We start from the raw sequence: 223,113 nt of genomic DNA, 5'->3' as shown, positions 1-223,113 counted from the left end.
TGAAGGCTTTGCCCGCTTTGTTGCGCGAAATCATGTTCTCGACCGAGGCCATAAAGCCGTAGCCACCCGAGCCGCTCAGCAGCAAGGTGGCGTTGGCGGGGCCTGCAAAGTAGTGGGCGATTTGCGTGGTGGGTTCCAGCTCGATGAGCGTGGTTACCGGCTGGCCGTCGCCGCGTGCGCCGGGCAGTGTGGCCACGGGCACGCTGTAAATTCTGCCGTTGCTGCCGAACATCAGCAGCGTGTCCACCGTGCGGCACTCGAATGTGCCATACAGGCCGTCGCCCGCCTTGAAAGCAAAGCTCGTGGCATCGTGGCCATGACCCGTACGCGCACGCACCCAGCCTTTTTCCGACACGACCACGGTCACCGGTTCGTCCACCACCTTGACTTCGGCGATGGCTTTTTTCTCTTCCTGGATCAGGGTGCGGCGTGGGTCGGCAAAGGTCTTGGCGTCGGCTTCGATTTCCTTGACCATCAAGCGGCGCAGCGCGGCGGGGCTGCCCAAAATTTCTTCGAGTTTGCCCTGCTCTTCGCGCAGCTCGCTCAACTCTTGCTCGATCTTGATGGCTTCGAGCCGGGCCAGTTGGCGCAGGCGAATCTCAAGGATGTCTTCGGCTTGGCGGTCGCTGAGCTTGAAGGCTTCGATCAGCGCAGGCTTGGGCTCGTCGCTGTGGCGAATGATGCGGATGACCTCGTCGATGTTCAGCAACACCAACTGACGGCCTTCCAGAATGTGGATGCGGTCCAGCACTTTGTTCAAGCGGTGCTGGCTGCGGCGGGTGATCGTGGTCTGACGGAAGCTGATCCACTCCACCAGCATCTGACGCAACGATTTTTGAATCGGCTTGCCGTCGATGCCGACCGAGGTCATGTTGATCGGGGCAGAGGTCTCTAAGCTGGTGTGCGCCAGCAAGGCGGTGATGAGTTCTTGCTGTTCGATGCGGCTGGTCTTGGGTTCAAACACCAGGCGCACGGCGGCGTCTTTGCTCGATTCGTCGCGCACCACGTCGAGCACGGCCAGCATGCTGGCTTTGAGCAAAACTTGGTCGGCGCTGAGGGCTTTTTTACCGGCTTTGACTTTGGGGTTGGTGAGCTCTTCGATCTCTTCGAGCACGCGCTGAGAGCTGACGCCTTGCGGCAGTTCGGTCACCACCAGTTGCCACTGGCCACGGGCGAGTTCTTCGATCTTCCAGCGGGCGCGCACTTTGAGGCTGCCGCGCCCGGTGCGGTAGGCGTCGGCGATGTCGCTGGCCGGGCTGATGATCTGGCCGCCACCGGGGTAGTCGGGGCCGGGGATGATGACCATCAATTCGCTGTCGCTCAGCTTGTCGTTCTTGATCAGCGCCACACAGGCGTCGGCCACTTCGCGCAGGTTGTGGCTGGGGATCTCGGTGGCCAGGCCCACGGCAATGCCGCTGGCGCCGTTGAGCAAGCTGAAGGGCAAGCGGGCAGGCAGCTGGCGCGGCTCTTCGGTCGAGCCGTCATAGTTGGGAATGAAGTCCACCGTGCCCATGTCGATCTCGTCGAGCAGCAAGCTGGTGATGCGCGACAAGCGCGCTTCGGTGTAGCGCATGGCGGCTGCGCCGTCGCCGTCGCGTGAGCCAAAGTTGCCCTGGCCGTCGATCAGCGGGTAGCGCTGCGAAAAGTCTTGCGCCATGCGCACCAGCGCATCGTACGCCGCGGTGTCGCCGTGCGGGTGGTAACGGCCCAGCACATCGCCCACCACGCGGGCGCTTTTGACGGGCTTGGCGGCGGTGTTGTTGTTAGGACCGCTGTACGACAGCCCCATGCGGTCCATCGAATACAAAATGCGCCGCTGCACCGGCTTTTGGCCATCGCACACATCGGGCAAGGCGCGGCCTTTGACAACGGACAGCGCGTATTCGAGGTAGGCACGCTGGGCGTAGGCGCCGAGGTGATCACCTTCGGGAGCAGCTGCGGGTTCGGGGGTCAACAGGTCAGTGGTCATGGCAGGTGTTTTGTAGGTCGGAGCTTGAGCTCCGACGTGGGGTGCGCACACATTTGTCGGAGCTGAAGCTCCGACCTACAAGAAATTCAAACGTCGATTTCGATGCTGTCGCCGTGCAGTTCCATCAGCTCGCGGCGGGCGGCGGCTTCGCCTTTGCCCATGAGCTGGGTCATGAGGTTTTCGGTGCCGGCGTTGTCCAGCGGGCCCAACTCGATGGGCAGCAGGCGGCGCGTGTCGGGGTTGAGCGTGGTGTCCCACAGCTGCTCGGCGCTCATTTCGCCCAAGCCCTTGAAGCGGCTGATGCTCCAGCCGCCTTCTTTCACGCCGTCTTTGCGCAGCTTGTCGATGATGGCGGTCAATTCGCCGTCGTCCAACGCATAGGCTTTGGACGCTGGCTTTTTGCCGCGTGCCGGTGCATCGACGCGGAACAACGGTGGCCGCGCCACATACAAGTGACCCGCTTCGATCAGCTTGGGGAAATGGCGGAAGAACAGCGTGAGCAGCAGCACCTGGATGTGCGAGCCGTCCACGTCCGCGTCGGACAAGATGCAGACCTTGCCGTAGCGCAGGTTGCTCATGTCGGGGTTGTCGTTGGGGCCGTGCGGGTCCACGCCGATGGCCACCGAGATGTCGTGGATTTCGTTGTTCGCAAACAAGCGGTCGCGGTCCACTTCCCAGGTGTTGAGCACCTTGCCGCGCAGGGGCAAGATGGCTTGGCACTCTTTGTTGCGGCCCATCTTGGCGCTGCCACCGGCCGAGTCGCCCTCGACCAAAAACACCTCGTTGTGCAGGATGTCTTTGCTCTCGCAATCTGTCAGCTTGCCGGGCAGCACGGCCACGCCAGAGCTCTTGCGTTTTTCAACCTTTTGGCCCGCTTTTTGGCGGGTTTGCGCGGCCTTGATGGCGAGTTCGGCCAACTTTTTGCCGTAGTCCACATGCTCGTTCAACCAGAGTTCGAGCGCGGGGCGCACAAAGCTCGACACCAAACGCACCGCGTCGCGCGAGTTCAAACGCTCCTTGATCTGGCCCTGGAATTGGGGGTCCAGCACCTTGGCGCTCAGCACATAACTGGCGCGGGCAAAAACGTCTTCGGGCATGAGCTTGACGCCTTTGGGCAACAAGCCATGCAGCTCGATGAAGCTCTTGACGGCTGTGAACAGGCCATCGCGCAAGCCGCTGTCGTGCGTGCCGCCCGCGCTGGTTGGGATCAAGTTGACGTAGCTCTCGCGCACCGGTGCGCCATCTTCGGTGAAAGCCACAGCCCACGAAGCGCCCTCGCCTTCGGCAAAGCTGTCGTGGTTCGCATCGGCAAAACCCTCGCCTTCAAACAAAGGGATGACCGGGTCGCCATTCAAGGTTTGCGTCAGGTAGTCGCGCAAACCGGCTTTGTACTGCCACTGCTGGGTTTCCTTGGTTTTCTCGTTCACCAAAGTCACCGTCACGCCGGGCATCAGCACGGCTTTGCTGCGCAGCAAGTGCGTCAGCTCGTTCATGGGCAGGGCGCTGGATTCGAAATATTTGGCGTCAGGCCAGGCTCGCACCGTGGTGCCTTGTTTGCGGTCACCCTCGCCTGTGGCGCGTTTAACCAATGGCTCGGTCACGTCGCCGCCCGAGAACACCAGCGTGGCCACTTGGCCTTCGCGGTAACTGGTGGCCTCCAAGCGCTTGGACAGCGCATTGGTCACCGAAACACCCACGCCGTGCAAACCGCCCGAGAAGCTGTAGGCGCCACCCTTGCCCTTGTCGAACTTGCCGCCCGCGTGCAATCGGGTGAAGACCAGCTCGATCACCGGGGCGTTTTCTTCGGGGTGCATGCCAAAGGGAATGCCCCGGCCATCGTCTTCGATGCTGACCGATCCATCCAAATGCAGAACGACTTTGATCTTTTTGCCGTAACCCGCCAGCGCCTCGTCGGCGGCGTTGTCCAGCACTTCTTGGATGATGTGCAGGGGGTTGTCGGTGCGGGTGTACATGCCCGGGCGTTGCTTGACGGGCTCCAAGCCCTTGAGCACGCGGATCGAGCCTTCGGAATATTCACTCGAGGCGTTGGAGGTTTTGACGGTAGATTGGGTGGCCATGGTGGCGGATTGTAGTGGGATTTGCGGCAGGTCACTGGATACAAAAACAGTGCTTTGAGTGAGCCCTTCCAACCCACCGGGTTGGCGAAGCCTTGAATTTGCGGGACAAGCCAGTCCGGCAGCATTGGTTAAAGTCAGGGGATGCAACACAAACCCCTTTCTCTGACCCAGGTGCTGATTTGCGGCGCGGCCATCGTCACGCTGTCCATGGGCATTCGCCACGGCTTTGGCCTGTGGCTTCAGCCCATCACCCAAGCCCAAGGCTGGGGCCGCCAGGAATTCGGCTTTGCCATGGCCATCCAAAACCTGTCTTGGGGTTTCATGGGCATTTTTGCGGGCATGGTCGCCGACAAGTTCGGTGCGTTCCGTGTGATTGCCTTGGGCGCCGTGGTCTACGGGGTGGGCTTGCTGGGCATGGCCTGGGCCACCGACCCGTGGGTATTTGCCTTGTTCACGGGCGTGATCATCGGCACGGCACAAGCCGGAACAACTTATGCGGTCATTTATGGCGTGATTGGTCGCAATGTGCCCACCGAGCGCCGATCCTGGGCCATGGGCGTGGCAGCGGCGGCTGGCAGTTTTGGCCAGTTTTTGATGGTGCCGGTCGAGGGCTTGCTGATCAGCCAAATGGGCTGGCAAACCGCCTTGGTCATCCTGGCCGCTGCCGCCATGCTGATCATTCCCTTGGCCTGGGGTCTGCGCGAGCCCGCATTGAATGCCCCGGGGCAAGTCAAGCGTGACCAAACCATTGGTCACGCTTTGAAAGAAGCCTTCAAATACCCGAGCTTTCAGCTGCTGATGGCGGGTTATTTTGTGTGCGGGTTTCAGGTGGTCTTCATCGGCGTGCACATGCCCAGCTATCTGAAAGACCACGGCTTGGCCCCCCAGGTGGCCAGTTATGCGCTGGCTTTGATCGGCCTGTTCAACGTGTTTGGCACCTACATTGCGGGCACCCTGGGGCAAAAAATGGCCAAGAAAAACATCCTGGCCTTCATTTACATCGCCCGCTCGGTGGCCATCGTCTTGTTTTTGCTGGCCCCGCTCACGCCCACCAGTGTCTACGTCTTCTCGGGGGTGATGGGCTTGCTGTGGTTGTCCACCGTGCCGCCCACCAACGCCGCCGTGGCTCAGATTTTTGGCATCTCGCACCTGTCCATGCTCAGCGGCTTCATCTTTTTCAGCCACCAGATCGGCTCGTTCATGGGCGTGTGGCTGGGCGGTTATCTGTATGACAAGACCGGCAGCTACGACATGGTCTGGTACTTGGCCATTGCCCTGGGCGTGTTTGCCGCGCTGGTGAACCTGCCTGTGCGTGAAAGCCCTATCCAACGGCCAACACCCCAAACCGCATGAGCGCCAACATGCCCGACAGCCCAAGTGAACCTTCTGCCGAAGGGGCGGCCTCCCACAGAGCAACCTACAAAACATCTGGGGTTGTCATCGCGGCCGCACTGCTCCTGACCATCACGTTCTGGCTTTATGCCAAACCCGACGTGATCGTCATGCTGGCCGAACAAATGTGGTCTTGCTTTTGACTTGACAGGATGGACACCATGCACGGCACCGAAAATCCTTCTGCCTGGCTGCAACGCTGGGCCCATTTGATCGCCCCGGGCAGCCGCGTGCTCGATGTGGCATGTGGCGCCGGACGCCACATGCGCTGGCTGGCAGCGCAGGGCCACCGTGTGCAGGGCGTCGACCGCAACCCTGACGCACTGGCTTTGGCCCAGGCTCACGGCGAAGTCACCTGCGCCGACATTGAAAACGGCGCTTGGCCCTTTACCGGGCAAACCTTTGGCTGCGTTGTGGTCACCCATTACCTGTGGCGACCGCTGATGCCCATCCTCATCAACAGCGTGGCACCGGGCGGCGTGTTGATTTACGAAACCTTTGCCGCCGGCAATGAAACCGTCGGCAAACCCTCACGGCCCGACTTTTTGTTGCACACGGGTGAACTCCTGAAGGCGACCGCAGGCCTGCGCACTGTGGCTTATGAAGATGGCTTCGAGTCATCGCCAGACCGGTTTGTGCAACGCATTGCGGCAGTCCGGCCTGGATCTCACGGCGCAGTGCAACGCTGGTCTTTGCGTCCCGACTGAGCCCAAGGCGGGTTTACCCCAACCTTCCGGGTGAAATTCCGCCGTGCCCCAGTTCATCAAAGCGGTCTGCAATCGTTAGAATGGGTTTTTTCTGTTCAGAAACGCCTGACATGACCACCGAATTTCGCCCCATCCGAGGCAGCATTCCTGCCCTGATCACCCCCATGCTCGAAGACGGCAAAGTGGATTACCCTACCTTGCGAAAACTGATCGACTGGCATGTGGCCGAAGGCACCGATGGGCTGGTGATCGTCGGCACCTCGGGCGAATCACCCACCGTGACCGTGGAAGAACACCGAGAAATCCTGCGTGTGTCGGTGGAACAAGCCGCCAAGCGCATTCCCATCATTGCCGGCTGCGGTGCCAACTCCACGGCCGAAGCCATTTCCCTGGCCAAATATGCCGAGTCCATTGGTGCTGACGCCCAGTTGCAAGTTGTACCTTATTACAACAAGCCAACCCAGGAAGGCCTGTTTCAGCACTTCAAGGCCATCGCTGAGGCCACGCCCAAACTGCCTGTGATTCTTTACAACGTGCCAGGCCGCACCGTGGCTGATCTTCAGCACGAAACCGTGCTGCGCCTGACCAAAGTCCCGGGCATCATCGGCATCAAGGAAGCCACCAGCAACATCGAGCGCGCACAGTGGCTCATCCGTGACGTTCCCAAAGAATTTGCGGTGTTTTCTGGCGACGATGCAACGGCTGTGGCCCTGATGCTGTGCGGCGGAGCCGGCAACATCAGCGTAACCGCCAACGTTGCGCCACGGCTCATGCATGAGCTGTGCATGGCGGCGACCCGTGGCGACGTCCAAGAAGCCATGCGCATCCAGTTCCAACTGCTGCCCGTGCACAAAAACCTGTTTGTCGAAGCCAACCCCATCCCCGTGAAATGGGCCATGCAACGAATGGGCCTGAGTGGCCCCACTTTGCGCTTGCCCATGACCGAACTGTCCAAGTCGCAACAACCTGTTGTCGAGGCCGCACTCAAGGTCAGCGGCCTGATTTGATTTCCACCTAAGGATTGCCTGTGAAATTACCCCTTTTCTCTACGTCTTGCCAAACTGTCCAACGCACTGCCGTTGTCGCGGCCTTGGCCATGTTGGTCAGCGGTTGCTCGCTTCTTGAAGAAGACAAGATTGATTACAAAAGTGCAGCCAAAGCGCCCACACTCGAGATCCCACCCGATCTGAGCCAGCTGCGTCGGGACTCCCGCTACGCGCTTGAAAGCAACTCGGCCACGGCTTCCGGCTTCCAAAGCGCTGGTGCACGCGTCGCCGATGCCGGCACCGCCTCCAACAGCTTGGGCGACGTGCGCATGGAACGCCAAGGTAACCAGCGCTGGCTGGTGGTCGCACGCCCAGCCGACAAGGTGTGGGAGCCTTTGAAAGAATTCTGGACCAGCAACGGCTTTACCCTGATCACCGATTCACCAGATGTGGGCATCATGGAAACCGACTGGGCTGAAAACCGCGCCAAAATCCCGCAAGACATCATTCGCCGGACCTTGGGCAAAGTGCTCGATACCTTGTATTCGTCGGGTGAGCGCGACAAATTCCGCACCCGAGTGGAGCGCAACGCACAAGGTGGCGTCGAGATTTACATCACCCACCGCGGCATGATCGAGAACTACACCAGCCCGCAAAAAGAACAGACCATCTGGCAACCACGGGCCAGCGATGCCGAACTCGAAATCGAATTCCTGCGCCGCATGATGGTGAAACTGGGTGCATCACCCGAAGTCGCCAAAACAGCAGCCATCGGCGCAACACCCACCCCAGTGGCAACTGTCACCACCGTGGACGGACAACCCACCATTCAGCTCAACGACACATTGGACCGCGCCTGGCGGCGTACCGGTGTGGCGCTGGACCGCACAGGTTTCACGGTCGAAGACCGTGACCGCAGCAAAGGGGTTTATTTCGTTCGCTATGTAACGCCCGGCACCACCACGAACAAGGAACCCGGCTTTTTTGCCCGAATGTTCAGCAGCAAGAAAGAAGAAGTGGCTTTGTCACGGTATCGCATCGCTTTGACTGACAAAGACAGCGCCAGCCTTGTGCGTGTGCAAAATGCCAACGGCCAACCTGAAACTTCGGGCAATGCAGAACGCATCTTGAAGTTGCTGGCCAACGAACTGCGCTGAGCGCGCTTTAACTGGCAGTGGGCTGACCCCAGCCCGCTGCCTAGGAATGGCATTCAAAGGCGCATAAAAAAACCCCGCATGGCGGGGTTTTTTTATGCATCCCCGGCGCAAGCCGGGAAAGCAGCAAGCCATTACTTGGCAGCAGATGCGTCAGCAGCTGGAGCGGCAGCAGGCGCAGCGGAAGCGTCAGCAGCAGGAGCGGCTGGAGCAGCAGCTGGAGCTGGAGCAGCAGGAGCAGCGGCTTCTTCTTTTTTGCCGCAAGCGGACAGAGCAGCAGCAGCGATGATGGCGGCCAAAACGAGGGACTTGTTCATGATGATTTTCCTTATGGGGTTAAAACAATTTCCGGAAAGTGTCGAAAGCAAACTCGAAAGCTGCTCAGACCGAGACAAAAGCACTCGAGCTCTTTTGTACTCAGCCACAAATTATATCGTTTTCCCTAGTGTCTCGGTTTACCAAAGTCATAAAGCTGACGCGAAACCTTCAAACCACCCCTTTACCCGGGAAAGTCCTCTGCGGGTTTCAACCAATCGGCCACCATCCAATCCAGGAGGGCCTCTCGGGCCGAATCACTCAATAACGCACAAGAAGCCGCATTTAAACAACGGTTGTCTGCCAATTGACGCAAAAGGCGAGCATCTTTGCCTGCCACCCGGAAACTTTCGCCATTGATGAAGACGTGCCGATCGTCGTACATCATTTTGGTGCGCCGATCGAGTTGCACGCCCGCCGACAAATCGGGCTCCACATCAGAAATTTCAAACCAGACATTGGACTTGGGTTCGGTCAGATACTCCCCCAACAAGCTGTCCAATAAATTCGGATTTTGAAGCGCTTTATCGACCACTTGGCGTGCGAAGGCAGCCAATGATGGTGGAATGGCAGCCGCAGACGTCACCGCCTCTTGCTTCGGATCGCGGTAAAGCGCATCGCCCACACCTTCAAAAGCCTCATCGGCCAGGCCCAGCAAAAGTTCACGCGCCAGCTCGCCCTCTTGCGGTGCCCGAAAGCCCATCGACCAGGTCATGCATTCCCCTTCAGCGACACCTTCGTGGGCGTATTTGGGAGGCAAATACAACATGTCGCCGGGGTTGAGTACGAACTCTTCTTCGGCTTCAAAGTTTTGCAAGATCTTGAGCGGCACGCCTGGCTGCAGACTCAGGTCTTTGTTGCGGCCAATGCGCCAACGGCGCTGGCCATGGGCTTGCAACAAAAACACGTCGTAGCTGTCAAAGTGCGGCCCCACCCCTCCCCCATCGGTGGCGTAGCTGATCATCACATCGTCCAGCCGTGCGTCGGGCACAAATCGGAACTGCTGCATCAGCGCATGCACACCGTCGTGGTGCAAGTCGACGCCTTGCACCAGAAAAGTCCATTTTTTCTGACTGAACGGCGGCAGACTTCGCTTGAGGAATGGGCCGTGCTTCATCTTCCAGCCCTTGGGTGAATCCACGATCAAACGCGACTCCACGCCCTCCTTTCCCGCCAGCGCCACCAAGTCGGCACGGCCCACGCAGGGCACAAAGCCCGGGATGGCATTGCGCACCAGCAAAGGCTTTTTTTGCCAATAACGCTTCATGAATTGGCTGGGGGTCAGGCCGCCGAGCAGGGCCAAGGCTTGTTCTGTGTTCATACGGGTGATCCGGTTGCACAGACCGAACGACCTGTGCTCAAAGAAAAGGCGGCCAAAAACAGGCCGCCAAACTGCGACAATTGTCCTATGGAAATCAAGACACCTTCTGTGGTCGCACTGACCTGGACACTCAAAGACACGCTGGGCGAAGTTCTGGACACCCTGGACGAGCCTGTTGAATTTTTCATTGGCGGCCAAGACCTGCTGCCCAAGATCGAGGAAGCCCTGCAGGGCCACGAACGCGGTGCTAAGGTCGACCTGCACCTGGAGCCCGAAGACGCCTTTGGCGACTTCAACGAAGAGCTGCTTTTCTTGGAGCCCCTGGCCCTCTTTCCCGAAGGGCTTGAGCCTGGCCTCACGATCGAAGGCACCGCCTTGCCCGAGGGCTGCCACCCCGACGCGCCGCGCAATGTGCTCTACACCGTGACCGAGATCTACCCCGAGCATGTGGTGCTGGACGGCAACCACCCGCTGTCGGGCATTGCGCTGCGACTGCACCTGAAGGTGGAATCGGTGCGAGAGCCCACCGAAGCCGAAGTGGGCAGCGGCAGCTGCGGCACTGGGTTTTTCAAGATTGAAGTCGGCGACGAGACCAGCCTGACGCCGCCCACGCTGCACTGACCCCTTCAACAGCGCCCTTCGAGGCGCTTATTTTTTGCCGGTTGAGCCGTAACCGCCTTCGCCACGCTCGCTGGGTGCTTCAAACTCTGACACGACATTGAACGTGGCCTGCACCACAGGCACGATCACCATTTGCGCGATGCGTTCCATCGGCTCGATGGTGAAGGCCACATCGCTGCGGTTCCAGGCGCTGACCATCAACTGCCCTTGGTAATCGCTGTCAATCAAGCCCACCAGGTTGCCCAGCACAATGCCATGCTTGTGCCCCAAACCCGAGCGCGGCAACAGCATGGCGGCGTAGCCCGGATCTTTCAGGTGCACGGCAATGCCCGTGGGCACCAGTTGCCAGGCGTTGGGTTGCAAGGTCAAGGGCGCATCCAGACATGCCCGCAAATCCAAACCCGCACTGCCCGATGTGGCATAGGCCGGCAATTGATCGGCCATGCGGGCATCCATGATTTTGAGATCGATGTTCATAAAAACTCCGGAATGAATCACGAGGGCGCCCGCCCCAAGGGACGAGACGCACGAAGATGAAATCAGCCTATACGGCGGGCAATATCGGCCATGAGCTGAACGGCCAGCGCCTGTTTGCTGGCATGCGGCAACTCACGGGCGCCTTGGGCATCGACCAGCAGCAAGGCATTGTCATCTTGACCAAAGGTGGCCGGGCCGATGTTGCCCACCAGCAATGGCACCTGTTTGCGCACCCGTTTGGCTGTGGCGTGGGCCAGCAAATCATGGCTTTCGGCAGCAAAACCGACGCAAAACAGCGTGCCCTTTTGCGCAGCCGCCGATTGGGCCACGGTGGCCAAGATGTCGGGGTTCTCCACAAAACTCAGCTCGGGGGTTTGACCGGAGCCATCTTTTTTGATTTTCTGCTCGGCCGAGTTGGCTGGACGCCAGTCGGCCACCGCCGCCGTGGCGACAAACACGCCCTGATTTGGCACATGGACCTGCACGGCCTGCAGCATGTCGCGCGCAGATCGCACGTTCACACGCTTCACGCCCCGGGGCGTGGCCAGGCTCACGGGGCCTGCGATCAGGGTCACGTCGGCACCCGCCAAGCGGGCTGCACGGGCGATGGCAAAACCCATTTTCCCGCTCGATAAGTTGGTGATGCCGCGCACAGGATCGATGGCCTCGTAAGTGGGACCGGCGGTCACCAACACCGACTTGCCCGCCAGCACCTTGGGCGTGAAAAAAGCTTCCAGGTCTTCCAGAATTTCTTCGGCTTCCAGCATGCGGCCATCGCCCGTTTCGCCGCAGGCTTGGTCGCCCTGCCCCACATCCAGCACATGGATGCCGTCGGCCTTGAGCTGTGCCACATTGCGCTGGGTGGCGGGGTTGGACCACATTTCGCGGTTCATGGCCGGGGCCACGATCAACGGCACTTTGTCGATGGGCCGGGCCAGGCACATCAGGCTCAGCAGTTCATCGGCACCGCCATGCAGCAACTTGGACAGAAAATCGGCACTGGCCGGGGCCACCACAATCGCATCGGCCTCGCGGCTCAGGTTGATGTGGGCCATGTTGTTGGCTTCGCGCGGGTCCCATTGCGAGGTGTAAACGGGCCGACCCGACAAGGCCTGCATGGTGATTGCCGTCATGAAGTGCTCGGCCGCCTCGGTCATCACGACCTGCACCGTCACGCCCGCCTTGACCAAGGCGCGGCAGAGTTCCGCCGACTTGAAGGCTGCAATGCCGCCCGACAAGCCCAGAACGATGTGTTTTCCAGCCAATGTGCTCATGGCTGGGGAATGTAGCAGACCGCTGCGCCTTCAGTGCGACGCGGCAAGAACGCGATGACAGGAGAAATGGACAACGACGCAGCGCCGGGGCCAGGGCTGGGCGGATCGGGCGATTTGGCGAGCGAAGCGAGTGATGAGCCCGACCGGCCAGCCCCGGCCCCGGCGCGGAAAACGACCACCACCTCGTCAAACAAACCCACAAGAAACGGTTGCAGACCGGGAAAACCCCGAACCCGACTGTCTATAATCACGATTTCCACCTACCGGGAGCCACTGCTCCCGTCTTGGACATGACCAAATTCGTCTTCGTCACTGGCGGTGTGGTGTCTTCCCTGGGCAAGGGAATCGCCTCCGCATCACTCGCCGCACTCCTTGAATCGCGCGGCCTCTCCGTCACCCTCATCAAGCTCGATCCCTACCTCAACGTGGACCCCGGCACCATGTCGCCGATCCAGCACGGCGAGGTATTTGTCACCGACGACGGCGCTGAAACCGACTTGGATCTGGGCCACTACGAGCGCTTCATCAACACCCGGATGAAGAAGGCCAACAACTTCACCACCGGTCAGATTTACAAAAGCGTGCTCGAAAAAGAGCGACGCGGCGATTACTTGGGCAAGACCGTGCAGGTCATTCCCCATGTCACCAACGAAATCCAGGACTTCGTCAAGCGCGGTGCCGGCTTTGGCACCCCTGAAGCCGTGGATGTGGCCATTGTCGAGATCGGCGGCACCGTGGGCGACATCGAGTCTTTGCCATTTCTGGAAGCCGTGCGCCAGCTCAGCCTGCGTCTGGGCCCCAACAACACCGCCTTTGTGCACCTGACTTACCTGCCCTGGATTGCCACCGCAGGCGAGCTCAAGACCAAACCCACGCAGCACACCGTCCAAAAACTGCGCGAAATTGGCATCCAGCCTGACGCGCTGCTGTGCCGCGCTGACCGCTACATCCCCGACGACGAGCGCGACAAGATTTCGCTGTTCACCAACGTGCAAAGCTGGGGCGTGATCTCCATGCCCGACGTGGACACCATCTACAAAGTCCCCCGCGTGCTGCACGAGCAAGGCCTGGACGGCCTGATCTGCGACAAGCTGCGCCTGAACACGCCGCCTGCCAGCCTCAAACGCTGGGACGATTTGGTGTACGAGACCGCCAACCCCAAGGGCGAAGTCACCATCGCCATGGTCGGCAAATACGTCGAGTTGTCTGACAGCTACAAATCCGTCAACGAGGCGCTGCGCCATGCCGGCATGCGCAACCATGTGCGCGTCAAGATCGAGCACATCGACTCCGAAACCATCACCCCCGAAACCGTGGCCAGCCTGTCCCAGTATGACGGCGTGCTGGTGCCCGGCGGCTTTGGCAAGCGCGGCGTGGAAGGCAAGATCGAAACGGCGCAATTTGCCCGCACCCACAAAGTGCCTTATTTGGGTATCTGCTTGGGCATGCAAGTGGCCACGATCGAATACGCCCGCCACATGGCCGGCATGAAAGACGCCAACAGCACCGAGTTCGAGCCCGAGACCCCCTTCCCAGTGATCGCTCTGATCAACGAATGGAAAGACGCCGACGGCTCCATCCAGGTGCGTGATGCCAACTCGGATCTCGGCGGCACCATGCGCCTGGGCGCGCAAAGCTCCGACGTGGCCAAGGGCACGCTGGCGCACCAGATCTACGGCGACGTGGTCACCGAGCGCCACCGCCACCGCTACGAGGCCAACGTCAATTACCTGGACGATCTGCGCAAAGCCGGTCTGGTGATCTCGGCGCTGACCCAGCGCGAGCAGTTGACCGAAATCGTCGAGTTGCCGCAAACCGTGCACCCCTGGTATGTCGGCGTGCAGTTCCACCCCGAATTCAAGTCCACACCTTGGGACGGTCACCCGCTGTTCAACGCCTTTGTCAAGGCCGCGATCGAGAACAAGGCCAAGGCCTGACCCCAGCGCCCCATTCGACAGGACACCTCCATGAAACTCTGCGGATTTGACGTTGGACTGAACCAACCCTTCTTTTTGATCGCGGGCACCTGCTCCATCGAAGGCTTGGAGATGTCCCTGGAAGTGGCCGGTCGCCTCAAAGAGGCTTGCTCGGCGCTGGGCATTCCATTCATTTACAAGGGCTCCTTTGACAAAGCCAACCGTTCCTCGGGCAGCACCCAGCGCGGTGTGGGCATCGATGCGGGCCTGAAAATTTTGGACGAGGTTCGCCGCCAAATTGGTGTGCCCATCCTCACCGATGTGCACGACGAATCACAGGTCAAAACCGTGGCCAGCGTGGTCGATGTGCTGCAGACCCCCGCCTTTTTGTGCCGCCAGACCGATTTCATCCGCGCCGTGGCCCAGTCGGGCAAGCCGGTCAATATCAAGAAGGGCCAGTTTTTGGCACCTTGGGACATGAAGAACGTCATCGACAAGGCCCGCACCGCTGCACGCGAAGTGGGTTTGCCCGAAGACAACTTTTTGGCGTGCGAGCGCGGTGTGAGCTTTGGCTACAACAACCTCGTGGCCGACATGACGAGCCTGGCCGAGATGCGCAAAACCGGCGCGCCGGTGGTGTTCGACGTGACCCACTCGGTGCAAAAGCCGGGCGGCCAAGGCACCAGCAGCGGCGGTGCCCGCGAGATGGTGCCGGTGCTGGCGCGCGCAGGCGTGGCCGTGGGCGTGGCGGGTCTGTTCATGGAAACCCATCCCAAGCCTCAAGAGGCTTGGTCCGACGGCCCCAACGCGGTGCCCCTGGGCAAAATGAAAGCCCTGCTCGAGACACTGGTGCAGCTCGATGCCGTGACCAAGAAAAACCCATTTTTAGAGGACAACTTCTCATGAGCGGCTACATCATCGCCCACGTTCAGGTCAACAACCCTGTTCAGTATGAAGAGTACAAAAAGTGGTCCACAGCGGCCATGAAGAGCGCAGGCGCCGAAGTGTGTGTGCGCGGCGGCCAAGTGCAAGTGCTCGAAGGCGACTGGACCCCTGAACGCATTGTGATTTTGAAGTTTCCTTCGTTTGATGCGGCCAAGGCCTTTTACGAACTGCCCGAATACCTGAAAGCCCGCGAAGCGCGCGAAGGTGCCGCCATCATGCGCATGGTGGCCGTCGAAGGCGTCTGAACTGCTGGCTTCAAAGACCCGTTTTATTTTTAAATTGAGAGAGTTCAAAAATGAGTGCAATCGTTGATATCGTCGGCCGTGAAATCCTCGACAGCCGTGGCAACCCAACCGTCGAATGCGACGTGCTGCTGGAGTCCGGCGTCATGGGCCGCGCCGCTGTGCCGTCCGGCGCATCCACCGGCAGCCGCGAAGCCATTGAGCTGCGTGACGGCGACAAGAGCCGCTATCTGGGCAAAGGCGTGCTCAAGGCTGTGGAGCACATCAACACCGAAATTTCCGAAGCCGTGTTGGGCCTGGACGCCTCCGAGCAAGCCTTTTTGGACCGCACCCTGATCGACTTGGACGGCACCGACAACAAGAGCCGCCTGGGTGCCAACGCCATGCTGGCGGTGTCCATGGCCGTGGCCCGCGCTGCGGCCGAAGAGTCTGGCTTGCCCCTGTACCGCTACTTTGGCGGCATGAACGCCAACCAAATGCCCGTGCCCATGATGAACGTCATCAACGGCGGCGCACACGCCAACAACAACCTGGACTTGCAAGAGTTCATGATCATCCCCGTCGGCGCGCCCAGCTTCCGCGAAGCCGTGCGTTGGGGCGCTGAAGTATTCCACGCGCTCAAGAAAATCATCCACGACAAAGGCATGAGCATTGCCGTGGGCGACGAAGGTGGCTTTGCCCCCAACGTCGACAGCCACGAAGCGGCCATTCAGATGGTGCTCGACGCGATTGCCGCTGCCGGTTACACCGCTGGCGAGCAGATTGCCATTGGCCTCGATTGCGCAGCCAGCGAGTTCTACAAAGACGGCCAATACGTGCTGGCCGGTGAAGGCGGCATCAGCCTGACGTCTGAGCAGTGGACCGACATGCTGGCCACCTGGTGCGACAAGTACCCCATCATCAGCATCGAAGACGGCATGGCCGAAGGCGACTGGGACGGCTGGAAAGTGCTAACCGACCGCTTGGCCAAGAACGTGCAAATCGTCGGTGACGACCTGTTTGTGACCAACACCAAGATCCTCAAAGAAGGCATCGACAAAGGCATCGCCAACTCGATCCTGATCAAGATCAACCAGATTGGCACCCTGACCGAGACCTTTGAAGCCATCGAAATGGCCAAGCGCGCCGGTTACACCGCCGTCATCTCACACCGCTCTGGCGAGACCGAAGACAGCACGATTGCCGACATCGCCGTGGGCTTGAACGCCGGTCAGATCAAGACCGGCTCCATGAGCCGCTCGGACCGCATGGCCAAGTACAACCAGCTGCTGCGCATCGAGGAAGACTTGGGTGACGTGGCCGTGTACCCTGGCCGCTCGGCTTTTTACAACCTGCGCTAAAACCAAATGGTCAACCGCCTTGTTCCCATTGTGCTGATCGCCTTGTTGGCGATCATCCAGGCCCAGCTTTGGCTGGGCAAAGGCGGTGTGCCCAGTGTGGCCGAGCTGGAGCGTGAGCTCAAGCAACAAAAAGCGGCCAACGAAGAAGCCCGACTCCAGATCGAGCAACTCAATGCCGAGGTCAGTGACCTCAAGGAAGGCTTGAACATGGTCGAAGAGCGGGCTCGCCAAGAGCTGGGCATGGTCAAACCCAACGAAATCTTCGTGCAAATCGCCAAATGATGTCCCCCACCGAGATAGCCGGTTTTGTGCTGGCCTTGGTCATGGTGGTCTGCAGCATCAAGGAGCTGCACTGGAGCTGGCCGCTGGCCATTGCCAGCTCGACCCTGTACTTCTTTGTCTTCAAGAACAGCCTGCTTTACGGCGAGGCCGGCTTGCAAGTCGTGTTTGCAGCTCTGGCGCTCTGGGGCTGGTGGCAATGGCTGCGCAAGGGCGAGGACGCACACCCGGCCCTTGTGATCCAACGGTTGTCGTCCCGTGGTTGGTGGCTGGTGCTGATCATCAGTGCCTTGTTGTGGCCCTCACTGGCCTTGCTGTTGCAACACTTCACCGACAGCGATGTGGCCTGGTGGGATGCATTGCCCACAGCCCTGAGCTTGGTCGGCCAAGCCCTTTTGGGTCGCAAATACATTGAAAACTGGCTGGTCTGGCTGGTGGTCAACGCCGTGAGCGTGGCGCTGTTTGTGCACAAAGAACTGTGGCTGACCGCCCTGCTGTATGCGCTGTTCACCGCCATGAGCGTGTGGGGCTGGCGTGCTTGGCAGCGCAAACTGCAACTTCAAACCGCATGAGCCGCATGCGGCGAATTGCCATTCTGGGTGCAGAAAGCACCGGAAAATCTTGGCTGGCACAGGCCTTGTCCAGCGCCCTGCGCGCACGTGGTCAAGCCGTATGTACGGTCGATGAAGTCCTGCGACGATGGTGCGCCCGCGAAGGCCGCACTCCACTTCCTCACGAACAAATGGGCATCGCCGCTGAACAAGCCCGCGCTGTGGCGCAAGCCCCGCCGGGCTGGGTGGTTGCGGACACGACCCCCTTGATGACGGCGGTTTACAGCCACATGCTGTTTGACGACAACAGCCTCTACCCCATGGCTTTGGCGCACCAAGCCCTCTACGACAGCACCTTGGTCACGGGCCTGGACCTGCCTTGGGTGGCCGATGGCCTGCAGCGCGACGGCCCGCACGTGCGTGGCCCCGTAGACACGCTGGTGCGCCAGGCACTCGAGCGTGCAGGCATCGCCTACCGCGTGGTCTATGGTCAAGGCCACCAACGATTGAACAATGCTCTGCTGGCTTTGGGGCTGCCTGGTGAAGACGATGCTGCCCGCACGACCCGCGAAAATGCCCAGTTCGCCATCAACGAGGGGCGCACCGTGTGGCAATGCAACGAATGCAGTGACCCGGAGTGTGAACACAAACTGTTCACTGGGCTGCTGGCCAAACGATCAGACTAAAAGCACCTGTGGAAGATCGCCCCAGCGGCCTTATGTGCGCCGGGGCAGCACCATCATTCGCGAGCTGGGGCTCGCTCCCACAATGAAAAAGTAGCAGCCCTTTCAGTGCACCGAGCCGCCCGGCACATCGGCGGGCAAACCGGTGAACAGGCCAGCCGCATCCACCGGGTCAAAGCGGTATTGCGCGCCGCAAAAATCGCAGCCCACTTCGACCTGGCCCTGCTCAGCAATGATGCCCTCGACCTCTTCGGTGCCCAGGCTGCGGATCATGTTGCCCACGCGTTCTCGGTTGCAGCGGCAGGCAAAGCGCGGGCCGGTCTCCCCAATGAAGGGCTCAAAACGCGCCAGCGGCTCTTCCCAGTAAAGGCGGTGCAGGATCGTTTCGGCGTCCAGCCCCAGCAGCTCTTCGCGCTTGAGACTTTTGGTCAAAATCGAAATGCGGCTGAAATCTTCGCTTTGGCCCAACACCGACTCGCGCATGAGTGAGTCGGCTTTACCAGCCAGATTGCCCTCGCCTTCGATGGGCAAACGCTGAATCAGCAAACCCGCGGCCACCTTGTCGTCGGCCGCCAGCACCAGCACGGTGTCCAGTTGCTCGGACTGCAGCATGTAGTGCTCCAGAACTTCGCTGATGTTCTCCAGCTTTTCTCCTCGATCGCCAAACAGCGGCACCACGCCTTGGTAGGGCTGCTGCCCCGGCAAGCGGTCTTGAGGGTCGAGGGTGATCGCGCAGCGCCCTTCGTTGTTCACGTTGACCATCTGGCTCAAGGTGGCACTGTCGGCCACTTCGCCCACCTGGGTGCAAGTAGCGCGCAGGCTCAAATCCGGTTGCACCTCGACCACGCCCAGCTTGACCGGGCCATCGCCAAAAATCTGCAGCACCAAAGCCCCATTGAACTTGATGTTGCCCTGCATCAGCACGCCTGCTGCGGCCATTTCGCCCAGCAACTGGCGCACGGGTGCGGGGTAAGCGCCCGTCTCGGAGTTGGCAGCGCGACGCGCCAGAATATCTTGCCAGGCATCGGTCAAGCGCACCAGCATGCCGCGCACCGGCAGGCCTTCGAAAATGAATTTATGGAGTTCGGACAAAGTGCAATCAACAGCCCCGTGGGGCCGATCCTCAAAAGTTAAAAACCGTTCGCGACAACCAACCAATCAGCTGATTTTTTTCAGGCCCGCCTTAAAGCGGCGGGCGTTCTCGACGTAATGCTTGGCGCTTTGGCGCAGGCCTTCGATCTGCTCTGGGCTCAATTCACGCACCACTTTGGCGGGCGTGCCCATGATCATCGAGCCATCGGGGAATTCCTTGCCCTCGGTCACCAAAGAGCCCGCTCCCACCAGGCAGTTCTTGCCGATCTTCGCACCATTGAGCACCACCGCGCCAATGCCGATCAGTGACTCGTCGCCAATCTTGCAGCCGTGCAGCATGACCATGTGGCCCACCGTGACGTGCTTGCCGACCTTGATCGGTTTGCCATGGTCGGCGTGCATCACGCTGCCGTCCTGGATGTTGCTGCCCTCGCCGATCTCGATGGTCTCTGTGTCCCCGCGCACCGTCACGCCAAACCAGATGCTGGCGTCGGCCGCGATTTTGACCGCGCCCATGACCTGTGCGTTGTCGGCCACCCAGGCGCTGTCGGCCACGTTGGGGGTTTGATCATCCAGTTGGTAAATGGCCATGGCGGTCTCCTGTCGGTTGGGTTTTCTTGAAAACCTACAATTGTAGGGATGCCCACACCCGGCCGTGGGCGCAGTCACCGATCACCATGCAAACCCTGCGCACCGCCGCCCTGATCCCTTGGGCGCAAACCGACCCGAACCTGAAAGCCCAGGCCACTTTGGCCCTGGACCTGAACCTGCCCGTGGGCGCGAACGACAGCCTGAGCGCCCCCACGGCAGGCCCCGGCCGCGCAGCCCGCCCGCCGCTGGTGCCACACACCCAGCTCAAAGCCAAATCCATGACCACACCCGAGGGGCGGGCCATGCTGGTGCACTCGATTGCCCACATCGAACTCAACGCCATCGACTTGGCACTCGACGTGGTCTGGCGCTTTGCGGGCATGCCCGAGGCTTTTTACACCGACTGGGTGCGCATCGCCCAGGAAGAGGCCAAGCACTTCAGCCTGCTGCGCCAGCATTTACTGGACTTGGGTTTTGACTACGGCGACTTTCCGGCCCACAACACCCTGTGGGACATGGCCGAGCGCACCCAGGGCGACATTCTGGCCCGCATCGGCATCGTGCCGCGCACCATGGAAGCGCGCGGCCTGGACGCCTCACCGGGCGTCAAAAACAAACTGGTCAGTGTGGGCGACCACCGCGCGGGCGAGATCCTGGACATCATTTTGGAAGAAGAAATCGGCCATGTGGCCGCAGGCAACCGCTGGTACCGCTACCTGTGTGCCGAGCGAGGCCTCGACCCGGTCAGCACCTATGCCGAGCTGATCGCGCAATACGACGCCCCCAAACTGCGCCCGCCCTTCAACATGGCAGCGCGGCGTCTGGCGGGGTTTGAAGAGGTTGAATTGGCCGCATTGAGCTAGCCCCGCGGGTGATGCTGGGCGTGCAGGGTTTTGAGACGCTCACGCGCCACGTGCGTGTAAATCGTGGTGGTCGAGATGTCGGCGTGGCCCAGCAGCATTTGCACCGCCCGCAAATCGGCCCCATGGTTGAGCAAATGCGTGGCAAATGCGTGGCGCAGCGTGTGTGGCGACATTGGCGCAGTGATGCCGGCTTCGATGGCATAGCGCTTGACCAAGTTCCAGAACATGACGCGTGACATGCCGGTACCGGGCTTGGGGCCACTGCTGGTGACAAACAGGTCTTCGGTCTGGCGTTGGCCCAGCATGGCCGGTCTGGCTTGGCCCATGTAGCGCTGCAGCCACTCGCGCGCTTCTTCGCCAAAGGGCACCAGCCGCTCTTTACTGCCTTTGCCCATGATGCGCAGCACGCCTTCATTGAGAGACACATGCAATGTTTTGAGGCTGACCAACTCGCTCACCCGCAAACCACTGGCGTACATCAGCTCCAACATGGCGCGGTCACGCAGACCCAAATGGGTGGCCACATCCGGCGCACGCAGCAAATCATCGACCTGCGACTCACCCAGCGTTTTGGGCACGCGCAACGCCTGTTTGGCGGCCAACATGCGCAAGGTGGGGTCCGTCTGAATCAGGCGTTCGCGCAGCGCCCATCGGAAAAAACGCTTGAACACCGTGAGCCTGCGGTTGGCTGACGTGGCCTTGGTCTGCCCATGACGCTCAGCAAAGTAAGCCTGCAGGTGGTGCTCTTGGGTCGCCTCCAGCGCCAGCCTGTGCGTTAAAAACAGCCAGGTGGCATAGAGCGACAAATCCAGACGGTAGGCCGCCAAAGTGTTGGCAGCCAGTCCGTCCTCCAGCCAGAGGGCCTCGGCAAAGCGGTCGATGGTGTTCTGGCTGGCCTCGTGCATGGACTGAAATCAGTCCAGCTTGAGTTTTTGCTGGTCCACAACTTTCTTGTACACCTCGAACTCGGCCTTGATCTGGGCCGTGAACTCTTCAGGCGTGTTGGCCACCACCAATGAGCCGGTGTCGTTGATGCGCTTGGTCACGCCCGGCTCTTGCAGGGCTTTTTTCACGCCTGCACTGATCTTGTCCACCACCTCTTTGGGCAGGTTTTTAGGACCCAGAATGCCATAGTAAGCCATGCGGTTGACAGGCTCCAGACCAATTTCCTTGAAGGTTGGCACGTTGGGCAACTGGGGCAAGCGCTGGGGTGCAGCCACCACAATCGGCACCAATTTACCGGTCTGGATGAAAGGCAAGGCCGAGGGCAGGTTGTCAAAAATGATCGGCACCTGACCGGCCACGGTGTCGTTCAGGGCAGGGCCTGCGCCGCGGTAGGGGATGTGGGTGATGAACACGCCGGTCAAGCTCTTCCACAGCTCGGTCTGCAGGTGGCCGATGCCGCCCGTGCCCGAGGACGCGTAAGAGTACTTGCCTGGGTTCTTTTTGATTTCAGCCAAAAAGCTTTTGTAGTCCTTGGCCGGGAAACTGGGGTGCACAGCGATCACGTTGGGCGTGGCCGCAATGTTGATGATGGGCGTGAAGTCGGTCAGGACGTTGTACGGAATTTTGGGGTTGATGGCCGGGTTGGCGGCGGTGGTGGACACCGTGGCCATGCCCAGGTTGTAGCCATCGGGCGCGGTGCGCGCGGTTTCGGTTGCACCCACCACACCGCCGCCACCGGCTTTGTTCTCCACAATCACGTTTTGGCCCAAGGCTTTACCCAAGGGCTCTGAAATCACGCGGGCCACAATGTCGGTGGTACCGCCGGGTGCAAAAGGCACTTGCAATTTGATGGGTTTGTTGGGGTAAGCCTGCGCCCACACCGAACCACTGGCCAAAACGGTGGCAGCCAAACCAGCTGCTGAAACCAAACGGCGACGCTTCATCGAAAACTCCTTGAAAGATGGCACATGATAGGCAAAAACGGGCCCCTGTCGTGAGGGGGAAAACCCATAAAACACTCAAAAAAAGCATGAACCTCAGGTGACAAGACTCTGCTTGGGCCACCTGAAAGGTCAGCTATCCTAGTCAAGTGAACTTTGCCCAACTCCTCTTCCCCGATTTTTCCCTGATTTTGTGCGGCTATCTGATCTGCCGCTTCACCGCCTTGAACCGCCCCGTGTGGCAACAGGTGGAAAGTCTGGTCTATTTTTTCCTTTTCCCGGTTTTGTTGTTTCACTCCATCGTGAAAAGCCCACTGGACCTGAATGCCGCCTCCGGCCTGATTGGCGCAGGTCTGAGCTTGGGCGTATGCGCCATCGCTTTGTCATACAGCCTGCCCTATTGGCCGATTTTGGGCAAACGGCTGGACCGACGTGATCACGCGGCCAGCGCCCAGGTGGCGTTTCGCTTCAACTCCTTCATCGCCTTGGCGCTGGCCGAGCGATTGGCAGGCCCCGAAGGCCTGCTCATGATTTCGGTGTTGATCGGTGTGTGTGTGCCGGCATTCAACATTGCTGCAGTTTGGCCCATGGCCCGACAGGCCAACACCGGCTTTTTGCGCGAACTGGTACGCAACCCCCTGATCATCGCCACCGGATCAGGCCTGGCTGCCAACCTGTTGGGGTTTCGCATCCCCGAATGGCTGGACCCCAGTGTCAGTCGAATCGGTGCAGCGTCTTTGGCCCTGGGCTTGATGGCGGCTGGTGCAGGTATGCAGCTGGGCACCTTGCGCCGGGGCACACTGCTGGGCATGGGTTTGCTGATGATCCGGCACTTGGTGCTGCCTTTGATCGCCGTGGGCATGGCCCGCCTGTTTCAGCTCGACACTCTTCAAACGACGGTACTGCTCGCATTTTCGGCTTTGCCCACGGCATCGACTTGTTATGTGCTGGCTGCCCGCATGGGCTACAACGGCCCCTATGTGGCGGGGCTGGTGACGCTGTCGACCTTGTCCGGCATGTGGAGTTTGCCGTTTGCATTGGGCGTTCTGCGCTGACATTTCAGAGGTCTTTAGAATTTTCAGAATCTGCGATACCGCACCACCGAAGGAAACAACCGTGCCCCCACACAAAACATGGCCTCAAGCGCTGATGGACTTTGGTCGCACTTTTTTTCTGATGAGCTTGGTCAGCGCCTTAGCCGCCTGTGCGCTGACCCCACAAAAAGAAGAGGTTAAAAGACAATCAGACGCCTTGCTCCAGCAGCAACTTCAACGGGTTGAATCACAGTGGCGACAACAGGCTGGAGGCGAGTACAAACACGTATTTTTGGGGTCAGCTCAACACTCGCAGTCCTTGGTTTTTCAAAGAGACATCTTGCTGATGGAAAAAAGCTTGCAAACCTTCCAGCCCAAGACAGTATCGATTTTGTTGAGCAACCAACTGGAAACGCAGCAGCTGCAATTTCCTTTCGCGACAACACCCAATTTGGAGCGAGTTTTTGACCACTTAGCTACTTGGTCGCATGCTCAACCGATGTCATTGACTGTCTTGATCTCGACACACGGCTCACCGGGTGTCTTGTCTGTCAACATAGGCAACCAATACCACCCACCCGTTCGGACCGCCCAACTCAAAACTTGGTTAGACAAACTGCATCCCGAAACCCAAGTCACAATTCTGCTGTCGGCTTGCTACTCGGGCTCTTTCGTTGATGCGCTGCAAGGTCCCAAAAGAATTGTCTTGTCGGCTTCAGCCGCCGATCGAAACTCCTTTGGATGCAGTTACCACGAAAAAAACACCTGGTTCATCGGTCAGCTTTTGGGCCCTCACTTCGCCCCCAAAAACACTTGGGACGAGGTCTTCGCAGCAACCCGTGCAGGAGTAGAAGCACAAGAAAGGGCGCTTCGCATGGCACTGCCCTCAAACCCCCAAATCAGAAGCGCTGAGTCCCTGCGAAAAATGAGCTTGGCACAGTGGTTTGGTCAACCCTCCAAGGCACCCTGATCACGCCAAGTGGTCAAAAGCGCGACAAAGACCAGGCCACCTGCTCTTGGACCACCGGGTCCGGATGGTCAGCATGCACGGCCAAACCCTGCAGCAAAACCTGGCGCTCAGCTTCTGGCAATGCCGACGAGGCCAAGGCATTGCCTGCCGCCAGAGCCAAATTGCGCAACCAGCGGGCGTGTCCGATGCGGCGGATGGCGCTGCCTTCTGTGCGGCGCAAAAACTCGGATTCGCTCCAAGCCATCAGTTCGGCGATGCTGCCCGCGCCCAAGCCTTCGCGGGCCTGCCAATCTGGCAAAGGGCTGACTTGCGCGAACTTGTTCCAGGGGCAAGCCAGCTGACAGTCGTCGCAGCCATAAATGCGGTTGCCGATCAGCGGGCGCAAGGCTTCGTCAATCGGCCCGGCATGCTCGATCGTTAAATAGGAAATGCAACGCCGCGCGTCCAGCTTGTAAGGCCCCACGATGGCCTGGGTGGGACACAAGTCCATGCAGGCGGTGCACTGGCCGCAATGCGCCGATGTGGCGGGCGTCTCGGGCAGGGCCAAGTCCACAAACAATTCGCCCAGAAAAAACATCGACCCGGCCTCGCGGCTCAGCACCAGCGTGTGTTTGCCGCGCCAGCCCAAGCCGCTGCGGGTGGCGAGCTCAGCCTCCATGACCGGGGCCGAATCGGTGAACACGCGGTGGCCAAAGGGGCCAATCGCCTCGGCGATGCGGTCCTGCAGTTTTTGCAGGCGCGAGCGCAAAACCTTGTGGTAATCACGCCCCCGGGCATACAGCGAGACCACCGCCTCGCCCGGCAGCAGGCTGCGGGCGGTTTCAAGCGCCAGCCAGTCGGGCGGTGTCTCCGCAGGCAGGTAATCCATGCGGGCGGTGATCACGCTCACCGTGCCGGGCACCAGCTCGGCGGGACGGGCGCGTTTCATGCCATGGCTTTCCATGTAAGCCATGCTGCCGTGAAATCCTGCGGCCAACCAAGCTTGTAATCCGGGCTCTGCCGAGGACAAATCGATACCACTCACGCCAATTTGGGACAATCCCAACTCGCGCGCCCAGATCTGGATCTGGGGCCACAGTTTAAGAAGGTCGATTTGAGTACGTTCAGCAGTCACCCGCCGATTGTAGAAAGCCCCGCCGTCCCAGCGCATTGGGAGGGTTTGTGGCCAAACGAGGCCGCCACGCAGGCCTTTGCCACGCAATTGGCGCAAGGCCTTGGCCAATGGCCCGGGGGGCGCGATGCGCGCATCGAGCTGCGCGGCAACTTGGGCGCGGGCAAGACCACCTTGGTGCGCCACCTGCTGCGAGCCGCCGGGGTGAAGGGCCGTATCAAAAGCCCGACTTACGCGGTGGTGGAGCCGCACCAAGCGGGCACGGGCGCAACGGAAGACATGGCCTGGCCCATCTGGCACTTTGACTTTTACCGTTTCAACGACCCGCAGGAATGGGAAGACGCGGGCTTTCGGGACATCTTTGCCGGGCCGGGCCTCAAGCTCATGGAGTGGCCTGACAAAGTGGCCGGACAACTGCCCCCGCCGGACTGGGTGATTGCGCTGGAGGCCATCGACGAAGACCAGCGCCAAGTGCACATCAGCGCAGGCACGGCGCGCGGCCAGCAATGGCTGGCATTGTGGCGATCAGCCTGGACCGAAGGTGCAGACCATGCGCCGTGACCGCCGTCGGCTGATCAAGGCAGGTTTTTTGGTGCTCAGCCTGGGCGCGGCGCAGCTGGCCCGTGGGGCCAACATGCTGGCCGTGCGCATTTGGCCCGCCCCGGATTACAGCCGCGTCACGCTCGAATCGGATGCACCCCTCAAAACCACGCAAACCTTCATCGCTTCGCCACCACGCCTGGCGGTGGACATCGAAGGCATGCAGCTGAACGCCGCCTTGCGCGAATTGGTGGGCAAGGTCCAAGCTTCAGACCCCAACATCGCCGGCATCCGGGTTGGCCAGTTCAATGCAAACACCGTGCGTCTGGTCATTGATCTCAAACGCCCCATCGCCCCGCAAGTGTTCACCCTTGAGCCGGTGGCTGCTTATGCCCACCGGCTGGTGCTGGACCTGTACCCCAGCGAAGCCATCGACCCTCTGGAGCAACTGATTCAGGAGCGCGTGACAGCCAAAGCAACAGCTAACCCCGGCGGGCTGCCCAGCACGAGCGCTGTGGTCAACGACCCTCTGGGCGAGCTCATTGCCCGGCAAACGCCGGCAGGTGCCGCGCCCGCACCGTCGACCCGGCGGCAAGATGTCCTGCCACCACCTGTGGTGTCCATGGATCGCCCCGATCACCCACCAAGGCCGCAGGCTGCGCCTGGCCAAACCGACCGCCTGATTGTCATTGCGCTGGACCCGGGACATGGCGGTGAAGACCCCGGCGCGATTGGCCCCGGCGGCACGCGAGAGAAAGACGTGGTGCTCAAGATCGCCAAGATGCTGCGTGACCGCATCAACGCCAGCAGCGTAGGCGGCAGCCCCATGCGGGCGTTTTTGACGCGCGATGCCGACTTCTTTGTGCCCTTGCATGTGCGGGTGCAAAAGGCCAGACGCGTGCAAGCCGACCTGTTTGTCAGCATCCACGCCGACGCGTTTTACTCCCCCAGGCCCCAAGGCGCGAGCGTCTTCGCACTCAGCGAGGGCGGTGCCTCCAGCAAGGATGCCCAGTGGATTGCACAAAAAGAAAACAAGGCCGACCTGATCGGCGGCATCAACCTTGGCAGCCAAGATGCGCAAGTGCGACGTGCTCTGCTCGACATGAGCACCGCCGCGCAAATCAAGGACAGCCTGCAACTGGGCAACAGCTTGCTGCGCGAGATCGGCAGCGTTGGCAAGTTGCACAAGCCCCGCGTTGAGAGGGCGGGTTTTGCGGTCCTCAAAGCCCCCGACATTCCCAGCGTGCTGGTGGAAACCGCCTTCATCAGCAACCCAGAAGAAGAAGAAAAACTGCGCAGCGACGCCTACCAGCAGCAATTGACCGACGCCCTGATGCGCGGCATCGTGGCCTATTTTTCACGCAACCCGCCACTGGCCAGAAGTCGCACCCCTGCGTAAGCGCTGTGCTTTGGCCCTCACAAGTGGCAATGGGCAAAAGACGCTATCAGCGGTCAGCAACGACTGGGGCTGCGACCCACTTCTCGCTGCGCTCCCACAGCAGGCGGGCCAAAGCGCTGTCTTGGCCCAGAGGTGCGGGCGTGGCCACTCGGGACTTGGAGAAATACAAACCCGATTCGCTGACTGGCGCGCGCAAAGCGCAGTGCAAGGTGGTTTGCGCGCCCTCTTCGGCCGTGAGCAAACCGCGCCAACGCAGCAGCGGCCGAGCCCAATCGGGCAAGGCACGCCAAATTTCGGTGTCCACCACGCCCGGGTGCAGCGAATAGCACGACAGCCCCGTGCCCTGAGTGCGGCGAGCCAACTCGGCACTGAACAGCAGGTTGGCCAGTTTGGAGACCGCGTACTCTTCAATCCCGGTCCAACTGCGGGTGGGTTTTTGCAAGGCGTCCCACACGATGCCCGAGGTGCGCTTGTGCGCGCGGCTCGACACCGTGACCACGCGGGACGCTCCAGAGGCGATCAATTCGGGCAAGAGCAACTGTGTGAGCAAAAAATGCCCCAAATGGTTGATGCCAAAAGCCATCTCAAAACCATCCGCCGTCAAGCCGCGCAAGCCCGCCACACCCGCATTGTTGATGAGCAAATTCAAGGGCAAGTGCATGCCTTTGAATTGCTCTGCGCAAGCGCGAACAGAAGACAAACTGGCCAAGTCCAGCGGCAAAAACAAAGCCTCAGGACCCTGCGCCAGCGACCGGATGTGGTCCAGCACCGGTTGTGTGCGTGAAAGCGAACGCCCGGCAATGACCACTTGGTAACCCGCTTTGGCCAACTCGATCGCTGTCACACGGCCAATCCCCACATTGCCTCCGGTGATGAGGGCGACCGGGGCGATAGCGCCCCCTGTGGTCGCAGAACCAGGTTTTTTTTCAATCGGATGTTCTGACATGTACGGAGCCTTATCAAATGGGCGATGCAGGGAGATGACAGAGAGCGTAAATCAAAAACAAGGCATTGCAGCAAGAGTCGCCTGCGAGGCAGTGTCCGATTGACCCGCAGGGCACTTGCCTCTAGTCTGAGCCTTGACATGGCCCACAGATGGCCATGCTTTTTATCAGGAGACAAACATGCGCTTGGTACACCTCTTCAAAGCGGCAGCCTTGGTTTTGGCCGCCACCTCACTCCAACCCGTCTTGGCTCAGAACTGGCCCACCAAACCCATCCGCTGGATCGTGCCCTACACCCCCGGCGGCATCACCGACAACGCCACCCGCATGGTGGTGCAAAAAATCCAGGAGCAAACGGGCTGGACCATCGTGGTGGACAACAAGCCGGGCGCCAATTCGATTTTGGGTGCCGACCTGGCAGCCAAAGCCCCAGCAGACGGGCACACCTTTGTGACGGTGATCGGCGCCCATGCCGCCAACGCCACGCTGTACGCGGGGCGTTTGCCTTACGACCCGGTCAAGAGTTTTGCACCGGTGTCGCTGGTCGGCATTGCGCCACTGGTGATGACGGTGAACAACAACTTGCCCGTCAAAAACGTCAAGGAACTGATCGATTACGCCAAGGCCAACCCCGGCAAGCTCGCTTTTGGCTCGTCGGGCGTAGGGGCAGCGGCCCACCTGACCCAAGAGCTGTTCAAGCAAGTGGCGGGCATTGACATGGTGCATGTGCCCTACAAAGGCACGGCCCCAGCACTGGCCGACCTGATGGGCGGCAACATCCAGATCCTGACCGATACGGCCAGCGCCTTGATGCCCCATGTGCGTGGCGGCAAGGTCAAGGGCATGACCGTGTTTTCGTCTCAGCGCGTGCCGGGTGCCGCCGAAGTGCCCACCATCACCGAATCGGGTGGACCCGCCATCGAAGGCTCCACTTGGGTCTTGTTCTTGACACAAGCGGCTGCGCCCAAGGACATCGTGCGCCGCATGTCGGCTGAGACGACCAAGGCCCTGAACTCACCCGACATCAAGGCCAAATTCGAGGCGCTGGGCATCATCACCGGTGACACATCGCCCGAATTTGCGGCGAAGTTTTTGGACGAAGAAGTTGTGAAATGGTCCAAGGTCATCTCGGCTGCGGGCGTGAAAGCCGAATAAGCTGACACGGGGGTGGTTGGTCAACAAGGCAGGGCTCAACCTGCCTTGCGCGCCTTCCAAGCCCCGAACATGGCGATCAGGCCCGGCACGATGATCAAAGCCCAGATGATCTTGCTCAGATGCGTTTGCACAAAGGGCAAATTGCCAAACAGGTAACCCGCTAGGGTCAAACCCACCACCCAAATGAAGCCGCCTACCACATTGAACAGGGTGAACTTGCTGCGGGTCATCTCGGCCACGCCGGCCACAAAGGGCACGAAGGTGCGGATGAACGGCATGAAACGCGCCAGGATGATGGTGATGCCGCCGTATTTTTCGTAAAAAGCATGGGCTTGGTCAAAGCCCTTGCGGCTGAAAAACCGCGAATCTTCCCACTGAAACACCCGAGGACCGAAATAGCGGCCGATCGTGTAGTTGGTCTGGTCGCCCAAAATAGCGGCCACCAACAACAAACCCATCACCAGCGGCAGGCTCATCAAACCCGCGCCGCACATGGCTCCGACGATGAACAGCAGCGAGTCTCCGGGCAAAAACGGCATGACCACGACACCGGTTTCCACAAAAATAATGAGAAACAACAGGGCATAGACCCAGGCCCCATATTGGGCGACAAAGTCGGCCAAGTGGCGGTCGACGTGGAGGATGAAATCTACAAGTTGCAAAAGGATGTCCATGGGGCCGATTATCCCTGCCCAAGCCCTAAAATCAGGTGGTGACCTCACAACAGCCCCCGGCTTCCGCGCGCCGCCCCATCCGCGAACTCCCCGATGAACTGATCAGCCAGATCGCCGCAGGCGAGGTGGTCGAGCGCCCTGCCTCGGTCGTGCGCGAATTGGTGGACAACGCCATGGACGCGGGTGCACGAAGCATCACGCTGCGCCTCATGGGCGGTGGCACCCGGCTGATCTCGGTCGAAGATGACGGCGGCGGCATCGCCCCCGACGAGCTGGCCACCGCCTTGAAGCGTCACGCCACCAGCAAAATCGGCAACCTGGACGACCTGGAATCGGTCATGACCATGGGCTTTCGGGGCGAAGCCTTGGCAGCCATCAATTCGGTGTCTGAGCTCACCCTGCTTTCGCGCATGGACGGCCAGCCCACCGCGTTCGCACTCGATGGCCAAACTGGCGAAATCCGCCCTGCTGCCCGCGCCGTGGGCACCACGGTGGAGGTCAAAGAACTTTTCTTCTCGACCCCCGCCCGCCGCAAATTTTTGAAAAGCGACAGCACCGAGCTGGCCCATTGCATCGAAGCCGTGCGCCGCCACGCCCTGGCCCGCCCCGATGTGGGCTTTGCCATCTGGCACGAAGGCAAGCTGGTGGAGCAGTGGCGGGTGCACCCCGGCGCTGCGGGCCTTGAGCAGCGCCTGGCCGATGTGTTGGGCGAAGAGTTCGTGGCGCAGTCCATCGCCGTGGAATACAACGCCGGACCGCTCAAGGTGATCGGCCGTGCCGGTCTGCCCGACGCCGCCCGCTCGCGCCCCGACCACCAATTTGCTTATGTGAATGGCCGTTTTGTGCGCGACAAAGTGGTCATGCATGGCGCCCGCAGCGCTTACGAAGACGTGCTGCACGGCAACAAACAGCCTGCCTATGCGCTGTTCATGCAGATCGACCCCACGCTGGTCGATGTGAATGTGCACCCCACCAAGATCGAAGTGCGTTTTCGGGACAGCCGCGCCGTGCACCAAGCGGTGCGACATGCCTTGGAAAACGCGCTGGCGGCGCCGCGCTCGCAAAATCTGAGCGATGCACCCGCCGACGCGCCCAGCGACTTCGACTTGAAAGCAGCCGCGCCCAAGGCCCTGCCGGAGTCGGCCAGCTGGCAGCAAGGCGGCATGGCGTTTGAGCGCCCGGGCCCGTCGACTTTTTCAGCCCCGGCCTACAAACCCGCTGATTTTTTGCGGCCGCGCGTGGATGGCGAGCAGGCCATGGCCGATCTGAAGGCGCTGTGGCAACCCACACCGCACGCCGCAGAGGCAGCAGGAATGTGGGAGGCCAACCCTGCGGCCGAAGGCAATTTGCGAGCAGGGGCAAGCGCCCATGCGGAAACGGGCTCGCCTGCTGCATATGGGGATTCGCTTGCGGGGGCAAGCTCCCACAAAGAATCCAACTCGCCAGCATCCCCACTTCCCGAAGGCGACTGGCCGCTGGGCCGCGCTGTGGCGCAGCTGCACGGCGTCTACATCCTGGCCCAAAACAAACAGGGCCTGGTGGTGGTCGACATGCACGCCGCGCACGAGCGCATCGTCTACGAGCGCCTCAAAAACCAGCTCAACGCCGCCGATGGCGAAGGCCCGCGCATTGCCAGCCAGCCCCTGCTGATCCCCGCCACTTTTGCCGCTACGCCCACCGAAGTGGCAACGGCAGAGGCCTGCGCCGAAGCGCTGGAGCAACTCGGTTTGGAAATCTCGCCCCTGTCGGCCAAAACCCTGGCCGTGCGCGCCGTGCCCACCAGCTTGGCGCAAGGCGATGCGGTGGAGCTGGCCCGCAGCGTGCTGGCCGAGCTGGCACAGCACGATGCCAGCACCGTGGTTCAACGCGCTCAAAACGAAATTCTGGCCACCATGGCCTGCCACGGCGCGGTGCGCGCCAACCGCCGCCTCACGCTGGACGAAATGAACGCCTTGCTGCGCCAGATGGAAGAGACCGAACGCTCCGACCAATGCAACCACGGCCGCCCGACCTGGCGGCAGATGTCCATGCGCGATCTGGATGCTTTGTTCTTGAGAGGCCGGTGATGACGGGGATGCCCCAAAAACTGATCGTCCTCATCCTTGCGCTGCTGCTCGGACTGCAGCCGGTCACCACCGACCTGTATCTGCCTGCCCTGCCCGCCATCACCCAAGGTTTTGGCGCGGGCATGGGCCAAGCCCAACTCACCCTCACGGCGCTGCTGCTCGCTTTTGGTTTGTCGCAACTCGTTTGGGGTCCGCTGTCTGACCGCTTTGGACGCCGGCCCATTCTGCTGTGGGGCATGGGCGCTTACACGCTCGCCTCGGTGGCTTGTGCGATGGCACCCGACATGGCCTGGTTGATCGCCGGGCGCACGGTACAAGGCATTGCCATGGGTGCGGGCGTCATGGCCGCACGCGCCGTCGTGCGTGACCTGTTCCAGCCGCTCCAGGGCGCCACGGTCATGTCGCAAGGCCTCACAGGTCTGGGCATCATCGCCTGTACCTGCGCGCCGCTGGGCGGCATGTTGACCGATACCTTGGGCTGGCGCCACGCCCTGCTGGCGCTGGCCGTGTTTGGCGCTGCCACACTGGCCTTGCTGGCTTGGCGATTTGAAGAAACGCTGGCCCAACCCGACCCACACGCCCTGAGCGCCGGGCCCCTCTTACGGGCCAACCTGGACATCCTGCGCAACCCAGTTTTTCTCACTTGGTGCGCCCTGTCGGCCAGCTCTTATCTGGGGCTCTTCACCTTTTTGGCCAGTTCCTCCTTTGTCTTCGTCACCTTCATGGGTTACAGCAAAACGGCTTACGGCTTTCTCATGCTGAGCATGTCGTTGTCCTACATCGTGGGCACTTTTTGGTGCCGCTGGATGTTGCGGCGCACCAGCGTGCACCGCACCGTGGGCATCGCCGCCATCTTGACCATCACCGGCGGCGTCAGCATGGCCGCGCTCGCCTACGCTGGCCAAGGCCAAGACTGGTATGGGGCTTGGGCCGTGATGGTGCCCATGTACATCTTCATGCTGGGTCACGGCGTGCACCAGCCTTGTGGACAAAGCGGCGCGGTCGCGCCCTTTCCTCATCGGGCGGGCACGGCCTCGGCCCTGAACGGCTTTTTGATGATGCTGGGCGCTTTCTTCATGGGTGGCTGGCTGGGCAACCACATGGACCGCCCGGTGTTTGCGCTGGCCCACGGACTGCTGCTGTGTGCCGTTTTCATCACCTTCGTGGCCTGGACAGGCGTTCAGCGCCATGGCCGCCCGGTGGTCTCATTGGCCAAACCCGCATGAAGCAGCGCCCCGTTGACGCCATCGCCCTGGTGGGGCCCACGGCCAGCGGCAAAACCGCTGCCGCCTTGGCGTTGGCCGACAGCCTGCAGCCCCAAGGCGGCACTGAAATCATCAGCATTGACTCGGCCCTGGTTTACCGGGACATGGACATCGGCACCGCCAAACCCAGCCGCGAAGAACTGGCTGCCGTGCCGCACCACCTGATCGACACGCTGGACCCGCTGGACAGCTACAGCGCCGCCGAATTCGCCAAAGACGCGACCGGCTTGATCAAAGACATCAAAGCCCGCGGCAAAACCCCGCTGCTGGTGGGTGGCACCATGCTCTACCTCAAGGCGCTGCTCGAAGGGCTTAACGACATGCCCCCGGCCGACCCCGAAGTGCGGGCGCAGATCCACGCCCGCGCCGCTCAACTGGGCTGGCCCGCCCTGCATGCCGAACTGGCGCAGGTGGACCCGCAAACTGCCACCCGCCTGGCCCCCGGCGACAGCCAGCGCATCGGCCGCGCGCTCGAAGTCTGGACCGCCACCGGACAAAGCCTATCGTCGTTTCACCAAAGCGCCAAAGCCTCTGCACCCGACTGGCACATCCCCGTCATCAGCCTGGAGCCACTGGACCGCGCTTGGCTGCATCAGCGCATTGCCCTGCGCTTTGAGCAAATGATGGCGGCAGGCTTCATGGAAGAGGTCAAGACCCTGCGCTCACGCGGCGACCTGCACCCCGACCTGCCCTCGATGCGTTGCGTGGGTTACCGCCAAGCCTGGCAGGGGCTGGACGAGGGCTGGAGTGAAGCCGAGATTTGCGAGCGGGGCATCTTTGCCACCCGGCAGTTGGCCAAGCGCCAAATCACTTGGCTGCGCAGCATGCCTTCGCGCTGCGTGGTCCAAGCCGACGCCCCACAACCCGTGGCCTCGGCCGTCACCGCACTGGCCAAGACCTGGATGTCCGCATGAACCTTTTCGCACAACACGCTACAAAGCGCAGCAGCCTGAGCCTGCATTTTCTAGGGTTGGTGCTGTGGTGCTTCAGCCCGCTGGTGGGGTCAACACCTGCCTTGACGACACCTCCTATGGCGACGCAGTTGCTGCAGATTAACAACTCAGGGGCCGCCCCGGTCAGCTTGGTGTGCCCACGCAAAGGGCCACCCACTGCGCGCCCCAGCACTCCTGTGGCTGAACCCACCGAAATCCCCGACGACGACGAGGTCACACAAGCGCTGCAAGAGGCGAGCGCCGAGCGCGCCGCCCAGACGGCATCAACCACTCCTCCCGGCCAAAGGCTGCAGGGCGATCCGCGTGGCTGGCGCATCGCCATTTGGGGCGACAGCCACATGGCTGCGGCTTTTTTCAGCGACCAAATGGTGCGCCAACTGGTCCCGACCGATGCGCCTGTCACCAGCCGCTTTGTCCATGCCGGCGTCGGCCATGGGGGGGTGCGGGCGCTGGTGCGCAAAACCTGTTTGTCCGGCGACTGGGGGCGCGAGATGGCTTATGCCCACGCCGATGCTGCGGCCGCGCCTGGCCCCGGCATGACGAGCCTGGTGGCCAAACGCCCCGGGGCCACGGTGGCCCTGGACCTGCGCGACACCTCGGGTCTCGCCCGTCACACCCGCTTGCAGATCTTGCACCACGGCCATGGCGCAGGCCTGACCCGGCTGGCCATCAGTGTGGACGGTGAAGCCGAAACGCTGGTGCAACTGGACCCTGGCGCAGGCCCGCGTGCCTTGGCACTGGAAACTCTTGCGCCGCTGTCCACTCTGCAAATCCGGGTGGTTGAGGGGGCCTTTCGCTTTCAGGGCTTGAAGCTGCCCGAGCCACCAGCGCCCGCCGCTTCAGCGCTGCACCTGGATTTGTTCGCTTACCCGGGGGCCACCATGGCGGGTTGGGTGCGCAGCGATTTGGGCTACCTGTCATCCTGGTTCACAGACCAAGCCTACGACCTGGCCTTGATCGCCTTTGGCACCAACGAGGGCAACGACCCTCGCTTCAATGAAGACGCTTACCGGGAGATGCTGGCACGGGCGCTGGGCAACTTCCGCCAGGTCTTTCCGCAAACACAGTGCGTGCTGATCGGGCCGGGTGACCGGGGCATTCGGGTCGTCAAGTCCAGGGCCAGCAAGCGATCCAAAGCCGTCAACGCCAAAAACCAGAGCGCCAAAAAACAAAAACAACAGGCGGTCCAAAGCAAAACCGCCAAAAAGGCCCCGCCTCAGAAAGCCAAAGCGGCACCAACCGCCGATTTGCTCAAGTTCGCGCGCATCCATGAACGCATCGGGCAAATCCAGGCAGACTTGGCCGCCCAACACGGCTGCCAAGCCTGGAGCATGCAAAGCGCCATGGGCGGTGCAGGCAGCGCCTACACCTGGGCCCGCAAGAGCCCAGCGCTCATGGCACCTGACCTGATCCACTTCACGTCTGCCGGTTACCGCGAACTGGCCAACACTTTCGTGGTCGACTTCGGCCTGGTCAAACCATGAGCGCATTGACGCGTTTGCCGGGACTGGACGGCCTGCGCGGCGTGGCCGTGCTGGCCGTGATCGGCTACCACTTGAACCTGGGCCATTTCTTGCCCGCAGGATTTTTGGGGGTGGACATCTTTTTCACCGTCTCGGGTTTCATCATCACGGCGCTGCTGCTGCAAGAGCACGCCCAGACGGGGCGCATCAATTTTCCGGCTTTTTACCTGCGCCGTGCACGGCGTCTGTTCCCGGCGGCCTTGGTCATGCTGTTGCTGCTGGTGCCGCTCACGCCGCTGTTTCAGCCCGCTGCCCTGCCGCGCCTGCGCGAAGACCTGCCCGCTGCCTTTTTGTACCTGTCCAACTGGTGGCAGATCGTCGCGCAGCAATCGTATTTCGAGGCGATCGAGCAGCCCCGTCTGCTCCAGCACCTGTGGTCTTTGGCGGTGGAAGAACAGTATTACCTGCTGTGGCCGCTGGCGGCGCTGTGGTTGTTGAACCAGACCGGCCGTGCAGGTCTGGGCGTGGCTGCGGGCTGGATCGCCGCAGCCAGCACCGGTTGGATGGCGTGGCTGTACACCACGCAACTGGAAGGCGGCGACCCCAGCCGCGTGTACCTGGGCACCGACACCCATCTGATGGGGCTGCTGGCCGGATCGGCTCTGGCCGCATGGTGGAACCCCTGGAAAATCCGCATGGCCTCACAAGCCAGCGACGAAATCCTGAACCTGGCGGGCACCGCCGCGCTGACGGCGCTGATCTGGGGCATGGCCGAAACGCATGAAGGCATGCCCGAGCTGTACCAAGGCGGTTTTTTGCTGGCGGCCTTGCTCACCTGCGTGGTGATCGGTGCCGCCACCCGCGAAGGCACTTGGGTGGCCTGGCTGCTCTCGAGCCGCCCCATGTTGTGGCTTGGTGCACGGTCTTATTCGCTTTACCTGTGGCATTGGCCTGTGGTGGTTTGGCTGCGCCCCTCGGCGCAAGCCGACGCTTTGGAGCTGACCTGGGTCAACGCGGCCCGCCTGGTCATCACGCTGCTGTGCGCCGAAGCCTCTTACCGCTGGGTGGAAACCCGCTGGACACAAAACGCCAGGGCCAAGCCTTGGCGGCGCAGCACCACCCTGGCCGCTGCGGTGCTGGTGGTGGTGAACGCCGCCGTTCTGGGCTTTATGCCGGGCACAACGCCCCCGCCAGAACAGAAGACGAACACGAACCCGGCTTTGCAATCGCCTGCGGCCTCCGAAAAACGGCCTGCCACGAGCGCGGCGCTCAAGCCCAGTCCTGCAACAGAGACTGCGCCAACCGCCCCTGCCGTGACAGCACCCCACACCCCTGGTGCCCACTACCAAAAAGTCACCTTGGTCGGCGACTCGGTTTTGCTGGGTGCCAGCCCCTACTTGCAGCGCCGCCTGCCCTCTGCCTCGGTGGAGGCCAAAGTCGGCCGCCAAGGCAGCGATGGCCTGAAACTGGTGCAAAGCCTGCGACAGGAAGCACAGCTGGGTGACGCCACGGTCATCCACCTGGGCACCAATGGCTATCTGGCAGAAAAGCAGTTCCGGGCCTTGCTGGAGCAACTGAGCGATCGCAAGACGGTGGTGGTTTTGAATGTGTACGGTGCCAGGCGCTGGACCGGCCCCAACAACGAACTGATCGGGCGCTTGAGCCAGAGCTTTGACAATGTGCGGCTGATCGACTGGCACGCGATTGGCCAAGCCAACCCGGGCTATTTTGTGCAAGACGGCATCCACCTGTCGGGCGCAGGCATCCACGCCTATTACAACCAGATCCGCATGGCGTTGGGCCAACCCGAGGTCGTCGTGAGCGGCCCGACAATGCGGCAAGTCAAACGCCCGCCACTTCCCGCGGGCAGCAGCACGCCAGTGAACGCACCCGCCCCTGCAAGCTCGCCCGTTGCAGCCCCCGCGCCACCCGCTGCCAGCCTGCCCGCAGCCGCTGACAACGCAGGCCCCGAAACGCCAGCAACGCCCAGCTCAGTGCCCGCTACCTCAACGCCTACTTCACAGGCCAACTGACCTGCCAACGTCAAGCCCTTGTCTGGCGACTGAGCGATCGGCCCCGTGCGTCAGGGCAACAATTTGGGCACGCCCAGCTCGGCGTAAGGCGACTGGCGCCACTGCCGCGAACCCACCACGGGCAGCGCCGCAGCGCCTGGCAACATGTTCAAAGCGCTCAGGCCCGCGTCTTGAGTCAGCGGCCCGCCGCTGCGCAAACCAAGGATCTGCGCCGTGGAGGGCACAGCCGTTTTGGCCAAAGCAGGCACGCTGTCTTGCATGCGCTGGGTGGTCTGGATGACCGAGGACAGCACTTTGGCGTAATTGGGCGCCGTGGCATAACCGGCTTGCTGCAATGCGGAAGCAAAGGCCTGCGGGTCGCCCAGGTTGCGCATGGCATTGGCATAACGCGGGCTCTGACTGATCAGTCGGGCATAGTCGTTGAACGACTCTTCATAGCTGCCATAAGCCCGAAACTGCCCGCGCACTTTTTGGGCCGCGCCGTTGATGAATTCTGTGGTCCAGATCTCGGCTACCGGCCCCTTCCAGTTGGCACCAGCTCGGATGCCAAACAGGTTGTGCGATGTGCGGCCATCGTCAAACCGGATTTCGTGTTTGCCCCAGCCTGTTTCGAGCGCGGCTTGCGCCACCATGAAGGTGGCCGGAATGCCACTGCTGGCCTGGGCCTGGCGAGCGGCTTGCACGTGTTGGGCCAAAAAAGCCTTCGCGCCGTCCGATACCGGACCGTCTGAAGAGGCCGCCACGCGGCTGGCAGGTGCCGTGGGGTTCGCCCCGCGTCCCGCCCAAGCGGTGTTGGGAGTGTCGGGTTGCAAGACCTCGGCCATCGCCAAAGTCGAGGCCGACGACAAATCAATCCGTTGGTCCGGGTAAATCAGGTTGGCATTGGGAATGCCATTGTCAGCAGCCACTTTGAGTGCCACCCGGTACAACTGATCACCCGAGAGCTGCAGCGAGGCATGCGAGGCCTGTAAGCGTTTTTGAATCAAACCACTGAGCGTGTCGCCCGCGCGCACCGTCACCACCTCACCCGGCTGAGTGACTTGGGACAAGGTCTGAGAAAATGCCCCTTGCGTGCCCGAACGCGCAGACGTGCCCAACTGGCGGTCCGATGATTCGGACGCCTGAGGGGTGAACGGCGTTAAAGCAAGCAAGGTCATGGCATCATGGGCAACCGGCACAAGAGGCGCTCGGACACCGAAAAAGATTGACGGATATTCCACAGTCAGCTCAACAAAAGCAATTTTTGAGCCAGAAATCACGTCAACCCAATCCAAAATATCAACACCTAAGTGGTACAAATACGCCTTACTTGATTGAACGGACGTACTTTTTGAAACAGGTCTTTTGTCGTTTCTTCGCCGCACTCGTTGTGGCCTGCTGGTCGCTCAGCGTCACCGCTGCGCCGGACATGGCGCTGTTGCGCGTGAGCGGCCCCAGTCAACCGGCCGAGTTCAACTGCCCGAGCCACAAGTCGAAAACCTTGCCGGGCACGCCGCGCCCCAGCCCAACCACGGTCGAACCGGCGCCGCCGAGTTTCACTCAGACCTACGCAGCGCCAGCCCACAGCCACACACCAGGTCTCAAGGTCGGTCTTTGGGGAGACAGCCACACAGCCTCTGGCACTTTCACAGACAGCCTGCTGGACGCGCTGCGCCTGCCCCGTGGCCAAACCCGCCCGAGCTTCATCGCCCCGACCTTTGGCGTCAAGGGCATCCGACACCCCCTGCGCCGAGCCTGCCTGGGTGAGAACTGGCACCTGAACATGGCCTACCGCACGCCGAATGAAGGCACGCAGGCCTATGCCAAATCACTGGCCAGCCTGGGCACCGAAGACGCGGGCGCGTTCATGTGGCTGGATTTTCGTTACCCCGACGCCCAGACCCGGCTGAAATGGGTAGACCTCCACTTTTCCAAAGACAGCGCCGAACGCAGCCTGGTGTTGGGCGTCACCGTCGACGACGGTCCAGAAGCCACGGTCAACCTCGGACCAGGTGACATCAAACGCCTGCGGGTGCAGGCAGACCAAGGCTTTGCCACGCTGCGCCTGCGGCTCATTGCAGGTCAAATCCGCATCGACGGGCTCGCACCGGTGTATGAGGACAAAACCCAGGTCATTCTGGACGTCTTCAGCATCCCCGGTGCCACCGCCAAGGGCTGGCGTGTGGTCGACACCGCCCACCTGCGCCAGCAAGACCCACTGGAAAGCGGCTACGACGTGGTCATCTTGCAATCGGGCACCAACGAATCACTGGACCCGGACTTCAAAGCTGCCGTTTATGAAAGCCAGCTCAACGCCAGCCTCACGCGCCTGAAAGCCGCCTACCCCCGAGCGCGCTGCGTCCTGATTGGCCCGCCGGATGCCAGACGCTCTGCCAACACCCTGCGACTGATCAACGACAGCCAGTACCGCCTGGCCATGGCCAAGGGCTGCACCCACTGGCACTGGCAAAAAACCATGGGCGGCCCAGGCGCCTCTGTACAGTGGCTCAGCCAAGGCCTGATGCAAACCGATCTGCTGCACCTCACGCCAGCAGGCTACGAACAAAGCGCCCGCAGCTTTGTGAGCGTGGTGCCGATCAAGCCGCGTTGAAGCCGCCACAGATGGCAAAACAGAGGGCGCGACATCGCCATCTCGGACAGGGTCAGCAGCGCGTGATGGTGGTGATTTCTGAGCGGACGGAGTAAATCAATCGCGGGCTTGACGTGAAGCCTTGATCTTCGACTGCATGGACTTGCCCTCCAGCCTCCGCTGCACCGAGCCATAGGTCGGCTTGGTGGCTTTGCGGGGTTTTGGGGGCTTGGCGTAGAGGTCTAGCGTTTCATAAAGCCTCGCCCATGCATCCACGCGGTTGGCTTCTTGGGTGCGGTGTTTTTGGGCTTTGAGGATGAACACGCCTTCGAGCGTGAGGCGGCTATCGCCCGACTCGAGCCAGCGTTGCTTGACGTCGTCGGGCAAGGAGGAACCCGCCACATCGAAGCGCAGTTGGATGGCACTCGAGACCTTGTTGACGTTTTGCCCACCCGGGCCTTGCGCCCGGATGGCGCTCAGCTCGACTTCACTGTCGTCGATGTGCAAAGCGTGCTTCATATTTGCTGTCTTTTTTCTGTAGGAGGTCGCCCCTGCGGCCGAACAAATAATGTGGCGAGAAAGTCATTCGCGAGCAGGGGCTCGCTCCCACGCAGTCCCCCTTATTGCTCTAACTTATGTTGGTGAGTTATGAGCGGACGGTCTAAATCACCCAGCGTTGATTGACACCCTTATGGGTAGCGAGTCTTAGTGCCGATGCGGTCAGTTTATGCGTGCCAGTTGACCCACTGCAAACCAGCGACGCGTGAAAACTCGCGCACATTGCGCGTCACGAGAGTGGCCTGGTGGCGAAGTACTGTCGCAGCTATCAGCGTATCGTGTGGACCGATAGGAGTGCCTGCCGCTTCAAGGGCTACACGGATACGAGCGGCATTTGCCGCACACTCGGCATCGAACGGCAAGACCTGCACCGGTCGCAAAAATCGAGTCAGCGCCTCAAGCCTAGGCTCGGCCGCTGCTTGCGGTAGGCGCTGCAAACCGTAGCGCAATTCGTAGACCACAATGGCTGGCACCCCCACGTTGGCCGGATCCAAAGCCTGTAGACGCGGGACCACCTGAGGATCACCGCGGAAGTAATAACTGATGGTGTTGCTGTCAAGAATCAGCATGGCTGACCATCAAAAAATCAGTCGAGGCGCATCTGTACCTCGCGTTTGAGACGGGTCCTGCAAGGGGAAGTCCGGAAACCGACCCGCCAGTGCCAAACAGTCTTGCGGCCAATCTTGAGCAGCGTGCTTGCGGATGATTTCCGCAACCCATCGACTTTTGGAGACCCCATTGGCTTTGGCCGCCTGCTCGACAAGCGCCTGCGTGGCGTCATCCAGATACAAGGTGATTTGCGACATATCCACCTCCTTTAGAAATATATGTGCAAGTATATGTGGACAGTCGGCTTTTTTGCAAGCCAGCTCATGCGTTGCCTATTGCAGCGGTCCCTTGAGGTTTTCCGGAACGGGCAAGGCCATGACATCGATGCCTTCATCGAGCAAGGCCTCGGTTTCTTCGCGGGTGGCTTGGCCGCGGATGCTGCGTTCTTCGCGTTCACCGTAGTGGATTTTGCGGGCCTCTTCGGCAAACTGGGGACCGACATCTTCGGTGTTGGCCATCACGTGGCGCACCATGTTCATCATGGCCACTTGCATCTGCTGCAAGGCACCGGGCGCCATGGGCAAATCGGGTTTGGGGCCGCTCAGGTTTTGCGTCGCTGGCACCGCCGAGACCGAGGCACTGGAAGGTGCGGTATCTGACACCGGCGAAGCAACCGGGGCGATACCGTGGCCCAGATTCAGGCGAGGAGCCGAGAGCATTTTGACAATCTCACTGTCGTTGCACACCGGACAGGTGACCAAGCCTCTTGAACGTTGGCTGTCGTAGTCATCTTGCGAGCCAAACCAGCCTTCAAAGCTGTGGCCCTGCGAACATTGAAGATCGAGGACTTTCATGGGCGGTGTGTTTCAGGTCAAGGATTGCCAGGTCAGCGGCCAATGGCCTGACAGGGTATTTTGCAACCAAAGCGCACCGGTGAGGGTTTTGGCATCGGTCACTTGCCCGTTCTGGCACCAGGCCATCAACTGCATGGGCGTGGCCGTGAACACATCCAGGAATTCTTCGGCATCGAGTTGGCGCTCGCCAAGACTCAGGTCTTTGGCAAACCAGATCTCGATCACCTCGGTTGAATACGCAATCACCGGGTGCAGAACACCTGCCCTCGCCCACTGGCGTGCGGTGTAGCCGGTTTCTTCTTGCAGCTCGCGCTGGGCGCACAACCAAGGATCTTCACCCGCATCGAGCTTGCCGGCTGGGAACTCGATCATGACCTGCCCCACTGGGTAACGGTATTGACGCTCCAACACCAGGTGCAAGCCTTCGGGGGTGTCCAGCATGGGTATGACCATCACCGCACCGGGGTGGACCACGTACTCACGTGTGGCCAAGTCTTGGTTGGGCAAGCGAACCGTGTCGCGAAAAGCGTGCAGAAAGTTTCCGCGCAGCAATTCCTGCTGGCTCACCTTGTGCTCGATCAGATGGTCGTCAGACATGCCAGCGAAGTTGAGGGCTGCGCTGCGCTCAGTGTTGGCGGTGCATCAGGTAACGGTAAACAAAACCAGGAAACGCCAGCGTCACAAACATGGTGCCTGTGACGGCGTAAAACTCCCAGCCCTGAGGCGCAATCTGTCCGTTGTGGTTTTCAATCGCCAGACCGATGCCGCCCACCACAAAGTAAAGGACCACCAATTCGATCAAGCGCCAAAACAGCGGTTTGGAACTTCGCTGTGGACCCACCAACAAAATCCGCTGGTTGGCGAAGGGCAAGTTGGCGGCCAGCAGAGCCAGCAACACCAAAATGACAATTTGCGATGAGGTGGACATGGGTTGCGGTCAGATGGCCAACATGCGGGCCACTGCACTGGCGCAAAGCGCCATCAAGGCCCCGGGGAAGATGCCCAGAACCAGCACCAACAATCCGTTGATCGACAACACCACGCGCACGTCGGCATCTGCCGAAACGGTGGTGGCGGTGACTGGCTCGTCAAAGTACATGACCTTGACCACGCGCAGGTAGTAGAAAGCGCCGATCAAGGACATGATCACGGCAAAAATAGCCAAGCCAATGTAGAAGCTTTGACCCGAAACCATCAGCGATTGCAAGACCGACAGCTTGGCGTAAAAGCCCACCATGGGCGGAATGCCCGCCATGGAGAACAGGCAGATCGCCATCACGCCTGCATACAGAGGGCTGCGTTGGTTCAGGCCCGCCAGGTCGGTGATTTCTTCGCTCTCGAAGCCCTGACGCGCCAGCAGCATGATCACGCCGAAAGCTGCCAAGGTGGTCAACACATACGAGACGATGTAGAACATGGCCGAGCTGTAGGCATTGGCGGCCAAGGTGGTTTGGCCGTTGATGACGCCCGCCACAAAGCCAAGCAAGACAAAACCCATTTGTGCAATGGTCGAATAAGCGAGCATGCGTTTGAGGTTGGTCTGGGCAATCGCTGCCAAGTTACCGATCAACAAGGAGCCGATGGCCAGGAGGGACAACATTTGTTGCCAGTCAAAGGCCAAGGGCAGCATGCCCTCGACCAACAGGCGGATCATGATGGCAAAGGCGGCCAGCTTGGGAGCGCCACCAATCATGAGTGTGGCTGCAGTGGGAGCGCCTTGGTAGACGTCAGGAATCCACATGTGGAAAGGCACCGCGCCAATCTTGAAAGCCAGACCTGAAACGATGAAGACCAGACCAAAGACCAACACCTGACGGTTGACTTGGCCAGTGGCAATCGCCTTCATGACCTCAGACAACTCCAGACTGCCGGTGGCGCCGTACATCATGGACATGCCATACAGCAAGAAACCCGAGGCCATGGCACCCAGCACAAAGTACTTCATGGCCGCTTCGGTCGCTTGCGTGTGGTCACGGCGCAAGGCCACCATCGCATAACTCGACAAGGTGAGCAATTCCAAGCCCAAATAGATCACGATGAAGTTCTGACCCGAAATCATGAAGCTCATGCCCAGCAAGGCAAACACGCTCAGGCTGAACAACTCGCCGCCGCGCAGCATGTCGCGATCGGCCGCATAAGGGCGCGAATAAACCAAGGTCACCATGACGGCGAGGGTGGCAAAACACTTGAGCCAGTGGCCCATGGGGTCGCTCACCACCAGACGACCAAAGCCATAAAGGGTCTGACCGGCATCGGCATAGAGGGCGTGCAACAGTGCCACCCCGCCCAAGGACAACAAGGTCAGGACATAAGTGGTGGTGCGCTTGGGGCTTTTCACGAAGAGGTCGGCCAGCGCAATCACGCAAGCCATGACCAGCAACACGATCTCGGGATAAACCGTCATCCAGCTGGAGTTGTCCATCATCTGTGATCTCTCAATTCTTCTAATCAGGCTAAACGTTCAGAACCGCTGCTCAAGGCAGCTTGGACAGGGCCACATGCGTGAGCAAGTCGGCCACCGAGGTTTCCATCACGTCGGTGAAAGGTTTGGGGTAGACACCCATGTACAGCACCGCGGCGGCCAGCAAGGCCAGCATCAGGAATTCGCGGCCATTGATGTCGGTCAGTTCCTTGACATCGTTGTTGGCGACTGGCCCCAAATACACGCGCTTGAACATCCACAGGGTGTAAGCGGCACCAAAAATCAGGGCCGAGGCCGACAGCAAGCCGATCCAGAAGTTGAACTTCACGGCGCCCAAAATGACCATCCACTCGCCCACAAAACCTGCTGTGCCTGGCAAGCCGCAGTTGGCCATGGCAAAGAACAGGGCAAAAGCTGCGAACTTAGGCATGGTGTTGACCACGCCGCCGTAGCTGGCGATTTCACGCGAGTGCACGCGGTCGTACAACACGCCAATCGACAAGAACATGGCCGCCGACACAAAACCGTGGGCGATCATTTGCACGATGCCGCCGGACACGCCCAGCGGGTTGAAGATGAAAAAGCCCAGGGTCACAAAACCCATGTGCGCCACCGATGAGTAAGCCACCAGTTTCTTCATGTCTTGTTGCACCATGGCGACCAGACCCACGTAGACCACGGCCACCAAAGACAAAACGATGATGAACATGCCCCACTCGCGTGCGGCATCAGGTGCAATGGGCATCGAAAAACGCAGGAAACCGTATGCACCCAGCTTGAGCATGATGGCGGCCAGCACGGCCGAGCCACCAGTGGGGGCTTCGACGTGCACGTCGGGCAACCAGGTGTGCACGGGCCACATCGGCACCTTCACGGCAAATGCCGCAAAGAAGGCAAAGAAGAGCAAGGTCTGCACCGAGCCCGACAAAGGCAGTTTGTGCCAGGTCAGGATGTCAAAGCTGCCGTTCGATGCGGTGTACAAATAGATCAGTGCGATCAGCATCAGCAAAGAGCCGAGCAAGGTGTACAAGAAAAATTTGAAGGCCGCGTAAATCTTGTTCGGACCGCCCCAAATACCGATGATCAGGTACATCGGGATCAAAGTGGCTTCGAAGAAGACGTAGAACAAAATGCCGTCCAGTGCACTGAACACGCCAATCATCAGACCCGACAGGATCAGGAAAGCGGCCATGTACTGGTTGACCTTGCGGGTGATGACTTCCCAGCCCGCGATGACCACGATCACGTTGATGAACGCGGTAAGGAGCACCAGCCAAAGCGAAATGCCGTCGACGCCCAAGTGATAGTGCACATTGAAGCGCTCGATCCACGAGGCTTTTTCGACAAACTGCATGGCCGATGAACCGAGCTGGAAGCCCGAGTAAAGCGGCAATGTGACCAAAAAACTGGCGACCGATCCGACCAGCGCCAACCAGCGCACGGCGCGGGCTTGGCTGTCACGACCGAGGGCCAGCAAGACGACACCGAAAGCAATCGGCATCCAGATGGCAAGGCTTAACAATCCCATTTTTATCTTGTCCTCAAAACCGTTAAGCGAGCCAGACGAAATACGTCATCAGCACGAATACACCCAAGATCATGACCAGGGCGTAGTGGTACAGGAAACCCGATTGGAACCAACGCACCAAGCCGGAAACCAGACCCACGACCTTCCAAGAGCCGTTAACCAACAAGCCGTCGATGATGGCGCGGTCGCCCACCTTCCACAGACCCAGACCCAGGCCGCGAGCGCCCTTGGCCAAAATGTTCTCGTTGATCCAGTCCATGAAGTACTTGTTTTCCATGACCACGATCAGCGGACGCAAAGCGCGTGCAAAGAAGGCGGGAACCATGGGGTTGACCAAATACATGTACCAAGCGGTCACCACACCGGCCAGCGCCAGCCAGAAAGGTGCGGTGCTCAGGCCATGCAGCGCCATGGCCACAGGGCCGTGGAACAACTCACCCAACTGCTTCATCGCGGGGTGCTTAACTGCATCGACAAAGATCACGTCTTTGAAGAAGTCGCCGTACAGCATGGGCTGGATGGTCATGAAACCGATCACCACCGAGGGGATGGCCAACAAAATCAGCGGTACTGTGACCACCCAAGGCGATTCGTGCGGTTTGTCATGCCCGTGATCGTCATGACCATGGTGGTCATCGTGGCCGTGGTGCGCGTCCGGGTTCTGGTCGTAACGCTCTTGGCCGTGGAAGACCAGGAAATACATGCGGAACGAGTAGAAGGCGGTCACAAACACACCGGCCAGCACTGCAAAGTTGGCAAAGCCAGCAGCGGGCAAGGTGCTCAGGTGCACGGCTTCGATGATGCTGTCTTTGGAGTAAAAACCCGAGAACAAGGGCGTGCCGATCAGGGCCAATGAGCCCAGCAAGGAAGTGATCCAGGTGATGGGCATGTACTTGCGCACGCCGCCCATCCAGCGGATATCTTGGTTGTGGTGCATGCCCATGATGACGGAGCCGGCACCCAAGAACAGCAGCGCTTTGAAGAACGCGTGTGTCATGAGGTGGAACACGGCGACCGAGTAGGCCGATGCGCCCAAAGCCACAGTCATGTAACCCAGCTGGGACAAGGTGGAATAAGCCACGACGCGCTTGATGTCGTTTTGGATGATGCCCAAAAAGCCCATGAACAAGGCCGTGATCGAGCCGATGACCATCATGAAGTTCAAGGCCGCATCAGACAACTCGAACAACGGTGACATGCGGGCCACCATGAAGATACCGGCCGTCACCATGGTGGCAGCATGGATCAGCGCGGAGATCGGCGTGGGGCCTTCCATGGAGTCAGGCAGCCACACATGCAGCGGAAACTGGGCCGACTTGCCCATGGCACCAATGAACAGGCAGATGCAGATCACGGTGATCAGCATGGCGTCCATGCCAAAGATGTACCAAGGAAAATCAATGGCCGCCAGTTCGTTGGCTTTGGCAAACAGCTCGGTGTAGTTGAGCGTGCCGGTGTAGGCGGCGATCAGGCCAATGCCGAGGATGAAACCGAAGTCACCCACACGGTTGACCAAAAAGGCCTTCATGTTGGCAAAGATGGCGGTGGGCTTGTTGTACCAAAAGCCGATCAGCAAATAAGACACCAAACCCACAGCTTCCCAGCCGAAGAACAGCTGCAGCAAGTTGTTGCTCATGACGAGCATCAACATCGAGAAGGTGAACAGCGAGATGTAGGCGAAAAAGCGGTTATAGCCTTCGTCTTCTTCCATGTAGCCGATTGTGTAGATGTGCACCATCAGTGACACAAAGGTCACCACACACATCATCATGGCGGTGATGCCATCGACCAAGAAGCCGATTTCCATCTTCAATCCGCCCACCACCATCCAGGTGTAGAGGGTCTCGTTGAAACGGGCACCGTCGATGACGCTCTTGAGCGTCATGGCCGACAAGATGAAAGCCACCAGCACACCCAGAATGGTCAGGGTGTGGGACAGGCGACGGCCAATCCAGTTGCCACCGAATTGGGTGCCGAGAACACCGGCCAGCACCGAGCCCACCAGGGGCGCGAGCGGCACAGCCAGCAGCGTGCTTGCGTTGAGGGTTTGACTCATATTCTTGTTAACCCTTGAGCGAATTGAGTTCGTCCACGTTGATGTTGTTCTTGTTGCGGAACAACAGCACCAGGATCGCCAGGCCAATGGCCGATTCGGCCGCAGCCACCGTCAGGATGAAGAACACAAACACTTGGCCGTGCATGTCACCCAGGTAGTGAGAGAACGCGACAAAGTTCATGTTCACAGCCAGCAGCATCAGCTCGATGGCCATGAGCAAAACGATCAGGTTCTTGCGGTTCAGGAAGATGCCGATCACGGCCAATGCGAACAGCATCGCGCCGAGCGACAGGTAATGTCCCAGGGTCAGTGTCATCATTTTTTCACCTCCGCAGCGGGCGCATCAGTTTGTGCAACAGGGGCAGGTGCCGCTTGGGTTGGGGCCATCTTCACCACCTGCATGCGGTCGGCCGCACGCACACGGACCTGGATGGACGGGTCAATCGCTTTGCTGTCCTTGCGCTCACGCAGCGTCAGGGCAATTGCGGCAATCATCGCCACCAACAAAATGGCCGCAGCAATTTGGATCGGCATCAGGTACTCGGTGTAGAGCAAGATGCCCAGAGCCTTGGCGTTGTCCACAGGCACAGCACCCGGGGCCATGGCTGGCGCTTCGGACAAACGGAAACCGGACAACAACACAGCGGCCATCTCCAGGGCCACGATGGCACCCAAAGTGGCGGCAAGCGGGAAGTTTTTCCAGAAGCCCCTGCGCACGGTGTCGATGTGGATGTCCAGCATCATCACCACGAACAAGAAGAGCACCATCACCGCGCCCAGATACACCAGCACCAGCAAGATGGCCAGGAATTCGGCATTGAGCAGGAACCACACCGCAGAGGCTTGCGAGAAAGCCAGCATGAGGTACAGCACCGCGTGCACGGGGTTGCGTGCGGTCACCACCCGGAAGGCAGCAAACAGCAGCACCACCGAGAAGAGGTAAAAGAAACCGGTCTTGACGTCCATAGGTCTGTCTTTTTAAGTGTTCAGGACTTGGCGGCGTTCAACGGTAAGGAGCGTCAGCAGCCTTGGCGGCGGCGATCTCTTTTTCGTAACGGTCGCCCACGGCCAGCAACATGTCCTTGGTGAAGTACAGGTCACCGCGTTTTTCACCGTGGTATTCAAAAATGTGCGTCTCGACGATCGAGTCCACTGGGCAGCTTTCTTCGCAAAAGCCGCAGAAGATGCACTTGGTGAGGTCGATGTCGTAGCGTGTCGTGCGGCGCGAGCCGTCTTCGCGCTGGCCCGCTTCGATGGTGATGGCCATCGCGGGGCAGACGGCTTCGCAGAGTTTGCAGGCGATGCAACGCTCTTCACCGTTGTCATAACGGCGCAGCGCATGCAGGCCACGAAAACGCGGTGACAGCGGTGTTTTTTCTTCCGGGAATTGCACCGTCACCTTGCGGGCAAATGCATAACGCCCGGTCAGGGCCATGCCCTTGAACAACTCCACGAGCATGAAGCTCTTGAGGAAGTCCTTGATCGAGAAAGAGGAAGCAGTCATTATGGTCATGTGGTGCACCGCTTATTTCCAGATGTTCCATGGCGAATGGAGCCAAACGCCCACCACCAGCAGCCACACCAGGGTGACCGGGATGAAAATCTTCCAGCCCAGACGCATGATCTGGTCATATCGGAAGCGCGGGAAAGTGGCGCGGATCCAGATGAACATGGACACGACCAGGAAGGTCTTGAGACCCAGCCAGATCCAGCCAGGAATGGCGTTGAACAAGGCGCTGTCGATGGGCGACAACCAGCCGCCCAGGAACATGATCACAGCCAAGATGGACACCAGCCACATGCTGGCGTATTCGGCCAAGAAGAAGATGGCAAAGCCCATGCCCGAGTACTCGACCATGTGACCGGCCACGATTTCAGCTTCGCCTTCGACCACGTCAAAGGGGTGACGGTTGGTTTCAGCAACGCCCGAGATCAGGTAGACCAAGAAAATCGGCAGCAGCGGCAGCCAGTTCCATGACAAGAAGCCCAGGCCCATGTGAGCCATCTGGCCCTTGCCTTGCGCCAGCACGATTTCGGTCAGGTTCATGCTGCCCGAAACCATCAGGACCACCAAGAAGCAAAAGCCCATGGCGATTTCGTAGCTCACCATCTGGGCCGATGCACGCAGCGCACCCAAGAAAGCGTACTTGGAGTTGGAGGCCCAACCCGCGATGATCACGCCGTACACCTCAATCGAGGTGATGGCCATCACCAGCATCAAGCCGGCGTTGATGTTGGTGAGCGCCACTTCAGGACCAAAAGGAATGACCACCCAAGCGGCCAAGGCCGGCATGATGGCCATGATCGGCCCGAGGCGGAACAAGCCCAGGCTGGCAGCAGACGGGTTAATCAGTTCTTTCGTCAAGAGCTTGAGCGCGTCGGCAATGGGTTGCAGCAAGCCCATGGGGCCCACGCGGTTGGGGCCATGGCGCACTTGCATGAAACCCAAGAGCTTGCGCTCCCACAGCGTCAAGTAAGCCACAGCACCCATCAGCGGCGCGAGGATGGCGACGATCTTGAGCAAGATCCACAGCACCGGCCAGACCAAGGTGGCCCACCAGCTGGCTGCGACCAAATTCAGGCCGCCGTTGTACAGCGCGTCAATCATGGGGTCACCTCCTGGCGGGCGTCTGCAGTCAGCTGCAAAGACGGCGCACGGCGAACGATGCCGTCGAGTTGGTAAATCGAAGCGCTCACGGGAGCTGTCGTTGTGGCAGTCAACGTGATCGCGGCACGCGTGGCATTGAACACCGTCATGGGCTTGGCAGTGGCACGGGCCAACACATCTTGCGACGTTTCAAAAGCCACGCCGGGCACATCCAACAGAGTGGCCAGCACGCGCAGCACTTTCCAAGCAGGACGGGTCTCGGCCAGAGGCTTCACCACGGCATGGAAGCTTTGCAGGCGACCTTCGGCGTTGACAAAGCTGCCCGATGTTTCGGTGAACGGTGCAATGGGCAACAACACATCGCTGAAAGCCATGTTCGCTTTGAACGGGCTGAGCGTGACGACCATCTCGGCCTGACCCAGAGTCTGGGCAGCGGCGGGGCCTGCTGCGCTGTCGAACTCGGGTTCGGTGTTCAGCAAGATTGCAGCCTTCAGGCCACCCGCCAACATCTGGCCAGCATGCTTGCCCCCGGTTTGCGGCTGGGCAGCGACCCACTGAGCACCCACGGTGTTGGCCGCTTCGGTCAGGTAACCAACAGTCGCACCGGTTTGTTCGCCAATCCAGTTGGCCAAGGCCAGCAAGCTCGATGCATTGGCAGCGTGCGCAGCAGCGTTGCCCAGCAACACGGCTTTGCGCTCACCGCCGATCAATGACTTGGCGATGGCTTGTGCTTGCGCAGAGGCAGTGACTGCACCGCTTGTGGTGCTCAAGGACACGGGCGCTGCAACGCCCTTCTCTGCGGCAATGGCTGCGGCCACATCGGCCAGGGCTTGCGCCCAACCCGAAGCGTCGGACAACACGGCCTGCGCCACGGGCATGGCCCAAGCGTCGGCGTGGCTGAAAGCCGCAGGTGTGGTGATGACATGGAGTTGAGCGCCATGGCGCACGGCGTGACGCAAGCGCAGGGCAAACAGCGGATGGTCTTTGCGAAGGTTGGAACCCACAACCAGTACGCGCTGCAATGTGCTCAGTGATGCAATGGAGGTGCCCAAAGTGCGCACGCCTTCGGCTGCGCCGAATTCGGCGTTGCGCAGACGGTGGTCGATGTTGTCTGAACCCAGGCCGCGCATCAAGGCGCCAGCCAGGTACAACTCTTCCACGGTGCTGTGCGGGCTGACCAAAGCGCCGATGCTGTTGGCACCGTGGTCACGCTGGATGTTGCGCAGGCCATTGGCCACGTATTCGAGGGCGGTTTGCCAGTCGACTTCTTTCCACTCACCACCCTGCTTGAGCATGGGGCGTGTCAGGCGGTCGGTGCCATTGAGGGCTTCGTACGAGAAACGCTCGCGGTCAGCGATCCAGCACTCATTGACGTCTTCGTTTTCCAGGGGCACAACGCGCATGACCTGGTTGTTTTTGACCTGAACGATCAGGTTGGCACCGGACGAGTCGTGAGCAGCCACCGACTTGCGGCGCGACAACTCCCAGGTGCGAGCGTGGTAGCGGAAAGGCTTGCTGGTCAAAGCACCCACAGGACAGATGTCGATCATGTTGCCCGACAGCTCGGAGTCGATCGTCTGGCCCAAGAAGGTTTCGATCTCGGCGTGCTCACCACGGTGAGACATGCCCAGCTCCATCGCACCGGCCACTTCTTGGCCAAAACGCACGCAGCGAGTGCAGTGGATGCAGCGGCTCATCTCTTCCATCGAGATCAGCGGGCCGACTTCCTTGTGGAACACCACGCGCTTTTCTTCTTCGTAACGCGAGGTGCTGCCGCCGTAACCCACAGCCAAGTCTTGCAACTGGCACTCACCACCCTGGTCGCAGATGGGGCAATCGAGCGGGTGATTGATGAGCAAAAACTCCATGACCGACTTTTGCGCTGCAATGGCCCTGTCGCTCTTGGTGCGCACGATCATGCCTTGCGTCACAGGCGTGGCGCAGGCGGGCATGGGCTTGGGGGCCTTTTCGACCTCAACCAAGCACATGCGGCAGTTGGCCGCGATGGAGAGTTTCTTGTGGTAACAGAAATGGGGAATGTAGGTGCCCGCTTTTTCAGCCGCATGCATGACCATGCTGCCTTCGGCAACTTCCACTTTCTGACCGTCGAGTTCTATTTCAACCATGGGTCTTCACCGCTGTTGCATCGGCATTGACCATGGAGGTCTTGTGCTCGATGAGGTGTACAAATTCGTGACGGAAATGCTTGAGCATGCCGCGCACCGGCATGGCCGCTGCGTCGCCCAAGGCGCAAATCGTGCGGCCCATGATGTTGCCGGCCACGCTGTCCAGCATCTCGATGTCGCTGGCACGGCCTTGGCCATGTTCAATGCGGTCCACCATGCGCCAGAGCCAGCCTGTGCCTTCACGGCAAGGGGTGCACTGACCGCATGATTCGTGCGAGTAGAAGTAAGACAAACGCGCCAAGGCCTTGACCATGCAACGGGTCTCGTCCATCACGATCACAGCGCCCGAACCCAACATCGAACCGCCTTCTTTGGCGATGCTGTCGTAGTCCATGGTCAAGGTCATCATCAAGTCAGCCGGAATCACAGGCGAAGAAGAACCGCCGGGGATCACCGCCTTGAGCTTTCGGCCACCGCGCACGCCACCGGCGAGTTCGAGCAGCTTGGCAAAGGGCGTGCCCATGGGCACTTCGTAATTGCCGGGGCGCTCCACATCACCGCTGACCGAGAAAATCTTGGTACCACCGTTGTTGGGCTTGCCGCATTCCAGATACGCCTGACCACCGTTGCGGATGATCCAAGGCACCGCCGCGAAGGTTTCGGTGTTGTTGATGGTGGTGGGCTTGCCGTACAGGCCAAAGCTGGCGGGGAACGGTGGCTTGAAGCGGGGCTGGCCTTTTTTGCCTTCGAGCGATTCGAGCAAGGCGGTTTCTTCGCCGCAGATGTAGGCGCCAAAACCGTGGGATGCATGCAGCTGGAAGCTGAACGTGCTGCCCATGATGTTGTTGCCCAAATAGCCTGCTGCGCGGGCTTCTTCGAGGGCGGCTTCAAAGCGCTCGTAGGTGTGGAAAATTTCGCCGTGGATGTAGTTGTAACCCACGCTGATGCCCATGGCATAAGCCGCGATGATCATGCCTTCGATCACCGTGTGGGGGTTGTACTCCATGATGTCGCGGTCTTTGCATGTGCCCGGCTCGCCTTCGTCCGAGTTGCACACCAAGTACTTTTGACCGGGGAACTGGCGGGGCATGAAGCTCCACTTCAGACCCGTGGGGAAACCCGCACCGCCGCGACCGCGCAGGCCCGACTCTTTGACGGTGGCGATCACCTGGTCTTGGGTCATGCCCGCCACGCCAGTCTCGGCATTGGGCTCAGCACCGTCTTTGCCCAAAATCTTGCGCAAAGCGGCATAGCCACCGCGTGCTTCGTAATCTTTGAGGCCCCAGTTTTGGCCATTCAGACCGGCATAAATTTGCGGGTTGATGTGGCGGTCATGGAAGCAGCTTTCCACGCCCGTGGCTTGGAATTGGCTCAGAATTTGTTCGACTTTCATCAGGCGGCCTCGGCTTTCTTCAGGCTGTCGACGAGTTGGTCCAATTTTTCATGGCTCATGAAGCTGCACATGTGGCGGTCATTGACCAACAACACGGGCGCATCGGCGCAAGCGCCTTGGCACTCGCTGGGCTGCAAGGTGAACATGCCATCAGCAGTGGTCTCGCCCACATGCACACCCAATTTGTGCTCCAGATGGGCCAGCGCCTGCGCACCGCCACGCAACTGGCAAGGCAGGTTGGTGCAAACGTTCAACTTGAACTTGCCCACCGGCTTTTGGTTGTACATGTTGTAGAAGGTGGTGACTTCGTGCACCGCCATCACGGGCATGCCCAAGACTTCGGCCACGACTTGCTCACTGTCTGGGCTGACCCAGCCCTGTTCTTGCTGAACGATCGACAGGCAGGCCATGACGGCCGACTGCTTTTGATCCGCAGGGAACTTGGCAACTTCACGCGCAAAGCGTGCTCTGGTGGAATCAGAGATCATCGGTCAATCTCTCCAAAAACGATGTCCATGGTCCCGATGATCGCGACCGCATCGGCCAGCATGTGGCCACGGGCCATTTCATCGAGGGTGGCCAAATGGGCAAAGCCCGGGGCACGAATTTTGAGGCGGTAGGGCTTGTTAGCCCCATCGCTCACCATGTAAATGCCGAACTCGCCCTTGGGGTGTTCGACAGCGGCATAGGCCTCGCCTTCCGGCACATGGAAACCTTCGGTGAAGAGCTTGAAGTGGTGGATCAAGTCTTCCATGTTGGATTTCATGCCTTCACGCGAAGGCGGCGCGATCTTGTGATTGTCGGTGATGACCGGACCGGGGTTGGCGCGCAACCACTTCACACACTGCTGGATGATGCGGTTGGATTCGCGCATCTCTTGCACACGCACCAAATAGCGGTCGTAGCTGTCGCCGGTCTTGCCCACAGGCACGTCGAATTCGACTTGGTCGTAGGCGTCGTACGGTTGCTTTTTGCGCAAGTCCCAAGCAAAGCCGGAGCCGCGCAGCATGGGGCCAGTCATGCCCAAATTCAGGGCTCGCTCGGGTGCCACCACGCCGATGCCCACAGTGCGCTGCTTCCAGATCCGGTTGTCGGTGAGCAGGGTTTCGTACTCGTCCACACACTTCGGGAAGCGCTGCGTGAAGTCGTCAATGAAGTCCAGCAAAGAGCCATTGCGGTTGCTGTTGAGTTGCTCAATCGCCTTGGCGTTTTTGATCTTGCTGACTTTGTACTGCGGCATGCTGTCCGGCAGGTCGCGGTAGACACCACCGGGACGGAAATAAGCCGCGTGCATGCGGGCGCCCGAGACGGCCTCGTACATGTCAAACAGGTCTTCACGCTCACGGAAGGTGTAAATCAGGATGGTGGAGCTGCCGCAATCGTTGCCGTGCGAGCCGAGCCACATGAGGTGGTTCAGGATCCGGGTGATTTCGGAGAACATCACGCGGATGTACTGAGCGCGCATGGGCACTTCGAGGCCCAACATCTTTTCGATGGCCAGGCAGTAGGCGTGCTCGTTGCACATCATCGACACGTAATCCAAACGGTCCATGTAGGGCAGCGACTGGATGTAGGTTTTGTGCTCGGCCAGCTTTTCAGTGGCGCGGTGCAGCAAGCCGATGTGCGGGTCGGCGCGTTGCACCACCTCGCCGTCCAACTCCAACACAAGACGCAACACACCGTGCGCAGCCGGGTGCTGAGGACCAAAGTTCAGGGTGTAATTCTTGATTTCGGCCATATCAGTTCAGGCCTCCGTAGTGTTCTTCACGGATGATGCGTGGCGTGATTTCACGTGGCTCGATGCTGACGGGCTCGTAAATCACGCGCTTGCGCTCGGCGTCGTAGCGCATTTCAACGTGTCCCGACAAGGGGAAGTCTTTGCGGAACGGATGTCCTATGAAACCGTAGTCGGTCAGGATGCGGCGCAGGTCGTTGTGACCCTCGAACACGATGCCATACAAGTCAAACGCTTCGCGCTCGTACCAGTTGGCCGAGTTCCAAAGGTCGTTGACCGAGTCCACCAAGGGCAGATCATCATCAGGGCACAGCACTTTGACGCGCACGCGCTGGTTCAGGCTCACCGACAGCAAATGCACGGTGACACCAAAACGGGGGCCGTCGGTGCCTACTTCGCGGTAGGCGGAATAATCGAGCCCCGCCAAATCAACGAGCTGCTCAAATTGGCAGCCCGGCGCATCACGCAGGGTTTGCATCACGCCCAAGTAATGCTGTGCGTTCACATGAACGGTCACCTCACCCAAAGCAATGGAAATATTTTGAACCCGATCGCCCAGAGCCGCAGCCAAGGTGTCTTGCAGGTCTTCAGGGCGAATGGCGAAATCAGTCATCGTCATTCCCTTCAAGCACGCGCAATGGTGTGGGTGCGGCGGATTTTTTGCTGCAGCTGGATGATGCCGTAGATCAGCGCTTCGGCTGTGGGAGGGCAGCCCGGCACGTACACATCCACCGGCACGATGCGATCGCAACCACGCACCACCGAGTAGCTGTAGTGGTAGTAACCACCCCCGTTGGCGCAAGAGCCCATGGAAATCACCCAACGCGGCTCGGACATCTGGTCGTACACCTTTCGCAGGGCCGGAGCCATTTTGTTGCACAAGGTCCCGGCCACGATCATCAAGTCGGCTTGGCGTGGACTGGCACGGAACACTTCGGCACCAAAGCGCGCCAAGTCATAACGGGCCGTCGCCGAATGCATCATCTCAACCGCACAGCAGGCCAGACCGAAGGTCATGGGCCAGAGTGAGCCGGTTTTGGCCCAATTCACCACCGAGTCGTAACTCGTGGTGATAAAGCCTTCTTTCATCACGCCTTCAATCATTTTTTATCCTCAAGCAGGCTGAATGCTGTTGTCAGTGCGAACGATCATTCCCAGTCCAGGGCGCCTTTTTTCCACTCGTAGACGAAGCCCACGACCAGAATGGTCAGAAATATCACCACGGCCACAAAACCGGCCATGCCGACTTCCTTGAGCGCAATGGCCCAAGGGAACAAGAAGGCGATTTCCAGGTCAAACAAAATGAACAGGATGGCGACCAGGTAGTAGCGCACATCGAACTTCATGCGGGCATCTTCGAAGGCTTCGAAACCGCATTCGTAGGGGGAATTTTTCTCCGCGTCAGGTTTGTTGGGGCCGAGGATGTAGCCTAAAACCTGGGGAATGATGCCGACAGCAATGCCGACCAAAATGAACAAGAGAATGGGAAGGTACTGGTCGAGGTTCATTTTGGAATTGCGGTATCACCGAATGAATTGCCCAGGCCTTTCGGCTTGAGCTTTTCTGTTTATCTGGTGCCGTCGGCGAGACTCGAACTCGCACAGCTTTCGCCACTACCCCCTCAAGATAGCGTGTCTACCAATTTCACCACGACGGCTGGATACGTTTGACCGTGTTGCATGAGGCGCGCCAAGTGGCACATTTAGCTCTTCGGACAATCCCGTAGTTTACTCTGAAAACCTCACCATTTCCTTGCAGAAACCGGGAAAATTGTGCAGAGCAACAAAGCTGAACGGCAACTTACTTCGCAGGAGCAGGTGGCACGCTGTTGTCAGGCTTGGCGGTGGGTGTGTTGCCTGGAATTTGAGCAGCTGTACTGCTGTCCACAGGCGTTGCGGGCACTGCAGGGGCCGTGACTGCGGCACCTTCAAGGACGCTGCCCGAAGGTGCAGCTGGGCGCGCGTTGCTGAAATAAGCCAACATCAAAGTGCAGACAAAAAATACCGCAGCCAACACGGCCGTGGTGCGCGACAGGAAGTTGGCCCCGCCTGTTGCACCGAACAGACTGCCCGAACCGCCGCTGCCGAAGGCTGCACCCATGTCAGCACCTTTGCCGTGCTGGATCAGGATCAAGCCAATCATGGCCAGAGCTGACAGCATCTGCACCACCAAAATCAAGGTCAACATCAAGCTCATTTGAATACTCCGAAAATATAAAAAACAGGGTTAGAAAGCTCAGCGAGAAGCGGCTTTCAACATGGATAAAAAGTCTGAGGCCTTGAGCGACGCGCCACCAATCAGGCCGCCATCCACATCGGGCTGGGCCAACAAGGAAGCAGCATTCGCAGCATTCATGCTGCCGCCGTACAAGATGGACACCCGCTGCGCATGGGCTGTGGCGGCCTGCAGCTGTGCGCGCAACACAGCGTGCACACCTTGGGCTTGCTCGGGTGTGGCGTTCAATCCTGTGCCAATGGCCCAGACGGGCTCGTAGGCCACCACGATCTCGCTGATGCAGTGACCGTTGGCGTGAATCACCGCCGCCAACTGGCGCTTGACCACCGCCTCGGTCTGACCCGCCTCGTGCTCGGTCAGGCTCTCGCCCACGCACACAATAGGAGTGATGCCTGCAGCCAAGGCTCGCTGGGCTTTGTTGGCCACCACGGCGTCTGTTTCACCATGGTACTGACGACGCTCCGAGTGACCCACGATGCAATAACGCACCTCAAAATCGCGCAGCATGGCGGCCGACGCCTCACCGGTGTAGGCCCCTGATTCGTGGGCAGACACATCTTGCCCACCCAAGGCCAAAGTCGAACCAGCCAACAAGGTCTGAGCTTGAGCCAGATAAGGCGCGGGCACACACACCGCCGCACGGCAATTGACAGCGCCCATACCGCTCAATATGTCGGACAACAAAGACGCATTGGCCGCCAAGCCGCCATTCATCTTCCAGTTGCCCACCATCAATTTTCTTGACATGACCATCACCAAGTCACCACCAACTTGCCCACGTGCTGGTTGGTCTCCATCAAGGCATGGGCTTGCGCCGCGCCCGACGGCAAACCACCGCCAGCTTCTGCAGCAGCAAAGACGCTGTGAATGACCGGCTTGATGCGCCCAGACTCGATCCACGGCCAAACGGTTTGGCGCAAAGACTGCGCAATCGCGGCTTTGAAAGCCACAGGGCGCGGGCGCAGGGTTGAACCTGTGATCGTCAAACGGCGACGCAAGACCAAGCCTGCATTGAACTCGCTCTTGATGCCGCCTTGCACGGCGATGATGACCAGGCGGCCATCTTCGGCCAAGGCCTCGACTTCACGCGCCACATAGTCGCCAGCGACCATGTCCAGAATCACATTGACACCCACCCCATCGGTAAGGCGCTTGGCCTCGGCGACGAAATCGGTGGTTTTGTAGTTGATGGCATGGTCTGCACCCAAAGCCAGGCAAGCCTGACATTTTTCATCAGAACCTGCTGTGGCGATCACGATCGCACCAGCCGCTTTGGCCATCTGGATGGCCGTGACGCCGATGCCGCTGGTGCCGCCTTGAATCAACAAGGTCTCACCCGCTTGCAAACGCCCGCGGTCAAACACATTGCTCCATACGGTGAAGAAGGTCTCGGGCAACGAAGCGGCTTCGGTGTCCGTCAGGCCCTTGGGCACGGGCAAACACTGGGCCACAGGGGCCACGCACAGCTGCGCATAACCGCCGCCAGCCACCAGGGCACACACACGGTCGCCCACCGAAAAACCTGCAGAGGCCATGGCCGCCGCGTCCCCTGACACCACCACACCCGCCACCTCGAGGCCCGGAATATCCGAGGCACCGGGTGGCACCGGGTAATTGCCAGTGCGTTGCAAAACATCGGGGCGGTTGATGCCGCTGGCAGAGACGCGAATGAGCAACTCCCCTGCCCCGGCAACAGGGTCGGGACGGGAGCCTGGCACCAGCACCGCTGGGGCACCGTAGCTTTGGATTTCGATGACGTTCATGGTGAATCCACGCGGTGTCGGGTGATCGCTGATCACCCGAAGCAACGCTGTTTAGCCTTGAGCAGGACGATCCAACAAAGCCTTCATCGACAACTTGATGCGGCCTTTTTCGTCGGTTTCCATGACCTTGACCTTGACGATCTGGCCTTCGCTCAGGTAGTCGGTCACTTTTTCGACGCGCTCGTGGGCGATCTGGCTGATGTGCAGCAGACCGTCCTTGCCGGGCAGCAAGTTGATCAAAGCACCGAAGTCCAAGATCTTGGTCACTGGGCCTTCGTAGACCTTGCCGATTTCGACTTCAGCGGTGATCTGCTCGATGCGCTTCTTGGCGATCTCGGCCTTCTCGCCGTCGGTGGCCGCGATGGTGATCGTGCCATCTTCAGAGATGTTGATCTGGCAACCGGTCTCTTCGGTCAGCGCACGGATGGTCGCGCCGCCTTTGCCGATCACGTCACGGATCTTCTCGGGGTTGATCTTCATGGTGAAGAGCTTGGGTGCGAAATCAGACACTTCGGTGTTGGCTTCGCTCATCGCTTCTTGCATCTTGCCCAGAATGTGCATGCGCGCTTCTTTGGCTTGGGCCAAAGCGACTTGCATGATTTCTTTGGTGATGCCCTGGATCTTGATGTCCATCTGCAGCGCGGTGATACCGCTGGTGGTACCGGCCACTTTGAAGTCCATGTCACCCAGGTGGTCTTCGTCACCCAGGATGTCGGTCAACACCGCAAAGCGGTTGTCTTCCTTAATCAGGCCCATGGCGATACCGGCCACGTGGGCTTTCATCGGCACACCCGCGTCCATCATCGACAAGCAACCGCCGCAGACCGAAGCCATGGACGAAGAACCGTTCGATTCGGTGATTTCGGACACCACACGCACGGTGTAGGGGAACTCTTCTTTGGTCGGCAACACTGCGGCCAAAGCACGCTTGGCCAAACGACCATGGCCGATTTCGCGGCGCTTGGTCGAGCCCATGCGACCCACTTCGCCAGTGGCAAAGGGAGGCATGTTGTAGTGGAACATGAAGCGGTCTTCGAACTCGCCAGCCAGCGCGTCAATGCGCTGTGCATCGCGCTCGGTGCCCAAGGTGGTGATCACCAAAGCCTGGGTTTCGCCACGAGTGAACAGGGCCGAGCCGTGTGTGCGGGGCAGCACGCTGTTGCGGATTTCGATGGGGCGCACAGTGCGTGTGTCGCGGCCGTCGATGCGGGGCTCACCAGCCAAAATCTGGCTGCGAACGATGCGCGCTTCGATTTCGAACATCAGGCCGTCGAGCTTGACGCTGTCAAAGGCCAGGCCTTCTTCGGCCAAAGCGACTTTGACCGAAGCGTAGGCTTCACGGCAAGCGTGTGTACGGGCTTGCTTGTTGCGGATTTGGTAAGCAGCGCGCAGTTTCTCTTCAGCCAGTGTGGCGAGCTTAGCTTCGAAAGCCGTGTCGCGGGCAGGCGCTTGCCAGTCCCACACAGGCTTGCCAGCTTCGCGCACCAGCTCGTGGATCGCGTTGATGGCGATCGCCGATTGCTCGTGGCCGTACACCACACCACCCAACATGATTTCTTCGGACAGTTGTTGGGCTTCGGATTCGACCATCAACACAGCGGCTTCGGTACCGGCCACCACCAAGTCCATCACGCTGTCTTTGCGCTGGGTCTGGCCGGGGTTCAGGACGTATTCACCGTTGATGTAACCCACGCGGGCAGCACCGATGGGGCCATTGAACGGGATGCCCGAGATGGACAAAGCGGCAGACACGGCGATCATCGCGGCGATGTCGGCGTCGACTTCAGGGTTCAAAGACACAGTGTGGATGACCACATGCACGTCGTTGTAGAAACCTTCGGGGAACAGAGGACGGATCGGGCGGTCGATCAGACGGCTGGTCAGGGTCTCGTGCTCGCTGGGCTTGGCTTCACGCTTGAAGAAGCTGCCGGGGATCTTGCCTGCTGCGTAGGTCTTCTCGATGTAATCGACCGTCAGCGGGAAGAAATCTTGACCGGCTTTGGCGATCTTGGAACCCACGACAGTGGCCAGCACCACAGTGCCTTCCATGTCGAGCAGCACGGCGCCGCCAGCTTGGCGAGCGACTTCGCCGGTTTCCATCTTGACCGTGTGCTGGCCCCACTGGAAGGTTTTGGTGACTTTGTTAAAAATAGACATGTTCAGAACTCCTGAAAACAAAAGCGCATGAGGCTGCACTGTGGGCCCGGAAATTGACGCTCTGAACTCGATGCCATTCCACAAAACCTTGGTTTAAAAGCCTTGTGGAATGACACAGCGCGGGTTCTTTGTGACAAATTCCGACTGAAAAAAAGAATAAAGCGCCTGAGCTAGTGAACTAACTCAGGCGCTTTTCATCTGGAGAGACGATTATTTACGCAGGCCAAGCTTGGCGATCAGCGCAACGTAACGGTCAGCATCACGGGACTTGAGGTAGTCCAACAGTTTGCGGCGACGGCTCACCATGCGCAGCAGACCGCGGCGACCGTGATGGTCTTTGGCGTGTGTTTTGAAGTGAGGTGTCAGCTCATTGATACGGGCTGTCAGCAAAGCCACTTGGACTTCTGGGGACCCAGTGTCGTTGGCAGCACGTGCGTTGGCCTTGACGACCTCGGCCTTGATTGAAGATGCAATCATGGGATTTCCTTGTTGTTTCGCCTGCATTCAAAGATGAATTTCAGCGGGTTTATGACTTGCGCCAACGGCCGGAAAAGCGATTGGCGTGCGCTTTGCAAATCGCAAAACAGGCGGATTATAGCCCGAAACATAGCCCATTCATGGTGATCTATGAGTGCAAGTCACCACGTGAATGGCGTTTCGAGCCTGAAAATCGGGATCTGACCCCGATTGATTTAATTGGGGTCAGATCCCGATTAATTCTTGACCAACCAAGCTTTGAGGCGTTCCACACCTTCGGTCAGCCTGGACAGGTCTTTGGACGCAAAGCACCAGCGTAACCAGCCCGCGGCTTCCGGGGCAAAGGCTTCGCCCGGGGCGAGTCCAAGGCCGGCTTCAGCCACCAGACGTTTGGCAGTGGCCACCGCGTCAGGATGCCCTTCGAGCTTGAAAAACGCGTACATGCCCCCCTTGGCTGGGGCCAACTGCACGCCGGGTACGGCCTGCAACAAGGGGACCAAGGTGTCACGGCAGGCTTTGAGGTGGGCCACCACGCGAGGTGTGATGTCGGCTGTGTTTTGCAAGGCCACCACCCCTGCCTTTTGGGTGAACACCGACGCGCATGAGGTGTTGAACTCGATCAGCTTGCCCATGTGCGGCGTCATGGCGGCCGGCATGACCAGCCAACCCAGACGCCAGCCGGTCATCAAAAAGCTCTTGGAAAAGCTGTGCACCACAACCAGTCGGTCTTCCGGCTCGGCCACATCCAGAAACGAAGGGGCGCAGCCGTTGGCGGTGTCGGTTTCGTAATAAAGCCGCTCATAGACCTCGTCGGCCAGCACCCAGGTGCCTGTGCTGCGGCAGTGCGCCAGAATTTCGGCCTGCTCGGCGCGGCTGAGCGTCCAGCCGGTGGGGTTGTTGGGCGAGTTGACGATCAACATGCGCGTGGCGGGGGTGATGGCGGCTTTGAGCGCCGCCATGTCGAGTTGCCACTGGCCATCCACCGGCCGCAGCGACACGCACTTCAAATTCGCGCCCATCACCAAGGCCTGCGCCGTCAGGTTGGGCCACACGGGTGTCACAGCGACCACCTCATCACCTGCATCGATCAGGGCTTGAGCGGCCAGCATCAGCGCATTCACGCCGCCCGAAGTGATGGCCAGGCGGTCCACGCCAATGGGTCCGTGCAAGGCCGACATGTAGTCGGACACGGCCTGGCGCAACTCGGGCAGGCCCAGATTGTGCGAATAAAAGGTCTCACCTTTTTGCATCGAATCGATGGCCGCTTGGCGCACGATGTCAGGCGTGACCTCGTCGGACTCGCCAAACCAGAACGCCAGGACATCGGGGCGGCCCATGCCTGCGTTGGCGACTTCGCGGATGCGGGATTCTTCTAAGTCCATGACGGCCTGTCGCATGAAAGGAGCGGTGTTTTTGTTCATGTCAACATCGTAATGGTTGGCGCTTCATGAACGGGTCGCTTGTTGAACACCTTTGCAAAAATGCTTGCGGTTGTCAGGTGCTTGCCTATGATGAAGATCACAACAAAAGACAGGGAGACCGCAATGAACAAACGGTATTTCGCGTGGATGCTCGCCAGCATGCTCTGGGGATTGGGCTTGCTGGCTGCGACACCAGCCAGCTGGGCGGCGGACAACTTCACTGCGGTCACGCCTGGCGATCAACCGGTCAAGGCCAAAAAACCCAAACAAGCCAAAGCCCCCAAGCAGCCCATCAACCCCAACACAGGTGAAAGCAAGAGTGAGCGCGACAAACGTCTGTTGCGCGAGTGTCGCGGCAAAGCCAACGCGGGTGCTTGCGAGGGATTCGCCAGCTGATAACCGCAGCAAGCCATTGCGCGTGCGGGCATTCGCAAGGAGGGGCTCGCTCCACTCAGTCCAGCGTCCACCACTGCGCCAAGCCACTGGCGCGCACGCTGGGTCGGTCGATGGCCGCTTCGAGCAAATCCGCTTCGGCTTCGATCAGGGTGAACTGCTGACGTGCGCGAGTGATGCCCGTGTAGACCAGCTCGCGGCTGAGCACTTCTGCACCGCCCGGCGGCAGCACCAGCGCGGTGTGCTCGAACTCCGAGCCCTGGCTCTTGTGCACCGTCATGACAAACGCGGTCTCGACCTGCGCCAGGCGCATGACGCTCACAGAGCGCAATGTATCGCCATCGAGGAACCAGGCCTTGAGCTTGCCCTCCAAGTTGGGCAGCACCACGCCCACGTCGCCGTTGAACACGCCCAGCTGCGCGTCGTTGCGGGTGACCATGATGGGCCGCCCGGTAAACCAGTCGCCTTGGGGTTTGAGCAGGCCCTGATCGGCCAGCGCCTTTTGTACAGCGGCATTGAGCCCTTGGGTGCCCCAGTCGCCTTGGTGCACGGCACACAAGATGCGAAAACGTTCGAAAGCCTTGAGCACGCCACCGACCCAACTCGCATGCGCGTCAGCGCCCTGCCCTGCTGGGCCGTTTTGCAAGAGATGCAGGTAATCGGCATAGGACGGCTTGCCCGATGTGCCCAGTGCCAGAGCGCAGACGGCTTGGGGCGTGCTCGGTTGGAGAGCGAGCAATGGGGCCACATCGTCAGCTGATCGCGGCGGGGGCGCCGCTCCTACAAGGGACTGCGGCGTTTCTTGTGGGAGCCCCGCCCTCGGGGTGATGGCTTGCGATGGGTGGAGGTCAAAACTCTCTGACAACACGTCCCGCGCAGCAGCAGCGTCACCGCGATTGACCGCCAGCGCCAATTGGCCGATGGCACCTTTGAAGCGGCGGCTTTGACGCAGCATCACGGTTTGCTGTGCCAGCACGGGGGCCGGATCGGGCACCACAAATTCGGGGGACAGCGTCTGCCCTGCCACAGTCTGCACAAACTGCGCGGTGGAGCTGCTGTAGCGGCCATCGGTGGCGTCGCGGCACAGGTCGCCCAGCACGGCACCCGCTTCGACCGAAGCGAGCTGGTCCTTATCCCCCAGCAGCACCAGCCGCGCTGTGGGCGGCAAGGCTTGCAGCAGCGCATCCATCATTTCGAGGTGCACCATCGAGGCTTCGTCCACGATCAGCACATCCACATCGAGCGGGTTGGCCGCGTGGTGGCGGAACTGTCGTGTATCGGGCCGTGCGCCCAAAAGCGAGTGCAGCGTGCGCGCCGGGCCCATGCGGGCGATCAGTGCGTTCAAGTCCAACCCTGCATCGGCAGGCACTGGCAGCCGGGTCAAGGCGTCGTCGATCGATTGCTTCAGGCGCGCCGCCGCCTTGCCCGTAGGCGCGGCCAGCGCCACGCGAAGTGGACTGCCATCGGGGTGGAGCGCCAGCAGCAGCGCCAGCAAACGGGCGGCGGTGTAAGTCTTGCCCGTACCCGGTCCACCCGTGATGACCGACAGGCGCGCGCACAGCGCCACAGCGCAAGCCACCTTTTGCCAATCGGTAGCGTGGGGTTCTTCGGCGTTGGGCACAAAGAATCGGTCCAGCCATTCGCGTGCTGCGGCCTCGGGCACGGCCAGGGTCTCGCCCGCTCGCTGCAACAAACTCTGACCCACGCGTTGTTCGTAGCCTGCATAGCGGCGCAGGTACAAAAGCGGCGCATCGGCCGTGCCGCCCAGCACCAATGGCTGACCCTGGTCAGGGGCATGGGCGTAGCGCAGACAGGCGCCAGACGAATCGCCATGCAAAGCGGTTGGCCAATCGGCCAATGTGGCTGGCAGGTAAGCCCACAAGGCCTTGAGGCCCTGCGCACCCTCGACTGCCGCCGCAGGCCAGCCCAGCAGCGCCACGGGCGGCTGACACAGATCGGCCAGCGGCAAACAAGTGTGGCCGCGCCCTTCCATTTGGGCAAGCACGGCCGCGGCCACCAGCAGCGCGGGGCTAACGCGTGCATCGAGCCGCAGCAGTTGCGCTGCCAAGGCGCTGTCGATGTGGCGCAGCAGGCCCTGCCCGGTCCACAGGTTGAGCCACTGCAGGGTTTGCTCAGCGCTCAGGATTTGCGCGGGCAGGTCCTTGAGCCAGTCCATTTGCGCGGCGGGCACGGCCGTCATGCGTGAGGGCTTGCGGATATTCATGACACCACCTCTGCGTTCAGCATGGCGTCCAGGCCATCGAGCAATGCCAGTGGCGCAGGCAAGGTGCAACAGCCGCCGGCTGGCCCGTCGATGCCGCGCAAGAACAGGTACACCGCACCGCCCAGCTGCTGCGCCGGGTCGTAGTCACTTCCCAAGCGCGCACGCAGCAGGCGGTGCAGCGCCAGCATGTACAGCGCGGCCTGCACCTCGTAGCGGTGGTGGGCCATGGCGGCATCGAGCGCCTGCGTGGTGTAGGCCGCGTCATCGTTGCCCAGGTGGTTGGATTTGTAATCCAGCACCCAGTAGCGGCCTTCGTGCTCGAACACCAGGTCGGCAAAACCCATCAGCATGCCGTGCAGTTGCGCGTCGGGCATTTGCGGGCGGCTCACGCCGGGCAGCAGGTGCTGCTGGCACAGAGCATCGACCTCACGGGCATGCAGCCGCTCGGCAGGCAGCCAAAACTCCATCTCGGGCAGCAAGGTGCCCAAGGCATTCAGTGGTGCGTTGGGCCCTCGCAAGGGATGGGTCACCAAGCGGGTCAGCCAATGCACCACGTCGGCGGACTGGTCTTTGTAGCCTGCGTTCTCGCAGCGGTATTGGAGACGCTCCGCTTTTTGCCCATCGAGCGCAAAGCTGTCGGCGGCCAGCCATTCGAGCTGGTCGTGCAAAAAGTTACCGGCTGTGGGGCCTTTGGCAAAACCGTGCCAGGGAGACGGAGCGCCTGTTGAAGTGCTTGGCGCAGGCAGCGCCACCGCGTCATCCGGCGGCTCATCGTCGGCCGGACGCTGTGTAGCCATTTGAGACAGAGGTTGCGAAGACAGGTCTCGCGTCAAACGCGAAAAACTCGCGATCGTCCACGACTTGTCGATGCGGGCTGTGCAGTTTAGGGCGTCGCGCAGTGCGGTGGTCTGAGCGGGTTTTTGCCAGAGCGTCAGCGGCACAAGCTCAGGGGCCAGCGTCAACGCCACAGACAAGGACTTACCTGCGTCATTCGCTTTCAACTGTTGCAACTTTTCTAGCCAGGCCGAGGCTTCAATTTCGTGTTCACCGCCCAGCAAATGGCCTGCAGCGCTGTGGTGGTTCACGCAGGCCTTGCCGTTGCCGCGCTTGACCGCGCTCCAGCCCACCCACAGTGCATGCCGCGCCCGCGTGAGCGCCACGTACCACAGGCGCAGGTCTTCACGCAGGCGGTCGCGGTCGGCCAGCTTCGTGTCGTCCTTGTCAAAGTCCAGCGTCCAGTGGCGCTCGCCCTCGCCGTCATCCAGTTGCAGCACGGGCGTTTTGTGCGCTTCCATCACGCGGTGACTGTGCGCAAAGGGCAGGCACACCACCGGGTACTCCAGGCCCTTGCTGGCATGGATGGTGATGACCTTGACCAGGTCTTCGTCACTCTCCAGCCGAACAGTTTGCTCTTCGCTACCGTTCGCATTGCCCGACTGCGCTTCGTCGATTTGTTGGACCAGCCAGCGGATCAAAGCCTGCTCGCCATCGATCTGAGCGCTGGCAGCTTGCAGCAACTCGGCCAGGTGCAGCACATTGGTCAAACGCCGCTCGCCATCCGACTCGCCGCGCCAGCGCCCTGCCAGCTTCAGCACATGCAGCGACTGGCGCAGCATGGCCAGCACGCCTTGGCTTTGCCATGTCTGGTGCAGCTCGCGCATTTGCTCTGCGCGGCTGTCCAGCAGTTCATCTTGCGTGGCCAGGTCGTACAGCTCGGCGAGTGACAAGCCCACCGTGCGCGTGCCCAAAGCGGCGCGCACGCGGCGCATGTCTTGTGGCTCGGCGACGCCACGCAACCACAAGCAAAGGTCTTGCGCTTCATCGCTGGCGAAAACCGAATCGCGGTCCGACAGGTACACCGAGGCCACGCCACGCACACGCAGCGCGTCACGCAGGGCAGCGGCCTCTTTGCCCGTGCGCACCAACACGGCGATGTCTTTGGGCTGCAAGGGTTTGTCGCCCTTTTCCGCATCCACAAAACGCGCTTGCGGGTCACCGAGCCAGGCCACGATCTGCTCGGCACAGAGGGCCGACAAATGCGTGAGCGCATCACGTTGGCTGCGCAGGGTGGCGTCGTGCACCACAGTCATGGCTTTCACATCGCCCGTGCTTGTACTGAAGACTTCACTGCGCCCCTTCGCGCCAACGGGCTGAAACGGCAGCGGGTCTTCATTGCCCTCGCGGTAGCCGAAAGCGTCCTTTGGAATTTCAAACCAGCGGTTGACCACATCGACGACCGCTTGGGTAGATCGGAAGTTGGTGCCCAGCACATGGTGACGGCCTGCGGTGGCGCGGCGCGCGTCCAGGTAACTGTGGATGTCCGCGCCACGAAAACCATAGATCGATTGCTTGGGGTCGCCGATCAACAGCAGCGCGGTATCAGGCCGGTTGTCCGCCGTGCAGTAGATGCGGTCAAAGATGCGGAACTGCAGCGGCGATGTGTCCTGAAACTCGTCGATCATGGCCACCGGAAACTGCTCACGCAGGCGCTGAGCCAGGCGCTCGCCCGAGTCGGGTTCGGCCAGCGCCACATCGAGGCGCTGCAGCATGTCGGCAAAACCAAACAAACCGCTGCGCCGCTTGAGCTCGGCCATGCGCTGCAGCACATGGGTGCGGGCGTGCAGGCGGGCGGCCTGAGCGGGCTCGGGCAAGGCCAACAAGGCGGCTTGCAGTTCGGCATAGGCTTGCGATTCAGGCGGCAAGTCCACTGGCGCTTCGCCGGGTTTGCGGCAAGCCAGCAAGCCATCGGGCGTGAAGCGTGTCCAGCCTGTCTTCATGCCCTCTTGCAAGACCTTGGGTTCGTCTGTACTTTGCGCCCAATCTTTGAGAACACCCAGCCAAGCATCGCAATTCTTGTAGCTCAACTTGCGACCATCCCAGCTGGACTTGTGGTGCTCCAGCTGCCCCTTGATCCAGCCCAGCAAGTTGTCGGCCTTCTCGACCCAACCCTGCTTGAGCGCGGCCAGCTTGGCTTCGCGCTCGGCCAGAGCCGCGCCAAACACCTGCGCCAGTGTGCCGGGAGCAGCGTCAGCCAAGGACACGGCCATCAGGGCGCGCATGTCCTTGTCGAGCGCAGGCACATCGCGCCAAACGCGTTGCACCTGCGCCACCAGCGGCGTGGCCATGGGATAAAGCTGCTGACGCCAATAGTCCTGTACAGCTTCGAGGCGCAACGCGGCTTCATCGCCGACCAGGTTTTCTTCAAACAAGCTGCCGCTGTCGAACGCGTGTTCGCGCAGCATGCGCTGACACCAGGCATCGATCGTGTAGACCGCCGCGTCGTCCATGGCCTGTGCGGCCAAGGCCAGGCGATGGGCGGCTTGTTCGCGGAGCTCGCCTTCGGCGTATTCCTCTTTGATTTGTTTCAGGAAATCGTCATCGGTTTCAGCAATACCGCGGAACACCTGAGCGGCCTCGGTCAAACGAGCACGGATACGGTCCGACAGTTCGCGCGTGGCAGCACGGGTGAAGGTCATCACCAGCACGTCTTGCGGCAGCATGGGACGCACGGGTGCGGTGCCATCGCTGCCGTGGCCCAGCACCAAACGCACATAGAGCGCGGCAATCGTCCAGGTTTTGCCCGTGCCTGCGCTCGCCTCGATCAGGTGGCTGCCGCGCAGAGGGAATGTGTGCGCGTTGAGGGCGTGGGCGGTGCTCATGCCTGATCTCCCATTTCGTCGCTGCTGTCGTCTTCGGGCGCATCGGGGAGCGGCTCGATCTGAAGCTGCTCAGCCCAGGCTTTCAGAGGCGCGTAAACCGTTTGTGCCAAGCGCTCGAATTCCCCCGTGGCCAGCAGGTCCTCGACCGTGGGGTAGGTGCGGGCCAGCGCCGGGTCTTTGCCCTTCTCTGCGCTTTTGAACTCGCTGCCCTCGTAGGCATCTGCCAGTGCATTGAGGTTCTCTTTGTCTTTGAGCCACTGCAAGGCCACAACCGGCGGCAGCGGCAGCGGCCAGCGCATGCCTTCGATCCAGGTGGTCAACATTTCGGTCAATTGGGCACGCGCCGCTTCGGGCTCTTGCTCAGGCACGCGCAGCACGGCGTTGCGCCCCACCACCACGCATTGGAAGGGTTGATCCATCGCAGCAGCGGCGAGCGACAACAACCAGATATCGATCAGTTTGTCGGCATAGGCGAACGGTTTTTGGGTCTTGAAGCTGGCCAGATCGCTGGCGCGCAGGTGCAAGGACATCTGACCACCCTCACCCGCCAACACATCACCGAGTGCATCTTGCAAGGCGACCTGAGCATGCGTCAGGTCCACCAGCACGCGTTCGGCGGCTTGTGGGAAAGCCTCGCGCTCGCGCAGCGCAGCGTCCAGCATGGCTTGCAAGCGGTCATTGAGTTTTTGCGCTTCAAGCGTGCCCACGCCTGCCAGCGGCAAGGCTCCGGCCTGGCGCAGGCGCTGCACCACCAGCTGCACATGCGCGGGCAGTGTGTCGGTCGTCAGTTCGGTGGGCACATGCTGCAGTTCATGGTCAAGCAGTTGGTACAAGTCCAGCCCACCCAGACCAAAGAGCTCTTCGTCGTGCAGATCGCTGCGCTCGTCTTCCAGATGCACCTGCAAGCGTTCGCGAAAAAACGCGCCAACCGGCTTGCGCAGAAAGCGCGCCAGTTGCAACAAGTTGATGACGGGCACGCCGTTGGCAGACTCCAATACAGGCAACAAGCCTGCATACCCTGTGGGAGCGAGCCCCTGCTCGCGAATTTCTCTAGGCGCCACTGAAGTCAGGGATTCGGCCGCAGGGGCGGCCTCCCGCAAATGAACCAACTGCGCAGCGCGCCACTCTTTGGCATAGGTTTGCAAACCACTGCCCTCTTCAAAATAAGTGCAGCTGAAGGCCTGCAGCGGGTGCACCGTGGTCTGGCGTTCGGCCGTGCCTTTGCCCCAGAGCAGGTCGATCTCGTCACGAAGTTGCGAGACCAGCACTGAGGGTGGTTGTTCGCTGTTATCGCGCACGCTGCGGCCGCTCCAGCTGACGTAGAGCACTTGACGCGCTGACAGCAGGGCTTCGAGCATGAGCTGGCGGTCGTCGTCACGGCGCGAACGGTCACCGGGGCGGCTCATGCCGGGCTGGCCCATCAGGTCAAAGTCGGCGCGCGGGCTGCGGCGGGGGTAATCACCGTCGTTCATGCCCAGCAAACACACCGCCTTGAACGGGATGGCGCGCATCGGCATGAGCGTGCAAAAGGTCACGCCCCCGGCACGAAAGCGTTGCTCCAGTCGGGGTGTCTTGAGCGCTTCGAGCCAAGCCGAACGGGCCACGGCCAGCGGTATGGCCTTGGTAAAACCCGCCTCAGCGCAGGCGCGCACCCAGTCGGTCAACGCTTGGTCCAAGGCAGACAGCGCATTGCGGTCGTTGTCGTCTCGCGGCTTGAACATCGCAGCCAGCAAGGCGCGGCCGCGATCGGCCCATTGCTCGGGCGTGGCCTCTTGTGTGCAAGTTTGCCACCAGTCGATCAAGGCCTGCAGCAAGTGCGCCAGCGACCCAGCCAGCTCGGCGTCAAGCCCGCCCACTTCGGGGTAAGGCGTGACCCCGGTCGCATCGGCGGCCACCGGATCGGCCCCACAGGCATAACCCATGAGCATGCGCTGCACGCCAAACAGCGCAGAGTTGTCGTCGCCACACACGCCCAGCCCCAAGCCCGCACGGTGCTCGGCCGACAGACCCCAGCGGATGCCCGAGCCCGCCATCCACCGCGTGAGCGTGGGCAGGTGTTCGTCTTTGAGACCAAAGCGGGCGGCCAGCGCAGGCACTTCGAGCAATTCGACCAACTCGCTCATGCGGCCGCGCTGCTGCGGCAAGGCCAGCAACCACTCCACCGCATGAATCAGCCCACTTGTGGCCTGCGCGCCCAGGTCGGCAATGTCATAGGGGATGAAGCGCGCATCGCTGCGCTTGTATTGGCCAAACACAGCGCGGATGGCCGGGGCCATGACCTCGATGTCGGGCACCATGACCACCACGTCCCGGGGTGACACAGGCTGATTGCCCGGCGGGGTGTGGAACCACTGCAGCAGCTGGTCATGCAGCACCTCCAACTCGCGCACCGGGCTGTGGGCTATTTGGAAAACGAGCGATGGGTCGCCCGCTGCCAATGGCTGAGGCGCAGCGCCACCATTCGACGGCTCCAGGTCGCGGATGCGCCGCTGCAACTGCGTCAGCAAACGCGTGCCGTCTTCGCCGGGCACATCGTCAAAAAAGTCCAGACGCGGCCACTGCATGACTTGCTGGGCCGCTTGCAGGTCGTCAAACGCGTCGAGCTGGCGGATGAAGTCGCGGCCCTGCCGGCCCCAAGCGGCCAGCAACGTGGGTGCGTGCAGGTGCATCTGCGCCAGCGGCAAACCCGCCAACGCCTCGCCTCGGTAGGCGTGACGACGTCGCTCGGCCTGCAGCCATTCACGCCCGTCGATGATGTCGCCCCAGTGGTACTGACACGGGTTGGGCACGGCCAGCAGCACCTGGCTGTGCGCGGCCAGCGCCGCCAGCATGTCCAGCAGTTGCCCCGGCATGTGGCTCATGCCAAACACCGACACGCGCCGCGCCACGGCGCTGGCCAATGGCTGACCCGACTGCAGGTGCGCCAATGCCCGCGCATGCAGCGCAGGGCGCGTGGCTTGGCGCTGGCTGTCATCCAATGTGGCCAACACACGCCGCCAAAGTTCGGCCTGCCAGCGTTGGTCTTCGGCCAGTTCGTCCGAGCCTGCGGCCTTGCGCAGCACATTGCGCCCAGCGGCCCAGTCTTGCAGCCAGTCGGGGCGGTAAATTTGGTACTGGTCAAAAAGGTCGGCCAAGCGCGTGGCCAGCTGGAGCAGGCGGTCAGGCTCGTCACCTTTCAAAAAACCAGCCACAGGCTTGAACACAGGATCGTTGAGGCAAGTGGGCAGCAGAGCCATCAGCCGCCAGGTCATGGGCAGTTTGTCCAGCGGCGAGTCGGGCGGCACGTTCTGCGCGCCCAGCACTTGGCGGTAGGTGCGCCACAAAAAGCGAGAAGGCAACTCCACCCGCGTGGCCGCGCACACGCCGCCTTGGCGTGCCAGTTCGATCTTGATCCATTCGGCCATGCCGTTGCTTTGCACCAGCACCACTTCGCTCTCTAGCGGATCCAGCGGGTGCGCACGCAACCAGCCCGTGAGGGTGTCGGCCAGCACCTCGGAGCGGTGGCTGTGCAGGGCGATGAAACCGGGCGAAATGGAGGATGCAGGCATGCAGTCAACAGGGGGAGCGGGTACAGACAAAGCGAAACCGTGAGGCGTCAAGAATAGCCGCAATCTACGCTGGCTCAGGCTCAGTGCATGAGCCACAAACTGCCCATTTTTTAAGCAACACCGCCCAAGCCAGACAGGATGCGCCTTGGCGCAGTTGTTCATGGACTTATCCACACCTTTGGGCACGGGGTTTGGGGATACACTGATCCGCCCTTTCCCTGCAGCCATGAATACAGCCTCAAGATAGCATTGACACCGTGGGCTCAGAACATGGAGCTCCCCGTGTGATCAATGTCACTTTTGGCAAAGTGCCTTGGAATACCTTCAGATGCCTCACCTCAAGTTTGACCAGTTCGGAGTCCAACGGCTGGTCGCAATAATCTTATGGCTGGTTTTGGCAGGCTGCAGCGCTCCTGCGACACCAAGCCACACACCCGTTGCAACCGACAAAATCACCCCTGCTCAGGTGCTAGCGGCCACACCCATGCGCTTTGATCTGCCCGGTGGCGACAGTCTGGCCGCAAGGGTCTGGTCGACGCCTGCGCCCCAGCACATCGTGCTGGGCGTGCACGGCTTCAACGACTACAGCAAGGCCTTCGAGCCGCTGGCACAGCACTTGGCGAGCGAACTCGGTGCCACGGTCTACGCCTACGACCAACGCGGTTTTGGGGCCAACCCTCAACCCGGCATCTGGCCCGGCTCGGATGCACTTTTGGCCGACCTGCGCCACATCGTGATGCAACTGCGCCAGCAGCACCCTGGCTTGCCGCTCACGGTGATGGGCGAAAGCATGGGCGGCGCTTTGGTGTGGGTGGCGGCGGGAGAATCGCCCGGCTTGGCGGCGGACCAAATTGTGCTGAAGGCACCCGCCGTCTGGGGCGCACAAAGCATGCCCTGGTACCAACGCCTTAGCCTGCAATGGATGAACGCCATAGCACCCGACATGACCTTCACAGGGCGAGGCGTGCAGTCACTGGGCATCACACCCACGAACGACATTGAAGTCTCGCGGGAGCTGGGGCGTGACCCACTTTTCATCAAAGCCACCCGAGTCAGCAGCTTGGCGGGGGTGACCGCGCTCATGGGCCGTGCCCAAAGCTTGAACACCCAGCCACCACAACGCAGCCTGGTGCTTTATGGTCTGCGCGACCGCATCATTCCACCCTCACCCGTCTGCGACTGGCTCACCCAACTGATCGCGGCAGAGTCCCCCGGCGCAGCGCCGGACTTTGTGGTCTACCCTGAAGGCTGGCACCTGTTAACCCGTCAGCTGCAAACTCGGGAAGTCATGCAAGACCTGCACCATTGGCTGCAGCACCGTGCGTTGCCCCGACGGCAAAGCGTGCAGCAGGCCCAGGAATCGGTGTGCGCCAAACGCCCGTAAAACCCTGTTGATCGATCGCCATCAAACTTTTTTTGGCAAGCCCCACCTGCCATCCGTCATGACACTGCGCCAGACCACCACCCTTTTTATTTTGAGTTTGTTGATACCTGTCGTTTTTGCGCAGCGCATGTACGACAGCAGCGGACGTGCCTTGGGGCGGGTGGATGCCGAGCGGTTTTACAGCGCATCGGGGCAACAAATGGGGCGGGTCGACGGCGAACGTGTTTACGACGGTTCCGGACGACAACTGGGGCGCATCGATGGGGACCGGGTTTACAACGCGTCGGGCCGCCAGATCGGCCGCATCGATGGCGACCGGCTGTACAGCGCTTCGGGCTCCCAAATGGGCCGCATTGACGGCGAGCGCCTTTATGACGGCTCCGGCCGCCAAATCGGCCGCGCCGATGGCCTGCGGCGCATGCAGATGATCGTGTTCTTTTATTTCTTCATGTGAGACGGTCACTGCTTGCGTTAAAACACAAGCTGATGCAGAGCATCAGCCCAACCATCCCACACGCTCAAGCGTCCAGAACACTCCCAGCACCACAATGGCCGCGGAGCCACCCGCCACCACCACCCAGCGGTAGAACCCGGTATGGCGCAACCACCAAGCCACGGGCAAAAACGCGCCCACGATGGCCAGCTGGCCCAGCTCTACACCGATATTGAAGCCACCTAAAGCGGCCAACAGCGCACTGGCGGGCAGGCCCAAGTCCAACAGCACGCTGGCAAAGCCAAAGCCATGCACCAGACCAAACACAAAGGCCAGTCGCCAGCGTTTGAGGGCGCTGAAACCCAGCAAGTTGTTCAGCGCGGCCAGCACCACCGACATGGCAATGGCGGGCTCGACCAAGTCGGCCGGTGGTGTGAGCCAACCTGTGATGGTCAAGCCCAGCGTGATGGAGTGGGCCACAGTGAAGGCCGTAACAACCGCCAGCACGTCGAGCACCACAGGCCGGACCTGACTGGCTGCTTGCCAATGCACCACCCTTTCACGCGAGGACTGCAAGGGTGCCAGCACCAAAAGGCTGAGCAGGAAGACGATGTGGTCAATACCAATCCAGATGTGCCAAACGCCCTCGATGATGTAACGACCGAACACTTTCAGCGGGCTGCTGTCAGCGCGGCTGATTTGGGCCTCGGGCCTTTCCGGACTGAGCAAGGCGCTGGTTTGGTCATCGCCGAAATCCACCTTGAGCAAGCCGCGGTGCAAACTGTCTTGCGCAAAAATCAAGCCATAACGCAGTGCCAGACGGGCATCGGCCGCCTCTGCCGCAAAAGAGATCCCAGGGCAATTCACAACCCACAGGGCACTCAAGTAAGTGCCATCGGCGTGCTCGCTGGCTTGCAAGTCTGCACGGCCCAAGGCACACTTTTGGCCCGCTGCTGTGAGCACAATGCCCTGACCCAACCAGTCATTCAACTCGGGGCTTCGCGCCTGTGCCTCACCCCAAGTGACTTGGCCATCGCGGTTGGCGTCCAGGTCAAAAATCAAGTCAAGGTCTCGCATGTGGAGATCGGCCCGCAGGGTCAACTCGGGGCCTGACGTGCTGAGCGTGAGGTAGCTGTTGCTGCTGGAGTGTGCATGGGCTAAAGGAGCGGTCAGAAGACTGAACAAAGCCCAAACACTTGCAAGGACCCAGCGACGCAAACAAAAGTTTTGGAGCAACGACATCATGGACGTCCCCCCGTCCAGCTCGGGTGCGACTTGAGCTGCGCCAGCATCGGCGTCAATTGCGGGTCGGCGTAACCAGTTTTTTCGGCCCAGCTGACCACGGGTTCGGCAGCACGGGCTTGGCCCAACTCCAACGCGGCCTGAACAAACAAGACCGCATCGGGCGGTTCTTTTTGCAACTGCCAGTTGTCAATGGACAACGCCAGCCCCGCTTTCAGGTCTCGCCCATAGGCGATTTGGTAAATGAGTTTAGGCCGCTCGATCAAGGCCTCTTGCCGCAGCGCTTGCGACTGGAGCCGCGCCTCCAGCTGACTGGCCAAGCGGGATTCGTCGGGGTCTTTCAGGCCGCGACTGGCCAACACCGCCTGCATCAAGAGCGCATCGGTCATGCTGGCGGTGTTGTTTTGGGCATTGCCACTTCTGTCGGAGGCCATGGCGATGGTTTGGGCTTGACGGTACTGGCCTTGCTGGTTGTGCAGATCGGCCAAAGACAGGCGAATCAGGTGCGACTGCGGGCTGGCTTTGAGGCGTTGCCCCCAAACGGCCAAAGCTTTCGCAGGCTGTCCGGCCACGCGGTGCGCCTCGCCCAAATGGAACCCCAGCCAGTCTTGTGAAGAAGCATCTTGGTAATTGACCGAGCCAATGGCCTGGCTCAGCAACGCCACCGCCGGCAAAGGCTGGCCTGTTCGATAGAGAAGGACCGCGCGGTACACCTTGGCTTCTTCTTCGCCAAACAGCCGACCTATTTCTTCAATGTCTTTTTGGGCCGCCGCCATATCGGCCAAAAGCAAGTGCAAGGCAAATCGCCAAGACCAAAACTCGGCGCGTGCAGGCTCCAAGGCGATGGCACGGTTGATGTCTTGCAAGCCATCCTGGAAATCGTGAAAGCCTTGCTTGACCAAACCCCGCAAAAAATAGGCCTCCGCAGGCAACTCAGCAACCGTCCACCAAGGTGTCAAAGCTGCTTTGGCCGAGCCATACCAACGCAAATCACCTTCTATCAGGCCCAACGTGAAAACCGCCCTGGCATAAGCGAGTGCGGGGGGCAAACTTTGAGGCTGAGCCCGCCAGGCTTTGTCCAAAGCTCGCAATGCGTTTTGACGACCACTGGCCGCGTGCACAGATGCGGACAAAACCACGGCAGCCTCTGAGGGCCGAAAACGCTCTTGGGCTGCAACAGGTGACATGGCCATCACAAGCCCCAACAACGCGGTGGCGACTGCGACTGAAATCGGTCTGAAAGCATCGGAGCAGTGGTGATGGGTTTTGTCCATTGTTTTCATGTGCCTTTGATGCTTGATAGTATGCGTCTGTGCGTTGGCCCACGCCCCCTCACTATTTTTGCTCTTTTTATCAACCTCTCTCCTCGATGGTGTTTCTATGAAATTCGTGATGACTGCTCTCGTTTCCGCTTTCATGTTGGTGTCCATGCCCGCCTTCGCAGGCGCGCACGGCGGCGGCAAAATGGACGACAAAAAAGTCGACTGTTCCAAGAAAGAAAATGAATCCAACCCTGCTTGCGTCAAGAAGTAAACTTTCTTGCCTTTAGGCCTAAACCCCTCTTGAGGGGTTTTTTTACGAGTTGACCGCCATGCATTTCTACGAACCTCACCTGGGCCACCGCCTCAAGCACGACCCGTTCAACGCCATCGTCGGCCCCCGCCCCATCGGCTGGGTGTCCAGCCGCAGCGCCAGCGGGGTGCTCAATTTGGCGCCCTACAGCTTTTTCAGCGCTTTCAATTACGTGCCGCCCGTCATCGGTTTTTCGAGCATTGGGCGCAAAGATTCGCTCAACAACATCGAAGCCACGGGCGAGTTTGTCTGGAACCTGGTCACGCGCGAGCTGGCCGAGGTGATGAACCAGACCTGTGAGGCCGTGCCGCCCGAAGTGAGCGAGTTCGATCTGGCCGGACTGACGCCCGAAGCCTCACGGGTGGTGGGTGTGCCCCGTGTGGCGCAAAGCCCGGTGAGCTTCGAGTGCCGCTGCACGCAGATCCTGCAGCTGCAAGACCTGCAGGGCCAGAAAGTCGAGACCTGGATGGTGTTTGGCCAGGTGGTGGGCATTCACATCGACGAGCGCTTGCTCAAGGCTGGGGTGTACGACACGGCCAATGCCGGGCACATTTTGCGCGGGGGCGGCGCGGCGGATTACTTCACCATCGGGCCAGAGCAGCTGTTCAAGATGTACCGCCCCGAAAGCGGTGCCCGCGACCTGCCCAGGTGAGGCCTTGCTGCTCATTCTGAACGCACAGACCCCGGCAGTGGGTGTCACCTGAGGCGCAGTCCGCGCGCTGGCGGCTGGGTTAATCTGGCCCTTCATCCCAAGCTCAGGACAAAGACATGACCGCACCACTCACAGGACAAGTTGCATGGATCACCGGCGGGGGCAGCGGCATTGGGCTGGCCGGCGCGATGGCATTGGCCAAGGCCGGTGCCCATGTGGTGATCTCGGGCCGCAACGCCGCCACCAACAACAGCGCTTTGTCGGCGCTGCAGGCCGTGGGCAGTGCCGAAGCCTTGCTGCTGGACGTGGCCGACAAGCACGCCGTCAAGGCGGCGGCGCAGCAGATCGTGGACAAACACGGCCGCATCGACATCCTGGTAACCAGCGCGGGCACCAATGCCACACAGCGCAATTTCGACGTGGTCACGCCCGAGGCCTGGGACGATGTGGTGGCCATCAACTTGTCGGGCCTTTTTTATTGCGTGCACGCGGTCTTGCCCGCCATGCGCCAGCAGCAAAGTGGCTTGATCATCAACGTGTCGTCTTGGGCTGGGCTTTATGCGTCCAAGCTCACCGGTCCGGCCTACAACGCCACCAAACGCGCCGTGCTGGCCCTGACCGAATCGATCAACATGGAAGAGTGCACGCACGGCATCCGCGCCACCTCACTTTTGCCCGGCGAAGTGGCCACGCCCATTTTGGACAAACGGCCTGTCCCACCGTCTGCCGAGCAGCGCGAATTGATGGTGCAGGCTGAAGACATGGGCCAGGCCATTTTGTTTGTGGCGCAAATGCCTGCGCGCACCTGCATCAATGAGCTGATCATCTCCCCCACCTTCAACCGCTTTTACACCGGCGGGCTGGAGACACCGCCCAAGCGCTGAGCCCGGCGGCATCTCACCCAGCCCATGAGCCAACTTCTCAGCGACAGCGCCCGGCACCGCCGCATCGGCATTGCGCTGGTCACGGTCACCACCTTGATGTTTGCAGTGCTCGACGCCTCGGCCAAGTGGCTGGTGCTCACGCTGCCCGTGATGCAGGTGGTGTGGATGCGCTTTCTCACGCATTCGCTGTTTTCCATCGCGGTGTTTGCGCCCTCGGTCAAAGGCGATTTGCTGCGCTGGCGGCACCCCCGTTTGCAGCTGCTGCGCGGTTTGATGCTGGCGGCCATGACAGGACTGAACTTCTGGGCCTTGCAGTATTTGCAGCTGGCCGAGACCGGTGCCATGCAGTTTTCCGTGCCGATTTTGATCGCCTTGCTCTCGGCCTGGTGGCTGGGCGAGCGGTTGGACGCCAAGCGTTGGCTGGCGATTGCCGTGGGCTTTGCGGGTGTGCTGGTCATCATCCGCCCGGGTAGCCAAGGATTTCACCCGGCCATCTTGCTGTCGGCGCTCAATGCGGTTTTGTATGCGCTGTTCAACATGATGACGCGTTATTTGGCCAGCAGCGAAAACCCGGCCACCACACAACTGACCTCGGCGGTGGTGGCCACCTTGGTGCTCACGCCCGTGGCGCTGTGGCAATGGCAACAACCAGCCACGCTGCTGGAGTGGTTTGTGATGGCGCTGGCCGGTTTGTGCGGCGGCATTGGCCACTACTTTGTGGCCGTGGCGCACCGCTATGCCTCGGCGGCGGTCTTGGGGCCGTTTTTGTACCAGCAGATCTTGTACATGACGGTGCTGGGCTGGCTGGTCTTTGGCCAGGTGCCCGACCTGGCCGTGGTGCTGGGCGCCTTGGTGGTGGTGGCCAGCGGTCTGTATTTGCTGTGGCGTGAGTTTCAAGGTCAAAGCGAGCAGTGATCGCCCCACGGTAACGCAGGTTGGGGCCCAGCAGCGCAGAGTCAGATCGGTGACACAAAGCCAGTCGCCCAGCGCACAAGATGCGTAGCACGCATGTTGCGCTTGGGCCGTCATCACAGGAGTCCTGCATGTCTACTTCTCCCCGCTGGAAACAACGTCCACCCGGCTCGAACTGGGGCGACTTCGGACCCGACGACCAATGCGGTCGCATGAACCTCTTGACGCCTGAGAAGGTGATGCAAGGCATGCAAGAAGTCCGCACTGGGCAGACCTTCAACCTGAGCCTGCCACTGGATTTTCCGGGCGGCAACGTGCTCAACCCCAGGCGTCAACCGCCCGTGCTGCGTCCGACGGTGCGCGAGGGCAAACCCAATATGAATTACCAGCTGTGGTGCGACGAGCCGGCCTGCACCGATGTGGTCTGCGACGACCTGGTGATCATGCACTTGCAGTACAGCACCCAGTGGGACAGCCTGGCGCATGTGGGCTCGATGTTCGACGCCAACGGCGACGGCGTGCCCGAGCCGGTTTATTACAACGGCTTTCGCGCAGGCACCGATGTGGTGGGCCCCAGCAGTGGATCGGGGGCTGGCATTTTTGGTTTTCCGGAGATCGCCCGCGAATCCACCTCTTCGGCCAAAGCCTTGGGCATCGAGAAGATGTCCGAGCGCTGCGTGCAAGGCCGCGCGGTGATGATCGACCTGCACGCCCATCTGGGACGCGAGCGGGTGCGGGTCGGCTACGACCTGCTGATGGACATCATGCGCCAAGACAGCGTGGTGGTGGAGCCCGGCGACATGGTGTGCCTGCACACCGGCTTTGCGCAGATGCTGCTGGAGATGAACAAACAGCCCGACCCGCACGCGGTGGAAAATTCATGCGCCGTGCTGGAGGGGCGCGACGAGCGGCTGCTGCAGTGGATCACCGATTCGGGCCTGGTGGCCCTGATCGCCGACAACTACGCGGTCGAAGGTTTGCCCGCCACACCCCGCCCTGGCAGCTGCGCGGCTTTGCCCTTGCACGAGCATTGTTTGTTCAAGCTGGGCGTGCACTTGGGCGAAATTTGGCACCTGACCCCCTTGGCCAACTGGCTGCGGTCTGCGGGCCGTTCGCGCTTTTTGCTCACCGCCCCGCCCTTGCGGCTGCCCGGGGCCATTGGCTCACCGGCCACGCCGATTGCCACGGTGTAATGAGCTGTGGCGGTGGGCCTCAATCGATTTGTGTTTGGGCCAAGGCACCTGATTCCACCAGACGCCGGATCGCCCCAGCCACTTGCTCTTCGCGGCCCGCAAAACCGTGCTGTGTAAACGCTTGGCAGGCCTCACCACGAAAACCCGATCCACCGGACACCGATGCCAAGCCCACGCCCCATTTGTCAGCGATGGCCTCGGCGTCCCGGTGGTAAGTCATCGGGCAAGGATCTTGCCGATGGTGAAAGATGAATTGCGGGGTTTTAAAAGGTCCAAATTCAAGCCCTTGGTCTCTGGCCTTGCTGTAGGTGCCCGCCGTGTGGACGATGCCGGCATAGAGGTTTTGGCCGTGCTTGAGCAAGCCTGCGGTGGTGATCACCCCTCGGCTGGTGGACACGGCCCAGATGTGCGCCAAGCTGGGTATTTTCCTTTGAACCTCTTGAACCAAAAGTGCAATGTCTTGCGCCCGCTCGGCTGAAGCTTGGTAGTTGTCGGCGCACAGGGTTTCAAAATCAGACCGGCAGTCGAGCAGCAAGGTGACGACCTGAGGGGACAACAGGTGATGACGGGCACGCACCAAAAAATTGCCGTTTTGCCGGGTGGTGATTTGCCCCGCCTCGTTCAAGCGAGGCCGGATCACCCCGGGATGCCCCGACACCACCACCATCAGTTTTTGAGGCGCCATGGCCGAATCCAGCCTAGACAACACGCCTTGCTGGGTGAACCCCTGGGGGGTCTTGACGGTGACAATCTCTTCGATGATCCGGGCGGGAGCGCTCGCCGAATCACTGGCCACGGCGACGCTCGACACCAGCGCCCAATGAAAAGCCAAGCCCCATAAGCAAATTTTGCCCACCATCACCAACTCCTTTGAACGCGCTCACGCAAAAAATGCCCTCCATTGTGACCTTGCTGGCGACACGCCGAATCCTGAATGTGACTGCCCAAATGGGCTGGGCATGGTGGAATAGGCCCTGCCCCCAAGCCCCCTCTGGAGACGGACCATGGTTCATTATTTTGACGAAGCCCGCGTGCAGCAACTGTTGAGCGTGCCCGATCTGCTGCAAGGCGTGCGAGAAGCCCTGATGGCGCTGACGCTGGGCCAAGTGGTGCAGCCGCTGCGCATGGTCATGCCCATTGGCGAGGCGTCCAACGATGGTCTGCTGTTTTTGAAGCCCGCGCAGCTGGGCGATGCGCTCAGCACCAAACTCATCACGCTGGTACCGGGCAATGCACAAAAAGGCTTGCCCACCTTGCTCAGCACCATCGTGCTGATGGATCCGGCGACCGGCCAAACCTTGGCGGTCATGGAGGGCAACACCATCACCGCCATGCGCACAGCGGCAGCGTCTGCCGTAGCAGCGGACGCCCTGGTACCGCACACCCCACAGGTGGTGGCCATGCTGGGCAGCGGCGTGCTGGCCCGCAGCCACGCCCAAATGCTGCGCGCGGTGCGCGAGGTGTCTGAGATTCGGGTGTGGAGCCCCAACGCCACCAACGCGCAGCAGTGCGCTCGTGACATCGACGGTGTGGCCTGCGCCAGCGCCGAAGAGGCGGTGCGCGGCGCTGACATTGTTTGTACCGTGACCAATGCCAGCGAGCCGGTGCTGCAAGGCGCCTGGCTCAAGCCCGGTGCCTTTGTGGCGGCTGTGGGTGCGCCCCGCCCCACTTGGCGCGAGCTGGACGACGCCGCCATGGCCCACTGGGTGGTGGCCGACCAGCGTGAAGCGGCAGAGAAAGAATCGGGCGATGTGCTGCTGTCAGGCGCCACCGTGGCTGCGGAAATCGGCGAGATTTTGTGCGGCCGTGTGGCGCCACCATCAGCGGGCACCACCATCATTTTCAAATCACTGGGTCAGGCGGTGGAGGACACGGTGGCGGCACGACTGGTCTACCGGGCGGCCTTGGCCGAAGGTGCACGAACATGAACAGCACCGATGTGGTGATCGTGGGCAGCGGCGTCATGAGCGCGGCCACAGCCTATTGGTTGACCCGTTTGCAGCCGGGCCTCAATGTCACGCTGATCGAGTCAGACACCCGTTACGAAAAAGCCTCGTCCTCGCTGTCGGCCAGCTCGATCCGCCAGCAGTTCACCTGCCCCGTCAACATCAGGCTGAGCCAATTCGGCATCGCGTTTTTGCGGGAGGCTGAAGCGCATCTCGGCCTGCCCGATCACCCACTGGCGCTGGGCTTGCAGGAGCCCGGTTATTTGTACTTGGCCCAGCCTGAGCAAGTGCCCGCGCTGCAAACCGCGCACCAGATCCAAAAGCAAGCCGGGGCCGATGTGGCCTTGCTCGCCCCCGAAGCCCTGCGTCAGCGCTACCCTTGGCTGAACGTGGACGATGTGGCGCTGGGCAGCCTGGGCTTGAGCGGAGAAGGTTGGTTTGACGGCCCTGCCCTGCACCAAGCGTTTTTGAAAAAAGCCATGGCGCAAGGTGTGCAGCGCCTGCACGACCGGGTGGTGGGCCTGGACCACACGGCAACGCAAATCACGGGCGTGCGTTTGGCCAGTGGCGGCACCCTGCCCTGCGGACAGCTGGTGAATGCGGCGGGGCCTTGGGGCGGAGAAGTGGCGGCCATGGCCAGGGTGCCGCTGCCGATTGAGGCGGCGCGGCGCACGGTGTTTGTGCTGTCCTGCCCCGAACCGCTGCCGCAATGCCCTTTGCTGATCGACCCCACGGGCTGGTGGCTGCGACCTGAGGGCCGGTTTTTGATCACCGGCGCAGAACCTTTGCACACCGAGCCCGACCTCCCGCTAGAGCCAAACTGGTCGGAGTGGAACGACGAACAATGGGCGTCGCTCGCGCACCGCATTCCGGCGCTCGCAGCACTGCGGGTAGAGCGGGCATGGGCGGGTTATTACGAGATGAACACCTTCGATCACAACGCCGTGATCGGCCCGCACCCTGAGCTGGGCAATCTGTATTTCATCAACGGCTTTTCGGGCCACGGCATGCAGCACGCTGCAGGGGCTGGTTTGGCATTGGCCGAATGGATGCTGCTGGGCCACGCGCAAACCATTGCAGTGGAGGAGCTGGGCTTTGAACGCCTGGTACAAAACCGCCCACTGCGCGAGCTGGCGGTGATCGGCTAAGGCTACAGGTCTTCTCGCGCTTCGATCTGCAGGCGCTGCACCACCGAGCCCCGCGTGAACGCCACCGCCCGGATGCGCAGGGCAGGACCGGCTTCGAGCACCACACGGCAGTGGTAATCGAGCCCATCGGTCTGGCCCGGGCAGCTGCTGGCGATGCGGCGGTGCCATTGTTGCTTGCCGTCAATCTCCAACGTCAACGCGTGCCAAGCCTCGGCATGGTCTTCGGGCACACGCACCAGCAAGCTGACATCAATGTCAAATGTGCGTGCACGTTTGAGTGCGCCGGGAATGTTGAGCACAGCCACCGCATCGCCCACCTCGGTGCGCCACAACTCGGGTTTTGCAAGCAGGGCCATACCGCTCAGGCTTTGAGCAAGGCCTGCAATTCGCCACTGTCGATCAAGCGGCGCAGGTCATCGGCCCCACCCACCAAGGTGCCGCGCACAAAGACCATGGGAAACGTGGGCCAGCCGGTCCACATTTTCAGGGCATTGCGTAAACGCCACTGCGAAAAATAACTGCCGAATTCAATGTACTCGTGCGCCACACCCGCTGCGGCCAGCGCCTTGCGCGCTTTGCCCACAAAAGGGTTGCCCGACAAGCCGACCACCACCACAGCGTGCTGGGCGATGGCGTTTTGCACCTGTTGGATCACGGGCAGGTGATGCTCGGCAATGCGTTGGCGGATGGCCGGATGGATGGCCGATTCGGCGAGAAGAGGTCTGGTCATGGAAGTCCTTGGATAGCCAAAAAAGATGTGCCGAGAAATTGGACCAATATTTCAGGCTTGGAGGGCATTGGCCCCGTCGTGCATGAGTTGGGCAATGTTGGCAGACCCCAGCAACTGGATCGGGCTGCTGTTGGCCAAGTCGATCGCCGCCTGACTGAAGACGCCCAGACTCATACAGGAGCACGAAAAAGCATCCCGGCTTTCACGCGCCGCCAGCAATTCGCGCAAATGCTCTGCGCCCACGGTAGCCGCTTTCCAGCGCTTGGCGCTCACCAAGGTGATGCGGCCATTTTTTTCGATTTGGAAATCGGCCGGGCCGTCTTTCAAACGGGTCACCACAAAGCCCTGCTGCCTGAGCGCTTCTTCGACCAGCACCGAAAAATCACGCCAGCCCATGCGCCGCGCTTGCTCAACCAGTTCTTCGATACGACTGGCCGAGATGGCATTTCTTTGCCGCCAAGCAGCCATCACACCGATCACAAAGAAAGGAAAGGCACCCAGCATGCCCGCTATTTTGTAGGCCTCAGGCAGCAAAGCCCCGGCCACCAAGGCCACGCCGAACATCACCAAAAAGCTCACCCACCACGGGGCGCGTAACAAAGTCGCAAAGAGCGACTTTTCGGACATTTTGAATTTCATGGGCAATCAGGAAGAGGGGTACCCCATACGACTCAGGGCGGGTCAACAGGCCGGTACTGGCAGCGGCTATCGAGTGTAGCGGCTCCCATGTCCCGCCCCGAGTCCCGGCTGACCTTTTCCCTGAAATAGCACGACGAATTTCAGCTCAGCAAATGGGACTGACGGGCTGCGCCCGTCAGTCGCCTCACCCGCCTCATCGATCAATCCAGCGTGACGCCCGCGTTCTTGAGCACCTGGCCAAGACGCACCGTCTCTTTGCGGAACAAGTCGCCAAACTGCGCCGCCCTGCCGCCCACCACGGGCATACCGATGGATTCCCACTTTTTCTTGAATTCAGGCTCGCTGAAGCAGGCAAGAATATGGCGGCCATAAGGGGGAGGCTGAGAGTGCGACAACGCAGCTGCTGCATTTCCGGCGCTTGTCTCCCGTGAAATTTGAATTTTTCAAGCCGCAAAAAATGCTTCACGCGCCTGCTGTGCGGTGTAGAGGCTGCGCCCCAGAACGCGCGCCGAGTCGGCAATCTGCCGCACCAGGGCGGCGTTGTCGGGCGCGACTTGCCCGTCGTTGAGCAAGAGGTTGTTTTCAAACCCCACGCGCACATGACCGCCCAAAGCGGCAGCAGTGGTGGCACACGCGTGCTCACCCGCACCAAAAGCGCACATGGACCACGGCTCGGTGCCGATGTGGGCCATGACAAAGGGCAGCAGATCTTGAGGCACGGAGGTTTGCCCCACCGAATAGCGACCCAGCACAAACAAGAGCGACCAAGCCGCATCGGGGATCACGCCTTGTGCGCGTAAAGCTTGCCAGCGTTGCAGATCGGCCACGTCGTACAGGATGACCTGGGTCATCACGCGCTCTTGGGCCAGCCAGCCAAAGAACTGCGCCAAACCGGTTTCACCGATCTCGGGCTGGTCCACTTCGCGCAGGCCCACCGACACGGCTTCGGGCTTGAGCGTGGTGACCATGGCGATTTGCTCGGGTGCTTTGTACACACGCGCCGCTTCGCTGGTGACTTGGATGATCAGTTCATCGCCCACGGCTGCCTTGACCGCTTGCTGTGCGTCGCGGTAGCCCTGCACGTCCAGGCTATGCCCGCCTTGCGCATCGCGGATGTGCATGTGCATCATGGCTGCGCCCGCATCGAGGCACAGCTTGGCGGTCTGGCCCAGCTCAGACGACGTGATGGGCAGGGCCGGGTGGTCAGGCCGTTGCTTGTACGCGCCATTGGGTGCGACGGTGATCAAAAGGGGATGAGAAAAAACAACCATGGTTTGCCTTGTCGAAAACTTGGAAGAGAAATCAATCGAGAGGGTTCAGCGGCGGCAGCTCGCCCGCCAGCAGGTCCAGGCCCTGGCGCAGCAAGCGGTCGTAGCGCTCGCGCTCGGCCTTTTGGGTCTCGGGCGTCCATGTGAAAAAGCCCTGCCCCGTCTTCATGCCCAGATCGCCCCGAGCCACACGCTCTTGCAAAACGCGGGCGGGCTCCGCGTTCACCGCCAGGCTCGGGTACATGCTGGCGGCTGCGGCCGTGTGCACTTCCAGGCCAGCATGGTCGCGCTGCATGACCGGGCCAGCCGCCAAAAAGCGAAAACCAAAACCAAAGCGCACCGCTGCGTCCACGTCTTCGGGTGAGGCCACACCTTCGTCGATCAGGGCAAAGGCTTCACGCGCCAAGGCGTGCTGCATGCGGTTGGCCAAAAAGCCGGGTTTGTCCCTGCGCACCAGCACCGGCACGCTGCCGCAACCGCGCATGAAGTCGCACAGTTGCTCGGCCTCTTGCACATTCGACTGAGGGCCCAGCACCACCTCGACCAGTGGCACCAAATGCGCAGGCATGAAAAAGTGCAGACCCAACATGCGTTCGGCGGTAGGCAAGCCCTCGGCGATGGCGCTGATCGGGAAGCTGGAGCTGTTGCTGCACAACAGCGTCTCGGGTGCGGCCAGCTGGGCCAAGCGGGCAAACAGCGCTTGCTTGAGCGGCAGTTTTTCGGGAATGCACTCAATCAAGAGGCTCACACCAGGCCAGCTCACGTCGGTCAAATCCGCCACAGCTTGCACGCGTTCGGTGCGGTGCGCCATGCCCAGGGGCTCCAGGTTGTGGCGCACATGCGCAGCCAGGGCTTGGCGCTTGATCGGGTCGGGTTCGATGACGGTGACTTGGCTGCCGCCACGGGCCAGCACGATGGCCACGTCCATGCCCATGGTGCCACCGCCCACCACCACGGTGCGGGCTTGATGAGGTTTTGAAGAAATCATGAATCGGGGTCGCCGGAAGTCAAAGTGCGCTGAGTCTAGAAAGCGAAAACACTTTCGTCCAGCCGTTTCTTTCACCTGGACTGAGCCGACGCAGATCAAATAGACTCCGGCCGCTGAAGATCCCCCTCAAAAAGCACCTCCATTGCAAGTCGTTTGACTCGCTCTGGCATGATCGAACGCTTGTACCCCTGCACAAGAAAAAACACCGTGAACGGGCGGCCCGACTCTGGACGACATGCGTGAAAAAAACTGACCCTCACTCCGGCTTGGCCACTTCTCTGTCAGAGGCTGATGTGTCGGGCATCATCGCCATGGCCTGGCAGGATGACACCCCTTTTGAAGCGATTGCCTTGCAATTTGGTTTGACCGAGCCCGAGGTCATCGCCTTAATGCGCGCGCAACTGAAAGCCAAATCGTTCAGGGTCTGGCGCATGCGGGTGCGGGGCCGAACGACCAAGCACCTGGCCTTGCAGCAATTTCGGCAGCCGCGCCACGGTAGCGCTGACAGCACCGCAGGATCGGCTGCAACGCACGCGCTGCAGGCTGCACAGACGCTCGAAGACTTTCCTCTGCCACCCTCACCCATCACGCGCCAATCCCTTGGCTGATGGCCATCAGGCTCTTTGCTGAAGCCCCGCCGCGTTGGGGGGCTGCTGTGCGTCGTCCCGGCTGGCATGCGCCTGAAAGGTCGAGGCATCGGAGGTTGAAGACGCAGCTTGATACGCCCCAGCAGCCGGGTTTTCAAAACCCGAAGGCTCAGGCAGGATCGACTGCAACACACTCAACACATTTTGCAGACGCGGGTCGTGGGTCTGTGCATCGTCGGTGGTGTCGTTGATGCAAAAAAATTCGAGCGAGCCAAAGTCGGCCACCAGCGCTTGCAACTGCGTGTTCTGGTCCGCCTCGCCAGTGGACACATAGCGGTGGCGATAAGGCCGGATGCTCGCCACCCCATGCGCCAAGGCCCAGCGCAACACAAAGTCCGACACGATGGTGGGTTTGTCCCAACTGCGGAACACGGTGGACCGAACAGCAGCAAACAACTCCGGCGCCGTGACCTCCAGCTCCAGCAAGATCGACTTGAGCATGGGCCGAGGTGAATGCGCGAAGGTGCGGAAAGTGCTCTGGTAAAGCGGGTCTTGCTCGCGCAGCGCAGGCGTGCCCGAGCGGGCTTTCTCGGTGAGCCACTGGATCGACAGGCGGCAAGCGTTTTCGAGCGAGGTCGCGTCCATGCGCATGGCTTCGTCCGTGACCATCGGGTCGTCAGACCAGGTCACATGAAAACCGCCAGGGTGAAACCAGTCATTGAGCTGCACCGGTGCGCCGAAGAACACGTCGTCGTTGAAGTAAAAGTAGCGCTCGGACAGACCCGGAATGTGGTGAATCCAGGACTCGATGTGCCCCGAGTCAAAGGTGGGCAAAGACGCCTCGGGCATCAGGTCGCGGTGGTCCACCAGAGTCAGTCTGTCCGAGGGGCGCAACCAGTCGGGCGCCTGCGCGTCGGTGACGATGTAAACATGCCCGTGATCGGGGAAAAACCTCTCCAGCGCACGCAGGCTATAACGCAGCTCGTGGTTGTCCCGAAAGCGCCCTTCCACATTGCTGTAGCGGGCCATGGCGGCACTGGAATCGCTGGGGAGTTGCTGCAGGGCCGCTTGGCGTTTGGCGCGCCAGTTCGAATCGTTCCCGTCAACCCACAAGTAAACGATGTCGATGGGCGAATCGTGGGGCATGTCTGCGTTGAATTTTTTGAAGTGACTGAGTCTAGCAGTGGGTCTGCGCGGGCGTTTTCAATACCCGCCCTGGACTGAGGGCCACTGCACAGACGATTCAGGGATCGTGTGAATGCCCGGCTGCCTTGACTGGGTGCGGCGGGTGCCAGCGGTCCGCAGAACGTTAGGCGTCCAGGTGTACCGAGAGCAAGCCTGTCCAGTCGGTCGTGTAAGCGGTGGTCTTGCGCTCTTGCCGCATCGCCCACAACTTGATCGCCCTCGGTGTCCCCGCACTGGCCAGCTTCAGGGTGCCACGCCCATAACGGTGGTTCATGGCATCCATAGCAGCCATCAGCCGAATGCGGTTTTCGGGCATCTCGGCGTCCAGATCGAGCGTGAGTTGTTGGCGGGTGGCAGGCTGCAAATCCATCAGCATCACGCCGGCTTTGGCGTACTTGAAGCCTGGGCGGTAGATGTGTTTCAGGATGGCGCAGGCGGCTTGGGTGATGTCGGCGCTGTCGCTGGTGGGGCTGGGCAGGGGAATGCTGGCACTGCGGCTGTATTGGGGGTCTTTCTCGCGGAAGGGGCTGGTGCGGATGAAGACCATGATGTGACCGGTGTGGCTGTTTTGGCGGCGCAGTTTTTCGGCGGCGCGGCACGCGAATTCGGTGACGGCTTCTTGCAGGTCTTGCAGTTCGGTGATGGGCTGGCCGAAGCTGCGCGTGCAGGCAATTTGTTGTTTGGCCGGGGGTTCGTCTTCAAATTCGATGCAAGGCACGCCGTTGAGTTCGCGCACGGTTTTTTCCAGCACGACGGACCATCCGGCTTTGGCGGCGGCCGGGTTCATGCGCTGCAGATCGAGCGCGGTGTGGACGCCGTTCTCTCGAAGTTGTGCGCCGATCTTGCGGCCAACGCCCCACACGTCGCCCACCTCGGTGGCTTGCAGCACGGCTGCCAGTTCTTGCGGTGTACACGCGCCCAGGTGGCAGATTTGTGCGTGGTGGGCGGGGTAGCTGCCGGGCTTGCGCTCGGCGCTCTTGGCGATGGCGTTGGCTAATTTGGCGAGGGTCTTGGTCGGACCGATGCCGATGCAGGTCGGGATGCCGATCCATTGGTGAATGCGCTTGCGGATTTTGCGCGCACGCAACACCAGGTCACCGGAGATGCCGCTCAGGTCGACAAAGCTTTCGTCGATGGAGTAGACCTCTTGCGTGTGGCCCAGGCCTGCGGCCAGCGTCATCATGCGGTCGCTCATGTCGCCATACAGCGCAAAGTTGGCCGACAGGGCAACGAGTCCGGCTTCTTCCTCCAAGTGGCGGATCTTGAACCAGGGCGCGCCCATCTTGATGCCCAGCGCTTTGGCTTCGTCACTGCGGGCAATGGCGCAGCCGTCGTTGTTGCTCAGGACGACGAGCGGGCGGTTTTGCAGCTGGGGCTGGAAGACGCGTTCGCAGCTGCAGTAGAAGTTGTTGCCGTCGATCAGAGCAAGCATGGGTTGGCGCATAAATACTGTATAAATAAACAGTATACAGATACCCCTCACCGAAAACCCTTAACTTAGACGTTTGAGCAGCTGCAGGCGGCTTGCGTACGGTAAGAGACTGATGCTGCTACGATGAATTTGGTTCAATGCACCCACCCCAACACTGACTTGTCCCATGATGCGCTGGCTTTTTTCTCTCTTGTCGCCCGTCTTATTCCTTTTTTGTGGAGCCGCCATGGCCGTTGAAGAACCGCGTTACACCGTGCTGGTCTCAGACCCACCTTTTGAGGTGCGACGCTACGCCGCCTTCACGGTGGCACAAACGCAAATCCAAGGAGACTTTGACGCCGCCAGCCGAGGCGGCTTTCGGCGCATCGCGTCTTACATCTTTGGCGACAACCTGCAAGCCGGGCTGGGCGCGCAGCGCAAGATTTCGATGACCGCGCCCGTCACCGTGGTGCCCGAAGACCAGGGTTGGCGCGTGCATTTTGTGATGCCGTCGGCCGAAAGCGTGCAGACCTTGCCCCAGCCGCTCAACCCGCAAATCGAGCTGCGCCCCGTGCCCGAGCACGAGACGGTGGCCGTGCGTTTCAGCGGCTTCACCACGCAGGCCAGCATTCAAGAGCAGACCGAGCGCCTGCGGGCTTGGGCCAAAACCAAAAACCTCAAGCTCAGTCCCACAGCCCAAATCGCCCGCTACGACGATCCCTTCACCTTGCCGTGGAACCGCCGCAACGAGATCTTGATTGACCTGATGCCCTGACCGCAGTCGGGATCAATCGCCTGTTGCGGCCTGTGCCGCTGGCGGTCTGTTGTAGCCTTGGACCATGGTCAACACAGTCTTGCAGCCGTGACAGGGCGCATTCGCAAAAAACTCATTCAAGCCCAGCTTGAAGCCTTGCCCGCACCGCGCACTGGCGATGTACTGTGCCCCCTGTGCGAGCGCCCCATTCCGCCCAGCCAACAAGACGCGCACCATCTGGTGCCCAAGTCACATGGGGGCGCGCACACCGTGGTGCTGCACCGCATTTGCCACCGCCAGATCCATGCGCTGTTCACCGAAACCGAATTGGCCCGCACCTATGCCACGGTTGAAGCCTTGAAGCAGCCCGAAGAGATGGCCCGCTTCATCCGATGGGTGCAAACCAAACCCGACGCATTTTTTGAGAAAAGCCGCAAGAGCCAACGGCTCCAAAACCGGCGCTGAAACCTGCCCACCACCATGCCTTTATCCATGCCCACACTGCCCACGACCAGCCGGATCGAGCTGAAAGACTTTCACCTGGCCACCCGCATTGGCACCTATGCGCCCAGCGACACCGTGCCCGAATACCACGCGCTGGACTTGACGCTGTGGATCGATCCCACCCTGGTGCTGATTGCCCAAGACGGCATGGCGCATGTGTTCGATTACGACCCGCTGGTGATCGAGATCGAACGGCTGGCGGCCGATGGGCTGTATGAAACCCAAGAGCGGCTGATGACGCGCATCGTGCAGGCCTGCGCGGCTTACCCAGTCATTGAGGCGCTTGAGATCGGTCTGCGCAAATTTCCCGTGCGTACGGGCAGCGGTTCTTTGGGCGTGCGTTTGGCAGTGGACGGGGTACAACTGCAGCGCATGCGAGACACCGCGCTCAGGGCGTGAGCCACTCCCAAGTGTTGCCGCTCAGCTGCGCCCGGCGATGCCCGTCGCGCGACAGCGCCAGCCAGTCCATCTGAAGCACTTGCGCACGCAACAAGGCAAAGCTGTGCGTTGGCGCGGGGGCGTTGGCCGGATCTGCCGTGCCACTGTCTGGTGGCAACACCGCACCCGGCGGCAGTGGCGACAAATAATCGCCCGCAGCCGCCGACTGCTTGACCCCTTGCCAAAGCGCATCAACCTCCGGCCCATCGGTAATAACCGAACAGGCCACGCGCACCCGCAATTGCCAGCTCAAACGCGCACTCCAAAACACCAGCATCGCTGAAGCTTGAGCCTGCAATTGAGCCACTTTGGGGCTGCGGCTGTCGGTGTAAAAAGTCAGTTGGTCAGCTACAGCGTCCACCTGCCGCAGCACCACGGTGCGTGCATCGGGCAAACCGTCTGCGTCGGCAGAGGCCAGCACTGGCGTACGCCATCCGTGGTGCCGGTCCAAGCTGGCTCGGCCCAGCTCTTTCCAAATTTGCGGGCGTATGTCCTCAGGCGTTTGCAGGTGAATTTTCATGATGATGGGGTTGGATTGTGTTGGGTGAGGGCTTCAACCAAATGGTCTGACGTGTCGTTCGGACTCACAACAACACAATGTCCACACTTTGCGTGAGCACCGGGCGGCACAAAATCTTGTAGCCATCGGCGTCAAAGTTGGCGGCCACTTGGCTGGCCGTTTGGCTCAGTTGTCGGGCCGCCTCCGGCGTGGTGACGCTGCCCAGATAACACCAGTGCTTCACCACGTGGATTTGCGTGAGTTCGCCATCGCGTTCCACCAAACCCACCGCACCTTCGTAAGGCCAACATTCCACGCGCAGCGCCAGCAGGCTGCTGAACAGGCGCTCGCGGTGGGCCTCGGGGGTTTCGTCGCCCCGGCACACACCCGCACATTGGCGGATCGCAGCCCGAAAGCAAGCCTTACCGGTGGGTAATTTTTCCAGGCCCAGTGGGCCGTAACACAGCTTGTTTTGGTCAGCGATGGCGCGCAGCGCACCGAGTGCGGCGTGGCGGCTGGCGTACAGGCCGTACAGCTCGGGCTGGCTGGCAAAGTCGATGTCGCGCGCGTAGACCACTTGCGGCACTTCGCCCGTCAGCTGAAGGCTGCACAGCTGTTGGTTGCGGCGCAGTTTTTGGTTGAACAGCGGGTGCTGGGCCTTGATCATTTGCGCCTCCAAAAGCAGCGCGCCGATCTCGCCCGCCGTGCGGATGTGGCTGATGCGCTGGGTTTGGCGCAGCATGCGCGCCTCGTCGGGCGTGCGCAGGTGCGACAGCAGTCGCGCGCGGATGTTGATGCTTTTGCCGATGTACAGCGGCAAGTCGCCTTCTTGGCCGTGGAAGATGTAGACACCCGCCCCGGTGGGGGCGTCTTCGATGGCGCCCCGCAGGTGCTGGGGGTATTCGTAGACGCGCTCGGTCTCGAAGTCATCGCGGCGGCGGCGTGGGGAAATGCTGGCCATGTCAGGTTCGATCAGATCAGGTGGCGTGTTGATGGATGGTGGCCACGACCACGCCCCAAATGTCCACACTTTGGCCGTCTTTGGGCACGATGTCGGGGTAGTCGGGGTGGGCCGCTTGCAGACGCAAACCCTGGGCGTTCAAGCGCAAGGTTTTGCAGGTGAAGTCGCCATCGACCACGGCCAACACGATCTGGCCGTCGGCCGGGGTGATGGCGCGGTCCACCAACACAACAGAGCCATCCAGTATGCCCACGTCGCGCATGCTTTCGCCGCGCACACGGATGTAAAACGTGGCCTGTGGGTGCTTGACCAGCTGCTGCATCAGGTCGATGCGCTCGACCTGGTGGTCTTCGGCGGGCGACGGGAAACCCGCTGCAATGCTGGCGGGCAAAGCCTGCAGCCACCAGTTTCCGGGGGGCAAGGCTTGGGGGGTGTCTGGGGCGTGCATGGTGTGAGCGACCTAAAATACTGTTTATATTTACAGTATACTGACCTCGTCATGCTTCCTGCAGTTGCCTGACATTTTTGTTGATTGACGCCCCGGGCTTTGCGGCCCGGGGCTTTTTTTGGGGTGTGTCCCTTACGCCAATTCAAAGCGCCACATACCGGCCATCGCCTTGGCGAGCAATTTGCCCCTGCGCCTGCAGCTCGGCCAGGTGCATGCCGATGGTGTTGCGCTCGGCGCAGGGCACAAAGGGCACGTCATAGCCTTGCGGGTACAGCAGGCGGCGGTCCACCAGCTCGCCCAGGCTGTGCGGGGTCTGCAAATAGCCCAACAGTTGCGCGCTGCGCTCGTCGATCTTGCTGGCAAAGCGGGCCAGATCGGCCAAAAACTGCGCCCGATCGGTGATGACCGCTTTGTGGTGCGAGGTGGCCCAGATGCGGGCATCCAGCTCGGCCACTTTTTTCAGGGTTTGCCGGAAGTCGCTCAGGCTGGAGGTGGCGTCGCCGTAATACGGACCAAAACCGCTCAGGTCGATGTCGCCAATGAAGGCCAGGCCTTCGCTCTCGACCACCAGGGCGCAGTGGCCTGCGGTGTGGCCCGGCAGGTGGTGGGCCCGCACGCGCACGCCGCCGCCCAGGTCCCACAGCGCGCCATCGCTGTAGCCGGTGGCATCGGGCCGGGGCTGGTAGTGGAAATCCTTTTGGACGATGGCATGCATGGCGTCCAGCACCTCGGCGGGGTAACCGTAGTGTTGGCACATGCCGTCCCAAGATTGCGCGGCGGCCAAGTCAGCCTCGTGCACCTGAACCGGGGCGTGTATCAGGCGGTGCAGCCCGGCCATGTGGTCTTCGTGCACATGGCCCAGGATGACCAAGTCCACCGTGTCCAGCTCGGGGCCGATGCGGTTGGCCACCTCGGGCGTGTCAAAGGCCACCCGCATGTCGGCCCCTTGCACGATGAGCTGGTTGCCGTCGGGGTACTTGCCCGATTTTTCACCCAAGTGCACACGCACCGCTCCAAAATTCAAAACCGACGCCATGAGGGCCTTTCATGAACAGCGCCCCATAAGGGCGCGATAAGCCACTATAGCCAGCGTGACAGCCCGGCGCTGGCACACGCGCTACAGTGAACCGCATGACCGACCTGCCCTCCCCCGCCACGCTGGCCGCCACGGCCTTGATCGACAGCGACCACCCGGACGTGATCGCCCTGGCGCGCCAGCATGCACAAGGCGCCACCGACCGCGAACGCGCTGTGTCGCTGTACCTGGCGGTGCGCGACCAGTTCCGTTATGACCCGTACCGCATCGAGCTGTCCACCGAAGGCATGCGCGCCAGCTCAGTGATTGCCCAGGGCTCGGGTTGGTGTGTGCCCAAGGCGGCCTTGATGGCGGCGGCTTGCCGCGCAGCAGGCCTGAATGCCCGACTGGGGTACGCCGATGTGCGCAACCACCTGAGCACCGAGCGCTTGCGCCAGACCATGCAGACCGATGTGTTCATCTGGCACGGCTATGCCGACATTTGGCTGGACGGCCAATGGGTCAAGGCCACACCCGCCTTCAACATCGAGCTGTGCGACAAGTTTGGCCTGCTGCCGCTGGAGTTTGATGGGCGAAACGATTCGATTTACCACCCCTTTGACAAGGCAGGCAACCGGCACATGGAGTACGTGAACCAGCGCGGCACCTTTGACGACATGCCGTTGGCGCAAATCGTGGCCGATTTCCAAACCGTCTACAGCGGTTGGATGGCCGAAAAAGCCCCCTTGAAAGAAGCCAACTTCGAGCAGGATGTGGCCAGAGAAACGCGATGACCCCGCGCGCACTGGTTTTGCTGGATTCGATTGCGCTGGTCAACGCCAGCCATGCCGGGACCGTGATCGTGTCGGGTTCGCACGGGGGTTTATCAGCCTCGCATTTCGTCACAGCGCAAACCCACAAACCTTTTGCGGTGGCCTTCAACGATGCGGGTGGCGGCAAGGACGATGCAGGCCGCGTGGCGCTGCATGAATTGCAGGCGGTGGGCGTGTTGGCGATTTTGTACGCCCACACCTCGGCGCGCATTGGCGAAGCGCAAGACGGGCTGGACAACGGCGTGGTCAATGGCCTGAACGCGCTGGCTCTGGCGCATGGCCTGCAGCTGGGCATGAACGTTTCAGACGCGGTGCGGCACTTGGCTGCAATTCATGCGGTTTGAACTGCTGCCCGCTTGACGCGCCAGCGCAACCACAGGGCAATGTTCAGGTTGAGCGGTCAGGATTGGCAGGCCATACGGCGAGTGATTGGCAAATTCGGGACAAGCTGGCCGCTCATTCATCAATACAAATTGCGTCTATGATTTTGTTGAATTAATCAACAAAATCAACATGCCCAAACCATTTGCATGTTCCGCTGCGGCCTTGCTGAGCCCTTGGTGTAGAACGCTGGGCATCGCCTGGCTCGCGCTTGGCAGCCTGGGCCTCACAGGGGCTGAAGAACTGCAAGGCCGTGTGGTCAAGGTGGCCGATGGCGACACCATCACCGTCCTCGATGACCAGCGCCAACAGCATGTGATCCGGCTCGGGGGCATTGATGCCCCCGAAAAAAGCCAGCCTTATGGCCAAAAAGCCAAAGCTCATTTGTCGAACGCCGTGTTTGGGCAAACCGTCACCGTGGCATTTGACAAGCGCGATCGCTATGGCCGCATCGTCGGCAAAGTGCTGATTCGAGGGGAAGATGCCAATTTGCAGCAACTGCAGGCGGGCTGGGCTTGGCATTACAAGCAATACCAGCGCGAACAAGCGCCCGAAGACCGCAGCGTCTACGATAGCGCCGAACGCGCCGCACGCGAAAGCCGCTTGGGTTTGTGGCAAGGGCAAGGCCCGACCAGTCCTGAGCCGCCCTGGGATTACCGCGCCCGGCTCAAATCTGAACGCAAGTCAGCGCAAAACCACGCCACGCTGCCGGAAAGCCATCTGCAGTAAGCAGATCGGCCTGCAGGCATTCGGCCGCAGGGGCGACCTCCCACAAATGCGAAGCCAGGGCCACACAAGGGCGATCCGCATCAACCTGGGCGCACCATCTTGCAACTGCTGGGCAGCCGGGCCTGCTCAGCCTTGATCTGGCGCACCACCTTGAAGCCGTAGCCCGAACCTTCGACATCGAACGGCACACCCACAGCGCCTTGTCGCTGCATCACGCCCACGACCAAGGGCTGCTGAAACTGGTGGTCTTCTGCACGCATGAAGCCGGTTTGTCCAGCCATGCTCACGCGGGCTTTTTCCAGCGCCAGCGCCACGGCCACGGGCTCGGTGCTGCCTGCTTTTTCAACCGCTTGGGCCAAGGCCTCGACCATCAGCTGCATGCGCACGTGCACATAGTCTTCTGAGGGCTTGCTAAAACGCTGGCGAAACGACTGGTAAAACGCTTCGCTGGCCTTGCCCGGCACATTGGGCAGCCAGTCGGCCACGGCGATCACGCGGTCCACGCCGGCATCACCCAAAGCCGCAGGCGCACCCAGCGCATTGCCATAAAAGGTATAAAACTTGCCTTCGTATCCGGCCTCGCGAGCCGACTTGACCAAGAGGGTCAAGTCATTGCCCCAATTGCCAGTGATCACCGCTTGTGCACCGCTGGCCTTGATCTTGGTGGCATAGGGCAAGAAGTCCTTCACACGGCCCATGGGGTGCAGCTCGTCGCCTACCACCTTCACATCAGGGCGTTTGTCCGCCAGCTGACGCTTGGCTTCCCGCAATACGGCTTGGCCAAAGCTGTAGTCCTGACCGATCAGGTACACCGACTGGACCTTCTTGTCGTCCTGCAAGACCTGCATCAGCGCGGTCATGCGCATGTCGGCGTGGGCGTCAAAACGGAAATGCCAGAAGCTGCACTTCTCATTCGTCAGAATGGGGTCCACCGCCGAGTAGTTCAAAAACAGCACGCGCTTGGCGGGCTCTCGCTCGTTGTGTTTGTTGATGGCGTCGATCAAAGCAGCCGCATTGGCCGATGAATTGCCCTGCAAGATCACTTGCGCACCATCGTCGATGGCCGACTTCAGGGCCGACAAGGCCTCCTCACTCTGGCCTTTGCTGTCGTAACGCTCCAGCACCATGGGCAACTTGCCTTGTGGCGTTTTGACACCGCCGCGCGCATTCACGCGCTCAACCGCCCAGGCGATGTTGCGCACCACCGCTTCACCGGTGTTGCCAAAGGGACCGCTGAGGCCTTCGATCAGCGCCAGCTTGATGGGGGCAGGCGACTGCGCCCAAACGGGGGACAAGAGCAAACTGGCCGTCAGCGAAACCAAAGTACGACGGGAAATGAACAACAATCGCATATTGAAAATAGAAACTGATGAGTCGGGTAAAAGCACAAGCGGGCGCAGTGTAACTGCCCTACAGAACAGGTGCGATGGCGGCAAATTGGAATGGTTTTAATGGGCGGGGGCCCTTGCGGCCGAATGCCTGCACGCCCTAAGCCCCTGAATAAACGTTACGGTCAGCACACCTTCGCGAGCAGGGACTCGCTCCCACAGGGGAAACACATCAGACCAACTCGTGCAGCGGCCAGCGTGGTTTGACGTCAAAGCTGTAACGCGCCTCGGCGGTTTGTGCCCCGGCTTGCAAACGCATGGCCGCCGCCATGGCGATCATGGCGCCATTGTCGGTGCACAAGTGCAGTTCAGGGTAATGCACTCGGACCTTGGCTTTGGCGCAGGCGGCATTGAGCTGAGCCCGCAGCTCGCGGTTGGCCCCCACGCCACCGGCCACCACCAGACGCTTCATGCCACTGGATTTGAGCGCGTTCATGGATTTTTTGACCAGCACTTCCACAATCGCTGCTTGGGTCGAAGCGGCCAAGTCGGCGCGCTCGGGTGCGCCTTCGGTGTGGGCGGCAGGGCCGATTTTTTGGCTTTGGGTGAGCACCGCCGTCTTGAGTCCTGCAAAAGAAAAATCCAGATCGCCGCTGTGCAGCAGCGGCCGAGGCAACTTGTAAGCCGCAGGGTTGCCCTGCTCGGCCAGTCGCGAGAGGCCCGGGCCTCCGGGGTAAGGCAAGCCCATGAGCTTGGCCGATTTGTCAAAGGCTTCGCCTGCAGCGTCGTCAATCGTTTCGCCCAGTAATTCGTAACGGCCCACGCCGTCCACACGCATGAGCTGGGTGTGGCCACCTGAGACCAACAAGGCGATGAAGGGAAATTCGGGCGGATCGGCGCTCAAAAAAGGCGAGAGCAAATGCCCTTCCAAATGGTGCACGCCCAGCACCGGCTTGCCCAAAGACGCCGCCAGCGCACAGGCCACGCCCGACCCCACCAAGAGCGCTCCGGCCAAGCCAGGCCCGCGTGTGTAGGCCACCACGTCGATGTCGGCCAACGTGGCACACGCCTCGGCCAGCACCTGGCGCGTGAGCGGCAAAACACGACGGATATGGTCGCGGCTGGCCAGCTCCGGCACCACGCCACCATAGGCTTGGTGCATCTCGATCTGGCTGTAGAGCGCGTGTGACAACAGACGTGGCATGGCGGACCCGGTGGTTTCCACCAGGGCCACACCCGTCTCGTCGCAGGATGATTCGATACCCAAAATTCGCATAACAGCAAGTTTAAGCGGCGCATGGGGTCTGGCCTGGCCCTTGGCCATAATCCTTTGTGGGAGAGGCGCTCTCGTCGCTCCCACAACAGCCCCTCATTCAAAGCCGATACATGACCACTCTCCGACTGATCTCCTCCATGGCCACCAAACCGCTGCTGGCCGACTTGGTGGCGCTGTACAAAGCACAGGCCCCGGGCATCCACATCCAGGTCGAGTCGGTCGGCGGGGTCGATGCGGCCAAACGCGTACAGGCAGGCGAAGCCTTTGACGGCGTGGTGCTGGCCAGCGACGCGATCGACAAACTGGTGGCCAGCGGCCATGTGCGGGCGGGCAGCCGCGCCGACTTGGTGCGCTCGGGCGTGGCGGTGGCCGTGCCTGCGGGCCAAGCCGTGCCGGACATCTCGACCGAAGCTGCGCTCAAAGCCGCTGTTCTTGCCGCGCCCACGCTGGGCTATTCCACCGGCCCGAGCGGCGTGCAACTGGCCAAACAGTTCGAGGCCTGGGGCATTGCCGAGACCATCGCACCACGCATCGTGCAAGCCAAGCCTGGCGTGCCCGTGGGCTCGCTGGTGGCCCAAGGCGAAGTGGCGCTGGGCTTTCAGCAGCTGAGCGAAATGCTGGGCGTGCCCGGCATCATCATCGCGGGCGGCCTGCCGCAGGCGGTGGAGATCATCACCACGTTCTCTGGCTCGGTGGCGGCCACCAGCAACCAGCCCGAGGCGATGCAAGCCTTGTTGGCGTTTTGGGTATCGGCAGCTTGCACCCCGCTGAAGCTGCAGCACGGCATGCAAACGGCCTGAGCGCTGGCACCTTGGCAGGACCGCCGGCTTGGGCCTGCGTCATTTGACTTATGCCAAATATGTATTTGTAAGCGTCAGCTATAGATCAGAAAATTGGAAGCATTGAATACCGATGACGATTTCTGACCGCCTATGCCCGCACTTCTTGCCCCCAGCTGCACCCTTGTGGGTGCCGGTCCCGGTGACCCGGAACTGCTCACCCTCAAAGCTGTTAAAGCCATTGCCAACGCCACCGTGCTGTTGGTGGACGACTTGGTGAACGACGACGTCTTGGCCCACGCCTCGCCCACCGCACGCATCATCCATGTGGGCAAGCGCGGCGGCTGCCAGAGCACGCCCCAAGCCTTCATTGACAAACTGATGATCACCGCTTTCCACGAAGGTGAGCGGGTGGTGCGCCTCAAAGGTGGCGACCCCTTCATTTTTGGTCGGGGCGGTGAAGAGGTGGAACACCTGCGCCAAGCGGGCATCGATGTGGCCGTGGTCAACGGCATCACCTCGGGGCTGGCGGGCATGAGCAGCTTGGGTGCACCGCTCACCCACCGCGAACATGCGCATGGCGTGGTGTTTGTGACAGGCCACGCCAAACCCGGCGACAGCGGCACCGACTGGGCGCAATTGGCCACCACCGCCCACCAAGCCAAATTGACGCTGGTGATCTACATGGGTGTGAGCAGCCTGGATCACATCCGCCAAGGTTTGCTGCAAGGCTTGCCCAGCGACACCCCTGTGGCGGTGGTTCAGCACGCCAGCTTGCCTACACAACGCGAAGCGCTGACCACGCTGGGCGAATTGGTCGACACCATGCATCGCGAACAACTCCAAAGCCCCAGCATCATTGTGGTGGGCGACGTGGTGCAAGGGGCCCGGGGTTGGCAGCAGACCGAGCCACATGCCGCTGCGCAACGGGCAGCTTGAGCTGAGACCGGAGTGGGAGCGAGCCCCTGCTCGCGAATGGTGCGTTGGGCCGCTGGCACTGCCCTGCCCCTTACACTCCTGAGCCATGAAGACATGGGATGTGGTGATCGTGGGGGCCGGGGCTGCCGGTTTGTTTTGCGCGGGTGTGGCGGGCCAACGCGGCCTGAAGGTGCTGGTCATTGACCACAGCGACAAGATCGCCGAAAAAATCCGCATCTCCGGCGGCGGGCGCTGTAATTTCACCAACCGATTGCTCGACGCGTCGGCCCCACAAAAGCACTTCATCAGCCAAAACCCACACTTTTGCCGCTCGGCCCTGTCGCGCTACACGCCGCAAGACTTCATAGGCCTGGTGCAAAAGCACGGCATCGCTTTCCATGAAAAGCACCAAGGCCAGTTGTTTTGCGACCACTCCGCCGAAGACATCATCCGCATGTTGCTGGCCGAATGTGCTGCTGGCGGGGTAGACATCCGCACAGGCTGCAGCGTCAGGTCTGTTGAAACCGTGCAAGAACCACCCGAAGAGAATCAACGCTACACCCTGGACACCAGCGATGGCACCGTACACACCGGCTCTTTGGTGGTGGCCACCGGCGGCTTGTCCATCCCCAAAATCGGGGCCAGCGACTGGGGCTACCGCATCGCCAGCCAGTTTGGCCTGCGCCTGGTGGAGCGCCGCCCTGGCCTGGTGCCGCTGACCTTTGACGGCGAGGCCTGGACACCTTATGCGCAACTGGCCGGGCTCGCGCTGCCAGTGGGCATCGAGACGGGCGAGAAAAAAAACCGCATGCACTTTGACGAAGACCTGCTGTTCACTCACCGGGGTTTGTCGGGTCCAGGCGTGTTGCAAATTTCCAGCTATTGGCAAGAGGGCACGCCGATTCGCCTGAACCTGGCCCCCGACGTCAACCTGCCCGATCGCCTGCAAGAGGCCAAATTGCGCTCCAAAAAGCTGCTGGGCAACGAACTGGCCACCTTGGTGCCCAGCCGCCTGGCCGAGGCCTGGGTCAGCCAAGACCCGGCTTTGCAACGCACCGCCGCCGATGTGCCCGACAAGGCCCTGAACAAATTGGCCGAGGCTTTGTCCAACTGGCAGCTGACACCGACTGGCAGCGAGGGCTACAAAAAAGCCGAGGTCACGCTGGGCGGGGTAGACACGCGTGACGTGTCCTCTCAAACCATGGAGTCGAAACAAGCCGGGCTGTACTTCATCGGCGAAGTGATCGATGTGACCGGCTGGCTAGGCGGCTACAACTTCCAATGGGCTTGGGCCAGTGGCCATGCCTGCGCCGAGGCATTGGCTGCCCAAAAAGCCCCCAAGTCACTGGCAAGTGCCGCCTGATTTTTTTGATTTCATGGCTATAATGACAGGCTTTGCTGGCAAACCCCCGTCTGCCAAATACTAGTTCGTGACGGGGAACCGCCGAAACTGGGTTTCAAGGGCCCGATCTCCCTTGCTTCCGCAGCCGGCACATTTTTGGAAACTTTGATTCAATGACCACCATCCGCGTGAAAGAAAACGAGCCGTTTGACGTTGCCCTGCGTCGCTTCAAGCGCACCATCGAAAAACTCGGCCTGCTGACAGACCTGCGTGCCCGCGAGTTCTACGAAAAGCCAACAACTGAGCGCAAGCGCAAGAAGTCGGCTGCCGTCAAGCGCCACTACAAGCGCGTGCGCAGCATGCAGCTGCCCAAGAAGATGTATTGATCTTCGGTTTTGTATGACCTGCAAAGGTCTGCAAACAAGCCCGCTGGAGGACGCTCAGGCGGGCTTTGTTGTTTCTGATCCCCTTTACTTGTTGAAAACCCACCCCAGGAGCCTCTCATGAGCCTGAAAGAACAGATCACCGAAGACATGAAAACCGCCATGCGGGCCAAAGACGCCGAACGTCTGGGCACCATCCGTTTGCTGCTGTCGGCCATGAAGCAAAAAGAAGTAGACGAGCGCATCGAGTTGGACGATGTGGCCGTGGTCGCCATCGTGGACAAGCTGATCAAGCAGCGCAAAGACTCGATCGCCGCTTTTGAACAAGCCGCACGCCAAGACTTGGCCGACAAGGAAAAGGCCGAAATGGCTGTTTTGGTGGCCTACCTGCCAGCCCGCATGTCGGCCGAAGAGGTCACAGCAGCCGTGCAGGCCATCGTGGCTGACCTGGGTGCCAAAGGCCCCGGCGACATGGGCAAAGTGATGGGGGCGGTCAAAGCCCAACTGGCCGGCAAGGCCGACATGGGTCAGGTGTCAGCCGCGGTGAAGGCAGCTTTGGCGGGCTGAGGCGCTGGGGTTCCAGGCCTCAGCTGCCCGCCAGCTTCATGCGGTTGACCAAAATGGAGCCGGTGGTTTTGGCCCCCATGTTGTAGGTGTCCGAGCCCACGGCCTCAATGCCCATGAGCATGTCTTTGAGGTTGCCCGCGATGGTGATCTCGTGCACCGGGTAGGCGATCTGGCCGTTCTCGACCCAAAAACCGCTGGCCCCGCGTGAATAGTCGCCCGTGACGTAATTCACGCCCTGGCCCATCAGCTCAATCACAAACAGGCCCGTGCCCAGCTTTTGCAGCATGGCATCCAGGTCGTCGGTGGATTGCGTGAGGCGCGAGGTGAGTGTCAGGTTGTGCGAGCCGCCCGAATTGCCCGTGGTCTTCATGCCCAGCTTGCGGGCCGAATAACTGGAGAGGAAGTAGCCCTCGACACGGCCACCCTTGACCACCTTGCGGCGCACCGAGCGTACGCCCTCGTCGTCAAATGGCGAGCTGCCTTTGCCGCGCAGCAAGTGCGGGTCTTCTTCGATGTCGATGTGCTTGGGGAACACCTTTCTACCCAGAGAGTCCAGCAAGAAACTGCTCTTGCGGTACAGCGCCCCGCCGCTCACGGCCTGCACAAAACCACCCAGCAGGCCAGCGGCCACGGGCGACTCAAACAACACCGGGCATTCGGTGGTGGCGATTTTGCGCGCGCCCAGGCGCGACAAGGCGCGTTCTGCGGCGTAACGGCCCACCGCTTCGGGTGAAGCCATCTCGTCGGCCGAGCGCATCGAGGTGTACCAAGCGTCCCGCTGCATTTCGGCGTTGCGGCCCGGCAGCTTGGCAATCGGGGCCACCGAAATGCTGTGACGCGAGCTGGCATAACCGCCGCGAAAGCCATGTGTGTGCGCGCTGAAAAAATGGCTTTGCTGGGCGGACACGGCCGCGCCGTCGCTGTTGGTGATACGGCGGCTGGTTTTAAGCGCAGCGGCTTCGCACTGCAAGGCCAGCTTGGCGGCCTCTTCGCTGTTGATGGCCCAGGGGTGGAACAAATCCAAATCGCGGTGGTTCGTTTCGATGTCGGCTTCGTCGGGCAGACCGGCGGTGGGGTCTTCGGCGGTGAAGCGTGCGATGTCATACGCGGCTTGCACGGTGCGCTCGATCGCCGCTTTGGAAAAATCCGAAGTGCTGGCATTGCCACGGCGGTGGTCCACATACACCGTCACGCCCAGCGACTTGTCGCGGTTGCGCTCCACGTTTTCCAGTTCGCCCTTGCGCACGCTGACCGACAGGCCACAACCTTCAGACGCTTCGGCACCCGCGTTGGTGGCACCCAGCTTTTTGGCGTGGTGCAAGGCGATGTCGACCAGCGCTTCAAAATGGTCACGCGAGTAGCTGAAGCCGTCGTGGGGTTGTGAAGCAGTGGCTTGGACAGGGGCGTTTTTTTTCACTGAAAGGCTCTCGAAAAAAATGGCGGGCGCTGGGCCCGCAGTGGCCGCTATGATACTTGCCACCCAGCCCCAGCGCTGCATCTGAAAACGAGTTCCCCCAGTCATGTCCCGTAAACCCAAAAAAGGCTATTTCGTGCGAGGTCAGTTTGTTGCCGAAGGCAGCGAGCTGGACCTGGAGTACAAGCGCGAGCTCAAAGGCGGGCTCGACGGCCCCAGCCGCACCGAACTCAAGCGCGAAAGCACCGAACTGCAAGACCTCGGCACAGCCTTGCTGACCCTGCGCCGCGACCTGATGGAGGGCCTGACCCTGCCCGACAAACTGGTGGACGGCCTGGCCGAAGCCAAGCGCATCACCAACTTCGAAGGCAAGCGCCGCCAAATGCAGTTCATTGGCAAGCAAATGCGCCTGCTCAGCCCCGAGACCCTGCAGGCCGTGCGCGAGGCGCTCGACATTCAGCGTTTAGGCAGTGCCAAAGACACCCAGGCCCTTCATTTGGCCGAAGCCTGGCGCGACAGACTGATCGCCAACGACGCGGCCGTGGGCGAATGGATCGAACTCCACCCGCAAACCGACATCCAGCAGCTGCGCGCCCTGGTGCGCCAGGCCCGCAAGGACGCCGTGCCTGTGACCAATGCCGCCGTCTCGCAAGGCCTGGCGCCACGCCAAGGCCGCGCTTACCGCGAGCTGTTCAAGCTGGTGCGCAGCGTGCTCACCGGTGGCGAAAGTGACAACACCCCCGACGAGGACACCGAAGATGAGTGAACCCCAGTTTGACCCGGTCAAGATCGGCATCGTGTCCATCAGCGACCGCGCCAGCACCGGCGTCTATGAAGACAAAGGCCTGCCCGCGCTGCAAGACTGGTTGAGCCGTGCGCTGCACAACCCCATCACTTTCGAGCCACGCCTGATTCCCGACGAAAAAGAACGCATCAGCGCCACCCTGATCGAATTGGTCGATGCGGGTTGCAGCTTGGTGCTGACCACGGGTGGCACGGGCCCCGCCCTGCGCGATGTCACGCCCGAAGCCACGCTGGCCGTGGCCGACAAGGAAATGCCCGGCTTTGGCGAGCAAATGCGCCAGATCAGCCTGAAATTTGTCCCCACTGCCATTCTTTCGCGGCAGGTGGCCGTGATCCGGGGCCAGAGCCTCATCATCAACCTGCCCGGCCAGCCGAAATCGATTGCCGAGACACTCGAAGGCCTGAAAGACGCCGATGGCAAAGCTGTGGTGCACGGCATTTTTGCGGCCGTGCCCTACTGCGTGGACTTGATTGGCGGGCCTTACATGGAAACCCGTGACGAAATCTGCAAGGCGTTTCGCCCCAAAACCGCCATCCGACCTGCCCGCTGAGGTCTACCGCGCATGTCGGGGCTGAAGCATCCGACCTCCAAACCTCCCGTCAAGCGGGACCGCCCATCTGTGTTTGGGTATAATCCATTTTTTTTCGGCAAGAGCGACAGCAGCACCTCCGGCTAGACCACCGCCATCAGCGCGACGCCCCCATGTGGGCCGGTCACCGTTCCGCAAGGACTGCATTCCAAATGTTCGCCCACCATCTTGTCATTACAGATTTGACGCCCATATAAGGCGTTCGTCTGTGTCTTAACCCACGCCCGCGCCGGGATGTATTTGGCGCTGACTGTGTCCGTTTCCTTGTCTGTTTTGATGTCTTGAGGTTGTTCCATGCCCGCTCAAAAGCCGAAGAAGCCTGCCCAGGCCGCTGCTAAAGCCAAACCCGTTGCCAAACCTGCTGTTGCGAAAAAAGCTGCCGCGCCTGTCGCCAAAGCCAAAACCGCTCAACCCATGACTGCGAAAGCCCCGGCCCAAAAGCCCGCCCCCGTGGTGAGCAAGGCCAAAGTGGCTGCCAAACCGGCAGCCAAAGCAGCACCCAGCAAGGTCAAAGCAACGGCAACCCCGGCGACTCCTGCCAAGCCTGTGAAGAAAGCCGCCTCCGTGCCCGCCAAGAAATCTGAAGTGATCGAGAAGAAAACCACCGCCAAAGCCAAAGAGACTGTGGCCGAAGTGGAAGTGAAGAAACCCGCCAAAGCAAGCAAAGCCGCTGCCCCGGTCGAAGACAAAAAGCCAGCCGCCAAAAAAGCCGTGACCGGCGCCAAGCGCGGCCCCAAGAAAAAGGGCAGTATTGCCGAGCCCAGCTTGGACGACGATCTGGAGATCGAAGCCGACCTGCAAGGCGAACCGGTCGCCGACAACGTGTCAGAGACCGGCGAGAAGGTCAAGCCCCTGCGCATGAAGATCAGCAAGGCCAAAGAACGTGCCTTGATGAAAGAATTTGGCCTGGACGAAACCGTCCTGACCGAAGCCGAGATGAAGCAACGCCGCGACCGACTGAAAGCCCTGATCAAACTGGGCAAGACGCGTGGCTACCTCACCAACGGCGAAATCAGCGACCACTTGCCCGACAAGCTGGTCGATGCCGAAACCCTGGAAGTGGTGATCGCCACCCTGAACGACCTGGGTGTGGCGGTTTACGAGCAAACGCCCGACGCCGAGAGCCTGATCATCACGGACAACGCGCCCACTGGCTCGACCGAAGAAGAAGCCGAAGAAGCCGCCGAAGCCGCTTTGTCCACCGTGGACAGCGAATTTGGCCGCACCACCGACCCCGTGCGTATGTACATGCGCGAGATGGGCACTGTGGAACTGCTGACCCGCGAAGGCGAGATCGAGATTGCCAAGCGCATCGAAGGCGGCTTGATGGACATGATGGCCGCGATCAGCGCGTCACCTGCCACCATCGCCGAAATCTTGCGCATGGCCAACGAAATCCGTGAAGGCAAAGTCGTCATCTCCACCGTGGTGGACGGTTTCGCCAACCTGAACGAGGCCGATGACTACGTGGCCGAAGAAGACTTCGACGAATTCGACGAAGCCGACGATGACGACGGCAAAGGCGGCTCCAAAGCCCTGACCAAGAAGCTCGAAGAGCTGAAGAACCAGGCCCTGGAACGCTTTGACCGCATCACCGAATACTTCGAAAAAGTGCACAAGGTTTACGACAAAGAAGGCTGGGGCACACCGGCTTATGTCAAGGTGCAAACCGCCTTGTCCGAAGAATTGATGACCATCCGCTTCACGGCCAAGACCATCGAAAAGCTGTGCGACATGGTGCGCGGCCAGGTGGACGATGTGCGCAAGAAAGAGCGCGAGTTGCGCCGCATCATTGTGGACAAATGCGGTTACCCGCAGGACAACTTCATTGCCGACTTCAGCGGTCGCGACAAAAACGGCAAGCGCGTGGAGTCGCAGTTGCTTAACCTCAAATGGATTGAGAAACAAGCCGCTGCGGGTAAGAGCTGGAGCGCCGTCATGGGCCGCAATATCCCGCCCGTGCAAGACCTGCAGCAAAAGCTGATGGATCTGCAATCCCAAGTGGTGGTGCCGCTTGATGAGCTGAAAGATATCAACAAGCGCATGAACGCCGGTGAGCGCTCCTCACGCGATGCCAAGAAAGAGATGATCGAGGCCAACTTGCGCCTGGTGATCTCGATCGCCAAGAAGTACACCAACCGCGGTCTGCAGTTCCTCGACTTGATCCAGGAAGGCAACATCGGTTTGATGAAGGCGGTGGACAAATTCGAATACCGCCGCGGCTATAAGTTCTCAACCTACGCCACTTGGTGGATCCGCCAGGCCATCACCCGCTCGATTGCGGACCAGGCCCGCACGATCCGCATCCCGGTGCACATGATCGAAACCATCAACAAGATGAACCGCATCTCGCGTCAGCACTTGCAGGAATTTGGCTTTGAGCCCGATGCCTCCATCCTGGCCGAGAAGATGGAAATCCCGGAAGACAAGATCCGCAAGATCATGAAGATCGCCAAAGAGCCGATCTCCATGGAAACGCCGATCGGTGACGACGATGACAGCCACCTGGGCGACTTCATCGAAGACAGCACACACACCGCGCCCATCGACGCGGCCCTGCAAGCCGGTCTGCGCGACGTGGTCAAAGACATTCTGGACAGCCTGACCCCACGCGAGGCAAAAGTGCTGCGCATGCGTTTCGGGATCGAGATGTCCACCGACCACACGCTGGAAGAAGTGGGCAAGCAGTTCGACGTGACCCGCGAACGCATCCGCCAGATCGAAGCCAAGGCGCTGCGCAAGCTCAAGCACCCCAGCCGGAGCGACAAACTTCGCAGCTTCATTGACACGATGTAAGTCCAAGAACTTCTCAGCTCGAAGCCTCTTGACTGCAAAGTCAAGAGGCTTTTTTGATGGCCTTTATCTCCCCCAAGCCAAGGGCTTGGGAAACAGCCTCCTGCAACCAAGGGGATTAAGAATTTCTTTATGTACGTTACCGTACATTGGAAATAGGATTTTTAAATAGAATAAATATCAATAACTGCAAAAAGGACAGTAAATGCTCAGTCCAGCCAATAATTTAATGGTTAAGCAATTAAATTCAGATAAATATGAAAAATTGTTACCCTCTTTTCAACTGGTTTGCCTGGAAGCGGACCAGCTGATTTTCAGGCCTTACGAAACCATTCAATACGTCTTTTTTCCGGTCAGCGCCATCATCGCGATGCAAATCGACATCTCAGATGGTTCGTCAGTCGACATTGTCTTGATCGGCAAAGAAGGAATGGTTGGCAGCGGCGTCATGGGTGGCAACCAAAACTTCAGCCGGGCTAGGGTCAAATTTTCAGGTTTTGCGTACAAATTGCCCTTGAGCGTCTTCCTGTCTGAACTGGCCCAAGACAGTGCGTTCCTGAAGATCTGGATGGCCACCACGCGGCAAATGATCTTGCAAATCGCCATGCCCACCGTTTGCAGCAGCAAACACAGCAATGAACAGCAATTCATTCGTTGGGTCATGAACACCCTGGACAAAACGCAAGGGCACACGCTTCAAGTCACCCATCAGGAAATCGCGGACACGCTGGGCATTCGGCGCGAATCGGTCACCTTGGCTGCGGGTAAATTGAGCCACGAAGGCTTGATCGAAGTCACAAGGGGGCAACTGCAGGTGCTGGACCGCCCCAAGCTAGAGGCCATGGCCTGTGAATGCTATCGGGTGATGCACCCTGCCGCACAACATTAAAAAACAACAAAAGCAGATCATGGGCACGTTCACCACTCTCAAAACCTCAAAACGCGCCCTGGGTGTCGGTATTGCCCTCATCGCTGCGGTGGTCCTCGTGCCCGCGCTGGCCAGTTTCCAAAGCATCAACGCCATCGTCAACACCCACTATGTGACGATCAAGTCACCCATCGAAGGGGCCTTGGACGGCTTTGCAAAAATGCCTGGGCAGCCCATCGCGCAAGGCGAAGAATTGGTCCGAATCAGCAACACCCGCTTCAAGGAGAGTGCGGTCAATGAGATGGAGGTCGAGCAAAAGACCTTGGCAGAAAGAAGCCTGGGCCTTCAGCAACACCTCAAAAATCTGCAGCAACTGCAAAAGGATTTGCAAAAACGGGTTGCTGTCCACCGCACGCACGAATTTCTCCGTCTGGAAGAGCAATTGGCCCAGGCCCAATCCGAGAAAAAGGCCCAAGAAAGTCTGATCCGGGAGCAGAAATTGATCGCGCAACGCAATGAATTGCTGGTGAAGGAAAACTTCATCTCTCCCGCCCAAAACGAGGCAACGCAATACGCGCTCGAAGTCACACAAAGCCGACTCGACATTTTCAAGGCCCGCATACGGCTTCTGGAAACCGAGAAACAAGCCGTCCAAAGTTTTGTCTACCTGGGAGAAGGTCGCAACGACGTGCCCTACACACAGCAGCGCCTCGATGACGTGCGCCTTCAAATCACAGAAGTGACTGCCCGTTTACGCGAGAACGAGCGACGCAGCGCAGATGTTCAATTGCAGATCGACAAGGAGCGCGAGAGCATGGCCGTGTCCCGCGAGGTGCGCATGCTGGCCCCCAACCCAGGGGTTTTGTGGCGCAAATTCGGCAGCAATGGCACCGAGGTTGTGATCGGCACGGACTTGGCTCATGTGATCACCTGCGACAACCTGTTCCTCGATGTGGCCGTGCCGGAATCATCGCTTGAGTCTTTTCAAATCGGCAAACCGGTGCAGTACCGCCTGATTGGCAGCACCGCATGGCTCACGGGGCAAATCCATGCCGTCACAGGCAGTGGCAACAACTTGCAGGACACGACCTTGGTCGCTCAACTGCAACGGGAAAAGAAAGACGCCCGGATTTTCGTCAAGATCAATGCGGCGGACCTCGTCAAACCCCAAGAGAATTTGTGCTTTGCAGGCCGCAAAGTGGACGTCAAAGTGCCCCGTGAATGGCGTCCCTCGGTGTGGCTGAGCCGACTCAGCTCTTTCCTCACGTAATCCCCAACATGGATTACATCCCCCTGCTGTTGGTCGCCGCCTTCTTCCTGCTGGTTTGGGACACTCCGCGCCACCAAATCAAAACTCGGCAAATGGTGTGCCTGATCCCCGCGCTCCTGTGCGTGCAGTACCTGTCCTGGCGTTTGTTCAGCACCGTCTGGCCTGAGAACGAAGACAGCGCTTGGGCTCAGACCTGGATTTGGGGCGTTTGGGGCATTGAAGTTTTGGCCTTCATCGAGGTGGCGATTTTTTTGCTCATCATGAGCCGCACCAACACGCGAAGCGAGGAAGCTGACCAACACCAGATGCCCAGCCCTCTGCCGGAAGTGGACATTTTCATTCCCACTTACAACGAGCCCTTGGACGTTCTGGAAAAAACCATTGTGGCCGCAGCCGCCGTGGACTACCCGAACAAAACCGTCTGGGTGCTGGACGACGGCAAGCGCGATTGGTTACGCAAGTTTTGCGAAGACACAGGCGTGCGTTACCTGACCCGAGCCGACAACGCGCACGCCAAGGCCGGGAACATGAACCACGCATTGGCGCATGCCAAAGGCCAGTTCATTGCCGTGTTCGACGCGGACTTTGTGCCCTCCAAGAACTTCATCCGGCGCACCTTGGGCTTTTTCAGCGACCCGACCATTGGCATCGTGCAAACGCCCCAACACTTCTACAACAAGGACCCGATCCAGACCAATCTGGGCCTGATGCAAATTTACCCTGACGAGCAGCGCTTGTTTTTTGACCAAATGGCGGCTTCACGCGACGCGTGGCAGGCCGCCTTTTGCTGCGGCTCTTGCAGCATCATGCGCCGTCAAGCGGTCGATGCCGTTGGCGGCATTCCCACACAAAGCATTACAGAGGATCTGTTGACCACCTTGGTCATGTTGCGCCAGGGGTACCAAACGATTTACCTGAATGAACGCCTGAGCATGGGGCTTGCAGCTGAATCGATCGAAGGCTTCTTCGTCCAGCGTGAGCGCTGGTGCCGCGGGGCCATTCAGTCCCTGTTCCTCAAAGCCGGCCCACTCGGTCCGGGGTTGAGTGTCATTCAAAGAATCCTGTTTTTCCCCACCAGCTGGCTCACGCAATACGCCGTTCGCCTGATGCTGATCGCCATTCCTCTGGCGTATTTGCTTTTGGGCTGGCTGCCTTTTCACTTCACGGACACAGCCGACATGGTGTTTTACCAACTGCCTGTTTTCCTGTCGTTTTTTCTGGCCATGCGCTGGTTGGTCGGTGGTCATTTTTCGCCGCTGGTCTCCGGGCCTGCGGGGGTGTTCGCCAGCTTCAGGCTGGGCCCTACCGTGGTGGCCTCGCTCATCCAACCCTTTGGCAAGCCTTTTCGAGTCACGCCCAAGGGCTCGGATGCGGTCAATGGCGCTCAGGTGGACTTTTTCAGCCTCGGCATGATTTTGCTGTGCATGGGCTTGACGCTTCTGGGCTTGCTGCTGAACGTCGTGCCAGAACTGGCCGTGGTGCCCCACGACGAATTCTTCCCCGTTGCGATGTTCTGGTCCATGTTGAACATCGTCACCTTGGGACTGGCTGCTTTGCTGTGTTTTGAAGGCCCTCGCTTGAGAAAGGAAGAGCGCTTTTTGATGGCGGAAACGGCGATCGCCCACGATGGTGAAACCCAGGTCACTGTAGATCTCATCGATGCCAGTGTTGATGGCTGCAAATTGGCCCTGCCGCCCTCGCACCCAGGCTTGTTCGGCAAAACAACAGCCAGCCTCACGGTGCAAGGTGTGGGCCGCGTGAAGATCCATCCCATTCGGCAAAACCATGGGTATTTGGCCGCCACTTTTGAATACGACAGCAAAGCCCAGCGCAACGCCATGATCTGCAAACTTTTTTCAGGGCAGTACACCACGGCGGCCCCAGCGACCACCTCAACCCGTCAGTTAATTTCGTCTTTATGGGAGAAAACATTCCATGGCTAAACTCTTTTTGACGTCCTTGGGAGGCCAGTGTTGCAGCCTTCAAGGCCTGGTCCAAATCTTGGCAGCCACCGTTTGCGCATTGACCCCAGCAGCATTCGCACAAACCCCAGCGAATGCACAACATGCACCGGTGTGGATCGGATTTGACGACGCCTATGGCCTGAAAACCAACACCTCCGCCATCGCCACCGAGTGGGGCATCAAGGCCGCGTTGGAAGAAATCAACAGCAACGGGGGCGTTCTCAATGGTCGTCCACTGAAACTCGTGACCACCGACAACAAAGGGGTCTCCGCCCGGGGCAAAGACAATTTTGTCCAACTGGCGGGCACCAAGGATCTGGTCGCCGTGTTGACAGGCAAATTCAGCCCCATCAGCGTCGAGATCCTGCCTGAAGCACACCGATTGAAAGTGCCCATGATCAGCGTTTGGGGGTCTGCAGACCCCATCACCGATCACGAGCACAAGCCCTCTTTCTCATTTCGCGTGTCACTCAAGGACGACTGGGGTGTCGAAGCGATGATGAATCGCCTGTCCTCCAAATACAAGGTTCGGCAAGCCTGCGCGATCTTGCCCAACACGGCTTGGGGGCGTTCAGCTGAGAAAGTGATTCAGGCAAAGTCCAGGGCCAACACCGCCCAATTTCCTGTCGTGCGTTGGTACAACTGGGGCGACGCATCGTTGAAGGAACACTACAAAGCTTGCTTGGACTCACGCACCCAAGGACTGCTCTTTGTCGGCAATGAAAGAGAAGGCGCGATTTTGGTCAAGGAAATCGCCGCACTGGCCCTGCCCATGCGCATGCCCGTGGTGGCCCATTGGGGCGCTGTGGGGGGCACCTTGCATGAATTGGTGGGCGATGAGCTGTCCAATGTGAGCATCGATTTCATCCAGACCTTCACCTTCATCAACAACAAGCGGCCCCGTGCCATTTACCTCGCCGATTGGATCTTGAAAAACCAGGGTCTGAAAAGCACCCACGAGATTCCCAGCCCTGTGGGCGCTGCGCATGCTTACGACACGGTGCACCTTCTGGCCAAGGCCATTGACACAGCCAAAACCACATCACCTGAAAAAATCAGGGATGCCTTGGAAAAATTGCCCGCATTCCAGGGCGCCGTGAAGCACTACACCCGACCCTTCACCCACCAAAGGCACGACGCCTTGGACAAATCGCAAGTCCTTTTTGTCAAATTGACGCCGTCGGGGCAATTGATCCCGCAAGACTGAGATGAGCCAGTTGAAATCGTTCAAAGCCCAGATCAGCCACGATGTCTTCAGGCTGTTTGGTGCTTACATTTTGGGCGTCACATCGCTCAGCATGATCTTGGCCATTTACGGCATTTTTTTCTACCAGCAAGAGGAGTTCAAACACTATAAGGCGCTGATCGCCACAAGACTAAGCTCTGAAGTCAGCGCATCCTTTCGGCAAGCCAATGATTTGGCTGATTCGCCCCAAGTCTGGACAGGCCTGACGGACTCAGCGGGACGGGGGTCTTATCTCCTGCCACTGCTGGAAAAGGCCAACCAAAACAAACATTACAAATTTGACCTGCTCGATTACCTGGGCCGTTTTTTCATCCACAGCGGTAACTCAGTCGGTTTGCTGTTGGATATGCCCGCCAATATCCAGAAAACGATCGACGACAGCCAGCCCCATTTGGAAATGGTCAACATGGAGCAAACCGACTATCTGGCGGTCAGTGTGCCCATCATGGCCAACTTCACCGACAGCGCCATCGGTGTGGTTTTGCTGCACCTGGATCTGGGCAAGATCATGGCCTCACTGAACTTTCCAGATGACCTGAAAGTCAATTACAGCCTGACCCCTTTTGTCGACACGGCCTCTGATCTGTCCAAACACAGTGAGGCCTTCATGTTTGAGTGGCGCGATGCTGGCAAGGACTACGCCCTGCACATTCAACTCCAGCAAGGCTATTTGTCAGCCTTTTTGTTCGTCATGACGGGTTTGGCGGTTTCATTGATCTCTGGCGGCTTGCTGTTCCTGGGGCTCAGACGCTGGACACGACTTTTTTCAGAACGCACCACACAAAGGCTCGATGGCCTCGTGCAACTGGCCTCCGATACGGTGCAAGGTCGAGGAGATGAATCATTCAGTGACAACACCGGCGATGAGATTGCCAAGGTGTCCAACGCCTTGCAAAGCATGCTGCAAAAGCAGAGACTGGCCACGCAAAAGCAAGCCATTTTCTCCAGGGTGTTTGAAACCGCTGCTGAAGCCATTTTGATCACCAACAAGCAGGGTCTGGTGGTGGATGTGAATGCCGCGTTGACCGACATGACCGGTTACACCAAAGAAGAGCTGATCAACCAGCCAGCCGGCAGGCTCTACATCCAGGACGAGAAAGGCGTTGATTTGCCAATCATTGCCGAGAGTGTCCGCAAGCATGGTGCCTGGCGCGGTGAAACCTATTTTTTGAGCAAGCAACAAGCCCAATTGCCCGTGCTGCTTTCCGTGTCAACGCTGCTGGATGACCAAGGCAAAAGTCAAGGCCATGTTTCTGTTTTTGCGGACATCCGCGCCATTCGCGAAGCTGAAAAAAAACTCCAGGATCTCCTGAACGAAGACCAGCTCACAGGCCTGCCCAACTACAGGGCATTTCAGGCATACATCCAACAAAAAGAGGCTAATGTCCAATTTGCCATCTTGTTCATTGACCTGGACAACTTCAAAAACATCAATGACACCTTTGGTCACGACCAAGGCGACGAGGTGATTCGACAAATCGCGCAACACCTCCAGGCCACCTTGCCCAAGGGCAATTTCTTATGCCGACGCTCAGGCGATGAATTCATTGCCGTGCTGGACATCCATGAACCGATCGCTGATTTCCAAGCCAAGCTGAAGCTGATTTTCAAACCGGCTGTTTTCACGGTCAACCACATGGGGACCGTGCAGGTCACCTCTACCTTCAGCGCTGGGGCTGCGCTTTTTCCTGATCACTCGCCATCGATCAAAGAGCTGCTCATATATGCAGACACCGCATTGCTGAGCGCCAAGGAGTCCGGTCGCAATCAGATTCAATGGCTCACTGCCCAGATGATGGCGGCCTCCCTGCGCAAAACCAAAATCGACAGCAAGTTGGCCGTGGCCATTCGTGAAGGTCGAATCTTCCCGCATTACCAACCCGAAGTGGATCTGCTGACCGGAAAAATCATCGGTTTTGAAGCTTTGGCTCGCTGGCACGACGAAGAACTGGGCATGGTCAGCCCTGCCGAGTTCATCCCATTGGCTGAGCAATCAGGGGCCATTGATCCGTTGACAGAACATTTGTTCACCCAAGTGGTCCAAGACAGCCAAGCGATTCGGGCCCACTTTCCCAACGCCACCATCGCCTTGAATTCATCACCCCAGTTGCTCTGTGGAAAGCGTCTTTTGACCATGCTTTCTCATTTGGCCTCCGAACTGGACAATGGCTTGGAGGGTTTTGTGCTGGAAATCACGGAAACGGATTTCGCACTGAGTGCACAAGAGCTGGCCAGTCAACTTCAATCCATCATGGGCCTGGGCGTCCGAATTGCGATCGACGATTTCGGCAAGTCCTACTCCTCCCTGTTCCGACTGGCGAGCATGCCCATTCAGAAATTGAAAATTGACATGTCTTTTACTGCGGGCATGGAGCGCGAAGAAAACATCAAAATCATTTCAGGCATTCTGGCCTTGGCGCAATCGCTGCATCTGGAGGTCACTGCTGAAGGCGTGGAAACCCGATTCCAACAAGACACCCTGGTCAGGCTCGGTTGCCAGCAAGCACAAGGTTACTTTTTTTCCAAGCCACTGAAACTGCAGGACTTGCTCGCATTACCCACCCATTTGGTCCCTGTGACAGTCACGTGACACCCGCTTTTCAAGCGCCTAAAAGATCAGGTGCTTGTCAAAGAAAGAACTGGTTGTGAGCCTGGCCGCTAGCGATGCCATTGGATCGTGCTGACGACTGCCTGCGTGATCAAAACCATAAGCAGCGGCGTACCGCTCGATTTGAACCATCGGAACTTTTTGACCCGGCCTGACGGTGCCATGCGCAGGGAAATGATTGCGCTGCACGGCCACGAATGCATCCATTGACTCTTGCGTCATCAGCAAGCCTTTGGAAGGTAGATGCACCAGTACTGGACACATCGGTCGCCAACTGCGCTCCTGCGGGTTGGTCATCCCGCCGCCATAAAAGGAAGCGGCTGCGAAAACTTCTGGCAGGGTGCAAGCGGCCTGCCAAGCGAGCAAGCCACCCCAACAAAAACCCATAACACCCACTTTGCCCTGCGCCACCTGCCCCTTTGCCCACGCCAGCACAGTCTGGATGTCCAGCATGGCGCGGCTTGAATCGACAGGTTGCAACGGTTTCACCAATTGCTCACCCGAAAAAGCCATCTGGTATTGGTAGCCATGGTCTTGCCCTGCCCGGCCGCGGCCAAACAGCGACGGCGCCACCACCAGGTAGCCTCTGGCTGCGTGCTCATGGGCCAAGGCCCGAATGCGCTGGCTCAAACCAGGCATGGGGTTGGCATGTGCACTGGCATGAATGCGGTTGGCCGCGCGGGCATCCATCTCATGCAACAGGACCAAGGCGCCTCGTGGGGCGCTGTTGGGATGAGCGACAAACGCCCGGAATCTGTGCTGGTCTGGCGATGTGAACTCGGCGTATTGGCCTGTGCGGCTTGTCATCGATCAACGCGATTGCGCTTTGTTGCCGTAAGGGCAGTGGTTGGGGCGCGGCCCCACTTGGGGATGCAATCGGCAAGTGTTGGGACGCTTGTCGTAAACGGTGCAGCGGCGCGTCTTAGCATCGAGAAACTGGCAGTCCCCACAGGCGCGACGTGCCAAACTGAAGATGCTGTTCTTGAAGTTGAAATGCTCAATCAAGCCGGCCTTGGTCAGGCGCTTGGCGATCTGTTTGGGGTCTTCATGCTCGGCCTCAAACGGGTCCACCAATTCCAGCCGAACCAAGTCGGCCATCTTGACCTCCACCGGCATGGTGCAGCAGTTGGCCGCACAGGTGTCGCACAAACCGTTTTTGTAACGGGTCCAGGTTTCGCAACGGTCAACGTCGACAACGGCAATGGGGGATCTCATGGGGTGGATTATCCCGGATGCATTCGTTCACGCCGCTTGCGCTTGCCCCCAATAATGAAAGGTCATGGGACGGGGACCCGACAGATAAGCCGTTTGTGTATTTGCGGCAAAGCCTGCCTCTTGCAACAAGGCGGGAATGTCACGCCCCAATTGGCATCCACCGGCCAGCGGCCCCCACAGAGGTTGCAAGCGGTCTTGCCAGCGGCGCACACTTGCATCGGGAGCACGGCCATGTTCACAAAACAAAAGCTTGCCGCCCGGCACCAGCACCCGGCGCATCTCGCGTAAGGCTTGCGCCGCATCTGGGATGCTGCACAGCGTGTAAGTGCACACCACGGTGTCAAAGCTGGCATCGGCTGTGGGCAGCTGCTCGGCAGACAGGCCCATCAGCTCTACGGAGATGCCCGCCTCTCGGCTGCGCCTTTGGGCCAGATGGTGCATCTGCATGGCCGGGTCCACACCCACCAAACGGGTAACGCGGTTGAGGTCGTAAAACGGCAGGTTACGGCCGGTGCCCATGCCCACTTCGAGCACACGGCCTTGAGCTTGCGGGACCAACTGGCGGCGCTGCTTTTGCACCATGGGCAAGCCGCAGGCCATGTCAATGACGTAGGGCAACACCACGCGGTCGTACCAGTTCATGGTGTGCTCCTTTTTGCAAAGGGCTTATCCCTTTTTGGCCACCAAGGTCAAGATGTCGTAACTGGCCACCACCTCACCCAACTGGTTGGTGACTTCCACGTCCCAAGCGACCACGCCTTGACCGACGCCATTGGCGTCTTTCTTGTTGCGGTCGATCTTGCGCTTGGCCGTCAGACGCGCCTGGATGGTGTCGCCAATGCCCACAGGCTTGACGAAGCGCAGCGTGTCCAGACCGTAGTTGGCCAGCACCGGGCCAGGTGCGGGAGAGACAAACAAGCCCGCCGCGGCCGACAACACAAAGTAGCCGTGTGCGATGCGCTTGCCGAAAGGCGAATCCTTGGCCGCGATCTCGTCGAAGTGCATGTAGAAATAGTCGCCCGACAGGCCACCAAAGGCCACGATGTCGGCCTCGCCCACGGTGCGGCGGTGGGTCAGCAGGCTCTCGCCAATTTGCAACTCTTCGAAGTAGCGGCGGAAGGGGTGGACCTCGGTCTCGATCAGCTTGGCGCCGCGCATGTACTCGCCCGTGACGGCGGCGATCATGGTGGGCGAGCCTTGCAGCGCGGTGCGCTGCATCAGGTGTTTGACGGCGCGGATACCGCCGAGTTCTTCACCACCGCCTGCTCGGCCGGGGCCGCCGTGTTTGAGCGGCGGCAGAGGCGAGCCATGGCCGGTGGATTCAACCGCCGATTCGCGGTCGAGGATGTGCAGACGGCCATGCAGCGCAGCCGCCACCGGGATCACGCGAGCCGCGGTTTGCGGGTCTTTGGTGACCAGCGTGCCGACCAGGCTGCCTTGGCCGCGTGCGGCCAGTTGCAGGGCTTCATCGATGCCGTCGTAAGGCATGAGCGTGCTCACCGGGCCGAAGGCTTCGACGTCGTGCACGCTGTCGGTTTGCAAAGGCTTTTGGCACAGCAGCAGCGTGGGCTGGAAGAAGGCACCGCCTTCGACGCCCTGCCCCACGGGTGCAAAACCGGCACCACCGCCAAACACCAGCTCGGCGCTTTGGCGCAGCAAGGCCACGCGCTCGGCCACATCGGCTTGTTGCGAATGCGAGGCCAGCGCCCCCATCTTCACGCCTTCAACAGACGGGTCGCCCACCACCACTTTGGCCAAACGGGCCTTGAGCTTTTCAGCGACGGCGTCCAGGTGCTGGCGCGGCACGATGGCGCGGCGAATCGCCGTGCACTTCTGGCCCGCCTTGACGGTCATCTCGCGGGCGACTTCTTTCACGAACAAATCAAACTCTTCGTCGTCAGGCGTCACGTCGGGCGCGAGGATGGCGCAGTTGAGCGAGTCGGCTTCGGCGTTGAAAGGGATGCTGTGTTTGACCACATTGGGGTGCACACGCAGCATGGCGGCGGTGTCGGCCGAGCCGGTGAAGGTGACCACGTCCTGGCCGTTCAGACGGTCCAGCAGGTCACCGGTGGAGCCGATCACCAACTGGAGCGAACCGGCAGGCAAGATACCCGATTGTTCCACCAAGCGCACCATGGCTTCGGTCAGGTAGCTGGTAGACGAAGCGGGTTTACCGATGCAGGGCATGCCCGCCAAAAAGCTGGGTGCGAACTTTTCCAAGAGGCCCCAGATGGGGAAGTTGAAGGCGTTGATGTGCACCGCGATGCCGCCACGTGGCACCAGGATGTGCGTGCCCGCAAAGCCACCCTTCTTGCCCAGCGGGAATGCCGGGCCTTCGTGGATCAGGTTTCCGCTGGGCAACTCGTTGCTGCCCATGCCGGAGTACGCGAAAAGCGTGCCCGCACCGCCTTCGATGTCCACCCAGCTGTCGGCACGCGTGGCACCCGTGTGGGCCGAGATGGCATAGAGCTGCTCTTTGTGCTCACCCAAGTACTTGGCCAGAGCCTTCAGGCGCTGGGCACGTTCTTGAAAATCCAGCTTGAGCAGATTGGGCAGGCCCACGGTGCGGGCGTAGTGCACCGCATCGCCAAAGTCGATGGCATCGGCGTGGGTTTGGTAAACCGTTTGGCCGTTGATGGCGCTGCGCAGATTTTGTGCGCCTTGCTGGCCGATCCATTGGCCACCGATGAAACTTTGCAGGACTTGGGTCATGGGAAGACGCTTTCTGTGATGTTCAAACCCAGTCAACTCGAATTAACCAACCGGGCGGTCGGGAAATTCTAGTCGGTTTGCAGCACATCGTTATCAGTGAATCTCTCTAGGCTTTTCAAAATTAATATGCATGCATATAATCTCATCACTTTTCAACTTCTTTGGCTGGAACTTCCATGAGCACTGCATCGTCTCAACTCCCCGTCATCGTCGCTGGCGGCGGCATTGGCGGTTTGGCCGCGGCTTTGGCTTTGGTGCGTCAGGGCTTTGCCGTCACGGTGCTGGAACAAGCCCCCGAGATCGGTGAGATCGGCGCGGGCATCCAAATTGGACCGAACGGGTTTCATGCTTTTGACGCTTTGGGCGTTGGTGACAAGGCCCGGGGCCGTGCGGTCTATACCGATTTCATGGTGATGCACGACGCGATCGACGAGTACCAAGTGGGCAAGATCCCCACCGACGAAAAATTCCGCGAACGTTTTGGCAACCCCTACGCAGTGATCCACCGCGCCGATGTGCATTTGTCTTTGCTCGAAGCCGCGCAAGAAACCGGGCAAGTGCAATTCCACACCAGCACCCGTGTCGAGCGCATCGAACAAGACGACAGCAGCGTGACCGTGTGGGACCAAAACGGCAAGGCATTCAAGGGCTGCGCCTTGATCGGCGCCGATGGCGTCAAGTCGGTGGTGCGTGAGCAATTTGTGGCAGACCCGGCCCGCGTCACGGGCCATGTGGTGTACCGCGCCGTGGTCGACAAAAAAGACTTTCCTGCCGACTTGCAGTGGAACGCCGCTGCCATCTGGGTGGGCCCCAACTGCCACCTGGTGCACTACCCGCTGCGCGGCGGTGAGCAATACAACGTGGTCGTGACTTTCCACAGCCGCGAACAAGAAGAATGGGGCGTCAAAGACGGCAGCAAGGAAGAAGTGCAAAGCTACTTCCAAGGCATTTGCCCCAAAGCTCGCCAGCTGATTGACTTGCCCAAAACTTGGAAGCGCTGGGCCACGGCTGACCGTGAACCGATTGGCCAATGGACCTATGGCCGCGTGACCTTGCTGGGCGACGCCGCGCACCCCACCACCCAATACATGGCGCAAGGCGCTTGCATGGCGATGGAAGACGCCGTGACTTTGGGCGAAGCGCTGCGCACGCACCACAACGACTGGCCGAAAGCGCTGGACATGTACCAACGTGCCCGCGTGGCCCGCACGGCCCGCATCGTGCTCTCCAGCCGCGAAATGGGGCGCATCTACCACGCCAAGGGTGTGGAGCGTTTGGTCCGCAATGACCTCTGGCGCGGCCGGGGTGCCGAGCGCTTTTATGATGCGATGGCATGGCTGTATGGCTGGAACGTGGGCAACTGCCTCGACGCCGCACAGCACCACTGAAAAGAACGGAGACACGACATGAACGACCTTGGACGCATCGAAGACCTGCCCCCAGACTATGTGCAAGACCTGCGCAATGTGAATCTGGTGCCGCTGTGGCCCAGCCTGCGCGGCGTGCTGCCGCCCAAAGTGCCCACGCGCCAGACCCAGCCGACTTGCTGGGCTTACAAGGACATCAAGCCCCTGCTGCTCAAAGCGGGCGAGCTGACCCCGATTGAAAAAGCCGAGCGCCGCGTGCTGGTGCTGGCCAACCCTGGGCATGGTCTGGACAAAATGCAGGCCTCGGCCGCCATGTATTTGGGCATGCAACTGCTCATGCCCGGCGAGTGGGCCCCCAGCCACCGCCACACGCCCAACGCAGTGCGCATGGTCGTTGAAGGCGAAGGCGCGTGGACCACCGTGGACGGCGAGAAATGCCCGATGAGCCGGGGCGACCTGATCCTCACGCCCACGGGCCTGTGGCACGAACACGGCCACGACGGCAACGACCCCGTCATTTGGCTGGATGTGCTGGACTTGCCACTGGTGTATTACATGGAGGCGAGCTACCACATCAACGGCGACCGACAGTCCGTGGTGCCCGGCCAAGGCGGCAAGCAATACGCCCGCGGCGGTGTGGTGCCCTCGCATGTGTTTGAGCGCAGCAAGAAGGCTTACCCCATGTTGCGCTACGCCTGGAAAGACGCCAAGGCCGCGCTCGAATCGCTGGCCGCTGACGACTCAGGTTTGGAGCAAGTGCAAGTGACTTACACCAACCCCGAAACCGGTGGCGATGCCGAAAACATCTTGGGCTTTTACGCCCTGATGCTGCGCCCTGGTCAGAGCCTGCGCCTGCCTGCACGCTCGCCCGCTCAGGTATTCCATGTGATTGAAGGCGCGGTGCAAGCGCAGATCGTGGCCAGCACCTTCACCCTGGCGGAAGCCGATACCTGCTGCGCGCCCGGCTATGAAGCCGTGACGCTGACCAACCTGAACGCCGCACAACCCGCCTTCGTCTTCATCGCCGACGAATCGCCCCTCCACCGCAAACTGGGTGTGTACGAAAACCGCGGTTGATTTTTCTTTCAATGGAACCCATGACTTCTTACCTCTTCACCCCTCCCGCCGTTCAATCCCTGCCCATCCGTGGCCAACAAGAGCGTTTTCCGATCAACCGCATCTTCTGTGTAGGCCGCAACTACCACGCACACGCTGTCGAAATGGGCCGCCCCGTCGACAAAAGCGTAGAGCAGGCCTTTTACTTCACCAAGTCGCCCCAGACCTTGGTGGAAAGCGGTGCGACAGTAGCCTATCCCCCACGAACCAACAACTACCACTTCGAGATGGAACTGGTGCTGGCCATTGGCAAAGCAGGTTTTCGGGTGAGCGAAGACAACGCGCATGAACTGGTCTATGGCTACGCCGCAGGCCTGGACATGACGCGCCGCGACCTGCAACTGGTGGCGCGCGACAAGGGCCGTCCATGGGACACAGGCAAGGACATCGAGCAAGGCTCAGTCTGCACTGAGATCGTGCCCATGCCTGGCGTGGTGATCGAGAATGGTGCGATTGCTTTGGAAGTGAATGGCCAAACCAAGCAGTCGTCCAACGTGGACAAGCTCATCTGGAACATCCGCGAAATCATCGCCGATCTGTCGACTTACTACCACCTGCAACCCGGCGACTTGATTTACACCGGCACACCCGAAGGCGTGGGCGCGGTAGTGACGGGTGACAAAATCACTGGCCGCGTTGAAGGCGTGGCTGAACTTTCATTGACCATCGGCGCTGCGGCGTAAACCCATGAAGCTCTACAGTTTTTTCCGAAGCGGCACGAGCCACCGCCTTCGCATTGCCCTGAACCTCAAAGGCATCGCCACAGACTACGCGGCGGTGGATCTGCGCGTAGACGAACAACAAAAAGAGGCTTTCAAGGCCATCAACCCGCAAGGCTTGGTGCCTGCCCTGGACACGGGCGAGCAGGTGCTGATCCAATCGCCCGCCATCATCGAGTGGCTCGAAGAAAAACACCCCACCCCGGCCCTGCTGCCTGCAGGTGCGGACGCACGCGCCCGAGTGCGAGCGCTGGCGGCCATGGTCGGATGCGACATCCACCCGATCAACAACCGTCGGATTTTGCAAACCCTGCGCAAACAGTTTGGTGCCAACGAAGACGCCATCAACGCTTGGTGCGGTCACTGGATCAGCGAAGGCTTTGACGCCTACGAAGCGCTGATGGCGGCTGACAAAACGCGCGGCCATTTCAGCTTTGGCGATACGCCCACGCTGGCCGATGTGTATTTGATTCCGCAAGTCGAAAGCGCACGGCGCTTCAACGTCGACATTAACCGGTGGCCCTTGATCAGCGCCATCGACAAGGCCTGCGGCGAGCTGGAGGCATTCAAAAAGGCCGCCCCCATGGCCCAACCGGACGCATAAATCTTCAGCCAAACACCTCGGTGTCTACCTCGCTGTTGGCCTGTGCGTTGTAACGGTCACCCGCCACGGTGCGCTGGTTGATCAGCGCATCAAGGCGCGCCATCAACTCAGCATCCAGCTTCACATCTGCTGCCGCCAGATCGTCCAAGAGGTGTTCCACCGAAGTGGTGCCTGGGATCGGGATGATGTCTTCGCCCTGCTGCAACAACCAGGCCAATGCCAACTGCGCTGAGGTGCACCCGGCCTCTTGTGCGAGTGCGTGATACGCGGGCAAGAGCTTCAAATTGGCGGCGTAGTTCTCGGGCGTGAATCGCGGCATGCTGCGGCGGATGTCCTTGGCGTCAAACCCGGACACATCGAGAGCCGCGCCGCACAAAAAGCCTCTCGCTACCGGACTGAAAGCCACAAAGGCCACGCCCAGCTCGCGGCAAGCCTGCAGCACGGCGATCTCGGGGTTGCGTGTCCACAGCGAATACTCGGTCTGCAGCGCCGCAATCGGGTGCACGGCATGAGCTTTGCGCAGCGTGCCCGCAGACACTTCGGACAAGCCAATCGTCTGGATCTTGCCTTGACGCACCAGGTCGCTCAACGCGCCCACGCTGTCTTCGATCGGCACTTTTTTGTCCCAGCGGTGCAGGTAATACAGGTCGATCACATCGGTCTGCAGACGGCGTAGCGCATCCTCACAGGTCTTTTTGATCGTCTCGGGACGGCCATCGATCACCCGGACTTTGCTGCCATCGCTTTGCTCCACGCCTTGCATGCCGCACTTGCTGGCCAGCGTGAATCGGTTGCGGTGGGGCTTCATCACCCGGCCCACCAGGGTTTCATTGGCCCCAAAGCCATACAGCGCGGCTGTGTCAAAAAAAGTCACCCCCTGGTCAAGGGCCGTGAGCAGCACACGCTCGCCCTGCTGGGCAGACACTGGCGCGCCATAAGCATGGCTGAGGTTCATGCAGCCCAAACCGATGGTGCTGACAGAAAAAGAGGCGATTTGGCGGTTGTTCATGCCGATATCTTAGACGCTCACTGTTGTCCCAATGCACGGCCCCAAAGAGGTACGCACCAGAGCAGCCCATTCAATCCGTCGACACCACCAAAACCACTTTGGGCACAAACTTGGAACCACTTGTCGACTTGGCCACCACAGGCGCTCCGAGAAACAACTGGGCTGCTGGCACCTTTAAGCCCAGCAAGGTCTCGCGCACTTGCTGGGCGCGCGCTTGCGCCAATTCACGCATGTCCGCCTCATCCACAGAGATGGCCGCCAGCAGCAAGGCCTCCATGTCCGCGAGTGGCATGTCCTTGACCAAGCCCATCACATTGCGGGGTTTGGGAATGGGTGAGCGGCGGTACACCGACTGGAGCAAGGCGGGATATTCAGCAGGGCTCACATCCAACACAGGCAAGGTGCCCTGTGCACCTCGGGCGATGCGTCGGCGTTTTTCAGCCACAACCGTCTCGCGCAACTGGGCTCTGCGCCAGTCATCGCGTTCACTCTCCAAATCCGCCTGACCTGACAGTGTCATGCGCAGAGCCGGTTTATCGATCACCATTTGCGCCACAGCCGCGAGTTTCTGAAGAGACGCCGCATCGAGATCGGCACGACCGGGCGCGAACTCAATTTGCTGCAACTGCTCTTCACCCGAGAACGCACCGGCGATCAAACTGAACGGCGAAATAATGGCTTTGCCAATCAAGTTGAGGACCATTTTCCAAACAATCGGACCCACGCGGAAGTCGGGGTCATTGATGGAGCCACTGACCGGTAAGTTGATGTCGATGACACCGTTGCGGTCGGCCAGCAACGCAACAGCGAGTTTGACCGGCAGGTTGGGCGCATCCACACTGTCCGAGCGCTCACCAAAGCGCAATTGCGTCAGAACAATTTGGTGTGTCGCTTGGAGTTGGCCCTCGGCGCTGATGCGGTAATTGACCTCGGCCGAAAGCTTGCCCCGTTCAATGCCATAGCCCGCATATTTGCTGCTGTAGGGCGAGAGTTGCGGCAACTCCAGATCACGGACCTGACCACGCACATCCAAGGCCACAGGACGCGTGAGCGGGTTGATGCGACCCGAGACCTCCAAACTGCCAGAGCCTGCCACGCGCCCCCGAAGATTCAAGTCGGCCAAGGCCATCTCGCCACCCACTGCTTGGCTGGACAAGGCACCCAAACTGCCCGCCAGTTCGGTGATGTCAGCAGAATAGTTGGGACGAATGAAATGGTCAGAAAACAAAACACGCCCCTTGACCACACCAATGGGCCCCAACTCGATCAACGCGGGCACGCCGGCTGCTTGGGATGCTGTGGACGGCTCGGACTTGATGAGCTTTTGTAAATTGAGGTGGCCCTCGGCATCGATGGCCACGCGTGCAAAGAAATCACTCAAGGCTGTTTCGGCAATTTTCAGCCGCTTCATCTGGCCAGCATCCACCTTCAGCTCAAATCCTCGCAGACTCAGGCTCTGGGTGTCCAGCAACGCTTCCCCATCGGATGGATTCAGCGCGCGGAGGTTGTCCAGCGACAGATTGCCCTGCAAATTCAGTCCCAGTCCTGTATCGGGCATGGACAGGTCCAGGTCACCCGCATAACTCAACTCAGCCCTGCGCAAATCGAAATTGACCCGATCAGCGCCATAAGCTCGAAATCTGTGCAGGGGAAAACGGGACAACTGCAAACGCCCCTGCACGTGAAGCGGCGTGGCTTTGCGCTGCCCAGCGGTGCCGACCGGCAAACGGAACGTCCCATCAAAACCCAGCTTGCCTGCTTCGCGGCGTTGGGAACCGGTGGTGAATTCGCCTTTGACTGTGGTCATTTGTGGCGATGCTGCCAAAGGCTGCCAAGCACCGACACTGAGGTTCAGCTCCCGCGCATCCAGCTTGACGCCGCCCGGGACAGATCGATCGTCCAGATTCAATAAACCGCCCGTGATCTGCAAGGGGCCGAGTTCAAGTTGCCACGGTTTGCCCGAAGCCTCTGAGGACGGCATCGCATCATTTTTAAGCCGCCAATCCTCGACCATCCAACGCCCTTGCGGGTTGCGACTGGCATTCAGCAGCGGTCGACTCCATGTCACTCGACCCGTTTTCGCCAGCTGTTTGAAAACATCCACCTCGAACTGCTCGATGGCCAATTCGGCCCATCCGGCTTCGGGCTGCTGAGGCTTGCCCAGCAACACATCGGACACACGGATCTGCGGGGCTTGGATCAGCAACGATGGGGACACGACGCCTTCTGCGCCTCGCCAGGCCACATTCAACTCTGCCGAAAATTGACCGGACAAGTCCGGGCGAAACCATGCAGCCCAATAAGGCTGCATGGTTTTGAGCGGTACATCGCGCCACTTCATGCGCGTTTGGGCACTGCGCAGGTCGGTCGTCCCCTCCCACGACACATTTGCGCCCTGCAACTGGGTTTGACCACGAAAGGATGCGGCTTGGCGCCTTGGCCAACTGAAGTTCTGGCCTTCCATGGTCAGATCGGTCAGTGCCAGGGGGGTCTGCATGGACACTGCCGCATCCTGCCAATACAGCTGTGCTGCGCTGATTTGAAAACGCTTCAGGGAGAAGTCTGCTCCGGCTTGCGCGGGAGCCTGGGCCGCAGGCGCAGACACTGGCACTGGCACAGGGGGCATGAAAAAGCGTTGCAAACGAATCCAGTTCAATTCACCAGCGGCATCACGGCGTGTGTGCAAAACCGGCTTCTCCAAACTCAACGCCTCGAGTTTCAAAACACCCTCCAAGGGACGCCACGCCTCGATCTTCAAATCAATGCCACCCGCCTGTAACAAGGGAAGATCAACGCGGTTGAACTTCTCATTCAATTTCAGGCCATCTAAAGCCAAGTGGCCGGACACGGACAACTCGGGGGAAGTTTGTTGCTGGAAATCCAGACGAAGGTCCATTTCCAGTCGCCCCCCGGCCAATCGCACAGGCCAGGCTGCAGGCCAATAAGGCAAATACGGCTTGACATCGAGCCCCTTGATCTGAAAGCGCGCTTGCGTGTGGCGATCCGGCGCAAATGGTGTGGTTTCTGCATCCGTATCAAAGGTGGATCCATTGAACTGGAAGGCCAGTCTCGGATGGGTAGCAACCTCACGTCGGCCACCGATGTTGCTCAAAAAAGGGATATCCAATCGCACATCACTCAGCGTATGGGTGACCGATTTGGGCTCATCGCGAAACTGAACCCCACCGCCTGCAACCTGAAGGTTGAACAAGGACAAACGGGGAACACCCGAACCTTGTGATTCAGCAGAAGTCAAGCGTGCCAGGACGTCGTCGATGTCAAACCGGCCTTGCCCCCGGTGCGTCAGTTGCAGCTGCGGGTTACGCACCAAGACAGCATCGGCCACCGGCGCCCACAAAAACAAGGATTGCAGGGATGCATTGATTTCAATTTCGTCAACGCTCAACTGGGCTTGTGCCGAAGGGTCAGCAGCCTCGGCTTGAGCCACCTGCAAACCGCGCACGACCAAACGCATGGACCACGGCCTAAAAATCACTTGCTGAACGGTGACCGCTCGACCCAGCTTCAGGCTGCCTTGCTTTTCAATTTGCCACTGAACCAACGCTGGCAAAGCCGCCCAGCTGATCCCCCACAGCACCAACACCCCGAGCACGAGAAACAAAACCCACCGCTGCCAGCGCTTAAGAAGGCTGAAATTCATGATCAACTCTTGGTAAAAGACAACAGACACGATTTTCGGCGATCCAAAGGCAGACATGTAACGCCCAGGATACAAATTAACCGAAACGGCCCATGCTCTCGAACAGGAGCATCAATCCAAAGATCAAACGACCTGATGGGGCATGCCTACAACAACCCCATCAGGTGGACTTGGAAACCCCTGAGCCCAATACAGGTCCGGTAGGGTGTAAAAAAGACAATGGCAGACTCTGGCCATCGATCTTTTCCAGTGCAGCATCCTCCGCAAAGTGCCGCCAGTCTTGAAGAATGATGCGTTGGCGGAAATCAAACGCCCCTGCGGGTCCTTGAGCCACATCGTCAAAGGCTGTTTGGCCAGCAATTCCTGGAGTTGACGCTCCATTGCCAGATCTTGTACTGCCCTCTTTTTCTCTTCAGTCACATCAATCATGACCAGCCTGCATTCATCGCCCATCTCATTGACTGTGGCGTCGACTCTCACCACCATCTCGGCCCGGTGTGCCGTTGCACAGAGCTTCAGCTCACAATGGCGACGGCACTTGCCACTGAGGACTTCCCGATGAAAATCTAGAAACATGGGCCGATCGGATGGGACCATGAAATCCACAAAAGAACTCAACGTGCATTGAGAGCGCTGGATGTCCAGCATGATGGCTCCAGCAAGATTGGTTTGAACCACCCGACCTTCTGGATCCAAGCTGACGAACCCTACCGGAGCAAAATCGTAAGCATCTTGGTACTTTTGCAAAATGGCCGGCACACCAACCGCTTCAGTCATCTGATTTTCTTCGGGTGGAGCCAGAACATCGGGCGCAGAACCTACGCGACCAAATAAGCGCTGGGTCTCAGCACTCACCAATCCGTAACACTCACAAACACAATCCGTCAAACCCTGCCTGTCCAGGATATGGATACGCCCTCGCCCACTCGAAACCAAGCCAGCCGACTGTAACTTGCCCAACGCTTGGGTGATCGATTCACGTCGCACGCCCAACATATTGGCAATGGTTTCATGCGTCACCATCAACTGATCACGGCCCAAGGCGTCCTGGTTGAACAACAACCAATAACTCAGACGCTCACTGACGGAATGGTGTCCGATGCAAACAATGCTCTGCGCCATTTGCGTGATCAAAGCCTGAACATAATTCAAAGACAACTGCTGCAATTCTCGGCAATGCGCCAATGCACTTTGAAAAATATCGGACGGCATCCTGAAGGCCTGCCCTGCGCATTGCAAAACGGCACGGTGGTTGACTGAGCCATTGCCCAAGATCAGGGAAATACCCACCATGCCCTCTCTGCCGATCATGGCCAATTCAGAGCTGTCACCGTCCGCCGTATGGGAAACAAGCGACACCGTGCAAGTGGTAGGGAAATAAACATACTCCAGGGGTTTACCGGCCTCAACAAATACCTGACCTTGAGAGAGGTCTACCAGCTTGAGGTGCTCCAGAATTCGAGCGTAGTGCACCAAGGGAATTCCAGCCAGGATTCGGTTCTGACGAGCACCGTCGACCATGGGATAAGACATAAAAATCCTTTCTCGCGCTGGGCGATTCAATAAGACCTTGCTATCGACATCAAAACCTGTGCAGATCCTTGCGTTCACTCGCACGGGCGGCTCGAGCAACATGGGCATTCAATCCATACAAGCCAAGGCCCTGAAGCCATGTTGTGGGCTTTGATGACCGATGACCACTGATCGAAAGATGTGATGACCTATGCATACCGAAATACATCTTTGGATGAACCCCACTCAAAAGCCTTTGAATACCGGTCAGCAACCATCCATAACAGCTCAAAACCCATGGCTTAAAAGCGTGCACAGATGAAATGTGGGCGCTTGGACCGAAGCGCCGCGAGCAGCCAATATCCATGTCATGCAGACCCTCATCAGTTGTTGACCAAGGGGAACAAATTTTGCGTGATGCTGATGACCACAGGCCCCAAAAGCACGGTCATCAACGCAGGAAAAACACAGAAGATCAAAGGGATCAGCAATTTGATGGGCAATTTGGCTGCTGCCTCTTCGGCTATCAATCGGCGTTTGGTTCTGAGTGCATCCGAATGGACCTCCAATGACTCCCCAATGCTGGTGCCAAATCGATCGGCCTGAATCAGCATCGTCACCAAACCCTCAATGTCGGACAAGCCCATGCGAAGGGACAGGTGCCGTAAAGCTTCAGCCCGTGAAGACCCGGCACGCAACTCCAACCCCGTCAAAGCAAACTCGTCCGACAGTTGTGGATAGGACAAACGCATTTCCCGACCGACTCTCTCGATGGCGGCGTCAAGCCCCAAGCCCGCCTGCACGCACAAACGCATCAAGTCCAAAGCATCCGGGATGGCATGGAACAAGATTTTTTGCTGCCTTTGGACCCAATGATGCAAAACCAAATCGGGCAAGTAATACCCTGCCGCAGCAGATGCCATGAGTCCACTCCAAAACATCAAATCAAGCCATGAAGCTTGTAATAGCCAGATCAGCAACGCAAAACACGCTGGCAACCAAAAAGTGAGCAAGGTCTTCAAGCCCAAAAAAATGGGCAGCGCCAAACTGGAGCGAAGACCCGCGTTCAAAAGCCGTAACTGCAATCCACTGGGCTCTAGAGCATCATCCGCGACCGCTTTGCCTGCCCAAGGCCCCATCGATAAAAGGACCTCCAGAAACTTCGATTGCACTCGCTTGAACCAGAGATTTTCTTTCTCTCGGACCGGCTGCACCAAACGAATACGACGTTTTTCAAGATCGCCTGGGATCCATTGATTCAAGAGGAGATAGACCAACGAGGACACAAACAAAAACAGGGTGCCCAAAATGAGGAGATTCAAAGTAGACATAAAAACTTTCAAACTTTGATTTGAACCAGACGGGACATCCAAAAGACCCCCACCAGCATCAAGCCAAAAGAAACACCCAACATGACCAGACCCATCTCATCTTTCCAGAGTGCTGAAATGAAGTCGGGATTGATCAAGTACAACAAAAAAGCCAATAAAAATGGCATGACAGACAAGATCCAAGCAGAGATACGTCCTTCCGCGGACAACACACGGACGACGCCAGCAATTTTTTGACGCTCGCGGATCAAGTTGGCAGTTTTGCGCAACACATCGGCCAAATTTCCGCCGGTTTCGTTTTGAATCAATACCGCCACCACAAAATACCGGATCTCCTTGCTGTCAATGCGAGCAGCCAGATGGTTCATGGCTGACTGAACACTCATGCCCAGATTGATCTCATCGAATACCTTGCGCAGCTCCACGGAAATAGGTGCACGAGACTCGGTCGCTGTGATTTGCAGTGCGCTGATGAAGGCATGACCAGATTGCTGCGCCCGAACCATGAGGTCCAGAGCATCCGGCAATTGTTTTTCAATCTTCGCGATTCTTTGGACACCTCTGACCTTGAGGTAATAGATGGCACAGGCCAAAGTGGCCACCATCAACAGGCCGGTCAATGCTGCAGGGATATGCAGGACCATACCCACCAGTCCTGACATCATCAACAGCAAAACGCCCAGCATCAAGCCTTGCGAAACATCCATGGACAAATCAGCTTGTCGCAAAAAGCGATCAACGCGCTGAATGCCAGGCACCTGACTTAACCAGCGATCCAAAATAGGAAAACGACTCAAGTCGCGTCGACGCAAAATAGGGGCTTGGACATGTCGCTCTTGATTGAACATCTGTTGCATGCGACGGCCAAGCAACTTTTGACGTGGACTCCAGTAGATGCGCCAAGCCTCGTACAAGCCCATCAGTAACAAGAAGCTGGCAATCCCGCACGCGCCCAAAATAAGCCCGTATAACCAATCCATCATGTACCTCGAAAATTCTGGGGATCAAAGAGGTCTTCGCGCAAATGGATGCCGCGTGTTTTCAGGCGTTGCACGAACTTAGGTCGGATCCCGGTGGCCTGGAATCGGCCCTGCACCTGACCGTCTGAAGCGATACCCGTTTGGTCAAATTTGAAAATTTCCTGCATGGTGATCACATCCCCCTCGATGCCGGTGATTTCCTGCAGACTGGTGAGCTTGCGGCGCCCATCCGACAAGCGCGAAACCTGCACAATCACAGACAATGCCGCACTGATTTGCTGGCGCATCGAACGTACATCCACATTCAGCCCAGCCATGCCCAACATGTGCTCCAGTCGCGTGAGGGCATCGCGAGGTGAATTCGCATGGATCGTGGTCATAGAGCCATCGTGCCCTGTGTTCATGGCTTGCAACATGTCCAATACTTCAGCGCCACGAACCTCACCCAAAATAATGCGGTCTGGTCGCATCCTCAAACTGTTTCGCAGCAATGCCCGCTGGCTGATTTCACCCTTGCCTTCGATGTTTTGAGGACGCGTTTCCATGCGCACCACATGGGGTTGCTGCAATTGCAGCTCGGCAGCATCCTCAATGGTGATGATCCGCTCATCGTGCGGAATGCTGGCTGAGATGACATTGAGCAAGGTGGTCTTGCCACTGCCCGTCCCCCCCGACACCAGCAGATTGATTTTGGCCTTGACCAAGCCGTTGATCAGCTCTGCCATCTCTGTATTGAGCGTGTGAAAGGCCAGCAGATCAGCCATGGTGTAGGGCACCACTGAAAACCGGCGAATGGACAACAAAGGGCCATCAATGGCCAAGGGCGGTATCACAGCGTTGACGCGAGAGCCGTCCGGCAATCGGGCATCCACCATGGGGGTCATTTCATCCACTCGGCGTCCAATTCGGGAAACGATGCGGTCGATGACACGCATCAAATGTGCCTCGCTGTCGAATTCAATGTTGGTCGACTCGATTTTCCCTTTGCGCTCGACGTAAACCTTGTGCGGCCCATTGACCAAAATATCAGACACCGTAGGGTCTGCCAGCAAAGGCTCAATAGGCCCCAATCCGAGCATTTCATCCTGGATGCCCTGAACAATCTGACGACGCTCAACCTCATTGATGGCCAGACCACTGTCATCGAGCAGACTTTGTGTCAGAGCCTTCAGCTCCTGACGCAAAGCTTCTGGCGAAATGGTCTCCATGCGCCTCAAATCCACCTGCGCCAGAATTTCACGGTGTATTTGTGATTTGATGCTTTCAAGCCTTACAGCGGTCACCCTGTTGGCAGACAACGCGGGGCCCAATGCGATGGGAATCGATGCTTGGGACTCTAGGTGCTGACGTATGTCCAATTTCAAAACCTTCTCCTCGTTTTGTGCGCTGAAATTCAGGCGGCTTTGCCCATCAAACGATCCATCCAACCACGGGTCTTGGGCAAGGGTGTATGCAACAGGTGAGCAGTGACTTCACGCAATGCTTTGAGCACTGCGTTCTGTGGATGCAACTGTTCAAGTGGTTTGCCCAAATTGAAAGCTTCTGTCACCGCGTCAACCTGATTGGAGATCGTGTGGTGAACTTTGATGCCCACCGCTTGCTCGATCGTTTTGACATCCAGCACACCATCGGTCTGAAATTTGTTCACCAACAAGCGCAACTTGTCGTCGCCATAACCCAATGAACGGAAAAGTTTGACCAGTCGTTTGGCATTGCGCACCACGGGCAAATTGCATTCCATCGTCACGTAAATGACATCTGCCATGTCCAGCGCCTTGAGCGTCACGGCATCGATCGCGCTGTCCAGATCGAGTACCACAAATTCATGCATGCGCTTGGCCAAGGTCAAGACCTGCTCCAATTGACTCGCCGTAATGGCCATGGCCACACCAGGCTCATCCGGTGCAGCGAGCAAATTGAGTCGGGGGCTGATGCTTTGCATGCAGCTGTTCAACAACTGAGCGTCAAGTCTGTCAATTTGTTGTGTCAAATCGCTGATGTTGTTTTTTGCGGCATCTTGACTCATGTAATACGAGGCATCGCCATACTGCAAATCCAAATCCACCAACAAACACCGGCGATTGAAAGTGTCTGCGATCAGATAAGCCGTATTGGTGGCCAAAAAAGTCGATCCACTGCCCCCCTTGCATGAAATGAAGGCAATGATCTGTCCAGAGCCGACGTAGCCATCGTCAGATCTGCGGGTTTTTTCGTGATGCAAGACGACACGACGCAAAGCGGCAATCAGATCTGACTGGGCAGGTGGTGAGGCCACGACCTCACGAACGCCTGATCGCATGGCGCGAACCAGATCATCTTTGGTGTCACTGCCGCTGATCAGGACCACACTGACTTGCGGGTTTGACCAAGTCAATGACTCCAGCGCATCCAGGTCCTGCGTCAGCTGCGACTGACTGCTGCACAGCACCAGAATGCCGGGCTCCAAACTCTGAATCAAGGGCATGAGCGGCTGACCTTCAGCACGCACAACGCTCGACTTCACCGTCAGGCTTTGCGATTGAACAGTGCTGCGCAACAATTCAATCATGGTAGCGTCTGACGCCATCAAATACGTGTTCATGACAATCCCTTCAACGTCCAGATATACCTGAAGAACCACCCAATCCAATGTTCATGACATTCACAGGTGCTGGTGGCTTGTCAAAGGAACTTTGATAGCGGTCTACGGCAGACTTCATGACCGCACCATCGGCGTCGGGTGGCGCCGTCTTTGTTTGTCCTGCATCCGGATTCAGTGTTTGTGCCGCGATGGCTTGGCGAACCGATAGCCCCCATTGCGGGGAATCGGCATATGGCGTGTTGGCACAACCTGTTGCAGACAAACTCACCAGCAGCCATGCGGCCAAATTTTGGACTTTGCTGAAATTCAGTATGGACATTTCATAACTCCTTAACTCAAGGCTTGGCAGGCACTACAGGTGCAGCATCTTGTGGGGTGACGGTGGGTTTTCCAGAGGCTGGAGAATCGGGCTTTTCCATCAGCCCTTCCACCATGAATTCGGAACGTGTCGGCGGTTTGAAACTGTCCGTGGGCAAAGCCAAGGCCAGGTCGGACGTTTTGGCCAATCGGGGCGTCACCACAAACAGCAATTCGGATTTTTCCGTTTGAAACGCATTGCTGCGGAACAAAGCCCCCAGGACAGGCAATTCACCCAGTAATGGCAACGCGCGAATCGCCTCCGTCACATTGCTCTTGATCAGGCCACCTATCGCAAAGCTCTCGCCGTCTCTGAGCTGAACAGTGGTGGAAGCGCGCCGGGTGGTGATGGACGGCAGCACACTGACTTGCCCATTGAGCGCCTTGACCGTCGCTCCCAACTGCGAAAGCTCGGAAACTTCGGGGGTGACTTTCAGATTGATCAAACCCTCCTCCAAAACCGTGGGCGTGAAGCTCAATCCGACCCCGAACTCTTTTTCTTCCAGGGTGATGCTGTTGCTGGAGCCCCCTTGTGGGACAGGAATAAAAATTTTTCCACCTGCCAAAAATGAACCCTCCTGGCCACTGATGGCCGTGATGGTGGGCTCGGCCAGAATTTTGACAAGGCCTTTCTTCATTTCCGCCGTCAGTGTGATGGTGGTCATGCCATTGGCACGGGCGGTTGTCAATGCCGTTGCACCATTGGACAAAAATTGAGACAACAAAGACACAGACGTACTGCCGGCTGTGCGGGTGAGGTTGATGTCCACACCCAACTCATCGAGCAAGGTTCGCGAAACTTCGGCCACCTTGACTTCCAGCATGACCTGCTGCGAGCCTTCAACCCGCAGCATGTTGATGACTTTTTTACCGCCTGTATAAGCCTCTGCCAAACTCACAATGCGGTGCACTTTGGTGGCATCCGGTACGCGACCACGCAGCACCACCGTGTCTGCCATCACATCGACCATCAAGGGTTCCTTGGTGGGCACCCATTTCGCCAACCTGGACTGCAGCATTGCGGTATCCAGACCCACAGAAACATCGCGCAGCGTGGTTTTTCCGCTGGCAGACCAAACGATCAAATTGGTCACGCCGGTTTTTTTGCCCAGCACATACACCTCTTTGGCATTGATCAGTGTGACGTCAGCCACATCCGGGTTGCCAATCGAGATACGCAGTGCTGGCTCGGAAAGCTTCAGAAGCATGGACTTTCCATTGCTCAACTCGACGCCCGGCAAAAGCTCCACCGGGCCTTGGGACGGCAGAGACTTTTCTTTGGCTACCGTTGCGACGGATTTCGTTGATTTTTTCGATGCAGGTATTTCATTTTCGGCGGCCAACAAGGGATAGTAGAAACTCAATGCGATGAACAGTCCATGGGCTGTCAAGGTTTGGATTGTTTTTTTCATGCTGATGTGATCCATGTGCAAAAGTGATTTATTCGGCCGGCTCTTGGGACTTGGTCATCCCGCGAATGACTTCCAATTTCTCCATCGGTTTGGGCGGCAGACTCTGGCTCACGCGCCGGATCGGTCGCGAACTGGTGGGGCGCTGAGCGTCGTTTTGCGCCACCACCAAAGCCGCGTTCGCTGTCTGAGCATTCAGTTGACTGGACCTTTGCAATAAATCTGCCTTGCGCGAACCTGGTGTGTCCACGCTGGCCACGTCCACCTGACTTCTCAGGACCAACGACAAGGCGCCGACACTTCTGGCCAAATCGATGATTTCAGCCTCCTGTGGTGTCGCTTCAAGGGTCACGGCACTCACCACACGTGGTTTGTTTTCGGTGCTGGTCACATCTTGTGCGACCGCCAGGACCTGAATCCTTTCCAGCACAATTTTTGAAACCGGGTTGTTGTCTTTGTCTGGGATGTTGGCCATGACATCCACAAAATTACCGGGCAGTGCAAATCCGGCCACACCAACAATTTCATTGACTTTCACAGTCACTGCACGCTTGCCCTCTTTCAAGACCGAGGACAGACCCCCTTTCTGACCCATGGCTGCCAATTTGGTTTCAAGGATCGGCTCACCACGCAATATGGGGATGTTGATCACGCGGTCATATGCCTGCTCGGTCGAATTCAGCGGTGATTTGATGGGGGCTGAGATCGGCCAACTCACGGTCTCCAGCATGGACGGCTGCAAGCGGGTGCCGATTTGAAGATCCCGGGTGGCCACCACCACCTTGATGGTGCTCATTTCATCTTTTTGCTTCAACCAGATGGCTGCCACAGATACGGTGGCAAGTGCCACGGCAGCTGCCAAAAAAATGATCAAAACCGGACGTTTATTCATCATGTATTTCCTATGGCCAACGTGATGGCACCTGATTTATGCAGTGACGATGTAATACGAAACCGTTCCCAAACCAACAGCCAAGGCATAGGGCACGCGCTCGGGTGATACCTGGTTGATCAAGGGTTGACCGAATGCCGGCCATTGACCTAGGCGGATGTGTTGCATCAGTCCGTTTTGAAGATTTTTCAAAACCATCCACCACCGCGATGTCCCAACAGCCCAGGCGATGGCCACGATTCCCCCAGCGATCAAGATGGCTACACAGACATTCAGCATGTCTGGCCAACCGACGAACATACCGACAGCCGCCACCAATTTGACGTCGCCAGCACCGACCATCTTGAACAGATGCAAAAACAAGAACACCAGAAAACCGACCATGCCACCCAGAGATGCGGAAACCAGCCCGATGCCTCGGGGCGTTAGGGACAAGACCACTGCGGTGAAAACGCCCCAGAGCACCAAGGTGTTGGGGATTTTTCGCATGCGCAAGTCGCTCCAACTGGCCAAGACCAGCAACGTGGCCAAGGCCAGTAAACTGACAAGTTCCAAATGCAGGTTCAGCATGTTCGGTTCCTGGGTTCTGTGGCTTCGCTCAGGCTGGAAATACAGCTGCCGCCAACCGTGTTGAGATTCGGGTGAACAAAGCACCCAATTGCGTACCCAGCGCTGTGGCACCCGCCGCAATACCCAACGCGACCAAAGCGGCCAGCAAGCCATATTCAATCGCCGTCGCACCCGACTCATCGTTGATAAAGTTTTGGATTTGATTTTTCATGGTCATAGACTCCAGTTGATGGTTAATGAACTTCCAGTGGCATTCACCTGATCGCGGTGATATCAAACCGATATCGCTTACAGGGAACTCTCCATTGCAGCGGTGATTTATTTATTGGCGGATTCAAGTACGAGGTGCAACAAAGATGAACCCGGTGATGGGTGGCTGAGGATGTCAAGGCATCATGGCCACTCAAACCGCCAAGTCCAAGTTGCCAGATGTACAAGCACCTCAGCCGAGAAGAACGATACCAAATTCACAGCCTTTTGAAAGCCAAACAGACCATTAGCGAGATTGCCCGATCCCTGGGCAGGAACCGCAGCACCATCAGCCGCGAACTCAGCCGTGGTCGTGGCCAGCGTGGCTACCGCGCCGAACAAGCCTGCGCCAAGGCGTCTGAGCGAGCACAGCGCAGCCGTAATGCCCGCCGTGTAGATTCCAAGGTCTGGTCCGATGTGGATTTCTACCTGGGCATTCAATGGAGCCCCGAGCAGATTGCAGGCAAGGTGGCGGTCAGCCATGAGAGCGTCTATTTGCATGTCTATGCGAACAAGGCTGCCGGTGGTGATTTACACACGCACCTGCGCAGCCAAAAGCCCCGGCGCAAACGCCACCTGTGCGGGCGTGACAGGCGTGGCCAGATCCCGAACCGCCGCCCGATCAGCGAGAGACCAAGTCACATTGAAGATCGCAAGCAAGTGGGCCACTGGGAGGGAGATACCGTCATTGGCGCGGCTCACAAACAAGCCATCGTGACACTGGTAGAACGCAAGAGTGGCTTTGCTGTGCTGGCCAAAGTGCCCAACAAGTCTGCCGATTTGGTGGGCCGGGCCATTGAAGCCAAGCTCAAGCCCGTGAACTCACGGGTGAAGACCTTGACGGTGGACAACGGCAAGGAGTTTGCCGATCACCAGGCCATCGATCAGGCCCTTGGCATCCAGACTTACTTTGCCGATCCGTATTGCAGCTGGCAGCGCGGCAGCAACGAGAACTTCAATGGTTTGCTGCGCCAATACATTCCCAAAAAGCGGCGCATGGAAACTGTCACCGATGAGGAGTTGACTATGATCGAAAACAGATTGAATCACCGGCCCAGAAAGCGGCTCGGATTCAAGACGCCATACGAGGTGTTTCACGCCTCGTTGAACCGTGTTGCACTTCGTCCTTGAATCCACCATTCGATCACCGCACTTTGACTTTAAGAAACGAAATCTCCTTCGTCTGTTAGCGCTCATACAAATCTGCGCATATGAATCAAGACAACTGATTCGCTTAATCGGCACTCATGCAGCCGTTGTCAATCGGGTCGCAATTCGACCAAAAAACAATCCCAATTCCGTTCCCAATGCGGTGGCACCTACAGTGATACCCAAAGCCACCAGTGCAGCAAGCAGGCCATATTCAATGGCGGTAGCACCACTTTCATCATGGGTGAAATTTTTCAATTCATGGATGAATTTCTTCATGTCAAAACTCCTGTTAGACAAAAAAATAGGACGCAGATCCAGTCGTTCTTTTACTGTCCTTGAACGAAATGAATGACACGGCTCATCGCCCCGACATCACAGCGCCATAAGGTTGCTGTGACAACTTGAATTTATGAATGGATTGCGCGGATGTCTGTTCGATGAATCACAGTCAGTGACTTGAAATATAAAAATAGACCCGGTGTTTTTGGTGCGACAGACCACGGTGTCTGACTTTTTTTTCTCATATGGTTTGCACCCAGGCCTGTCGCTCACCCGATGGCCTCTGGCATGTTTTTTTCTCACTCACAAGGATTTCACCCATGACTCAAGCCCAAGTTGATGTTCAGGTGCATGCAGACATTCGCCCACGAGCGGCGCGGTACAAACTGACGAAGCATCTACAAACAGGGACCGCCACGGTGGAGTTCGGATTGCTTTTGCCTTTGCTGCTCTTGATCGTCTCGGGCATTGTGGAATTTGGCATTGCGCTTTATGACAAAGCCGTTCTGACCAACGCCAGTCGTGAAGGGGCTCGTGCAGGCATTGTTTTGAGGGTTCCAGCCGTTACCAACAGTGAGATCTCCACACGTGTCTTGAATTACGCGGGCAACTCTCTGCTGACCCTGGGCGCATCCAGTCCCGTCACAGTGGACTTCCCCGCTCAAGCCAACCCAGACCATCTGGCAGTCCGCGTCAGCTACACCTTCAGGGGTTTGGCTTTGGGTAATCTGCTGAGCGCCATGGGATCACCCTTGGTTTTGACATCCACCACCGTCATGGTCAGAGAATGATGATGAAAACACACGACCACTCCATTGCCCCCACCCGCCCTGTCAAGCCGTGGGGCAAAAAACCGTCTGGCCAACAGCGCGCCGAACGAGGCGCTGTAACTTTGCTGGTCGCCTTGATGATTCCCGTCTTTCTCGGCATTGCGGCCTTGGTGATCGATGTGGCTTATGTTCAGATCGTCCGCAATGAAATGCAAAACGACGCCGATGCGGCCGCGCTGGCCGGTGCCAAGCTGTTGCGCAGCACTGCGTCGGCCACCCCGCAATGGTCCACTGCGGAGCTGGCTGCATCGGCCGCGGTGACACTGAACGCCGCAGATGGCAAGAAGATGCTGACTGGGCAAGTGCAATCAGGCTACTGGAACCCCACACAGGTCAATGCCACTTTGCAACTCCTGCCCATGAACCCAACGCGCAACGATGTTCCTGCGGTACAGGTCACGCTGAGCAAAGGTCAAGGGCAAAACGATGGCGAGGTGCCCACTTTTTTTGCGCGCATTTGGAATGTTTTTTCCACCCCAGTGAACGTCACGGCAGTCGCCGGCATCACCAGCCCCGGCACGATTGAGCCCGGCGGATTGTTTCCGTTGGTGGCCAGTCAGTGTGTGTATGACACGTACTGGAACACAAGCACCACCCCCCCCATCCCCAAAGTAGATCCTTCCACAGGACAGCCTTTTTTGCTGGTACTCGAGGCCTACGACGACAAGCCCAAAGACCCGTGCAAAACTTTTCAGTGGTCGTCACTTCTGACCGACAACAACGACGTCAAAACCTTCAGGGAACTGGTGGAAGAAAGAAATCCAGTCGAATTGAGCATCGGCCAAAAAATCTGGATCGAGCCCGGCTCCAAAACCACCTTGTACGACACGGTAGACGACTGCAGCGCAGCCAACAACAAGTCGTGTGAGTATGTGACTTTGCCCATGGTGAGCACCATTGCGGGTCATTCAGAACAACCCATCACCAGTTTTGCCTGCGCGCGCATTGTTGACGCGTCCAAAAAAGACAAGACCATCACCATTCAGCTGAGCACAAAATGCCCCGAGCCGCCATCGGGCGGCATCGGACCGGATTTTGGTGTGATTTCACCACCCAGCTTGTTTCGCTGAACATGCGCCCCGCCTGCTTGAATGGCGGAGACGTTAATTGAACCGATTCGTCCACTGCGGCAGTGGTGCCGACTTGTGCAGCACGTCCTGGTGCAGCCAGGTCGCGCTCTTGCGGGCCCGCTCGGCCACGGTCTCCAGCGGCAGTTGCTGGTAGTCGTCGTTGAAAACCTCGAAGCTGTAGTCACCCCGGTAGCCGATGCGGTCCAGGCGCAGCACCAGATCGGCCAACTGTTCGCTGTGCACACCTTCACCCGGGAACACACGGAAAGTGCGCGCCGTGGTCATGCGTTCTTCAAAGGTGGGGGTTTCCTGCCACATGAAGTCGGACAACTGAACCAGAAATATTTTGGAAGGGTCCAGCTCTTCGATCGCGTCCAGTGAGGTTTTGGCGGCGAAGATGTGGAACGAATCGATGCCAATCCCCAGATTGGGGCAATCAGCACGGCAGACCACGTCCCAGCTGGTGGTGAATTCGTTGACGGTGCGGCCCCAGGACAGCGCTTCGTAAGCGATCTGAATGCCCAGCGGCACCGCCAGCATGGCGAGTTTTTTCAGGTCGGCGGCGATGGCATCCAAGTCTTGCGTGGCGTGGCGCGAAGTGGACGAACACGCCAGCAAGACCTTGCTGCCGCTGGCCGCGCACATCTCCAGCATGGCCTTGGCGATGTCGAGCTTGTAGCTGTGCAAATGGCCTGACAGGCCTTCAAAATCGCGCAGCACCTGAAAACCGGTGGGCCGCATGCCGCTGGCCTGGACCGCAGCGACGGCGGCCTGCACACCACCGGGGTGCGTGACCAGATCGCGCGCCATCAGCATCACCTGAGAAAAACCCGCGCCCTTCATGGCGGCCAGTTTGGCCTCCAGGGTGCCCGCCATGGTGATGGTGTCCATGCCGTAGCCGTCAAGCATGTTCATGGCAAGTCTCCCGCAGGTCCGCCCCAAGGGAGACCGACGCCCCCTTGGGGGGGAGTGAATACACGAAGTGATGAACGTGGGGGCTTCATTTTTTTCACTGGTGAACGAGCTCAAAGGCAACCGAACCCAACGTGGCACGGGTGAGCGCACCCCGGTCTTCAGGGTGCAGCTGGGTCGATTCCACAAACTCCACGCCACGCGCCTTGAGCGCCGTCACCGCCTGGCCCACATCGGGCACGCCAAAGCCAATCCGCTGCAAACACTCGGGGCTGTCGTCGGCGTCCATCCAGGGCTCAGGCTCCACCAGTTGCCACAAGAAGCTGCCGCAAGGGCTTTTCATCAGCTTACCCTTGGGCAAGATGCCAAAGCGCTCTTCATCGGGAATGCTGCTGAAGTCGAACATGTGTTCGTAATAGGTCTGCCAATCGGCGCTGCGCGCTGCACCGATGTACTGCACCACGCCAAAGTAGCCCATGCCTGCCAGCGCAGGCGGGTTCGGGTCCACGGTGGGGATGGGCTTGAAATCGATGTCGTAAATAGAGAACTCTTGCCAGCGGTCCACAAAGTAAAAGCGGCTGCCCCCCGGGCCGTGGATGGCGGGGATGTGCAGCTCCATGGCCTGAGCGTGGCTGTCCACGTTCCATGCGCCCACATCCAAGCAGCGGGTGTGCGCCTTGAGGGCGTCTTGCACCCGAAAGGCCACGGCCGAGATGACCGGCTGGCCGTCGACCGTACCACTCACGCGGGCATCGTCGGGGCTGGCGTTGACCACCAGGTTCATGCCGCCCTGGCGGTACAGCGTCACTTCGCGTGAGCGGTGACGCGCCACCGGGCGAAAGCCCATGTTTTCGAGCACCTGACCCAAGGCCTGCGGGCGGCTGGTGGCGTATTCGATGAATTCAATGCCTGCGATGCCCAGTCGGTTGGGCATGTCCGGCACGGCTTCGCGGTCCACTCTGTTCAGGTTCATCTCAAGGCTCCTGTTGGGCGCTCAATAACTCAGCTGCGCCACACGGCGCAACACGTCGGCCGTGGTGGTGGGCAGGCCAAAAAATTCCAAATAGGCGGGGATTTGCTCGTACAACATGTCGGTGCCCACCTGCGTGCGGCAGCCGCGTGCTTGGGCCGCCGCCAAAAACGCGGTGGTCTCGGCACGCATGACCACCTCGCCCACAAAAGTGTCGGGGGACAGCCGCGACACATCCAAAGGCAGCGGGTCGCCTTCGTTCATGCCCAAGGGTGTGGCGTTAACAACCAAGTCATGCCCCGCCGGATCGTTGGCGCCGGTGCGCACATCGATTTGCGGGTGGTTGTCTTTGAGACGCTGGGCCAATGCCTCGCAGCCAGCGGCGTTCACATCAAACAGGCTGATGGCCGCAATGCCTGCGCCCGCGAGCGATGCCGCAATTGCGCAACCCACGCCCCCGGTGCCGACAACGAGCACGCGTTTGCCCACAAGGTCAAAACCCTTGCGCTGCACACCGCGCACAAAACCGGCTCCGTCAAACATGTCACCCACCAGGCGACCATCGGCCAAACGCTTGACCGCGTTGCAAGCCCCCGCCACGCGAACGGTGGCAGTCACTTCATCGATCAAACCCACCGTACTGACCTTGTGCGGCATGGTGATCAGCGCACCCCGAATGTTTTCGAGGGTGAACACAGACCGGAGGAAAACCGGGTAGTTCTCAGCTTTGCAGCCCATGGGCACCACCACCGCGTTGATACCCGCCTCGTTGAAGTACGGGTTGTAAATCATCGGGGACTTGAAGGTGTGCGTGGGGTAGCCGATGTGCGCGATGAGTTCGGTGTGGCCGTTGATCATGGGCTAAAGAAAAAGTGGCCCGCATCGTCAAAGCCTGCGGACTGAAAAAATCAGGAAATGTCCCCTGAATGCAGGGGGCAGACCCGCCGCTGCAGCGGAAGGCTGCAGCGGTCAAGTCAAAAGCCAGGCCACGGCTTGGGCCATGACCCTTGGGCTTACTTGCGCAGCTTGGCCAGCTCAGCTTGCAACTCGGACACGGTGGCGGCAATCGCCTCGCCGTGCTTGGCAATCACGGGCTTCATCTTGTCGCGCAAGATGGCCACTTCGGCCGCGGGCAAGGTGGTCACTTGCATGCCGTTTTTCTTCAGGTTCTCCAGCAAGCTGGCTTCCTGGGCGCGCGCCTGGGTACGCTGGAACTTCGAGGACTCAGCCGCCGCGTCGCTCAAGATTTTCTTTTCAGCGGCCGACAAGGTGTCCCAGAACTTCTTGCTGATCACAATCGACTGGGGGTTGTACTGGTGACCAGTCAGGACCATGTGCTTTTGCACTTCGAACAGCTTGGCGCCGTTGATGGTGGCCACAGGGTTTTCCTGGCCGTCCACGGCTTTTTGCTCCAAAGCAGCGTACAACTCTGGGAATGGCAGCGGTGTGGGGTTGGCACCCAGCGCCTTGACCCAGTCCACGTTGATTGGGTTGGGGATCACGCGCAGCTTCAGGCCTTCGATGTCCGAGACCTTGTTGATGGCGCGGCGGCCGTTGGTCACATGGCGAAAGCCCAGCTCATAAAAGCCCAGACCCACCAGGCCTTTTTCTTCCAGCTTGGCGTGCAATTTTTTACCAAAGGCACCGTCCACCACGGCATCGGCCTCCTGGCCGCTGGCGAACATGAAGGGGAAATCAAACACCGAGAAGTCCCGCACTTGCGAAGCAAAGATGCCCGAGTTCATGGAGGCCATCTCCAAAGTGCCGCCTTGGATGGCGGACACGTTGGCTTGGTCGCTGCCCAAAGCACCAGCAGGGAACACGTTGACTTTGAGCTTGCCGCCGGAGTTTTTCTCAACGATCTCCTTGAACTTTTCCATGCCCTGAATGATGGGGTGGCCCGCTGCATTCTGGTTGGCGAACTTGATGGTTTTGTCTTGCGCCGAAGCCACGCCCATGGCAGCCAGCGCCACGGTGGCGATCAAGGACTTGATGAATACACGTTTCATGAAGGGTCTCCAGTAAAAAGAAGGACGTACGCTGTGCATCAAAGGGGTGGTTGTCAGGCGTACCCGATCAGACAACCACACCCGGGAATCAATAGAACCAACGCGCGGGCACCATCACCAAAGCCGGGAAGGCCACCATGGCAAACATGATGGTGAACTGGGCGATCATGAAAGGCATCACGCCCCGCGTCACCTCGTCCATGCTGATTTTTCCGACACCCGCCACCGCGTTGAGCACCGTGCCCACAGGCGGTGTGATCAGGCCAATGGCGCAGTTGATGATGAACAGCACGCCGAAGTAAACCGGGTCAATGCCTGCGGCCTTGATCACCGGCATGAGCACCGGGGTCAAGAGCAAAATGGTGGGCGTCATGTCGAGCGCGGTGCCGATCACAATGATGATCACCATGATGGTGAACATGAGCAAACGAGGACTGCCCAGCAAGGGCTGCAAAATCTCGATCAGTTGGGCGGGCAAATTGGCCACCGTGATGAGCCAGGCCGAGACCATGGCAGCGGCCACCAAAAACATCACCACCGCGCTGGTTTTGGCCGAACTAACAAACAAGGGGTACAGGTCTTTCAAACCCAGTTCGCGGTAAACGAAAGTCGAGATGAACAAGGCGTAAACCGCCGCCACCACCGCCGCTTCGGTGGGGGTAAAAATGCCGAACTTCAAGCCAAACACCACGATGAGTGGCATCACCAAGGCCCAAGTGGCTTCGCGCATGGCCACCATGATCTCGCCCATGGACTTGCGTGGCGGCACCTGCACCAATTCTCGCCGAGCCAACCACCACCAGGTGACCCACAGCGATGCGCCCAACATGATGCCGGGCACGATACCGGCCATGAACAGTTTGGAGATGGACACGTTGCCCGCCACACCAAAGATCACAAAGCCAATGCTGGGCGGAATGACCGGGGCGATGATGCCGGCCGAGGCAATCAAGCCCGCCGAGCGAGAGCGGTCGTGACCTGCCGCCACCATCATGGGCAAGAGCAAGGCCGACAGCGCCGCCGCATCGGCCACGGCCGAACCCGACAACGCCGCCATGATGACAGCCGCCATGATGGTCACGTAACCCAGGCCGCCTTTGATGTGGCCGACGCAGGCCATCGCAAAGTTCACAATGCGGCGCGACAAACCACCCGCGTTCATGATCTCGCCGGCCAGCATGAAAAACGGCACGGCCAGCAAAGGGAAACTGTTGGCGCCTTCGAGCAGGTTTTGCGCAAGGATCTGCGCATCGAACATGTTCAGGTGCCACATCAGCGCCACGCCGCAGATCAAGAGCGAAAACGCAATCGGGATGCCAATGGCCATGGCCCCGAGCAGAGAAAAAACAAAAATAGCGATCGTCATGTCAGTCTCTCTTGCGCTCAGGCTTTGCCGCCGCCATGGGGCGACTCTTCGGATTCCTGCACCATGACCAAGTCTTCATCGCGCACTTGGCCGGTGAGCAAACGAAACAGATCGGTCAGCAAAATCAGGCCGCCCAGCACCGCAAACACCACCCCAGGGGCGTAGACCCAAGCCATGGTCACCTCCATGACCGCACTGGTGCTGCCCAGGTTGATCACGGTCTGCTCGTAGGCCCCTTTGAACAACAACCAGCAAACAAACAGCATGGCCACGTAGGACAAGCCAAGGCAAAACTTTTTGCCCGCAGGGCCCAGTCGGCTCAGCAACATGTCGGTGCCGAGATGCCCATGTTCTTTGAGGGCAATGACCGCACCCATGAAGGTCATCCAGACGAACAACCAGCGCGACAGCTCCTCAGACAAGGTGATGCCCGAGTTGAATCCGTAGCGCATGACCACGTTGCCAAACACCAGCACCACCATCACGGCCAAACACAGGGCCATGACCACGTTCAGGACTTTGCAAAAACCGTCGATGAATTGATGGACCAACACACGTCTCCAGATAGGGGTTGCCGATAATGTACGAACTGGTTAGTTTTTTAGGGATCCGTGATTACCCTGATATCCAGATGCCATAGCCACTTAACTGTTATGCCGAAACGGAATGGCTGACGAAGCGCAGGATCAACTCGACCACATGCACCCTTTTGAGGGTGTTGGCTTTTTCCTGGCTGGCGCGGTCCTGAAAGATCAGGCCAAAGGTGTGGCGGTTGGAGACGTTGAAAAACGTGAAAGCCGAAATCGCCGAGTGGATGTCCACCGGGTCCAGCCCTGCCCTGAACACGCCCTGCGCCACGCCCCGGTCGTACACCTCTTTCACAGAGGCAATGGCATTGGAGTTGAGCGCCTGAATGCTCTGGCTTTGGCGCAGGTAGTCGCCGCGCTGAATGTTTTCGTTCATCACCAGGCGAATAAAGTCTTCGTTGTCACGGTGGTGGTCGTAGGTGAACTCGACCAGCTTTTGCAAGGCCTGCGCCGGAGGCAGATCGTCCAGATGCAGGTCCGACTCGATGGCCCGCATGCGGCGGTAAGCCTCTTCAAGCACCGCCAGGTACAAGCCGTCCTTGCTGCCGAAGTAGTAATAGATCATGCGCTTGCTGGTGCGCGTGGCCGCTGCAATGGCGTCGATGCGCGCGCCGGTAAGCCCCTTGTCGGCAAACTCGTGCGTGGCCACCGTCAGGATCTCGGCCATGGTGCGGGCCGGGTCATTGGTGCGGCCAGCCTCCTTCACAGGGTCCGTTTCGGCCGCTTTGCTCTTGTCTGAATGTACCAATTGGTTCATTTGGCGAGTATAGATCGCCTCCAGCACCCAGTATCGATGCGCGGCAAGCACATCACGAACGACTCAAACCAGCGGTACCGTCAGTTGGCGAATCACGGCTGCCGTATCGGGCCGCACGCCACGCCACCACGCAAAGGCCTCAGCCGCCTGCTCTGCCAGCATGCCCACACCGTCGGCCAGGTGTGTCACGCCCTCTTGCTGCGCCAGCTTCAAAAATGGCGTGAGACCTTTGCCATAGGTCAGGTCATAGGCCAGGCAGCCCGCTGCAAATACGCTGGGGGGCAATGGCGGCAGCTCGGCCGTGAGGCTGGACGAGCTGGCGTTGAGCACCACGTCAAACGCCTGCCCCTGCAAGTCGGCATATCCCAGCCCCTGCACGGGCACTTTGCCAGTTTGATGTCGGTGCGCCAAGGCAGCCAACTCCAGTGCCTTGGCCACCGTTCGGTTGACAATCAGCAGCTCGGCAGGCTGCTCGGCCAGCAGGGGCAAAAGAGCACCCCGTGTGGCCCCCCCTGCACCTAAAACCAACACACGCAGCCCCTTGAGCGGGCAAGCCAGGTTGTGCACCAAGTCACGCACCAGTCCCACACCGTCAAAATTTTCGGCAAATACCTTGTCGCCCTCAAACTTCATCGCATTCACGGCACCAGCCATCTGCGCGCTGGGCGCCAGGTCGGTGGCGTAGGCAAAGGCATCGAGCTTGAAAGGCGCGGTCACGTTCATGCCCCGCCCGCCATTGGCGCGAAACGCGTCCACCGTGGTCGCAAACTCACCCAAGGGGCCCAGCAACTTGCCGTAGTCAATGTCTTGCCCCGTCACCTGCGCAAAAGCGCTGTGGATCAATGGCGATTTGCTTTGCACAATGGGGTTGCCGATCACGGCGTAGCGGTCTGTCATGGGATCATCTCGAACAACAATCTGTCGATCTTATCGCTGATGCTCCTGCCCTCTGACCCGTTGGGTCTGAGGCTGAGATCGATCCGCTTTATGATGTTCTCCGTTCAGATTGACTTAAGACGGAGAGACGACATGACACTGCAACCCCAAATGTTGGCCTTGCTCTTCACCGTGATCTTGTTGGCGGTCACCACCTACTTTTTGTTGGGCTCCATTCCCCTGTTGACACTCAAGCACGACAACCCGATGGATTCCCGGTTCATCCGCTCGTTCTACATCACTTACTTTCGCTTGGCCCTGATCGCCGCTTTGGCCGCGGCCATCAGCTTCGCCTTCGCTGGCAAAACCGGTTTGTCCATGGGCGCGGGCGGCATTGCCTTACTGACTTGGCTGATGCGTCAACATTTGATCACCCGCATGGACCATTTCGGGGCGCAAATACGGGCCGATGAGCTGGTGGCGATTCCCGCTTTTAGAAAAATGCACAAGTCGGCCATCTTGATCAATGCCACGCAACTGCTCGCCATCTTGAGCAGTCTGAGTTCGTTCTAAAGCATTCGACAGAGTGAGAAGGCCTCAATTGTCCCAATGACTTTGGCGACAAGCCATGAAAGATCGTCTTGCCCCTGGCCTTTGGGCCCTGCGGCCACTGCCGAAAAAACCTGAACCCTTGATGTTCAGTGCCGTCCCACCAGCTTGTAAATCACACCCCCCAGCAGCAAAATGCCGACAGCTGCAGCCGTGAATGCCTGGGGTAACCAGTCCAGATCAACGGCCTGGGCCATCAACACCACCCCGGTCGATTGGCCAAAGAAAAGAGAACAAGCAAACAGCGTGACCGCCGTGCCCCGGGAGGCTGGCGCCATTTGGGTGGCCTGAACCTGCAAAGTGTTGTGGAGCATGTAAAAGCCAAACCCGGTGGCGAGGCACCCCAGCATGCCCAGGGCTGTGGCCTGCGCCCATGCCAGCGTGAGCAATCCCAAAGCAATGCAGACCACGCCTGCTCTGACCAAGCCTCGCTCCCCGCCAAGCCAGCCCAGCCAGCGCTTGGCCATCTGGCTGTAGACCAAACCACCAACGCCATAAAGCATCATGACCGAGCCCGCAAGAACCACGCTCATGTCAAACTGCTGGTGCAAATGGGTCGGAATGAAGGCCATGGTGCCAAAAACCAATGCGCCCTCGATGGCGGTGACGGTCAGCACCTGCCGAACACGCACCGTGCGCAGCATCTGGGCCGTGTTGGCAAAGTAGGTCCAGAAACTGTCCGACCCAGAGGCTGGAACCGTGGCAGGTGTCTTGCGCAACTTGTGCCAAAGCATCCAGGCGGCGATGGCGAAGAGACCCGAAACCACAGCGAATGCGGTGCGCCAACCCAAGTGCTCTGCCGCAAAGCCCCCAAACCACAAACCAAACATCATGCCGGTGACGGTGTAACCCATCAGCTTGGCCAGAGTTTCCTGCCTGCGGTCATAAGCGACCTGGTCGCCGATCCACGCCATGGACAACGGGATGATGCCCGCCGCCGCGGCCCCCATGAAACCACGCATGATGATCAACAAGCTCAAATCAGAAGCCATACTGGTGATGGCACTGAACACCGCGCAAGCCAGCACGGCCAAAGAGATGACCCGCAACTTGCCAAAACGGTCTCCCAAGGGCCCGTAAAACAATTGGAGCACGCCATAAGCCACGGCAAAAGCCGAAACCACAAGAGAAGCCTCGCCCGTGGTGACCTCGAACTCTTGCCCCAGCACCACCAGCATCGGGTCGCACAAACGCATCGAGGCCATGCTGGCAAAACCAGCCAGCCCCATGACGCGCAAACTGTTGCGCTCAGCTTGCGCAGTGATCATCGTTCAAGCATTCAACTGTTGTTCCAGATCGTGCAAGACCTGGTAGCAAGGCAGCACCTGGGCAATCGAGCTGTTAGGTTCGCGGCCCTCTTGGATCGCAGCAAAGAATTCACGGTCTTGCAACTCGATGCCGTTCATGGACACCGCCACTTTCGACACATCGATTTTTTCTTCCTTACCCGTGAACAAGTCGTCGTAACGCGCCAGGTAAGTGCCCGTGTCGCCGATGTAGCGGAAGTAAGTGCCCAAGGGGCCATCGTTGTTGAAGCTCAAGCTGAGTGTGCAGATCGCGCCATTGGCCGCTTGCAACTGGATGCTCATGTCCATGGCAATGCCTAAAGCAGGGTGGATCGGGCCTTGCACCGCGTTGGCTTTGACGATGGGGCTGCCGCACTGGTAAGCGAACAGGTCTACGGTGTGGGCCGCGTGGTGCCACAGCAAGTGGTCGGTCCAGCTGCGGGCCTGGCCGAGCGCGTTCATGTTGGTGCGGCGGAAAAAGTAGGTCTGCACATCCATTTGCTGGATGTTGAACTCTCCGGCCTTGATCTTGTGGTTGACCCACTGGTGGCTGGGGTTGAAACGGCGGGTATGGCCCACCATGGCCACCAAACCGGTTTCCTTTTGTACGCGCAGGACTTCCTGACCTTCTTTGTACACATCGCACATCGGAATCTCGACCTGCACATGCTTGCCCGCCTTCAGGCAGGCCAGGGTTTGGCTGGCGTGCATTTGCGTGGGGGTGCACAAGATGACGGCATCGACTTCTTTCAGGGCCAGCGACTCGTTCAGGTCGGTGGTGACGTGGCCAATGCCGTATTTGTCGGCCACCTCTTTGGTTTTGGCGAACTCACGGCCGATCAAGGAGACGACTTCCACGCCGTCGATGTTTTGGATGCCGTCCAGGTGTTTGATGCCGAAGGCACCCGCGCCAGCGAGGGCGACTTTGATGGTTTTGCTCATGGGTATTCCTCTTAAACGTTTTCCAGAATCACGTGACCCACCGCCGTGTTGCTGGCGGGCACATGGTAGAAGCGGTGGCGCAACAGGGGTGCAGGGCCTGTGGCCTTGCCGCTCTCGATGTCGCTCATCGCGCCCCGAGCGATCAGCCACATGACCAGCTCGATGCCTTCGCTGCCCGCTTCGCGCACATAGTTGATGTGCGGTGTGGCAGCGGCAGCAGCCGGGTCGTTGATGAGTTGATCCAGCCAGGCGTTGTCCCACTCGCGGTTGATCAGGCCCGCACGCGCACCCTGCAGCTGGTGGCTCATACCGCCTGTGCCCCAGATGTGGACATTGATATCTTCGTCGTAACTCTCCACCGCCTTGCGAATGGCTTGGCCTAAATTGAAGCAACGCTGGCCACTGGGCACAGGGTACTGCACCACGTTGACCGCAAACGGGATCACCGGACAAGGCCAGGCGTCTTTGACCGGGTCCAATTCGCCGCACATCAGCGACAGCGGGACGGTGAGGCCGTGGTCCACGTCCATCTTGTTGACGATGGTCAAGTCAAAGTCCTGCTGAATAACGGACTGCGCGATGTGGCTGGCCAGCTCGGGGTGGCCTTTCACAACCGGCACCGGGCGCGGGCCCCAGCCTTCGTCGGCGGGGGTGTACTCGGCGGCCGTGCCAATGGCAAAGGTCGGGATCATGTCCAGGCTGAAAGCCGTGGCGTGGTCGTTGAAGACCAAAATGATGACGTCGGGCTTGTTGTCCTTCATCCATTTTTTAGAGAAGTCGTAGCCTGCAAACAGGGGCTTCCAATAGTCTTCTTTGGTTTTACCCAAGTCCATGGCCGCGCCGATGGCGGGCACATGCGAGGTGTAAACAGATGCGGTGATGCGTGCCATGTTTATGCTTTCTGTCCTGCTGCGCGAAGTTGTTGCCCGGCTGCGCCTTGGGGTTGGTTGTGGGCTTGGGCGCTCCCGTTTTCGCCGATGTAGCGGTTGCCTTCGACGCTGCGGCCACCTGCGATCATCATGTTGCGGTATTCCTCTTCGGTCATGCCGGTCATGGAGCCCGCCATTTGCTGGAAGCTCTTGCCGTCGGTCGCGCCGATCTTGGCCAGAAAATAAATGTTGCCGCCGGTGCGCATGCACCAGTTCAAATCGCGCGCCAGCACGGCCTGCTTTTGCTCTTCTGTCATTGGCCATTCGTCCAAATAAGCGCGCTCGTCAGCTTTGAACCGTTCGCGGTTTTCGGCCTTCATCAACGACATGCAAAACTGGTTGAGCCAATAGCCCTTGCGCGATTGCTCGGCATCAAAAATGATGGTGCCGGGTACGTCGGTGTAAGGTTTGTCTAATGCCATATGAAACTTTCTTTTGAAGTGGATCGTTGTGGGAGATCGCCTCTGCAGCCGAATCATTCGTGAGCAGGGGCTCGCTCCCACAGGAGCTGGCGTTTATGCCTGCTCTTCAGGCCAGTAAAGGCGCATCGGGTTGTCGACCAGCAGCTTCTTTTGTAGCTCTGCCGTGGGCGCGATGTGTGGGATGAAGTCCACCAGCAGACCATCGTCAGGCATGTGGTCCTTCAGGTTGGGGTGTGGCCAGTCGGTGCCCCACAGGACGCGGTCGGGGAACTCTTCCACGATGCGTTTGGCAAACGGGATCACGTCTTGATAAGCGTTTTGCTCGCCGTCCAAGGCCTTGGGGCCAGTCACCGACAAACGCTCAGGACAAGACACTTTGCTCCAGACATTGATGTGTTCGCGCATGAACTTCTGGAACAGCGCAAATTGCGGGCCATCCACCGGCAGCGACACATCGGGGCGGCCCATGTGGTCCACCACCACGGTGGTGGGCAGTGCGGTGAAGAAATCCCACAGCTCAGGCAGGTCAACGGCTTCAAAGTAAATGACCACATGCCAGCCCCATTTTTTGATGCGGCTGGCGATCTCCATCAGTTCGTCTTTGGGCGTAAAGTCCACCAGGCGTTTGACGAAGTTGAAACGCACACCGCGCACACCCGCGTCGTGCATGGCCTGAATTTCTTCATCGGTCACGCTGCGTTTGACGGTGGCCACGCCTCGCGCCATGCCGCCCGAGTTGACCAGCGCATCGACCATGGCGCGGTTGTCTGCGCCGTGGCAGGTAGCTTGCACCACCACATTGCGCGCAAAGCCCAAATGATCTCGCAGTGCACACAGCTGATGCTTGGAAGCATCGCAGGGCGTGTACTTACGCTCCGGTGCATAAGGAAACTCGGCACCGGGGCCAAAGACGTGGCAGTGGGCGTCCACCGCGCCAGCGGGCAGTCGGAAGCGGGGCTGAGACGGGCCGGTGTACCAGTCCATCCAGCCTGCTGTTTTGCTGAAGTCACCTGTGGTGGGTTTACTCATGTCGCTCCTTCTTCGTTACATGCGCAAACCCCACCACAGCTCAGCTTGTGCGATGGCACAAGCTGACGATGCGGTCAAGGTTGGCGCAAAATCAATGGTTGACCGATGCGTTGCCGCTCAATGTCTTCCGGGTGGTAGGGCAATTGAGGCCAGCGCTTTTCAGCGTACATCCTCAACTGATCGGTTTGGTGGGGCGAGCCCGCTTGTGAACTCTGACCGTAGGTCAACAAAGCTTGCGCGACGGGACCACGCTCGTCGAACATGACGGTTTGAACATAGCTGGTGCCGTAATCAATGCGAATGCCGTCTTTGTTCAACCCTGGTCGGGCGCGATCACCCACATTGTTCAGCACCCCTTCAATTTCATCACCGCCATGCAGTGGAATGTTTTCATTGGAGAAAACAACACGCTGCACCTGACCCAAAGGTGCGTCCAAGACAAAACCAGCCTCGCGCATTTTCTTCACAGCAGCGCCCAGCGCGCCCCAGACACGGGTTGCGGTGGCTGCATCAGTCATACGCAGGCCAGCAGGCGTAGCGACGACGCGGGCTTTGTCAAAGGGCTCGCGGTACACATTGGGGATCTGGCTGGCAGCACGCCAAAACTCGCGGAACAGGGGTGCCCCTTTGGCGTCGGCGTTGTTGCGCATGCCCGCGTCATGAAATACCTTGAGTGCAGCGCAACCCTCTTGAGCCTCGGCATTCGGCGCCTGCGCACAGGCGGCCAGCAAATCCGGAAGCACCATGCGCGCCACCAAATTGCGGTTTTCGAACAACTGCGCTTGCATGCCAGCGAGGCTGATCTTGCCTTTGCCGAGCATTTCTGGAATTTCAATCAGCTCTGAACGGGTCCGCGGACGGCGAACGACATCGTCACCCACCATGATGGAAACCGGACCCCATTTGTGTTCAGGGTGGGTATAGAAAAAGCTGTCATTGCTGTTGTGCACCCAATCTTGACGCACAACCACAGGCATGCGGGAAGGCGCAATCAGCCCTGGTACAGGCGAAGCGCTGTCACGCTTCCAATTGCAATCACTGCGCGAACCATTGAGCACGACCAAGTTGGCAGCGGTCAAGAGCGCTGCAGCTGGACGGCTGGGCGCACATCGCTGCAAATCAGCCATCTCCAGATCGGGCACGCCACTGACATCCGCAAACATCGCGTCGCCTGCCCGGTCAGCCGCAATGGTGTTGACGAAGGGTGTGCCCATCAGGTTCATGGCACTGCGCATGTCGGCCACGCTGCGGGATGCCGCAAACTGAAGGTACATGTCCGTCGAGCGCACGCTGCCAGAATTGGCGTCTTGGATCGCATAGGCGCGCTCTGCAGTCCAGTTCAAACCAGCGCGTGGCATCACCAACACCGGCCCAAAACGACTGTTCCAAATTGTTTGCTCACGCCCACCTACCAGCACCTTCTTGGCCACCATCGGCTCTTCTTTGCCGTCGATCAAATATGTGGTCGGCTTACCCGGTGCCAAGCTCAGCTCGTGGAGCGTGAAGCGCTTGCCGGTCGACACCGTGTGTGACCAAGCGACGTCTTTGTTGAAGCCAATTTGAACGGCCGCCGTCCAGCCCAGCGCAGCGCCCATGACATCCAATTGCCCTGGAATCGTCAGGTGCATCTGATAAAAGCGACTGGGGCCCACCCAAGGGTAGTGCGGGTTGCCCAAGAGCATGCCGCGGCCATTGGTGGTGGTTTGCTTACCAAAAGCCCACGCGTTTGACCCGAGAGGGGAATCGAGCAAACCCGCCTCGCGCAATTGCTCACGAGCGCCCTGCGCATGGGCCAGCAAAAGGTCTTCTGAGGCTTTCAGCGAAGGGGCCACTTGGGCAGTGCGAGCCGGAGGCGCTGCAGCGGCGATCGCATCGGCCAAGGCGCCCGCACCCGCTTGCACTTGGATGGCCTCGGTGGCGCGGTAAATGTCAGACAGCGTCATCGGCGTCAGCCACGGCTTGCCATTGCATTCGACAGGCAGTTTGCCTGCGTGATCTTGAAGAAAGCGATTGAAACCGGCCACATAGCCGCGCGCCATCGCGCGGTTGTTGTCACTGGATTGATCCCAGGCCGCTTTCAGTTTGGCGTCATCCATGTGCGCCTGCACAAAGGCGTCAATGACCGCGTTGGGCAAAGTGCGCACGCCAAGCACGCCGGTGGCACTTGGACCAAAATGCTGCGAGCGTTGGCCACGGACAGTCGCCATGACGTCAGCGCTCAGGCACACATTGTCTTGTGCGTGCGCGTAGGCGATGCCGTAAGACAGCATTTCCATGTTGGCGGCGGTGACGTGCGGGATCCCATGCGTTGTCCGCACGATTTTCACACTGTCCGCAGAAGTGACGGAGGCAGCGCTGCCGAAAGGCATGCTCGTACAAGCGGACAAGCCGAGCACTGCAGCCACTGTGGCAGTGAGCAAAAACATGGACTTCTTGTTCAAGTGAATCTCCTCAGGATGTGTAGCTTTTGATTGTTGCCGCCTAAAAGCACGCTCATCCTCAAGGTTATCCCTTAGTCGATGTACCGCAGACCAGCTTGTTGAAGTGGCTCACGCATCTTGTACATGTCCAAACCCAGCACGCCCGAGGCCAACTTGGCACGTTTTTCGCCCTCAAAGCTTTCGCGTTTTTGAGCTGCTTCCAGGGTTTGCAGGGCACGGGCGGCGGGCACACACACCACACCATCATCATCGGCCACGATCACGTCACCGGGCGTCACGATCATGCCCGCGCACACCACCGGGATGTTCACTGAGCCGATGGTGGCCTTGATGCAGCCCTTGCTGCTGATGGCTTTGCTCCACACCGGGAAGTTCATTTTTTGCAGCTCTTTCACATCGCGCACACCAGCGTCGATGATCAAAGCACGGGCACCTCGGGCTTGGAATGACGTGGCCAGCAAGTCCCCGAAATAACCATCCGTGCAATCGGCGGTGATGGCCGCGACCACGATGTCGCCAGGCTGAATTTGTTCAGCCACCACATGCATCATCCAGTTGTCACCGGGGTGCAGCAGCACAGTGACTGCGGTGCCCGACACCTGCGCACCAGGATAGATGGGGCGCATGTAAGGCTTCATGAGGCCGACGCGGCCCATGGCTTCGTGCACCGTGGCCGAGCCAAGTGCGCGCAGGCCGTCTGCAGCTGCGCGGTCCGCGCGGGTGATGTTGCGGTAAACAACGCCGAGTTCGTACATGGTTTTCTCCTGAATTTCTTGAAGTGACTTACAGGCCTTTGGCCTTGATCTGGTCGTCCAAGCGCTTGAACACACGGCGGGCGTTGCCTTCGTAGACCATGTAACGCTCTTGGTCGTTCAGGTTGGCCGTGGCTTGCACATAGCGCTTGGTGTCATCAAAGTAGTGACCAGTTTCGGGGTCGATGCCACGCACCGCGCCGATCATTTCGGACGCAAACAAGATGTTCTTGACCGGGATCACCTTGGTCAGCAGGTCAATGCCGGGCTGGTGGTACACGCAGGTGTCAAAGAAGATGTTGTTCAGCAGGTGCTCGGACAGCAAAGGCTTTTTCAGCTCTTGCGCCAAACCCCGGAAACGGCCCCAGTGGTAAGGCACCGCGCCGCCGCCGTGCGGGATCAAAAACTTCAGCGTTGGGAAGTCCTTGAACAGGTCTGAGGTCAGGCACTGCATGAAGGCGGTGGTGTCGGCGTTCAAGTAGTGCGCGCCGGTGGTGTGAAAGCAGCTGTTGCAGCTGGTGCTCACATGGATCATCGCGGGGATGTCGTACTCCACCATCTTTTCGTAAATGGGGTACCAAGCCTTGTCGCTCAAAGGCGGCGAAGTCCAGTGACCGCCCGAGGGATCGGGGTTCAGGTTGATGCCGACGTTGCCGTATTGCTCGACACACTTGACCAGCTCGGGAATGCAGGTGGCCGGATCCACGCCGGGCGACTGGGGCAACATGGCCGCGGGCACGAAGTGGTCAGGAAAGAGTTGCGCCACGCGGAAGCACAGTTCGTTGCAAATCGCAGCCCAGGTGGACGACACGTTGAAGTCACCAATGTGGTGGGCCATGAAGCTGGCGCGGGGGCTGAAGATGGTGATGTCCGAGCCGCGCTCTTTCATCTTGGCCAGCTGGTTGGTCTCAATGGTCTCGCGCAGCTCGTCGTCGCTGATTTTCAGCTCGGAGACTTTGGGCATGGACGCGGGGTCCTTGATGCCGGCGATCTGGCGATTGCGCCACTCTTCCAGCGCTTTGGGGGCGGTGGTGTAGTGGCCGTGCACATCGATGATCAAAGGCTGGGATTGGCTCATGGGATTTCCTGAAGGGACGAATGACGAATCTTGATTGTGCAGGCTCACCCGCGGGTCACACAGCCTCGGGGCCATCTACCAGCTAGAACAAATTTGCATAACCGATCGATGGGTATGACAAAATAAGCACAACAGAAAACTGGGTATGGACCTCAAACAGCTCGAATACTTTGTGCGCGTGGCCGAACTGGGCAGCTTCACCCGTGCGGCCCAAGCCCTGAACATCGCCCAACCGGCGCTCAGCCGTCAGGTGCGCCTGCTCGAAGTCGAGCTGCGACAAAACCTGCTGGTGCGCAACGGGCGCGGTGCCACCCCCACGCAGGCCGGGCTGCTGCTGCTGGAGCACGGCCGGGGCATCCTGCACCAAGTGGAGCGGGCGCGGGAAGAACTGGGCCGGGTGCGCACCGGCCTGACGGGACGCGTGGCTTTAGGCCTGCCACCCAGTGTGGCGCGAGTGCTGACGGTGCCTTTGACCCGCGCGTTCCGCCTCAAGATGCCCGATGCACAGCTGTCCATCAGTGAAGGTCTGTCGAGCGCGATGCAGGAAAACCTGCAAAACGGCCGCCTGGACATCGCCGTCCTCTACAACCCCAGCCAAGTGGCTGGCATCGAACACACCCCGCTGGGGCAAGAAGAATTGCTGCTGGTGCAGCCGCGACCACCGGGCCTGCAAGAAGACCCTCCACCGTCCGCCATCAGCCTGCAAGAGGTCGCCGCCCTGCCCTTGGTGATTCCCACCCGACCCAACGCGATCCGCATGCATGTGGAGTCTGAAATGGCCGCGATCGGCTCACGCCCCCTCATTGCGCTGGAGATCGACGGCGTGAGCGCCATCCTGGACCTGGTGGCCGACGGTGCAGGCTACGCCATCTTGCCGCGCAACGCCGTCATGCGCTCGGTGCGGCCATCGGCGTTTTCGGTGCGGCCCCTGAAACAACCAGCCCTGTACATCCAACTGACCACCGCCATCAGCGCACAACGCCCCAGCACCCTCACCCAGCAAGCCGCACTGGCCCTGCTGACCGAAATGGCTGCGCAGTGGCTCAGTCCGCCTTGAGGTCAGCGCCCATCACACAGGCTGAAGCTTGAGCAACCACAACAAGGCACTGAGTGTGAAAAACGACAACACCGTGGTCACCAACAAGGCCGCAGCGCTCACCGTGCCGTGGCCGTGGCGCTGGTTCAGAATTGTGTAGATACCGAGCATGGGCATGGCCCCCGTCAGCAAGGCCGCAGCACGCAAAGCCGGATCTTCAATGGGCACCAGCCACACCAGCACGGCCCACATGGCCAGCGGGTGCAGCACCAGCTTGCCCAGCGCAATCGGCAGCACGGTGGCCTGCAGCCCCTGCGCCTGCAGGCCCACCAAAGAGCCGCCAATCACAAAAAGCGCCAGCACCGCACTGGACTGGGCAAACAAATCGATGGTGCGCCCCACAGGTGCCGGCATGTGCAGACCCGACAGAGAAAACACAAAACCAGCCACCACGCCCCAAATCATGGGGTTGCGGAGCACGTTTTTCACCGTCTGCAGCAACACGTTTTTCCACTGCCCGGGCCGACCCTGCGCATCGGCAATCGCCAACAGCAAGGGGAGCAGCAAGAAGTTTTCGACCACCATGTTCAGCGCCAGCGCAACGCCGGCCACAGGACCGAACGACAACAAAATGATGGGGTAACCCACAAAACCGCTGTTCGGACAAGACATGCCCATGGCCATCATGCTGCTGTAGCTCAGGCCCTGACCCAACACCCGGCGCGCCCACCACAGGCCCAAAACAATCATCACCAAAGAGCCCAAGGCATAGGCCAGCAAATAGTTCAGATTCAGGATCTCTGCCACGCTGCGCTGCGACAGCGCGTTGAACAGCAGCGCAGGCAAAGCCAGCTGCAGAGTAAAACGCCCAAACACCTGCATCTCGGCCTTGGCAAAAAGGCCAAGGCGCGTGCACGCATAGCCCAAGGCAATGACGAGGTAAATCGGGACGGTAATGCCCAAAATTTCGAGCATGACGCGCTCAAGGATTCAAAGCGGAAAACACCAACAGATCAGTGGGTGCTTTACAGGTCCAGCACCAGCCGAGCCGTCTGGCTGCGCGAGCAGCAGATCAGCATCTGCGTGTTGGTCGCTTGCTCTTCGGGTGTGAGGAACATGTCCCAGTGGTCTGGCGTGCCCGCGATCACCTGCGTCAGGCAGGTGCCGCACACGCCTTGTGAGCAGGAAAACGGCACTTCATGTCCCGCGTCCTGCAGCGCGCTCAAGATGCTTTGCTCTTTGCCCACCTTCAAGGTCTGGCCACTTTTTTGCAAGTGAACTTCGAAGCTGCCGTCGGCATTGATGGGGGTTTGGGTCAAGTCTGTGGTGCTCATGCGGTGATCTCGGTAGAGTTTTCTTGTGCTAACAGACGGTCAATGATGCGGCGCGACTGCACGCCGCCCGAATCGATGTTGAGCATCAAGAGTTTGCGGTCTGGCCATTGGCTGATGTTGGCTTGCTGCAGCTGCAGCATCTCCATGTCTTCGTTGAAGATGCCGCCCTGCCCGGTGCGGATTTTGTCCGTGATCGCTTCATCGTCAGGCTTGAACTGCCGCGCCATGCCCCAGTGGTACCAGTGCGAGGTCTCGGTCTCGGGTGTGATGAAGTCCACCACCACGCTATACGCCTTGTGCTCGGGGGCTGCGTCAAAGCCGCCTTTGCCCGCTAAAGCCACCCCCACGTCGATCATGACGTGGCTGGGTGGCGTGAAGCGGCAGATCTGCCAGCGATCGACCTTGGCCTGTGGGTCCAGGCCGTTGGCGCTCATGGCCATTTGCCAGAACGGCGGGGCCTGAATGCCTTGCATGTGACGCTGCAAGATGACTTGGTCGCCTTCGACTTTGGTCTCACAAGGCGTCTCGTCGATCTCGGGCTGGCCAATACTGTTGGCATGCACATAGGTCTCGTGCGTCAGGTCCATCAGGTTGTCGATCATCAGGCGGTAATCTGCCTTGACGTGGTAGAGCCCGCCGCCATAAGCCCAGGCCGGGTTGTCGAAGAACTCAAACACCGGCATCTGCGATTCATCGGCCTTGGATGGGTCGCCGGGCCAAACCCAGACGAAGCCATAACGCTCGACCACGGCAAAGGCTTTGATGGCAGGAAAGCCGCGCACGCGCTGGCCAGGCATCTGCACCGTTTTGCCATCCACCCCCATTTCAAGGCCGTGGTAGCCGCATTGCAAATGGCCTTTGCAGACCTTGCCCAGCGACAAGGGTGCACCACGGTGCGGGCAGAAGTCTTCAACCGCCGCGACCTTGCCGTCCGGGCCTTTGAAGAAGGCCATTTTTTCGTTGCAAATGGTGCGGCCCAGCGGCTTATCGCCCAAAGCGTTCAGATCGGCCAGCGTACAGGCCACATACCAGGTGTTTTTGATGAACATCTTGTCCTTCCTATTCAATTCAAAGCTTACGGGCCACGCCCAGCAGGCTATCCAGCAATTCGGGAGTTTGGCGCAGCGTGTCGGCATCACTGGCGTGCACCACGTTGCCGTGGTCCAGCACCACGGCGCGGTGGCTGATCTTCAAAATCGCTTGCGGGTGCTGCTCCACGATGATGGCCGACAGACCCTCTTCGCGGGTGACGCGGGCAATGGCGCGCAGCAGTTCTTCCACAATGATGGGAGCCAGACCTTCTAGTGGTTCGTCCAGCAAGAGCAAGCGCGGGTTGAGCACCAGCGCCCGGCCCACGGCCAGCATCTGTTGCTCGCCACCCGACAGCTGTATGCCCAAGTTGGTCTTGCGCTCAGCCAGACGCGGAAACATCTCGTACACACGCTCGGGCGTCCAAGCGCGGCTGCCCCGCGTGTTGCGACCGGGCCGCTCCACCGCCGTCAGGTTTTCGTGCACCGTGAGCGATTTGAAAATGTTGCGCTCTTGCGGCACCCAACCTATACCTGCGGCTGCGCGCTCATGCGAGGGCAAGCTGTGCAGCGGCTGGCCGCCCAAAAAGACTTGGCCGCCATGTTGGCGTGTGGCCCCAGCCAGCGTGTCCATGAGAGTGGTTTTGCCGGTGCCGTTGCGGCCCAACAGCGCCAAGGTTTCGCCCTCGCCCAGCGTGAAGCTGATGCCGTTCAAAACCACGGCTTCGCCGTAACCGGCGCTCAGGTTTTCAACCTTCAACAATTCAGTCATGGGCCACCTCCTCGCCATGTCCGAGGTACACCGCCCTGACCTGCGGATCGGCCGCAATCGCTTCGGGTGTGCCCTCGGTCAGCACCGCGCCATTGACCAGCACGGTGATGCGGTCGGCAAATTCGAACACCAGATCCATGTCGTGCTCGATCAACAACACGGACACTTCGGCGGGCAGCGCCGCCACGGTCTGCAAGAGTTCTTCGCGCTCGCCCGCAGGCACACCGGCCACTGGTTCGTCGAGCAGCAGCACCTTGGGCTCGCAAGCCAGCGCAATCGCCATCTCCAACAAACGTCGTTTGCCATAAGCCAGATGCTCGGTGCGCTGGTGCATGACTTCGGTCAAGCGAAACAGCTCCAGCAATTGCTCGCAGCGCGCCACCACGGCAGCGTCTTGCCCCAGCTTTTGCCACCAGCGCCCGCCCAGACCGCGCTGCTGCGAAACCACCATGGCCAGCGTTTGCAGCGGCGTCATGCTGGCAAACAGTTGGTTGATCTGGAAAGTCCGCACCAAGCCGCGCCGCACACGCTGGTGCGGGGCCAACTGGCTGATGTCAACGCCAAGCAATTCGATGCGACCCGAAGTGGGCGGCAGCACCCCAGTGAACAAATTGATGAGCGTGGTTTTGCCCGCGCCATTGGGGCCGATCAGCGCGTGGCGTGCGCCCAAGCGCAATTCAAGATCGACGTTGTCGGTGGCGGTGATGCCGCCGAATTGTTTAACCACGCCTTGGGCCTTCAACACAACGGGCTGATTCATGGCCGCTTGATTCATTGGGCACTGCCTTTCTGATCCGCCGCACGACCAAACCAGAGCCAAGGCCGAATCAAACGCTCCCGCCCGACCATCACCAGTACCACCAAAAACAACCCAATCCAGAACGTCCAGTACTGCGGCGTGATGCCCGCGATCACGTCGTGCATGAGCTTGAAAACCACCGCACCGACCACGCCGCCATAGAGCCAGCCCACACCACCAATGACCAGCATCAGCATCACGTCGGCCGAGCGCTCCAGCGCAAACACGTCGAGCGAGGCAAAGCCGGTGGTCTGCGCCATCAAAGCGCCTGCAGCCCCTGCCAAAGCCGCGGCCACGGTGTAGACCACGGCCAGGCGGTTGTGCACCGGAATGCCAATGGCCATGGCGCGCAGCGGGTTGTCGCGCACCGCCATGAGCGTCGCGCCCCAGGGGGAATGGACCCAGCGCCTGGCCAAGGCAAACAAAATCAACAGCACGGTGAGTGAATACCAAGCCGCCGTTTGCCCATACAGATCGAACTCAAATCGGCCCAGTACCGGACCCATCATCACGCCCTGCAAACCGTCCGAGCCGCCCGTCAGCCAGTCCAGCTTGTTGGCCAGCTCCATCAAAATCAGCGCCATGCCCAGCGTGACCATCAGGCGCGTCAAGTCGGTGCCGCGCAAGATGGTGAGCGAACACAAAGCGCCCAGCAGCGTGGCGCAGCCCATGCCAAACAGCAGGCCCACCAGCGGGTCGGGCATCACATGCTTGGCAAACAAGGCCGAGGCGTAAGCGCCCAAGCCTAAAAACGCCGCATGCCCCAGCGACACGATGCCGGTGTAGCCCAGCACCAAGTCCAGCGACACGGCGAACAAGGCGACGATGGCCACTTCGTTGACGATCAGCGCATGGCCTGGAAATGCGAAAGGCATGATAAATGCGAGCAGCCAAACCAGCGGCTCCCAGCCGCGCAGGCGGGCGGAGGACAAAAGTTGTTGACGAGCGCCCATATCAACGACCTCCCTTGCGCACAAACAGCCCTTGCGGACGCCAGATCAAAATCGCGATCATGAGTGAATACACAATGAAAGACCCGAGCTTGGGCATGTAGTACTTGCCCGCCACATCGGCAATGCCCAAAAGCAGCGCCGCCCAAAGCGGCCCAGTGATGGACGATGTACCGCCCACAGCCACTACGATCAAAAAGTACACCATGAACTTGAGCGGGAAAGTCGGGTCCAGGCCCAGCACTTCAGCGCCCAGCGCCCCTCCCAAACCGGCCAGACCCGAGCCCATTGCAAAGGTGGCGGCAAAAATCAGGTTCACTCGGATACCCAAGCCGGCAGCCACACGCGCATCGTCCACACTGGCGCGCAAGCGGCTGCCAAAGCGGGTTTTGGCCAGCACAAACTGCAGGCCCACCGTGAGCGCCGCACACACGGCGATGATGAAGAGGCGATAGTGGCCCATGCCCAATTCAAAAACTTCGCCCGCCCACAACTCGGTTCGACCCCGCAACCATTCAGGCAGCTGCATGATCTGCTGCTGCGAACCCATGAAGTAATCGATGCTCGACACCGACATGAAGGCCAGGCCAATCGAAAACAGCACCTGGTCCAGGTGAGGTTTCTTGTACATGTGGCGGTACAGCGTGCGCTCCATCACCGCACCCAGCAAGGCCGTGGCGGCAAAGGCCAAAGGCAGGCACAAGAGAAATGGCACCTGAAAGCGCTGCATCAGAACCACCGTCAAATAGCCCCCGGCCATGGCAAACGCGCCGTGCGCCAGGTTGATGAAGTTCATCAAGCCCATGGTCACGGACAGGCCTACGGCCAATATAAAAAGCAGCATGCCGTAAGCAACGCCGTCGAAGAGGATGGTCAACATGTGATGGATGCAGAGGGTTGGTTGCAGGAGCGCACAGGGTGCGCCCCTGCAAGGGGCACGACTTACTTAGCCTTGCCCGGGTCTTTCACGTCCTTGATCGTGGCGAATTCCTGGTTGTAGAGCTGGCCACCCACCTTCTCCACTTTGCGAATGTAGATGTTGTGCACCACGTCACGGGTTTGCGCGTCGATGAACATCGGGCCACGGGGGCTTTCAAACACCTGGCCCTTCATGGCATTGAGCAAAGCCTCGCCGCTTGCACCCTTGCTGGCCTTGGCCGCTTCGTAGATCACGCGCATGCCGTCATAGCCGCCCACCGCCATGAAGTTGGGGCGCAAGCCGTTGTTGGCTTTTTCAAAGGCGGCCACAAACTTTTTGTTCAAGGGCGAGTTGTGCGAAGCAGAATAATGGTGCGAAGTGACCACGCCATTGGCCGCGTCGCCCATGCTGTTCAAGATGTCGTCGTCGGTGATGTCACCCGTGCCGATCAGCTTAATGCCGGCCTTGTCCAGGCCGCGCTCGGAAAACTGCTTCATCAGCGCAGCGCCTGCGCCTGAGGGCACAAACACATAAACAGCGTCGGGTTTCAGGTCACGCACTTTTTGCAAAAACGGCGCAAAGTCAGGATTGCGCATCGGCACACGCAAGGTGTCCAAAACCTGGCCACCGTTGAACAACAAACGGTCTTTGAAGAACTTCTCGGCATCGATGCCCGGACCGTAATCGGCCACCAGCGTCACCACTTTCTTGATGCCATTGTTGGGTGCCCAGTCGGCAATGGCAACCGCTGCCTGGGGCAGCGTGAAGCTGGTGCGCACAATGAAGGGCGACGCCTGTGTGATGCTTGAGGTGGCTGCGGCCATCACCACCATCGGTGTTTTGGACTGCGTGGCAATCGGGGCGGTCGCAAAGGCCAAAGGGGTCAAACCAAAGCCCGCGAGCACGCTGACTTTTTCATTGACCACCATCTCTTGGGCCAAGCGCTTGGTCACATCGGCGGCGCTGGTGTCGTCTTTCACGATCAGCTCCACTTTTTTACCCGCCACCATGTAGCCGTTTTGGGCCATGTACAAGCGCGCGGCGGCTTCGATCTGTTTGCCGGTAGAGGCGAACGGACCGGTCATGGGCAAGATCAAACCGATCTTGAATTTGTCCTGCGCCATGGCCGTGGAAGCGGTCAAAGCCAGGGTGGCGCAAGCGATGGCGCTCAACAATTGACGTTTTTGCATGCTCTGTCTCCTCGTTAAAAATATGAAATCAGGAAGGTCTGATGAGTTGCACACCGGGCGTGCCCGATGCGGCGGGGTCGCGCAAGGCGACCTGCATGTTTTGCCGCGCAATGCGCGAGTGCTCACGCATCAGGGCCTCGGCACGGCCCGCTTCGCGCCGCTCGATGGCGTCCAGCACCTGCCGATGCTGGTGCTGCGCCACCACCAAGGTGTCGCGGGCGTGGGCGTCGTTCACATGCACGCCCACAAAGCCTGAGGCCGATGCAAAGGGCAAGCTCGATGCGCGTTCGATCTCGCGGGCCAGCACAGCGCTGTCGGCCATCTCAGACAACTGCTTGTGGAACTGGCCGTTCAAATCTACATAGGCCGAAAAAGTGTCGTCGTTGAGGGCTGACGCTTGCAGCACGGCATCGATCTGGTCCAGGCAGGCGCGCGCTTGGCTGATCAAAGCGGCGCGCACACCGCGCTCGGCCGCCAAGCGTGCGGCCAAACCTTCGAGCGTGCCGCGCAGCTCGATCGCGTCGGCCACTTCGCGCTCAGAGAAAGTGCGCACCGCATAACCGCCACCGGTCAAAGGCTCCAGCAAACCTTCTTGTTTGAGGTGCATGAGCGCGGCGCGGATGGGTGTGCGCGACATGCCCAGGCGCTCCACCAGCGCCAACTCGGCAATTCGGGCACCCGAGGGCAATTCGCCCGCCAAAATCCACTCGCGCAGGCGCTGCTGGGCCTTGACGGCTTGCGAGCCGCCTGCTTCAGCGAAATCGGAATCGGCAGCGCGAACGGTTGATGTGTTCATGAAAGTGGGGGCAGACGATTGACGGATTAAACCACCGAGACCGATCAGGCTGTATACAAAGAACCCTCTAAACTCTGTTTTTTGCTCAACATTTAAGCAATTCAGGCTTTTTCTGTATCCAACGCGACAAACCAAGCCACACAGCGACAATCTCCGGACTGAAGAAAAAGAACACCATGGATTTGCAATATCTGGAATTCGACTGCAGCGAAGACACCAATGGCGTGGTCTGTTGGGACGCTCTGGCACAGCCTGCTGCCAGCCACACGGCAGCCTTGTTGCGCGAAGTGACGCAGCTGCTGGGCTGGGCCGGCCGCTTCAGCGCGCAAGGCCCCGGCCCGATGGACGATGGGGCGGACTGGGACTTTGACCTGCAAGTTCAACTGCACCACCCCAACAGCCCGCACAGCACGCCCACCCAAGCCCACTGGCTTGCTGCACAACAAACGCTGGACATCCAGCCCTCACCTGGCCCAGATGATCGCGTGGAGTTGAGCCTGAGCCTGAGCGGCACTCCGGCTTTTACGCAAGCATTTCGCGAACAATTTGACCTGTGATGCACAGCCCTCCCATGCCCACCCCTCTTCCACATATCGCCCCGGTGAGCTTCAAGGAAGCTCTGCGCTTTTGGTTCTGGCTGGGCTGCGTGAGCTTTGGCGGCCCGGCAGGCCAGATCGCACTGATGCACGAAGAGCTGGTGGTGCGTCGCCGCTGGATTTCTGAAAAGCGCTACCTGCACGCGCTGCATTACTGCATGCTGCTGCCAGGCCCTGAGGCGCAGCAACTGGCCACCTACACAGGTTGGCTGATGCACGGAACACGCGGCGGCTTGGCAGCAGGTGCCCTGTTTGTGCTGCCCTCCTTGCTGCTGCTGATCGCGTTAAGTTGGGCCTACACCGCCTGGGGCAACCACCCTTGGGGGCAGGCTTTACTCTGGGGACTCAAACCAGCCGTGACCGCCTTGGTATTGCAAGCGGCACACCGCATGGCCACACGAACCCTCAAGGCACGCTGGCTGTGGTGGCTGGCGGCTTTGTCCTTTGTCGGCACACTTTGGGGCCTGCCTTTTGTGCTGATCATTGCGGCCTCGGCCGCCGTGGGTTTCTACGTGACGCGTCAGCGCCCAGATGCACCCGACATGGCCCATGCCAGCCCCATGGTGGACCCCCAACCCACCTTGTTGGCCAACCCGCCAGCTTCTGATGCTGCAGCGTGGCTCGATGACACCTCACCTCAACCCGCACACACCCACCACAGTTCGAAGCGGCTGCTTCGCGCGCTGGCCTTGGGCGTGGGGATTTGGACGCTGAGCTTGGGACTGATCGCTGTGGCATTCGGACTGCATCACACACTCACGCACATGGGGGGCTTCTTCACGCAAGCGGCCTTGCTGACTTTTGGGGGCGCCTATGCGGTGCTGCCTTTTGTGACTCAGGCAGCTGTGCAATACGGTTGGCTCACGGCGGCCCAAATGATGGATGGCCTGGCCCTGGGTGAAAGCACACCCGGGCCGCTGATCATGGTCGTGGCCTTCGTGGGCTTTTTGGGTGGGCACAGCCAAGCTCTGCTGGGAGATCCTTTGCTAGGGGGCGTCGTGGCCGCATGCGTGGTGACCTGGTTCACCTTCCTGCCTTCCTTCGTGTTCATTTTGGCAGGCGGACCACTGGTGGAGTCCACCCGACACATGCCTTCACTCAAAGGGCCCCTGCAAGGCATCACCGCCGCCGTGATCGGCGTCATCTTGCACCTGGCAGGTGTTTTCGCGCGTCAGACCTGGCTGCCCGGGGGCTGGCACATGCTGCCCGATCTGAGTGCGGTGGCGCTGACATTCCTTGCCATCTGGGCCTTGGTCTGGAAGGGTTTCAGCGTGGTGCGTGTGTTGTGCGGCTGCGTATTGTTGGGTCTGCTGCGGCACGTCCTGTTGTGATGCGGCACAACAAGCCATGGATTGCGCTTTAAGTGCTAGACCCTGGCTTGACAGCCTGAGACAATGCGCACCTTGACTTCGGATTTTTTCATGGCCTCCAACACCTCCTCCGCGTCCTCGGCATTCGCCCCCCTCCAAAACGACACCTTCCTTCGCGCCTGCCTGCGCCAAGCCACCGACCACACCCCCGTCTGGCTCATGCGCCAGGCCGGCCGCTATTTGCCCGAGTACTGCGCCACCCGCGCCAAAGCCGGCAGCTTCATGGGTTTGGCCACCAACGTGGACTACGCCACCGAAGTCACGCTCCAGCCACTGGACCGTTACCCGCTGGATGCGTCCATCCTCTTCAGTGACATCCTCACCGTGCCCGATGCGATGGGCCTGGACTTGTCGTTTGCCCAGGGCGAAGGCCCCCGCTTTGCCAAGAACGTGCGCGACGAAGCCGCCGTGGCCGAGCTGGCCGTGCCCGACATGAACAAGTTGCGCTATGTGTTCGATGCCGTCACCTCGATCCGCAAGGCGCTGAACGGCCGTGTGCCCTTGATCGGCTTTTCCGGCAGCCCTTGGACGCTGGCTTGTTACATGGTCGAGGGCGCAGGCTCTGACGACTACCGCCACGTCAAGACCCTGATGTACAGCCGCCCCGACCTGATGCACCGCATTCTGAAAATCAACGCCGACGCGGTGGCGCTGTACCTGAACACCCAAATCGAAGCCGGTGCCCAAGCGGCCATGATTTTTGACAGTTGGGGCGGCGTGCTGGCCGATGGGGCTTTCCAGCAGTTCAGCCTGGCCTACACGGCCCGCGTGCTGAGCCAGCTCAAAACCGAACACAACGGCCAGCGCATCCCCAGCATCGTCTTCACCAAAGGTGGCGGTCTGTGGTTGCCTGAGATGGCAGGCCTGAACTGCGACGTGTTGGGCCTGGACTGGACCATGAACCTGGGCCGCGCACGCGCCCTGGTGGGCGGCCAAGTCGGCGGCCCCGGCAAAGCGCTGCAGGGCAACATCGACCCGAACATCTTGTTTGCGCCCCCCGCGCAGATCGCGACCGAAGTGCACCGGGTGCTGGACAGCTTTGGCACGCCGCACACCGACAAAACCCAAACTGGCCCCACGCACATCTTCAACTTGGGCCACGGCATCAGCCAATACACCCCGCCCGAGCATGTGACGGCGCTGGTGGAGGCGGTGCACAGCCACTCGCGCAAATTGCGACAAGCTTGAGTGAATGGGCAAGTCGGTGGCTTCAGCCCCGACATGGGCCTGAATCACAGCATGCCAACGTCGGACCTGAAAGTCCGACTTACGGGGTGCGTCCGGTGATGTTGAGCACCACCCCTTGTACGCCCGTTTTCACGCCGGGCAACTCCACCTGAAAATCATCCGGCTGCTTTTGGGCTGCGCCTGTTTTGGAAATCCGCGCGACCAAGCGAACCTGTTTCAAATCCGACAGCACCGGTGGCGCGCCCATGCCCATGCTGTCGCTCAGCGCAAAGGGCACCGGCCATGCGGTGGGCGTGCCGCGCCAAATAGCCACGGGGCGGCGCGCGCCCTCTTCGGCCAGCGCATACACGAACAAAGTGGCACCCGAGCCAATTTGGCTTTGCACCAGCGCTGACACACGCACTTCGCCCTGAATGAGGGCGCGGCTGTGGCCTGCTGCGGACGCCTTCGCAGACAACAGCGCATTGGGCGATGCCAGGGCTACGGCGCCGTCGCTTTGACCTGCTGGCGTTGACACAGCCGCTGCCTTGGCCATCTCACCCGCTTGGGCCAATGCCTGCTGCAGGCCTTGCGCGGCCTCGCTTTCGGCAGGCACCAAAGCCAGTGCTTGCTGCCAATAAGTTTGCGCTGCGGAGTGCCGTTTTTCGGACAGCGCGGCACTGCCCGCCAACACAAGCGCGTTCAGGTGCTGGGGTTGATCACGCAGCACGTTTTGAATCCACTGCCAGGGTTCGCCGGTGTAGATACCCCCCGCGCTCAAGGCTTTCATTTGCGCACGTTCGATCCACAGATCGGGCTCAGGCGACAAGGCCAGCACACGGGCCAGGGCCTGCTCGGCCGGGGCATGCGCGTTTTGGGCGGCGTGCAAACGCGCCAAGGTCAGCCAAGCCTGGGCATCCTCCGGACGTTTTTGCGTGGCTTCTTGCCACAACCGGGTTTGCTCGGTCAGTTGTTCAGGCGTGGTGGCCTTGATCTGCACACGCTGACTCAAAGGCACAGGCCACCAGGTCTGCGGCGCGCCCAGTTGCAGGTAACTCACGGCACTCAGCACGGCCAGCGCCAACACCACCCAAGCCCAGCGCACTGGGGCTACAGGATGGCCCGAGGCTTGCATCGGCGTCGCATCGACCAACAGATGGCGCAACGCCTCGTCGCGTGCAACGGCATGCTGAGCGATGTTCAGACGGCCTTCGGCCAAAGCGGTGTCCAGATCCTTCAGGTGTTGCTGCTGGATGCGCCGATGGGCTTGGGACTGCACGTCCTCTGGCGTGGTCAGGGCAGCACCTGCAGACGCGTGTGTCTGCGATTTCAGGCCGCGCTGCAAGACCCAAGCTGCCAGCACAGCGAGCAGCAACAAGGCCAAAAACAGCGCCATCCAAGGGGGCACAACAGACATCAGGACTCCAGCAGTTGACGGGCGCGTTCGCGCTCGCTGTCGGTCAAGGGGGCAGGCGTCGCAGGGCTGCGGCGCATCAGGCGAAGTGCCACAGCCAATGCGCCCAACAACAACACAAAAGGTCCAAACCACAACAGCCAAGTCACAGGTTTGACCTCGGGCTTGTAGAGCACAAAGTCACCATAACGGCTGACCAAAAAACTGCGGATATCGGCATCGCTTCGGCCCTGCTCGATCAGGCTGCGCACTTCGCGGCGCAGGTCCACCGCCAGCTCGGCATTCGACGAAGCCAGCGATTCGTTTTGGCACACCAGACAACGCAACTCGGCCGCGATGTGATCCCAGCGGGCCTGCACAGTGGCCGACATGGGCGCCTCAGCGTGCGCCGCTATGGGCACGCCCACACCCGGCAAAGTCGCCTGCACACCCTGCAGGACTGCCGCACCGCTTGCAGCCTTGCTTGTCGCGGTTGCACCTGTCGGTGCTTGGGCTGCCACGCATGCACCCCACAAGCAAACGCTGGCCAGAAAATATTTCAGCACTGCGCGCATCAGTTCACCCCTCGCAGCAAGGGCAATAGTTTTTGCTGCACCACATCGGGCGTCAAGGCCCCAGCGTGCTTGAAGCGCACCACGCCTTCGCGGTCAATCAGATAGGTTTCAGGCAAGCCGTACACGCCAAAATCCATGCCCACTCGACCGTCCATGTCCAGCAGGTTCACGTCAAAAGCCTGGCCTTGTTTTTGCAACCAAGCCTGACTGCGGGCCGTGGCTTTTTGCACCGACTCGAGGCTTTGCGAGTCCTGACCCGACAGCTCCGAGGCCTGCAGTTCTTTGTAATTGATGCCCACCATGTTGAGGCCGGGCTGCCGAGACAGCGCCATCAAGATCGGGTGCTCTTCCTTGCAACCCGCGCACCAAGTGGCCCACAGGTTGATCAAGGTGAGCTGCCCCTTGAATTGCTCAGCGCTGAACACGCCCTGCCCGCCCACCACGGGCAACTCAAAAGCCGGTGCGGGGCGGCCAATGAGCGGCGAGGGAATCTCTTGCGGGTTGCGCGTCAAGCCCACGGCCAAAAACACCACCATGCCCAAAAACAGCACCAGCGGCAAAAACACCCAGCGCGGCATGCGCCGAGCTGGGGCGTTGGCAAAAGCGCCGCTCATGACAAAGCTCCTTTGATCAACCCACCAGGCGTTGCAGCGCGGTCAAGCGAAGGGGCCTGTCGGTAGCGCCGATCAAAAGCAGCCAGCCCACCCCCCAAGACCATGAAGACCGCGCCCAACCAGATCCACGACACAAAAGGCTTGTGGTAGACCCGAAAACTCCACTGCGGCGGCTCACCCGCCAAAGGCTCGCCCAAAGAGACATAACGGTCACGCCACAGGTTGCGGTCAATCGCCGCCTCGGTCATGGGCATGGCGCTCGACACATATCGGCGTTTTTCAGGCTGCAGCGTGCCCACTTGGCGTTCACCCTCAAAGACGTTCATCTGCGCGCGCAAGGCCAAGTAATTGGGCCCGAGGTGGTTGTCCACGCTGATCAGTTGGTAACGCGCCCCCGCCACCGTGACCGAATCGCCCAGGCCCAAACGCACATCGCGCTCCACCTGAAACGACTTGACGCCCGTGATGCCCAGCACCAGCACCGCCACGCCCAGGTGCGCCACCTGCATGCCCCACCAAGCCAGACCCGGCGATCCGGGCAAACGCAAGCGCTGCACGGTTTGCCAAGCGCCCGACAACACAATCCAGCCTCCCAGCGTGCCGCCCATCACCGTGAGCCAACCGCCTGCAGTGGTCACGGCCTGAGCATCCTGCGGCGCAGCGCCCCAACTGGCCCAAGCGCTGGCCGCCAGCAGCGCCAGCGTCCCCGGCACCAAGACCGAGCGCACCGCCGCCCAGCGCGCCACATGCCAGGGCACCACCGTGCCCGGCACCATGGCCAAGAGCAGCGGCACCATCAGGGGCACAAACACGCTGTCGAAATACGGCGGCCCCACAGACAGCTTGCCAAGGTTGAGCGCGTCGATGATCAGCGGGTACAAAGTGCCCAGCAGCACCGCCGCCATGGCCACCACCAGGAGCACGCTGTTGAGCAACAAAAACGATTCCCGCGAACCCGCCACCGGCTGCGAGGCATTGGCCCACTGCGGCGCACGCCAGGCAAACAAGGCCAGCGACACGCCCACCACCACGGCCAAAAACATCAAAATAAAAATACCCCGCGAAGGGTCGGTGGCGAACGCATGCACCGAAGTCAACACACCCGAGCGCACAAGGAAGGTGCCGAGCAAGCTGAGCGAAAACGCGCCAATGGCCAGCAGCACCGTCCAGGCTTTGAACTGCCCGCGCTTGTCGGTGACCATGAGCGAATGGATGAGCGCCGTAGCCACCAGCCAGGGCATGAGCGAGGCGTTTTCCACCGGGTCCCAAAACCACCAGCCGCCCCAGCCCAATTCGTAATACGCCCACCACGAACCCAAGGCGATGCCCAGCGTCAAAAAGCCCCAGGCCGCCACCGTCCAGGGCCGCGCCCAACGCGCCCAAGCGGCATCGAGCCTGCCCGACAGCAGCGCCGCCATGGCAAAAGCAAAGGCCACCGACAAACCCACATAACCCATATAAAGCATGGGCGGGTGAATCACCAAACCCGGGTCTTGCAGCAAGGGCGTGAGGTCACGCCCCTCGGCAGGAGCCGGGAACTGCCGTGCAAACGGGTTGGACAGCGTGAGGATGAAGGCCAAAAAGCCCACTGACACCGCACCCATGACGCCCAGCACCTGAGCAACCAAGCCCTGCGGCAAGCGCTTGGAAAACGTGGCCACCGCCACCGACCACAGCGACAGCATCAGCACCCACAGCAGCAGCGAGCCCTCGTGGCCCGCCCAGATGGCAGAGAGGCGATACGGCTTGGGCAGCAAGGTATTGGAATGGTGGGCCACGTACTTGACGCTGAAATCGTGCCCATAAAAAGCGTGCCACAAAGCACCAAAGGCCAGCACGATCAGGACCAGCTGCAAGATCGCCAAAGGCCGGGCCAAGCTTTGCCAGCCTGCACGCTCCGCCGACAAGCTGCCCCACAGCGGCATCACCGCTTGGGCCAAGGCGACCCAGGCCGCCATGATCAAGGCCAGATGGCCGACTTCAGGCCACATACACGGCTCCGTTCATGTCAGTGCGCTTCACCGCACCACCGCCGCGCCCATTCGGGCCTTGGCCGCTTCGTCCAGCGCGTGCTGGGCTTCGGGCGGCATGTAGTTTTCATCGTGCTTGGCCAGCACTTCGCTGGCCACGAACATCTGGCCCGCGTCCAGTCGGCCTTGCGCCACCACGCCCTTACCTTCTTTGAACAAATCGGGCAGCAGGCCCACATAGCGCACCGGCACTTCGCGCTGCGTGTCGGTCACCACAAAGGCCACCGCCATGCCATCGCGCTGGATGCTGCCAGCCTTGACCAAACCCCCGACCCGAAAGTGCCCCTCTTTGGGCGCTTCACCCGCTGCCACTTGTGTGGGCGTGAAGAAAAACACCAGGTTGCTTTGAAACGCATTGAGCACGAAATAGGCTGCGCCGCACAACAACAGCACACCCAGCCCGATGCCAAGACCTCGTTTGTGGCGGCTTTTCATGTCGCAGTTCCTTGAGAAAAATGTGGGGCGCGGGATGTCTCAGCGGGAAAAGCCTTAGCACCGACTGAAGTTTCGGCATCCAGGGCCTGTGCGTCCATGGCTTCGCACACCGCGTCCAGCGCTTGCCTGCGGCCCATGCGTGCCAGCGCCACCTCCAAAGCCAGCAAGGCCGCGCTCACGCCCATGCTGCCCCACACATACACGCCATAGCCGCCCATGGCCCAAAACTCAGCAGCGCTTTGCCAAATCATGCGGCACCTCTCAATGCGCGTTGCGCGCGGTGCACCAGCACTTCGGGCAGTTGCTGCACCCAAGCCGCGTGGCTGTCGCGTTCCAAAATCAAACTGCGCACGCGCCACAAAGCGATGGCCGCCGCGTACAACCAAATCGCCAAGCTCATCAGCAGCATGCCGCTCAGCATGATGCTGGCCATGCGCGGCGACTGCGTCAGCGACACCGATGCACCCTGGTGCAAGGTGTTCCACCATTTGACCGAGAAGTAAATGATGGGCACGTTCACCGCCCCCACCACCGCGACCAAGGCGCCTGCCTTGTCGGAGCGGCGCGGGTCTTCGATGGCCGAGGTCAAGGCGATGTAGCCCAAATACAAAAACAGCAAGATCAGCATCGAGGTCAGCCGCGCGTCCCACACCCAATAGGTGCCCCACATCGGCTTGCCCCACAAAGCCCCGGTCCACAGCGACAAAAACGCGAGCAAAGCACCAGTGGGTGCGAGCGCCCTCGTCATCAAACCCGACAAGCGCGTGTTGAACACCAGACCCAACACGCTCCAAAACGCCATGGCCAGGTAAATGACCATGGCCATCCAGGACACCGGCACATGGATGTAAATGATGCGGTAGGCTTGGCCCTGTTGCGCATCAGACGGCGCGACCATGAAACCCACCCACAAGCCCGCCAAGGCCAGCGCCGTGGCCAGCAACGCCAGCACAGGCCACAGGCGCCCAGCCAATGGGTAAAAGTGTTGCGGTGCGGCGTAATGGAACAGCTTCATGTCGGGTCCTTCATTCCAATGCCAGGCGTAAAGCCGCAGCGCTTGCCCAAGGGCTGAACGCGGCCGCTGCCAACAACAAAGCCAGCAACACCGACACATGGGCTTGCGCGCCGAGGCCACGCAGCTGCGCATCGACCGCACCCGCGCCAAACACCAGCACCGGCACATACAAAGGCAAGAGCAACAGCGACTGCAGCACGCCACCGCCGCGCACCCCCAAGGTGAGGGCCGCGCCAATCGCGCCCAGCAAGGACAAGACCGGCGTGCCGATCAACAAGGTCAAGGCCAGCATGGCCAGCGCCTCTGAACTCAAGCCGTACTGCAAACCCAAGAGCGGCGACAGCAGCACCAAAGGCAGACCCGCGATCAACCAGTGCGCCGCCACCTTGGCCGACACCAGCCAGGACAGGGGCGCGGCCGACAAAGCCATCTGCTCCAGGCTGCCGTCTTGGTGGTCGGCCTCAAACAAACGGCCCAGGCTCAGCATGCTGGCCAGCAAAGCCGCCACCCACAACACCCCTGGCCCGATCAGGCGCAACGTGTTCGGCTCGGGGCCAATGGCCAGCGGAAACAAGGCCGCCACCAACACAAAGAAAAACACCGCCCCCAACCACTCGGCCTTGCGCCGAAAGGCCAGGCGCAGGTCGCGGAGCAACACGCCGCCCATGGCCTGCCAGGGGTTGGGCAATGGCTGCGGGTTCGGGTGCGGATGCGCTGGCACAGGAACGCTCATGGCTGGAGTGTTCATGTGTGGCCCGCCTCACGGCCAGTCTCTCGACCCAATTGCAGACGCGCACCCGGTCCTTGCAGGCCCACATCGTGGTGGCTGGTCATGACCACCGCGCCACCCGCGTCCACATGCGACTGCAGCAAGGCGCGGGCCGTGGCGGTGGCCTGCGCGTCCAGGCCCACCAAGGGTTCGTCCAATATCCACAGCCGCGCCGGGCTGGTGCGCAAACGCGCCAAAGCCACACCTTGCCGCTGGCCTTGCGACAACACTCGCACGGGCAAGTGGGCACGGCTTTGCAGGCCTTGGGCGGCCAGCGCTTGCACCGCCTGCTCGCGGCTGAGCGCCAAGCCACTGACTTGGGCATCCGCGCACAGGTTTTCACAAGCGGTGAGGTCGGGCTTGAGGCCCAAGGCGTGTCCGATGTAATGCAGCACCGAACGGTCTGGGCGCGAAATTGGGGAGTGCGAGGAAGAAGGCCACAACACCTGACCGCGTGCCGCCGGAGACAGGCCGCACAGGATGCGCAGCAAACTGGTCTTGCCGCAGCCGTTGCCGCCTTCGATGTGCAGCCAACTGCCCGCAGGCACGGAAAAGCTCACGCCTTCGAATAAGGTCCGCTGGGCCTTTTGGCAGGCGAGGTCCATCGCAGTGAGCACCCAAGACGCCATAAAAAGGCTTTCCGGTCGGTTGAAGACAAAACAAAGTGTAACGATAGATTGACACTTTGTGTATTGAAAGCCTTGATTCAGACCGGTAAATCAGGGTATGCCCTGAGTTTGAGGCTGGAAATAGCCGTAAAAAAACCGCCCGAAGGCGGTTTTTAGAGGTCTCAGCAGGTCTTGACCTGCCTTTGCCTCGTGCATCAGGCCTTTTTGGCCCAAGCCGAGCACCAGCCCTTGGCGGCCACTTGCTTGCCTGCAAACAAGGGGCAACCGCCCGCTGCCGCACCGGCTTTGGCTTGGAACAAAGCGCAGTTGGCGCAGTTGGAACCCGCAGCGAACTTGGGGTTCTTGGCTTTGTCAACCTTGGTGGCGTCGGCTTTGTAAGCCAGACCCGCAGCTTGCGGGTCTTTTTCATCGACCATGGCTTGGGCGGATGCCTCGCTAACGGCCATGACGGCGGTGGCAGCGGTGGCCACTTGCATCATGAAGACGCGGCGGGTGGAAAGTGTGGATGTGAAACGTGACATGCAGGACTCCTCGAAGGGTATGTCAAAAATTACTGGACGGTTCATTGTGCGCCACTTCAGTCACTTTGTCATGTAACCCGAGATACTTGAGCAAAACACACAGGAAAGCCTTGGTTTATGAATGTCAACCATGTTGGACATGCCCATGTCAGAATGCGGCACACATCCACACCTCTTCTACAAAGGTTTTGACATGCTGCAACTGCTAATAGGCTTGGTGCTCTTTTTGGGCATTCACTCACTGCAAAGCCTGGCCCCGCAGATGCGCCAAAACGGCCTAGCCCGCTGGGGTACGCTCGGCTTCAAGGCGGTTTATGCAGCAATTGCCGTGCTCGGTCTTTACCTGCTGGTGCAAGGCTACGGCCAAGCGCGCCTCGATCCGTTGGTGCTGTGGACGCCACCTCGCGGCATGCAGCACGCCACGATTTTGCTGATGTGGGTGGCCATGGTCCTGCTGGTGGCCAGTTATGTGCCAGGTAACCAAATCAAGGCAAAACTGCGCCATCCCATGACCTTGTCGGTCAAGGTCTGGTCGCTCGGCCATTTGTTGTCCAACGGCAACTTGGCCGATGTGCTCTTGTTCGGCGGCTTCCTGGTCTGGTCTGTGCTGGTGTTCCGCGCCGCCCGCAAGCGTGACCGCATGAGCATGCACACTGCGCCCGAAGGCAAACTGCTGGGAACTTTGCTGGCAGTGGTGGTGGGCACCGGCGTATGGGCGGCTTTTCTGATGGGTGGCTTGCACGTTTGGCTGGTCGGTGTGATGCCCTTCACACGGGCGGGTGGCTAACGGGTCTTGCGAAGTGGCCCGGCCCCCGAAGCGTGCACGTAAAATTCTGACATCAAGTGTAAATTTAACTTGACACTTTGCCGTGTCTTTTGGATGATGTGCTGAGAACAGTTTTGCGGAACGCCCCATGGCATTGACCTTCCCTTTCGCGGCCATCGTTGGTCAAGATGAAATGACCCTCGCCATCCAGGTGGTGGCGGTGGACCCATCCATTGGCGGCGTGCTCGTCCTGGGTGATCGGGGCACCGGCAAATCCACCGCCGTGCGTGCGCTGGCCGACCTGCTGCCGCCTATCCAGGTGGTCAAAGGCTGCCCTTACCGCTGCGACCCGGCCAAACCCGCAGGCAGCTGCCCAGTCTGCCAAGTCCGAGACCAGAAAAGCAAAGTCACGACCGAGCGTCAGAGCGTGGCCGTGGTGGACCTGCCTTTGGGCGCGACCGAAGACCGCGTGGTCGGCGCACTCGATCTGGAAAAAGCCTTGTCGCAAGGCGTCAAATCTTTCGCCCCCGGACTGCTGGCACAAGCACACCGGGGCTTTTTGTACATTGACGAGGTCAACCTGCTGGACGACCATTTGGTGGACCTGTTGATCGACGTGGCCGCCTCGGGCGAAAACCTGGTCGAGCGCGAAGGCCTGAGCGTGCGCCACCCCGCCCGCTTTGTGCTGGTGGGCAGCGGCAACCCCGAAGAAGGCGAGCTGCGCCCGCAACTGCTGGACCGTTTTGGCTTGTCGGTGCAGGTGCGCACGCCGCAAGACTTGGCGCTGCGCGTGAGCATCATCAAGCGCCGTGACGCCTTCGACAAAGACCCCGCCGCCTTCAAGACGCTGTGGCACAAGGACAACCAGAAGCTGCAAAAACGCATCCTCAAAGCGCGTGAGCTGCTGGACCAAGTGGAAGTGAGCGACGACATGCTGATGCTGTGCGCACGCCTCTGCCAACAACTGGGCACCGACGGCCTGCGCGCAGAACTCACGCTGTTGCGCGCCACCCGGGCCTATGCCGCGCTGCAAGGCCACAAGGCCGTCAAGCCCGAACATCTGCAAAGCATGGCACCGCTGGCCTTGCGCCACCGGCTGCGGCGCAACCCGCTGGACGACACCGACTCGGGCGCACGCGTCCAGCGCAGCGTGCAAGAAGTGCTGGCCGCCTGAAAGGGCCTGCGCGCATGATCCGCGAGTCCACGCCACAACAAGCAGCCTCTGACCCAGTGGAGCGCTGGCACGATGCGCTGACGGCGCTGCAACTGCTGCAAATCGACCCCCATGGTTTTGGCGGCGTGTGCCTGCGCGCGCCGCACGGCCCGGTGCGCGAGCGCTGGCTGCAAGCGTTGACCGATCTGGGCTTGAGCCTCGTTAAAGTGCCCGGCTCGGTGGACAGCGAGCGGCTGCTGGGCGGCATCAACCTGGCCCACACCCTGCAAACCGGCCAACTGTACATGCAAGCGGGGTTGCTGCAACAAGCCGACCAAGGCTTGGTGTGCCTGCCCATGGCAGAGCGCCTGTCACCCGCCCTGCTCGCGCCTTTGGTGCAAGCCTTGGAGCAAGGCCAGGTGCCGCCCAAAAGCCACAACGCAGCACCCACACTCACCCGCTTTGGCGTGGTGGCGCTCGACGAATCTTTGCCCGACGAACCGGGCGTGGGCGCGGCCTTGGCCGAGCGCTTGGGTGTGTGGCTGGACCTGCACGAGCTCTCGCCCAGCGACATCCACGCGGACTGGACCGATGCCCACACCGAGGGCCTGCACCTGCGGCTGAGCCCCGGCGCTCTGGCCCGCGCCCGCGAGCAGCTGGCTCAAGTACAAGCCAGCGACGACCAGATGCAAGCGCTTTGCGCAGCGGCACTGGGCCTAGGCATCGGCTCTTTGCGCGTGCCCAGCCTAGCGCTGCGCCTGGCCTGCGCGCATGCGGCACTGAACGGGCGCCAGGCGCTGGAGGCGGACGATCTGGGCTTTGCCGCGCGCTGCGTGCTCGCGCCGCGCGCCACACAGTGGCCCGCCGAGCCTTCTGCACAAGAGGCAGAACCTGCGCCACAGGAAGACGTGACGTCACCACAAGAGCCGCCATCACAGCCGCCAGAACCTCCAGAAAACGCCGACGAAGCGCCCGACGACGACGCGGAAAAAAACAAGGACCCCAGTCCACCTCCAGAGCCCAGTGCCGAAGACCTGCAAGAAATGATGGTCGCTGCGGCCTTGGCCAGTTTGCCACCGCACATGCTCGACGCGTTGATGACGCGCCAAGGCGCGACCAGCCTCAACACATCCGGGCGCAGTGGCCAGACCCGCGCAGGATCGCAACGCGGCCGCCCCCTGCCGCCACGCCCAGGCCGCCCCGGCGGTCAGGCGCGCCTACATGTGCTGGCCACCTTGCGCGCCGCCGCGCCCAAGCAGCGCTTGCGGCAAGCGCACAGATCCGGCCGCGTGGCGATTCGCGCCGAAGACTTTCACATCCAGCGCTACCAGCAGCGCGCCTCCAGCTGCCTGATCCTGGCGCTCGACGCCTCCGGCTCGGCCGCGCTGCAACGCCTGGCCGAAGCCAAAGGCGCGGTCGAGTTGCTGCTGCAGCAGTCGTATGCCCGGCGTGACAGCGTGTGCATCGTGGCCTTTCGGGGTGCACAGGCGCAGTTGTTGCTGCCTGCCACACGCTCACTGGTGCGCGCCAAACGCGCCATGACAGGCCTGCCTGGCGGTGGTGGCACGCCGCTGGCCCTGGCCCTCAAAATGGCGCACGAACAAGCGGCGCAATTGCAGCGCCAAGGCGTCACACCCATCTTGGTGGTGCTGAGCGACGGGCGCGCCAACGTCACGCTGCAAGGCTTGGGCGGCCGTGCACAGGCGCAAAGCGATGCGCAAAGCTGGGGCCAGCAATGGCGTGCCAGCGGCCACCGCGCCTTGTGGATCGACACCTCCATGCAGCCCGACGCACAAGCGCAGCAACTGGCCAGCACCATGGGCGCAAGCTACCTGCCCATGCCGCAGGTGCAGTCGCAGCGCATGGCCAGCGCGATCGAGCGCGTGCGCAGTCCGCAGGTCTGATCGGCCATGTTTGACCGCTTCTACCCAGGCATGGCTTGGGCCGACCACCAAACCCAGTCCAAGCTTTGGCCACACGCGCAGCACAGCCGTATGGTGCAGGCGGGCGGCATCCAGTGGCATGTGCAACAGATGGGCCAAGGCCCCTGCATGCTGCTCTTGCACGGCACCGGCTCGGGTAATTTCAGTTGGCGCGGCTTGCTGCCTGCGCTGGCCGAGCACTTCACGGTGGTCGCGCCCGACCTGCCCGGCCACGCATTCACCAGCCGGGGGCCTGAAGGCGCACTGTCGCTGCCCGGCATGGCCGAAGGCCTGCGGGCACTCCTGCTCCAGCTCAATCTCACGCCCCAGGTCATCGTGGGTCACTCGGCCGGTGCGGCCATTGCCGCGCACATGGCACTGCACTTTGAGAGCGCGTCGCGCAGCACCCTGATTGGCCTCAACCCAGCGTGGTTACCGCTGCCCGGCGTGGCCTCTTGGTTGTTTGGCCCAGCGGCCAAACTCGCGGCCCTCAACCCCCTGTCGGCTTGGGCCACCGCCAAACTGGCGGCCAAACCGGGCGCAGTGGCCGAATGGCTGAGTCGCACCGGCTCCACGCTGGATGCACAGGGCTTGGATTTGTACACCCGCGTGCTGAGCGACTCGGGCCATGTGCACGGCGTGCTGTCAATGATGGCGGCGTGGCGTCTTAAGCCACTGGCCGCGCGCCTGCACGAGATCCGCAACCCGGTGTGCATGCACATCGGTGCGCAAGACCTGACCGTGCCGCCCTCTTTAGCCGACGCGGCCTGCCGGCTGTTGCCTCAGGCGAGGCAACTCATCCAGCCTGGCCTAGGCCATCTGGCGCATGAACAGGAGCCTCAAGGTACGGCTGAGCTCATCCTGCGCTGGTGCGCGCAAGGTTAAACAGGCACTGGCTGCCCTTGGGCCGTTTGCTGAATTCAGCTGGCTCGGCCCAAGTGCTTGAGCGCATCCACAGCCTCTCGCGCATCGGTGAAGATGGCGTCCGCACCCAGATCCTGAGCTGTACATTCCTGCATAAGGAAAATAGGTCCACCCAAAACCACCCGGACCTTCGGATTGCCCGAACTGACCCGCAAATGCCGAATCAGCTCAGGCAAAGTCTGCAATTGCGCCTGAATGGCAACCGAAATACCCACCACATCAAACCACTCGTTGGCCACGGCCCTCAGCAGCTCTGATTCTGTGGAGGAAATCTCCAGCACCACCTCGGCACCAGCCTGCCTGAAAAAGTCGGCCACGATCGTCAGACCGAGGAAATGCTGAGAACCTGGTGCACAGGCCAGCATGATCCGTTCGCGTTCACCCTCCATGCTGGGCCCGGCCGGTGACTCGTAGCCCAGTCGGTAAATCATCTGGTGCATCATCGCCAAACCGCAAGTGACCTGGGTGAAATCACACAAGTCTTGCTCCCATAAAACCCCCAGATGGCGAGCTGCCGGTGTGATCAGTTCTAGAAAAATACGGTCGTGCGCCAAGCCCCTGGCCACGAGAGCATTGACGATTTCGTTGGCTTGGCGGGTATCCCCGCTCAGGCAGTGCTGCGTGAAAACCAGAAACTCCGGCTGCTCCGACAGCACATCCTGCTCGCGCAAGGCTTGGACCTTGGCAGGAAATAACTGGTGCACATTGAGCAATCGGGGAATGATCTGCTGTTCGATCACTGCCAACAGAGAGTCCTTGCAGTCGTCCTGCTGACTGGCCATGGGCTGGTAAGCATTTGAGTGACCACCCGAGTTGTTGAACCCAGACATGAGCGTTCCTTGCAGCATGAGCGTGTCACCCTTGAGGAAGGTAAAAACCGGGGCGTTGATCCGCCAGCAACATAGCATGCCGGTTCGCAGCTGCAAATGACTTTATAAAATTTTTAACCAAGCTCTACAAGCATGAGAAACCCTAGGCTTGACAGGTCTTGAAAGCCTTTTTGAGCACCAAAATTCGTGCTTGCCTAGCGAAAAGCGTCCACAAGAGAAGACCACTTTGAAGAAATGGTCAAAGCCGTTTGCGGCCGTGTTGTCACCAAATACCGACAAAAGGGCCGTTGAGTTGAACGGTTTGAAGGTTCAGTACGGCGGCAATGCTGACCCACACCCAATAAGTGATGAGCAGCAAACTGGCCCAACGCGACAAGCGCCAAAGGCCCACCATCAAGGCCACGATGGACAGCCACAAAAACACCACCTCCAACAGCGCCCAGTCTGGGCGTTGCAACTTGAAGTAAAGTGCACTCCAGACGATGTTGAGCACGGCATTCACGCCAAACAACCAGGCCACGCGGCGGCGCAGCGCGGGGGTGTCGGCCGCTTGCCAAGCCAGCCAAGCACTGATGGCACACAAGGTGAAGATGGTGCTCCAAATCACGCCAAAGGCAGCGTCTGGCGGTTTCCAGTCCGGGTGGCGCAAGGCAAAGTACCAAGGCCCCAGCTCGGTCAGGGCTGCGCCGATACCTGCCGTGGTGTAGCTCAGCAAAAAGGCCAAGGCCAACCGGATCCATGCTTTTTTATCCATGCGCGGCATTGTCCTTGACTTCAGGCCGCGGTCCTTTTGCCCTGACGCGCCAAAGGTTTCAGCGCAAAAAATCGACCAAAGCCTTGAGCGAGACCTCTGACGCTTCTTCGTGCGGCAAATGCCCCACACCAGGGTATAAAAACAGACGGCTGCCGACAATCGCTTGGAGGTAATCGCGCGCATTGCTGGCTGGAATCATGGCATCAGCCTCCCCCCACACCAACAATGTGGGGGCCTTGATCTGACGCAGCATAGGTCCTGGCTCTTGCAACACGGTTTGCTTCAAGCGGTCCAGCATGGCCTGGCGTGCACCGGGCGCGAGCAACAGCTCGTGGTAACGGGTGGTCAGCGCATCGGTCAGGCTCTCGGGCTTCGCGTAAGCAGATTTGAGGCTCATGCGCAGCAGGGGTTTGGGCAGCACTTGGCGCATCAAGCTCAAGCTGAAGGGCACATCCATGGGTTTGCCATATTCAAAGCCTTCGCTGGCAAAGCCATCGGGCGCAATCAACACCAGTTTGTCGGTGCGCTCGGGGTGTTGGGCGGCAAAAGTCCAGGCGATGCGTCCTCCCATCGAATGACCCACCAGGGTAGCGCTTGACACACCCAATTCGTCCAGCAAACTGCGCAGCAACTGAAGGCTGCGTGCGTCGGTGTAGTCGTGCTCAGGATCGGGCGGACTCAGGCCGCTGCCGGGCAAATCCAGACGGATCACGCGATGGGTTTCGCTCAGACCCCGGGCCCAAGCATCCCAGGTTTGCAAGCTGGCGCCAAAGCCATGCAGCAAAACAACAACAGGCGCCTGCCGGGGGCCGCTGTCACGCACATGCAAACGCCATGGCCCCACCGTGCGCAGATCAGCAGGAGCCTCCAGGTACCGTGCTTCCAAATCGGCGCGCGGCAAGTCAGGCGTCCACAGCCCAAACAACAACACCGTCAAAACACTCAGCGTCGTCAGGGTCAGCATGACCGAAAGCCTTTTCATGTATCGCGGTCCGCGTGCGCGGACCGGGCCCTGTCAAATGGCAAACATCAGCAGCAACACCATTTGCAAACCGTAGATGATCATCAAGCCCAATTTGTAGGTGTCGCGCAAGGTGTCAGACAGCCGCAGCATTTTCCGGTCCAGCCACCAATAAGCAGCCCCGCACAAGCCCGTCATGAGCAAGAAAATCGTGGCCATCCATGAAGGCTGCATGTTCGCACTCCTGAGCAAAAATCGGTTTTTTTGATGGGATCAAATTGGGACAGGCCAAGGCATCAGGTTCGTGCCAAGCCCAGCAGGTGCGCCATGTCCTTCAGGAAAATCCGCACATGGGCCATCGGGTCCTTGCGCGCCAGTTCCTTGTTCATGTAGGACTCAAAGGTCAGGCGCTGCACGTCGCGGTCTTCGCAGATCTTGACGAACTTTTCGCGGCGTTTGTCGTTTTGGTACCAGAAGTACTGCATCACGCCCAAGATCCAGAACACGCGGCCGTGCTGCTTCATGAAGCTCTTGCGGCCTTGTTTCAGGCAAGCGCTGTTGCCGGTTTTGAGGGCCATGTGTGCAGCTTGGGCCACGCGGCGGGCGCAGTCCATGGCGTAGTAAATGCCCTCGCCCGACGACGGGGCCACCACACCAGCGGCGTCACCGATCACCACCACGTCGCGGCCGTTGTCCCATTGAGGCAAGGGTTTGAGCGGGATGGGCGCGCCTTCGCGGCGCAAAGTGGGTGCGTGGGTCAGACCCGCAATTTCGCGCAAACGGGCCGTGGCGCTGCGCAGCGAATAACCCTTGTCGGCGCTGCCCATGCCCACGCTCATGGTCTTGCCGTGCGGAAAGACCCAACCGTAAAAGTCGGGCGACACCTCGCCTTGGTAATACACATCGCATCGCGCCGCGTCGTAGCCGGGCTGCCCCACGGGCGACTCGATGATCTCGTGGTAAGCAAAAACATATTTGGTTTTGTGCGCGTTGGGAATGGCCTGGCGCGCCACTTCTGAGCGCGCCCCATCGGCCCCCACCACCATGCGGGTGGACACTTTGACCGGTTGGGCATGCTCAGCGGCCGAATGCTCTTTGGGCGTGACCGGGGTGTAGTGCACCCACAACTGACCGCTGTCGTCGTGCTGCAGCTTGTCAAAAATCGCCTGACAGCGCACCGCACCCGACTGGGCGGCACGTTCGCGCAAATACTCGTCAAACTCGTCGCGGTCCACCATGCCCACAAAGCCGTTGTCGATCGGGATGTCAACTTTGTTGTCGGTGGGCGAGATCATGCGGGCGCAGCGCACCTTGGCCACCAGCAGGTGGTCGGGGATGTCGAAGTCCTGGATCAGGCGCGGCGGTATCGCGCCGCCGCAGGGTTTGGTGCGCCCCTGGCGGTCGAGCAGCAAGACGCGCCAGCCTTGGCGCACCAAATCGTGTGCGGCAGTGGCACCCGAAGGCCCTCCGCCCACCACCACAAAGTCGTAATCGGTTTGGTTCATGAGCTTGACCCACCTTTGAGCAATACGGGACCGTCAAAACGCAAAGGCGCTCGCTGCGTTGCAGGGCCGGTGCGCAGGCGCGAAGCCACCGCTGCCGAGACCGCAAACATGAGCGCTTGCATGCCAAACACGGCCGCATAGGCCGTGCGCTGTTCACCCAACAAGGCATGGGCCAGGTCGCTGGCCGCAGTGCCCAGCAATCCACCCAAGCCAAAGGCCGCCGCTTGCGCCGCGCCCCACAAACCCATGCGTGTGCCTTCGCGGCCCGCGCCGCCTTCGCCAGCCAGGCGCATCATGGTGGCGATGGCCGCGATGGAAAACGCGCCATTGGCCACACCGAGGAAGACCACATTGGCCTTGAGCGGCCAATCGGCCGACAAGGCCGAGCTGACCAAACCCACCGTGGCCAGCGCCGACACCAGGCAGCCGCCCACCATCCAGGCCTGCACCGAGCCCAGACGCCCAGCCACCCAGCGCGAACCAGCGCCAGCCACCGCCAGCATGCCGATCAGCACGCCCATGTGGTGCCAGCCCGACAGCTGCGTGGTCTGGCCCGGGGTGAAGCCGTGCACCGCGCCCGCAAAGGGCTCCAGAATCAAATCCTGCGCGCTGTAGGCGAGCATGGACATGAACACAAACACGGTGAAGGTGCGCGCCGCAGGCTCGGCCCAGACCTCTTGGAAAGCCTCTTTGAAATTTTGCTTTTGCAGGCGCTCGTTGCCCATGCTGGGGACTGCGCCTACGCTAGGGTCGCCGTCTTTCTCCAGGCCCCACAAACACAGCGCTGTGATGAGTGCCGTGAGCAAGCTCAGCCCTGCCGAGACCTGCAACAGCACCTGTGGGCTGTAGGGGTCGATCAACTTGCCCACCACACCGGCAGTGACGGCAAAGCCCACGATCATCATCAGCCACACGGTGGTAGCAGCCGGTGCGCGTCGCTCGTCGGGCACGCGCTTGGCCATCAGGGCCAGCAGCGAGGTGCCGCAAGCGCTCACGCCCAAACCAATCAGGCTGAAGGACAGCCAAGCCAGCAAAGCGCCGTACACAGGCTCTTGGGCCATCCACACCGTGGCCCAAGCGGCCATCACGCCGCCCACGCCCAGCACCAGCATGCCGCCCATCATCCAGGGCGTGCTGCGTCGCCCCTTGTCAGAACCAAATCCCATGCGCGGGCGCACCATCTGCACCGCGTAATGCCAAGCCACCAAAAAACCCGGCAGCAAGGCGGGCAGTGCCAACTCGACCACCATGATGCGGTTGAGCGTGGACGTGGTCACCACCACCACCGCGCCCAAACAGGCCTGGATCAGCCCCAGGCGGATGATCTGGAACCAGCCAAATACGGAGGCATTCACCTGCGCGTTCATAGAACCCCCACACTGGGTTGCAATCCGTGCAACTGGCGCAGGCCCCAGGCGCTGACCATCATGCCGCTGACGAACAGCGGCACGCCAAAGGCCGACACATGCAAGGCGCGCTCCACGGGCTGACGCAAAAACTTGGCCATCAGGGGCCACTGCGCCAGCGCCAAAGCCAAAACGGCTGCAGCGTGCCAAGGCAACTGCCAATTCAGCAGCAAAGCCGCCACCACCACTTGAGGCAGCACCATGAACACACAAGCCATGCGTGCTGCGCCGTGCGCCCCCAGCTGCACCGGCAGCGAGGCCACGCCCATGCGGCGGTCGCCCTCAATGGCCTTGAAGTCGTTGAGCGTCATGATGCCGTGTGCCCCCACGCTGTAGAGCAGCGCCAGCGCCACCGAGTACGGCCCCGGCCAAGCCCCGCCCAACATGACGGCCGTGCCGGTCAGCCAAGCCAAGCCTTCGTAACTCAGGGCGCAAGCCGCATTGCCCCACCAGCCGTTGTTTTTCAGGCGTACGGGCGGCGCGCTGTAGGCCCACGACAGCGCAATGGCCAAGGCGCAGGCCGCAAAACCCCAAGGCCCCATGAGCGTGGCCCAGATCAGCGACAAAGCGGTCCAGCCAATCGCGATGCCCAGCCCCCAGCGTCCGGGCATGCGGCCCGAGGGGATGGGACGGTTCGGTTCGTTGATGGCATCCACATGCCGGTCAAACCAGTCGTTCACGGCCTGACTGCTGGCACACACCAGTGGGCCCGTCAGCACCAAACCCAACAGCAGCAAAGCCCAGTTCGCACCGATGTCTTGGCCCGAGGCCACCACGCCGCAGGCAAAAGCCCACATAGGCGGAAACCAGGTGATGGGTTTGAGGAATTCGGCCACCGTGCGCAAGGCGGGCCGACCGAGCGGCGGCGCTGAGGCTTGTGTCTGTGGCGCGTGAGCCAAAGGTGGGGTGTCCATGCCCCCATTGTGAAGAGAGTTCTAAAAATGTCAACTAGGATTGACACTTAATGTCAATCCAGCGTGACAACCCTCAAGGCGTGTCGGCTTCGACCTCGGCCACCATGCCAAAGCGACGCAGCTTGACGTACAGGCTTTGGCGCGACAAACCCAGCATTTCCGCGGCCGAAGCGCGGTTGTTGTGGGTCAACTCCAGGGCCGATTCAATACACATGCGCTCGATGGTGTCCACCGTCTCACCCACAATGTCCTTGATCGGGCGGCGTCCGACCAGCTGCGACAAGTCAGCAAAGGGATTGGCTTGGCTTTGCGCCACCGACGCACCGCCTTGCAGGCGACGGTCCATGTCGCGCACAAAAAAGGCGTACATCGGCTCAGGGCGACTCAAGTAAACGGCCGACACCTCAACCGGCAAAGTCATGCCCGACAAGGTGCGCACTTCGGTGGCGAAATTGCGCACAGGCAACTGCTGACGCAAGCTGGTGTTGAGCACCCCCCAGTCCACCGCACCGCGCAGCAGCCATCGCTCCATGCTCTGGCCCACCACTTGCGACGAAGCCGTCAGACCCAGCAAAGCCATACCCTCTTCGTTCACACTCTTGATCAGGCCCGAGGTATCGGTCAGCAGCCAGCCATCCGGGAAGCGTTCCATGGCTTCGCTCAAAGCCGCCGAAGACCCGGCATCGTGCAAAGTCGCTGCAGCGGTTTCTCGTGTGACCAGACGGACCAAAAACTGCGCCCCGCCCTCTTGGCGGAACACCGTGGCCGACACGGTCCAGGCCGAGGGCAAGCCCGCCACGCGGGCAGAGCACATTTCAATGCGGCCGGTGGCCAAGGCCGTGCGCAGCAAAGACTGCACCTCTGCCTGGCTGTCGCCTTCAAAACATTCGCGCACATCGCGCCCCACCAGGCGTTTGCCCGCATCCTTGAGCAGGGCTTGCGCCCCCACATTGGCCTCCAGAACGCGCTGGGTGCTGGCATCCACCATCAGCACCGCCTCGGACGAGGTGTCAAACAGCACGCGATAGCGCGCCTCGATGTGGCGCAAGCGCAAATAATCGCGCTCCATGGACTGCTGGGTTTCAACCAGTCGGCGCTGCAACTCGGCCAGACTCTCCAAGTCACGACCCAAGGCCAGCAATTTGCCAGCCCCCAGCGGCAAAAGCACATATTGCAAAGCCACCTCATTGCCCAAGGGCGACATGTGGTTCACATGCCGCCAACGCATCAGATCGGGTGTGCCCTTTGACTGGAGCATTTCCTGGATTTTGATGCGGCTTTCCGTGGTCACGGTATCGATCCAGCGGCGTCCGACCCAAGCCTGGCAGCCCAAGGCGGCCAAGGTGTCACGCCCGGTCGACACGTCCTCGATCACCCCTTGGAGGTCCATGACCAGGGTGACGTCCGACACCACACCCAGCAACTGGGAAAAGGTGGAGGGGTCCAGAGAGGGTAGCTTCATGTTGTAAACCAACTGCGTTTGAGTATCAGGAAGTTGACACTTGGATTTGTCATACAAGTATAGGCTGATATAAGGAGAAAAATGCTTGCCCTTGCAGTTTCAATGTCATGAAACGCACACAAGGGACCATTTCAGCTCACAGTCACACAAGGCATGGCTTGTGTCACACGAGCCACCACGGCAGGCGCGTCATCGGCCAGCACATCGGCAGACAAACCCTGAAGACGCTCCGGTGCAACAAAGGCCATGGGCCCACCCACAAAAACACGCAAGCCCATGTTGTCCGACCCCTCGCGTAGCGCGGGCAGCAAGGCGGCCAGAGTGTCCAGATGGCGGTCTGTGCTCACCGAGATGCCCACCGCGTCAAACCAGTCCGACTGGAACAGGCGCTTGAACTCGTTCACATCCTGCGGCACGCCCACGGTCACAAGCCAGCCTGCGCGCTTGAAAAATTCGCTGAGCATGAACAAGCCCATGCTGTGCTGAGCGCCCGGCTCGGTCAGTAAAAGCAAGCTCCAGGGTTGGCGCTGCGCGGGCGTTTCTTGTAAAAACTCGCTGCTGAAGTCGTGCAGCAGCTGCTGCAAATGGGCCGACGCGATGGTGGTCATGGCGAAATCCAGCCGGTCGGAGCACCACCAATCCCCCAGCATTCGCGCACAAGGCGTGATGCCTTGCAAATAGATGTCCTCCAGCGACTGACCCTGGCGCTGCCAGCCAAACACCACTTGCCGCGCTGCGTCCAAGCCCTGCAGGCAAGCCTGCGCCAGGATCTGGATTTGTGCCAAATCGAGTGCCGACTTGCCAGTAAAGCTGGTGCCCCCACCAAACGGGGTCCGACCGGCGCACCTTGGCGCATGGCTTCAGGCAAGGCATGGCGAGAGGGCTCGGCCTGGGGCGGGGACTGTGCAGTTTCTGGATTGAATTGCGCCATGACAAGCACCGATCATCAGGAGGGATACACCAGCGGCAGGCTCCGGGGCTTCGGAGTGCTCGTCGCAAGAAGTGCGCGGTGAGAGACCCTTTAAAAGACCTCACTGAACGCAGGTCCGAGTGTGATTCGATTTTAACGTCTTGTATTTAGTGTAAACCCTGACATCCAAAATATATGTCAATTTATGTTGACACACTGTATGTCCAGACTTACATTCAAAGCCAAGCCCCGCTCACACAAGGTTCCCCATGCCCGATTCCAGCCCCCAGGTTTTGTACACGCCAGCGCAACGCGCACGGCGTGACGCGACCCGTTGGACGCTGGTGCAAGGCGTGCTGGCCCCGGTGCAATTCCTGATTTTCGGCATCAGCCTGTACCTGGTGTTGAACAGTTTGCAAACCGGCGAACACACCGACTGGGCGCTGGCCTCGGTGGTGATCAAGACTTTGGCGCTCTACGCCATCATGATCACCGGCGCCATCTGGGAAAAAGTGGTGTTTGGCCAGTACCTGTTTGCCCCTGCCTTCTATTGGGAAGACGTGGTCAGCATGGGTGTTTTGGCCCTGCACACCGCCTACCTGTGGGTCTGGTGGCAAGGCGTGTGGAGCCCCACCGACCAGCTGATGCTGGCCCTGGCCGCTTATGGCAGCTACGCCATCAACGCCGCGCAATACATCCGCAAACTGCGCATGGCGCGGCTGCAAAAACAACCCTCATCCACCTCTTTGCCCGATACGGGCGCACAGGCCAGCACATGAGCACTGTCATCCCGATCCGCGCCGAAACCTCCGCTGCAACCGCTGGTTGCACCGACGTCGTGCCTTTGGTCGAACGCGGCCAGCGCGAGGTGTTTTGCGGCCTCACCGGCATCATCTGGATGCACCGCAAAATCCAAGACGCCTTCTTTTTGGTGGTGGGCTCACGCACCTGTGCCCACCTGATCCAGTCTGCTGCGGGTGTGATGATTTTTGCCGAGCCCCGTTTCGGCACCGCCATCATCGACGAGCGCGATTTGGCGGGCTTGGCCGATGTGCACGAAGAACTCGACCGCGTGGTGGGCCAATTGCTGGCGCGCCGCCCCGACATCCGCTTGTTGTTCTTGGTGGGTTCTTGCCCGTCTGAAGTCATCAAGCTCGACCTGTCGCGCGCGGCCGAACGCCAAAACCAAATTCACCACCCCAAGGTGCGTGTGCTCAACTACTCGGGCAGCGGCATCGAAACCACTTTCACCCAAGGCGAAGACGCCTGTCTTGCGGCCATGGTCCCCGGCCTGCCCGCCAGTGCCCCCGACACAGCCCCTGCCCTGATGGTGGTGGGCACCTTGGCCGACGTGGTCGAAGACCAGATGCGCAGCCTGTTTGAGCGCATGGGTCTGCAAGTCAACTTCTTCCCACCGCGCAACAGCCAGGCCATGCCGGTGGTTGACCCCAACACCCGCTATTTGTTGGCCCAGCCCTTTTTGGCCGACACCGCCCGCGCCCTGCAGTCGCGCGGCGCTCAGCACTTGCCCGCTCCGTTTCCGCTGGGCGTAGAAGGCACAACCGCTTGGCTGCAAGCGGCAGCGACCGAGTTTGGTGTGGCCCCCGAGGTGTTTGAACAAGCCACCGCCGCGCCCCGCCAGCGCGCCGAAAAAGCATTGGCCGTGCAGCGCCAGATGCTGCAAGGCCAGCGCATCTTTTTCTTCCCCGACTCACAGCTCGAAATCCCGTTGGCGCGCTTTGTGAACCGCGAACTCGGCATGGACTTGGTCGAAGTGGGCACGCCCTACTTGCACCGCCAGCACATGGCCGAAGAACTCGCGCTCCTGCCCGCAGGCACCCGCATCAGCGAAGGCCAAGACGTGGACTTGCAGCTGGACCGCTGCATCGCCGACGCCCCCGATTTGGTGGTGTGTGGCCTGGGTCTGGCCAACCCACTCGAGGCCCAAGGCATCACCACCAAGTGGGCCATCGAGTTGGTCTTCACCCCCATTCAGGGCTATGAACAAGCGGCCGATCTGGCCGGTTTGTTCAGCCGCCCCCTCAAGCGCCGCCTGAAGTTGGCCGCATAAAGCGCAGGAACACACCATGCAACTGACGCTCTGGACTTACGAAGGACCGCCCCATGTGGGCGCGATGCGCGTGGCCACCGCCATGACAGATGTGCACTACGTGCTGCACGCCCCGCAAGGCGACACCTACGCTGACTTGCTGTTCACCATGATCGAGCGCCTGCCGCGCCGCCCGCCCGTCACCTACACCACCTTCCAGGCGCGTGATCTGGGCGGCGACACGGCAGAACTCTTCAAAGACGCGGCCCGCCAAGCCATGGCGCGCTTCAATCCTGCGGCCATGTTGGTGGGCTCGTCCTGCACCGCCGAACTGATCCAGGACGACCCGGGCGGCCTGGCCCAAGCCCTGAAGCTGACCATTCCCGTGGTGGCCCTGGAGCTGCCGTCTTACCAGCGCAAAGAAAACTGGGGCGCGAGCGAGACCTTCTACCAACTGTGCCGCCACCTGGTGCACAAGCCTGCTGATGACACTGCCAAGGCAGCCAAGGCACGACCCACTTGCAACATCCTCGGCCCCAGCGCCCTTGGTTTTCGCCACCGCGACGACGTCAAAGAAATCACCCAACTGCTGAACCAACTCGGTGTGGACGTGGCGGTGGTCGCACCCCTGAGTGCCAGCGTGGCCGATGTGCAAAAACTGGCCGAAGCCGACTTCAACGTGGTGCTCTACCCCGAAATTGGCCTGGCCGCCGCGCAATGGCTGCAACGCCAGTTTGACCAGCCTTACACCAAGACCGTGCCCCTGGGCAGCCACGCCACGCGCGACTTCATCGCCGAAGTCTGCGCCCTGACGGGCCTGCCGGTGCCAGGCCAAGACCCTGAGCACGCCCACGCCCCTTGGTACGCCAAGTCGGTCGACTCGACCTACCTGACTGGCAAGCGCGTCTACATTTTTGGCGATGCCACCCATGTGGTGGCCGCTGCCCGCATCGCCAGCCAAGAGATGGGTTTTGAGGTGGTGGGCCTGGGCAGCTACAGCCGCGAATTTGCCCGCGAAGTGCGCGACTGCGCCAAGCGCCACGGCGTCGAAGCCCTGATCACCGATGACTATTTGGAAGTCGAAGACCAGATCAACGCGCTGCAGCCCGAGCTGATTTTGGGCACCCAAATGGAGCGCCACATCGCCAAGCGCCAAGGCATTCCCTGCGCGGTGATTTCGGCCCCGGTGCATGTGCAGGACTTCCCGGCCCGCTACGCTCCGCAAATGGGTTTTGAAGGCGCCAATGTGCTGTTCGACACCTGGGTGCACCCGCTGATGATGGGCCTGGAAGAACACCTGATCGGCATGTTCCGCGAAGACTTCGAATTCCACGCAGGCGCTGCGCCTTCGCACTTGGGCAGCACACGGCCTGCGGCCGAGAATGTAGCCCCTGTCGCTGCGAACCAAGCTGGACCTGCCGCAAGCCCAGCGCCCATGGCAGTTTCGCAAGCAGCCGCCAGCACACCAGCACCCCCATTAGCGACCGACAGCGTCAAAGCCAAAGGCTTGACCAGCGACGGCGTCCAAGCCGTCGCCGCCCCCGCCCAAGCCGCTTCGAACCAGGCCACCTGGAGCCCAGAAGCCGAAAAGGAGCTGGGCAAGATCCCGTTCTTTGTGCGTGGCAAAGCCCGCCGCAACACCGAGCGATTTGCCCAGGACCTGGGCGTGGCAACCATCACCGTGGAGACGCTCTACGATGCCAAAGCCCATTTCAGCCGGTAAGTCCAGCAACACCCAAGCACCTCGCATGAGCGTGGTGCTGCTGACCATGGACAGCCACCTGGCCAGCGCAGCCGAGAGCGCGGCCGAGCGCCTGGCGCGCGACCTGCCGGGCCTGCACCTGCAAACGCACAGCGCCTCGGCCTGGCGCGACAGTGAGACCGCCCTGGCCAACTGCCTGGCCGCCGTGGCACAAGCCGACATCGTCATCGTCACCATGCTCTTCATGGAAGACCACTTCATGCCCGTGATCGACGCGCTGCAGGCGCGCCGCGAGCATTGCGACGCCATGGTCTGCATCATGTCCGCCCCGCAGGTCACGCAGCTCACCCGCATGGGCAAGCTGGTCATGGGCCGCGAGTCGTCTGGCCTGATGGCTTTGCTGAAAAAGCTGCGCCCCACAGCCAAAAACAAAGACACGGGTTCTGAGACCGGCGCGCCCTCGAGCGCCGGGGCCAAACAAATGGCCATGCTGCGCCGCTTGCCCAAGCTGCTGCGTTTCATTCCCGGCACCGCGCAAGACCTGCGCCTGTTCTTCCTGACCATGCGCTACTGGTTGGCCGGTTCCGAGCACAACATCGAGCACCTGGTCAAAACCCTGGTGCACCGCTACGCCCAAGGCCCCCGCGAACCCCTGCGCGCTATGGCCCAGCCGGAAGACCCGATCGAATACCCCGAGGTGGGCCTGTACCACCCGCAGATGAAAAACCGCATCAGCGAACAGCTGAGCGACCTGCCCGGTCACGGCCGCAAAGACCAGCCTGCCGTGGGCTTGCTGCTGCTGCGCTCGTATTTGCTGGCGGGCAACACCGCGCATTACGACGCCGTCATCCACTCGCTGCAAGCACGCGGCCTGCGCGTCATTCCCGCCTTCGCCAGTGGCCTCGATGCCCGCCCGGCGATGGACCACTTCTTTAAGAACGGCGGCGATTCCAAAATCCAATCGCTGGTCTCGCTCACCGGCTTCTCCTTGGTGGGTGGACCGGCCTACAACGACGCCAGCGCCGCCGAAGTGGCTCTGAGCGAACTCGATGTGCCCTACATCGCTGCGCACCCACTCGAATTCCAATCCATCGAACAATGGGGTGGCTCCACACGCGGCCTGCTGCCGGTGGAAAACACCATCATGGTGGCCATCCCCGAACTCGACGGCTCCATCTTGCCCATGGTCTATGGCGGACGCCCTGGTCCTGCCGGTCAAACCTGTACCGGCTGCGACAAGCGCTGCACCTTCCCTACTGGCCCGCGCAGCCAAGACATGTTCACCTGCACCGAGCGCACCGAGATGCTCACGGCCCGCGTCGAGCGTTTGGTGCGCCTGCGCGACAAACCCCGCGCCGATCGCAAGCTGGCCATCGTGCTGTTCAACTTCCCACCCAACGCGGGCAGCGTGGGCACGGCCGCGTATTTGTCGGTGTTCCAGTCGCTGTTCAACACCTTGCAGCGCCTGTCGCTGGAAGGCTACCGCGTCAATCTGCCTGAAAGCGTGGACGACCTGCGCAACCGCTTGCTGCATGGCAACGCCAGCCAGTACGGCACCCAGGCCAATGTGCTGCACGCCATCGAAACCGGCCACCATGTGCAAAACGAACGCTGGTTGAACGAGATCGAAGCTCAGTGGGGCCCCGCCCCCGGCAAGCACCTGACCAACGGCCAGTCGATCTTTGTGCTCGGCGCGGACTTTGGCCAGGTGGTGGTCACGGTGCAACCGGGCTTTGGCTACGAAGGCGACCCGATGCGCCTGTTGTTTGAAACCGGCTGCGCCCCCACCCACGCTTTCAGCGCGTTTTACCGCTACCTGCGCGACGACTACGCGGCCGACGCGGTGCTGCACTTTGGTACGCACGGTGCGCTCGAATTCATGCCCGGCAAACAAACCGGCTTGTCGGCCCAGTGCTGGCCCGACCGCCTGATCGGCGCGCTGCCCAATATTTACCTGTACGCCGCCAACAACCCGTCTGAGGGTGCGCTGGCCAAGCGCCGCGGTGCGGCCACGCTGGTGAGTTACCTCACGCCATCGCTCACCCACTCGGGTCTGTACAAAGAGTTGGTCAGCCTGCAGCAGTCGATCGAGCGCTGGCAGCAAATGGGTCCCGATCAAGCCCAAGACCGCGAAAGCCTCACGAGCCTGATCCGCGAGCAAGCCCAAAGCATCGACCTGGCCGTGCCCACCGCCCAGGGTGATGCCACCGCCTGGATCGAGCAGCTGCAAAACCAGTTGCTTGAACTCGAATACGCGCTGATTCCTGAAGGCCTGCACGTCATGGGCCAGGCCCCTACCCGCGAACAGCGCCTGGGCACCCTCAAAGTCATGGCCGACGCCATGGGTTTGACTGCCGCACAAAACGCTGCCCTCATGGAAGCGCTAGTGGACGGCGCCAGCGAAGCGCAGCTGAGCGCACAGTTCAACACCGATCTGCCCGCTGGCGACAAAGCCCAAGCCGAGACACTGCGCCAACTGGTGCGCAGCAATCAATTGCTCGGCGAAGACCATGAAATGCAAGGCCTGATGCGCGCGCTCGATGGCCGCTACCTGCAACCCGCCCCCGGCGGCGACCTGATCCGCAACGCCAACGTGCTGCCCACCGGCCGCAACCTGCACGGCCTGGACCCCTTCCGCATGCCGTCTGCCTTTGCTGTGCGCGACGGCCAGCGCCAGGCCGAAAAGCTGTTGGCCCGCTACCAGCAAGACCACCAGGCCCTGCCCGAAACCGTGGCCATGGTGTTGTGGGGCACCGACAACCTCAAGACCGAAGGCAGCCCAATGGCGCAAGCCTTGGCCTTGATGGGCGCCGCGCCGCGCTTCGACAGCTACGGCCGCTTGGCCGGTGCACAACTGATTCCCTTGGCCGAACTGGGTCGCCCGCGCATCGACGTGGTCATCACCTTGTCGGGCATCTTCCGCGACCTGCTGCCCATGCAGATTCGCCTGCTGGCCGAAGCGTCGTTTCTGGCCGCCAGCGCCGATGAACCCGCTGATCAGAACTTCATCCGCCAACACGCGCTGGCCTTCATGGCCGAGCACCCAGGCAGCGACCTCGAATGCGCCTCGCTGCGGGTGTTTGGCAACACCGAAGGCGCGTACGGCGCGAATGTGAACCACCTGATCGACAGCAGCTGCTGGGAAAACGAAAACGAATTGGGCGACGCCTTCACCCAGCGCAAAGGCTTTGCCTATGGCCGCGAAGGTCGCCCGGTGCGCAACACCGCCGTGCTGCAAAGCGCGCTGGCCAGTGTTTCACTGACCTATCAAAACCTCGACTCGGTCGAGCTGGGCGTGACCAGCATCGACACCTACTTCGACACCTTGGGCGGCATCAGCCGCGCCGTGCTGCAAGCCAAGCACCAGCGCGACGGCAACGCGGCCGAAGCCCCACCGGTGTTCATCGGTGACCAGACGCAAGGCGACGGTGTGGTGCGCAGCCTGACCGAACAAGTGGCCCTGGAAACCCGCAGCCGCATGCTCAACCCCAAGTGGCACGAAAGCATGTTGCAACACGGCTACGAGGGCGTGCGCCAAATCGAAGCGCACCTGACCAACACCATGGGCTGGTCGGCCACCACAGGGCAAGTGCAGCCCTGGGTGTACCAACAGCTGGCCCAGACCTTTGTGCTGGACCCCGCCATGCGCGAGCGCATGGCCCAGCTCAACCCCACCGCATCGGCCAAAGTGGCCAACCGCCTGCTGGAGGCCACCCGCCGCCAGTACTGGCAACCCGACGCCGAAACCATGACAGCTTTGCTGCGGGCCGGTGAAGAACTTGAAGACCGCCTTGAAGGCATACAAGAAGGACTCCCAGCATGATCGAGACCACCAGCATTCCTGTGAACAGCATCCAGCGGGTTCGCGGCGCAGACGGCGAAGGCAGCGTGCAGTTCCAGATGGACCCCACCGTCAAGATCGGCACCGCCAAAGTGTTTGCGGTCTACGGCAAAGGCGGCATTGGCAAAAGCACGACGTCGTCGAACCTGTCGGTCGCCTTCAGCAAGCTGGGCAAGCGCGTGCTGCAAATTGGCTGCGACCCCAAGCACGACTCGACCTTCACCCTGACCAAAAAGCTCATGCCCACCGTGATCGACGCGCTCGAAACGGTGGACTTTCATGCCGAAGAGCTGCGCCTCGATGACTTCGTCTTCAAAGGCTACAACGGCGTGATGTGCGTCGAGGCCGGCGGCCCGCCCGCAGGCACCGGCTGCGGCGGCTATGTGGTCGGTCAGACCGTCAAGCTGCTCAAGGAACACCACCTGCTCGAAGACACCGACGTGGTGATTTTTGATGTGCTGGGCGACGTGGTGTGTGGCGGTTTTGCTGCGCCCCTGCAACACGCCGACCGCGCCCTGATCGTGACCGCCAACGACTTCGACTCGATCTTCGCGATGAACCGCATCGTGCAAGCCATCGGGGCCAAGGCCAAAAACTACAACGTGCGTTTGGGCGGCGTGATCGCCAACCGCAGCGACGCGACCGACCAGATCGACAAATACAACGCGGTCACGGGCCTGAAGACCATGGCGCACTTCCCCATGCTGGACGAGATCCGCAAGAGCCGTTTGCAAAAGTGCACCTTGTTCGAGTTGGAGCCCACGCCTGCCGTCAAAGCCGTGCAAGACGAGTACATGCGCCTGGCCGCTGCGCTTTGGCTGGGCGCCGACCCGCTCCCGTCCATCCCGATGAAAGACCGCGACATTTTTGACCTGCTGGGTTTTGACTGATCCACACGCCAAAACACGCACCGAAAGCAAGCCATGAACAGCACCACCGCCTACGAACAACGCCGCAGCCAGATCGAGCACTACTTTGACCGCACCGCGGCCGATGCCTGGGCTCGCCTGACCTCGAACGAGCCAGTAGGCCGCATCCGCGCCACCGTGCGCGCCGGGCGCGACACCATGCGCGAGACGCTGCTGTCATGGTTGCCGCAAGACCTGCGCGGCCAGCGCGTGCTGGATGCCGGTTGCGGCACCGGCGCACTGGCCCTGCAAGCGGCGCTGCGCGGGGCCGAGGTGGTGGCGATTGATTTGTCGCCCACCTTGGTCAAGCTGGCCGCCGAGCGCATGGCCGCCGAACACCCCAAGATGCCGGGCTCGGTGGAATTTTTGTCAGGCGACATGCTCAGCCCCGATTTGGGCCATTTCGACCATGTGGTCTGCATGGACTCGCTCATTCACTACGACAGCGACCAAATCGCCGAAGCGTTGGCCGGTTTGGCGCAGCGCACACGCGGCTCCATGGTTTTCACCTTCGCGCCACGCACGCCCCTGTTGGCCTTGATGCACAGCGCGGGTCGCCTGTTTCCGCGCAGCGACCGTTCGCCCTCGCTCTCGCCCGTGGCGCACGCCGATTTGCTGCAGCGCATGCAGGGCCACATCGACCTGCAGGGCTGGCAAGGCGCACGCATGCAGCGCGTGGCCAGCGGTTTTTACACCTCGCAAGCCTGGGAGTGGACCCGCTCATGAAACTGCGCGTTCCCATGCCCCGCTGGTTCACGGCCTACGGCACGCGCTTCATGCCGTTTGCCGACGCGGTCTCGCCCGAGCTGCCGATGGCGCGCCTCTTGCGCCTGTCGCTGTTCCAGGTGGTGATCGGCATGGTGACCGCTTTGTTGGTGGGCACGCTCAACCGGGTGATGATTGTCGAGCTGCAGGTGCCCGCATGGTGGGTGGCGCTGGCTGTCGCCATTCCCATGGTGTTTGCGCCGCTGCGCACTTTGATTGGCTACCGCAGCGACACACACCCCTCGGCGCTGGGCCTGCGCCGCATTCCCTATATGTGGACCGGCACCTTGCTGCTGTTTGGCGGCCTGTCCATCATGCCTTTTGCATTGTTGCTCTTGTCCGAGCCCGATGCCGCGAACCTGTGGGTGGGCCAGCTGGGCGCATGCCTGGCCTTTGTGATGGTGGGAACCGGCATCCAAGTGACGCAGACCGCCGGCATGGCCCTGGCGCACGACCTGGCCACCGACGACAAACGCCCCCGCGTGGTGGCCCTGCTCTACAGCATGCTGCTGGTGGGCATGATCATCAGCAGCGCGGTGTTTGGACTGGTACTGAGTGACTTCAGCCCGCAAAAACTCATCCAGCTGGTGCAAGGCTGCGCCGTGATGGTGGCGGTCATGAACCTGGCCTCGCTGTGGAAACAAGAGGCACGCCAAGCCAAGCGCGGCCGCCGCGAAGCCGGTGGCTTTGCCCACAGCTGGCGCGAACTCATGGCCGAACCCCAGATGCGCCGCTTTTTGTGGACCCTGGGCATCGGCACCTTCGCCTTCAACATGCAAGACATCGTGCTGGAGCCCTACGCGGCCGAGATTTTGAAACTCGACGTGGGCGCGACCAGCGCCTTGACGGCCTTGAGTGCCGGTGGCGCTTTGCTGGCTTTCTTGTTGTCAGCCCGCTGGCTGTCAGGCGGCATGCACGCTTGCCGCTTGGCCAGTCTGGGTGTGCTGCTGGGTTTGCCCGCATTTGCGATGGTGATTTTTTCGGGTCCGCTCGAAGCGGCCTGGATGTTCCGCATCGGCGTGGGCCTGATCGGTTTCAGCGGCGGCCTGTTTTCGGTGGGCATGCTGGTCACCGCCATGGGCATGGCCCAAGACGGCAGCCCGCTCGGCAAACTCGGCGGCCTGGTGATGGGCACTTGGGGCGCGGTGCAAGCCACCAGCGCAGGCGCGGCGATGGCACTGGGCGGGGCTTTGCGCGACGGCGTGTCGGTGCTGGCCATGTCGGGCGCTTTGGGCGAGGTGCTGGTCACCCCCATCACCGCCTACAGCTTCGTCTACCACCTGGAAATGTATTTGTTGTTTGTCGTGCTGGTGGCCTTGGGTCCCATGTTGCGCGCCAGCCGCTTGGAAGCCAGGGCTAAAGCCCAGAGTCCCAGCACCCCCTCAACCCCATTTGGCCTGGCACAACTGCCGGGCTGACGCACAGATTTTTTGAAGGAGCACAGCCATGGAAACAGGCGCTATCACACAGTACATCGATGTGGCCCAAATCGTTTTGTACATGTTCTGGGCATTTTTTGCCGGGCTGATTTATTACCTCTTGCGCGAAAACCACCGCGAGGGCTACCCCATGGACTCGGGCCGCGAGAACGGCCCCAAGATCGAAGGCTGGCCACCCGTTCCCGAGCCCAAGGCCTTCAAAACCCAAGACGGCCACACTTATTTGTCGCCCGATCTGGCCCGCCCTGACGGCACGTACAGCGGCCAGCCAACACACGGCTGGAACGGCGCGCCGCTGGAGCCCGTGGGCGACCCACTGCTCGCAGGCGTGGGCCCGGGTGCCTGGGCCATGCGTGCCGACATTCCTGACGCGGACCCACACGGTCACCCCAAAATCGTGCCCCTGCGCGTGGCCACCGACCACTCGGTCGCCAAGCAAGACGTCGACCCCCGTGGCCTGCCGGTCTGGGGCGCAGACAAAGCAATCGCCGGCACCGTGGTCGAGCTCTGGGTAGACCGCATGGAGATGATGTTCCGCTTCGCCGAAGTGCAACTGGCAGGCTCCGACAAACGCGTCTTGCTGCCCATGACTTTTGCGCGCATCAAGAAAGACGGCACCCATGTGCAAGCCATCCTGGCGCACCAGTTTGCCAACGTGCCACAAACCAAGTCGAACGAACAGATCACCCTGCTCGAGGAAGAAAAGATCACGGCTTATTACGGTGCAGGCACCTTGTACGCGACGCCTGAGCGTCAGGAACCCATCATATGAAAGCCACACACGAACACGAGTGGGAAGCCTCCCCCGGCTTGCCCAGCGCCCTGCCCAAGGGCGAGCGCGTGGTCTGGCAGGGCGCGCCCGACTGGAAACGTCTGGCCATCCACGCGTTTCATGTGCGCAAAGTCGCGTTGTACTTTGCGCTGATGCTGGCCGTGCAAGCGATCAACCTGACGGCCCCTGACAGCGGCACTGGCTGGAAGCCCCTGACCGAAGTTGACTGGAAACCCTTGGCCGTGGCCGCCAGCCTCTACGCCCTGGCCTTGGCCCTGCTCTTGGGCTCGGCCTGGATGTCGGCGCGAAGCACGCTCTACACCCTCACCAACAAAAGGGTGGTCATGCGCATCGGCATTGTGCTGACGCTGACCTTCAATTTGCCCTTTAAACGCATCGCAGGCGCATCTTTGAAGGCCCAAGGCGCGGGCACTGGCGACATCGCGCTGGCTTTGCACCCCGAAGACCGCATTGGCTGGGCCCATTTGTGGCCACACCAACGCGCCTGGTACATCACACAACCGCAACCCACCTTGCGCTGCGTGCCCAACAGCACACAAGTCGGTGAGCAACTGCTGAACCTGTGGCGCGCCGAACGTGCAGGTCAAAGCTTGCACTTGGGTGATACGCCTGTTGGCGAATCCGCCCACACACCCACACAGGGCATGTTGGTATGAACACCCTGCCCAAGCACGGCTGGCAGGACAGCTCACCCGTCCCTCAAACCCAGGGCCTGAACCGGCCCATGGCCTGGATCGGCGTGATGCTGCTGGCCATGTTGGTGGCCGTGGGTCTGGCCCGCTGGTCGGGCCTGGACCCGCGCACACCCGACGCCGCCGTGCAGTGGCAACGCGACCTGCAATTCACCGATATGCCCAGTGGCGACATCGCCGTGGTCGACGTCCGCACGGGCGAGCAGGTGGCCCAGTTCTCGGGTGAACAAGGCTTTTTGCGCAGCACCTTGCGGGCACTCGCCCGTGAACGCCAGCGCGAAAGTCTGGGCAAAGAGGCCCCCTTTTTGTTGATCGGCCGCACCGACGGCCGCCTGACCTTGCAAGACCCCAGCACCGGCCAGCGCATTGACCTGGAGTCCTTTGGCCCCACCAACGCCGCCGTGTTTGCCAGCCTTCGATTGGCTGGCACAAAGACCCCCTGATACCGAATCAACCTGACTTGGAGCTCCCCATGAACGCCACCGCCATACAAGCCATCGAAACCGCTGAAGACGCCAACAAAAAGGCCGTGCACGACGACATGATCAGCCCGCGCTTTTACACCACCGACTTTGCGGCCATGGACCGCATCAACATCGAGCCGGTGCGCGCCGAGTGGGACAAGATGATGGCCGAGTACGAGGGCGACAACAACCACGACCACTTCCAGCGCGACGAGGCCTTTGCTGGTGAAGTCGCTTCTGGCATGGCCAGCCTGTCGCCAGAAATGCGTCAGGAGTTCATGGACTTTTTGGTCAGCTCACTCACGTCGGAATTTTCCGGTTGCGTGCTCTACAACGAGATCCGCAAAAACGTCTCCAACCCCGACATCAAGCAGCTGATGACCTACCTGGCACGCGACGAATCGCGCCATGCGGGCTTCATCAACCTGTCGCTGCGCGACTTCAACCTCGGCATCGACTTAGGCAACTTGAAGCGCACCAAGAAATACACCTTCTTCAAGCCCAAATACATTTACTACGCGACCTACCTGTCCGAAAAAATCGGCTACGCGCGCTACATCACCATCTTCCGCCAGCTCGAAAAGCACCCCGAAAAACGCTTTCACCCCATTTTTCGCTGGTTCGAGTTGTGGTGCAACGACGAGTTCCGCCACGGCGAATCGTTTGCCCTGATCATGCGCGCCAACCCCAAGCTGCTGAGCGGCGGCAACAAGCTGTGGATCCGCTTTTTCTTGTTGGCCGTGTACGCCACCATGTACGTGCGCGACCACACCCGCCCCATGCTGCACGAAGCCATGGGCCTGGATTCGAGCGAATACGACTACCAGGTGTTCCGCATCACCACCGAGATCACCAAGCAGGTGTTCCCGCTGGCGCTGGACACCGACCACCCGGACTTCCGCCGGGGTCTGGAGCGGCTGTTCGCCATTTCGCAAGCCATGGAAAAAGCCAAGGCGCGTGGCGGTCTGGTGGGCAAGCTGCAACAAGGCGTGTGCGCCGCCCAAGCGGCGGCCACTTTTGCCCGCCTGTATTTCATGCCCGTGATTGATCAAGACCTGTCGCCCCAGGTCCGCATGGAACCGGCATGGTGAATGAAGTTGTTTGGGCTTGCGTTTTCACGGCCCTGTGCTGGTGGCTCGGCACAGGCGTTATTTTGTGGCTCGATCGGCTGCCTGTGCGCAGCTTCCGTTTCAGCCTGGCGGGCTGGACGGTGCTTTTGGCTTTGAGTTTTTGGGGCGTGGCCCACAGCATGCAAGAGGTCAGCGTGTACAATGCCTACCTGGCCTTTGGCAGTGTCATCCTCATGTGGGGCTGGCACGAGCTGGCATTCCTCACCGGCTGGATCACCGGCCCGCGCAAAACGCCACTGGATGCGGGTGCCACGGGCTGGTTGCGCTTTGTGCAGTCGGTGCAAGTCATGCTGTACCACGAGCTGGCTTTGCTGGCGAATTTTGCTGTCTTGTGGTGGATGCAAGAAGGACAAGCCAGTCATGTCGCCATTTGCACCTATGCGCTGCTGTGGTGCATGCGCTTGTCGGCCAAACTGAATTTGTTTTTTGGCGTGCCACAAAACGGCGCGCAATACCTGCCCGATCACCTCAAGTACCTGGCCAGTTATTTCCGCACCACCACCGGCATGTCGCTGTGGTTCGTGCTCTCGATGGGCGTGGCCATGGGCACCTGGTTTTGGCTGGTGTGGCTGGCGCAACAAGGCGCTGTGGCCATCACCACCGGCTGGGTCATGCTGGCCACGCTGCTCGGGCTGGCCATCGTTGAACACATCATCATGATTTTTCCTTGGCCACTGGAGCGGCTGTGGGGTTGGGCCATGGGCCAGACCAACAAACCGGCTTTGACCACACCCCCTTGAAGGCCTCCATGAACACCCTGACCCTCACCCCCGCCCTGCGCGCCGATGGCTTTGACACACCGAGCATCCCACCGCGCCCCAGTGCCGGTGAGCTGAGCCGCACACCACAGCGCCCGGTGGCGGTGGTCATTGGCAGCGGCTTTGGTGGACTGGCAGCGGCCATCCGTCTGAGCGTCAAAGGCTACGAGGTCAAAGTCTTCGAAAAACTCGACGCCCCCGGTGGCCGCGCCTATGTGCACCACCAAGACGGCTTCACCTTCGATGCGGGCCCCACCATCATCACCGCGCCCTTTTTGCTTGAAGAACTCTGGGCGCTGTGCGGCAAAAGCTTTTCAGACGATGTGAAGCTGGTGGCCATGGACCCGTTTTACCGCGTGCGTTTTGCCGACGGCAGCTGGTTTGACTACAACGGCGACGCCGAACACATGCGCGCCGAAGTGGCGCGCTTTGAGCCCTCAGACTTGGCGGGGTACGAGCGCTTTTTGGAAGAAGCCGAGCGCTGCAAGACCCTGGGTTTTGAGGGCATGGGCGACATGGCTTTTGACAAGGTCAGCGATCTTGTGGCTGCCATCCCCGACTTCTTGCGCATGGGCGCTTGGCGCAGCCTCTACAGCCTGGTGGCCAAACACATGCGCAACGACAAGCTGCGCATCGTGATGAGCTTTCACCCACTGTTGATTGGCGGCAACCCATTTGCGGTGACTTGCGCTTATGCGCTCATCAATTCGCTGGAGCGCACCTGGGGTGTGCACTCTGCCATGGGCGGCACCGGCGCCATCGTCAAAGGCTTGGTGGGCTTGCTGCAAGAGCGCGGCGTGCCGGTGCGTTGCAACGCCCCCGTCACGCAAATCCGCATTGAAAACGGTCGCGCCTGCGGCGTGGAACTGCAAAGCGGCGAGTTCGTGCCCGCCGACATCGTGGTGAGCAACGGCGACACCGCTTGGACTTACAAAAACCTGGTGGCCCCCGAGCACCGCCGCGTCTGGACCGACCGCAAGATCGCCAACGGCAAATACTCCATGGGCCTGTTTGTCTGGTACTTCGGCACCTCCAAGCAGTACAAAGACGTGCCGCACCACATGATGGTGCTGGGTCCGCGCTACAAAGGCTTGCTGCAAGACATCTTCAAGAAACACAAATTGGCCGAGGACTTCAGCCTCTATTTGCACCGCCCCACCGCCACCGACCCCTCGTTGGCCCCCGAGGGCTGCGATACCTTTTATGTGCTTGCGCCCGTGCCGCACCTGGACAGCGGCACCGACTGGCCCGCCTTTGCCGAGACCTACCGCGCAGCCATTGCCGAAAGCTTGGAAGCCAGCGTGCTGCCGGGCTTGCGCGATTGCATTGTGACCAGCAAGGTCACCACGCCGCAGGATTTCCACGACAACTTGTGGTCTTACAAAGGCGCGGGCTTTGGCCTGGAGCCTTTGCTGCTGCAAAGCGCCTGGTTTCGCCCACACAACCGCAGCGAAGACGTGCCAGGCCTGTTCGTCGTGGGCGCCAGCACGCACCCGGGCGCGGGTGTACCGGGTGTGTTGATGTCTGCCAAAGCTTTGGAAACGGTGGTTCCCCATGTCAACGCCTGAACGCAACCCCAACGCCGTGAGCTTGCCCGAACTCGACTTCGACTCGCAAGACCTGCAGGCCTGCGTGGCCATGATGCAAGGGGGCTCCAAAACCTTTTTTGCGGCCAGTCGCTTGCTGCCGCCCCGCGTGCGCACTGCCGCCATCGCACTCTATGCGTTTTGCCGTGTGGCCGACGACCTGGTGGACGAAGCCGTGGCGGGCGATACCCCGCTCGATGTGCTTCTGGAGCGTCTGGACGCCATTTACGCGGGTACACCGCACGACCACGTCGAAGACCACGCCCTGAGTCTGGTAGTGCAGCAGTACAAACTGCCGCGCCATTTGCTGGATGCCTTGATCGAAGGCTTTGCCTGGGACGCGGGGGGCCGCACTTACGACAGCATCGAAGACGTGCACGCCTATGGCGCCCGAGTAGCAGGCAGTGTGGGCGCGATGATGAGCTGGATCATGGGCCCGCAAAGCATGGACACATTGGCCCGCGCTTGCGAGCTGGGCGTGGCCATGCAGCTCACCAACATTGCACGCGACGTGGGACACGATGCCAGCATTGGCCGGCTGTATTTGCCGCGCCGCTGGCTGATCGAAGCCGGCGTGCAACCCGAAGCCTGGATGGCCCAACCCACCTTCACGCCCGCCATCGCGCAGGTGGTGGCGCGTTTGCTGGACGAAGCCGATCGCCTGTACAAGCAAGCGCATTCGGGCATCGCCGCTTTGCCGCCCGACTGCCGCGCCGCCATTTGCGCGGCCAGCATGATCTACGGCGAAATCGGTCACCAGCTTCGCCGCGACGGATTGGACTCGGTCAACAAACGCACCGTGGTCAGCACCACGCGCAAGCTCATGCTGTTGGCCAGCGCTTGGACCCAGGTGCACTGGATCCGCGTGAGCGACCACAACCCAGAGCCACTGGCATCCATCGTGGGCCTGGTGCAAGGCTGCCAAGCTGCGACACAGCAAACCGGCAACAAAGCTTATTTCCCCAACCGCGCCATGCCCCAGCGCGTGGCCTGGATGCTCAATTTGTTTGAACGCCGCGAAACCGAGCGTCTGGACCGCAACGCGCTGCACCAAACGCCATGAGCACAACACCATGAGGGTTCCCAGCTACAGCATCAATGTGCGTCTGCTGTATGTGAGCCGCGCCGTCGGCCCACAAACCACCACCATGACCACAACCATCCTGGCACAGGCACAAGCCAACAACCCCGCGCAAGGCATCACAGGCGTGCTGTGTCAGGGCCAGGGCTTTTTCTTTCAAGTGATCGAAGGCGAGCGCAGCCGCGTCAATGCGCTGTACCGGCGCATCTGCGCCGACACCCGCCACCAGCATGTGGAGATCCTGCACTTCGAAGAAATCCATGAGCGCCGCTTTGGCCAATGGTCTATGGCACTTGTGCACCTGTCGGTCGACGACCCCATGGTCAGGCTGCAGCACCCCGACTTTGACCCCTATTCGGCCACTGGAGCGCAGGTCATGCAGCAGGTGATGGATTTGCTGGAGGCGGGTCAGCCGATTCGGATACCTGCGAATTGAACGGTTCGGAATAACCGAACAGCAGCGGCAAGCGTCAAGGTCCCGCATTGACAGCGGGTGTACCCGAGCGATCGACCCCTGATAAACCCGGCACAATCTCGCTCTTTTCAATCATTTCGCGCTCTGAAGCGCGTATCGCATGAGTTTGCAAACAAGTGTTGGATGGGCTTGGCCCGTCTTTGCCCAAGGCCTGTTTTTGGGCCTGGGCCTGATCGTGGCCATTGGGGCGCAAAACGCCTTTGTCTTGCGCCAGGGCTTGCGGCGTGAGCATGTGGGCAGCGTGGTGGCTTTTTGCGCGGTAGCCGATGCGGTGCTGATCACGGCGGGTGTGTTCGGCATGGCGCAGGCGCTGGGCGACAGGCCCATGCTGGCGCGTGGTCTAGCTTTGGGCGGTGCAGTGTTTTTGGCCGTGTATGGCTGGCGGGCGCTGCAGCGGGCGCGGCACATCAGTGCGCTGGATGTAACAGCGTCAAGCCCAACTCTGAGCCGAGGGGCGGCGCTGGCGCAAGCGGCGGCATTCACCTTGCTCAACCCACATGTTTACCTGGACGCGGTGCTGCTGGTGGGCAGCATCGGCGCGCAGCAACCTGCCCCTTTGCAGGGCTGGTTTGCAGCCGGTGCCAGTGCGGCCAGTCTGTTGTGGTTCAGCGCCTTGGGCTTTGGTGCCCGTTGGCTGGCGCCCTGGTTTGCCCGCCCCCGCGCCTGGCGGGTGCTGGACGGGCTGATCGGCGTGACCATGTGGGTGCTGTCGGCCCTGTTGGTGCGCCACGTGGTGAACGGGCTTTGAGATCTTTAAAACTGATGGAAATAAAAAATTTGACTTTTATTTCAAATGAGAATATATTCGTACATTGTTCTGCTTTACCCGCATGAACAACACGCAGATGGCTCACAAGGCGTCTGCTTCGGCATCGATTGACTTCGAACACCGTGTCCTGTTGAGCTGCAGGTCATGGCATTTTTCTCACAGCTCTGCGTCAGCCCCTGGATGGTTGACGACTCGATTGATTTTGATTTCTCCGATTACCACCCGCACGGGCGCCCAAGTCGCTTCGCCCCCGACACACCCTTTTTGCACCGGCCTTGGCCGAACCACCGCTGCCGCGGCTTTGCGCCAGACTCGGCCTGCTTTGCAAGGCCTAGACCTGACGCCTGCCCTGCACCGCACGGCTTGTGCTTTCACCCAACATGCTGCGCGCTGCGTCCTCGACACCACGCGCGACTGGCTGCAAAACAGCCCCAGCCCCGAACAAATGCGCTAAGGCCTCACGGCCCTTGGTGCGTTTCCATGCGGCTTCCCGGCTTTGGCCAGGCAACCGCTTTTTCCTGCATGTCGGCCTCGTTTTGAAGCCGCCACGCCACCTCTCTGAAAGGCTCAACCATGAGCAGCAAAATTTACGTGGGCAACTTGCCCTACACCATCGACGACGCCAGCTTGCGTCAAAACTTTTCTGAATTTGGCGGCGTGCTGTCGGCCAAAGTCATGATGGACCGCGACACCGGTCGCTCAAAAGGTTTCGCCTTTGTCGAAATGTCCAGCGCCGAAGAAGCCCAAGCCGCCATCACCGGCCTGAACGGCATGTCGGTCAGCGGTCGCTCGATCGTGGTGAACATCTCCAAGCCTAAAGAGCCGAGCACCGGCTACGGCAGCGGTTACCGCGACACACGCAACTGATCTGATTCAGTCGCCCACAAAAAAGCCGCTTCACAGCGGCTTTTTTGTGGTCGGGGCTTTTTGTCCAACCCCAGGGCATGAGGCGGTTTACTTGCGTGGACGCTTGGGGCGGTTGAACCAGTTGGCCAGCATGAACAGGCCAAAAACCACGAACATGATGATGAGGATGTGTTTGATTTCCATGGTGAGTCCTTGAGTTGCGAGTTGATCTGGTGAACGACGTGGGAATAGATTATGCAGAGTCGGCAGGCTGGCGTACAGAGGGGGGCTTTGAACGCAGCAAAGGTCCGATGGCCCACAAGGTCATGCCCAGCAAAAGGATTTCGATGGCGTAAACAGCCGAGTACCCCATGACAGGACTGCTGATCAGCGCCACACCGTCACGCACCAAGCCGCCTGCGGCCATGCCCACACCAGCGGCCGTGGCCTGGACGGCCCCCCAGGCACCCATGGCCAAACCGATCTGGCCAGGCGGGGCCAGCTGCATGGAGGCGGTGAGGGTGCCGTGTGCAAACAAACCACCCCCCAAACCAATCAGGAAAATGCCCAGCACAAACAAGGCGGGCATGGCCAGAGGACCAGAGGCAATGACGGCAGCAAAGGCGGGCAAACCAATCCAGGCGCCCCAGCCAGACATGCGGTAGGCATCGCCACCGCGCCCCAGCACACGCGAGGCCCAGGCAAAACCCATCAGGCCGCCCAGCGCCAAGGTAGCCGAGAGCAAGGTGGTGCTGGACACGCTCATGTGCAAAATCTCGCCGCCATAGGGTTCGAGCAACACGTCTTCCATGGTGAAGGCCATGGTGCCCAAGCCCACCGCCAGCAAACGCCGCAGGGTGTGGGGCCCTTGGCAAAACAGGTGCCAGGCTTGCGCAAAGCTGTGCTCGATGGGTGTGCCGGGTTTGCGCAAACGGCTGCGTGGCTCTTGCTTCCACAAGGCGATCACGTTCAGCACCAGCGTGGTCACGGCCACGGCCTGCACCACGCGAATCAGCTGGCCAGGGCTGTAGTCGTTCAGCAAATAGCCCAGCACCAAAGCGCTGCCGATCATGCCGATCAGCTGCATGACGTACATGAGGCCCACCACCTGGGGTTGGCGCTCGGGCGGAGCCAGGTCGGTGGCCAGGGCCAGGCCTGCAGTTTGCACCGTGTGCATGCCCAAGCCCACCAACAAAAACGCGCCCGCCGCGCCCAACTGGCCGACCCAGGCTGGCGCTTGGCTGGCCTGCCCAGCACCGGCGAGCACCAACAGCGCAAAAGGCATGATGGAAAAACCGCCAAACTGCAGCAAGCTGCCCATCCAAATGTAGGGCACGCGCCGCCAGCCCAGCTGGGAGCGGTGGTTGTCAGAGCGAAAACCAATGAGCGCACGCAAGGGTGCAATGAGCAGGGGCAGCGCCACCATGAAGGACACCAGCGTGGCGGAGACTTTGAGCTCGACGATCATCACGCGGTTGAGGGTGCCCACCAGCATGACCATGGCCATGCCGACAGAAATTTGAAACATTGACAAGCGCAGCAAACGCGACAGCGGCAAGTCATCGCTAGCGGCGTCGGCAAAGGGGAGAAAACGGGGACCCCAACTGGCCAAAGCCATACCCCAGTTGCTGCGATTTTTGGTGGTGTTCATAAATCAAGAGAAAGACCAGGCGCTTGCGCGCCTGGCCGTTCGGGCTTTCACCCTTTACTTCTTCACCGCAGCATCCGCAGCAGGCGCTGTCGCAACCACTTTGGTACCACCGTTCAAGAAGCTTTTCACCCAGGTGGTGTTCGTCGTCAGAGCCAAGTGCACGCTGAAGGACGAGATCGCCACAGCCGCAATGAACACTGGAATACCAACCGAAGGCTTCACCACACACCACATTTTCGAGTAGATCATGATGAGTCTCCTTTACTTGAGCCAGGGTGAATAGATGTAGGCCAGCAGGTGAGCAAATGCGGCAATCATGCCGAAAATCTGCGTACCCTGGATGAGATTGCGGTGAATCTCTTCCGATTCGGCCTCGGTCAGTCCCGTTGGCCAGACTTTGTCTGAGTTAGACATAGTTTTCTCCTTGCAGAAGACGTGCACGGCCCGCACGAGGGCTATTCTTGGCCACCACGGCCAGGAATGGGGGTGCCTGATACCGGGCGCAACGGGGCATCTGCGGCCCAGCTGTGAGGGATGTCAAGCGAATCATCTCAAGCCCGCCTTGGCATGCGAAACGGCAGCATGACTTGAACCACCGGTGACACCAAACGCGGCACCGACAGGGTTTCATGAAAGGCGAGCAATGGCTGGCCTGCGTAATCAAATTGCAGCAAGGCACGCTGGTAAAAAGGCGTGTCTTCAAGTTGTTCGTGCACACGCACGGCTTGCGTGCTGCGCATGCGGCGCTCGATGCGCCAGCCGGTCTTGGGCAGGCGCTGTACCGGCGGCGCGGCGATGGGCTCCACCGTGCCCTTGGGGCTAAAGCGCAGCGACAGCACACGGTCTTCGGTGCCGGGCGCCTGCATGTCATAAAACACCACCGTGCTGCCATCGCGCATGCGGGCGCGAGACCAGTCCCAGGTGTGAAAACCCCGGTCCACCGGCTCGTCGCCCTCGTTCGAATCGAGATAGGCGTGGCCTTGCCATTTCAAGTCGGGAGCGCTCAGATCCACTTCGATGCGCGAGGCTGGGGCCAATGGTCCCCAACGGTGCTGGCCCGCCACATCCAAGGGCGTGGAATAACCGAACAACTGCTGCGGCCACAGCTTGATGCGGCCACGCACGGGGCGCGGGATGGGCATGCACACCTCGTCGATGTCGATGGTCAAGCAGTCGCCATCCCAGCTCAGCTGGCTTGGGCCAATGGTGAACTGGCGAGCGCTGCGAGCGCAGTGGCGCTGGCCACGTTCGGTCATGGCCCAGCGGCCCTGACCTTTGCTGTAAATCGCCACATTCAGGGCGCAGTGGTTGTCGGGGTTGGCACGGCCACGCCCACGCGCCCAAGCGTAATAAGGCGAAAACACACTGCCCACAAAAGCAATGAGGGTGATGCCGTGTTGGCCGTCGTCACTCATGGCGTCGACATACCACCAAAGGTAGCCCCCGTCTGGAACGTGCTGGTCGAAGCGAGGCTCGCCATCAGCGCCTCGGCCGCCCGCTGCCCGGACAAGGCCGCCATCGGCACGCCCGGCCCCGGGTGCACGCTGCCCCCCGCCAGATACAGGCCCTGCAGGGGTGTTGTGGAGCCAGGTCGGCTGAAGATGCTGGTCCAGCCGTGCGTTGCCTGCCCGTACAGCGCCCCCCCGCTGGCCGGAAAGCGCCGATGAAAATCCTGCGGCGTCGTTCGCAGGCTGTTGCTCTCCGTGGGGCGCAGGTGCAGGCCCAGCTGACGCAGGTGCCGAAAGGTTTGCGTTTGGCATTGTTCTAAAGCCTCCTCGGTGATGGCGTTGGCATCACCGCAGGCGGGGGCGTTGACCAAACAAAAAATACGCTCGGCCTGGCCGGGTGCCAGCGTGGCGGGCCGGTCTTGCGCGCAGACGTAGACCGTCGGGCTTTCGGGCAGGCGCTGGCGCTCGAAGATGTCTTCGAACTCGCTGGCATAGCTGCTTTGGAAAAACACGTTGTGCCGGTCCAGCGCCACGCCCTCAGCAGGGGTGTGCATGGACCAAGTCAAGGCCGACAAAGAGCGCGGTGGCGCGGCTTGCGGTACCGCGCGGCGTACATCGTCGCCCAGCAAGCCTTGGCGCAATGCAGAGGCGTCGCCATTAAAAATCACGCGGTCGGCTGGCAAAAATTCACCCGACTGCAAATGCACACCGCACACCCGGCCCTGACGCTGCTCGATGCGCGCACAGGTGCTGTGGTAGCGGAACACCGCGCCACGGCGGCGGGCCACACGGGCCAGGGCTTGGGCCATGCCGACCATGCCGCCTTCGACCGACCAGACCCCGTCCATTTCGACCTGAGCGATCAGCATGAGCGTGGCGGGCGATTGCCAAGGCGATGAGCCGCAATAGGTGGCGTAACGCGCAAACAACTGGCGCAAACGCGGGTCAGAAAATTGGTGGCCCAGCTGCTGCCACAGGCTGCGCATCGGGCCAAGTTGGGCCAACACGCCCAGACCTTTGAACCCCAAGTCGCCCATGAAGCCGCCCATGCTGGGGCGTTGGACGCGGATCATGGGGCCTTCGAGCGTGGCGTAAAGCTGGCGTGTGGTCTTGCAAAAATCCCTGAAACGCCGAGCTTCTTCTCCGCTGGACCAAGCGGCAATGGCCGCTTCGCTCTCTTGCGCGTTGGCCGACAAATCGAGCTGGCTGCCGTCGGGCCAAAAGTGCCGCGCCAAAACGGGCAGCGGCGTGATGCGCATCTCCGCCTCGACACTGGTGCCCACGCTGCGCAGCAAAGCATCGAACACCCAACGCATGGTGAACACGGTGGGGCCGCTGTCAATGTGTGCGCCGTTCACCTCGCGGCTGTGCACCTTGCCACCGGGCGCGCCCGCTGCTTCGACCACGGTGACATCCAGCCCTTGGTGCGCCAGCGCGATGGCGCTGCACAAACCGCCCATGCCCGCACCCACGATGACAACGCGGTGCTCAGACATGGCTGGCCTCCAGACTGGGCACACCGGCCAGGCGGTTGCCGGCCAGCGGTGCATCGGCTGGGGCCGAGCTGTGCGCGGCCAAGGTGGGCGCATCAAAGCTGCGACCTTGCCAGACCCCGGCCATTTGCAACACTTGCATGCGCACAAACATCGACTCAGAAAAGAACTGGTGCTTGTAGGCGGCGGCACTGGCCACTTGGTGCGCGCCTTGGTGGGCGTAGGCCAGCATGGCGGCCGTGTCCTGCCAAAGGCTGAAGGTGCATTGGCGCACCAAAGGTGCCTCGCCCAAGCCCATCGCCAGCAGGCAGCCGGGGGCTTGACCCAAGTCAGACTGCGCAGCCGGGGCATAGCGCCAAAAAGCCATGGCCTTGGTGGGCACAATGCTGGCGCGGGTCAGCACGGCAAAGGGTCCGCTGTGCGGCATGCCGTCCAAACCCTGTCCTTGCGAGGCCTGATCGCCCGACACGCCCAGCGCTTGCGCACTGCTCGCTTGCCAGCCTTGTTTGTCCCAGTGGCCACGGGCCGATTGCACGGACAACACGCCCGTCCAGCATTCGCGGGCGCGGCTGCGGTAAGCCTGAACGGCCGGGCTGTCCAGAAACTTCAGGGCCAAATCAAGGTGACTGAAAGTGCAAATCAAGCCCTGGTGCGTGGCGCTGGGTCGCAGGCTGAAGCCACCGCCGTGGCCGCTGCCCATGACCTTGACCGTGGTCAGGCCGGGCACGTCTTTGTAGGGCGTGGCGCCGGCCACCAAACGCAACCAACCCCAGCCTTGGTGCTGGCGCAAAAAGTCGGCCAGCAACACCACCACCACGCCGGACAGCGGGTCATGGAGTGGGGTGATGGCTTCCATGACGGGGTGTCAGGTAGATGGCGTAGGCGCTTGAAGACTACTTGGCCGCGACTTTGGCAGCTGCCAAAGCGGGCTTGAGCAACTCTGGGAAGTCTTTGGCCATGGGCGCGCCGTTCAGCGGCTTGTATGCCCCTTGGTGGCAAGTCGCGCAGTTGAGCTTGGCCACGTCACCCGTTGGGCCCTTGCGGTGCGCCGGGAAGACTTCGGTCAAAGGCTCCATGTAGGTCAGGTTCAAGTCACGCGCCATGCGGATGCCATGCCATGCCGTCACGCGCTGCGGTGGGCTGTTTTCCCAGTTCTGGAACGATTGCGTGTTGTGGCAATAGGTGCAGTTCACGCCCAGCGATGTCGACATGTGCGTCATCAACCCATAAGTCCACTCGGCCTGCTTGATCGACTGGCGGTTGCCAGACGGCAGTGCCGTAGGACCATTCACGCGGATGTTTTGCTTGTCCAGCAAAAACGGGGTGAAGGGGTCGTTGGGCAGGGAGGACAGGTTGACCACCGGTGAAGGTGTATTCTGTCCGGCTTTGTCGCCGATGAAGTTGGAGCCTTGTGGCTGCGGGTCGGACTTGAACCAGATGGCGCTGGGCACGGGCTCGCCTCGGTGGCAGGTGTAGCAGGTCACGCCAGTCTGGGCAACGTGCGGCTGCCAGTCGGCATTGATGTGCTGCGTCATCTCGACCATGCGGCGCGCCACCACCTTGGTGTATTTGCTGTCGTATTCGAAGTTGGGCAAGGCGTGGCAATAGGCGCAGCCTTCGCCCGGCGCAACCCAGCTGGTCATGGAGACCATCAGGCGGTTGAAATCGCCCACGCTCAAATCACCCAGCACCTTGACGTTTTTGTAGACCTGCGAGGCCTTGGGGCCATCAGAGCCCGCCGATGGAATGGCCACAGGTGGCTGGTTCTTTTCGGTTTTGACTTCGAGCAGGCGGGCGTTGTAGACCTGCGCCATGCCGGTGCCCCGGTAGCCGCTTTGCACCGTTTCGGGAATCGGCCGCTCGCACCCGGCCAGCACCAGGCCGACCAAGGCCAGGCCCAAGCCCTTGAGCCACCGACCTGCCCCTTGCTGGGTGTTGAATGTGTTCGTGCTCATGGCTTGACTCCTGTGCTCAGCGCGGGGTCAACCATCGCTGGAAAAATTTCGGGGTACGGTGGCGCCACGCCATGTTTGATGGCCCACAGGTACCAGTTGTCCACCACCGTGCCGGTGAGCAAGATGCCGATGCCGCCGGTGATGGGGCACAGGACCGCAAACCACCAGGCCCAACGGTGAATCGATTCCATGGTGGCGTTGAAACCCATGGTCCAGCGCCAGAACAAGGCGGCACGCTCAGAAGCTGTACCCCGGTCGGTGATCTGCTCGATCTCGCGCTCACCGCCGTAACGTGTCACAGCCAAAATCGTGGCGCCGTGCATGGCAAACAGCAGGGCTGAGCCATAGAGGAACACGATGGACAGGGCGTGGAACGGGTTGTAGAACAGGTTGCCATAGCGCAGCGAGAAGGCTGCCGTCCAGTCCAGGTGGGAGAAGATGCCGTAGGGCACAGCCTCACCCCATGAACCCATCAAGATGGGGCGGAACAAACCCAACACCAGGAACAACCAGATGGCCGCAGCAAACGCCCAAGCGATGTGGAGGCCCATGCCCAGCTCAACGGCGCGGCGGTAAGTGCGCGCCCACCAGAACATGATGGATGCAGTGAGGAACAGGCCAACGATCAGGAACCAGCCGCCCTGATTGAGAGGCGGCATGCTCAGGCCGTAACTGGGCGGTGGTGGCTCCAGTGAGAGCCAGAACAACTGGCGCACGAACTGGATCGGGTCGTAGTTGACCGAGGCCAGCATGTTCATGCCGATCAAGGTGAAGGCGATCATCCCGAACACGAGAGACGCCAGGCCCAAGCCGCCAAGATAGATCGGGCCCAGCTGGGCGTTGCCCAGCTTGCCGATCCAGTAATTGATCAGGGGCTGCCCAGTGCGCGGGCTGTTGCCGTGACCCAGCTCCACCCCGTGGTGGACTGGACCCACGGCTTGCACCGTGGTGAACAGGTTTTGATAGTCGGCCATTTGCGGTACTCCTCAATTCTTCAGATTCGGACGGGTTGTGCCATCCGACTCAAACGGGCCACTGGGACCAGATCGGCAGGTTCAGCCACCAGCTCCACCACTCGGGCCAACCACGGCTCCAGAAGGGGCCACTGAGCACGATGCACAGAGCACTGAACAAAACAGCTGCCAGCGCCAGGAACAGGCCCACACGGTGGATGCCCAAGGTGCCCACCGAGTAACCGATGAAATCCCGGAAGAAGGTGTCCTCGTGCTCTGGGGTTTTGACGACTTGTCCAGGCAGCGGGTTGGTGGATGAAAGGACCAGGCCACCGTGCAGCGACAAGGCAAAAACGCTGGCAAAGAAGAAACTCACGGCGATCATGTGCGCCGGGTTGTAATGAAAGTGCAGGTACTGGTAGCCCACGTTGGAGACCCAGTCCAGGTGGCTGTAGATGCCGTACGGAAAGCCGTGGCCCCAAGCTCCCATGAGCACAGGACGCACCACCACCAACGTGACGTAGGCCGAGATGGCGACACCGAAGGCCACGGGCACATGAAAGCCCATGCCCAGTTTGCGGCAGATTTCGACCTCGCGCATCATCCACGAGCCAAAGGCGCCAATGGCACACACCGTGATGAGCTGCCACAGGCCGCCTTCCATCAGGGGCGCAAAGCGCAAGCCATACGACAAATCAGGCGGTGCGATGCTGATTTGCCAAATGTTCCAGGTCGGTCCTTGTGAGGCGCCCCACAAGATCAGGGCCGTGCCCAGGAACGAAAAGAAAAGGGTTGTGACGCCGAAGAATCCGACGTAAAACGGGCCGACCCAAAAGTCG

At 60.3% G+C, this 223,113-nt stretch carries 222 protein-coding genes and 1 tRNA gene (2 of these 223 only partly in view); 89 read left to right on the top strand and 134 right to left on the bottom strand.

Annotated elements, in window-relative coordinates; all coding sequences use genetic code 11:
* Nucleotides 1–1,969, bottom strand: the 5' portion of a protein-coding gene (gene parC, locus ACZ5SR_RS07285; protein ID WP_464450886.1) for a DNA topoisomerase IV subunit A. It extends 395 nt beyond the left edge of the window; 1,969 of the gene's 2,364 nt are visible here — the first part of the coding sequence; the start codon lies at nt 1,967–1,969; the stop codon falls past the left edge of the window.
* Between the two features lie 86 nt (nt 1,970–2,055).
* The gene (locus tag ACZ5SR_RS07280; protein WP_464450885.1) at nt 2,056–4,047 is read right to left on the bottom strand and encodes a DNA topoisomerase IV subunit B; all 1,992 of its coding nucleotides are present in this window, start codon (nt 4,045–4,047) and stop codon (nt 2,056–2,058) included.
* A 141-nt stretch (nt 4,048–4,188) separates the two neighbouring features.
* On the opposite strand from ACZ5SR_RS07280, the gene ACZ5SR_RS07275 reads away from it, so the two are divergent.
* From ACZ5SR_RS07275 to bamC, 5 genes are all read left to right on the top strand, one after another.
* Nucleotides 4,189–5,400, top strand: coding sequence for an MFS transporter (locus ACZ5SR_RS07275; protein WP_464450884.1), 1,212 nt, complete (start codon nt 4,189–4,191; stop codon nt 5,398–5,400).
* A complete protein-coding gene (locus ACZ5SR_RS07270) occupies nt 5,397–5,582 on the top strand; it encodes a hypothetical protein (RefSeq protein WP_464450883.1) in 186 nt (61 codons plus the stop codon). The genes ACZ5SR_RS07275 and ACZ5SR_RS07270 overlap by 4 nt, the downstream gene beginning before the upstream one ends.
* Nucleotides 5,583–5,600: 18 nt before the next feature.
* Nucleotides 5,601–6,146, top strand: a complete 546-nt coding sequence (locus ACZ5SR_RS07265; protein ID WP_464450882.1) for a class I SAM-dependent methyltransferase — start codon at nt 5,601–5,603, stop codon at nt 6,144–6,146.
* 110 nt (nt 6,147–6,256) lie between these two features.
* Entirely contained in the window at nt 6,257–7,153 is an 897-nt protein-coding gene (gene dapA, locus ACZ5SR_RS07260) for a 4-hydroxy-tetrahydrodipicolinate synthase (protein WP_464450881.1), read from the top strand.
* Nucleotides 7,154–7,242: 89 nt separating this feature from the next.
* Nucleotides 7,243–8,289, top strand: a complete 1,047-nt coding sequence (gene bamC, locus ACZ5SR_RS07255) for an outer membrane protein assembly factor BamC (RefSeq protein WP_464451029.1) — start codon at nt 7,243–7,245, stop codon at nt 8,287–8,289.
* Nucleotides 8,290–8,420: 131 nt separating this feature from the next.
* Here bamC and ACZ5SR_RS07250 read toward each other — a convergent pair whose 3' ends face one another.
* Together ACZ5SR_RS07250 and ACZ5SR_RS07245 are read right to left on the bottom strand one after the other, a co-directional pair.
* On the bottom strand, nt 8,421–8,603 hold the full coding sequence (locus ACZ5SR_RS07250; protein WP_108426599.1) for a hypothetical protein: 183 nt from the start codon (nt 8,601–8,603) through the stop codon (nt 8,421–8,423).
* Between the two features lie 182 nt (nt 8,604–8,785).
* Nucleotides 8,786–9,922 (bottom strand): JmjC domain-containing protein, encoded by a 1,137-nt coding sequence (locus tag ACZ5SR_RS07245; RefSeq protein WP_464450880.1) that lies wholly within the window; start codon nt 9,920–9,922, stop codon nt 8,786–8,788.
* Between the two features lie 87 nt (nt 9,923–10,009).
* Here ACZ5SR_RS07245 and ACZ5SR_RS07240 point away from each other — a divergent pair, with 87 nt between their 5' ends.
* Nucleotides 10,010–10,543 (top strand): FKBP-type peptidyl-prolyl cis-trans isomerase, encoded by a 534-nt coding sequence (locus ACZ5SR_RS07240; protein WP_464450879.1) that lies wholly within the window; start codon nt 10,010–10,012, stop codon nt 10,541–10,543.
* Between the two features lie 27 nt (nt 10,544–10,570).
* Here ACZ5SR_RS07240 and dut read toward each other — a convergent pair whose 3' ends face one another.
* The 3 genes from dut to ACZ5SR_RS07225 form a co-directional block, all read right to left on the bottom strand.
* Nucleotides 10,571–11,020 carry a dUTP diphosphatase gene (gene dut / locus ACZ5SR_RS07235; protein ID WP_464450878.1) on the bottom strand — a complete coding sequence of 150 codons (450 nt, stop codon included), beginning with the start codon at nt 11,018–11,020 and terminating at the stop codon, nt 10,571–10,573.
* A 62-nt stretch (nt 11,021–11,082) separates the two neighbouring features.
* Nucleotides 11,083–12,294, bottom strand: coding sequence for a bifunctional phosphopantothenoylcysteine decarboxylase/phosphopantothenate--cysteine ligase CoaBC (gene coaBC / locus ACZ5SR_RS07230; RefSeq protein ID WP_464450877.1), 1,212 nt, complete (start codon nt 12,292–12,294; stop codon nt 11,083–11,085).
* Nucleotides 12,291–12,545, bottom strand: a complete 255-nt coding sequence (locus ACZ5SR_RS07225; RefSeq protein WP_464450876.1) for a hypothetical protein — start codon at nt 12,543–12,545, stop codon at nt 12,291–12,293. Before ACZ5SR_RS07225 ends, coaBC begins: the two co-directional genes overlap by 4 nt.
* A gap of 39 nt (nt 12,546–12,584) precedes the next feature.
* Here ACZ5SR_RS07225 and ACZ5SR_RS07220 point away from each other — a divergent pair, with 39 nt between their 5' ends.
* Genes ACZ5SR_RS07220 through ACZ5SR_RS07190 form a run of 7 tightly spaced genes read left to right on the top strand, consistent with a single transcriptional unit; the run spans nt 12,585 to nt 18,253 of the window.
* Nucleotides 12,585–14,231 (top strand): CTP synthase, encoded by a 1,647-nt coding sequence (locus ACZ5SR_RS07220; protein ID WP_464450875.1) that lies wholly within the window; start codon nt 12,585–12,587, stop codon nt 14,229–14,231.
* 30 nt (nt 14,232–14,261) lie between these two features.
* Entirely contained in the window at nt 14,262–15,116 is an 855-nt protein-coding gene (kdsA, locus tag ACZ5SR_RS07215) for a 3-deoxy-8-phosphooctulonate synthase (RefSeq protein WP_464450874.1), read from the top strand.
* Nucleotides 15,113–15,400, top strand: coding sequence for a DUF1330 domain-containing protein (locus tag ACZ5SR_RS07210; RefSeq protein ID WP_464450873.1), 288 nt, complete (start codon nt 15,113–15,115; stop codon nt 15,398–15,400). Before kdsA ends, ACZ5SR_RS07210 begins: the two co-directional genes overlap by 4 nt.
* Nucleotides 15,401–15,450: 50 nt before the next feature.
* Nucleotides 15,451–16,737, top strand: a complete 1,287-nt coding sequence (eno, locus tag ACZ5SR_RS07205; RefSeq protein ID WP_464450872.1) for a phosphopyruvate hydratase — start codon at nt 15,451–15,453, stop codon at nt 16,735–16,737.
* A gap of 6 nt (nt 16,738–16,743) precedes the next feature.
* A complete protein-coding gene (ftsB, locus tag ACZ5SR_RS07200) occupies nt 16,744–17,019 on the top strand; it encodes a cell division protein FtsB (RefSeq protein WP_464450871.1) in 276 nt (91 codons plus the stop codon).
* Nucleotides 17,016–17,588: a nicotinamide riboside transporter PnuC gene (gene pnuC / locus ACZ5SR_RS07195; protein WP_464450870.1), complete on the top strand. Its 573-nt coding sequence runs from the start codon at nt 17,016–17,018 to the stop codon at nt 17,586–17,588. The genes ftsB and pnuC overlap by 4 nt, the downstream gene beginning before the upstream one ends.
* Nucleotides 17,585–18,253 (top strand): AAA family ATPase, encoded by a 669-nt coding sequence (locus ACZ5SR_RS07190; RefSeq protein ID WP_464450869.1) that lies wholly within the window; start codon nt 17,585–17,587, stop codon nt 18,251–18,253. The genes pnuC and ACZ5SR_RS07190 overlap by 4 nt, the downstream gene beginning before the upstream one ends.
* Before the next feature lie 102 nt (nt 18,254–18,355).
* Here ACZ5SR_RS07190 and hslO read toward each other — a convergent pair whose 3' ends face one another.
* On the bottom strand, nt 18,356–19,342 hold the full coding sequence (gene hslO, locus ACZ5SR_RS07185) for an Hsp33 family molecular chaperone HslO (RefSeq protein ID WP_464450868.1): 987 nt from the start codon (nt 19,340–19,342) through the stop codon (nt 18,356–18,358).
* Between the two features lie 66 nt (nt 19,343–19,408).
* On the bottom strand, nt 19,409–19,933 hold the full coding sequence (locus ACZ5SR_RS07180; protein WP_464450867.1) for a gamma carbonic anhydrase family protein: 525 nt from the start codon (nt 19,931–19,933) through the stop codon (nt 19,409–19,411).
* Nucleotides 19,934–20,019: 86 nt separating this feature from the next.
* On the opposite strand from ACZ5SR_RS07180, the gene ACZ5SR_RS07175 reads away from it, so the two are divergent.
* Complete coding sequence (locus ACZ5SR_RS07175; protein ID WP_464450866.1) at nt 20,020–20,796, top strand: ferritin-like domain-containing protein; 777 nt, start codon at nt 20,020–20,022, stop codon at nt 20,794–20,796.
* Here the strand turns inward: ACZ5SR_RS07175 and xerD are convergent.
* Entirely contained in the window at nt 20,793–21,701 is a 909-nt protein-coding gene (gene xerD / locus ACZ5SR_RS07170; protein WP_464450865.1) for a site-specific tyrosine recombinase XerD, read from the bottom strand. The two genes, ACZ5SR_RS07175 and xerD, sit on opposite strands and share 4 nt — an antisense overlap.
* Nucleotides 21,702–21,710: 9 nt before the next feature.
* The gene (locus ACZ5SR_RS07165) at nt 21,711–22,685 is read right to left on the bottom strand and encodes a tripartite tricarboxylate transporter substrate binding protein BugE (protein ID WP_464450864.1); all 975 of its coding nucleotides are present in this window, start codon (nt 22,683–22,685) and stop codon (nt 21,711–21,713) included.
* A gap of 146 nt (nt 22,686–22,831) precedes the next feature.
* Between ACZ5SR_RS07165 and ACZ5SR_RS07160 the strand changes: the two genes are divergently transcribed.
* Both ACZ5SR_RS07160 and ACZ5SR_RS07155 read left to right on the top strand, forming a co-directional pair.
* Nucleotides 22,832–23,737 (top strand): AEC family transporter, encoded by a 906-nt coding sequence (locus ACZ5SR_RS07160; protein ID WP_464450863.1) that lies wholly within the window; start codon nt 22,832–22,834, stop codon nt 23,735–23,737.
* 61 nt (nt 23,738–23,798) lie between these two features.
* Entirely contained in the window at nt 23,799–24,686 is an 888-nt protein-coding gene (locus ACZ5SR_RS07155) for a C13 family peptidase (protein WP_464450862.1), read from the top strand.
* Nucleotides 24,687–24,699: 13 nt separating this feature from the next.
* Here ACZ5SR_RS07155 and queG read toward each other — a convergent pair whose 3' ends face one another.
* Nucleotides 24,700–25,764, bottom strand: coding sequence for a tRNA epoxyqueuosine(34) reductase QueG (gene queG, locus ACZ5SR_RS07150; protein WP_464451028.1), 1,065 nt, complete (start codon nt 25,762–25,764; stop codon nt 24,700–24,702).
* Nucleotides 25,765–25,779: 15 nt separating this feature from the next.
* Here queG and tsaE point away from each other — a divergent pair, with 15 nt between their 5' ends.
* Both tsaE and ACZ5SR_RS07140 read left to right on the top strand, forming a co-directional pair.
* Nucleotides 25,780–26,358, top strand: coding sequence for a tRNA (adenosine(37)-N6)-threonylcarbamoyltransferase complex ATPase subunit type 1 TsaE (tsaE, locus tag ACZ5SR_RS07145; RefSeq protein ID WP_464450861.1), 579 nt, complete (start codon nt 25,780–25,782; stop codon nt 26,356–26,358).
* The gene (locus ACZ5SR_RS07140) at nt 26,348–27,736 is read left to right on the top strand and encodes an N-acetylmuramoyl-L-alanine amidase (protein WP_464450860.1); all 1,389 of its coding nucleotides are present in this window, start codon (nt 26,348–26,350) and stop codon (nt 27,734–27,736) included. The genes tsaE and ACZ5SR_RS07140 overlap by 11 nt, the downstream gene beginning before the upstream one ends.
* A 46-nt stretch (nt 27,737–27,782) precedes the next feature.
* On the opposite strand, the gene ACZ5SR_RS07135 is transcribed toward ACZ5SR_RS07140, so the two are convergent.
* Nucleotides 27,783–28,682 carry an SDR family NAD(P)-dependent oxidoreductase gene (locus ACZ5SR_RS07135; RefSeq protein WP_464450859.1) on the bottom strand — a complete coding sequence of 300 codons (900 nt, stop codon included), beginning with the start codon at nt 28,680–28,682 and terminating at the stop codon, nt 27,783–27,785.
* A 178-nt stretch (nt 28,683–28,860) separates the two neighbouring features.
* Between ACZ5SR_RS07135 and ACZ5SR_RS07130 the strand changes: the two genes are divergently transcribed.
* Nucleotides 28,861–29,835 carry a Bug family tripartite tricarboxylate transporter substrate binding protein gene (locus ACZ5SR_RS07130; protein ID WP_464450858.1) on the top strand — a complete coding sequence of 325 codons (975 nt, stop codon included), beginning with the start codon at nt 28,861–28,863 and terminating at the stop codon, nt 29,833–29,835.
* 35 nt (nt 29,836–29,870) lie between these two features.
* Here the strand turns inward: ACZ5SR_RS07130 and ACZ5SR_RS07125 are convergent, their stop codons facing one another.
* Nucleotides 29,871–30,509, bottom strand: coding sequence for a DedA family protein (locus ACZ5SR_RS07125; RefSeq protein ID WP_464450857.1), 639 nt, complete (start codon nt 30,507–30,509; stop codon nt 29,871–29,873).
* A 38-nt stretch (nt 30,510–30,547) separates the two neighbouring features.
* On the opposite strand from ACZ5SR_RS07125, the gene mutL reads away from it, so the two are divergent.
* From mutL to ACZ5SR_RS07100, 5 genes are read left to right on the top strand one after another with little or no spacing between them, the layout of a single operon-like run.
* Entirely contained in the window at nt 30,548–32,575 is a 2,028-nt protein-coding gene (gene mutL / locus ACZ5SR_RS07120; RefSeq protein ID WP_464450856.1) for a DNA mismatch repair endonuclease MutL, read from the top strand.
* Nucleotides 32,576–32,583: 8 nt separating this feature from the next.
* Nucleotides 32,584–33,801 (top strand): multidrug effflux MFS transporter, encoded by a 1,218-nt coding sequence (locus ACZ5SR_RS07115; protein ID WP_464450855.1) that lies wholly within the window; start codon nt 32,584–32,586, stop codon nt 33,799–33,801.
* Nucleotides 33,798–34,754 carry a tRNA (adenosine(37)-N6)-dimethylallyltransferase MiaA gene (gene miaA / locus ACZ5SR_RS07110; protein ID WP_464450854.1) on the top strand — a complete coding sequence of 319 codons (957 nt, stop codon included), beginning with the start codon at nt 33,798–33,800 and terminating at the stop codon, nt 34,752–34,754. The genes ACZ5SR_RS07115 and miaA overlap by 4 nt, the downstream gene beginning before the upstream one ends.
* Nucleotides 34,751–36,277, top strand: a complete 1,527-nt coding sequence (locus ACZ5SR_RS07105) for an SGNH/GDSL hydrolase family protein (RefSeq protein WP_464450853.1) — start codon at nt 34,751–34,753, stop codon at nt 36,275–36,277. The genes miaA and ACZ5SR_RS07105 overlap by 4 nt, the downstream gene beginning before the upstream one ends.
* Nucleotides 36,274–38,289, top strand: coding sequence for an acyltransferase family protein (locus tag ACZ5SR_RS07100; RefSeq protein ID WP_464450852.1), 2,016 nt, complete (start codon nt 36,274–36,276; stop codon nt 38,287–38,289). The genes ACZ5SR_RS07105 and ACZ5SR_RS07100 overlap by 4 nt, the downstream gene beginning before the upstream one ends.
* Before the next feature lie 50 nt (nt 38,290–38,339).
* Here the strand turns inward: ACZ5SR_RS07100 and flgJ are convergent, their stop codons facing one another.
* On the bottom strand, nt 38,340–39,446 hold the full coding sequence (gene flgJ / locus ACZ5SR_RS07095; protein ID WP_464450851.1) for a flagellar assembly peptidoglycan hydrolase FlgJ: 1,107 nt from the start codon (nt 39,444–39,446) through the stop codon (nt 38,340–38,342).
* 251 nt (nt 39,447–39,697) lie between these two features.
* On the opposite strand from flgJ, the gene ACZ5SR_RS07090 reads away from it, so the two are divergent.
* A complete protein-coding gene (locus ACZ5SR_RS07090) occupies nt 39,698–40,879 on the top strand; it encodes a GDSL-type esterase/lipase family protein (protein ID WP_464450850.1) in 1,182 nt (393 codons plus the stop codon).
* A gap of 96 nt (nt 40,880–40,975) precedes the next feature.
* Here the strand turns inward: ACZ5SR_RS07090 and arfB are convergent, their stop codons facing one another.
* From arfB to ACZ5SR_RS06955, 27 genes are all read right to left on the bottom strand, one after another.
* Nucleotides 40,976–41,377 (bottom strand): alternative ribosome rescue aminoacyl-tRNA hydrolase ArfB, encoded by a 402-nt coding sequence (gene arfB / locus ACZ5SR_RS07085; RefSeq protein WP_464450849.1) that lies wholly within the window; start codon nt 41,375–41,377, stop codon nt 40,976–40,978.
* Between the two features lie 206 nt (nt 41,378–41,583).
* On the bottom strand, nt 41,584–41,985 hold the full coding sequence (locus tag ACZ5SR_RS07080; protein ID WP_464450848.1) for a PIN domain-containing protein: 402 nt from the start codon (nt 41,983–41,985) through the stop codon (nt 41,584–41,586).
* A 9-nt stretch (nt 41,986–41,994) separates the two neighbouring features.
* Nucleotides 41,995–42,222: a ribbon-helix-helix domain-containing protein gene (locus ACZ5SR_RS07075; RefSeq protein WP_464450847.1), complete on the bottom strand. Its 228-nt coding sequence runs from the start codon at nt 42,220–42,222 to the stop codon at nt 41,995–41,997.
* A 75-nt stretch (nt 42,223–42,297) separates the two neighbouring features.
* Nucleotides 42,298–42,819: a DUF1178 family protein gene (locus ACZ5SR_RS07070; RefSeq protein WP_464450846.1), complete on the bottom strand. Its 522-nt coding sequence runs from the start codon at nt 42,817–42,819 to the stop codon at nt 42,298–42,300.
* A gap of 12 nt (nt 42,820–42,831) precedes the next feature.
* A complete protein-coding gene (locus tag ACZ5SR_RS07065) occupies nt 42,832–43,416 on the bottom strand; it encodes an NUDIX domain-containing protein (RefSeq protein WP_464450845.1) in 585 nt (194 codons plus the stop codon).
* 28 nt (nt 43,417–43,444) lie between these two features.
* A complete protein-coding gene (locus ACZ5SR_RS07060) occupies nt 43,445–43,747 on the bottom strand; it encodes a DUF2818 family protein (protein WP_464450844.1) in 303 nt (100 codons plus the stop codon).
* Nucleotides 43,748–43,756: 9 nt separating this feature from the next.
* Nucleotides 43,757–45,244 carry an NADH-quinone oxidoreductase subunit NuoN gene (gene nuoN, locus ACZ5SR_RS07055; protein WP_464450843.1) on the bottom strand — a complete coding sequence of 496 codons (1,488 nt, stop codon included), beginning with the start codon at nt 45,242–45,244 and terminating at the stop codon, nt 43,757–43,759.
* 49 nt (nt 45,245–45,293) lie between these two features.
* The gene (locus tag ACZ5SR_RS07050; RefSeq protein ID WP_464450842.1) at nt 45,294–46,769 is read right to left on the bottom strand and encodes an NADH-quinone oxidoreductase subunit M; all 1,476 of its coding nucleotides are present in this window, start codon (nt 46,767–46,769) and stop codon (nt 45,294–45,296) included.
* Nucleotides 46,770–46,791: 22 nt separating this feature from the next.
* Entirely contained in the window at nt 46,792–48,825 is a 2,034-nt protein-coding gene (nuoL, locus tag ACZ5SR_RS07045; RefSeq protein ID WP_464450841.1) for an NADH-quinone oxidoreductase subunit L, read from the bottom strand.
* Nucleotides 48,826–48,832: 7 nt separating this feature from the next.
* Complete coding sequence (gene nuoK / locus ACZ5SR_RS07040; RefSeq protein ID WP_090047883.1) at nt 48,833–49,141, bottom strand: NADH-quinone oxidoreductase subunit NuoK; 309 nt, start codon at nt 49,139–49,141, stop codon at nt 48,833–48,835.
* A complete protein-coding gene (locus ACZ5SR_RS07035) occupies nt 49,141–49,791 on the bottom strand; it encodes an NADH-quinone oxidoreductase subunit J (RefSeq protein WP_464450840.1) in 651 nt (216 codons plus the stop codon). Before ACZ5SR_RS07035 ends, nuoK begins: the two co-directional genes overlap by 1 nt.
* Nucleotides 49,792–49,828: 37 nt before the next feature.
* Nucleotides 49,829–50,329, bottom strand: a complete 501-nt coding sequence (nuoI, locus tag ACZ5SR_RS07030) for an NADH-quinone oxidoreductase subunit NuoI (RefSeq protein WP_407067472.1) — start codon at nt 50,327–50,329, stop codon at nt 49,829–49,831.
* 21 nt (nt 50,330–50,350) lie between these two features.
* Nucleotides 50,351–51,433 carry an NADH-quinone oxidoreductase subunit NuoH gene (gene nuoH, locus ACZ5SR_RS07025; RefSeq protein ID WP_464450839.1) on the bottom strand — a complete coding sequence of 361 codons (1,083 nt, stop codon included), beginning with the start codon at nt 51,431–51,433 and terminating at the stop codon, nt 50,351–50,353.
* On the bottom strand, nt 51,430–53,559 hold the full coding sequence (gene nuoG / locus ACZ5SR_RS07020) for an NADH-quinone oxidoreductase subunit NuoG (protein ID WP_464450838.1): 2,130 nt from the start codon (nt 53,557–53,559) through the stop codon (nt 51,430–51,432). The genes nuoH and nuoG overlap by 4 nt, the downstream gene beginning before the upstream one ends.
* Entirely contained in the window at nt 53,552–54,952 is a 1,401-nt protein-coding gene (nuoF, locus tag ACZ5SR_RS07015) for an NADH-quinone oxidoreductase subunit NuoF (protein ID WP_464450837.1), read from the bottom strand. Before nuoF ends, nuoG begins: the two co-directional genes overlap by 8 nt.
* Nucleotides 54,952–55,440 (bottom strand): NADH-quinone oxidoreductase subunit NuoE, encoded by a 489-nt coding sequence (gene nuoE, locus ACZ5SR_RS07010; RefSeq protein WP_464450836.1) that lies wholly within the window; start codon nt 55,438–55,440, stop codon nt 54,952–54,954. Before nuoE ends, nuoF begins: the two co-directional genes overlap by 1 nt.
* Nucleotides 55,437–56,690, bottom strand: a complete 1,254-nt coding sequence (locus tag ACZ5SR_RS07005; protein WP_464450835.1) for an NADH-quinone oxidoreductase subunit D — start codon at nt 56,688–56,690, stop codon at nt 55,437–55,439. Before ACZ5SR_RS07005 ends, nuoE begins: the two co-directional genes overlap by 4 nt.
* Before the next feature lies 1 nt (nt 56,691).
* A complete protein-coding gene (locus tag ACZ5SR_RS07000; RefSeq protein WP_464450834.1) occupies nt 56,692–57,300 on the bottom strand; it encodes an NADH-quinone oxidoreductase subunit C in 609 nt (202 codons plus the stop codon).
* A gap of 11 nt (nt 57,301–57,311) precedes the next feature.
* Nucleotides 57,312–57,791, bottom strand: coding sequence for a NuoB/complex I 20 kDa subunit family protein (locus ACZ5SR_RS06995; RefSeq protein WP_019428571.1), 480 nt, complete (start codon nt 57,789–57,791; stop codon nt 57,312–57,314).
* A gap of 44 nt (nt 57,792–57,835) precedes the next feature.
* Nucleotides 57,836–58,195: an NADH-quinone oxidoreductase subunit A gene (locus ACZ5SR_RS06990; protein WP_464450833.1), complete on the bottom strand. Its 360-nt coding sequence runs from the start codon at nt 58,193–58,195 to the stop codon at nt 57,836–57,838.
* A 64-nt stretch (nt 58,196–58,259) separates the two neighbouring features.
* Nucleotides 58,260–58,344 (bottom strand) — tRNA-Leu (locus ACZ5SR_RS06985).
* Between the two features lie 143 nt (nt 58,345–58,487).
* Nucleotides 58,488–58,883: a preprotein translocase subunit SecG gene (secG, locus tag ACZ5SR_RS06980; protein WP_464450832.1), complete on the bottom strand. Its 396-nt coding sequence runs from the start codon at nt 58,881–58,883 to the stop codon at nt 58,488–58,490.
* 39 nt (nt 58,884–58,922) lie between these two features.
* Nucleotides 58,923–59,675, bottom strand: a complete 753-nt coding sequence (gene tpiA / locus ACZ5SR_RS06975) for a triose-phosphate isomerase (protein WP_464450831.1) — start codon at nt 59,673–59,675, stop codon at nt 58,923–58,925.
* The gene (locus ACZ5SR_RS06970; protein ID WP_464450830.1) at nt 59,675–60,685 is read right to left on the bottom strand and encodes an NAD(P)H-quinone oxidoreductase; all 1,011 of its coding nucleotides are present in this window, start codon (nt 60,683–60,685) and stop codon (nt 59,675–59,677) included. The genes tpiA and ACZ5SR_RS06970 overlap by 1 nt, the downstream gene beginning before the upstream one ends.
* A 51-nt stretch (nt 60,686–60,736) precedes the next feature.
* Entirely contained in the window at nt 60,737–62,842 is a 2,106-nt protein-coding gene (gene pnp, locus ACZ5SR_RS06965) for a polyribonucleotide nucleotidyltransferase (RefSeq protein ID WP_464450829.1), read from the bottom strand.
* Between the two features lie 210 nt (nt 62,843–63,052).
* Entirely contained in the window at nt 63,053–63,319 is a 267-nt protein-coding gene (rpsO, locus tag ACZ5SR_RS06960) for a 30S ribosomal protein S15 (RefSeq protein WP_019428565.1), read from the bottom strand.
* A gap of 236 nt (nt 63,320–63,555) precedes the next feature.
* The gene (locus ACZ5SR_RS06955; protein ID WP_464450828.1) at nt 63,556–64,740 is read right to left on the bottom strand and encodes a pyridoxal phosphate-dependent aminotransferase; all 1,185 of its coding nucleotides are present in this window, start codon (nt 64,738–64,740) and stop codon (nt 63,556–63,558) included.
* A gap of 123 nt (nt 64,741–64,863) precedes the next feature.
* Between ACZ5SR_RS06955 and ACZ5SR_RS06950 the strand changes: the two genes are divergently transcribed.
* Nucleotides 64,864–65,136, top strand: a complete 273-nt coding sequence (locus ACZ5SR_RS06950) for a hypothetical protein (RefSeq protein ID WP_464450827.1) — start codon at nt 64,864–64,866, stop codon at nt 65,134–65,136.
* A 55-nt stretch (nt 65,137–65,191) separates the two neighbouring features.
* Here ACZ5SR_RS06950 and recD read toward each other — a convergent pair whose 3' ends face one another.
* Genes recD through recC form a run of 3 tightly spaced genes read right to left on the bottom strand, consistent with a single transcriptional unit; the run spans nt 65,192 to nt 74,564 of the window.
* Nucleotides 65,192–67,357, bottom strand: coding sequence for an exodeoxyribonuclease V subunit alpha (recD, locus tag ACZ5SR_RS06945; protein WP_464450826.1), 2,166 nt, complete (start codon nt 67,355–67,357; stop codon nt 65,192–65,194).
* On the bottom strand, nt 67,354–71,016 hold the full coding sequence (recB, locus tag ACZ5SR_RS06940) for an exodeoxyribonuclease V subunit beta (protein WP_464450825.1): 3,663 nt from the start codon (nt 71,014–71,016) through the stop codon (nt 67,354–67,356). Before recB ends, recD begins: the two co-directional genes overlap by 4 nt.
* A complete protein-coding gene (gene recC, locus ACZ5SR_RS06935; protein ID WP_464450824.1) occupies nt 71,013–74,564 on the bottom strand; it encodes an exodeoxyribonuclease V subunit gamma in 3,552 nt (1,183 codons plus the stop codon). Before recC ends, recB begins: the two co-directional genes overlap by 4 nt.
* 484 nt (nt 74,565–75,048) lie before the next feature.
* Between recC and ACZ5SR_RS06930 the strand changes: the two genes are divergently transcribed.
* Entirely contained in the window at nt 75,049–75,948 is a 900-nt protein-coding gene (locus ACZ5SR_RS06930; protein ID WP_464450823.1) for an alpha/beta fold hydrolase, read from the top strand.
* Between the two features lie 58 nt (nt 75,949–76,006).
* Entirely contained in the window at nt 76,007–76,402 is a 396-nt protein-coding gene (locus ACZ5SR_RS06925) for a 5-fold beta-flower protein (RefSeq protein WP_464450822.1), read from the top strand.
* Between the two features lie 42 nt (nt 76,403–76,444).
* On the opposite strand, the gene ACZ5SR_RS06920 is transcribed toward ACZ5SR_RS06925, so the two are convergent.
* The gene (locus ACZ5SR_RS06920; RefSeq protein WP_464450821.1) at nt 76,445–77,458 is read right to left on the bottom strand and encodes a HupE/UreJ family protein; all 1,014 of its coding nucleotides are present in this window, start codon (nt 77,456–77,458) and stop codon (nt 76,445–76,447) included.
* A 164-nt stretch (nt 77,459–77,622) separates the two neighbouring features.
* A complete protein-coding gene (locus tag ACZ5SR_RS06915; protein WP_464450820.1) occupies nt 77,623–78,897 on the bottom strand; it encodes a tetratricopeptide repeat protein in 1,275 nt (424 codons plus the stop codon).
* Nucleotides 78,898–79,015: 118 nt separating this feature from the next.
* Between ACZ5SR_RS06915 and ACZ5SR_RS06910 the strand changes: the two genes are divergently transcribed.
* The 5 genes from ACZ5SR_RS06910 to ACZ5SR_RS06890 all read left to right on the top strand — a co-directional run bounded on the left by ACZ5SR_RS06910 (nt 79,016) and on the right by ACZ5SR_RS06890 (nt 82,836).
* A complete protein-coding gene (locus ACZ5SR_RS06910; RefSeq protein ID WP_322992866.1) occupies nt 79,016–79,156 on the top strand; it encodes a hypothetical protein in 141 nt (46 codons plus the stop codon).
* Between the two features lie 58 nt (nt 79,157–79,214).
* Nucleotides 79,215–79,847: a flavin reductase family protein gene (locus ACZ5SR_RS06905; RefSeq protein WP_464450819.1), complete on the top strand. Its 633-nt coding sequence runs from the start codon at nt 79,215–79,217 to the stop codon at nt 79,845–79,847.
* 116 nt (nt 79,848–79,963) lie between these two features.
* Nucleotides 79,964–80,731: an SDR family oxidoreductase gene (locus ACZ5SR_RS06900; protein WP_464450818.1), complete on the top strand. Its 768-nt coding sequence runs from the start codon at nt 79,964–79,966 to the stop codon at nt 80,729–80,731.
* Nucleotides 80,732–80,755: 24 nt separating this feature from the next.
* Complete coding sequence (locus tag ACZ5SR_RS06895) at nt 80,756–81,646, top strand: DMT family transporter (protein WP_464450817.1); 891 nt, start codon at nt 80,756–80,758, stop codon at nt 81,644–81,646.
* A gap of 128 nt (nt 81,647–81,774) precedes the next feature.
* Nucleotides 81,775–82,836, top strand: coding sequence for a cyclase family protein (locus tag ACZ5SR_RS06890; protein ID WP_464450816.1), 1,062 nt, complete (start codon nt 81,775–81,777; stop codon nt 82,834–82,836).
* 19 nt (nt 82,837–82,855) lie between these two features.
* Here the strand turns inward: ACZ5SR_RS06890 and ACZ5SR_RS06885 are convergent, their stop codons facing one another.
* The gene (locus ACZ5SR_RS06885) at nt 82,856–83,695 is read right to left on the bottom strand and encodes a hypothetical protein (RefSeq protein ID WP_464450815.1); all 840 of its coding nucleotides are present in this window, start codon (nt 83,693–83,695) and stop codon (nt 82,856–82,858) included.
* A 145-nt stretch (nt 83,696–83,840) separates the two neighbouring features.
* Here ACZ5SR_RS06885 and ACZ5SR_RS06880 point away from each other — a divergent pair, with 145 nt between their 5' ends.
* Both ACZ5SR_RS06880 and ACZ5SR_RS06875 read left to right on the top strand, forming a co-directional pair.
* Nucleotides 83,841–84,764: an ornithine cyclodeaminase family protein gene (locus ACZ5SR_RS06880; RefSeq protein ID WP_464450814.1), complete on the top strand. Its 924-nt coding sequence runs from the start codon at nt 83,841–83,843 to the stop codon at nt 84,762–84,764.
* A complete protein-coding gene (locus ACZ5SR_RS06875; RefSeq protein WP_464450813.1) occupies nt 84,761–85,930 on the top strand; it encodes an NAD(P)/FAD-dependent oxidoreductase in 1,170 nt (389 codons plus the stop codon). Before ACZ5SR_RS06880 ends, ACZ5SR_RS06875 begins: the two co-directional genes overlap by 4 nt.
* 2 nt (nt 85,931–85,932) lie before the next feature.
* Here ACZ5SR_RS06875 and ACZ5SR_RS06870 read toward each other — a convergent pair whose 3' ends face one another.
* From ACZ5SR_RS06870 to ACZ5SR_RS06845, 6 genes are all read right to left on the bottom strand, one after another.
* On the bottom strand, nt 85,933–86,286 hold the full coding sequence (locus tag ACZ5SR_RS06870; protein ID WP_464450812.1) for a hypothetical protein: 354 nt from the start codon (nt 86,284–86,286) through the stop codon (nt 85,933–85,935).
* 5 nt (nt 86,287–86,291) lie between these two features.
* The gene (locus tag ACZ5SR_RS06865; protein ID WP_464450811.1) at nt 86,292–86,660 is read right to left on the bottom strand and encodes a glutaredoxin domain-containing protein; all 369 of its coding nucleotides are present in this window, start codon (nt 86,658–86,660) and stop codon (nt 86,292–86,294) included.
* A gap of 51 nt (nt 86,661–86,711) precedes the next feature.
* Entirely contained in the window at nt 86,712–87,299 is a 588-nt protein-coding gene (locus ACZ5SR_RS06860) for a restriction endonuclease (protein WP_464450810.1), read from the bottom strand.
* Between the two features lie 200 nt (nt 87,300–87,499).
* Nucleotides 87,500–87,694, bottom strand: coding sequence for a hypothetical protein (locus ACZ5SR_RS06855; protein WP_464450809.1), 195 nt, complete (start codon nt 87,692–87,694; stop codon nt 87,500–87,502).
* Between the two features lie 48 nt (nt 87,695–87,742).
* Nucleotides 87,743–88,570: a beta-keto acid cleavage family enzyme gene (locus tag ACZ5SR_RS06850; RefSeq protein WP_464450808.1), complete on the bottom strand. Its 828-nt coding sequence runs from the start codon at nt 88,568–88,570 to the stop codon at nt 87,743–87,745.
* Nucleotides 88,571–88,601: 31 nt separating this feature from the next.
* On the bottom strand, nt 88,602–89,555 hold the full coding sequence (locus tag ACZ5SR_RS06845) for a 3-hydroxyacyl-CoA dehydrogenase family protein (protein ID WP_464450807.1): 954 nt from the start codon (nt 89,553–89,555) through the stop codon (nt 88,602–88,604).
* 239 nt (nt 89,556–89,794) lie between these two features.
* Between ACZ5SR_RS06845 and ACZ5SR_RS06840 the strand changes: the two genes are divergently transcribed.
* Entirely contained in the window at nt 89,795–90,163 is a 369-nt protein-coding gene (locus tag ACZ5SR_RS06840) for a TIGR03643 family protein (RefSeq protein ID WP_464450806.1), read from the top strand.
* A 6-nt stretch (nt 90,164–90,169) separates the two neighbouring features.
* Here the strand turns inward: ACZ5SR_RS06840 and ACZ5SR_RS06835 are convergent, their stop codons facing one another.
* Entirely contained in the window at nt 90,170–91,288 is a 1,119-nt protein-coding gene (locus tag ACZ5SR_RS06835; RefSeq protein WP_464450804.1) for a stealth family protein, read from the bottom strand.
* Nucleotides 91,289–91,451: 163 nt separating this feature from the next.
* The gene (locus ACZ5SR_RS06830; RefSeq protein ID WP_464451027.1) at nt 91,452–92,759 is read right to left on the bottom strand and encodes a Y-family DNA polymerase; all 1,308 of its coding nucleotides are present in this window, start codon (nt 92,757–92,759) and stop codon (nt 91,452–91,454) included.
* 226 nt (nt 92,760–92,985) lie between these two features.
* Here ACZ5SR_RS06830 and ACZ5SR_RS06825 point away from each other — a divergent pair, with 226 nt between their 5' ends.
* From ACZ5SR_RS06825 to ACZ5SR_RS06815, 3 genes are all read left to right on the top strand, one after another.
* A complete protein-coding gene (locus ACZ5SR_RS06825) occupies nt 92,986–93,513 on the top strand; it encodes an SOUL family heme-binding protein (RefSeq protein WP_464450803.1) in 528 nt (175 codons plus the stop codon).
* An 87-nt stretch (nt 93,514–93,600) separates the two neighbouring features.
* Nucleotides 93,601–93,957, top strand: coding sequence for an HNH endonuclease signature motif containing protein (locus tag ACZ5SR_RS06820; RefSeq protein ID WP_464450802.1), 357 nt, complete (start codon nt 93,601–93,603; stop codon nt 93,955–93,957).
* A 15-nt stretch (nt 93,958–93,972) separates the two neighbouring features.
* On the top strand, nt 93,973–94,395 hold the full coding sequence (locus ACZ5SR_RS06815; RefSeq protein ID WP_464450801.1) for a dihydroneopterin aldolase: 423 nt from the start codon (nt 93,973–93,975) through the stop codon (nt 94,393–94,395).
* Here the strand turns inward: ACZ5SR_RS06815 and ACZ5SR_RS06810 are convergent.
* The 4 genes from ACZ5SR_RS06810 to ACZ5SR_RS06795 all read right to left on the bottom strand — a co-directional run bounded on the left by ACZ5SR_RS06810 (nt 94,385) and on the right by ACZ5SR_RS06795 (nt 97,378).
* The gene (locus ACZ5SR_RS06810; protein WP_464450800.1) at nt 94,385–94,954 is read right to left on the bottom strand and encodes a pyridoxamine 5'-phosphate oxidase family protein; all 570 of its coding nucleotides are present in this window, start codon (nt 94,952–94,954) and stop codon (nt 94,385–94,387) included. The genes ACZ5SR_RS06815 and ACZ5SR_RS06810 overlap by 11 nt on opposite strands.
* A gap of 64 nt (nt 94,955–95,018) precedes the next feature.
* On the bottom strand, nt 95,019–95,894 hold the full coding sequence (gene cho, locus ACZ5SR_RS06805) for an excinuclease Cho (protein WP_464450799.1): 876 nt from the start codon (nt 95,892–95,894) through the stop codon (nt 95,019–95,021).
* A 16-nt stretch (nt 95,895–95,910) separates the two neighbouring features.
* Nucleotides 95,911–96,342: a LexA family protein gene (locus ACZ5SR_RS06800; RefSeq protein WP_464450798.1), complete on the bottom strand. Its 432-nt coding sequence runs from the start codon at nt 96,340–96,342 to the stop codon at nt 95,911–95,913.
* A 142-nt stretch (nt 96,343–96,484) separates the two neighbouring features.
* Nucleotides 96,485–97,378 carry an MBL fold metallo-hydrolase gene (locus ACZ5SR_RS06795; protein WP_464450797.1) on the bottom strand — a complete coding sequence of 298 codons (894 nt, stop codon included), beginning with the start codon at nt 97,376–97,378 and terminating at the stop codon, nt 96,485–96,487.
* 95 nt (nt 97,379–97,473) lie between these two features.
* Between ACZ5SR_RS06795 and ACZ5SR_RS06790 the strand changes: the two genes are divergently transcribed.
* The 3 genes from ACZ5SR_RS06790 to ACZ5SR_RS06780 all read left to right on the top strand — a co-directional run bounded on the left by ACZ5SR_RS06790 (nt 97,474) and on the right by ACZ5SR_RS06780 (nt 99,300).
* The gene (locus ACZ5SR_RS06790) at nt 97,474–98,151 is read left to right on the top strand and encodes a transglutaminase domain-containing protein (protein WP_464450796.1); all 678 of its coding nucleotides are present in this window, start codon (nt 97,474–97,476) and stop codon (nt 98,149–98,151) included.
* Entirely contained in the window at nt 98,148–98,534 is a 387-nt protein-coding gene (locus tag ACZ5SR_RS06785; protein WP_464450795.1) for a hypothetical protein, read from the top strand. Before ACZ5SR_RS06790 ends, ACZ5SR_RS06785 begins: the two co-directional genes overlap by 4 nt.
* Before the next feature lie 169 nt (nt 98,535–98,703).
* A complete protein-coding gene (locus ACZ5SR_RS06780; RefSeq protein WP_464450794.1) occupies nt 98,704–99,300 on the top strand; it encodes a thermonuclease family protein in 597 nt (198 codons plus the stop codon).
* Between the two features lie 80 nt (nt 99,301–99,380).
* Here ACZ5SR_RS06780 and ACZ5SR_RS06775 read toward each other — a convergent pair whose 3' ends face one another.
* Both ACZ5SR_RS06775 and tsaD read right to left on the bottom strand, forming a co-directional pair.
* Nucleotides 99,381–100,652, bottom strand: coding sequence for a branched-chain amino acid ABC transporter substrate-binding protein (locus tag ACZ5SR_RS06775; RefSeq protein ID WP_464450793.1), 1,272 nt, complete (start codon nt 100,650–100,652; stop codon nt 99,381–99,383).
* A 208-nt stretch (nt 100,653–100,860) separates the two neighbouring features.
* The gene (tsaD, locus tag ACZ5SR_RS06770; protein WP_464450792.1) at nt 100,861–101,904 is read right to left on the bottom strand and encodes a tRNA (adenosine(37)-N6)-threonylcarbamoyltransferase complex transferase subunit TsaD; all 1,044 of its coding nucleotides are present in this window, start codon (nt 101,902–101,904) and stop codon (nt 100,861–100,863) included.
* A gap of 110 nt (nt 101,905–102,014) precedes the next feature.
* Here tsaD and ACZ5SR_RS06765 point away from each other — a divergent pair, with 110 nt between their 5' ends.
* The 5 genes from ACZ5SR_RS06765 to ACZ5SR_RS06745 all read left to right on the top strand — a co-directional run bounded on the left by ACZ5SR_RS06765 (nt 102,015) and on the right by ACZ5SR_RS06745 (nt 105,893).
* Complete coding sequence (locus tag ACZ5SR_RS06765; RefSeq protein WP_464450791.1) at nt 102,015–102,704, top strand: substrate-binding domain-containing protein; 690 nt, start codon at nt 102,015–102,017, stop codon at nt 102,702–102,704.
* Between the two features lie 132 nt (nt 102,705–102,836).
* Nucleotides 102,837–103,622, top strand: coding sequence for a uroporphyrinogen-III C-methyltransferase (cobA, locus tag ACZ5SR_RS06760; protein ID WP_464450790.1), 786 nt, complete (start codon nt 102,837–102,839; stop codon nt 103,620–103,622).
* 85 nt (nt 103,623–103,707) lie between these two features.
* Nucleotides 103,708–104,964, top strand: a complete 1,257-nt coding sequence (locus ACZ5SR_RS06755; protein ID WP_464450789.1) for a BaiN/RdsA family NAD(P)/FAD-dependent oxidoreductase — start codon at nt 103,708–103,710, stop codon at nt 104,962–104,964.
* 152 nt (nt 104,965–105,116) lie between these two features.
* A complete protein-coding gene (gene rpsU / locus ACZ5SR_RS06750) occupies nt 105,117–105,329 on the top strand; it encodes a 30S ribosomal protein S21 (protein ID WP_019428257.1) in 213 nt (70 codons plus the stop codon).
* 117 nt (nt 105,330–105,446) lie between these two features.
* A complete protein-coding gene (locus ACZ5SR_RS06745) occupies nt 105,447–105,893 on the top strand; it encodes a GatB/YqeY domain-containing protein (RefSeq protein WP_464450788.1) in 447 nt (148 codons plus the stop codon).
* Between the two features lie 19 nt (nt 105,894–105,912).
* On the opposite strand, the gene pmbA is transcribed toward ACZ5SR_RS06745, so the two are convergent.
* Nucleotides 105,913–107,391 carry a metalloprotease PmbA gene (pmbA, locus tag ACZ5SR_RS06740; protein WP_464451026.1) on the bottom strand — a complete coding sequence of 493 codons (1,479 nt, stop codon included), beginning with the start codon at nt 107,389–107,391 and terminating at the stop codon, nt 105,913–105,915.
* Nucleotides 107,392–107,413: 22 nt separating this feature from the next.
* Here pmbA and yjgA point away from each other — a divergent pair, with 22 nt between their 5' ends.
* Entirely contained in the window at nt 107,414–108,073 is a 660-nt protein-coding gene (gene yjgA, locus ACZ5SR_RS06735; protein ID WP_464450787.1) for a ribosome biogenesis factor YjgA, read from the top strand.
* The gene (mog, locus tag ACZ5SR_RS06730; protein ID WP_464450786.1) at nt 108,066–108,662 is read left to right on the top strand and encodes a molybdopterin adenylyltransferase; all 597 of its coding nucleotides are present in this window, start codon (nt 108,066–108,068) and stop codon (nt 108,660–108,662) included. Before yjgA ends, mog begins: the two co-directional genes overlap by 8 nt.
* Nucleotides 108,663–108,784: 122 nt before the next feature.
* On the opposite strand, the gene ACZ5SR_RS06725 is transcribed toward mog, so the two are convergent.
* A complete protein-coding gene (locus tag ACZ5SR_RS06725) occupies nt 108,785–108,997 on the bottom strand; it encodes a hypothetical protein (protein ID WP_464451151.1) in 213 nt (70 codons plus the stop codon).
* On the opposite strand from ACZ5SR_RS06725, the gene rpoD reads away from it, so the two are divergent.
* From rpoD to ACZ5SR_RS06695, 6 genes are all read left to right on the top strand, one after another.
* Nucleotides 108,996–111,497 (top strand): RNA polymerase sigma factor RpoD, encoded by a 2,502-nt coding sequence (gene rpoD, locus ACZ5SR_RS06720; RefSeq protein ID WP_464450785.1) that lies wholly within the window; start codon nt 108,996–108,998, stop codon nt 111,495–111,497. The two genes, ACZ5SR_RS06725 and rpoD, sit on opposite strands and share 2 nt — an antisense overlap.
* Nucleotides 111,498–111,759: 262 nt before the next feature.
* A complete protein-coding gene (locus ACZ5SR_RS06715; RefSeq protein WP_464450784.1) occupies nt 111,760–112,383 on the top strand; it encodes a Crp/Fnr family transcriptional regulator in 624 nt (207 codons plus the stop codon).
* 19 nt (nt 112,384–112,402) lie between these two features.
* Nucleotides 112,403–113,632, top strand: a complete 1,230-nt coding sequence (locus ACZ5SR_RS06710; protein WP_464450783.1) for an HlyD family secretion protein — start codon at nt 112,403–112,405, stop codon at nt 113,630–113,632.
* A gap of 8 nt (nt 113,633–113,640) precedes the next feature.
* Entirely contained in the window at nt 113,641–115,575 is a 1,935-nt protein-coding gene (locus ACZ5SR_RS06705; RefSeq protein WP_464450782.1) for a glycosyltransferase family 2 protein, read from the top strand.
* The gene (locus ACZ5SR_RS06700; protein ID WP_464450781.1) at nt 115,568–116,803 is read left to right on the top strand and encodes an ABC transporter substrate-binding protein; all 1,236 of its coding nucleotides are present in this window, start codon (nt 115,568–115,570) and stop codon (nt 116,801–116,803) included. The genes ACZ5SR_RS06705 and ACZ5SR_RS06700 overlap by 8 nt, the downstream gene beginning before the upstream one ends.
* Before the next feature lies 1 nt (nt 116,804).
* Complete coding sequence (locus ACZ5SR_RS06695) at nt 116,805–119,432, top strand: putative bifunctional diguanylate cyclase/phosphodiesterase (RefSeq protein WP_464450780.1); 2,628 nt, start codon at nt 116,805–116,807, stop codon at nt 119,430–119,432.
* Between the two features lie 18 nt (nt 119,433–119,450).
* Here the strand turns inward: ACZ5SR_RS06695 and ACZ5SR_RS06690 are convergent, their stop codons facing one another.
* Genes ACZ5SR_RS06690 through paaZ form a run of 4 tightly spaced genes read right to left on the bottom strand, consistent with a single transcriptional unit; the run spans nt 119,451 to nt 123,377 of the window.
* Entirely contained in the window at nt 119,451–120,257 is an 807-nt protein-coding gene (locus ACZ5SR_RS06690) for a dienelactone hydrolase family protein (protein WP_464450779.1), read from the bottom strand.
* 3 nt (nt 120,258–120,260) lie between these two features.
* Nucleotides 120,261–120,665, bottom strand: coding sequence for a YkgJ family cysteine cluster protein (locus ACZ5SR_RS06685; protein ID WP_464450778.1), 405 nt, complete (start codon nt 120,663–120,665; stop codon nt 120,261–120,263).
* A 27-nt stretch (nt 120,666–120,692) separates the two neighbouring features.
* On the bottom strand, nt 120,693–121,307 hold the full coding sequence (locus ACZ5SR_RS06680; protein ID WP_464450777.1) for a class I SAM-dependent methyltransferase: 615 nt from the start codon (nt 121,305–121,307) through the stop codon (nt 120,693–120,695).
* Nucleotides 121,308–121,331: 24 nt separating this feature from the next.
* Entirely contained in the window at nt 121,332–123,377 is a 2,046-nt protein-coding gene (paaZ, locus tag ACZ5SR_RS06675; protein ID WP_464450776.1) for a phenylacetic acid degradation bifunctional protein PaaZ, read from the bottom strand.
* Between the two features lie 176 nt (nt 123,378–123,553).
* Here paaZ and ACZ5SR_RS06670 point away from each other — a divergent pair, with 176 nt between their 5' ends.
* Genes ACZ5SR_RS06670 through maiA form a run of 4 tightly spaced genes read left to right on the top strand, consistent with a single transcriptional unit; the run spans nt 123,554 to nt 127,183 of the window.
* Entirely contained in the window at nt 123,554–124,765 is a 1,212-nt protein-coding gene (locus tag ACZ5SR_RS06670; RefSeq protein ID WP_464450775.1) for a 3-hydroxybenzoate 6-monooxygenase, read from the top strand.
* Between the two features lie 18 nt (nt 124,766–124,783).
* On the top strand, nt 124,784–125,821 hold the full coding sequence (locus ACZ5SR_RS06665) for a cupin domain-containing protein (protein ID WP_464450774.1): 1,038 nt from the start codon (nt 124,784–124,786) through the stop codon (nt 125,819–125,821).
* A gap of 20 nt (nt 125,822–125,841) precedes the next feature.
* Entirely contained in the window at nt 125,842–126,543 is a 702-nt protein-coding gene (locus ACZ5SR_RS06660; protein WP_464450773.1) for a fumarylacetoacetate hydrolase family protein, read from the top strand.
* 4 nt (nt 126,544–126,547) lie between these two features.
* Nucleotides 126,548–127,183, top strand: a complete 636-nt coding sequence (maiA, locus tag ACZ5SR_RS06655) for a maleylacetoacetate isomerase (protein ID WP_464450772.1) — start codon at nt 126,548–126,550, stop codon at nt 127,181–127,183.
* Between the two features lie 4 nt (nt 127,184–127,187).
* Here the strand turns inward: maiA and ACZ5SR_RS06650 are convergent, their stop codons facing one another.
* From ACZ5SR_RS06650 to ACZ5SR_RS06595, 12 genes are all read right to left on the bottom strand, one after another.
* The gene (locus ACZ5SR_RS06650; protein WP_464450771.1) at nt 127,188–128,192 is read right to left on the bottom strand and encodes an aldo/keto reductase; all 1,005 of its coding nucleotides are present in this window, start codon (nt 128,190–128,192) and stop codon (nt 127,188–127,190) included.
* Between the two features lie 70 nt (nt 128,193–128,262).
* The gene (locus ACZ5SR_RS06645) at nt 128,263–131,853 is read right to left on the bottom strand and encodes a DUF748 domain-containing protein (RefSeq protein WP_464450770.1); all 3,591 of its coding nucleotides are present in this window, start codon (nt 131,851–131,853) and stop codon (nt 128,263–128,265) included.
* Nucleotides 131,854–131,976: 123 nt separating this feature from the next.
* Nucleotides 131,977–133,488 carry a helix-turn-helix domain-containing protein gene (locus ACZ5SR_RS06640; RefSeq protein WP_464451150.1) on the bottom strand — a complete coding sequence of 504 codons (1,512 nt, stop codon included), beginning with the start codon at nt 133,486–133,488 and terminating at the stop codon, nt 131,977–131,979.
* Nucleotides 133,489–133,748: 260 nt separating this feature from the next.
* Nucleotides 133,749–134,288 carry a type II secretion system F family protein gene (locus ACZ5SR_RS06635; RefSeq protein ID WP_464450768.1) on the bottom strand — a complete coding sequence of 180 codons (540 nt, stop codon included), beginning with the start codon at nt 134,286–134,288 and terminating at the stop codon, nt 133,749–133,751.
* Nucleotides 134,289–134,704: 416 nt separating this feature from the next.
* Nucleotides 134,705–135,676 (bottom strand): type II secretion system F family protein, encoded by a 972-nt coding sequence (locus ACZ5SR_RS06630; RefSeq protein WP_464450767.1) that lies wholly within the window; start codon nt 135,674–135,676, stop codon nt 134,705–134,707.
* On the bottom strand, nt 135,676–137,034 hold the full coding sequence (locus ACZ5SR_RS06625) for a CpaF family protein (RefSeq protein ID WP_464451025.1): 1,359 nt from the start codon (nt 137,032–137,034) through the stop codon (nt 135,676–135,678). Before ACZ5SR_RS06625 ends, ACZ5SR_RS06630 begins: the two co-directional genes overlap by 1 nt.
* Before the next feature lie 35 nt (nt 137,035–137,069).
* A complete protein-coding gene (locus tag ACZ5SR_RS06620) occupies nt 137,070–138,257 on the bottom strand; it encodes an AAA family ATPase (RefSeq protein WP_464450766.1) in 1,188 nt (395 codons plus the stop codon).
* Nucleotides 138,258–138,267: 10 nt separating this feature from the next.
* Complete coding sequence (locus ACZ5SR_RS06615; protein ID WP_464450765.1) at nt 138,268–138,576, bottom strand: hypothetical protein; 309 nt, start codon at nt 138,574–138,576, stop codon at nt 138,268–138,270.
* Nucleotides 138,577–138,592: 16 nt separating this feature from the next.
* Nucleotides 138,593–140,026 carry a type II and III secretion system protein family protein gene (locus ACZ5SR_RS06610; protein WP_464450764.1) on the bottom strand — a complete coding sequence of 478 codons (1,434 nt, stop codon included), beginning with the start codon at nt 140,024–140,026 and terminating at the stop codon, nt 138,593–138,595.
* A gap of 28 nt (nt 140,027–140,054) precedes the next feature.
* Entirely contained in the window at nt 140,055–140,915 is an 861-nt protein-coding gene (gene cpaB / locus ACZ5SR_RS06605) for a Flp pilus assembly protein CpaB (RefSeq protein WP_464450763.1), read from the bottom strand.
* A 36-nt stretch (nt 140,916–140,951) separates the two neighbouring features.
* On the bottom strand, nt 140,952–141,485 hold the full coding sequence (locus ACZ5SR_RS06600; protein ID WP_464450762.1) for an A24 family peptidase: 534 nt from the start codon (nt 141,483–141,485) through the stop codon (nt 140,952–140,954).
* Nucleotides 141,486–141,513: 28 nt separating this feature from the next.
* A complete protein-coding gene (locus ACZ5SR_RS06595; protein WP_464450761.1) occupies nt 141,514–141,696 on the bottom strand; it encodes a Flp family type IVb pilin in 183 nt (60 codons plus the stop codon).
* 218 nt (nt 141,697–141,914) lie between these two features.
* Here ACZ5SR_RS06595 and ACZ5SR_RS06590 point away from each other — a divergent pair, with 218 nt between their 5' ends.
* The gene (locus tag ACZ5SR_RS06590; protein ID WP_464448415.1) at nt 141,915–142,865 is read left to right on the top strand and encodes an IS30 family transposase; all 951 of its coding nucleotides are present in this window, start codon (nt 141,915–141,917) and stop codon (nt 142,863–142,865) included.
* A gap of 114 nt (nt 142,866–142,979) precedes the next feature.
* Here ACZ5SR_RS06590 and ACZ5SR_RS06585 read toward each other — a convergent pair whose 3' ends face one another.
* On the bottom strand, nt 142,980–143,162 hold the full coding sequence (locus ACZ5SR_RS06585) for a Flp family type IVb pilin (RefSeq protein WP_464450760.1): 183 nt from the start codon (nt 143,160–143,162) through the stop codon (nt 142,980–142,982).
* 323 nt (nt 143,163–143,485) lie between these two features.
* Here ACZ5SR_RS06585 and ACZ5SR_RS06580 point away from each other — a divergent pair, with 323 nt between their 5' ends.
* Nucleotides 143,486–143,956, top strand: a complete 471-nt coding sequence (locus ACZ5SR_RS06580; RefSeq protein WP_464450759.1) for a TadE/TadG family type IV pilus assembly protein — start codon at nt 143,486–143,488, stop codon at nt 143,954–143,956.
* 2 nt (nt 143,957–143,958) lie between these two features.
* A complete protein-coding gene (locus tag ACZ5SR_RS06575) occupies nt 143,959–145,065 on the top strand; it encodes a TadG family pilus assembly protein (RefSeq protein ID WP_464450758.1) in 1,107 nt (368 codons plus the stop codon).
* A 33-nt stretch (nt 145,066–145,098) separates the two neighbouring features.
* Here the strand turns inward: ACZ5SR_RS06575 and ACZ5SR_RS06570 are convergent, their stop codons facing one another.
* The 8 genes from ACZ5SR_RS06570 to aroE all read right to left on the bottom strand — a co-directional run bounded on the left by ACZ5SR_RS06570 (nt 145,099) and on the right by aroE (nt 152,563).
* Nucleotides 145,099–145,980, bottom strand: a complete 882-nt coding sequence (locus ACZ5SR_RS06570) for a sugar phosphate isomerase/epimerase family protein (RefSeq protein ID WP_464450757.1) — start codon at nt 145,978–145,980, stop codon at nt 145,099–145,101.
* Nucleotides 145,981–146,074: 94 nt separating this feature from the next.
* A complete protein-coding gene (locus tag ACZ5SR_RS06565) occupies nt 146,075–146,950 on the bottom strand; it encodes a 4-hydroxyphenylpyruvate dioxygenase (protein WP_464450756.1) in 876 nt (291 codons plus the stop codon).
* 21 nt (nt 146,951–146,971) lie between these two features.
* The gene (locus ACZ5SR_RS06560; RefSeq protein ID WP_464450755.1) at nt 146,972–147,805 is read right to left on the bottom strand and encodes a shikimate dehydrogenase family protein; all 834 of its coding nucleotides are present in this window, start codon (nt 147,803–147,805) and stop codon (nt 146,972–146,974) included.
* A gap of 155 nt (nt 147,806–147,960) precedes the next feature.
* Nucleotides 147,961–148,956, bottom strand: a complete 996-nt coding sequence (locus ACZ5SR_RS06555; RefSeq protein ID WP_464450754.1) for a TRAP transporter substrate-binding protein — start codon at nt 148,954–148,956, stop codon at nt 147,961–147,963.
* 88 nt (nt 148,957–149,044) lie between these two features.
* Nucleotides 149,045–150,322 carry a TRAP transporter large permease subunit gene (locus tag ACZ5SR_RS06550; protein WP_464450753.1) on the bottom strand — a complete coding sequence of 426 codons (1,278 nt, stop codon included), beginning with the start codon at nt 150,320–150,322 and terminating at the stop codon, nt 149,045–149,047.
* 17 nt (nt 150,323–150,339) lie between these two features.
* Entirely contained in the window at nt 150,340–150,873 is a 534-nt protein-coding gene (locus ACZ5SR_RS06545) for a TRAP transporter small permease (RefSeq protein WP_464450752.1), read from the bottom strand.
* A gap of 100 nt (nt 150,874–150,973) precedes the next feature.
* A complete protein-coding gene (locus ACZ5SR_RS06540) occupies nt 150,974–151,666 on the bottom strand; it encodes a TetR/AcrR family transcriptional regulator (protein WP_464450751.1) in 693 nt (230 codons plus the stop codon).
* 63 nt (nt 151,667–151,729) lie between these two features.
* On the bottom strand, nt 151,730–152,563 hold the full coding sequence (gene aroE, locus ACZ5SR_RS06535; protein ID WP_464450750.1) for a shikimate dehydrogenase: 834 nt from the start codon (nt 152,561–152,563) through the stop codon (nt 151,730–151,732).
* Nucleotides 152,564–152,695: 132 nt separating this feature from the next.
* On the opposite strand from aroE, the gene ACZ5SR_RS06530 reads away from it, so the two are divergent.
* Nucleotides 152,696–153,115: a hypothetical protein gene (locus ACZ5SR_RS06530; RefSeq protein WP_464450749.1), complete on the top strand. Its 420-nt coding sequence runs from the start codon at nt 152,696–152,698 to the stop codon at nt 153,113–153,115.
* Nucleotides 153,116–153,240: 125 nt separating this feature from the next.
* Here the strand turns inward: ACZ5SR_RS06530 and ACZ5SR_RS06525 are convergent, their stop codons facing one another.
* The 8 genes from ACZ5SR_RS06525 to ACZ5SR_RS06490 form a co-directional block, all read right to left on the bottom strand.
* A complete protein-coding gene (locus ACZ5SR_RS06525; protein WP_464450748.1) occupies nt 153,241–154,419 on the bottom strand; it encodes an MFS transporter in 1,179 nt (392 codons plus the stop codon).
* A gap of 3 nt (nt 154,420–154,422) precedes the next feature.
* Nucleotides 154,423–155,379 carry a Gfo/Idh/MocA family oxidoreductase gene (locus ACZ5SR_RS06520; RefSeq protein WP_464450747.1) on the bottom strand — a complete coding sequence of 319 codons (957 nt, stop codon included), beginning with the start codon at nt 155,377–155,379 and terminating at the stop codon, nt 154,423–154,425.
* Nucleotides 155,380–155,390: 11 nt separating this feature from the next.
* Complete coding sequence (locus ACZ5SR_RS06515; RefSeq protein WP_464450746.1) at nt 155,391–156,269, bottom strand: class III extradiol dioxygenase subunit beta; 879 nt, start codon at nt 156,267–156,269, stop codon at nt 155,391–155,393.
* Nucleotides 156,270–156,271: 2 nt separating this feature from the next.
* On the bottom strand, nt 156,272–156,730 hold the full coding sequence (gene ligA / locus ACZ5SR_RS06510) for a protocatechuate 4,5-dioxygenase subunit alpha (RefSeq protein ID WP_464450745.1): 459 nt from the start codon (nt 156,728–156,730) through the stop codon (nt 156,272–156,274).
* A 93-nt stretch (nt 156,731–156,823) separates the two neighbouring features.
* Nucleotides 156,824–157,759: an amidohydrolase family protein gene (locus ACZ5SR_RS06505; protein ID WP_464450744.1), complete on the bottom strand. Its 936-nt coding sequence runs from the start codon at nt 157,757–157,759 to the stop codon at nt 156,824–156,826.
* A 74-nt stretch (nt 157,760–157,833) separates the two neighbouring features.
* On the bottom strand, nt 157,834–160,200 hold the full coding sequence (locus tag ACZ5SR_RS06500; protein ID WP_464450743.1) for a penicillin acylase family protein: 2,367 nt from the start codon (nt 160,198–160,200) through the stop codon (nt 157,834–157,836).
* 71 nt (nt 160,201–160,271) lie between these two features.
* Nucleotides 160,272–160,955 (bottom strand): 4-carboxy-4-hydroxy-2-oxoadipate aldolase/oxaloacetate decarboxylase, encoded by a 684-nt coding sequence (ligK, locus tag ACZ5SR_RS06495; RefSeq protein WP_464450742.1) that lies wholly within the window; start codon nt 160,953–160,955, stop codon nt 160,272–160,274.
* A 28-nt stretch (nt 160,956–160,983) separates the two neighbouring features.
* Nucleotides 160,984–162,012 (bottom strand): amidohydrolase family protein, encoded by a 1,029-nt coding sequence (locus ACZ5SR_RS06490; RefSeq protein WP_464451024.1) that lies wholly within the window; start codon nt 162,010–162,012, stop codon nt 160,984–160,986.
* A 163-nt stretch (nt 162,013–162,175) separates the two neighbouring features.
* On the opposite strand from ACZ5SR_RS06490, the gene ACZ5SR_RS06485 reads away from it, so the two are divergent.
* Nucleotides 162,176–163,087 (top strand): LysR substrate-binding domain-containing protein, encoded by a 912-nt coding sequence (locus ACZ5SR_RS06485; RefSeq protein WP_464450741.1) that lies wholly within the window; start codon nt 162,176–162,178, stop codon nt 163,085–163,087.
* 12 nt (nt 163,088–163,099) lie between these two features.
* On the opposite strand, the gene ACZ5SR_RS06480 is transcribed toward ACZ5SR_RS06485, so the two are convergent.
* The 9 genes from ACZ5SR_RS06480 to ACZ5SR_RS06440 all read right to left on the bottom strand — a co-directional run bounded on the left by ACZ5SR_RS06480 (nt 163,100) and on the right by ACZ5SR_RS06440 (nt 170,854).
* The gene (locus tag ACZ5SR_RS06480; protein ID WP_464450740.1) at nt 163,100–164,041 is read right to left on the bottom strand and encodes an AEC family transporter; all 942 of its coding nucleotides are present in this window, start codon (nt 164,039–164,041) and stop codon (nt 163,100–163,102) included.
* A gap of 50 nt (nt 164,042–164,091) precedes the next feature.
* Nucleotides 164,092–164,400 (bottom strand): 2Fe-2S iron-sulfur cluster-binding protein, encoded by a 309-nt coding sequence (locus ACZ5SR_RS06475; protein ID WP_464450739.1) that lies wholly within the window; start codon nt 164,398–164,400, stop codon nt 164,092–164,094.
* Nucleotides 164,397–165,449: a Rieske 2Fe-2S domain-containing protein gene (locus ACZ5SR_RS06470; protein WP_464450738.1), complete on the bottom strand. Its 1,053-nt coding sequence runs from the start codon at nt 165,447–165,449 to the stop codon at nt 164,397–164,399. Before ACZ5SR_RS06470 ends, ACZ5SR_RS06475 begins: the two co-directional genes overlap by 4 nt.
* A 19-nt stretch (nt 165,450–165,468) precedes the next feature.
* A complete protein-coding gene (locus ACZ5SR_RS06465) occupies nt 165,469–166,200 on the bottom strand; it encodes an ABC transporter ATP-binding protein (protein WP_464450737.1) in 732 nt (243 codons plus the stop codon).
* On the bottom strand, nt 166,193–166,960 hold the full coding sequence (locus tag ACZ5SR_RS06460; protein ID WP_464450736.1) for an ABC transporter ATP-binding protein: 768 nt from the start codon (nt 166,958–166,960) through the stop codon (nt 166,193–166,195). The genes ACZ5SR_RS06465 and ACZ5SR_RS06460 overlap by 8 nt, the downstream gene beginning before the upstream one ends.
* 11 nt (nt 166,961–166,971) lie before the next feature.
* Nucleotides 166,972–167,952, bottom strand: coding sequence for a branched-chain amino acid ABC transporter permease (locus ACZ5SR_RS06455; protein ID WP_464450735.1), 981 nt, complete (start codon nt 167,950–167,952; stop codon nt 166,972–166,974).
* A 1-nt stretch (nt 167,953) separates the two neighbouring features.
* Entirely contained in the window at nt 167,954–168,829 is an 876-nt protein-coding gene (locus ACZ5SR_RS06450; protein WP_464450734.1) for a branched-chain amino acid ABC transporter permease, read from the bottom strand.
* A 62-nt stretch (nt 168,830–168,891) separates the two neighbouring features.
* Nucleotides 168,892–170,058, bottom strand: coding sequence for an ABC transporter substrate-binding protein (locus ACZ5SR_RS06445; protein ID WP_464450733.1), 1,167 nt, complete (start codon nt 170,056–170,058; stop codon nt 168,892–168,894).
* Nucleotides 170,059–170,086: 28 nt separating this feature from the next.
* Nucleotides 170,087–170,854, bottom strand: coding sequence for a GntR family transcriptional regulator (locus ACZ5SR_RS06440; protein WP_464450732.1), 768 nt, complete (start codon nt 170,852–170,854; stop codon nt 170,087–170,089).
* Nucleotides 170,855–171,030: 176 nt separating this feature from the next.
* Here ACZ5SR_RS06440 and ACZ5SR_RS06435 point away from each other — a divergent pair, with 176 nt between their 5' ends.
* From ACZ5SR_RS06435 to hemE, 3 genes are all read left to right on the top strand, one after another.
* Nucleotides 171,031–171,411: a hypothetical protein gene (locus ACZ5SR_RS06435; RefSeq protein WP_464450731.1), complete on the top strand. Its 381-nt coding sequence runs from the start codon at nt 171,031–171,033 to the stop codon at nt 171,409–171,411.
* A 14-nt stretch (nt 171,412–171,425) separates the two neighbouring features.
* Nucleotides 171,426–172,781, top strand: a complete 1,356-nt coding sequence (chrA, locus tag ACZ5SR_RS06430) for a chromate efflux transporter (RefSeq protein ID WP_464450730.1) — start codon at nt 171,426–171,428, stop codon at nt 172,779–172,781.
* Between the two features lie 90 nt (nt 172,782–172,871).
* A complete protein-coding gene (gene hemE, locus ACZ5SR_RS06425; protein WP_464450729.1) occupies nt 172,872–174,008 on the top strand; it encodes a uroporphyrinogen decarboxylase in 1,137 nt (378 codons plus the stop codon).
* 79 nt (nt 174,009–174,087) lie between these two features.
* Here hemE and ccmI read toward each other — a convergent pair whose 3' ends face one another.
* The 10 genes from ccmI to ACZ5SR_RS06375 all read right to left on the bottom strand — a co-directional run bounded on the left by ccmI (nt 174,088) and on the right by ACZ5SR_RS06375 (nt 181,968).
* The gene (ccmI, locus tag ACZ5SR_RS06420; RefSeq protein WP_464450728.1) at nt 174,088–175,404 is read right to left on the bottom strand and encodes a c-type cytochrome biogenesis protein CcmI; all 1,317 of its coding nucleotides are present in this window, start codon (nt 175,402–175,404) and stop codon (nt 174,088–174,090) included.
* On the bottom strand, nt 175,404–175,955 hold the full coding sequence (locus ACZ5SR_RS06415; RefSeq protein ID WP_464450727.1) for a cytochrome c-type biogenesis protein: 552 nt from the start codon (nt 175,953–175,955) through the stop codon (nt 175,404–175,406). The genes ccmI and ACZ5SR_RS06415 overlap by 1 nt, the downstream gene beginning before the upstream one ends.
* A complete protein-coding gene (locus tag ACZ5SR_RS06410; protein WP_464450726.1) occupies nt 175,955–176,569 on the bottom strand; it encodes a redoxin domain-containing protein in 615 nt (204 codons plus the stop codon). The genes ACZ5SR_RS06415 and ACZ5SR_RS06410 overlap by 1 nt, the downstream gene beginning before the upstream one ends.
* Nucleotides 176,566–178,560 (bottom strand): heme lyase CcmF/NrfE family subunit, encoded by a 1,995-nt coding sequence (locus ACZ5SR_RS06405; RefSeq protein ID WP_464450725.1) that lies wholly within the window; start codon nt 178,558–178,560, stop codon nt 176,566–176,568. The genes ACZ5SR_RS06410 and ACZ5SR_RS06405 overlap by 4 nt, the downstream gene beginning before the upstream one ends.
* Nucleotides 178,561–178,587: 27 nt before the next feature.
* Nucleotides 178,588–179,034, bottom strand: coding sequence for a cytochrome c maturation protein CcmE (gene ccmE, locus ACZ5SR_RS06400; protein WP_464450724.1), 447 nt, complete (start codon nt 179,032–179,034; stop codon nt 178,588–178,590).
* The gene (ccmD, locus tag ACZ5SR_RS06395) at nt 179,031–179,285 is read right to left on the bottom strand and encodes a heme exporter protein CcmD (protein WP_464450723.1); all 255 of its coding nucleotides are present in this window, start codon (nt 179,283–179,285) and stop codon (nt 179,031–179,033) included. The genes ccmE and ccmD overlap by 4 nt, the downstream gene beginning before the upstream one ends.
* Nucleotides 179,282–180,049: a heme ABC transporter permease CcmC gene (gene ccmC / locus ACZ5SR_RS06390; protein ID WP_464450722.1), complete on the bottom strand. Its 768-nt coding sequence runs from the start codon at nt 180,047–180,049 to the stop codon at nt 179,282–179,284. The genes ccmD and ccmC overlap by 4 nt, the downstream gene beginning before the upstream one ends.
* Nucleotides 180,050–180,059: 10 nt before the next feature.
* Nucleotides 180,060–180,716 carry a heme exporter protein CcmB gene (gene ccmB, locus ACZ5SR_RS06385; RefSeq protein WP_464451023.1) on the bottom strand — a complete coding sequence of 219 codons (657 nt, stop codon included), beginning with the start codon at nt 180,714–180,716 and terminating at the stop codon, nt 180,060–180,062.
* 77 nt (nt 180,717–180,793) lie between these two features.
* Nucleotides 180,794–181,447, bottom strand: coding sequence for a cytochrome c biogenesis heme-transporting ATPase CcmA (gene ccmA / locus ACZ5SR_RS06380; protein WP_464450721.1), 654 nt, complete (start codon nt 181,445–181,447; stop codon nt 180,794–180,796).
* 194 nt (nt 181,448–181,641) lie between these two features.
* Nucleotides 181,642–181,968, bottom strand: a complete 327-nt coding sequence (locus ACZ5SR_RS06375) for a high-potential iron-sulfur protein (protein WP_464450720.1) — start codon at nt 181,966–181,968, stop codon at nt 181,642–181,644.
* Nucleotides 181,969–182,161: 193 nt separating this feature from the next.
* Here ACZ5SR_RS06375 and ACZ5SR_RS06370 point away from each other — a divergent pair, with 193 nt between their 5' ends.
* From ACZ5SR_RS06370 to bchO, 4 genes are all read left to right on the top strand, one after another.
* A complete protein-coding gene (locus ACZ5SR_RS06370; RefSeq protein WP_464450719.1) occupies nt 182,162–182,755 on the top strand; it encodes an NnrU family protein in 594 nt (197 codons plus the stop codon).
* 127 nt (nt 182,756–182,882) lie between these two features.
* Nucleotides 182,883–183,908: a magnesium chelatase ATPase subunit I gene (gene bchI / locus ACZ5SR_RS06365; RefSeq protein ID WP_464450718.1), complete on the top strand. Its 1,026-nt coding sequence runs from the start codon at nt 182,883–182,885 to the stop codon at nt 183,906–183,908.
* 14 nt (nt 183,909–183,922) lie between these two features.
* Entirely contained in the window at nt 183,923–185,791 is a 1,869-nt protein-coding gene (locus tag ACZ5SR_RS06360; protein ID WP_464450717.1) for a magnesium chelatase subunit D, read from the top strand.
* A 6-nt stretch (nt 185,792–185,797) separates the two neighbouring features.
* Nucleotides 185,798–186,694 carry an alpha/beta fold hydrolase BchO gene (bchO, locus tag ACZ5SR_RS06355; RefSeq protein ID WP_464450716.1) on the top strand — a complete coding sequence of 299 codons (897 nt, stop codon included), beginning with the start codon at nt 185,798–185,800 and terminating at the stop codon, nt 186,692–186,694.
* 35 nt (nt 186,695–186,729) lie between these two features.
* On the opposite strand, the gene ACZ5SR_RS06350 is transcribed toward bchO, so the two are convergent.
* The 9 genes from ACZ5SR_RS06350 to ACZ5SR_RS06310 all read right to left on the bottom strand — a co-directional run bounded on the left by ACZ5SR_RS06350 (nt 186,730) and on the right by ACZ5SR_RS06310 (nt 195,350).
* On the bottom strand, nt 186,730–187,563 hold the full coding sequence (locus ACZ5SR_RS06350; RefSeq protein ID WP_464450715.1) for a cobalamin B12-binding domain-containing protein: 834 nt from the start codon (nt 187,561–187,563) through the stop codon (nt 186,730–186,732).
* Nucleotides 187,564–187,825: 262 nt separating this feature from the next.
* Nucleotides 187,826–188,317: a TspO/MBR family protein gene (locus ACZ5SR_RS06345; protein WP_464450714.1), complete on the bottom strand. Its 492-nt coding sequence runs from the start codon at nt 188,315–188,317 to the stop codon at nt 187,826–187,828.
* A 58-nt stretch (nt 188,318–188,375) separates the two neighbouring features.
* A complete protein-coding gene (locus ACZ5SR_RS06340) occupies nt 188,376–189,281 on the bottom strand; it encodes an alpha/beta fold hydrolase (protein ID WP_464450713.1) in 906 nt (301 codons plus the stop codon).
* Between the two features lie 51 nt (nt 189,282–189,332).
* A complete protein-coding gene (locus tag ACZ5SR_RS06335) occupies nt 189,333–189,512 on the bottom strand; it encodes a hypothetical protein (protein WP_464450712.1) in 180 nt (59 codons plus the stop codon).
* 62 nt (nt 189,513–189,574) lie between these two features.
* Nucleotides 189,575–190,783: a geranylgeranyl diphosphate reductase gene (locus tag ACZ5SR_RS06330; RefSeq protein WP_464450711.1), complete on the bottom strand. Its 1,209-nt coding sequence runs from the start codon at nt 190,781–190,783 to the stop codon at nt 189,575–189,577.
* Entirely contained in the window at nt 190,780–192,138 is a 1,359-nt protein-coding gene (locus ACZ5SR_RS06325; protein WP_464450710.1) for a BCD family MFS transporter, read from the bottom strand. The genes ACZ5SR_RS06330 and ACZ5SR_RS06325 overlap by 4 nt, the downstream gene beginning before the upstream one ends.
* Nucleotides 192,139–192,146: 8 nt before the next feature.
* Nucleotides 192,147–193,103, bottom strand: a complete 957-nt coding sequence (chlG, locus tag ACZ5SR_RS06320; RefSeq protein WP_464450709.1) for a chlorophyll synthase ChlG — start codon at nt 193,101–193,103, stop codon at nt 192,147–192,149.
* A 73-nt stretch (nt 193,104–193,176) separates the two neighbouring features.
* Nucleotides 193,177–194,565, bottom strand: a complete 1,389-nt coding sequence (ppsR, locus tag ACZ5SR_RS06315; protein WP_464450708.1) for a transcriptional regulator PpsR — start codon at nt 194,563–194,565, stop codon at nt 193,177–193,179.
* A 131-nt stretch (nt 194,566–194,696) separates the two neighbouring features.
* The gene (locus ACZ5SR_RS06310; RefSeq protein ID WP_464450707.1) at nt 194,697–195,350 is read right to left on the bottom strand and encodes a cobalamin B12-binding domain-containing protein; all 654 of its coding nucleotides are present in this window, start codon (nt 195,348–195,350) and stop codon (nt 194,697–194,699) included.
* A gap of 394 nt (nt 195,351–195,744) precedes the next feature.
* On the opposite strand from ACZ5SR_RS06310, the gene bchF reads away from it, so the two are divergent.
* The 18 genes from bchF to ACZ5SR_RS06220 all read left to right on the top strand — a co-directional run bounded on the left by bchF (nt 195,745) and on the right by ACZ5SR_RS06220 (nt 214,795).
* Nucleotides 195,745–196,254, top strand: a complete 510-nt coding sequence (bchF, locus tag ACZ5SR_RS06305) for a 2-vinyl bacteriochlorophyllide hydratase (RefSeq protein ID WP_464450706.1) — start codon at nt 195,745–195,747, stop codon at nt 196,252–196,254.
* The gene (locus ACZ5SR_RS06300; protein ID WP_464450705.1) at nt 196,251–197,546 is read left to right on the top strand and encodes a ferredoxin:protochlorophyllide reductase (ATP-dependent) subunit N; all 1,296 of its coding nucleotides are present in this window, start codon (nt 196,251–196,253) and stop codon (nt 197,544–197,546) included. The genes bchF and ACZ5SR_RS06300 overlap by 4 nt, the downstream gene beginning before the upstream one ends.
* Before the next feature lie 16 nt (nt 197,547–197,562).
* Nucleotides 197,563–199,248: a ferredoxin:protochlorophyllide reductase (ATP-dependent) subunit B gene (bchB, locus tag ACZ5SR_RS06295; protein WP_464450704.1), complete on the top strand. Its 1,686-nt coding sequence runs from the start codon at nt 197,563–197,565 to the stop codon at nt 199,246–199,248.
* The gene (locus tag ACZ5SR_RS06290; protein WP_464450703.1) at nt 199,223–203,050 is read left to right on the top strand and encodes a magnesium chelatase subunit H; all 3,828 of its coding nucleotides are present in this window, start codon (nt 199,223–199,225) and stop codon (nt 203,048–203,050) included. The genes bchB and ACZ5SR_RS06290 overlap by 26 nt, the downstream gene beginning before the upstream one ends.
* Nucleotides 203,047–203,958, top strand: coding sequence for a ferredoxin:protochlorophyllide reductase (ATP-dependent) iron-sulfur ATP-binding protein (gene bchL, locus ACZ5SR_RS06285; RefSeq protein WP_019429120.1), 912 nt, complete (start codon nt 203,047–203,049; stop codon nt 203,956–203,958). The genes ACZ5SR_RS06290 and bchL overlap by 4 nt, the downstream gene beginning before the upstream one ends.
* 33 nt (nt 203,959–203,991) lie before the next feature.
* A complete protein-coding gene (gene bchM, locus ACZ5SR_RS06280; RefSeq protein ID WP_464450702.1) occupies nt 203,992–204,702 on the top strand; it encodes a magnesium protoporphyrin IX methyltransferase in 711 nt (236 codons plus the stop codon).
* Entirely contained in the window at nt 204,699–206,159 is a 1,461-nt protein-coding gene (locus ACZ5SR_RS06275; RefSeq protein ID WP_464450701.1) for a BCD family MFS transporter, read from the top strand. The genes bchM and ACZ5SR_RS06275 overlap by 4 nt, the downstream gene beginning before the upstream one ends.
* 28 nt (nt 206,160–206,187) lie before the next feature.
* Entirely contained in the window at nt 206,188–206,952 is a 765-nt protein-coding gene (puhA, locus tag ACZ5SR_RS06270; RefSeq protein WP_464450700.1) for a photosynthetic reaction center subunit H, read from the top strand.
* On the top strand, nt 206,949–207,629 hold the full coding sequence (gene puhB, locus ACZ5SR_RS06265) for a photosynthetic complex putative assembly protein PuhB (RefSeq protein WP_464450699.1): 681 nt from the start codon (nt 206,949–206,951) through the stop codon (nt 207,627–207,629). The genes puhA and puhB overlap by 4 nt, the downstream gene beginning before the upstream one ends.
* Entirely contained in the window at nt 207,626–208,108 is a 483-nt protein-coding gene (gene puhC, locus ACZ5SR_RS06260) for a photosynthetic complex assembly protein PuhC (RefSeq protein WP_464450698.1), read from the top strand. Before puhB ends, puhC begins: the two co-directional genes overlap by 4 nt.
* 29 nt (nt 208,109–208,137) lie before the next feature.
* Nucleotides 208,138–209,220 (top strand): magnesium-protoporphyrin IX monomethyl ester (oxidative) cyclase, encoded by a 1,083-nt coding sequence (gene acsF, locus ACZ5SR_RS06255; protein WP_464450697.1) that lies wholly within the window; start codon nt 208,138–208,140, stop codon nt 209,218–209,220.
* Nucleotides 209,214–209,999 carry a putative photosynthetic complex assembly protein PuhE gene (gene puhE, locus ACZ5SR_RS06250; protein WP_464450696.1) on the top strand — a complete coding sequence of 262 codons (786 nt, stop codon included), beginning with the start codon at nt 209,214–209,216 and terminating at the stop codon, nt 209,997–209,999. Before acsF ends, puhE begins: the two co-directional genes overlap by 7 nt.
* 8 nt (nt 210,000–210,007) lie before the next feature.
* Entirely contained in the window at nt 210,008–211,585 is a 1,578-nt protein-coding gene (locus ACZ5SR_RS06245) for a phytoene desaturase (RefSeq protein WP_464450695.1), read from the top strand.
* Nucleotides 211,572–212,666, top strand: coding sequence for a phytoene/squalene synthase family protein (locus tag ACZ5SR_RS06240; RefSeq protein WP_464450694.1), 1,095 nt, complete (start codon nt 211,572–211,574; stop codon nt 212,664–212,666). The genes ACZ5SR_RS06245 and ACZ5SR_RS06240 overlap by 14 nt, the downstream gene beginning before the upstream one ends.
* Before the next feature lie 10 nt (nt 212,667–212,676).
* Nucleotides 212,677–213,120 carry a BLUF domain-containing protein gene (locus tag ACZ5SR_RS06235; RefSeq protein WP_464450693.1) on the top strand — a complete coding sequence of 148 codons (444 nt, stop codon included), beginning with the start codon at nt 212,677–212,679 and terminating at the stop codon, nt 213,118–213,120.
* A 139-nt stretch (nt 213,121–213,259) separates the two neighbouring features.
* Complete coding sequence (locus ACZ5SR_RS06230; RefSeq protein ID WP_464450692.1) at nt 213,260–213,907, top strand: LysE/ArgO family amino acid transporter; 648 nt, start codon at nt 213,260–213,262, stop codon at nt 213,905–213,907.
* A 217-nt stretch (nt 213,908–214,124) separates the two neighbouring features.
* Complete coding sequence (locus tag ACZ5SR_RS06225; protein WP_464451149.1) at nt 214,125–214,382, top strand: hypothetical protein; 258 nt, start codon at nt 214,125–214,127, stop codon at nt 214,380–214,382.
* 119 nt (nt 214,383–214,501) lie between these two features.
* Nucleotides 214,502–214,795 (top strand): RNA recognition motif domain-containing protein, encoded by a 294-nt coding sequence (locus ACZ5SR_RS06220; RefSeq protein ID WP_019425964.1) that lies wholly within the window; start codon nt 214,502–214,504, stop codon nt 214,793–214,795.
* A 232-nt stretch (nt 214,796–215,027) separates the two neighbouring features.
* Here ACZ5SR_RS06220 and ACZ5SR_RS06215 read toward each other — a convergent pair whose 3' ends face one another.
* From ACZ5SR_RS06215 to pufL, 9 genes are all read right to left on the bottom strand, one after another.
* Nucleotides 215,028–216,425 carry a PucC family protein gene (locus ACZ5SR_RS06215; RefSeq protein ID WP_464450690.1) on the bottom strand — a complete coding sequence of 466 codons (1,398 nt, stop codon included), beginning with the start codon at nt 216,423–216,425 and terminating at the stop codon, nt 215,028–215,030.
* Between the two features lie 54 nt (nt 216,426–216,479).
* A complete protein-coding gene (locus tag ACZ5SR_RS06210; protein ID WP_464450689.1) occupies nt 216,480–216,674 on the bottom strand; it encodes a light-harvesting protein in 195 nt (64 codons plus the stop codon).
* Between the two features lie 12 nt (nt 216,675–216,686).
* A complete protein-coding gene (gene pufB, locus ACZ5SR_RS06205) occupies nt 216,687–216,839 on the bottom strand; it encodes a light-harvesting antenna LH1, beta subunit (protein ID WP_019429105.1) in 153 nt (50 codons plus the stop codon).
* Between the two features lie 137 nt (nt 216,840–216,976).
* Complete coding sequence (locus ACZ5SR_RS06200; protein ID WP_464450688.1) at nt 216,977–217,840, bottom strand: carotenoid 1,2-hydratase; 864 nt, start codon at nt 217,838–217,840, stop codon at nt 216,977–216,979.
* On the bottom strand, nt 217,837–219,369 hold the full coding sequence (gene crtD / locus ACZ5SR_RS06195; protein ID WP_464450687.1) for a 1-hydroxycarotenoid 3,4-desaturase CrtD: 1,533 nt from the start codon (nt 219,367–219,369) through the stop codon (nt 217,837–217,839). The genes ACZ5SR_RS06200 and crtD overlap by 4 nt, the downstream gene beginning before the upstream one ends.
* Nucleotides 219,362–220,222 carry a hypothetical protein gene (locus tag ACZ5SR_RS06190; protein ID WP_464450686.1) on the bottom strand — a complete coding sequence of 287 codons (861 nt, stop codon included), beginning with the start codon at nt 220,220–220,222 and terminating at the stop codon, nt 219,362–219,364. Before ACZ5SR_RS06190 ends, crtD begins: the two co-directional genes overlap by 8 nt.
* 37 nt (nt 220,223–220,259) lie before the next feature.
* Nucleotides 220,260–221,321 carry a photosynthetic reaction center cytochrome PufC gene (gene pufC / locus ACZ5SR_RS06185; protein WP_464450685.1) on the bottom strand — a complete coding sequence of 354 codons (1,062 nt, stop codon included), beginning with the start codon at nt 221,319–221,321 and terminating at the stop codon, nt 220,260–220,262.
* Nucleotides 221,318–222,295, bottom strand: a complete 978-nt coding sequence (gene pufM, locus ACZ5SR_RS06180; RefSeq protein ID WP_464450684.1) for a photosynthetic reaction center subunit M — start codon at nt 222,293–222,295, stop codon at nt 221,318–221,320. Before pufM ends, pufC begins: the two co-directional genes overlap by 4 nt.
* Nucleotides 222,296–222,344: 49 nt before the next feature.
* Nucleotides 222,345–223,113, bottom strand: the 3' portion of a protein-coding gene (gene pufL, locus ACZ5SR_RS06175) for a photosynthetic reaction center subunit L (RefSeq protein ID WP_464450683.1). It continues 68 nt past the right edge of the window; only the last 769 of its 837 coding nucleotides appear in the window; its start codon lies beyond the right edge, outside the window; the stop codon is at nt 222,345–222,347.

It is taken from the genome of Limnohabitans sp. TEGF002 (genome assembly GCF_055395845.1).
This window is presented reverse-complemented; position numbering and strand designations above follow the sequence as displayed.

Excerpts from the sequence above, each read along its gene's own strand:
- ACZ5SR_RS07265 (WP_464450882.1), top strand. The coding sequence starts at position 5,601 with ATGCACGGCACCGAAAATCCTTCTGCCTGGCTGCAACGCTGGGCCCAT.
- rpsU (WP_019428257.1), top strand. The coding sequence starts at position 105,117 with ATGACCACCATCCGCGTGAAAGAAAACGAGCCGTTTGACGTTGCCCTG.
- ACZ5SR_RS06990 (WP_464450833.1), bottom strand. The coding sequence starts at position 58,195 with ATGAACCTCGACCAGTACCTTCCCATTCTCTTGTTCATTTTGGTCGGC.
- rpsO (WP_019428565.1), bottom strand. The coding sequence starts at position 63,319 with ATGATTGCATCTTCAATCAAGGCCGAGGTCGTCAAGGCCAACGCACGT.
- ACZ5SR_RS07070 (WP_464450846.1), bottom strand. The coding sequence starts at position 42,819 with ATGAAAGTCCTCGATCTTCAATGTTCGCAGGGCCACAGCTTTGAAGGC.
- ACZ5SR_RS06925 (WP_464450822.1), top strand. The coding sequence starts at position 76,007 with ATGACACTGCGCCAGACCACCACCCTTTTTATTTTGAGTTTGTTGATA.
- miaA (WP_464450854.1), top strand. The coding sequence starts at position 33,798 with ATGAAGCAGCGCCCCGTTGACGCCATCGCCCTGGTGGGGCCCACGGCC.
- ACZ5SR_RS07270 (WP_464450883.1), top strand. The coding sequence starts at position 5,397 with ATGAGCGCCAACATGCCCGACAGCCCAAGTGAACCTTCTGCCGAAGGG.
- ACZ5SR_RS06230 (WP_464450692.1), top strand. The coding sequence starts at position 213,260 with ATGAGTTTGCAAACAAGTGTTGGATGGGCTTGGCCCGTCTTTGCCCAA.
- ACZ5SR_RS06520 (WP_464450747.1), bottom strand. The coding sequence starts at position 155,379 with ATGAGCAAAACCATCAAAGTCGCCCTCGCTGGCGCGGGTGCCTTCGGC.
- ccmI (WP_464450728.1), bottom strand. The coding sequence starts at position 175,404 with ATGTCTGTTGTGCCCCCTTGGATGGCGCTGTTTTTGGCCTTGTTGCTG.
- ftsB (WP_464450871.1), top strand. The coding sequence starts at position 16,744 with ATGGTCAACCGCCTTGTTCCCATTGTGCTGATCGCCTTGTTGGCGATC.
- bchF (WP_464450706.1), top strand. The coding sequence starts at position 195,745 with ATGCCCGATTCCAGCCCCCAGGTTTTGTACACGCCAGCGCAACGCGCA.
- ACZ5SR_RS07035 (WP_464450840.1), bottom strand. The coding sequence starts at position 49,791 with ATGGACGTCAAGACCGGTTTCTTTTACCTCTTCTCGGTGGTGCTGCTG.
- ACZ5SR_RS06585 (WP_464450760.1), bottom strand. The coding sequence starts at position 143,162 with ATGAAGAAATTCATCCATGAATTGAAAAATTTCACCCATGATGAAAGT.
- ACZ5SR_RS07130 (WP_464450858.1), top strand. The coding sequence starts at position 28,861 with ATGCGCTTGGTACACCTCTTCAAAGCGGCAGCCTTGGTTTTGGCCGCC.
- ACZ5SR_RS06335 (WP_464450712.1), bottom strand. The coding sequence starts at position 189,512 with ATGCAGCCTTCATGGATGGCCACGATTTTCTTGCTCATGACGGGCTTG.
- puhA (WP_464450700.1), top strand. The coding sequence starts at position 206,188 with ATGGAAACAGGCGCTATCACACAGTACATCGATGTGGCCCAAATCGTT.
- recD (WP_464450826.1), bottom strand. The coding sequence starts at position 67,357 with ATGAATATCCGCAAGCCCTCACGCATGACGGCCGTGCCCGCCGCGCAA.
- ACZ5SR_RS06755 (WP_464450789.1), top strand. The coding sequence starts at position 103,708 with ATGAAGACATGGGATGTGGTGATCGTGGGGGCCGGGGCTGCCGGTTTG.
- ACZ5SR_RS07125 (WP_464450857.1), bottom strand. The coding sequence starts at position 30,509 with ATGGACATCCTTTTGCAACTTGTAGATTTCATCCTCCACGTCGACCGC.
- ccmC (WP_464450722.1), bottom strand. The coding sequence starts at position 180,049 with ATGAAGCTGTTCCATTACGCCGCACCGCAACACTTTTACCCATTGGCT.
- ACZ5SR_RS07060 (WP_464450844.1), bottom strand. The coding sequence starts at position 43,747 with ATGTCCACCTCATCGCAAATTGTCATTTTGGTGTTGCTGGCTCTGCTG.
- ACZ5SR_RS06560 (WP_464450755.1), bottom strand. The coding sequence starts at position 147,805 with ATGATCAACGGCCACACCGAACTCATCGCGCACATCGGCTACCCCACG.
- ACZ5SR_RS06475 (WP_464450739.1), bottom strand. The coding sequence starts at position 164,400 with ATGAGCACCACAGACTTGACCCAAACCCCCATCAATGCCGACGGCAGC.
- ACZ5SR_RS07275 (WP_464450884.1), top strand. The coding sequence starts at position 4,189 with ATGCAACACAAACCCCTTTCTCTGACCCAGGTGCTGATTTGCGGCGCG.
- ACZ5SR_RS06435 (WP_464450731.1), top strand. The coding sequence starts at position 171,031 with ATGGATTTGCAATATCTGGAATTCGACTGCAGCGAAGACACCAATGGC.
- ACZ5SR_RS06570 (WP_464450757.1), bottom strand. The coding sequence starts at position 145,980 with ATGAACATGCTTGACGGCTACGGCATGGACACCATCACCATGGCGGGC.
- ACZ5SR_RS06995 (WP_019428571.1), bottom strand. The coding sequence starts at position 57,791 with ATGATTGAAGGCGTGATGAAAGAAGGCTTTATCACCACGAGTTACGAC.
- ACZ5SR_RS06245 (WP_464450695.1), top strand. The coding sequence starts at position 210,008 with ATGAACACCCTGACCCTCACCCCCGCCCTGCGCGCCGATGGCTTTGAC.
- ACZ5SR_RS07105 (WP_464450853.1), top strand. The coding sequence starts at position 34,751 with ATGAACCTTTTCGCACAACACGCTACAAAGCGCAGCAGCCTGAGCCTG.
- ACZ5SR_RS07100 (WP_464450852.1), top strand. The coding sequence starts at position 36,274 with ATGAGCGCATTGACGCGTTTGCCGGGACTGGACGGCCTGCGCGGCGTG.
- ACZ5SR_RS06865 (WP_464450811.1), bottom strand. The coding sequence starts at position 86,660 with ATGACCAGACCTCTTCTCGCCGAATCGGCCATCCATCCGGCCATCCGC.
- ACZ5SR_RS06680 (WP_464450777.1), bottom strand. The coding sequence starts at position 121,307 with ATGAACTGGTACGACCGCGTGGTGTTGCCCTACGTCATTGACATGGCC.
- ACZ5SR_RS06700 (WP_464450781.1), top strand. The coding sequence starts at position 115,568 with ATGGCTAAACTCTTTTTGACGTCCTTGGGAGGCCAGTGTTGCAGCCTT.
- ACZ5SR_RS06645 (WP_464450770.1), bottom strand. The coding sequence starts at position 131,853 with ATGAATTTCAGCCTTCTTAAGCGCTGGCAGCGGTGGGTTTTGTTTCTC.
- ACZ5SR_RS06480 (WP_464450740.1), bottom strand. The coding sequence starts at position 164,041 with ATGCTCGAAATTTTGGGCATTACCGTCCCGATTTACCTCGTCATTGCC.
- ACZ5SR_RS06900 (WP_464450818.1), top strand. The coding sequence starts at position 79,964 with ATGACCGCACCACTCACAGGACAAGTTGCATGGATCACCGGCGGGGGC.
- ACZ5SR_RS07280 (WP_464450885.1), bottom strand. The coding sequence starts at position 4,047 with ATGGCCACCCAATCTACCGTCAAAACCTCCAACGCCTCGAGTGAATAT.
- ACZ5SR_RS07115 (WP_464450855.1), top strand. The coding sequence starts at position 32,584 with ATGCCCCAAAAACTGATCGTCCTCATCCTTGCGCTGCTGCTCGGACTG.
- ligA (WP_464450745.1), bottom strand. The coding sequence starts at position 156,730 with ATGGCATTAGACAAACCTTACACCGACGTACCCGGCACCATCATTTTT.
- ppsR (WP_464450708.1), bottom strand. The coding sequence starts at position 194,565 with ATGAAGCTACCCTCTCTGGACCCCTCCACCTTTTCCCAGTTGCTGGGT.
- ACZ5SR_RS06630 (WP_464450767.1), bottom strand. The coding sequence starts at position 135,676 with ATGGATTGGTTATACGGGCTTATTTTGGGCGCGTGCGGGATTGCCAGC.
- ACZ5SR_RS07240 (WP_464450879.1), top strand. The coding sequence starts at position 10,010 with ATGGAAATCAAGACACCTTCTGTGGTCGCACTGACCTGGACACTCAAA.
- coaBC (WP_464450877.1), bottom strand. The coding sequence starts at position 12,294 with ATGAGCACATTGGCTGGAAAACACATCGTTCTGGGCTTGTCGGGCGGC.
- ACZ5SR_RS06515 (WP_464450746.1), bottom strand. The coding sequence starts at position 156,269 with ATGGCACGCATCACCGCATCTGTTTACACCTCGCATGTGCCCGCCATC.
- ACZ5SR_RS06845 (WP_464450807.1), bottom strand. The coding sequence starts at position 89,555 with ATGATTTCTTCAAAACCTCATCAAGCCCGCACCGTGGTGGTGGGCGGT.
- ACZ5SR_RS06895 (WP_464450817.1), top strand. The coding sequence starts at position 80,756 with ATGAGCCAACTTCTCAGCGACAGCGCCCGGCACCGCCGCATCGGCATT.
- ACZ5SR_RS06860 (WP_464450810.1), bottom strand. The coding sequence starts at position 87,299 with ATGAAATTCAAAATGTCCGAAAAGTCGCTCTTTGCGACTTTGTTACGC.
- ACZ5SR_RS07075 (WP_464450847.1), bottom strand. The coding sequence starts at position 42,222 with ATGTCGCAAATCACCTTGTATCTGGATGACGCCACGCAGGCGCTTGTC.
- xerD (WP_464450865.1), bottom strand. The coding sequence starts at position 21,701 with ATGCACGAGGCCAGCCAGAACACCATCGACCGCTTTGCCGAGGCCCTC.
- ACZ5SR_RS07190 (WP_464450869.1), top strand. The coding sequence starts at position 17,585 with ATGAGCCGCATGCGGCGAATTGCCATTCTGGGTGCAGAAAGCACCGGA.
- aroE (WP_464450750.1), bottom strand. The coding sequence starts at position 152,563 with ATGACAGACCGCTACGCCGTGATCGGCAACCCCATTGTGCAAAGCAAA.
- ACZ5SR_RS07250 (WP_108426599.1), bottom strand. The coding sequence starts at position 8,603 with ATGAACAAGTCCCTCGTTTTGGCCGCCATCATCGCTGCTGCTGCTCTG.
- ACZ5SR_RS06775 (WP_464450793.1), bottom strand. The coding sequence starts at position 100,652 with ATGCGATTGTTGTTCATTTCCCGTCGTACTTTGGTTTCGCTGACGGCC.
- pufM (WP_464450684.1), bottom strand. The coding sequence starts at position 222,295 with ATGGCCGACTATCAAAACCTGTTCACCACGGTGCAAGCCGTGGGTCCA.
- ACZ5SR_RS06485 (WP_464450741.1), top strand. The coding sequence starts at position 162,176 with ATGGACCTCAAACAGCTCGAATACTTTGTGCGCGTGGCCGAACTGGGC.
- ACZ5SR_RS06800 (WP_464450798.1), bottom strand. The coding sequence starts at position 96,342 with ATGCACGCCCCAGACACCCCCCAAGCCTTGCCCCCCGGAAACTGGTGG.
- ACZ5SR_RS06690 (WP_464450779.1), bottom strand. The coding sequence starts at position 120,257 with ATGACAAGCCGCACAGGCCAATACGCCGAGTTCACATCGCCAGACCAG.
- dapA (WP_464450881.1), top strand. The coding sequence starts at position 6,257 with ATGACCACCGAATTTCGCCCCATCCGAGGCAGCATTCCTGCCCTGATC.
- ACZ5SR_RS06830 (WP_464451027.1), bottom strand. The coding sequence starts at position 92,759 with ATGCTTGCTCTGATCGACGGCAACAACTTCTACTGCAGCTGCGAACGC.
- ACZ5SR_RS06710 (WP_464450783.1), top strand. The coding sequence starts at position 112,403 with ATGGGCACGTTCACCACTCTCAAAACCTCAAAACGCGCCCTGGGTGTC.
- ACZ5SR_RS06795 (WP_464450797.1), bottom strand. The coding sequence starts at position 97,378 with ATGGCGTCGGTTTTGAATTTTGGAGCGGTGCGTGTGCACTTGGGTGAA.
- secG (WP_464450832.1), bottom strand. The coding sequence starts at position 58,883 with ATGAGCTTGATGTTGACCTTGATTTTGGTGGTGCAGATGCTGTCAGCT.
- ACZ5SR_RS07140 (WP_464450860.1), top strand. The coding sequence starts at position 26,348 with ATGCGCCGTGACCGCCGTCGGCTGATCAAGGCAGGTTTTTTGGTGCTC.
- ACZ5SR_RS06705 (WP_464450782.1), top strand. The coding sequence starts at position 113,641 with ATGGATTACATCCCCCTGCTGTTGGTCGCCGCCTTCTTCCTGCTGGTT.
- ACZ5SR_RS07220 (WP_464450875.1), top strand. The coding sequence starts at position 12,585 with ATGACCAAATTCGTCTTCGTCACTGGCGGTGTGGTGTCTTCCCTGGGC.
- ACZ5SR_RS07175 (WP_464450866.1), top strand. The coding sequence starts at position 20,020 with ATGCAAACCCTGCGCACCGCCGCCCTGATCCCTTGGGCGCAAACCGAC.
- ACZ5SR_RS06910 (WP_322992866.1), top strand. The coding sequence starts at position 79,016 with ATGACTGCTCTCGTTTCCGCTTTCATGTTGGTGTCCATGCCCGCCTTC.
- ACZ5SR_RS06455 (WP_464450735.1), bottom strand. The coding sequence starts at position 167,952 with ATGGGCGCTCGTCAACAACTTTTGTCCTCCGCCCGCCTGCGCGGCTGG.
- ACZ5SR_RS06970 (WP_464450830.1), bottom strand. The coding sequence starts at position 60,685 with ATGAACGTCATCGAAATCCAAAGCTACGGTGCCCCAGCGGTGCTGGTG.
- arfB (WP_464450849.1), bottom strand. The coding sequence starts at position 41,377 with ATGAAGCACGCTTTGCACATCGACGACAGTGAAGTCGAGCTGAGCGCC.
- pmbA (WP_464451026.1), bottom strand. The coding sequence starts at position 107,391 with ATGCAGCGCTGGGGCTGGGTGGCAAGTATCATAGCGGCCACTGCGGGC.
- ACZ5SR_RS06685 (WP_464450778.1), bottom strand. The coding sequence starts at position 120,665 with ATGAGATCCCCCATTGCCGTTGTCGACGTTGACCGTTGCGAAACCTGG.
- puhE (WP_464450696.1), top strand. The coding sequence starts at position 209,214 with ATGGTGAATGAAGTTGTTTGGGCTTGCGTTTTCACGGCCCTGTGCTGG.
- ACZ5SR_RS06275 (WP_464450701.1), top strand. The coding sequence starts at position 204,699 with ATGAAACTGCGCGTTCCCATGCCCCGCTGGTTCACGGCCTACGGCACG.
- ACZ5SR_RS06875 (WP_464450813.1), top strand. The coding sequence starts at position 84,761 with ATGAACAGCACCGATGTGGTGATCGTGGGCAGCGGCGTCATGAGCGCG.
- nuoL (WP_464450841.1), bottom strand. The coding sequence starts at position 48,825 with ATGAGTCAAACCCTCAACGCAAGCACGCTGCTGGCTGTGCCGCTCGCG.
- ACZ5SR_RS06745 (WP_464450788.1), top strand. The coding sequence starts at position 105,447 with ATGAGCCTGAAAGAACAGATCACCGAAGACATGAAAACCGCCATGCGG.
- bchI (WP_464450718.1), top strand. The coding sequence starts at position 182,883 with ATGGCATTGACCTTCCCTTTCGCGGCCATCGTTGGTCAAGATGAAATG.
- ACZ5SR_RS07245 (WP_464450880.1), bottom strand. The coding sequence starts at position 9,922 with ATGAACACAGAACAAGCCTTGGCCCTGCTCGGCGGCCTGACCCCCAGC.
- maiA (WP_464450772.1), top strand. The coding sequence starts at position 126,548 with ATGAAGCTCTACAGTTTTTTCCGAAGCGGCACGAGCCACCGCCTTCGC.
- ACZ5SR_RS06950 (WP_464450827.1), top strand. The coding sequence starts at position 64,864 with ATGAACAAACGGTATTTCGCGTGGATGCTCGCCAGCATGCTCTGGGGA.
- ACZ5SR_RS06640 (WP_464451150.1), bottom strand. The coding sequence starts at position 133,488 with ATGTTGCTCGAGCCGCCCGTGCGAGTGAACGCAAGGATCTGCACAGGT.
- acsF (WP_464450697.1), top strand. The coding sequence starts at position 208,138 with ATGAACGCCACCGCCATACAAGCCATCGAAACCGCTGAAGACGCCAAC.
- ACZ5SR_RS06215 (WP_464450690.1), bottom strand. The coding sequence starts at position 216,425 with ATGAACACCACCAAAAATCGCAGCAACTGGGGTATGGCTTTGGCCAGT.
- ACZ5SR_RS06595 (WP_464450761.1), bottom strand. The coding sequence starts at position 141,696 with ATGAAAAATCAAATCCAAAACTTTATCAACGATGAGTCGGGTGCGACG.
- ACZ5SR_RS06725 (WP_464451151.1), bottom strand. The coding sequence starts at position 108,997 with ATGGAACAACCTCAAGACATCAAAACAGACAAGGAAACGGACACAGTC.
- ACZ5SR_RS06350 (WP_464450715.1), bottom strand. The coding sequence starts at position 187,563 with ATGTCTGGGTTCAACAACTCGGGTGGTCACTCAAATGCTTACCAGCCC.
- ACZ5SR_RS06360 (WP_464450717.1), top strand. The coding sequence starts at position 183,923 with ATGATCCGCGAGTCCACGCCACAACAAGCAGCCTCTGACCCAGTGGAG.
- ACZ5SR_RS06240 (WP_464450694.1), top strand. The coding sequence starts at position 211,572 with ATGTCAACGCCTGAACGCAACCCCAACGCCGTGAGCTTGCCCGAACTC.
- ccmD (WP_464450723.1), bottom strand. The coding sequence starts at position 179,285 with ATGATTTGGCAAAGCGCTGCTGAGTTTTGGGCCATGGGCGGCTATGGC.
- ACZ5SR_RS06670 (WP_464450775.1), top strand. The coding sequence starts at position 123,554 with ATGAGCACTGCATCGTCTCAACTCCCCGTCATCGTCGCTGGCGGCGGC.
- ACZ5SR_RS06825 (WP_464450803.1), top strand. The coding sequence starts at position 92,986 with ATGGCCGTTGAAGAACCGCGTTACACCGTGCTGGTCTCAGACCCACCT.
- ACZ5SR_RS07065 (WP_464450845.1), bottom strand. The coding sequence starts at position 43,416 with ATGTCTGACGACCATCTGATCGAGCACAAGGTGAGCCAGCAGGAATTG.
- ccmA (WP_464450721.1), bottom strand. The coding sequence starts at position 181,447 with ATGGCGTCTTGGGTGCTCACTGCGATGGACCTCGCCTGCCAAAAGGCC.
- ACZ5SR_RS06815 (WP_464450801.1), top strand. The coding sequence starts at position 93,973 with ATGCCTTTATCCATGCCCACACTGCCCACGACCAGCCGGATCGAGCTG.
- ACZ5SR_RS06465 (WP_464450737.1), bottom strand. The coding sequence starts at position 166,200 with ATGACTGAATTGTTGAAGGTTGAAAACCTGAGCGCCGGTTACGGCGAA.
- ACZ5SR_RS06555 (WP_464450754.1), bottom strand. The coding sequence starts at position 148,956 with ATGAAACGTGTATTCATCAAGTCCTTGATCGCCACCGTGGCGCTGGCT.
- chlG (WP_464450709.1), bottom strand. The coding sequence starts at position 193,103 with ATGGACACCCCACCTTTGGCTCACGCGCCACAGACACAAGCCTCAGCG.
- nuoF (WP_464450837.1), bottom strand. The coding sequence starts at position 54,952 with ATGAAAGTCGAACAAATTCTGAGCCAATTCCAAGCCACGGGCGTGGAA.
- flgJ (WP_464450851.1), bottom strand. The coding sequence starts at position 39,446 with ATGACCTTGCTTGCTTTAACGCCGTTCACCCCTCAGGCGTCCGAATCA.
- cho (WP_464450799.1), bottom strand. The coding sequence starts at position 95,894 with ATGGCCAGCATTTCCCCACGCCGCCGCCGCGATGACTTCGAGACCGAG.
- ACZ5SR_RS07135 (WP_464450859.1), bottom strand. The coding sequence starts at position 28,682 with ATGTCAGAACATCCGATTGAAAAAAAACCTGGTTCTGCGACCACAGGG.
- ACZ5SR_RS06190 (WP_464450686.1), bottom strand. The coding sequence starts at position 220,222 with ATGGAAGCCATCACCCCACTCCATGACCCGCTGTCCGGCGTGGTGGTG.
- ACZ5SR_RS07080 (WP_464450848.1), bottom strand. The coding sequence starts at position 41,985 with ATGCTGATTCTTGACAGCAACACCATCAGTTATTACTTCCGCGGTGAT.
- ACZ5SR_RS06370 (WP_464450719.1), top strand. The coding sequence starts at position 182,162 with ATGCTGCAACTGCTAATAGGCTTGGTGCTCTTTTTGGGCATTCACTCA.
- ACZ5SR_RS06870 (WP_464450812.1), bottom strand. The coding sequence starts at position 86,286 with ATGGCCCTGCTTGCAAAACCCGAGTTGTGGCGCACCGAGGTGGGCGAT.
- ACZ5SR_RS06210 (WP_464450689.1), bottom strand. The coding sequence starts at position 216,674 with ATGATCTACTCGAAAATGTGGTGTGTGGTGAAGCCTTCGGTTGGTATT.
- ACZ5SR_RS06505 (WP_464450744.1), bottom strand. The coding sequence starts at position 157,759 with ATGAGTAAACCCACCACAGGTGACTTCAGCAAAACAGCAGGCTGGATG.
- ACZ5SR_RS06790 (WP_464450796.1), top strand. The coding sequence starts at position 97,474 with ATGACCGACCTGCCCTCCCCCGCCACGCTGGCCGCCACGGCCTTGATC.
- ACZ5SR_RS07000 (WP_464450834.1), bottom strand. The coding sequence starts at position 57,300 with ATGACTGATTTCGCCATTCGCCCTGAAGACCTGCAAGACACCTTGGCT.
- nuoN (WP_464450843.1), bottom strand. The coding sequence starts at position 45,244 with ATGATGGACAACTCCAGCTGGATGACGGTTTATCCCGAGATCGTGTTG.
- dut (WP_464450878.1), bottom strand. The coding sequence starts at position 11,020 with ATGAACATCGATCTCAAAATCATGGATGCCCGCATGGCCGATCAATTG.
- ACZ5SR_RS06375 (WP_464450720.1), bottom strand. The coding sequence starts at position 181,968 with ATGTCACGTTTCACATCCACACTTTCCACCCGCCGCGTCTTCATGATG.
- ACZ5SR_RS06660 (WP_464450773.1), top strand. The coding sequence starts at position 125,842 with ATGACTTCTTACCTCTTCACCCCTCCCGCCGTTCAATCCCTGCCCATC.
- ACZ5SR_RS06460 (WP_464450736.1), bottom strand. The coding sequence starts at position 166,960 with ATGAATCAGCCCGTTGTGTTGAAGGCCCAAGGCGTGGTTAAACAATTC.
- ACZ5SR_RS06635 (WP_464450768.1), bottom strand. The coding sequence starts at position 134,288 with ATGGCATCTGCTGCGGCAGGGTATTACTTGCCCGATTTGGTTTTGCAT.
- ACZ5SR_RS06525 (WP_464450748.1), bottom strand. The coding sequence starts at position 154,419 with ATGATCACTGCGCAAGCTGAGCGCAACAGTTTGCGCGTCATGGGGCTG.
- ACZ5SR_RS06415 (WP_464450727.1), bottom strand. The coding sequence starts at position 175,955 with ATGCGCGCAGTGCTGAAATATTTTCTGGCCAGCGTTTGCTTGTGGGGT.
- ACZ5SR_RS06785 (WP_464450795.1), top strand. The coding sequence starts at position 98,148 with ATGACCCCGCGCGCACTGGTTTTGCTGGATTCGATTGCGCTGGTCAAC.
- yjgA (WP_464450787.1), top strand. The coding sequence starts at position 107,414 with ATGTCCCGTAAACCCAAAAAAGGCTATTTCGTGCGAGGTCAGTTTGTT.
- ACZ5SR_RS06440 (WP_464450732.1), bottom strand. The coding sequence starts at position 170,854 with ATGAACACATCAACCGTTCGCGCTGCCGATTCCGATTTCGCTGAAGCA.
- tpiA (WP_464450831.1), bottom strand. The coding sequence starts at position 59,675 with ATGGTCATGTCAAGAAAATTGATGGTGGGCAACTGGAAGATGAATGGC.
- pufC (WP_464450685.1), bottom strand. The coding sequence starts at position 221,321 with ATGAGCACGAACACATTCAACACCCAGCAAGGGGCAGGTCGGTGGCTC.
- mog (WP_464450786.1), top strand. The coding sequence starts at position 108,066 with ATGAGTGAACCCCAGTTTGACCCGGTCAAGATCGGCATCGTGTCCATC.
- ACZ5SR_RS06885 (WP_464450815.1), bottom strand. The coding sequence starts at position 83,695 with ATGGTGGGCAAAATTTGCTTATGGGGCTTGGCTTTTCATTGGGCGCTG.
- nuoE (WP_464450836.1), bottom strand. The coding sequence starts at position 55,440 with ATGATCTCTGATTCCACCAGAGCACGCTTTGCGCGTGAAGTTGCCAAG.
- ACZ5SR_RS06665 (WP_464450774.1), top strand. The coding sequence starts at position 124,784 with ATGAACGACCTTGGACGCATCGAAGACCTGCCCCCAGACTATGTGCAA.
- ACZ5SR_RS06610 (WP_464450764.1), bottom strand. The coding sequence starts at position 140,026 with ATGAAAAAAACAATCCAAACCTTGACAGCCCATGGACTGTTCATCGCA.
- cpaB (WP_464450763.1), bottom strand. The coding sequence starts at position 140,915 with ATGAATAAACGTCCGGTTTTGATCATTTTTTTGGCAGCTGCCGTGGCA.
- ACZ5SR_RS06235 (WP_464450693.1), top strand. The coding sequence starts at position 212,677 with ATGAGGGTTCCCAGCTACAGCATCAATGTGCGTCTGCTGTATGTGAGC.
- ccmB (WP_464451023.1), bottom strand. The coding sequence starts at position 180,716 with ATGGGCGGCGTGTTGCTCCGCGACCTGCGCCTGGCCTTTCGGCGCAAG.
- ACZ5SR_RS06930 (WP_464450823.1), top strand. The coding sequence starts at position 75,049 with ATGCGCTTTGATCTGCCCGGTGGCGACAGTCTGGCCGCAAGGGTCTGG.
- ACZ5SR_RS06565 (WP_464450756.1), bottom strand. The coding sequence starts at position 146,950 with ATGAACCTGAACAGAGTGGACCGCGAAGCCGTGCCGGACATGCCCAAC.
- nuoI (WP_407067472.1), bottom strand. The coding sequence starts at position 50,329 with ATGACTGCTTCCTCTTTCTCGATCAAGGACTTCCTCAAGAGCTTCATG.
- ACZ5SR_RS07165 (WP_464450864.1), bottom strand. The coding sequence starts at position 22,685 with ATGAAGCGTCGCCGTTTGGTTTCAGCAGCTGGTTTGGCTGCCACCGTT.
- nuoH (WP_464450839.1), bottom strand. The coding sequence starts at position 51,433 with ATGATTGACGCGCTGTACAACGGCGGCCTGAATTTGGTCGCAGCCAGC.
- ACZ5SR_RS06200 (WP_464450688.1), bottom strand. The coding sequence starts at position 217,840 with ATGAGTGACGACGGCCAACACGGCATCACCCTCATTGCTTTTGTGGGC.
- bchB (WP_464450704.1), top strand. The coding sequence starts at position 197,563 with ATGCAACTGACGCTCTGGACTTACGAAGGACCGCCCCATGTGGGCGCG.
- ACZ5SR_RS06810 (WP_464450800.1), bottom strand. The coding sequence starts at position 94,954 with ATGAAAATTCACCTGCAAACGCCTGAGGACATACGCCCGCAAATTTGG.
- ACZ5SR_RS07210 (WP_464450873.1), top strand. The coding sequence starts at position 15,113 with ATGAGCGGCTACATCATCGCCCACGTTCAGGTCAACAACCCTGTTCAG.
- ACZ5SR_RS07050 (WP_464450842.1), bottom strand. The coding sequence starts at position 46,769 with ATGGGATTGTTAAGCCTTGCCATCTGGATGCCGATTGCTTTCGGTGTC.
- ligK (WP_464450742.1), bottom strand. The coding sequence starts at position 160,955 with ATGTACGAACTCGGCGTTGTTTACCGCAACATCACCCGCGCGGACCGC.
- ACZ5SR_RS06695 (WP_464450780.1), top strand. The coding sequence starts at position 116,805 with ATGAGCCAGTTGAAATCGTTCAAAGCCCAGATCAGCCACGATGTCTTC.
- ACZ5SR_RS06615 (WP_464450765.1), bottom strand. The coding sequence starts at position 138,576 with ATGTCCATACTGAATTTCAGCAAAGTCCAAAATTTGGCCGCATGGCTG.
- ACZ5SR_RS06780 (WP_464450794.1), top strand. The coding sequence starts at position 98,704 with ATGCCCAAACCATTTGCATGTTCCGCTGCGGCCTTGCTGAGCCCTTGG.
- paaZ (WP_464450776.1), bottom strand. The coding sequence starts at position 123,377 with ATGACCCAAGTCCTGCAAAGTTTCATCGGTGGCCAATGGATCGGCCAG.
- ACZ5SR_RS06600 (WP_464450762.1), bottom strand. The coding sequence starts at position 141,485 with ATGCTGAACCTGCATTTGGAACTTGTCAGTTTACTGGCCTTGGCCACG.
- ACZ5SR_RS06530 (WP_464450749.1), top strand. The coding sequence starts at position 152,696 with ATGACACTGCAACCCCAAATGTTGGCCTTGCTCTTCACCGTGATCTTG.
- ACZ5SR_RS06650 (WP_464450771.1), bottom strand. The coding sequence starts at position 128,192 with ATGAACAACCGCCAAATCGCCTCTTTTTCTGTCAGCACCATCGGTTTG.
- tsaD (WP_464450792.1), bottom strand. The coding sequence starts at position 101,904 with ATGCGAATTTTGGGTATCGAATCATCCTGCGACGAGACGGGTGTGGCC.
- ACZ5SR_RS06835 (WP_464450804.1), bottom strand. The coding sequence starts at position 91,288 with ATGCCCCACGATTCGCCCATCGACATCGTTTACTTGTGGGTTGACGGG.
- ACZ5SR_RS07090 (WP_464450850.1), top strand. The coding sequence starts at position 39,698 with ATGGCGCTGTTGCGCGTGAGCGGCCCCAGTCAACCGGCCGAGTTCAAC.
- ACZ5SR_RS06330 (WP_464450711.1), bottom strand. The coding sequence starts at position 190,783 with ATGAACCAAACCGATTACGACTTTGTGGTGGTGGGCGGAGGGCCTTCG.
- eno (WP_464450872.1), top strand. The coding sequence starts at position 15,451 with ATGAGTGCAATCGTTGATATCGTCGGCCGTGAAATCCTCGACAGCCGT.
- ACZ5SR_RS06920 (WP_464450821.1), bottom strand. The coding sequence starts at position 77,458 with ATGCGAGACCTTGACTTGATTTTTGACCTGGACGCCAACCGCGATGGC.
- ACZ5SR_RS06540 (WP_464450751.1), bottom strand. The coding sequence starts at position 151,666 with ATGAACCAATTGGTACATTCAGACAAGAGCAAAGCGGCCGAAACGGAC.
- puhC (WP_464450698.1), top strand. The coding sequence starts at position 207,626 with ATGAACACCCTGCCCAAGCACGGCTGGCAGGACAGCTCACCCGTCCCT.
- ACZ5SR_RS06300 (WP_464450705.1), top strand. The coding sequence starts at position 196,251 with ATGAGCACTGTCATCCCGATCCGCGCCGAAACCTCCGCTGCAACCGCT.
- ACZ5SR_RS06445 (WP_464450733.1), bottom strand. The coding sequence starts at position 170,058 with ATGCAAAAACGTCAATTGTTGAGCGCCATCGCTTGCGCCACCCTGGCT.
- ACZ5SR_RS06345 (WP_464450714.1), bottom strand. The coding sequence starts at position 188,317 with ATGGATAAAAAAGCATGGATCCGGTTGGCCTTGGCCTTTTTGCTGAGC.
- ACZ5SR_RS06580 (WP_464450759.1), top strand. The coding sequence starts at position 143,486 with ATGACTCAAGCCCAAGTTGATGTTCAGGTGCATGCAGACATTCGCCCA.
- pufB (WP_019429105.1), bottom strand. The coding sequence starts at position 216,839 with ATGTCTAACTCAGACAAAGTCTGGCCAACGGGACTGACCGAGGCCGAA.
- nuoK (WP_090047883.1), bottom strand. The coding sequence starts at position 49,141 with ATGACACTGACCCTGGGACATTACCTGTCGCTCGGCGCGATGCTGTTC.
- ACZ5SR_RS06470 (WP_464450738.1), bottom strand. The coding sequence starts at position 165,449 with ATGTTCATCAAAAACACCTGGTATGTGGCCTGTACGCTGGCCGATCTG.
- hemE (WP_464450729.1), top strand. The coding sequence starts at position 172,872 with ATGGCCTCCAACACCTCCTCCGCGTCCTCGGCATTCGCCCCCCTCCAA.
- ACZ5SR_RS06955 (WP_464450828.1), bottom strand. The coding sequence starts at position 64,740 with ATGAACAAAAACACCGCTCCTTTCATGCGACAGGCCGTCATGGACTTA.
- ACZ5SR_RS06575 (WP_464450758.1), top strand. The coding sequence starts at position 143,959 with ATGAAAACACACGACCACTCCATTGCCCCCACCCGCCCTGTCAAGCCG.
- ACZ5SR_RS06340 (WP_464450713.1), bottom strand. The coding sequence starts at position 189,281 with ATGCTGACCCTGACGACGCTGAGTGTTTTGACGGTGTTGTTGTTTGGG.
- ACZ5SR_RS06765 (WP_464450791.1), top strand. The coding sequence starts at position 102,015 with ATGACCACTCTCCGACTGATCTCCTCCATGGCCACCAAACCGCTGCTG.
- ACZ5SR_RS06405 (WP_464450725.1), bottom strand. The coding sequence starts at position 178,560 with ATGTGGCCTGAAGTCGGCCATCTGGCCTTGATCATGGCGGCCTGGGTC.
- pnp (WP_464450829.1), bottom strand. The coding sequence starts at position 62,842 with ATGTCTATTTTTAACAAAGTCACCAAAACCTTCCAGTGGGGCCAGCAC.
- ACZ5SR_RS06450 (WP_464450734.1), bottom strand. The coding sequence starts at position 168,829 with ATGTTGACCATCCTCTTCGACGGCGTTGCTTACGGCATGCTGCTTTTT.
- puhB (WP_464450699.1), top strand. The coding sequence starts at position 206,949 with ATGAAAGCCACACACGAACACGAGTGGGAAGCCTCCCCCGGCTTGCCC.
- nuoG (WP_464450838.1), bottom strand. The coding sequence starts at position 53,559 with ATGGTTGAAATAGAACTCGACGGTCAGAAAGTGGAAGTTGCCGAAGGC.
- ACZ5SR_RS06905 (WP_464450819.1), top strand. The coding sequence starts at position 79,215 with ATGCATTTCTACGAACCTCACCTGGGCCACCGCCTCAAGCACGACCCG.
- ACZ5SR_RS06620 (WP_464450766.1), bottom strand. The coding sequence starts at position 138,257 with ATGAACACGTATTTGATGGCGTCAGACGCTACCATGATTGAATTGTTG.
- ACZ5SR_RS06290 (WP_464450703.1), top strand. The coding sequence starts at position 199,223 with ATGCCAAAGCCCATTTCAGCCGGTAAGTCCAGCAACACCCAAGCACCT.
- ACZ5SR_RS06880 (WP_464450814.1), top strand. The coding sequence starts at position 83,841 with ATGGTTCATTATTTTGACGAAGCCCGCGTGCAGCAACTGTTGAGCGTG.
- rpoD (WP_464450785.1), top strand. The coding sequence starts at position 108,996 with ATGCCCGCTCAAAAGCCGAAGAAGCCTGCCCAGGCCGCTGCTAAAGCC.
- bchL (WP_019429120.1), top strand. The coding sequence starts at position 203,047 with ATGATCGAGACCACCAGCATTCCTGTGAACAGCATCCAGCGGGTTCGC.
- cobA (WP_464450790.1), top strand. The coding sequence starts at position 102,837 with ATGCCCGCACTTCTTGCCCCCAGCTGCACCCTTGTGGGTGCCGGTCCC.
- recB (WP_464450825.1), bottom strand. The coding sequence starts at position 71,016 with ATGAGCACCGCCCACGCCCTCAACGCGCACACATTCCCTCTGCGCGGC.
- pnuC (WP_464450870.1), top strand. The coding sequence starts at position 17,016 with ATGATGTCCCCCACCGAGATAGCCGGTTTTGTGCTGGCCTTGGTCATG.
- ACZ5SR_RS06915 (WP_464450820.1), bottom strand. The coding sequence starts at position 78,897 with ATGGACAAAACCCATCACCACTGCTCCGATGCTTTCAGACCGATTTCA.
- ACZ5SR_RS06550 (WP_464450753.1), bottom strand. The coding sequence starts at position 150,322 with ATGACGATCGCTATTTTTGTTTTTTCTCTGCTCGGGGCCATGGCCATT.
- crtD (WP_464450687.1), bottom strand. The coding sequence starts at position 219,369 with ATGTCTGAGCACCGCGTTGTCATCGTGGGTGCGGGCATGGGCGGTTTG.
- ACZ5SR_RS06410 (WP_464450726.1), bottom strand. The coding sequence starts at position 176,569 with ATGAGCGGCGCTTTTGCCAACGCCCCAGCTCGGCGCATGCCGCGCTGG.
- bchM (WP_464450702.1), top strand. The coding sequence starts at position 203,992 with ATGAACAGCACCACCGCCTACGAACAACGCCGCAGCCAGATCGAGCAC.
- ACZ5SR_RS07005 (WP_464450835.1), bottom strand. The coding sequence starts at position 56,690 with ATGGCCGAAATCAAGAATTACACCCTGAACTTTGGTCCTCAGCACCCG.
- ccmE (WP_464450724.1), bottom strand. The coding sequence starts at position 179,034 with ATGAAAAGCCGCCACAAACGAGGTCTTGGCATCGGGCTGGGTGTGCTG.
- chrA (WP_464450730.1), top strand. The coding sequence starts at position 171,426 with ATGCCCACCCCTCTTCCACATATCGCCCCGGTGAGCTTCAAGGAAGCT.
- ACZ5SR_RS06220 (WP_019425964.1), top strand. The coding sequence starts at position 214,502 with ATGAGCAGCAAAATTTACGTGGGCAACTTGCCCTACACCATCGACGAC.
- ACZ5SR_RS06590 (WP_464448415.1), top strand. The coding sequence starts at position 141,915 with ATGTACAAGCACCTCAGCCGAGAAGAACGATACCAAATTCACAGCCTT.
- ACZ5SR_RS06890 (WP_464450816.1), top strand. The coding sequence starts at position 81,775 with ATGTCTACTTCTCCCCGCTGGAAACAACGTCCACCCGGCTCGAACTGG.
- ACZ5SR_RS07180 (WP_464450867.1), bottom strand. The coding sequence starts at position 19,933 with ATGGCCATTTACCAACTGGATGATCAAACCCCCAACGTGGCCGACAGC.
- bchO (WP_464450716.1), top strand. The coding sequence starts at position 185,798 with ATGTTTGACCGCTTCTACCCAGGCATGGCTTGGGCCGACCACCAAACC.
- ACZ5SR_RS06850 (WP_464450808.1), bottom strand. The coding sequence starts at position 88,570 with ATGGTTGTTTTTTCTCATCCCCTTTTGATCACCGTCGCACCCAATGGC.
- kdsA (WP_464450874.1), top strand. The coding sequence starts at position 14,262 with ATGAAACTCTGCGGATTTGACGTTGGACTGAACCAACCCTTCTTTTTG.
- bamC (WP_464451029.1), top strand. The coding sequence starts at position 7,243 with ATGTTGGTCAGCGGTTGCTCGCTTCTTGAAGAAGACAAGATTGATTAC.
- recC (WP_464450824.1), bottom strand. The coding sequence starts at position 74,564 with ATGCCTGCATCCTCCATTTCGCCCGGTTTCATCGCCCTGCACAGCCAC.